This is a genomic window from Halomicrobium sp. IBSBa (assembly GCF_017612575.1).
GTDB lineage: Archaea > Halobacteriota > Halobacteria > Halobacteriales > Haloarculaceae > Halomicrobium.
Genome location: NZ_JADPQC010000002.1, coordinates 57,672 through 283,470, shown reverse-complemented (window position 1 = coordinate 283,470; position 225,799 = coordinate 57,672). Strand labels below are relative to the sequence as shown.

Genomic DNA, 225,799 nt, shown 5'->3' with positions numbered 1-225,799 from the left:
ACTCGTCAGGACGCCGCCACCGGCCAGCCGGACGAGACGAGCGACGAGAGAGCGCCAGTCCGGGTCACCGCGACGGTCCGGGACGGCGGCGTCGAGATCGCCATCGCGGACGACGGTCCGGGACTCCCGGAACACGAACGCGACGTGCTGGCGGCGGGCGAGGAGACGGATCTCGAACACTCGACGGGACTGGGGCTGTGGCTGGCCTCGTGGGCGACCCGCCGGCTCGGCGGGGACCTCGACTTCGAGGTCGACGACGGCACGACGGCGCGGCTGTGGGTCCCGGTCGAGGAAGACGGCGAGCAGTCGGCGGCCTGAGCTACTGGCAGGTTCTCGGCGACGATCTGTCCCCCAACTTTTGCGGGACATGATTCACCATGGCGAATGGTGATCCGGCTGGGAGAGCGAATGACGGTATGGACGATGAGGCGTACCTGGCGTTGGCCGACGAGCAGCGACGAGGGGTCCTCCTGGCACTCCTCGACGAACCGACGGTCGACATCGACGTACTGATCGGCAACCGAGCCGAGCCACTGAGACAGATCAGTCTCCACCACCAGCATCTCCCCCTGCTAGAGCAGATGGGATACGCAGAGTGGAACAAAGATGCGGAGCGCGTCTCTCGGGGACCGCAGTTCGAGACGATCCAACCGCTGGTCGAGTTCCACGGCGACGAGGTCGGGGCGTGGAGCGATCGCGAGACGGCACCGACCGATTCGGTGACCGTCGACTGACAGCGCCCGCCGTCTACTCGCTGTCGTCTTCGGTCAGTAGCGTGTGTTCGGTCAGCGTGATGATCGCCCGCCGGAGTCGCTCGGTCGTCGCCTGGTCAGAGATGCCCAGCTGGCCGCCGAGTTCCTTCGTCGAGATGCGCCGAGGAATCGAGTAGTACCCTTCCGAGACTGCCGTCGACAGTGCCTCACGCTGGGGGTGAGAGAGTCCGTAGTAGGGTCCGCTCTCGGGTTTGGTGGGGTTGTAGATGCGACGGACGTCGAGTTCGATGTCGGCGTCGTCACAGCGCTCTTTGAACGTCGAGAGGTGCTCGTGGTCCGGAAAGCGCAGTTCGAACTCCCAGGAGTCGGCGTGGCCCGTCGCCTCCAGCAGTTGGGCGTCGGCCTCGGCGAAAGCGGCGAAGAGGTCGTCGCTGTCGGTCCGCCAGCGAAACGCGTAGAGGACGCGGTGGTCGTGGACCTCGACCTCACGGAGGTGCTCGACGGCGTGGTGCTCCCGCACTGCCTCCTCGAAGATATCGCGGTCGTGGTCGTGGACCCAGAAGAACGGAACCGTCTGTTGGCCCATCGGCACCATCGTCTCCAGCACGACCGAGACCGGCCGTTCCATCGCAAGAATGCGTCCGAGTTCGAACTTCGTCGCAGGGACCTGCAGATCAGCGATGACGCTCATTACCGGAGTGACACGGGGAAGCGCAAAAAGTTGTAGGCTGGGTTGAATATCATGTCGGAATCGATTACATGGCATACCATGGTTGTCTCGGGGGTTTTTTACTCTGGCACGGCTTGGTCACGTACGGACAACGGTGTGCAGACCCCGGCGTCGATTCGGAAGTTTCGGCTCATTCGGGTCGTATCTGTAGACAGTCCGGCCACTATTATGACACGAGACAACCCATATCACGGAGACGTTACGACCGACGCGGAGTTTCAGGCCGCACTCACAGCACTGCTACAGTGTGCCCACGACAACGACCTCACCGTCGCGCGACCGTGGCCCTGCCGGACCAGTGGCAGCGGGCCAGACTGGGAAGCGACGATCGTCGAACTCGACGGGGCTACCGGATGACCGATCACGCACTGTCGGGATCGCCCAGCGCCGGAGGACAGCCGCTCTCGATGATCGTGCTGGAGGCGATCGCCCGCTATCGCGGCGTCTCGACCTGTGATCTTGACTTCGTCCTGTACGACGAGGTACACACCGAAGCACTGGACCAGCTCGGTCGCCACGACGGCGAGTGGCAGCTCACGATCGCAGTCGACGGCCACACGGTCACCGTCGACCACGACCGGTTCGTCACGGTCGACGGCAAACCGTCCTGACCACTCCGTGAGCGGCCACGCCGACGGGGCGGCCGGACGTGGCGACGCTACTCCGAACAGATACCGACGAAGTTACGCAAAATCTGTAGTCCCGTCTCTCCCGACTTTTCGGGGTGGAACTGGGTGCCAAAGACGTTACCGGCCTCGTTGGCGACGATGCTGGCGAAGTCGGTCCCGTAGTCGGTCGTCGCGACGACGGCGTCGTCGTCCGCGGGCTCGGCGTAGTACGAGTGTACGAAGTAGGCGTACTCGCCGTCCACACCGTCCACGAGCGGGTGATCGCGCTGGACGTCCAACTCGTTCCAGCCCATGTGCGGGACGGTCTGGTCGGTCCGAAAGCGGACGTTCTTTCCCGGCACCAGATCGAGCCCCTCGGCGTCGCCCTGGCCCTCGTGGTCGGCCTCCTCGCTCGTCGTCAGGAGCATCTGCATCCCGAGACAGATGCCAAAGAGCGGCGTCCCGGCCTCGGCTTCCTCGACCAGTGCCTCGCGGAACGGACCGGCGTTGTCCATCCCTTCGCTGAACGCGCCGACGCCCGGCAGAACGATACCGTCGGCCGCGGCGAACTCGGCGGGGTCCTCCGAGAGGGTCACGTCCGCACCGGCCCGTTCGAGCCCGCGGGTGACACTCCGGAGGTTCCCCAGCCCGTAGTCGACGACGACCACCTCGGCGGCGGTCTGTTTCGTGGCCATACGTAGCCTTCGCGAGACGCTCCTAAGTCGCTTCCTGTTCCGTCGAACCTTGCGCCTCCACTACTCGCGGTTCCACTCGTCACCGCTCGCATATCGAGGGCCAGCCACAGACGAACAGTCGTACGTGCTCGCCAGTGATCGCCAGCCGCGTCGGCGATCACTGGCAGACGGCTACAACTGTCCGTCTCACTTCGTTCGACACCGCTGCTCGCGGTTCCGCTCGTCACCGCTCGCATATCGAGGGCCAGCCCTCACTTCGTTCGGGCTGCCCCTCGCTAGAAATCACCGAGCCGCCGTTGCCCACTGTCCTCGTCCGTGTAGTCGGCGGCCGTCGCGATGGCGTCGGTGAAGGTGTCTGCCTGACTCCGGTCGTACAGCGTCGCCGCTGGATGGACCGAGACCAGCAGTTCGCGGCGCTGGCCGCCGATCTCGGGGTCGAACACGTCGCCGGCCTCGCTCGTGACGGCCACGTCCCGTTCCAGCAGGTGCTCGGCCGGCACCTTGCCCAGAGTCACGATCAGCTCCGGATCGACCAGTTCGATCTCGCGTTCGAGATAGGGGCGGCAGTTGGCCAGTTCCGCCTGCCGGGGATCGCGGTTGTCGGGCGGGCGACAGCGCACGCAGTTGGTGATGCGTACGTCGCCCCGATCGAGTCCCGCCTCGCGCAGGGCGTCGTCCAGTACGTCGCCGCTGCGACCGACGAACGGCTCCCCGTCGGCGTCTTCCTGCGCACCGGGGGCCTCGCCGACGAACAGGAGGTCTGCCTCCGGCGGTCCGGTCCCGTCGACGATCCGAGACCGGGAGTCGACGAGGTCGCCACAGCGCTCACAGTCGGTCACCTGCAGCCCGTCCATCTGCTCCATACTCGGCCCTGTGGCGGGACGGACAAAAGCGCTCGTCGTTCATACTGCTGGCTGTACCTTCGTGAAGATCTTCGCCACCCCGGGGTGGCGAAATCGTTCACAGATTTACAGCCGGTAGTATCAGACGCCAGCCACAGCGAGCGCGGCGGCGGCGATGGCCACGAGGAAGCCGGCCACGACGAGTACGAGCCAGGACTGAGCGCCCTCGGGCGGGACGAGGACCGCCCGCTCGGGGTCGTCGGCGTCGTAGTGGACGGTCACCTCGGCGTCCTCGTGGAACTCGCCGAGCAACACGGTGGCGCCGCGGCGCGAGAGCGGGTCGGTGTTGGCCCGCACGCGGTCGTGTCGGTAGGTCACGCCGTCGACCACGTACTCGTAGCTGACCGCGGGCGTGTAGTCCCCACGCCGGGCCCTCGTCTCGGCGTCGAGGTCCGACTCGACGACCGTGCCGGTCGTCGTCGCGTCGTAGGGGTCGCGTCGCGCCCGTCGAAAGTATTGGGCCAGTCCGTAGCCAGCGACGGCCAGGCCAGTCGTAAAGACCGCCAGCAACGGGAGCGAGACCATACGATCGTCTCGGCCGGGACAGTCGTATGACTACCGGTCGGTGAGCGCGGAGAGAAGAGCCGATCAGGCCGAGCGGGGTTCGCTGGCCTTCGGTCGGAGCTTCTTGTAGCCACACTTGCGGCACTTCTCTGTTCGGGCCGGGTTGCGAGCGTTACACCGCATGCAGATCTGCTTGTTGAGGAGTCGCTCGGACGCTTCTTCGAACTTAGCCATACGCGTCCATTCCCGTCGGCGCGGTTAAGCGTTTCCGAATCGGCTCGTCCGCCGTCTCGACGACGGCCGCGCGTCTCAGACCAGACCGAAGATGTTGTTGAACGCGAACCCGAGCACTCCGGCGAAGGCAAAGTGGAGAGCAACGAGGGGCATGGCAGAGCGCCACTTGAGGCGGTAGACGTAGCTGATCGAGAACAGATCGGTCGCGAGCGTGGCGGCGATAGTCACCAGGACGAGCAGGCCAGCGCCGGTGTACTGCTGGAGGAGCAGGGAGACGACCGCCGGTGCGATCGCCGCGTAGGCGGCCCGCTGGCTCGGGACTTCGCCGATGAAGAACACGGCCGCCAGGTGGAGGGTCACGCCGTAGAACAGCCAGGTCACGAGCAGCGTCACGGCGATCGCTACCAGCCCGCCGCCAGCGATACCCGTCTGCAGGAGGCCGAACATAGCCGACGGTACGGCTGGCCCGCTAAAGGATGCATCGAAGGCGTGCCGGCCAGAGAGAAGACGAGAGGCGTCGTCGCGCTATTCCAGCAGGCCGAGGTCTTCGAGTCGGGAGACGATCTTGTCGACGGCCTCCTTGGCGTCGTCGGGCTCTTTCCCACCCGTGATGACGAGTTTCCCCGAACCGAAGAGCAGGGCGACCACGTCGGGATCGTCGAGCCGATAGACGAGGCCGGGGAACTGCTCGGGCTCGTACTCGATGTTCTCCAGCCCCAGCCCGATCGCGATCGCGTTGAGGTTCAGCGTTCGACCGAGGTCGGCCGACGTGACGATGTTCTGGACGACGATCTCCGGGTCGTCGTCGACCTGAATGTTCAGATCGCGGAGCTTGTCGAAGACGATGCGCAGACTCTGGTGGACGTCGTCGGTGCTTTTCGCACCGGTACAGACGATCTTCCCCGATCGGAAGATCAGCGCTGCCGACTTGGGGTCCTGGGTCCGATAGACCAGCCCCGGGAACTGCTCGGGATCGTAGTCCGCCCCTTCCAGGTCCATCGCCACGCTCTGGAGGTCGAGTTCTTGCCCAATGCCAGTCGAGGCGACGACGTTTTCGATATTGATGGTTTCCTTGGGGTCAACCATGTCTCGACTTAAAACACGTATTTAAGACTTATAAAGGTTGATGGCATGGACTGACAGATCCCACACTGGAGCGATCACACGGCCGTCTCGTCGTCGCTCCGAGAGCGAACGGATCGGCACCCTGAAACCCCACTGGCACCCACCGTCGGGCGTGTACGTCCTCGAACTCGCCGGCCAGGACGATCGCTTCGCAGCCAGGGAAGCGGCCAGCGCGGCGACCGACGTGAGCCTCCGCGCGCCAGGACTGGCGACCGCACGGGGGATCACCGACCGCGTGCGCACCCTGGCGTTCACTCGGCGGGCCAGTGAACTGCTCGCCACCTGCGAGCCGACGGTCGACAGCGCCAGCGTGACCCTCGACGCCGCGAACGTCGACCGCACCGGCAGCGTCGCCGTCCGCGCGGTCGACGTGCGATCGACGACCGGGATCGACACCGAGCGCGCCGAACGCGAACTCGGGCAACGACTGGTCGAGCGGGGCTTTACCGTCGACCTCGACGATCCGGACCACGAGCTCCGGGCGCTCTTCTCGGCGGGCCACCAGCAGGCCACCGACGCCAGCGAAGTCGCCGCCGACGCCGACGGCGTCTGTGCGCTCGCGTGGCTGGAGAGCGCCTCCGTCCGGGACTACGGCGAGCGCGCGCCGATGGATCGCCCCTTCACCCAGCCCGGCAGTATGGACCCGATGGAGGCCCGCGCGATCGTCAACATCGCCGGTGCGCGGGCGGACCGGCGCGTCGTCGACCCGATGTGTGGCACCGGCGGCATCCTCATCGAGGCCGGCCTGACGGGTGCCGACGTGGTCGGGACCGACGCACAGGAGAAGATGGTCCGGGGCGCGCGCGAGAACCTCGACGCCTTCCTCGACGACTTCGCCGTCGCCCGTGCCGACGCCACCGCCCTCCCGCTCCGGGACGACATCGCCGACACCGTCGTCTTCGACGCCCCCTACGGCCGCCAGTCCAAGATCGAGGGCGAACTGGACGCCGTCGTTTCGGGTGCGCTCGCAGAGGCCAAGCGGATCGCCCCGCGGGCCGTGCTGGTCGCGGACCGCTCGTGGGAAGACGCCGCCGAGGCGGCCGGCTGGACCGTCGAGGACCGCTTCGAGCGTCGAGTGCATCGCTCGCTCGTTCGGCACGTCCACGTGCTGGGTTGATTCGGTTCGGCGACGGAAATAGTTAGACGAGCGTCAGATCCTTCTGCGTTCGCGTGCTACAGACTAGCACACGTGCCACTCTGGTCGACACCACACGACGACGGCGACCACGTCTACGAGTGTCGCCGCTGTGATCGGCGCGTCCAGACGGAACACGCACCCCAGGAGTGCGAGGCGTGTGGCGGGGCGATGCGGGCCGTCCACGCGGCGAACGCAGAGTAGCGACGACGGTCAGGACAGCGCCGCGAGCAGTTCGTCGGCGGGCCCGTCCATCCGTCCGATGAGGTCCCGGCAGCGCTCGCGAGCGGCCGCGTCGGCGGTCACCAGCACCATCCCCTCGTCTGGCTGGCCGTAAACGACGCTCGCGCCTTCCGGGACCGCCAGTACGGCCGGCAGCGCCGCCAGATCCTCCTCGCCGTCGACCCGGATCAGCGTCGTCCCGTCCTCGTCGAGCCCCCTGCTGAGCGCGCCGATCAGGGAGCCGGTGATCGTCCCCGCCGGGTTGTCGACGGTCCGGCAGTGGTCGAACCCGCCGACGGCGTCTCGAACCTCCGGATCGACCGCCGCGCGCTTGGTGCGATCGTCGACGAACGCGACCGCGGGCGTGTAGCCGGCCTCCAGCAGGTGGTAGGTGACGATGTCGCCGACGGCGACGATCGGCTCGGCGGCGGCCGTCAGCAGTTCGTCGGCGTCGGTGTAGATCGGACCCAGCGGCTCTTTGAGTTCGTGGCGCAGCGACGACGGGAGGTCGAGGCGGAGCGAAGACACGTTAGCGGACTTTCAGTGCGTACTGCCCGGACTCGGTCACTTCCATCTCCTCGGCAATCTCGGAGGTCTCGGGGTGGGCGATGACGACGTAGCCGGCCCAGTCTTCGGTCAGCGATGTCGAGCCACAGATCTCGCAGGACTCTTCGGCTTCCGAGGGCTGGACGCGGTGACAGTCACGACAGACGAGGCGATCAGCCATCAGCTATCACCGGCTTCCGCCTCTGCGGCGCGTTTCTCCCGTTCCTCCTGGAGCCAGCCGTGCTTGCCCAGACCGACCTGCTTTGCCGTGAGGCCGATCTTGGAGTCGCGGGGGTTGCGCTCGTCGATGCTCTTGGTGACGATGCGTGCGCGGACGGCGTCGCCGGTCCCCAGGGTCCGGTTGGACTCCCGGGAGGCGAGTGCCTGTCCCTCCTCGTCGTAGGCCAGATACTCGTCGCTGATCTGGGAGACGTGGAGCAGGCCGTCGACCGGCCCGATGCCGACGAAGGCACCGAAGTTGACCACTTCGACGACCTCGCCGTCGACGACTTCCTGCATCTGTGGGTCGAAGGTGAGCGCGTCGAACTCGGCCTCGTAGTAGACGCCGGGCTTGTTCGGGAGGACCGCGCCCTCGCCGATGTCCTTGACGTCGATGACGGAGACGACCGAACCCACGTCTTCGTCCATTCGTCCTTCGAGCTTGTCCTGCAGGAGCTTCTTGACCAGATCCGGAGACACGTCTGCGAGGTGCCGCGGGGGCACTTCGACCGTGTCGCGGAGTCGAACCCGTTTGTACATGTTATGGTTGAGTAATGGCGAGTTTGTTCCGGCCCCTTAAACTAATTACTGGAACGCCACGGTCCAGCAACCGTCGTTTGAGGGGCGCGTCGTTCGTCACGGCGTGTGTCACGTCGTCGTCGCCGGCCAGTTCGACCATCGCGTCGTCCGCGTAGTCGGCCGCCGCCTCCCGGACCGAACAGCGGTCCGCGAGATCCCGGCCCACGCTGGCCGCGGTCGCTTCCGCCCCCGCGCCCACCGAGAGTTTGTCGAGTTCGGCGAGGACGGACCGAGGGACGAGACAGTCGGTCTCGTCGAATCCGAGGCGATCGAGTTCCGCGAACAGACGGACGTTGCATTCGACCGGCATCATGAGTGCGTTCGTGTCCAGGAGGATCATTCCCGGAGCGTGCCGACGCCGATGAGCCGCCATCGGGCACCGACACGTCGGTTGATCGCGATCTTCGCGCCGGCCTCGGCACAGACCGGCCGCTTGAGTGCGACTTCGCACTCGCCGCCGCGAGCGCTCGTGACCGAGCCGACCGTCGTCGCGGTCCCGATCGTCAACATGAGCGGTTCGCCGGTCGAGATCGCTTCGACCTCGCCGCCGTCCTCGCCGACGATGCGTTCGAGCAGATCGACGTCCATCTCGAAGCGCTCGTGGGTCGGCGGGAGCGTGCCGGGCGGTCCGGCCACGCGGCCGGCCAGCGCGTCACCTTTCGTGATCGACGGATCGAGTCCGGTACCGACACCCAGCAGTCCGCCGGGGGTGGCGGCGTCGACCGACTCGCCGCCGGCCTGGAGCGATCGCACGTCGGTCGTCACCGGCTGCCACTCGCTCTGGCCGCCCTCTTCGACCTCGCGGCCGGGGCGGAGTTCGATCTCGTCGTCGGCTTCGAGCTGGCCGTCGACCAGCGAACCACCGAGGACGCCGCCCTTGAGGTTCTCCCAGGTCGTTCCCGGACGGTTGATGTCGAAGCTCCGTGCGACGAGCATCCGCGCGTCGGCGTCGGGGTCACGCTCCGGCGTCGGAATCTCGCGTTCGATCGCGTCGATGAGCAGGTCGAGGTTCACTTCCTGGCCCGCGCTGATCGGGACGATCGGTGCGTCTTCGGCGACGGTGCCGGAGACGAACTCCTTGATCTGCTCGTAGTTGTCCTGGGCACGCTCGCGGTCGACGAGGTCGACCTTGTTCTGAGCGATGACGATGTTGTCGATGCCGATGATGTCCAGTGCCATCAGGTGCTCTTCAGTCTGTGCCTGTGGCACGTCCTCGGTCGCGGAGACGACGAGGACGGCACCGTCCATGATGGCGGCACCCGACAGCATCGTCGCCATCAGCGTCTCGTGACCCGGCGCGTCGACGAACGAGACCGTTCGCAACGGTTCGGTGTCGACGTCGTGTTCTTCACAGTGCTCGGCCGCGGTGAACGCGTCGGGTTCGTCGGCATCGGGACAGCGACGGAACGTGGCGTCTGCGTAGCCCAGACGGATAGAGATACCACGTTTCATCTCCTCGGAGTGCTGGTCCGTCCATTCGCCTGAGAGAGCCTGGACCAGCGTCGTCTTTCCGTGGTCGACGTGGCCGACGAGTCCGATGTTCACCTCCGGTTGGTTGTGCGATGTCATCTCGGGAGTAATCTTGGTAGTGGTTCGCCCCCTGCGAGTGATAAACCTACTGTTTCGGCCACACAACGGTCGCTTGGGAGCACGACGCACGATTCGACCGGACGTGGCTGTCAGACGGAGTCGGCGGCCGTGCGCCGACGGATGTGTGTCGCCATCGCCGCGTACTGTTTGGTCGAGAACTGCTTGTGGACGTAGTCGACGTCCGCGTCGCGCGCCGCGATCATCAGCTCGGCGTCGCCGTCGCTCGTATAGAGGATGCGAACGGCGTCGGGGAGCCGCTCGCGGACGCGTTCGAGGAAGGTCAGTCCGTCCATCTGTGGCATGTGGTAGTCACTGACCACGCAGTCGAAGCGGTCGTCCAGCGCGTCGAGCCCCTGGCCGACGCTGGTCGCCGTCGCGACTTCGAGATCGTCGCCGGTCCGTTCGAGATAGGTCCCGACCAGCTCTGCCATCTGTGGCTCGTCGTCGACCACCAGTACGTCGATCGCGCTCGCGTTCCCACCGCCGTCACCCACGGGTGCCATCTCCCCCCATCTATTCCCCGCCACGGTATAAAATACCATGCTGTGTGGAGCGGTCGCCGCGCCGTTTTTGGCCGTCGCCGCCCTGGACGACGGTGTGCGCGAGTTTGCTTTCGAGGTCGGGCTCTGTCGAGCGATCGAGCGCGACGGGATCGTGGCCCGCCAGCTCGGGGCGAGCGTCCACGGCCGCCGCGTGCTCGATGTCGTCCAGATCGAGCCCGGCCCGGCGTTCGAAGAGCGCACGGCGATCACGCCCGAACGCCTCCCGAGCGCGGCCATCGAGGCCGACGTGGGGCCGGGCCGGGCCCGCTACTGGAAAGACGCCTTCGACTGCCATCCCGAGCGGGCCGAGCGCGCCCTCGAACTGGCCAGCGAGCGAGGCTTCTTCGAGCGCGAGCGACGCAACGGTCGCACGTACGTCCGCCAGACGACGCGCTATCCCGACTGGTTCGACCGCCTCGTCGCCGTCGAGAACAAGCCCGACCTCGATCGGCCAGGGGACCTGGAGCGCCAGCTGCGAACCGACGTGTCGCTGGCGGCCGTCGACGCGGTCGTCCTCGCGACGGCCTCCCACGTCACTCGCGCCCACCTCAACCGGCTGCCCGAGGAGGTCGGCGTCTGGCGGTTCGATCCCGAGACCGGCGAGCGCGAGGTGCGCCGCGAGCCCGCCCAGCTCCCGGTCGACGAGCCCGGCGTCGAACTCGTCGCCCAGGAGCCCGGACAGACGGAGATCCGGATCGTCAGCGCCGCCGAGAAGGCGCGACTGCGCCGTCGCATCGCCGAGCGGGCCTACGGGAAGGGATGGCGGTCCTACGACCTGCCGCCGTGTGCGCGCTGTTCGCCCGACGACGACGGCCTGCCCTACTGCGAGTGGAAAGAGCGACCGGTCCACGCCAACAGCGAGTGCGACAGCGACTGTGGCGGGTTCGAGCCCGCAGAGCCCCCCGAGGTCGACGCCGACCGACTGCGGGCCGAGCGGACGCCCTGGGACCCCGAGCCGGAGGGGCGAGCGCGCCGACAGTCGGGACTCGACCGGTTCCTGTGAGACGGAGTATGGTCGCTCACTCGCCGCGCCACACGGGCTGGCGCTCGCCGTAGGTCAGGGTCCGCCAGCACCACTCGACCGGACCGAAGCGGAAGAATCGGAGCCACAGGACCGACAGCGCGATCTGGACGGCCCAGATCACGACGACCACGCCCAGCAGTTCGACGCGGTCGAGCCGCCCGAACAGCCCCAGCCCGTGGCCGTAGAAGATCGACGTGGCGAGGACCGTCTGGAACAGGTAGTTCGTAAAGGCGGTGCGCCCGACGGCCGCCAGCGTCCGGGTGACGATCCCCGTCGGTCGCCAACGCGTGTACAGCGTCACCGCACCGACGTAGCCACCGGCCACGAGCAGGCTCCCCCAGTGGTTGAACTGCCGCCAGTACATCGCGGCGTCGGCCGACCAGTCGTTGGCCTCGATGTACCAGACGCCGGCCAGCACGACCAGGAGGCCGACGACGCCGACGGCGACGAGCCGGCGGTAAAACTGCGTCGAGCGCTCGCCGGTCAGCACGCCCCAGCGATAGAGGGCCATCCCCAGGAACATCGAGCCGCCGGCACGCCACAGCGTCGACCCGACGAAGCCGGAGGTCTGTCGCCGAAACGCCGTCGGGACGCGGTGGTCCATCTGGGCCAGCCATCCCGAGCGGTAGGTGGCGACCTCCTGCTGGAGGGTCGCCGCCGGGGGCTGCCACTGCTGGGCGATCACCGACGGCCCCTGAGCGATGGCGGCGAACAGCTCGGTGGCGAACGGTGCCAGCAAGAAGAGCACGCCGAGGCGGGCGAGTACCGCCGGCTCGCGGTTGCGAAAGGAGACGAGCAAGAGCCCACAGAAGGCGTAAGCGACCAGCACGTCGCCGTACCACAGGAGGTAGGCGTGGCCGAGCCCGGCGAGGAGGAGCCAGCCGATCCGGCGGTAGTACAGCCCCATCGCCGCCTCGCCGTCCCGGCGCTTGCTGTCGGTAAACAGCAGGATGCCCGCGCCAAACAGCGCCGAGAACAGCGTGATGAACTTCGACTTCGCGAAGACGTGGGCGGCCAGCCACGCCCAGTAGTTCGCGCCGGTGAGGTCGCCGTAGGTCTGGGGGTTGAGCAGCACCGACTCGGGCATCGCGAACACCCAGACGTTGATGAGGAGGATGCCCAGCACCGCCAGCCCGCGGATGGCGTCGAGGCTCACGATCCGGTCCGATGGCGGCGTGGGCGTGGCAGCGTCGCTCATCGCTTCGCCCCCGTAAGCTCGAACCGCTGACCGTCGACCGCGACGTCGTCGCGAAAGGCCTGTTCGGGCGGAACGAAGTGGGCGGTGTGGACGATCCGATACCGGTCGGCGGCGAGGTCCTCGGCCAGCGCGCGGGCACCGGTCAGAGTCATGTGTTTGGTCCCGAACGTCCGTGGTCGGCCGGCGTCGTCGTAGTGATCGCCGCCGGCCGGGTGGTGCGAGCAGAGGTCGTCGTGGACGATCCCCTCGACGAGCGCGAGGTCCGCGCCCCGTAACACGTCGCGGGCGTCCTCGTCGATTGCGTAGCTCGTGTCGCCCGAGACTGCGAGGCTCGCGCCGCTGTCGGGATCGTCGACGCGGAGGCCGTACGAGACGAGCGGCGGGTGGACGACCGGCACCAGCGTCACCTCGAAGCCCGCCGCCTCGAAGCGCCGGAACGGCGTCCGTCCGTGGACGGAGATCCGGTCGAGGTAGTGATAGCGGTCCCGGATCGTCCCGGCGACGCTCGTGTCGGTCTGGGGGTCTGTCTCGTCGGCGGCGTACACTGGCAGCGAGTCGACCAGCCGGTAGACGTTGCCCAGCCCGTCGAGGTGATCGAAGTGGACGTGCGTGACCACCGCCGCGTCCGGCAGCGGGACCGACTCGCGGAGGAACTGCTGGCGGAAGTCGGGACTGAAGTCGATCAGGAGCGATTCGCCGCTCGCGCGTTCGACGTGGACCGAAAAGCGAGTCCGTTCGACGCCGCGGTCGCGGGCGCGTTCGCAGGTGGCACAGTCACACCCGACCGTCGGCGTCCCCGTCGTGTCCCCCGTTCCCAGCAGCGTGACCTGCATCGTCTCCGGATGGGTCCCTCGCGGACAAAGGCGTGGCGGTCAGTGGTCGTGATCGTGGTGGTCGTGGCCGCCGTCAGACGCCGCTTCGGAGTCCTCGTCGGTCCCCGAGATGTCGCCGCCAGCGACCAGCGCGTCGTGGTCGCCCTCGATCATGTCCATGTTCTTGAGGTTGTCCCGTTCCTCGAAGTCGGTGACGGCGTCCCGGAGGTCCTGCTGGGTGAGCGTCGTCCGCTCTTCGGTCAGTGCTTCCAGTACCGCCTCGCGGAGGACGAGCCGGAGGTCACTGCCGGTCAGGCCCTCGGTGATCTCGGCCAGCTCGTCGGGCTCGAAGTCGACGATCTCCATCTCCTGGGTGACCACCCGGAGGATGTCCGAACGCATCCCTCGGTCGGGCTTGGGGAAGTTGACGATCTCGTCGAAGCGCCGCCAGGCCGCGGCGTCGAGCTGGTCGGGGTGGTTGGTCGCGCCGATCAGGAGCACGTCGTCCTGGATGAGGCTGACCTCGTCGATGGACTTCAGGAGCGTGTTGACCGCGCGCTTGATCGCCGCGTGCTCGTCCGAGGAGCGGGTCTTGGCGACGAAGTCGAACTCGTCCATAAAGAGGATACACGGCGAGAGTCGCTTTGCCACCTCGAAGGTCTTCTCGACGTTCTTTGCCGTCTCGCCGAGATACTGGGAGGTGATCATCGACAGCTTCACCTCGACGAAGGGGAGGTCCAGATCCTGTGCGAGCGCGCGGGCGACGCTGGTCTTGCCCGTGCCCGGCGGCCCGACAAAGAGGAGCTTCCCGATCTCGCGCAGCCCGATCTGGGCCAGGTAGTCGCGGTGCTCGATTGCCTTGACGATCTTGTGGATCTCGGCCTCCTGATCGGGCGTGAGGACGAGCTGGTCCATCGTCATGTCGACTTCCTCGGGTGCCCGGACCTCGACGAGGTCGAGCATCCCCTCCTCTTCTTCCTCCTCGTCGAAGGCCTCGTCCAGCAAGGCGTCGATCAGCGCCCGGTCGGCGCGGGCGGGCCGGTTCTGCTGGCGCGCGCTCTCGTAGTCGACCCCGTCGACGCGGTCCTCGAAGGCCGCGGCCATGACCGGGTTGCGCTGGAGGCGCTCGGCGTCGGTGCGCTTCTCGTACCACTCCTCGGCCATCTCCCGGTCGGTAAAGGAGATCGCGCCGGAGAACTCGTCGCGGTCGGTAAACATCAGTTCCGAGACGGCTTCCCAGGGTCGTTCGATGCCGGTGGCGGTCGTGGCCGCGCTACTCGTCGGCGTCAGCGGCCGCTCGATCTCCCCGTCGGTCCAGAACGCGGCCCGGTACCCCGGCGGGAGATCGTCGGGTTCCAGATCACGCTGTTCGGTGTAGATCTTCGTCGTCAGCAAGAACTCGACGATATCTAGCTCCGGATCACTCATTCCCAGCCACGTACGCCGGGCACGGGGATAAGTGAATCGAACCGGGGCGTCCGTGGGAGGGTCTCGCGGGGTAAACGGACGACACCGGCCTCCGAGTTTGTGAGATTTTAACACGGCTGCGCTCCACGGTGGGTGTATGACACGGACACCAGTCGTCGTCGACGCGGTACGGACGCCCCAGGGCAAAGAAGACGGCGTGTACGCCGACACGCGAAGCGAGGACCTCTCGGTCCCGCTGATCAACCAGATGCTCGCGAGCACGGGCGTCGAGTCCGCGCAGGTCGACGACCTCGTGTGGGGCTGTGCCCAGCAGCGCGACGAACAGGGCAACAACCTCGCCCGCGTGATCGCGCTGCTCTCGGACCTCGGCGAGTCGGTGCCGGGGACGACGGTCAACCGCTGGTGTGCCTCCTCGGCACAGGCGATCACGACCGCCGCAGACGCCATCGCCGCCGGACAACGCGAGTGTGTGATCGCCGGGGGCGTCGAGTCGATGTCCCGGGTCAAGATGGGCGAGAACACGCACAACGTCCACCCGAAGCTCGCCGAGCTGTACAACATCGGCGAGCTACAGATGGGGATGACCGCCGAGAAGGTCGCCGACGAGTACGACGTCGCCCGCCAGGAACAGGACGAGTACGCCCTGCGGAGCCAGCAACGCGCCGCCGAGGCAACCGAGTCCGGGCGGTTCGACGACGAGATCGTCCCGATCGAGACCGACGACGGCCCCGTCGACGCCGACGAGGGCATTCGCCCCGACACCACGCTGGAGAAGCTGGGCGAACTCCCGACCGTCTTCAAGTCCGACGGCTCCATCACGCCCGGCAACGCCTCGCAGGTCTCGGACGGCGCTGCCGGCCTCATGATCACTTCGGAGGCCTTCGCCGAGGAACACGGGCTCGACGTGCTGGCGGAAGTCGGCGACCACTCGGTGGCCGGCGTCGACCCGACGGTCATGGGCATCGGTCCGGTCCCGGCCGTCGAGTCGCTGTGTGAGCGGACCGGTCGCGATCCCGAGGAGTACGATCTGGTCGAACTCAACGAGGCCTTCGCCAGCCAGACGCTGTACTGCCAGCGCGAACTGGGCTTCGACGACGACATCTTCAACGTCAACGGCGGGGCCATCGCGATCGGCCACCCACTGGGAGCGAGCGGCGCGCGCCTGCCCGTGACGCTGATCCACGAGATGAACAAACGCGACGCCGAACTCGGGCTGGCGACCGAGTGTGTCGGCTTCGGGCAAGGCCAGGCCATCGAGTTCCGCCTGCCCCAGTAGCCCCAGCGTCCGGCGAGCGAAGCGAGCCGGTTCGCCGAACCGAGCGCAGCGAGGGTCGGTTTTTTCGCCCACGTTTTTCGAGGAGTGGTGCGCGAGCGAAGCGAGCCGGTCCGTGACAGACCACAGAACGCCAGTTTCGGGGCGTTCTCGCAGGTTTATCCGTTCGGCGACGCTGGGAGTGGTATGGAAATCGGAGCGATGTTCGAACAGATCCCGTTCGCCGCGGAGCTGGGTATCGAATTCGACGAGGTGGCGGACGGTCACGCCGAGGGCCGCCTGCCGCTGCGCGAAGAACACTCCTCGAACCCCGGCGGACAGATCGCCCACGGCGGCGTCACGTTCTCGCTGGCCGACACCGTCGGCGGCGCGGCCGTCGTCTCGAAGTCCGAGTCCGTCTCGCCGACGATCGACATGCGGATCGACTACCTCGCGCCAGCGACCGCAGATTTGCGGGCCGTCGCCGACGTGGTCCGGTCGGGTGCGAGCGTGGCGACCGTCGACATCGAGGTGTACGACGCCGACGACCACCACGTGGCCAGCGCCCGCGGCGTCTACAAGACCGGCGGACAGGGCGAGGCGACCCCCTGGACCGACGGCACCGACGTAGAGCCAGCCAACGGCGACGAAGGACAGCAGTCCGAGGAATGACGCATGTCGCCCTCCGGGACGGGAGAGAAAAGCTTGCGGGGGAGACAGCCAGTAGCGTCAGTTCCAATACAAGTGCGAGCGCGAAGGGACGCACTTCGTGGCGGTCAACCCGAGCGGGACGACCAAGGAGTGCACTTCGTGCGGCGTTTCGACGGAGAAGCCGCTGTGGGTACGTGAACAGTCCTGTCCTGCCTGCGGGTTTGAGGCGGACAGGGACGCGAATGCGGTCGTCAGACTACGTCTGACGGGCAGCAAAATCGCGCAGCGATTTTGCGACGGCGTGGAACATTCTGTCTCGCGGTCTCGAAGACGTAGGAGTCGGATACTCCGAATCAACGCCTGTGGAGACTGCGCTCCCTACGGACACCGATTCGGTGTCTGCAAAGCGCGTCGTGGAAGCAGGAAGCCCGACCCTCAAGGAGCGAACCGCGCAAGCGGTGAGCGAGTAGGGGAGGGTAGTTCACTGATGTCTCTGTGTTCAACGGCGACTGAACACAGGACGACGGCAGAAAACGTCGTCAAGCGGTCTTCGAATCGACCATCTGCATCCCCTCACGAACGGATTCGCGACGGCCCAGCAGCGTGATCATGTCGCCTTTCTCGATGACGAAGTCGGCCGTGGGCACCTTCGTCTCGCCGTCGCGGGTGACCAGCGCGATCAGGCAGGCCTCGGGCAGCAGGGAGCCGACCTCGTTGATCGGTTTCCCGACGAACTCCCCGCCACAGACCTCGACTTCCTGGACGTCGCCCTCGTGGCCGATGTCGGACATCCAGTTGGCGATCGCCGGGCGTTCGATCTGGTTGTCCATCGCCCAGGCCGTCGCCATCGACGAGGAGATGGTCCGAACGCCCAGATCCTCGAACGCCTCGACGTTGTCGGGGTTGTTGGCCCGTGCGATGACGTTCTCCACGTCGAACTTCGAGGACGCCAATTGTGACACGAGCAGGTTCACGTCGTCGTCACCGGTGGCGGCGGCGACGATCTTGGCGTTGTCGGCCCCGGCGGCACGTAACGTGTCCGTGTCGGCTCCGTCGCCGTACTCGACGGTGTAGCCGGCGTTTCGCGCCGATTCGACGACTGCTTGATTCTTCTCGATGATGACGATGTTCTCGCCGCGGTCTTCGAGGCGTTCGGCGAGCGACCGGCCCACCTTACCGCCTCCAACGATGATGACTCGCATTGGTATCACGTCCAGGTATTCTGCGATGTAGCGCGCGAGGCCACCTTCGAAGATGGCCGTCAGCAGGATCGCGAGGAAGACGACCCCCAGCAGGAGACTGGCCTCCTCTGGGAGCCCTTCGGATCGGAGTTGCACGGCAAACAGCGTCGCGACCGACGCGGGAATGATCCCGCGGGGACCGACGAGACTCATGAACGTCCGCTCCTGTAGCGTGAAGCGGTCGCCGACGGTCGAGATGAAGATCAGGAGCGGGCGCAAGACGAGCGCGATGATCACGACGACGGCGACGCCCGCGAGACCGACCGTCTGGAGCGTGGAAAATTCGAGCAGGGCCGCGAGAGTGATGAAGACGAACGAGAGGACGATGAGCGTGATGTCGCCCTTGAAGTCCTCGATGTCTTCCTCGTAGGGGATGTCGGCGTTGCCAAGCAGGAAGCCGGCCGTCGCGACGGCGGCGACGCCGGCCTCGCTGGCGAGTGAGTTCGCCGAGGCGTAGGCGACCAGCGCCCCCGCGAGGACGAGCAGTCGGGCGTTGCGCGGTGCGTCGCCGGGCGCGAGATCCACGTACCGGACGAGGTAGTACAGCACACCGGCGACGACGACCCCGAAAAAGAGGCCGATCCCGAGTCGTCCCGCGAACCCTTGCAGGAGCCCCTCGAAGCTGTCTGCGGGGTTGACGATCTCGAAGAAGACGACGGCCAGAATGGCGGCGCTCACGTCGTTGACGATCCCCTCGGTCTCCAGCGTGGCCGCGACCCGGTCGCGCACCGGCACGATGTCGAGGATCGGCGTGACGACGGTCGGGCCGGTGGCGGTCAACAGTGCGCCGATAGTCAGCGACAGCGCCCAGGAGGCTCCCAATGCGAAGTGGACCGCGATAGCGGTACCCAGCAGCGCGATGAGCGCACCGATCGTGACGACGCGCAGCGCCGCCGCCGGGGCTTCGCGGATGCGGCCGACCCTGAGGTGAAACGCCCCCTCGAAGACGATGATCGCGACCGAGAGGCCGACGATCGCCGGCAGCGCGTCACCGAACGACGCCGGATCGATGATCCGACCACCGAGGAAGGGGAGGTAGCCGGAGAGATACCCCGAGATCGGTCCGAGCAAGAGTCCGGCACCGATGTAGAAGATGATAGTCGGGATCTGGAGTCGGTCGGCGAGCAACTGAGCGAGGACGCCGATCGCAGTGATCCCCGCGACGAGGAGTATCAGTTCAGTAGCCGCCATCTACAGGAACGCACGGAGTCGGCGCGTATAAACGCACTCACTCGTCGGCAGTATCACCTCGGCCACTGTCGGTCGATTCCGCACTCTCCTCGCGGCGGTCCAGATACGTCAGGACGCCACGGACGTTCATCGCGACTTCGGCCCGTGCCTTGTGGTCGCTCCAGACGGCGGGCGTCTCGACGGTCTCGACGAAGTGGTCGACGACCGCCTCGTCGTCGGCGTCAGCGCGTGCGGTCTCGACGGCCTCGACCCACGTTTCGAGGGTCGTGGCGTACTCGTCGAGACGGTCGTCGGTCCGGGCCGGGCCGTAGTGTGCGTAGCAGAGCCACGTCCGATCGAGGTCGGCGAGCATCGCCACGTCGTCGAGGGCACCGTCGAGATCGAAGTTCGGCGGCGGACTCGTCACGTGGACCTCGTCGGTCGAGGGCGTGTAGATCCCGGCCGCGTCGGCGGTGAAGACGGCGTCCAGTTCGGGCGCGTCGAAGACGACCTGGTGGGGTGCGTGGCCGGGCGCGTGACGGGCGCGGAGGCGGTAGTCGCCGAGGTCGATCGCGTCGCCGTCGGTCAGTGTCTCGATACGGGATTCGGGGACCGGCGTCGGCTCGGTGTAGTACTCGATCTGGTCGCCGACGGCCTGTTTCGTGCCGGCCCAGAGGCGAGCGGGATCGACGAGGTGGCGCGCTCCCGACTCGTGGACGAACACGGTCGCGTTCGGACATGCCTCCACGAGGGGGCCCGCGCCGCCAGCGTGATCGAGGTGGACGTGCGTGAGCGCGATTACGTCGAGTGCCTCCGGTGCGAGGTCGGCCGCGTCGAGGAGATCGAGGACCCGCTCGACGTTGGTGCCCAGACCCGTGTCCACCAGCGCCGGTCGGTCGCCGTCGACGAGGTAGACGGAGCCGTACTCCTCGACATCGTACATGCCGGTGTCGACGTACCAGCAGTCGTCGTGGACCGCTCGTGCTCGAACGACGTCGCCGATTGCCATACTACGAGTGGGGAGCGGCGACGCGTTAAAGCCACCGCCACTTTGGTATATGCCAAAACAACTGTTTTTGAGGAGGGTCTGCACGGGACTAGTAGATGGCAGACAACAGTCCGACATCCGGAACAGAACTGAGTACGAGCGGATCGACCGCCTGGCCCGAGCGAACGTCGAACGACGAGTGGTGGCCCGAGCGGCTGAGCCTGGAGATTCTCGACCAGAACGTCCGCGACGCGGACCCGCTTGGCGAAGAGTTCGACTACGCCGAGGAGTTCCAGAAGCTCGATCTCGAAGCAGTGAAAGCGGACATCGAGGACGTACTCACGGACTCGAAAGACTGGTGGCCGGCCGACTACGGCCACTACGGACCGTTCATGATTCGGATGGCCTGGCACAGCGCCGGGACCTATCGCGCCTACGACGGCCGCGGCGGCGCGGCCGGTGGCCGCCAGCGGTTCGCCCCGATCAACAGCTGGCCCGACAACGCAAACCTCGACAAGGCCCGACGCCTGCTGTGGCCCGTCAAGCAGAAGTACGGCAAGCGCCTCTCGTGGTCCGACCTGATCGTCCTGGCGGGCAACGTCGCCATCGAGTCGATGGGCTTCAAGACCTTCGGCTTCGGCGGCGGCCGCGAGGACGCCTTCGACACCGACAAGGCGGTCAACTGGGGTCCCGAGGAGGAGATGGAGACCAACGAACGCTTCGACGAGCCCGGTGAGATTCAGGAGGGACTCGGTGCCTCCGTCATGGGGCTCATCTACGTGAATCCGGAAGGTCCCGACGGCAACCCCGACCCCGAGGCGTCGGCCAAGAACATCCGCCAGACGTTCTCGCGGATGGCGATGACCGACAAGCAGACCGCGGCACTCATCGCCGGTGGCCACACGTTCGGGAAGGTCCACGGCGAGGGCGATCCGGACGAGAACCTCGGTCCCGAGCCCGAGGCCGCCCCGATCGAGCAGATGGGGCTCGGCTGGCAGCACGAGGGGGCAACGAAGGGCGCGATGATTACCAGCGGGATCGAGGGCCCCTGGACGCAGGACCCGACCTGGTGGGACATGGGCTACGTCGACAACCTGCTGGACTACGAGTGGGAACCGGAGCGCGGTCCCGGCGGAGCCTGGCAGTGGACGCCCAAAGACGAGGAGCTGAAAAACTCCGCGCAGGACGCGACGGACGAAGACGAGCGCGTCACGCCGATGATGCTCACGACCGACATCGCGCTCAAGCGCGACCCCGACTACCGGGAGATCATGGAGGAGTTCCAGGAGAGCCCCATGGAGTTCGGGATGGCCTTCGCGAAGGCCTGGTACAAGCTGACCCACCGCGACATGGGTCCGCCCGAGCGGCTCCTCGGTCCGGAAGTGCCCGACGAGACGATGATCTGGCAGGACCCGATCCCGGAGGTCGATCACGAGCTGATCGGGGACGCCGAGATCGCCGACCTCAAGGGAGAGATCCTCGACTCGGACCTCTCGACCGCCCAGCTGGTCAAGACCGCCTGGGCGTCGGCCTCGACCTACCGCGACAGCGACAAGCGCGGCGGCGCGAACGGTGCCCGACTCCGTCTCGAACCCCAGCGTAGCTGGGCGGTCAACCAGCCCGAGGAACTCGAAACGATCCTCGAAACCTACGAAGAGATCCAGACCGAGTTCAACGAGGGCCGATCCGACGACGTGCGCGTCTCGCTGGCCGACCTGATCGTCCTCGGTGGCAACGCGGCCGTCGAGGAAGCCGCAGCCGCGGCCGGCTACGAGGTCGACGTGCCGTTCGAGCCCGGCCGGACCGACGCCACCGCCGAACAGACTGACGCCGACTCCTTCGAGGCGCTGAAGCCGAAGGTCGACGGCTTCCGCAACTACATTCAGGACGGCCTCGAACAGCCGGCCGAGACGCTGCTGGTCGACAAGGCGGATCTCCTGAACCTGGGTCCCGACGAGATGACCGCGCTGGTCGGCGGCATGCGCACGCTCGGCGCGACCTACGACGGCTCCGATCTGGGCGTCTTCACCGACGAACCGGGGACGCTGGACAACGACTTCTTCGCGAACCTGCTCAGCATGGACACCGAGTGGGAAGCAGCCAGCGAGGGCACCCAGATCTACGAGGGGTACGACCGCGACACGGGCGAGCACAAGTGGACGGGCACCCGCGCAGATCTGATCTTCGGGTCCCAGTCCCGGCTCCGGGCGATCTCGGAAGTGTACGCGGCCGACGACGGCGAGGAACAGCTCGTCGAGGACTTCGTCGGCGCGTGGACGAAGGTCATGCGGGCCGACCGCTTCGACCTCGAATAGCGTCCCGTCTGTGCCTGCCCGCTGAAAGGCGCGGGCCGGAGCACGACCGGGCAGACGACGCCCGCTTTTTGCAGTCGCCGGGAACGCTGGAGCGACACACGGAGTTCGTTTCACGACAGGTCGCTGGCAGAACTCATACTACCGGCAGTATCACTGCAGGCGGTAGGACTATGTGTCGGTATCACATGGAGTGCAGTGGATCGCTATGCAACCGTGCCACAACTGCCAGGCGGCTATCGACGAGTACCTCTTGGACAAACACCTCGAACCCCTGCGCGAGCTGACGGTCGACGACTTCAACCTCTGTGTCGACTGTACGACAGTGGTCGAGGACGCGTGCGTGGAGTGTGGCGGCGCGGTCTACGTTCCGAGAAGCGAGTCCACGGTGCCGGACTACTGTCCGGCGTGTCGGTCCGAGCACATCGCGGAGACCGGCGAAGATCCCGGCTGGACGGTCGACGCCCAGTCGAAACGCGTCTAGGGCCGAGCGCCCCGTTTTGCCGTCGAATCGACCGCCGTACTGCGGCCGTCCCGTCGATCCCGGAGCGGCGAGACCGGTCACAGACGACAGCCGGCGGTCTCACTCGACCGCGTCCAGTAAGATCGACTCGAACTGCTCGACCAGCGTCGAGTAGTGGCCCGCGTCGACGACGGTCACACTGCGCGGAGTTGCGGAACGAACGGTGCCTGCCGATGCCAAAGATCAAATCGTTCGCGCGTGGACTGCCAGTGAATGGCCGGTTCGTACTGGTACCCCTCTGTCGAAGACGTGCTCGCGATCCACGAGGACATCGTCGACGAGTACGACGACACCAGCCCGGGCGTCAAGAACGAGGGAGACATCGAGTTCGCGCTCGACTACGTCGAACACGGCAACTTCGGGACGGTTCCGGAGACACTCCACGCGAAAGCGTATCATCTCACTCGACTCCTGGTCGCCAACCACCCGTTCGTGGACGGCAACAAACGGACTGCCCTCAACACGACCGTCGTGTTCTACTTCCTGAACGGTTACCGGTTCGCGTACGACGACGAGATCAGAACGATCTTGCGAGATTTCGGGACCGACGCTGAGACAGTCGACGAGGACGCGGTCACCGAATATCTTCGAACGAACACCGCACCGATCGATCTGGCAGGTGAAATCAGTCAGTGGCGCGAGGAACTCGTTCGGTACGGGGTCGGCGAGTTGACGACCGACCGATCGAATCCGAACGATTAACGGCTCTCGGGAGACAGATTCAACTATGGCGACAGACGAATCGTCCGAGGCGGATTCGCCGCTCGACGACGTGATGGCGGACATCCGTCGCGAGTTGGTTCGGCGCGTTGCCACGGCAGACCGGGACGAACACCGGGACATCTACGACGCGCTCGAACACGAGTAGGCCGAAATCGGCCAGTTCGAGAACACTATCTTCTCGCATCCAGTAAGATCGACTCGAACTGCTCGACCAGCGTCGAGTAGTGGCCCGCGTCGACGACGGTCACGTCGGTGTCGGGCAGTCGGCTGGCGACGGCCTGCGCGACCCGGAGCGGGACTCGCTCGTCCTGGCGGCCGTGCCACAGCGACAGCTTGCGGGCGCAGTCGGCGGGGTCGAACCCCCAGGGCTCGCCCAGCATCGGGAACTCGTGGGCCGGCCCGCGTCCGCCCTGAGCGAACGCCTCGGCGGCGTCGGCGACGACGACGGTGCCGTCGGGGGCGGCAAACAGCTCGCGGTCGGCGTCGGACGCGCCACTCTCGATGGTCTCGCGAAACCGCCCGAGCCAGTTGCGCGCCAGCCAGCCCGTCAGGCCGAATACCCCACGCGAAAAGCCCGGGATCCACTGTGTCGCGGCCGTCAGCCGACGGTTCGATGCCGTGGCGTACTGCCGGGTCTCCGGCGGACCGGGACTGCTGACGAGGACGGCCCGCTCGACGCGGTCGAGTTCGTGGGCGCAGGCCGCCGCGTGGGGTCCACCAGCCGAGAAACCGACGACGGAGAAGGTGTCGAGATCGAGCATCTTGGCCAGCGTCCGCACGTCGTCGGCCCAGTCCAGCAGGTCCCGGTCGGGCCGGAAGTCGGACGCGCCGAACCCCGGCCGATCCGGCGCGATCAGGCGGGCGTCGTGGTGCTGGGCCGTCTCGTCGAACAGCGACCACAGCAGCCGGGAACCGGGGTTGCCGTGGAGACACACCACCGGCCGCCCGTCGGCGCGGCCGTACTCCTCGTAGGCCAGTCGCCGCCCGTCGCCGACGACGACCGTCTCCGGCTCGGTCATTAGCGGCTGTTCTTGTCGGTCGGTCTTATAGGCGGGCGGTCCTAGCAGCCGCGTTCAGTCTTGCCATCGTTCGGATCGCTACGCAGACGACCACCGCGGACGGCCACTGAAATCCCTCGCCCCGCTCGCGGGTTCTGTGCGGGATATCCTCACTTTGTTCGGATAGTGCCCGCGCAGAACCCGCGACCGCGTCTCGCCCTTTCGATCCACCAGGACTGCATCGCAGCACCGCACCACGGGCCACCCCAGCCGACTCCATCGCTCCCTGTGGTCGCTCTGTCGTCCCTCGCACAGTGTTGGTCGCGCCACAGAGGCGCGACAGCGCGCGCCACATCGTTACTGTGAGCATTCGCGCGAACGAACGGTCCGAAGGACCCGGCAGTTCGCGCGATTCACTCGATCGAGCGTAGCGAGATCGAGCCTTTTTCGCCCACGTTCGCAAGAGCACAGCTCTTGCGAGCCCATCAGAGATCTTCGATCTCTGAGGACGTTTTTGCAAGCGGGGTGCGCCGACGGCGCACCCCCGCTGGAAAAAGGTGGATCGGAATGATTAGGGCCGGGCGTGGACAACCGCCGTCCATGTTGAGCAGACAGTTCGTCCGTGAGAACGCCGAGATGGTCCGGGAGGCCATCGAGCAGAAGGGCGTCACGGGCGTCGACCTCGACGAGATCCTGCGGATCGACGCGGAGTGGCGCGAGCTGAAGGCGGAGGGCGACAATCTGCGCCACCAGCGCAACGAGGTCTCCAGCGAGATCGGCGAGTACAAGCGCGAGGGCGAGGAGGAGAAGGCCCAGGAAGCCATCGAGCGCTCCAGCGAGCTGAAAGCGGAGCTCCAGCGCGTCGAGGACCGGGCCGACGAACTCGAAGCGAAGCTGGAGGCTCGCCTGCTGGAGATCCCCAACGTCCCCCACGAGTCGGTGCCGGTCGGCGACGACGAGAGCGACAACGTCGAGCGCTACCGCGAGGGGTTCGACGACCTGCGGACCCTGCCCGAGGACGTGATCCCTCACTACGAGCTGGGCGAGGAACTCGACATTCTGGACTTCGAGCGCGGCGCGAAGGTCTCCGGCGGCGGGTTCCAGTTCGTCAAGGGCGAGGGCGCACGGCTGGAGTACGCGCTGATCCAGTTCATGCTGGACGTACACCGCGAGCAGGACTACGTCGACGTGTTCCCGCCGCTGCCGGTCAACAGCGAGTCGATGCGTGGGACCGGCCAGCTGCCGAAGTTCGCCGAGGACGCCTACCGCATCGGAGCCCGGCAGGACGACGACCACGACGACGACGACCTCTGGCTGCTCCCGACCGCGGAGGTGCCGGTGACCAACATGTACCGCGACGAGATCCTGCTGGACGACGACCTCCCGATCAAACACCAGGCGTTCTCGCCGAACTTCCGCCGCGAGGCCGGCGAGCACGGGACCGAGACCCGCGGGTACGTCCGCGTCCACCAGTTCAACAAGGTCGAGCTGGTCAACTTCGTCCGGCCGGAGAACAGCTACGAGCGCCTCGAAGGGCTGCTCGCCGAGGCCGAGGAAGTGCTCGACCGCCTGGACCTGCCCTACCGCGTGCTGGACATGTGTACCGGAGACATGGGGTTCACCCAGGCCAAGAAGTACGACATCGAGGTGTGGGCACCCGGCGACGACATGGACGACGGCCCCGAAGAGGGCGGGCGCTGGCTGGAGGTGTCCTCGGTCTCGAACTTCGAGGACTTCCAGGCCCGTCGGGCGGGCATCCACTACCGGCCCGAACGCCACGAGTCGGCCGAATACCTCCACACGCTCAACGGCAGCGGCGTCGCCGTCCCGCGCGTGATGGTCGCGATCATGGAGTACTACCAGAACGACGACGGCACGATCACCGTCCCCGAACCGCTGCGCCCCTACATGGGCGGCCAGGAACGCATCGAGGGTCACGACCCGGTCGGCGAGAGCGCCGTCGGCGAGGGCGACGGCGACGCCTGAGGCGGTCGGTCGTCCGAGCGTCCGAGGGGACCGCCAGCGACGAGCGAGCCCACTGGGCGGCGTCGAGTGGCACTCGGGATCGAAAGCTGACGCCGCTGTGACGGGGAATGCCTATTTGTATCCGGTGCGTGACCGAAACGCATGACGCTCGAAGGACTCGACGAGCTGGACAAGAAGATCATCCACGAACTGCAGACCGACGCGCGCCACACGTCTTCTGGAACGATCGCCGACGCGGCCGACGTCTCGGCCAGCACGGTCCGAAACAGGATCCAGCGACTGGAACAACAGGGGCTCATCAGCGGGTACCACGCAGACGTGGAGTACGAGAGCGCCGGCTACCAGCTGTACACGCTGATCATCTGTACCGCGCCAGTCCCGCGGCGAGAGGAGCTGGCAGAAGCGGCGCTGGAAGTTCCGGGCGTCGTTCGCGTGACGGAGGTCATGACCGGCGAGGAGAACGTCCACGTCAGCGTCGTCGGGGCGGACGGCGACGACCTCAGCCGCATCGGCCGGGACCTCGACGAACTCGGGCTGGAAGTCGCCGACGAGGACCTCATCCGAAGCGAGCACGTGGACGCGTTCGACGGGTTCGACGGAGAGTGTGCGGACGAATAGGAAATATCGAACCCCATAATCTACCGAATCGTCAATTACATCGGCTAGCTTATTGCCGTCCGTCTGTAACTGCCGGGTAACAGAGACACCCGAACCGAAGCGGTGTCGACACAGCAACACATGGTCCGACAGTCACTACCCGGCCACACTCGCACAGCACTCCCAGACGAACGGGCGGCCCTCGTCGATGGGCGGTCGCTGGTCGCACGGGCGGAGGCGACTGATCCCCCGCCGGGCGTCCGGACGGCCGGCGTCGCGGAGTGCAAACGAGTGCGCAGTGGCCGGACACGGCGAGACAGATGAAACAGCTAGAGCGAGACCTCGGGCTCCCGACCGTCCTGGCGATCAGCGTCGGCGCGATGATCGGCAGCGGGATCTTCATTCTCCCGGCCCTGGCGCTCAAGACGGCCGGTCCCTCGGTCGTGCTCGCCTACCTGCTCGCGGGAATCCTCGTCGTGCCGGCGGCGCTGTCGAAGTCGGAGATGGCGACGGCGATGCCCGAGGCCGGCGGGACCTACCTCTACATCGAGCGCGGGATGGGGCCGCTGTTCGGGACGGTCGCGGGCGTCGGCACGTGGTTCTCGCTGGCGTTCAAGGGCGGGCTCGCGCTGGTCGGCGGCGTTCCTTACCTCCTGATCCTGTTCGACCTCCCGGTCAAGCCCGTCGCGCTGGGGCTGGCAGCCGTCCTGATCCTGGTGAATCTCGCCGGAGCGAAACAGACCGGCCGCCTGCAGGTCGCCATCGTCGTGGTGATGCTGGCGGCGCTGTCGTGGTTCGTCGCCGGCAGCGGAGCGAGCGTCCAGCAGGCCAACTTCCAGCCGTTCTACGCCGACGGACTGTCCGGCCTGCTGGCCGCGACGGGGCTGGTGTTCGTCTCCTACGCTGGCGTCACGAAGGTCGCCAGCGTCGCCGAGGAAGTCGAGAACCCGGACCGGAACATCCCGCTGGGCATCCTTGGCTCGCTGGCGTTCACGACGCTGCTGTACGTCCTGATCGTGGCGATCATCGTCGGCGTCACCGACGCGGGCGTGGTCGCCGGCTCCGCCACCCCGGTCGCCGAGGCCGCGGCAGCGACGCTGGGCGAGTGGGGGGTCTGGGCCGTGGTGCTGGCGGCGATCCTCGCGCTGATCTCGACGGCCAACGCCGGCATCCTCTCGTCGTCTCGGTACCCCTTCGCGATGGCCCGTGACGGCCTCGTGCCCACGTCGCTGGCAGAGGTCAGCGAGCGCTTTGGCACGCCGTCGCTGTCGATCTCGCTGACCGGGATCGTCCTGCTGGCCCTGATCGCGTTCGTCCCGATCCTCGACATCGCGAAACTCGCCAGTGCGTTCCAGATCCTCGTGTTCGTCCTGATCAACGTCGCGATCGTGGCCTTCCGCGAGGGCGAGGGTGACTACGAGCCAAGCTTCGAGGCCCCGCTGTATCCCTGGCTGCAGGTCGGCGGGGTGCTCAGCGGCGTCGTGTTGCTCACCCAGATGGGACCGGTCGCGATCGTCGGGGCCGTCGTCATCACCGTCGGGAGCGTGCTCTGGTACCTCCTCTACGCCCGGCCCAACGTCGAGCGACAGGGTGCCGCGGCCGACGCGGTCGGACAGGGGATCGGCGACGCGCTCATCGACGAGACCGCCTCGGCGATGGAGAACAAGCCCTACGAGGTGCTGGTCGCGATCACCCGAGAGATGGATCGCGAGCGCGAGGCCGCACTGCTGCGGATCGCCGCCGACCTCGTGCGGCCACACGACGGCCGCGTCGTCGCCGTCTGGTTCGAGGAGGTGCCAGACCAGATGGACCTCGAAACGGCCTCCGAGACGCAGTCGCCGGCAGACGTTCAGTTCGAAGAACAGACCGACGACCTCGCAGACGACCTGAACGTCGCCGTCGACACGGGCGAGATCGTCAGCCACGACACGAAACACGCGATCGTCAACTTCGCGCGCCATCGCGGCGTCGACGCAATCGTCGCGGAACACGAACACCGACGGCTCCGGTCGCGGCTGTTCGGCGATCCGGTCGACTGGATCGTCGACCACGCACCCTGTGACGTGTTGCTGGTGGACAACAGGGGGTACGACCGACCGAAGCGCATCGCGGTCGAGGACGACGGCGGCCCGTTCCACCCCAACACCGTCGCGATCACGGACGCGCTGGCCGCCGAGAACGGCGGTCGCGTCGTCTTCAGCCCGGGGGACAAAGACGAGAACGGCCCCGGAGTGACGTACCGAGAACAGCTGGCGGACCTGCTGTCAGTCCCGGTCTCGGCCACCGGCACGGAGACCGCACAGACCAGACCGGACATTCGGATCCGCCGGGGAGCCGATCACCGACTCCGGGGCTCGCTGCTCGACCGGCGGCCCGACGGCCCGGCCGACAGCACCGAGATCACCGTCCACGCACACGAGTCCGAACAGCCGGGGCTGCTCCGGCGGCTGTTCGAGCGCATCGTGTTCTGACCCTCAGGACTCCGGCGTGTGGGTCCTGAGCCGGGCAATCACGCCGTCCTCGAACGCGAACACGTCGACGAACCGCGTGATCTCCGCCCCGTCACTGGCCAGCAGTCGTCCCTCGACCGCGACGGTCGACGCCCCGGTGTAGACAGCGTCGATGGGATGGCTCGTCTCCGTCTGTGGGCGCTCCTCGCGCATGAACTGGACGAAGCGGTCGCGCCCCTCGAAGGTCCGATCCGGTCGCTCGTGGACGAAGTCAGGGGCGAGTACGTCCGAAAGCAGGTCGTAGTCGTGCTCGTCCAGTGCCCGGTAGTACGCGCGTGCCGTCGCCACCCGATCCATGACTGGCCCCTCGCCCGGCAGCGACGAGAAAGTGGTGGTCCGGCGGCCAGACGGACGGTTGGAGGCGACGGCTCGGTCGATCGCACGACAGTGTCGATCGAGCCGAGAGCGAACGACGATCGGCCGTGTCAGTACCGCTCGCCGTCGTCCTCCTCGTCGTCCGCGGCGAGTTCCTCCTCGGTCGGGATCGCGGCCATGTCCTCGTCGCTGGCTCCGTCTGGTTCGTCGAGCTCGTCCGTCTCGTCGAGGTGGTCCCGTTGGTCCGGAGCGTCGTCGGGCGACGCTCCCCCATCGCCATCGTCGAACGCGGCCCCGCCGTCACTCGATTCCCCGCCGGGTTCCAGCGAGCCAGATCCCGGCGGCGGAACGTCCGCGTCGTCCGGTTCGAGCGAGGGCGTGTCGGGCGTGGAGTCCGGACGCTCCTCGTCCGGGCCGTCAGCTCGCTCCTCGTCCGCCGGTGAGGTTTCCGCTGCCGACTGGCTCGCTTCCAGGTCCGCTTCGAGTTCGGCCAGATCGTCGTCGCCCTCGGCGTCACCGTCGTCGGCGTCCGGCGGTGCGTCGACCATGCTCGTCGGCGTCTCCGCCGGGTCCCCACCGGTCGGGTCGTCGGGCTGGTTGGCGGTCAGCTCCGCCTCGATCTCCTGGAGTTCCGCGTCGTCGATCTCCTCCTCGCCACCGGTCTCGTCGCCCGACCCCTCGCCTGCCGGCGTCTCGTCGAGCGACGGCGCGTCGGCCTCCGCACCGCCGGTCGCGGCCTCGTCGATATCGATCGCCAGTTCGACCTCCGCGTCGTCGTCCTGCGGGAGGATGCTCTGGGCGTCGTCGGCGTCTAAGTCCGGCGGCCACGCGTCGGGATCGATCGGTTCGCCGATGCCGCGGGCGGTCTCCAGCGGTCGCTCGGCGTCGTCCCGGAGCTGCTGGCCCGCCGCGCCGGCACCGCTCGAATACTCGCTGGCCGACTCCGAGAGCCACTCGGCGGCCTGCCAGAGCGCGGTCGCCTTCTCCTCGGCGCGCTCGTAGTACGTCGTCAGGTCGGCGTCGTCGACGAACCGGACGGCGCTGTCGAAGTGGTCGGCGGCCTCCTCGAAGGCCGCCTGTGCCCGCCCGAAGTCAGACTGAGCGAGCATCCACTCCGAGTCCTGGTAGGACCCCATGGCACTCGTGAACGCCCGCCGCCCTTCGGTGTAGTGGGCGTGGCCGACCCGATAGCGGGCGAAGGCGGTGTCGTCGCCGCCGGTGTCGCCGATCGTGTCCTTGATGGCGTCCACGTCGGGCAGAGCCAGCGGGCTCTGTGTCGACCAGGCGTACTGGACGATCCCGTCGTGGTCGACGACGAACACCGCCCGTTCGATCAGGGCCTGCCCGACGGCGTCCTCGAAGGTGACGCCGTACTCTCGGGCGACCTCGCGACGCGTGTCCGAGAGCAGCGGGACGTGCAGGTCGTACGCCTCGGCGAAGGCGGCGTGGCTGTACAGGGTGTCCGCGCTGATCCCCAGCACGCTCACGTCTTTTTGCATCGTGAACAGGTCGAGTTCGTCCAGGTCCGACTCCTCGTCACAGGCCGGGTTGAAGTCGCCGGGATAGAACGCGAGGATGACCACGTCCTCGCCGAGGTACTCGTCCAGCGCCACCCGCCGGTGCTCGCCGTCGACGACGGCCGGCAGCTCGAACCGCGGCGCTTCGTCGCCCTCGGAAATCACTGCGAGAGAGTTTCTCGTTCGGCCACTTAACTGTATGTCCAAAATCGAAGCTCGTGGCCCTTATACCGGCTGGCGACCTACGAGCGGCCGTGGAACTACACGTCCGGTACGAGGGCGACGACGATCCCGACAAGTGCAGCGCCCGGCGGCTCGCGCAGTTCGACGAGGCCGAGTTGCACCGCGCGACCCGGTCGACGCCGCCGGGGATCGTGCTGAACCCCTTCGCCGACCAGGCCCTCTCACCGGCGGACCGGGCGGGCTCCGGGTCCCGCACCGACCGAGTGGTGGCACTGGACTGCTCGTGGGAGACCGCCGAGCGGGAGGCGTTCGACCTCGAAGGGCTCCACCGGTCGCTGCCCTTCCTCGTTGCCGGCAACCCCGTCAACTACGGCACCGCCTTCCAGCTCAACACGGTCGAGGCCTTCGCCGGGGCGCTCTGTATCCTCGGCGAGCGCGACCACGCCGAGCGGTTGCTCGAACACTTCAGCTGGGGCCACACCTTCCTCGAACTCAACGAGGAGCCACTGGAGCGGTACACCGCGTGTGCGGATTCGAGCGAGGTCGTCGCCGTCCAGGACGACTATCTGGCCGAGGAATGACGAGCCGGCGGTCGGCGAGGGCGGCGAGTTCGCCAGCCGTCACCAGCCGAAACCGCGACGCGCCGTCGGTTCGAGCGGGCTCGACGGGAGCCCCGCCTGTGGCTCGGGCGCGTTGTACTCGCCCGGTGCCACGTCGTTGGGTGCGTCGGGGTAGCACAGCGACGCCAGCGCTTGGATCTGCCCGCGGCCGACGCCGAGTTCGAACTGCCCGCCGCCGTACAGCTGGATGCCGCGTTGCTCGCAGTAGGCGATCGACTCCAGCAGCGACTCGACGGTGCCAAAGCGGGAGGGCTTGCAGTTGAGCCACGACGGTTCGACGGGCAGTGCCTCGATGCTGGCGATGCCCGTGATCGGGTAGTCCCAGCTCAGCCGCTCCTCGCGCCCCTCGAACACCGATCGCGTCTCGTCGGTGATCGCCGCGTCCTCGACGACGGCGTCGGACAGCCCCTCGGCGACGTGCCGATAGAATTCGGCGTCGATCGGCGTGTCCACGTCGGTCCCCTCGTAGTAGGCCTTCAGGTCGACGACGCGGACCGCGTCGGTCGCCGCGAGGGCCGCGATCAGCTCGGCGTCCCAGTCGGGCGTGGGGTCGAGCTTGAACTCGATGCCGGGGTCGATGTCGAGCCACGCCTCGACGCGGTCGGTCGTCGGCCGCCCGTCGCCGTCCTCGCTCAGCCGCGTCGAGACCACGAACCGGACGGGATCGTACGTCCGGTCCAGTGCGTCCCCGAGCGTCCGGCCGGCCTGTTTCAGCGCCAGGTCAAGCGCCGCGCTCTCGAAGGCCCAGCGCCGGTAGTGACGGGCCGGGTCCTGCGTCGGCGGCTCCGGCCACAGGTCGATGTCGTCGAGTCGGTCGGAGAACGAATCCAGCGTGTACTCGCCGGCCAGATCGGCCGTGAGCGCGTGCATCGAATCGTGGTCCTCGGGCTCGTAGGTCACGTCCTCCCCGCGCCCGACCTCGCCGTCGCCGTGGAGCGCGACCGTCGTCGTTCGCCGCGTGAACCCACTGGAGGTGTCACGGCGACGATCGGCAAGCTCGTACTCGTCGACGGTCAGCTTCAGGTCGGCGACCCGCTCGTACATACCACTCCTTTGTCGCGGGGCGAAATAAATGGCCGGCAGCGAGTGGCCGAGTGATACTACCGGCTGTAAATCTGTGAACGATTTCGCCACCCCGGGGTGGCGAAGATCCTCACGAAGTTACAGCCGGCAGTATGACTTACAAGCGCAGCGACGCAGTGGTGCATACGATGTCGCGTACAACTGCCACCGCGGTCGTGGTCGTCCTCGTCACCCTCGCGGGCTGTAGCGGGCTGCTGGTCTCAGAGGACGCCACGCCGACGATGAGCGAGACGGCCACGCCGACCGCCGTCGAGTCCCAGACGGCGACGGAGACGGCCACACCGACCGCGACGGAGACGGCTACTCCATCACCGACAGAGACGCCCACACCGACCGAGACGGAGACGCCGACGCCCACTCCATCACCGACAGAGACGGCCACGCAAACGCCGGACGACACGCTCTCGTCGGACAACCCGTGGGGCCAGGAGATCGTCCCGGTGCGGATCAACGACAGCGCCGACGACGGGCGCAACACCACCGCGCTCACGCTCCGGACGATCGACTACTGGAACGCCAACATCGAGCGCTACACCGACTTCGAGTACCGCTTCGTGCTGGCCGAGGACCCCGACGACGCCCGCGTCGAGGTCCAGTTCAGAGAGTCGGTCGATCGCTGTGACGAGCAGGAGACCAACGTCGCGGGCTGTGCGGCGTACCTCCACGAGGGGACGAGGGCCAGAGACCTCGAAGTCGCCGCCGTCGAGAGCCAGGGCTCGAACGCGGGGGTCCTGGCGACGACGCGCCACGAGTTCGGCCACCTCGTCGGGCTGAACCACAGCGACGAGCCCTTGGACCTGATGGCACAGCGCTACGAGGGCGACATCCGCGACGCCACCGACCGGCCGTTCCCGTGGTACGGCGACACCCTCCACGTCGCGGTCGAGCCAGACACGATCGACGGGGACCCGGCGGTGGTCCGCGAGCAGGTCCGCCACGCGGTCGAGTACTACGACGGCGGGGCCGACAGCACCGTGCCGGAGAACGTCAGCGTCGTCGTGAGCGACGAACCGGAGTTCGCCGAGGTCGTCGTCACCAACGACAGCGAGCGGGGCTGTACGGTCACCGACGGATCGGGCGCTCTCCGCTCGGTCCGGAACCTCGACACCGACGAGCGCGCGGAGCTGTACACCCGGATGGTCGTCTGTATCGGCCCCGTCGGCGAGGACGCCGTCGGCTGGCACACCGGCTACTGGCTGGGGACGGCGTTCGGCCTCGAAGACGGCGAGCGGGCGGCCATCTTCAGGACCAACGACCCACGCGAGGTCCGCAGCGACTGGTGGAAGTAAGCGCCGGATTGCTCACCTTTTTTACAACCGTCCGAGTGCGCTCAGTATGAAGGGGCGAACGCCGTTGTCACGACGGGACGCGCTCGCGACGATCGGTGCGCTCGGCGCGACGGCACTCGCAGGCTGTCAGTCCGCCGAGCCGTCGATCAAGATCGACAGAACGGTGCTGCGCGACGAGGTGACGCCGATTCGGCTCACGGGCTTCCCGCCCGAGACCGAGGTCGAACTGGCGGTTCACATGGACTGGGAGCAGCCGTCCGTCTCAACGCTGACGATCAAGACAGACAGTGAGGGAATCGCGGATCTCAGCGATCAGGCACCGGTCGCGGGCGACTACGAGGGTGTCGCGCCGATGGGGTGGCTGTGGTCGATGCGCCAGCCCGAGGAACTGCCAGAACTGCTTACAACGGCAGTATCGACGGCCAGCGAGACCGAGACGGCGACCGAGACCGAGACGCCACCGGTCTCGTCGGCAACGGTCACGCTCGTCGCGGCGATCGACGGCGAGCGACGGGCGACGGCGACCCAGACCCGGCGGCTCGTCGGCGAGAGTGTCGAACACCGGCCGGTCAGGCAGTCTGATCTCGTCGGCGAACTGTTCGTCCCTGCCGGTGACGGACCGCACCCGGGCGTGCTCGCCCTGCACGGGTCGGGCGGCGAGGAGGTCTGGTCGTACGGCCGGCTGCTCGCGAGCCACGGATTTACCGCACTGTCGCTCGACTACTTCGGTCCCGAGGACGGGAACCCCTCGCAGCTTCGCGACGTGCCACTGTCGTATTTCGAGCGGGCGGCGGCGTTTCTTGATTCGCTCCCCGAGGTCGCTGACAGCCAGATCGGTGTCACGGGCGTCTCGCGAGGCAGCGAAGTGGCCCTGATGCTCGGTGTCCGATCTGATCTGATCGGCGCGGTCGTCGTACTGGCACCGAGTCATTACCGATGGGGGCGCGCCTGGACAGCGGGGGGCGAGCGGTTGCCGTCACTGGTGCCCGCGTCCGGAACCACCGAGTTCGAGGGCGGAAAGGCCATCTACACGCCGACGTTTCTGGCCGGGACTGAACAGGCCAGCGAGGAGACGGTCGAGGCCGCGACGATACCCATCGAAGAGATCGACGCGCCCATCATGTTCGTCTCGGGGCAAGCGGACACACTCTGGCCGTCCGCGACGTTCGCCCGTCGGGCTGTCGAACGGCTCGAAGCGAATGGGTTCGACCACGAGGTGGCCCATCTCAGCTACGAGAACGCCGGGCACGCGGTGTCGAACGTACCGTACAAACCGACGCAACCGCTGTACGCGACCGAGGAGTACGTGCTCGGCGGGACACCGCGGGGCAACGCCGCCGCCATCGCCGACGCGTGGCCCGAGCGCGTCGCGTTCTTGCGGCGAGCGTTGGTCGACGAAAACAGCGAGTGAGACTGTCGAGAGGGAAGCAAACAGCTACTCTACCAACCGCTCAATCTCGGTGACCAGCACGTCGCTGGCACCCACGTCCTTGAGCGCGGTGATCGTCTCGAACACGTCGGCGTCGTTGACGACGGCGTGGACGGCCACGTCGTCGCTGCCGGCGATGTCCATCACCGTCGGGCCGCCCATGCCGGGCAGGACGTCCTTCACGTCGTCCAGCGCGTCCTCGGGCGCGTTCATCATGAGGTAGCGCTTGCCCTCCGCCGAGATGACCGACTCCAGCGCTGTCGCGACCTGCCCGACCTTCTCGTCGCCGACGACCTCCTCGCGGGCGAACAGGCGGACCGAGGAGTCGAGCACTTCGTCGACGACTTCCAGGCGATTCATCCGCAGGGTCGTCCCCGTCGAGGTGATGTCGACGATGCCGTCCGCGATGTCGACGTGGGGCGTGAGCTCGGTCGCGCCCGAGACCTCGGTGATCGAAACGTCCACGTCCATCTCCTCGAAGTACCGGCGCGTGACGTTGGGGAACTCCGTGGCGACGCGGCCGCCCTCGAAGTCGTAGACCGTCTCGACGGCGTCGTCTTCGGGCGCGGCCAGCACCAGCCGACACGAGCCGAAGTCCAGATCGAGCAGTTCGGTGAGGTTGCCGGGATCGGCCTCCCGGACCTGGTCGAGTCCGGTGATCCCCACGTCGGCCGCGCCGTCGGCGACGTACTCGGGGATGTCTGCGGCGCGGGCGTAGAGGATCGTCACGTCGGGATCGACCGTCTCGGCGTACAGCTGGCGGTCGGCCCCGTCGACGACGTGGAGCCCCGCCCGTTCCAGCAGGTCGACCGACGGATCGTGCAGGCGGCCCTTGTTGGGGACGGCGATGCGCATACGGACACCTCGACGGCCCGCCGCAATTGCTTTTCCCTTCCCAAGTGGTGTGGTGGCTGTCGCTGTCCGCTGGAATTCGCACCCCGGTCGTGGGGACCGTCCGCAGAGACAGCAGTACGAGGAAGGCGGTGGATTCAGGCACCCCCGGACAGAACCGTCGGGCGTGAGCGAACTCCTCGTCTCCGGCGGACGGGTCCTCCGACCGGACCTGACCGTCGAACGCGCGGACGTACTGATCGATCAGTCGAGTGGCGACATCGCGGCCGTCGACGAGCCCGGCGCGCTCGCCGGCGACGACGAACTGGACGCCAGCGGCGGCCTCGTCGTGCCGGGACTGGTCAACGCACACACGCACGTGGCGATGACGCTGTTGCGGGGGTACGCCGACGACAAGCCCCTCGATGCGTGGCTCCAGGAGGACATCTGGCCCGTCGAGGCCGAACTGACGGCCGACGACGTGCGGGCCGGTGCCGAGCTCGGCCTGGTCGAGATGATCAAGTCCGGAACGACGGCGCTCTCGGACATGTACTTCCACGTCGACGAGATCGCCGGGGCCGTCGAGCAGGCTGGCCTGCGGGCGGTGCTGGGCCACACTGCGGTCACCGTCGGCAAGGACGAGGAGGCCGCACGCGAAGACGTACAGCAGAGCCTCGACGTGGCCGAGCGCCTCGACGGCGCGGCCGACGGGCGCATCCGGACGACGTTCCAGCCCCACTCGCTGACGACCGTCGGGGAAGAGTTCCTCCGGGAGTTCGTCCCCGCGGCGAACGACGCCGACCGGCCGATCCACCTGCACGCCAACGAGACGAGCGACGAGGTCGGCCCGATCGTCGACGAGCACGGCAAGCGGCCACTGGAGTACGCCGACGACCTTGGGGTGCTGGGCCCGGACACCTGGATCGCCCACGGCGTCCACGTCGACGAGCGAGAGATCGAGTTGCTGGCCGACACCGACACCGGCGTCGCCCACTGCCCTGCCTCGAACATGAAGCTCGCAAGCGGGATGGCACCCGTCCAGGACCTGCTCGATGCCGGCGTCACCGTCGGCCTGGGGACGGACGGGGCGGCCTCGAACAACGACCTCTCGATGTTCGACGAGATGCGCGACGCCGCGATGATCGGCAAGCTCGCCGCCGAGGACGCGAGCGCGATGGCGGCGGCGAGCGTCGTCGAGATCGCCACGGCCGGCGGGGCCGAACTGCTCGGGTTCGACAGCGGGCGGATCGAAGCGGGCGCGAACGCCGACCTCGCCGTGGTCGACCTCGACCAACCCCACCTGACGCCGGCCCACGACCTCGTGAGCCACCTCGTCTACGCCGCCAGCGCGAGCGACGTGCGCCACACCGTCTGTGACGGGACGGTCCTCATGCGCGATCGGGACGTGCAACCGTTCGACGAGGCGGCCGTTGTCCAGCGGGCGAGCGAGCACGCGACGGCACTGGTCGAGCGCGCAGCGGAGTAGCGGCGGCCGCCGGGCGGGGTTAAACGACGAGAGACGTTTCTAAACGTTCTCGCGCCGTCTGAGTTAGTCTCGAACGTCGCCGAACTGACTGAACCGGATTCGGGGTTTATGCCGGTGTTGGGACACGTCTCTGGTACGATGCGCACCGAACTATTCGCACTGGCGATGGCCGTCACGCTGGTCGGGGCCGCAGTCGGTCCCGGCGTTGCGGCGGCCGACGACGAAGCGGGGAACGCGGCGCTGTCGGTCAGCGTCGCACAGGACGACGACGTGACGATCAGCGTCACGGCAAACGACAGCGCCGTCGAGAACGCCACCGTCGACGTGGGTGGCGAAGACGGGAGTTCCTACGAAGGGATCGGGTCGTACACGACCGACGACGACGGCGAGGTCGAACTGGACTCGCCCGAGGTCAACGAGACCATCTCGGTCACCGCGACCGCGGACAACCGGACGGCCACGACGACGGCCGACCTGCTCGGCGAGGAGTACCTCGGCGAGAACCGGACGAGCGCCTTCGGCCAGCAGGTGTCTGCCTACGTCCAGTCGCTGCTGGACGGTGACCGACGCCACATCGGCCCGCAGGTCGCCGCCTTCGTCCAGGCGAACAATCCCGGGAACGCACCAGCCCACGCGGGTCCGCCCGCACACGCCGGCCCCGACCGTGAGAACGAGACCGAAGACGAGAACGAGACGGCATTCGAGAACGAAACCGACGAGGACGAGCGCGGCCCGCCCGCACACGCCGGTCCCGACAGCGAGAACGAGACCGACGACGAGCGCGGTCCGCCCGAACACGCTGGTCCCGACAAAGACGACGAAGCGGACGACGAAACGGAAACCGAAGCGCCAGAAGACGAGGACGACGGAGGAGAAGCCGAGAGCGAAGACGAGGAACGAGAGACCGACGAAGCGCCAGAAGACGAGACGGAGACCGACGACGGCGGTCCGCCCGACCACGCCAACGCGGGCGGCAACTGATCCGGGTTCGGTAGCGTTTTCAGCGGCCTGCTCTTTATCTGGGGTATGACTGATCCTATTACCGCGCGACTCGACGACCCGGCCACGGCCCGCGAGGAGGGCCGCCGCAAGATGGACTGGGCCGTCCAGCACATGCCGATCATGGCGTCGCTCCGGGAGTCCTTCGAGGCCGACCAGCCCTTCGCGGGCGAGCGCATCGGCATGGCGATGCACGTCGAAGCCAAGACCGCCGTCCTGGCCGAAGTGCTGGCCGCCGGTGGGGCCGAGGTCGCGATGACCGGCTGTAACCCGCTGTCGACCCACGACGACGTCTCCGCCGCGCTGGACGCCGTCGACGGTGTCACCTGCTACGCCGAGCGCGGTGTCGACGACGAGGAGTACTACGCCGCCATCGAGGCCGTCATCGACCACGAACCGACGATCACCGTCGACGACGGGATGGACCTCGTGGCGGCGATCCACGAGGACTATCCGGAGCTGATCGACACGATCGTCGGCGGCGCAGAGGAGACGACGACCGGCGTCCACCGTCTGCGGGCCATGGACGACGACGGCGCGCTGGAGTACCCCGTCTTCGCAGTCAACGACACGCCGATGAAGCGGCTGTTCGACAACGTCCACGGCACCGGCGAGTCCTCGCTGGCCTCGATCGCCATGACGACGAACCTCTCGTGGGCCGGCAAGACCGTCGTCGTCGCCGGCTACGGGAACTGCGGGAAAGGCGTCGCGAAGAAGGCAAGCGGCCAGAACGCGGACGTGATCGTCACGGAAGTCGAGCCCCGCCGCGCGCTGGAGGCCCACATGGAAGGCTACGACGTGATGCCGATGGCCGACGCCGCCGAAGCGGGCGACGTGTTCATCACGACGACGGGCAACCGCGACGTGATCGTCGAAGAACACTTCGAAGCGATGCAGGACGGCGTCCTGCTGGCCAACGCCGGCCACTTCGACGTGGAAGTCGACCTCGACGCGCTCTCGGAGCTTGCCGTCGACACGTACGAGGCCCGCGACGGCGTCCGGGCCTACGAGATGGCCGACGGTCGCCGACTGAACGTCCTCGCAGAGGGGCGGCTCGTCAACCTCGCGACCCCGATCGCGCTGGGCCACCCCGTCGAAGTGATGGACCAGTCGTTCGGCATCCAGGCCGTCTGTGTCCGAGAACTCGTCGAGCGCGGCGAAGAGTACGCGGCCGGCGTCCACGACGTGCCCGACGAACTGGACAAGGAGGTCGCGGAGATCAAACTCGACGCGGAAGGCGTCGAGTTCGACTCGCTGACCGAGAGCCAGGCCGAGTACATGGACTCCTGGCAGCACGGGACGTAGGCCGGTCTCGCGCACAGTCTGGATGACCCCGGCGAGTGACAGGCAAACGAGGGTTCCGCACGTCCAGCTCGTGAAACAAGTCAGTGGGAACTAAGTTCTGACCGTCGTAGAGAGTGGCAATGAAGCTCGGCGTTCTGTCAGACGTTCACGGAAACGAGGTCGCGTTACGGGCCGTCCTCGCGGACATGCCCGGCGTCGACGGACTGGTGTGTGCCGGGGACGTGGTGGGGTACAATCCGTGGCACGCGGCGTGTGTCGACGCGATCGCAGCGCCAGAGAGCGGGCCGATCGCGGACAGCGACGCCGCGTTGCTCGACGGAACGGTCCCGACGGTGCAGGGCAACCACGACCGGGCCGTCGCGACGGACCACGCCCCACACTTCAACCACATGGCGGCGGCCGCCGTCGACCACGCCCGCGACCAGCTGACCGACGACCAGCTGGCGTGGCTCGACGACTTGCCGACGGAGCGCCACGTGCTCGACGGGCGAGTGAAGATCGTCCACGGCCACCCGGACGACCCCGACCACTACACCCGGCCAGGAGAGTTCGGACCGGACCTGCTGGGAGACGAGGACGCGCTAATCATGGGCCACACCCACGTGCAACACCACGAACGGTACGACGAGGGGATCGTCCTGAACCCCGGGAGCGTCGGCCAGCCACGGGACGACGACCCGACGGCGGCCTACGCCGTCCTCGACGTGGCCGAGGGGACCGTCGAGGAGCGACGCGTCGACTACGACACGGATGCGGTCATCCAGGCAGTCGAGGACGCCGGGCTCCCGCGACAGATCGGGTTCCGGCTGACACAGGGGCGATAAGTCGAAGGTCCAGAGACAACAGACGGCGTCAGAACACGTCCTGAACGAGCGAGAGGGCCTGTTCACGGTCCGACCACGGGACGAACACGGACACCGAGGTGGCCGAGGTGATCACGTCGTAGAGGTTGATGTGGGCGTCCGAGAGCGGGTCGATGACGCGCTTGACGATGCCCGGCTGGTTGGGCAACTCACCGCCCGTGACCCGGACGACGGCGATGTCGTCCTCGACGGTGACACTGGAGAGGGTGTCGTCGTCGACGACGTGATCGTGCAGGAGTGCCTCCGCGTCGTCGGCGTGCTCGGTGTCGACGTAGAAGGTGATCGAGTCCATCCCGGAGGAGACGCCGTCGATGTTGATCCCCTCGTCGCCCAGCGCCGTCGAGAGCTCGCCGAGGATGCCCGGACTGTTTCGGATCGCGCGGCCGGCGACGGTGACACAGCAGAGGCGCTCTTCCTGGAGGTCGATGAGGTTCTGGAACTCGCCTTCGATCGAGGTGCCACCGGTCAGCAGGTCGCCGTGCTGGTAGTGGACGACCCGGACGCCCAGGTCGCGGTCCTTGTACGACAGCGCCGAGGGCGCGACGACTTCGGCCCCGCGAAAGGAGAGCGAGCGCAGTTCGTCGACGGAGATCTCGCCGACGTTGCGCGCCCCTTCGACGACGCGGGGGTCGCCCGTCATGACGCCTTCCACGTCGGTGACGATGACGACCTCGTCGGCGTCCATGTACTTGCCCAGCATCACCGCGGAGGTGTCCGAGCCGCCCCGCCCCAGCGTGGTGACGTTGCCCGCGAGATCCTGTGCGAGAAAGCCCGTGACGACCGGCACCACGTCCTCCAGCTGGCCGGCCAGCGCGTGAGCCCGCTTGGTCGTCTCCTCGACATCGACCTCGCCGTACTCGTCGGTGATGATCGGCCAGTGCTCGCTCCCCGGTTCGAGGAACATCGCGTCGACGCCGCGGGCCGCGAGCGCGCCCTTGAGCATCCGGACGGAGGTGCGCTCGCCCATGCTGACGATCTGTGCGCGGTCCTCGGGCTCGGCGTCGTACTCGATCTCTTCGAGGAGTTCGTCGGTCGTGTTCCCCATCGCACTGGCGACGACGGCGACCTCGTGACCGTTCTCGATGGCCGACGCGATCGAGTCTGCGGCCCGGTTGATCCGCTCGCCGTTGCCAAGGCTCGTCCCACCGAACTTGGCGACTACGCGCATGCTACCACCCTGATCGTGCGTACGTGACTCATTACCCGACCCGTAGCCCATGGTCGGGGATAACTGTGTTCATCTGGCGCGGCACACCGTTTATTTGCGTTCGCGCCGACACTCCGGTATGGAGATCCGGGACGCCGTCGAGGCCGACGCCGAGCGCATGGCCGAACTATCGGGGAGCCCGCCGGACGTGATGCGGAACCTCGTCCACGACCGGACGGTACGGGTCGCGGAGACACCGGCCGACGGGGACGAGGAGACGACAGTCGCCGGGTTCGTCAGCTTCGACGCCCGGGACAGCACCGTTCACGTGACACAGATCGGCGGAAGCGAGAGCGCGTGTGCGCGACTGATCGAAGAGCCGGTCAGCTTCGCCCGGCGCGAGGAGATGGGCGTCGAGGTCCTCCTCCCAGCCGACGAGGACGCGGCACGCACCGCCATCGAAGACGCCGGCTTCGAGAACGAGGGGGCCGGCCCCCAGTTCGAGGGCCAGCAGACGACTCGGTACCGACTCGACGCCGGTCGCGCCCACCAGTAGGGGTCCGTCTGGCCGAACGTGGGGCGCTACTCGGCCGACTGGGACGGCCACAGCTCGACCGCAGCGATCCGTGCCCCGTCGACACGCAGGACGGAGATCCGGTAGCCGTCGGCCTCGATCTCGTCGTCGGCCTCCGGTGCGCGACCGAGGCGGTCCAGCACGAGCCCGCCGATCGTCTCGAAGGCGTCGCTCTGGAAGTCGCTGTCCAGCTCCTGGTTGACTGCCGAGAGGGGGACCGAGCCGCCGACGCGGTAGGAGCCGTCGTCGCGGTGCTCGATCGAGAGTTCGCGCTCGTCGGTGTCGAAGTTGTCCCGAATGTCCCCGACGAGCGTTTCCAGTACGTCTTCGACCGTCGCGATGCCCTCGAACGCGCCCCACTCGTCGATGACGACGGCCATCTGGCGCTGCTGGTCCTGGAACTCCCCGAGGAGCTCGTCGATCCGGGTCGACTCGGGGACGAGCGGGAGGTCCCGTGCGATGTCGCCCGCCGTCGCCGAGGACTCGTCGCCGGTCTCGATGACCCGCAACACGTCCTTGGCGTCGACGAAGCCGACGACATCGTCGTCCTCGTCCACGACGGGGTAGCGCGTGTGACCCGCGTCGAGGACGACCGACCGGAGTTCGGCGACCGGCATGGCGGCGGGGACGCTGATCACGTCCGGCCGCGGGACCATCACCTCGCGAACGGACCGGTCGTCGAACTCGAAGACGCGCTGGATCATCTCGACTTCGCTCGCGTCGACGTGGCCGGCCTGCCCCGACCGGTTCAACACCCGCAGGATCTCCTCCTCTTCGAGCGTCTCCTCGCTCTCGGAGGCCGGTTCGACGCCGATCAGCTGCGTGAAGTAGTTCGCCGTCCCGTTGAACACGACGATGCCCGGATAGAAGAGATAGAAGAAGAACTTCATCGGCGCGGCGACCAGCAGCGAGATCTTCTCCGCGTCCGCGATGGCCAGCGTCTTCGGTGCGAGTTCGCCAAAGACCACGTGGAGGAAGGTGATGACGGTGAACCCGACGGCGAAGGCGACGGCGTGGAGCAGGCTCGGTGGCAGAATCGGAGCCAGCACCGGCTCCAGCAGGTCGGCGATGGCGGGCTCACCGACCCACCCCAGTCCCAGCGAGGCGACCGTAATCCCCAGTTGCGTCGTCGCGAGGTAGTCGTCGAGGTGGTCCATCACGTCGTCCAGCACGCCGGCACCGGCGGCCCCCTCTTCGACGAGCTGTTCGACGGAGGTCGCCCTGATCCGGACGAAGGCGAACTCCGAGGCGACGAAGAAGCCGTTCAGCAGGACCAGAAAGAGCGCGAGCGCGATACCCCCCAGCGAGAGTGCGATGTCGGTCATGTGGCCAGTCCTTCCAGCGTCTCGGGGTTAAACGGTGGGGTCGAGACAGGAAGTTCACTCCGCGCCCCGTCCCACGGAGACAGTCTGGCGGTTCACCGACGAGCACGACCGTGAGCTTCCGGCGGCCATCGACTCGGACGGCCGGATGCCCCCGGCGCTGGCCGACCGGCTCGTGCGCCGGTCCACCGACCCCCGGCGAGGACCGCAGCCACACGACCGACGGCCCCGCCGGCACCTTCGGCTCCGACCACAGCTACGTGCTGGTGTTCTCGAAAGCGGAGTGAGAGTCGAGGAGGAGGTGACGAGACCGACGAGAGCTGCGCTGTTGAATCGCTGTTCTTTCGGCTAATTATCGCGTGAAACAGCTATTCGGTCGGTGTGCGTATCGACCTTTTTCTGCGTCGGGTTTCCTCACTCGCTGCGCTCGTTGCGGGAACCGCACCTCGAAAAACGTCGGTGAAAAAGGCCGACGGCTCGACCATCGGTCTCGCCGTCGGTGAACTGCGCTCGCTTCGCTCGCGCAGATGCTGGTGATCCGTGTATCGCCTGCACTGCACGGCACCGCTGCCACACCCCACCCCAGCCGATTCACTCGGTCGCTACGCTCCCTCGCTCATCCCTCGCACAGTGTCGTCGCGCCACGAGGGCGCGACAGTGCGCGCCACTGCAGTTCGTTACGTTGTGGACTGTATCGGCCAGAAGTGAGCATTCGCGCGACCGAGCGGTCCGAAGGACCCGGCAGGTCGCGCGATTCCCTGCCCCGAGCGTAGCGAGGGGCAGCCTTTTTCGCCCACGTTTTTACGCAAGCGGTGCGCCTCCGGCGCACCCGCTGCGTAAAAAGGTGGTCTCACATGAAGTCGGCAATACCTGACTGTTTGTTCTTGTCGTTCTCGAACACGCGCTTGATCGACTTGTCGAGGATTTCGAGGCGTTGTTTGGTGTACTCCCGGCAGTCGAACTCCTCGGCGACCATCGTCGCCGTGTCGATGTACTTGTTGACCGACCCCTCGTGGACCGTGAGGTTGACGCGGCCGCCACACTCCCGGCAGTCGCCGGTGAGGGGCATCCGGCGGTACTTCTCGCCGCAGTCGAGACAGCGGACTTCCTGGCGGGAGAAGGCCCGGAGGTTGCCGATCAGGTCCGGCAGGAAGTGGTACTCGATGATCCGCTCTGCCACGTCCGTCTCGTCGACGGCCCGCAGCGTCCGCGAGATGTCGAGCTGGGCGTCCATCTTGTCGGTCATCGACCCCAGGGTCTTGTACGCCGACAGGTCCGGGCCGAGCGCGATGTCGGAGGTGTCGTGGGTGTGGTCGAAGCCGGTGTACTCGTGGTCGGTGCCCAGCGTCTCCTCGGCGATGGTCATGATCTCCTCGACCTCGCTGGGGTCGGCCATCTCGCGGGTGGCCTCGTAGAACTCGCGTGGGTACTCCCGCATGATGTCGATGTTGTGGGCCTCGTCGTCGATCTCGCTGGGGTCGATCCGGGAGGACATCACGAGCGGTGCGTCCATCCGGCCGCCGCGCTGGTTCGGCAGGAACGTCTTCGAGAAGTTGAGCAGGCCGTCCATCAGCAACATCACGCAGTCCTCGTCGCCGTCGCACTGGCCAGAGTAGATGCCGTCGAGGGCGACCGTGTGGGTGTCGGCGACGGTGAGACAGTAGACGTGGTTCGTGTCGCTCTCGACGTACTCGACCGACGCCACTTCGTCGAACGGAACGCCGTCGTCGGCTCCCGCCGAGGGCTGTGGGCTATCGCTCGCCGTCATCACGGTCGTCTCGCCACCGTCGTAGGCCGGGAGTTCGTCGCCGGCCGAGAGTTCGCTGGCCGGTGTGTCTTCGATCCCGTCACCGCTCCGTCGCAGCATCGTGTGGTCGGGAGTCACCCGCAGCGAGCGGTCGCCGACCTCGATGCGGACCATGTGATCGGGAGCGTGGTGTTTCGAGACCGCCTCGACTGGCTTGCGACACGGGCGACCGTCGGCGTCGACCGAGGGCACCGTGACGTCGCCGTCCAGTTCCTCGACCAGCGTCCCGAAGTCGTCCTCGCGCGGGTCGTCGAGTCGCTTCTCGACGAGGTCGGCGATGGGGCCGTACTGCCAGTCGCCGGTCTCGTCCTCGTACCAGAGCCGCGAGTCGGGGTGAAAGCAGTTGCGCCGCTTGGCGGCGTGGAAGTACGGATGCGCGTACCCGACCGCCGCGGAGGTGAAGCCGACGACGCGCCCGACCGTCGCGGCGCTTGTGTGGGGTGCCATCCCGAAGACGAGTTCGCCGACGAGCTCCTCGCGGTCGTCGAGTTCGTAGAACCTGTCGAGCCCGTAGTACTGCTCTAAGAGGTCGTCGACGAACGCGGCGGTCTTGAGCATGTGCTCGGCCGCGCCATCCGAGAGCACCACGTCCTGGACTCTGAGCTCGACGAGCTGGTCCTCGTGGCGCAGCGGATCGCCGTGGATGTCTTCCTCGTAGCCCAGCCCGCGGAGCTGGTCGACGCTCACGTCGAGTTCCGACGCCCGGACCGCGGTGACCGGCAGGTCCGTCATGTCGTAGCGGACGGTGCCGTCTTTGAACGCCGACACGTCGTGTTTCGCCCGGAGAATCCCCTTTTCCATCGGTTCGGGGATCTTCTCCTTGGAGGTCAGCCCCTCGACGCCTTTGACGATGTCGAAGGCCGTCTCGCGTTCGCCGACGGCAGCGAGCGCGTCGCGGAACTCCTCGCCGAGGTCGATGGCCTCGTACTGGGTGGGGTAGGCCATCGTCTCGCAGTGGACACACTCGGCTCGGCCCGACTCGTCGGGCTCGACCTCGGAGTCGCAGTCGGGACAGACGTAGACGGCGTCGGTGACGCCGTTGCAGTCCGGACAGCGGCCCCGGAAGCTCTCGGTGCCACAGTCCCGACAGCGGCGGCGACCGACCTCGACCTCGACGAGGCCCTGCTGGTCGTTCATCTCCTCGGCGTGTTTGGTGGCGTCGGCGACCGAGCGCTGAGCGCCGCCGGCCTCGTCGATGGGGAACAGCGTGTGGACGGCCGGTGACAGCTCTCGCTCCTCTGATTTCTCGGGGCGACCCATCCGGTTGCCGATCCGGGTCGGGGCGCGCTCGCGGAGCCGGAAGGGGGCGATCTCGTTGATCGCCTCGATGGCGTTGTCGCCGTCCGCGTACGTGCGGGCGTGCTCCGAGAGGTCGTCGAGCGACCACTCGCGTTCGAGAGCGGCGTCGAAGCCAAGCGTCCGGACCAGTGGCTCCCAGTCGGGGACGACGATGGTGTCCTCGCGCTGGGTGTGCTCGACCAGCAGGTGTTCGAGCGTCTGGGCGACGGGCTCGCGGTTCGGGAGGACGAGGTCGCCGTCGGTGCCTCGGTCGGGCGACGGCGTTGGCGCGACTGCGCCGTCCGTCTCGGCCCTCTCGGCGTCTTCGACGGCGGCCGCCAGCGCGCCGACGGCGTCGACGGTCACGTCGTGCCAGCAGTAGGTGTACTTCGGGTGCAGGGGAGCGTCGTACGCCTCGGCCCACCGCAGCGCCTCCTCGGCGGTCGGATCGGCCAGGTCGACGTGAACGTCGTCTTGCAGGGCCTGGAGGTCGCCACCGGCGTCGTCGAACTCCTGTCGCCACCACTCGACGGTGTAGGAGGCCGGCACGAGCGGGTGGTTGTTCTCGACGAACTCGCCGTAGTTGACGAGGTACTCGCCCAGATCCAGCACCTTCTCGACGCCGTTGCGGACCTCGATGGCGTCGGCCGGGTCGTCGATCCGGCGCACGTCCCCGTTGGCGAGCTTGACCGTCGGCCCCTCGATGGTGTCGACCGGGACCACGCCAGCGGCCTTGCCGGGCCGTTCGGTCTTGATCTGGGTGCCGGTCGCGAGGAAGTCGTCGACCAGGTGCATCGTCGCGGGGTGGACGCCGGCAGTCGCGTTGCCGTGGTTGCGCGCCCGGCCGTAGCGGAGGCGAAAGCCGCCGGGTTCGCTCGGGTGTGAGAAGACGGGTCGGCCGGCGATGAGGTCACGGAGGAACTTCGTACTGGGATCGGCACGCGGCGGGCCGTCGTCGTTCCCGTCGCTCTCCTCGTCCTCGCCGTCGCTCTCGTCGTCCCCGTCGTCGGCCTCCTCGTCCTCGCCGTCCTCGCCGCCGTCTTTGCCGATCGTTCCGTCGATGAGGTCCTGTAGCCACGGCCAGTTGACCTCGTCCAGGTTGCGGGTGTAGCGCTGGATCTTCGGGGCCTTCAGCGCGATGCCCTCCGCGGCGACGAGACACATCCCACCGCGGGCGGAGTTGGTGTCGACCCGTTCGAGGTCCCGAAAGCCAGAGACCTCCTCGTCGCCGGTCGCCTCACCGTCCAGCATGATCGGCATGTGCTCGGCGATGAACTTCGACTCTTTCTCCTTTGGCGAGTACTGGAGGCCCGTCTCCTTGTCGTAGAGTTCGATCTCCTCGGCGTAGCGGTTGATCTCCTCGTCGCGCGCGTTGTACTCCTCGATGCCCAGCAGCGCGCGGGCGTAGTCGGCCACGAGGACCGAGAGTGCCTGTGCGGTCCCGCCGGCCGAGCGGATCGGGCCGGCGTAGTAGACGTTGACGAACTCGGTGCCGTCGTCGTTTTCGAGGATCTCGACGCGGTCGATACCCTCGATCGGTGCGGCGACGACCCCCTCGGTCAGCAGGGCGACGGCCGTTCGAACGGCACCCTCGACCTTGCCGGCCTTGGAGTCGTAGTCCCCGACCTCGCCATCCACGAAGTCAGAGACCAGCTCCAGTGCGGCCTCCTCTCTGCTCATCTCGCCTTCGAGTTCGCGCACCCGCTCGGCGACGCCGTCGATCCCGAGGATGTTCTCGACGCGGTCGGCCATGTCGCGGGCCGTCGGGATCTCGACCTCGGGGACGGGATCGCCGCCGCGTCGCTTGGCCGCCTGGGCCACCTCGAAGGCGTCGTCGAGCTGGGATTCCAGGCGGTCGAAGTAGCGTTCGTCGACCTCGCGCATCTACAGCCCCCAGAGGTCCAGCTCCGTCGTCTCGTCGTGCTCGCGCACGAGCTCGGCGTCGAAGGCGCGAACGTGGAGTTCTCCGGCGAAGACGGTCGCGCTGTTGAGGTGGCCCGCAAGCGCCGACCCGTCGGGTCGCGAGAGGACGGCGTGGGTGTGGGCGAACGGCTCCCCGTCGAGCAGCGAGACGTTGCCGACGCAGGCCGCCACCTCCAGCGGTTCCGGGAAGGTCACGGCGTCGTACTCCCGGCGGTCCTGGTCGTAGAAGTAGATCTCGGCGTCCTCGACGGCACCGAGCCCCTGGAAGAAGGCCGCGTCGATCCCCTGCTCGTCGGCGAAGTCCTCGATCTGGGCGCGCCAGTCACGCCCGGTTTCGAGCCGACAGACGTACTCTCGGGTGGTCTCGACTTCGCGGTAATCCATACTGGAGTGAGAGGGCAGGGCAGGGCAAAAGGGTTGTTACCCGAGGGAAACCCGGCCGGACTCCACCGCGTGGGCCGCGTCGTAGAAGGCCAGTTCGTCGACGACCCACTCGATGGGCTCGATGTCGCGGTCGAGCAGCCGACGCCCGCTGGCCCGGTCGCCGCCACGCGCGACGGTGACGTGTGGCGTGTACTCCTCGCCCTCGACCCGCGGGACGGTGTGGAACGCCTCACAGAGAGTGCGGTGGAGGTCGTGCAACCCCGGACTCTCGACGGCGAGGTAGACGACCGGGGCCGTCCCCGAGGTCGGCTCGGCGAACCAGTCCACGCCAGTGATGCGGACCGCGACGGCGGGCTGGTCGGCGAGGACCTCCCGGGCGCGAGCCTCGACGACGCTGGCGGGGTGGTCGTCGGTCGCGAGCCGCTTTGCGACCATCGAGTGCTCGCCGCGGGGGCGCGGGCTCGCGCTGGGCCACTCGCGAGCCAGGTCGCTCGCCAGCCGCGCGACCTCGCCCGGAACGGGGACGTTCAGGCTGAACACGTCCGGACCGACGGCGGCGACGGCGAAAAGCGACCCGATTTCGACCGATCGTACACGCTGTTCGAAAGCGATTTATTTACCCAATCGTCCCCGTTGTGTGTTCGCATACAATTCTTATGTAACGACAGCACTGGTCCATCAGACGGCGACTGTCGTTCGACGTGGTCTAGATTCACATTGATACCAGACACCCTTTACGTTGATGTCAGAAGATAACAACGGCGTTTCCAATATCGATCGTAGATCAGTTCTCCAAAAGCTGAGCGCGACGTCTGCATTGACCGTCTTCGGAACGACTGCCGGTGCGGCACAGCAAGGTCGGCAGCGAGATCATAACGGTAGCGAGATGACGCGGAAGACAATCGAGTTGGATACTAGTAATCGTTCTGGTCTCGAGTCCGCTACCATCAAATTCGTACAAGATGGGAGTGTAATCAAGTCGCGGACGAACATCCACATAAGCCAAGAGGCACCGTCAGTTGAAGCGCAATCCCAGGGCGGGGGCCACGGTACATGGTACTCTATATCACTCGATCCGAAACAGGCCGGGAGCATGACTAACACCGACAGCGAGGACGAGTCCGTGTCTCGGCTTGGAGAAGACGATTTCTCGGTGTCCGAAAAAGACGTCGAAAATTTCGATGCGAGTATGGGCCAGAGAACGACTAGTGGAGACATCAGTGCCCAAGACTTACCCGAGCCTGACTGGGGAGACAATTGGGAAGCTGCGGCCTGGGCCGAGACGAACTCTAGTGAATGTGGATCATTGGCACGGTCCAACTCTGTCCTCAATTACACTCCAGAAAGTGGTAACTACAAGTTTGATGATCATCCAATCATCACTCAGAACGTGGATGGTGCAGCCTGCGATGGTGATCAGTTCGGGGACCGATTCCCCTGTCGTGAACTTCCACCAGTAACAGACTGTGACGTTCCGGAGTCATTCAACACGCACTGGTACACCGAAGACTACAGTTACGGAAAGAGCAGCAATGAACTGAACCACTCGGCAGAGTTCTATAACACGGACTTCCCGCTTATCGCCAAAACGAATGCGGACCACGAAGCAAACGTCTGGTGGGAAGGAAACTCACTGAACATAAACGCGACGATAGACCACTACGGAACCATCAACGAGGCAATCCGATTCTTCCTGAAAAAAGACACAGGGGTCAAGTTCTTCTAAGCTAGCAGAAAGAACCTTTAGGACCCCTCTATTTCCCAGGTTCGAAGAGGGGAAACTTCCTTCCTTATTCACTACATATGACATCAAAAAACACATGTGTATTGGGAATTCATTCGATGATGATGTCCTCCGAGAGTAAGAAGGGGATTCCCTCCACCGCTGTTCCGTTTCGACGACGGTTTTGGACTCTTCTGATTCTGAAGTCCCAGTTACTGTGTCGGTCCGTTCGGAACTGGCTACTCGTCGCTGGTGTCATCGCAATGTTCGTTGCCGGCGCGATGGTATCTGTAGGCGCCGACACGTCATCGGTCGTACGGGTACCATTACTCGCACTTGAGGCAAACCACAGCGCAGTCAGTCGGTTCTGGCTTCGCATCTTTGATTTGTCCACCCTGTTCCTCCCATTTTTAGCATTTTTATGTGGCTATGGGTCGATCCATGGTGGCAGCGGACGTGGTAACCTTACGTGTCTCGGGTCGCTTCCCCTGACGAGAGGCGAAATCTACCTCGCGACAGTCGTCGCCCACTTGGCTGCCTTCGCGATCGTGCTGGCGACCGGAACGGCGATCGGCATACTGACTATGATGGCGTTCGGTGCGAGTGGTTCCCTAATTCGCCAGTTCGGTACGGGATTTCTCACGATCAGCCTAGGACTGGCACTCATCGCACCGGGGATCGGCCTCTCCGCCCTTGCCTCAACGAGGAAGCAAGGGATTCTCGGCATCATCGGTGGAGGTTTCGCCATGGTGTACGGTATTCCGTTTCTGCTTGCACGTAGGTCAGTGTTCATCATCCTCCATCCGTTCCAGTCCTATGCACAGTTACTCACCACTCAGGTTGAGGCCGCGTACTCGCCACTGATACAGTTGTATTCCCCACAACTTCTCTCTCCATTCGTCGCCGTCGCCGTCCTCGCCGGATGGGTCTGCTGTCCGATCACGCTCGGTTACCTGTGCGTCCGGAACGAGGTGATCGGTTGATGACTTCCGGAATTGTCGGTGAGTGCGACGCCACTACGGGAGCGACGAGATCACTGCGGACAATCGGTGCGATAACCCGGCTGGAAGGGCGGCGTCTCCTGACATCGAAGTCGATACTCGTCGCGCTCGCGTTCGTCGTGTTCTCGACCTGGCGGGTCGCCGGGAACGTCAACCCGATAGACGGGACGGACGGGGGACGAGCAACGTATTTTATGATTCTGAATAAACCGGAAACCCTGGATGGCTCCTACGCCGTCTACGGCTTCGTTAGTACTGCCTGGCACGTCAATTCGCTCGTCTTCCTGATCCCGGTCGTAGGACTGTTGATCGGCTACCCGACCATCGTGAATCCACGGACAGACGGACAGCTCCAGACACTGCTGGCGTTCCCCTGCCCTCGCGGCGAGATGCTCGCTGGAATGTGTTTGGGACGGGCGGGAGTGTTCGTGCTTGGCCTCGTCGTAGCATTGGGCGTCGGTTGGATCGGGATAGTGACACACTTCGAGACCGCATCTGTGTGGCGGTTCCTCATCTTCGCTACGGTCACGCTCGTGTACGGTGTCGTCTGGACGAGCATCGGCATCGCGCTGTCGGCCTCGTTCAGCACCGATCGACATGTTGCGACGGCTGTCGTCGTCTTCGTTCTGGTCACAGTCTTCAACTGGCACGGCCGCCTTCTCGACGTCGTCGGTCTCTCTCCCGGGGGGTTCGTGCTCGATCCACAACAAGCTTATCTCACGCTCGTCGCCGCGCCGTACGACGACATGGTACCGAAGCTCCACCAGATCGCAGCCGGTGATATCGACGGGTTTTCGACCGCGTTTCTCTCCACCAGCGAGGTCACGGCGAATCCACCCGTCGCCTTCACCTGGCCGGTGGCAGTTGGGGTATTGCTCATCTGGATCGTCACTCCATTACTGTATACCCACAGTCGAATTGCGAACCTCGAACTTCACTGAGGGATATGACACCCACTATGACCACAGAACGCGTACCGATCGAATTGACGAACGTGACTAGAACCTTCGGCGACGTCACCGCTCTCGACGGCCTCGACTTGCGTGTCGAATCTGAGGAGGTATACGGATTCCTCGGGCCGAACGGTGCCGGGAAGACGACGACTATCGGCCTTCTTATCAACTTTTTGAGGCCATCGGCTGGACGCGTCCGGGTTTTCGGTCTCAATCCTAGAAACGACGAGGTGGCCGTCAAGGCGCGAACCGGCATACTGCCAGAAGGATTCACACCGTATCCAGGACTGACTGGACGCGAACATCTCACCCTCGCGTGTCGGCTTCGCGACGAACACGATCCTGGGGCCTATCTCGAACGGGTCGGACTCTCCGACTCTGCTGATCAGAAAGCGGGCGAATACTCGCGTGGGATGACGAAGCGACTCGGACTTGCGATGGCGCTCGTCGGCAGTCCCAAGTTGCTAGTTCTGGACGAGCCGATAGCGGGACTCGACCCCGATGGTGCAGCGCGAGTGAAAGAGATCATCGAAGCGGAAAATGAGAACGGAACAACCGTGTTCTTCTCCTCGCATCAGCTCGCACACGTCAATGCAATTTGTGATCGGGTCGGTATCGTTACTGACGGACGCACGGTTGCAGAGGTGTCAATCGAGGAATTTCGGGCGTCCGTCGATAGTGGTCCGACGTTGACTATCGTTCCAGAGACGCCACCGACGCGTGTTCCGGAGTCGGTTCGACGACTCGACGGAGTCAATAATACGTCCATAGACGGATCGACCATCGTCGTCGACTGTACGAACACGAGTGTTCGGTCGGACATCGTCGTCGCATTGACCGAGGCGGGGATTGAAGTAACTGAGTTCGAAACGGACCGACCGTCTCTGGAAGAGGTCTTCACGGCGTATGTCGACTAAGGTGCGGGTTTGACCCTGTCAGCGTGTCATAGAATACGACTCACGGCCTCTACTTGACGATTATACAGCCCTAAATCCGCTCTTAAGTCCGTGATTTCGCCATTCGATATTTTATTCAACCTCTAAACTATGAATAGTATTTGTTAAGAACTATTGTATGACAGGCTCATAATATACAAACAAACATATAATAAATAAGGACCCAACCCAACCACGAGTCCCCGCGAACCGCCGGCAGATTTCGTTGGCCGTGACTCGAACGGGGGTCACCCAGCCGCGTTGAAAAGTCTATATATTCGGCCTAAAGCCATATACCGCGAGGCGGCCAACACCGAGTGAGATGTCGACAGCTCGCCGGAGGCGCGCCACCGTGCTGGCTCTCGTCGTCGCCCTGCTGGTCGTCCCGGTCGCGGGCGGACAGCTCGGCGGACTGGCACAGGAACAGGTCGATCCAGACACCGTCGTGCTACAGGTCGAGTTGCGGGCAGACGGCGACGCGTCGTGGGCCGTCCACTACCGGACGCGGCTGGACGACGATAACACGACGGCCGCCTTCGAGAGCCTGCAAGCGGACGTGAGCGCCGATCCGACCGCGTACACGGCCGACTTCGGCGACCGCATGAACCGGACGATCGCGACCGCCGAGAACGCGACCGGCCGAGAGATGGCGCTGCGGAACCTCACGGTGGCGACCGAGACCGAGGCGCTGCCCCAGGAGTACGGCGTGGTCACCTACCGGTTCGAGTGGACGAACTTCGCCGCCGTCGAGGGCGACCAACTCCGGGCGGGCGACGCGCTGTCGGGGCTGTATCTCGACGAGGAGAGCACGCTGCGGATCGACTGGCCCGCCGGCTACGAGCGCACGAGCGTCGATCCGTCGCCGACCCGCAGCGACGAGCAGATGGTCGCCTGGGACGGCCGCCTCGACTTCGAGAGTGACGAGCCGCGGCTCGTCGTGAGCGAATCCACCACAGCCGGCGAGACGACGACCGGCGCGGGCGACGGGGGAGGCGACGCCTGGCTGCTCGTGGTCGCGACACTGCTCGCGGCCGGCGGCGTCGTCGCGCTGCTGTGGGCCAATCGCCGGTACGGTATCGCCGGTGGAGCGGCGGCCGACGACGGATCGGAGACGCCCGACGGAGCCACTGGCGAAGCGACTGCCGAGGACGCTGGCGATGACCCGTCGCCGCCGCCGGAACTGCTGAGCAACGAGGAGCGGGTGCTCCAGTTGCTCGACGACAGCGGTGGCCGGCTGAAACAGCGGGCCATCGCCGAGCGACTCGACTGGACCGCCGCAAAGACCAGTCAGGTGATCGGCGACCTGCGTGAGGAAGACGAACTGGAGACGTTCCGAATCGGCCGAGAGAACGTCGTCACGCTCCCCGGCGTCGACCTGGCGAGTGACGTGGGTGAGGACGACGAGTCGTAGACTAGTATATAAACCCATCGACGTTTCGAGCGGGGGAGACGGTCGATACAGGATCGGGGCGCCGCAGTCGTGCGGTTTCGATCGCGCTTAATTCGGCTTGATCGTCGGCAATTCGGGGTTACGGCCGCTCCTTTATATAGGGTTGCCGGCACAAGGATGGCGTACAGATGCGAGACACCACCACCGTACTGGTCGCAGTCGTGCTGGTCGTCGGGAGCCTCGCGGCCGTCCCGATGGCCGGACTGGCTGCCCAGACGACCGAGACGAACACGACCGAGACGAACACGACCGAGACGAACACGACCGAGACGAACGCGACCGACACGAACGCGACCGACGCCAACGCGACAGCTCCCGGCGAGCAACTCGCTGGCGTCGTGGGCGTACAGGGTGCCGAGATCGACGGCGAAGTCGAGACGCGTGCGTACGGCATCCGCGTCGCCCAGTCCGAGAGCAACGACTCGAAGGCCGCCGTCGTCGGGCAGCAAGTGGCCGACGTCGAGCAGCGACTCGACGAACTCGAACAGCGCCGAGAGACGCTGGAGGCGGCCCGTGAGAACGGCTCGATGAGCGAGGGCCAGTACCGCGCCCGGATAGCGCGACTGGCCGCCGAGACTCGCACGGCCGAGCGGCTCGCGAACCAGAGCAACGAGACCGCACAGTCGCTCCCCACCGAGACCCTCGAAGCCAACGGCGTCAACGCGACCGCGATTCAGACGCTGCGCGACCGTGCCGACCAGCTGAGCGGGCCGGAAGTGGCCGCGATCGCCCGCTCGATCGCCGGTGCCAACGCGAGTGACAGCTTCGGTCCCGAGCGCGCAGGAGAGCGCGGTGGCGACGCACGCAACGCAACCGAACGCGGGGACCGCCCCGACGGCGACCGCGCGGGAGAGCGCGGCCCCCGAGGAGGAGAAAACGAGACGACCGCCGACGGAGCGGACCGCGGTAGCGAGCAGCAGACCGACGCGGGATCGGCGAACATCGGCGAGCAGTCGGCCGACGGAGAGCAAACTGCCACCGACGAGCAGTCAGAGGACGCGACCGAGAGCGACGGCGAACGGCCGGGAGACGACGAGCGCTCGGACGGCGGTCAGGGCCGATAGCCGATGGACGCGAACCGAATCGCGGCGGTCGGCGTCGTCGCCACGCTCCTGTTGGTCGGGAGCGCCGGACCCGCGGCGGCCGCCCAGCAGCCGACGTTCGTCGTCGAACTCGACGACCGCGGCGACGCGGCGGTGACGATCACGTACACCTACGACCTGAGCGACGACGCCGAGCAGGCGGCTTTCGCGGAGCTACAGCGCAACGAGACGGCGACCGCCGCGTTGGAGGACCGCGTTCACGATCGGTTCGAGCGCGTCGCGAACGCGAGCGAGAACCAGACCGGGCGACAGATGGAAATCGAATCGGCGGCGGTCGAACTCACGCGAGAAGACCGGACCGGGGTCGTCGAGGTGTCGGTCCAGTGGAACGGGCTGGCAGCGACGACCGAGGACGGACTGGTCCTCGACGAGCCGTTCGCCAGTGGCTTCGAGCCCGACCGTGCGTTCGTCGTCGTCCTCCCAGACGGCTACGAGGCGACGGCGGTCACGCCCTCGCCCGCAGAGAACGGTGACGGACGACTGGAGTGGGCCGGCGGGACGGCACTCGACGACTTCGAGGTCGTCGCGACGGCGGAACCCTCCGCCGACACCGACGCGGCGACGGACGCCGACGGCCCCGGCTTCGGCGTCGGCGGCGCGGTCGCGGCACTGGCGGCCACGAGCCTCCTCGCCTTACGACGACGCTCGGGGACGTGAAATAATCACACACCGCGTGTGACTCGGAAACTATTAGTACCGAACCCCGGATAGTGGCGAGTACATGAGTCAGACCGAGAGTGCTGGCGGACGCCGCTCTCCCAGCAACGGGTCTGGCACTCTTTTCACCGCTGGTCGCCGTCGGACCCGCTCCGACGAGCAGCCAGACCGGCGTGCGCTTCGGCGACGACGGGGCCGTTTCTAGGCCCACAATACTCACATCTCTGATTTCCGGTTCGTTCGACCATCGACCAGCGACCACCGTCTGTTGGTCGCCTCGTCGTCTCGCCGTTCGCACGCTCGTGTGATGGACGCGGGCGACGCAGACGACGACCGTCGACAGATACCACCCAGACACGAAACCCATGACACCAGAAACCGCATCCGGAACCGTCGCACTCGCCTTCTCGGGCGGGCTCGACACGACAGTCTGCGTATCGCTGCTGAAAGAGGAGTACGGCTACGACGAGGTCGTCGGCGTCACCGTCGACGTGGGCCAGCCCGACTACGAGTTCGAGGAGGCCGAAGAGACCGCCGAGGCCCTTGGCGTCGAACAGTACGTCGTCGACGCGAAAGAGGACTTCGCGGACCTCTGTCTGAAAGCCGTCAAGGCCAACGCCGACTACCAGGGGTACCCGCTCGGGACCGCGCTCGCGCGCCCGGTCATCGCCAAGGCCATCCTCGAAGTCGCCCAAGAGGAGGGCTGTTCGGCCGTCGCACACGGCTGTACGGGCAAGGGCAACGACCAGCTTCGCTTCGAGTCCGTCTGGCGCGACTCCGAACTGGACGTGATCGCACCCGTCCGCGAACTCGGGCTGACCCGCGAGTGGGAGAACGAGTACGCCCAGGAGAAGGGCCTGCCAGTCGAGGGCGGCGACGGCGGCCGCTACTCCATCGACACGAACCTCTGGAGCCGCTCGATCGAGGGCTCCGAGCTCGAAGACCCCAGCACGATCCCGGAGGACGACATCTACAAGTGGACCGAGAACCCCTCGGGCAAGGACGCCGAACTGGTCGAGATCACGTTCGAGGAGGGCGAGGCCGTCGCCGTCGACGGCGACGATCTCGGGAAGGTCGAGCTGATCGAACAGCTCAATGCCCAGGCCGGAGCCCACGGGATCGGTCGCACCGACATGATGGAAGACCGCATGCTCGGGCTGAAGGTCCGCGAGAACTACGAGCACCCCGCCGCGACGGTGCTGCTGACCGCCCACGAGGCCCTCGAAGGGCTGGTCCTCACGCAGGAAGAGCGTTCGTTCAAGGCCCAGGTCGATCAGGAGTGGTCCCAGAAGGCCTACGAGGGGCTCGTCGACGCCCCGCTCGTGAGCGCGCTCGAAGCGTTCGTCGACGACACGAACGAGCGCGTCACCGGCACCGTCACCGTCAAGCTAGAAGGGGGCCACTGCCGCCCGGTCTCGCGCGAGTCGAAGTACGCCGTCTACAGCGAGTCCGCGGCGTCGTTCGACGAGGAGGACGTGACCGGCGGCATCACCCAAGCGGACGCGACCGGCGTCGCGAAGTACCACGGCTTCCAGTCGCGCCTGGCCAACAAGATCCTCGCCGACGCGAAGAAGGGCGAAGCCGTCGCCGACGGTGGCAGTGAAGCCACAGACGGCGCGAACGGCGAGAGCGAGGAATAGACGATGAGCGACGGCGAGGACCCCACGAACGAGAGCGCTGGCGACGCCGACGCCCCCGACGAGAGCGTCGTCCGTCGGGACCGCTTCTCGGGTGGCCCCGCCCGCTCGTTCCTCTCCTCGCTCGACGACGACGAGCGCATCTTCGGGGCGGATCTGGCGGTCGACCGCGCCCACGTCGTGATGCTCGCAGAGCAGGACATCGTCGACGACGACACTGTCGGCGAGATCCTGTCGGCGCTCGCGGACGTGGAGGCGGCCGGCCACGGAGCGCTTCCCGAGGGCGAAGACGTCCACGAAGCCATCGAGTCGGCGGTCATCGACCGCGTGGGAGCCGAGGGCGGGAAGATGCACACCGCTCGCTCGCGCAACGACGAGGTGGCGGCCTGTATCCGCTATCGCCTGCGTGCGGACCTGCTCGCGCTGATCGAGACGGTCGTCGAGGCCCGCGAGCGACTGCTGGCGGTGGCGGGAGATCACACCGAGACGGTGATGCCCGGCTACACGCACCTCCAGCCGGCACAGCCGACGACGGTCGCCCACTGGATCGCCTCCTACGAGCAGGCCCTGCAACGCGACACTGCGCGCCTGCTGGACGCCTACGATCGGGTCAACCAGAACCCGCTCGGGGCGGCCGCGTTCGCCGGGACGCCCTTCGACGTCGACCGCGAGCGCACCGCGACGCTGCTGGGCTTCGACTCGGTGCTGGCAAACTCGATGGACGCCTCTGCGACGCGCGATTTCCTCGTAGAGACGACGAGCGCGGTCGCGGCGCTCGCGACGACGCTGTCGGGGCTGGCCGAGGACGTGATCGTCATGGCGAGCAAGGGCCACGTCGAGCTGGCCGACGACTACTCGTCGACCTCCTCGATCATGCCACAGAAGAAAAATCCCGACACGCTGGAGCTCGTGCGCGGTCGCACCGGCGACGCGACCGCCGGGCTGAACGGCCTGTTGACGAACCTGAAGGGCCAGCCCCGCGCGTACAACCGCGACCTCCAGCGCGCGGGTCGCCACGCCTGGGACGCCGTCGACAGCGTCACCGAGAGCGTCGCCGTCGCGACCGGCGCGGTCGCGACCGCCGACTGGCCCGCCGAGACGCTGGCAGCCGCGGCCGGCGACGGCTTCTCGACGGCGACCGGCGTCGCGGACCTGCTGGCGATGGCGGGCCTGCCCTTCCGGACCGCCCACGAGCTGGTGGCCGAGGCGGCAGGCGATGTCGAGGGCGGCGACCCACCAGACTACGAGACCATCGACGCGGTCGCCCAGGACCTACTCGGCGAGTCACTGTCGGCCTACGTCGACCGCGAGGACGTAGAGGCGGCCCTGGAGCCGGCCGAGAGCGTCGCGATGCGTGACTCCGCTGGTGGCCCTGCACCCGAAGCCGTCAGTGCCCAGTTGTCGGCGGTCGAGGAGACACTGGCGGCGGACCGGAACGCGCTCACGACACGTCGGGAACGTGTCGAATCGGCCGCCGAACGGCTGGCCGCGGAGGTCGATCGCTATGTCTGATACGACCGGCCGTCGCCGTCAGAGTGGCGTCGTCACCGCGGCGTGGCGACGTGGGTCACGGACGGGGAGCCCGGAGCGTGATCGGCGGCCGATCGACCGACGATCCCCGCGAGGGGAAATACTACCACAAAACTGATACAGATATCAGTACAGTCCCGGTTTTTCGGATCATCGCGCCTTTAGAGTCGAGTATAGCTATTAAATTAATTCTGATAGGTTCGAAGAGTTTAAGTGCAATGGGGCGCGAGTGAGAGGTACAATGGCAGAATGCGTCGAATGCGGGGCGGAAGTCTCGCTGCACGACAACCTCGAAGCTGGAGAGATCGTCGACTGTGCGACCTGTGGTGCCGAGCTCGAAGTGCTCTCGGCCGATCCCGTCGAGCTCGACTCGGCCCCCGAGCTCGAAGAAGACTGGGGCGAGTAACGACGGCGGGCGGCCGAGCGCGGTGATACAACAATGAATGTAGGAATACTCTACTCGCGGATTCGTCGGGACGAGAAGCTCCTGCTGGAGGAGCTGCGCGATCGTGACCACGAGGTCACAAAGATCGACGTCCGGAAACAGCGGTTCAACATGAGCGAGCCGCCGGCCGCCTTCGACGGCGTCGACGTCGTCGTCGATCGGTGTCTGGCGACGAGCCGGTCCGTGTACGCCACCAAGTTCGTCGAAGCCTACGACGTGCCGGTGGTCAACACGCCGGGGACCGCGGAGATCTGTTCGGACAAGGTCAAGAACAGCCTCGCCCTGGTCGACGCCGACGTGCCGACGCCGAACACGGACGTGGCCTTCACCAAGGACGCCGCGATGGAGTCTATCGAGGAGTTTGGCTACCCCTGTGTCCTCAAGCCCGTCGTGGGCTCGTGGGGTCGCCTGATGGCCAAGATCGACTCGCGCTCGGCCGCCGAGGCCATCCTCGAACACAAGGAGACGCTGGGCCACTACGAGCACAAGGTGTTCTACGTCCAGGAGTTCGTCGACAAGCCGGGACGGGACATCCGCGTGCTGGCGACCGACGGCGAGCCCGTCGCCGCGATGGTCCGCTCCTCGGACCACTGGCTCACGAACGCCGCAAAAGGCGCGGAGACCGACACCTTCGAACTCGACGACCGCGCGCTGGCACTCGTCGAGCAGGCCAGCGACGCCGTCGGCGGCGGTCTGCTCGGGATCGACCTGATGGAAGTCGGAGTAGACGACGACACTGGGGAGCCCGAGGATTACACCGTTCACGAGGTCAACCACACCGTCGAGTTCAAGGCGCTCGACGAAGTGAGCGACGTGGACGTGCCCGCACAGGTCGTCGACTGGCTCGAAGCGAAGGCCCAACAGGAGGTGAGCGCATGACCTACTCCGCGAGCGTCGTCGGCGGTTCCGGCTTTACCGGCGGCGAACTCCTTCGCCTGCTGGACGGCCACCCCGAGTTTCGAACCGTTCAGGCCACGAGCCGCTCGAAGGAGAACAAGACGGTCGGCCACGCCCACCCGAACCTCCGACACAAGGACCTGCGGTTTTCCAGCCCATCGGAGCTGGAATCCGTCGACGTGCTGTTCGCGGCGACGCCCCACGGCGTCTCGATGGAGCAGATCGACGCCTTCCAGGACGCCGCCGACACCGTCGTCGACCTCTCGGCGGACTTCCGGCTCGACTCGGCAGAACAGTACGACGAGTGGTACGACGGCCACGCGCGTCCCGAACTGCTCGCCGAGTCGGAGTATGCCCTGCCCGAACTGAACCGCGAGAACCTCGCGGGCGCGGATCTGATCGCCTCCGGTGGCTGTAACGCCACGGCGACGATCATGGGGCTGCTCCCGCTGTTCGAGGCCGATATCCTGAGCGGCGACGAGCAGATCGTCGTCGACGTGAAGGTCGGCTCCTCGGAGGGGGGCGCTGGCGGCGGCGAAGCCTCCAGTCACCCCGAGCGCTCGGGGGTCGTCCGGCCGTACGCGCCCACGGGCCACCGCCACGAGGCCGAGATCCAGCAGTTTCTCGGCGTCGACGTGTCCTTTACCGTCCACGCGGTGGAGATGACCCGCGGCGCGAGCGCGACCTGCCACGTCTTCCCCGACGGGCCGGTCTCGAAGGGCGACCTCTGGAGTGCCTACCGCGAGTCCTACGAAGACGAGCCGTTCGTCCGGATGGCCGCGGGCGGCGGGGGCGTCTACCGCTACCCGGAGCCCAAGGCCGTCGCCGGGACGAACTTCGCGGAGGTCGGCTTCGAGGTCGACCCCGCGAACGAGCGACTCGTCGTGTTCTCGGCGATCGACAACATGATGAAAGGGTCGGCCGGCCAGGCGGTCCACGCCGCCAACGTCGCGCTGGGTCTCGAAGAGACCGCCGGCCTCGAACTGACCGGGTTCCACCCCGTCGGCGCACCCTGATTTCGGAGTGGTTTTCATGACAACAGTTATCAAAGTCGGCGGCGCTCGCGCGGTCGATCCCGCGGGTGCCCTCTCGGACGTTGCAACGCTTGTAGAGGGCGAGCAGAGCGAGCCCTCTGAACAGTCGAGCGGGCACGGCCCGCGAGAAGACGTGGTGCTGGTCCACGGCGGCTCGACGGCCGTCGACGACACCCTCGAACGACTGGGCATCGAGCCCGAGTACGTCGAGACGCCGAGTGGCGTCGTCGGCCGCTTTACCGACGCGGAGACCATGGAGGTGTTCGAGATGGTCTTTGGCCACCTCAACACCCAGCTCGTCGCCGGCCTCCAGAGTCAGGGCGTCGACGCGATCGGACTGAACGGGGTCGACGGGAAGCTCCTGTACGGGCCGCGAAAGTCCGCCGTCCGCGTCGTCGAGGACGGGAAGAAGAAGATCAAGCGAGGCGACCACAGCGGGACGATCAAGGAAGTCAACACGGACCTGCTCGATTCGTTGCTGGACGGCGGCTACGTGCCCGTCGCTGCGCCGCCGATGGCCGGTAGCGAGGCGCGAAGCGCCTCGGAAGACTCGAGCGGCGACGACGAGGAGCCACGAGAGCGGATCGTCCCCGTCAACACGGACGCCGACCGCACGGCCGCGGCGATCGCCGCTGCGCTGGACGCGCGGCTCGTCTTGCTGACCGACGTGGCGGGCGTCTACGAGGACCCCAACGATCCCGAGACGCTGATCGAGACCGTCGAGACCGGCGAGGAGTGGCAGGCCCTCGAAGCGGCCGCGGAGGGGTTCATGAGCCGCAAGATCATGGCCGCCGAGGAGGCCCTGGACGGTGGCGCACCCGAGGTGGTCGTCGCCGACGCCAACGCCGACACACCGGTCACAGACGCCGTCAGTGGCGGCGGCACACACATGTTTCAGGAGGCCATCGAAGAGCTATGAGTGGATTCGTCTTCAACGAGAAACCGATACAGATCGAAGAGGGAGACGGCGTGTGGCTGTCCGACGACGCGGGCAACGAGTACCTCGACATGGGGGCCTCGTATGCCTGCGTCCCGCTTGGTCATCGCCACCCGGCGGTCGACCAGGCTGCAAAGAGCCAGATAGACAGGCTCACCTACGTGCAAGCGTCCTACCCCAACGCCGCGCGGACGCGCCTCTACGAGACGCTGGCCGACACTGCACCCGATCCGATCGACAAGGTGTGGCTCTGTAACTCCGGCACCGAGGCCAACGAGGCCGCACTGAAGTTCGCTCGGGCCGCGACGGGCGAGTCGAAGCTCGTCGCGACGATGCAGGGCTTTCACGGCCGGACGATGGGGTCGCTGGCGACGACCTGGAAGAGCAAGTACAAGAAGCCCTACGAGCCCCTTGCCGGCGACGTGGAGTTCGTCCCCTACGACGACCCCGAGGCCATGCGGGAAGCCGTCGACGAGGAGACCGCGGGCGTCATCGTCGAACCCATCCAGGGAGAGGGCGGCATCAACCCCGCCTCGACCGAGTTCCTCGAAGCGACCCGCGAGGCGACCGAAGACGCGGGCGCGGCGCTGATCTTCGACGAGGTCCAGACCGGGATGGGACGGACCGGATCGCTGTGGGCCGCCCAGGAGTCCGGCGTCGTCCCGGACATGATCACCGCGGCGAAGGGGCTGGGCAACGGCTACCCAATCGGTGCGACGCTGTGTCGCGAGTGGATCGCCGACGAGTACGGCTCACACGCCTCGACGTTCTCGGGCGGGCCGGTCATCTCGGCGGCGGCCGACGCGACCGTCTCGACGATCGTTGAGGAGGACGTGCCGAGCAACGCCGCCACGGTCGGGGACTACCTCCAGACCGAACTGGCGGCCACGCTGGGCGACGAGGTTCGCGACATCCGCGGCGAGGGCCTGATGATCGGCATCGAGGTCGGCCGCGGCGCGATGGGACACCTCAAGCAGCTGGCGATGAGCGAGGGCGTGCTGGCGCTGCCGGCCGGCCGAACGGTGGTGCGGCTGCTCCCGCCGCTGACCCTCACCGAGGCGGACGCCGACCACGTCGTCGACGCGCTGGAATCGGTGATCCTGGAATGAGCGCGAGACGCCACGCGTCTCGGAACGGCGAGCGGGCGAGACCGCCCGCGAGCGGCAGGGGAATGGGATCACTGGAGGTGAGCGCATGAGCCAGACCGTCCAGACCCCCGACGAGGAGGCCCGCGACCTGCTCGAAGCGATCGTCCGCATCCCGTCGGTCACGCCCGAAGAAGACCAGGCCGCGAAGCGACTGGTCGAGTTCTTCGAGGCCCACGGCCGCGAGGCCTGGGTCGACGAGATCGGCAACGTCCGCGCGCCGGCCGACGATGGCGTGTTGCTGACCTCCCACATCGACACGGTGCCGGGCGACATCCCGGTCCGGATCGAGGAGAACGACGACGGCGAGCTCGAGCTGTGGGGCCGTGGCTCCGTCGACGCCAAGGGACCGCTCTGTGCGATGGCGGTCGCCGCCGTCCGCACCGGCGCGAGCTTCCTCGGCGTCGTCGGCGAAGAAGTGGATTCGCGTGGCAGCCGCTACGTGATCGAGGACCGCGAGGGGACGCCCGACGCCGTCGTCAACGGCGAACCCTCCGGCTGGGAGGGGATCACGCTCGGCTATCGCGGTCTGCTGGCCGGCACGTACGTCGCCACCAGCGAGTCGGGCCACTCCTCGCGGCCGGACAACAACGCGATCCAGGACGCGCTGGACTGGTGGGCCGCCGTCGAAGGCGAGTTCGAGAAAGACGAGTGGGAGCCCGTCTTCGAACGGGTCACCTGCAAACCCGTCGACATCGACGGCGGGATCTCCGAGGACGGGCTCTCCGTCGAGACGACGATGGACGTACAGCTTCGGGTTCCTCCGGAGTACACGACCGACGAGATCCGCGAGATCGCCGACGGCCACCTCGTCAACGGCACCGTCCACTGGGACGACAAGGTCGAACCGGTGATGCAGAGCCCCCGGACCCCGGTCGCTCGGGCGTTCCGGACCGCGATCCGGTCGGCCGGCGGCGAGCCCACCCTGTTGCGCAAGACCGGGACCAGCGACATGAACGTCTTCGCACAGTCCTGGGACTGCCCGATGGTCACCTACGGCCCCGGCGACTCGGACCTGGATCACGCGCCGAACGAACACATCCAGCTAGCGGAGTACGACCGCTCCGTCACCGTCCTCGAAGACGTGACCGAACGTCTCCTGTAACAATGCCCACGCACCTGCTCGACGTCGACGACCTGACGACCGACGAACTGACGACCGTGCTCGACCGCGCGGCCGAGATCAAAGCCGACGGCGCGCCCGACCTCCTGGACGGGCACACCCTCGGGATGCTCTTCGAGAAGCCCTCGACGCGAACCCGGATCTCCTTCGAGACCGGGATGACCGACCTCGGTGGCCACGCGATCTTCCTCGGCCCCGAGGACATCCAGCTGGGCCACGGCGAGCCGATCAAAGACACCGCACGCGCCGTCTCGCGGTACGTCGACTTCCTGATGGCCCGGATGTTCGACCACGGCGACGTAGAGGAGCTGGCCGAGTACGCCAGCGTCCCCGTCGTCAACGGGCTGACCGACGACGCCCACCCCTGCCAGACGCTCGCGGACCTGCTGACGATCCGCGAGCGGTTCGGCAGCTTCGAGGACGCCGCCGTGGCGTGGGTCGGCGACGGCAACAACGTCTGTCAGTCGTTCGTCCTGGGTGCAGCGATGACGGATCTCGACCTGACGGTCGCGACCCCCGAGGGGTACGGCGTCGACGAGAGCGTGCTGGACCGCGCTGCCGACCTCGGCAGCGTGCCCGCGACGACGACCGACCCCGAGGCCGCGATGGCCGACGCCGACGTGGTCTACACCGACGTGTGGGTCAGCATGGGCCAGGAGGACGAACGCGACGAGAAGCTCCGGGCCTTCGAGGGCTTCCAGATCACGCCCGACGTGCTTGGCGACCGGACCCTGATGCACTGCCTGCCCGCCCACCGCGGCGAGGAGGTCACCGACGCCGCCATCGAGAGCGACAACGCAATCGTCTGGGACCAGGCCGAGAACCGCCTGCACGCTCAAAACGGGCTGCTGGCGTGGCTGGCCGAGCAGGACTGACGGCGACGAACGGGGCGAGTCTCGCCCCCACTCGACACGTCGATCGTCAGCGTCGGTCGGCTTCGAGCCGTCGGAGACGGCTGGAAACGACACCGTAGAGCCCGGCAACGAGCCCGAAGAACAGGATCGCGAACCAGACGGACGAGATGTCGCCGTCACTGGCCAGAAACAGGAACCCACCGAACACCTCGATCAGCAGTGCAGCGCCGACGATGTTGTCAATGCCGGCCCGAGGACCGGAGAGCCCAATAGCGTTGTGTACAGTCGATCGCAGTCCAGCGGTCTCCAGTCGAAACAGTGCCCTTTTAGATCGCCGTGAGTATGTTAGTCAATCGAGCCGAACGAGCGACCCGTCGATCGGACGGTCGACAGCCGTCCCGTCCGTCGGTCTCCACCCGAAACAGTACCCTTTCGTCACCGGCGGCGAGCAACAGCAACGTTTTCCGTCGCGCCAGGGCTACGGTCGACGATGACCTCGGCACCCACGGCGGCGGTCGAAGCGGCACTCGGCGGGTCCGTAGAGACGATCGAGCGCCTGGACGGCGGGATGGTCGGGGACGTGTTTCGCGTCGAACTCGCCGACGGACGTGTCACGGTCGCGAAGACCGGCGAGCACGACCTCTCGACGGAGGGGCGGATGCTGTCGTCCCTCGCTGCGGAGTCGGACCTGCCGGTGCCCGAGGTGTACTACAGCGACGCCGACCTGCTTTGCATCGAGTACGTCGAGGGCGAGTCGACGATCACGCCGGCAGTCGAACGCGACGCGGCGAGGCAGTTGGCCGATCTGCACCGCGTCGAGGGGCGGGCCTTCGGCTTCCCGTTCGACACGCTCACCGGGCCGGTCCCCCAGCCGAACCCGTGGACCGAGCGCTGGGTGCCCTTCTATCGCGACCAGCGAGTGCGGTCGATCTGTGACCGGGCCAGTCGGGCGGGAACGCTGTCGGACGAACTCGCGGCCCGCGTCGAGCGGGCGTGTGCCGACTTCGAGTCGCTGCTGACCGAGCCCGAGGCCCCCGCGCTGTTGCACGGCGACGCGTGGCGGACGAACCTCCTGACCGACGGCCAGCGAGTGACGGCGTTTCTCGACCCCGCCTGTTACTACGGCCACCCGGAGATCGAACTGGCCTACGTCGACTGGACGGAGACGTTCGGCGACGCCTTCTTCGATCGCTACCGGCGCGAACGCGGCGTCGAGCTGGCCGGCTTCTTCGACCGCCGCCGGTTCGTCTACCGACTGTATCCGTTGCTCGTCCACGTCCACCTGTTCGGCGGCCAGTACCGCGCGGAACTCGCAGAGACGCTGGGCCGCCTTGGCTACTGATAGTGCCGGCTGTCACTGTTTCGAGATATTTGCGACCACGAGGTCGCGACATTCTTTACAGACGGACAGCCGGCAGTATCAAGATGGTGCCGGGAGAAGGACTCGACGATGAGCGAGCCACGGACCGTCTCTGCCGGCGAGCTGGCGGTCGAGGAACTGCTCGACCGGCTGGAAGCCGGTGAACGCGTCGTCGTCCGCACGGAGTTTCTGGGCACTGACCACGAGGTGACGCTGCGCTACGACGGCTCGACGTTCTACTGTGACACGCCCACGCGACTCCACCGCCACGAGAGCCGCGAGGCGATGCGGACCTGTCTGGAGAACCAGGGCTACGCGAGCCAGTGAGTTGTAGGTAACGCAGCAATTTATCCGCGATGGCCGGCAACGTCGGGTATGGCCGCCGACCCCTCGCCCAACCGGTTCAGAGAACTGCTCCTCGACGACGAACCGTCCCTCGACGAGGTGATGGCCTGCGTCTTCGGCATCCAGGCCCACGAGGTCCGGACCTACGAGACGCTGCTCGACTACCCCGAGAGCACCGTCGAGGAACTGGCCGACCAACTCGACCGGGACCGATCGAACGTGAACCGCTCGCTGTCGACGCTGCGCGAGAAGGGACTGGCCTCCCGTCGCCGCCGACTGCTGGACAGCGGCGGCCACGTCTACCAGTACACGCCCACACCCCGCGAGGAGGCCGCCGAGCTGATGCACGAGACCCTGGAGGAGTGGGCCGACTACGTCCACGATCGGATCGAGGAGTTCTAGCGAGTAGCGAGGGGCGTCGCGAGCGAAGCGAGCGACGGCCCTCGGCAACGCGAGCGGGAGCGCAAGCGACACGCGAGCGGCGAGGCATGAGTATCGGTCGGGGGAGCGAAGCGAGCGACGGCCCTCGGCAACGCGAGCGGGAGCACAAGCGACACGCGAGCGGCAGGGCATGAGTATCGAGAGCAGCGTGGCCCTCCGAACGACGAACCGACAACCGCCCCACTTTTGCCGATAGGGGACTTCGCCCCCGACAATGGCCGATCTACAGCTGACCGACGAGACGCCGGGGGTCGCCGACGACGGCGTCTGGCTGACGTGCATCGAGTGTGGGGAGACGTTCGCGCCGTTCGCAGCGGTCCGGTACACCTGCGACGAGTGTGACGGACTGCTCGAAGTTCGCTACGAGGACCTGCCGACGTTCGACGACTTCGACGGCGAGGGCGTCTGGCGCTACAGCGACGCACTGCCGTTCGAGGAGGGCGTCACCCTCCCCGAGGGTCACACGCCACTGCACCGGGTGCCTCGCCTGGAAGACGAGGTCGGTGTCGACGCCCTGCGGATCAAACACGAGGGGATGAACCCCACGGGGTCGTTCAAGGACCGCGGGATGACCGTCGGCGTCCGCGTGGCCCAGGCCGTCGGAGTGGACCGACTCGCCTGTGCCTCGACGGGCAACACCTCCGCGGCGCTCGCGGCCTACGGCGCTCGCGCGGACCTGGAGACGCTCGTTCTCCTGCCCGCCGGGAAGGTCGCCGCCGGGAAGGTCGCACAGGCCTCGCTCCACGGCGCACGGATCCTCGAAGTCGACGGCAACTTCGACAGCTGTCTGGACATCGTCCAGGAACTCGCGGGCCGTGGCGAGGCGTACCTCCTGAACTCGCTGAACCCCTTCCGCCTGGAGGGCCAGAAGACCATCGGGCTGGAGATCATGGAGCAGTTTGCCGCCGACTACGACGACTACCCCGACCGGATCGTGCTGCCAGTCGGGAACGCGGGCAACACCGCGGCGCTGTACAAGTGCTTCCGCGAACTCGTCGAGGCCGGCGCGATCGAGGAGTCGGACGTGCCGAAGATCACCGGCGTCCAGGCCGAAGGGTCCGCGCCGATGGTCGAGGCCATCGAAGAAGGCAACGACGAAATTCGACGCTGGGACGAGGTCGAGACCATCGCGACCGCCATCCGCATCGGCAATCCCGTCAACGCGCCCAAGGCGCTGCCGGGCATCCGCGAGACCGGCGGGACCGCCGTCGCAGTCAGCGACGAGGAGATCACCGACGCCCAGCGCTCGCTGGCCGGCGAGGGCGTCGGCGTCGAGCCGGCCTCCGCGGCCAGCGTCGCCGGCCTCCGGAAGCTCCGGGCCCAGGGCGAGATCGGCAGCGACGAGCAGGTCGTCTGCCTGACGACCGGCCACCTGCTGAAAGACCCCGACGCCGCCGCCGAGGCAGGGGCCGACCCCGAGCCGGTGCCCAACGACACCGACGCGATCCTGGAGCACATCGACGAGGAGTCCTCGGTCGCACAGACGGTTCGACAGCAGGTGTCGAAAGCCACCGACTCGCCGCTGGTCCCGGCGCTGGTCGCCGGTGGGCTCGGCGTCGCGTATCTCTACCGCAAGCTCCGGTCGGAGGAGTGACCGGCCAGCGGGCGGTGCTAATCTGACACTGACCGCCGGAGTACACGGTGGCTGACGCTCGTCCGACGGGGATTTTTCGGTGTGGGGATGGCACACACAGTCATGGAATCGGATCCGACTCCCGGCGGTGGCTCTCCGGTCGCGGTCGAGCGACCCCGGAGCAAGATGGTTCGCTACGCGATCGAACGACAGGCACTCCGTGACCGCATCGACCAGCTGGAGCGGGAACTCGCACACGAACGGAGACAGCGTCAACAGATCGTCGAGCAGTACGAGCGACTGCTACGCGAGAAAGAGGCAGCGATCGAATCGGAGGCGGGGCTGCTTGACGGGCTGTTCTAGTCGCCGTTGTCCAGCGAGATGTACTTGGTCTCGATGATCCGGTCGTCGCCGTTGAGTCGGTCGAGCACGTCGCTCGTCGGCGGTTCGTCGAGGTTGTACACCGACAGGGCTTCGCCGCCGATGACTTCGCGGCCGTTGAACATCCCGGCGATGTTGATGTTGGCCTCGCCCAGCACGGTTCCGATGAAGCCGATCGTCCCCGGTTCGTCGCGGTTGCGAGCGACCAGCATGTGACCGTGGGGGACGGCGTCGACGCGGTGGTCGTCGATCCGGACGATGCGGGGATCTTCGCCGGCAAACTGGGTCCCACAGACGCTGACACTGTCCTCGCCGTCGCCGACGGTCACCGTCACGAGGCTCTGGAAGTCCTCGGACTGGCGGGTCTTGGACTCGGTCACGTCGATACCGCGGTTCTCCGCGATCTGGGGGGCGTTGACCGCGTTGACCTGGAGCTCCGACGGTGCGAACACGCCTTTCAGCGCGCTGGCGGTGACCAGTTCGACGTCCTGGTCCGCAATGTCACCGGCGTAGGTGACTTCGACGCTGCCCATCTGTCCGTCGAACAGCTGGACGGCGATCTTGCCGGCCGTGTCGGCCAGTTCGATGTAGGGGCGGATCTGCGGGAAGATGCTCTCGTCGATCGACGGCGCGTTCAGCGCGTTGATCACCGGCTCGTCGTTGAACGCGGCGACGATCTGGTCGGCCGTCGAGGTGGCGACGTTCTCCTGTGCGGCCTCGGTGGAGGCTCCGAGGTGGGGCGTGACGATGATGTCTTCGACGTCCAGCAGCGGACTGTCGGCCGGCAGTGGCTCCTCGGCGAACACGTCGACGGCGGCCCCCTTGAGGATGCCGTCCTCGACGGCCTCGGCGAGTGCCGGCTCGTCGATGATCCCGCCGCGGGCGCAGTTGACGACGTAGCCGTCTTCCAGTTGTGCGAGCTCTTCCTCGCCGATCATGTTCTCGGTCTCGGGGGTCAGTGGCGTGTGGACCGTGAGGAAGTCGGCGGCAGCGAGACACTCGTCGAGGTCGTCGACCAGTTCCGCGCCGAACTGGTCGGCTCGCTCCTGGCTGATGTAGGGATCGAAGGTGACGATGTCCATCCCGAGACTGCCCAGGCGCTTGGCGACCTCCTGGCCGACGCGGCCGAAGCCGACGACGCCCAGGGTCTTGTGGTTGACCTCGGTGCCGAGGTAGTCGCCTTTCGCCCACTCGCCGCCGGTGAGCCGTTGGTGGGCCTGTGGGATCGAACGCGCCGTCGCGAAAGCCATTGCCACGGAGTGTTCGGCCGCCGCCCGAACGTTGCCTTCCGGGGCGTTGGCGACGATGACGCCGTGTTCGGTCGCGGCGTCGATGTCGATGTTGTCGACGCCGATACCGGCCCGGCCGACGATGACCAGATCCGGTGCCGCCGACAGCACCTCGTCGGTCACTTCGGTGCCGGATCGGACGATCAGTGCGTTGGCGTCGGCGACGGCGTCGAGGAGCGCGTCGCCCTCGACATCGTAGGCCGTCTCGACTTCGTGACCCGCCTCGCGGAGCCGTTCGAGACCCGCATCTGCGATGGGGTCTGTCACGAGTACCTTCATACCTGCTCGATTCGCGCCGTCGGGGATAACCTTTGTTTTCTCCTCGTGACGCGGATGACACAGAAGACACGGAGTCTGGGTCTAGAAACAGGTGGAACTCCCTCATTTCAGGACTGTAGTTGCCTGTGTAGAGTTAACATTCACACGCCTCAGAGACCTCGACTTGGGTTACGACCACTGAGTGTCTGGGAGAAGCACAATCAGACGACCTTCTTCGCAATCCGGTAGCCGAAGAACAAGAATGCTAGCGTCCCCACCACTATTGCGAAGTAAGCCGCTTGAGTGACTCTCGGTTCCGTCGTAGTGCTGAGAGAAACAATAGACGTTGCGACAACGACCACCATTATTGCAGCCATAAATACGTCTTGTCGGCTAGCCATGGTGAACGATAGTACAGCAATTTTTGGAGGGTATTTCAAAGTGCATATTTGTATTTCCTGCGCAGCCATTATATATTTTATTACATTATGTACTGTGTTTAGATCAGTATCCGCGCGTAGTATATTCCAAACACTACTAACTTTATACCCGTAGGCAGAATTATAGATGGTCTCATTACTTCGTCCGGATGGTACCAATGTAGGTCAGGCTAACAAGACATGTCAGATCATGTACTAGAATTCAACTACTCAACCGTCTGAACTCCGGTCATTCAAAAGGCAATCACTATTCCAAGAATTCCAGATACACGAATATATGAAGCGTGCGTATAGAGTTTTGGGACTGCAAATACAGGGCTTCCGTCGGCTCAGAAATTCAGATCAAGCCCTCCTATCCAAACACCAGCAAACAACCAAGGACTGCTCTATCTGTAGATGGTGTATCGAAGCTCCAATGGCGTATTGTGGCGTAATGATACAACGGTGTCAATTAATGTATCCAGTATAGGATGTTTTGATTAATAAATGATAACTATATTATGAGTAGTAATAGTATATGTTGATGTGTTGTATGGTCTCAATTCCTATCAGGAAATACTACAACGGCCAACCATTGTCATCCTCAAATTGACCATCAACTTGGGCCCAACTCACCCCTGTATATACGTAGTGGACCTTGATAACTGTTCCATGACCACTATTAGCGTTACTCAATAAACCAGCAGAGGTCGCTAAAAAGGCTGATAGTACAGCAAGTGCAGGCGCAGCGATGGTTCCAGCTCCGGTCATGGAAATAATAGCGGAGGCTGCGGCGGTACCACCGGCACCGTATAGTGCAATTTCGACCGCCTTATTAGTGTCAGCATCATCAAGACCGAAAAAGTGGTTTATTCCCCACGGTTTCACTTCACCAGTGTATTCAGTGTTACCGTGACTCGCTACTGAGACGTCTCCGGTGGAAACATCATACTCCGATTGGAAAGAGTCAGAAACCTCTACAAATACCTCGTTGTTCTTTTTAACAAATTTGACGTGTCCTTGGTTTTTCAATGTGTTAATACCGGTTACAGCCTTCTTAAGTTCGTGTTCCGTGAACTCGTGTCTTCTCCCAGATGGGTGGTGACCCCGAGAGCGTCGCTTGGTATCACGTCGTGAACTGGTGTCTACGGATTCCTCGTCGGTTGGGTTTTTATTTTGCGACTGAGGATTGGTCTCGTTAGACTCGGACAATACGAGCTCACCATTTACAAGATCATAGTTAAACTCTCTACCGTCAGAGTCACCTGATTTGGATTGTTGGCCGGTGCTCAGAGCGGGCAGAGACGCAAGTGCAAGACCGCTACTGAGACCAGTTATGAACGTTCTACGACTGCTTCCATTATTTTGTTCTATTGAAACTACTACTATTTTCTATATTCACTTGAATTTTAATCTTAGATATTTTATATTAATTATAAATTTCAAGTAGATTCATTTTCGGTTGCCAATAGCTTGTATTTGAAAATAGATAGATAATATATAATGGGTCGTGTTTAGTTAAGCGTGAAAGGTGAGGCCGATGGATTTCTTGGAAGCATGCCAGAAATCAGCCGCCTCAGCGGTAGTAGAGACTGGATTGATTTGGATTGTGTGGAGCGCGAGCAGACACCCGAATCAGCGATATCGCTGGGTATTCAATCACATTTAGCGGGTCTCTCGCTGTCCAATTCCGTCGGTTTGCTTGATGTTCTGGATGTCCAACGGAGTCGGAAAGCAATCCACGATTGGGTGCAGAAAGCCGATCTACAGCCAGAATCTGGCCGGTGTCCGAATCAAATCGCGCTGGACGAAGCGGTGATTCGGATCAACGACCAGCAGTTCTGGCTATACGCCGCTGGCGATCCATCGACTAATGATCTGCTTCATGTTCGCCTCTTTTCCACGATCATGACCGCCCTGACCGAGATCTTTCTCCGCGAACTCCAGCAAAAACACGACGTCGAAACTGCCGTTTTCCTCGTTGATGGCGCGCAACATCTCCAAACTGCACTGCAACGATCAGGGCACCGGTTTCAGATATCTCGCCACGGAAATCGGAATGCTGTCGAACGGATTTTCCCTGAGGTGAAGCGCCGATCCTCGTCGTTTTCGACTGCTTCAGTCACGTCGAACCAGAGACAGCCGAAAATTGGCTCCAAGCCTTCGCCAGCTGCCACAATGCTCCAAACTAAATACTATCGCTTCAACCGATCAAGGTTTCATCTGCTAGCGAGCGTGGCGAGGGCTTTCAGTGCCTATCGGCCACGTCGGATCGATCAGTTCAATCGCTGTCGATGCTACGACGAAGCCGAACCGCTCCACCCGACTATCAGCGTTGATATTTCGAGTGACAAAAAGGAAGGACAGCACCGCGAAGCGACCGGCTTACCGCCAGGCAGGCAGCGAGGCGGCGTCGTCGAGGTCGAGCGTGAGGTAGGCGTCGTCGGTCGTTACGTCCGCGATGATGTACGTGTCCGTCTGGCCGTGTTCGACGGAACCCATGACTTCTGCGTCCGCTGCCACCTCCGCTTTGGCGACCGTGTCCGGCTCCATGCATGATAATATGTAACAACCACATATAAACGTGCCGAAACCGACGGACGAAGCCGGGAATATGGTTAGTAAGCGAATAACAGAAGCGGCAGTAGTGTCTGCTTCTAGACCTGAGAGGCATCGACGGTCGTGGTAAGTAGTCATACTGTTATCTCTCTGCGTGTGCGCGCCAGCGGTCGGTGGGACCCGCCGTCCGGGAGAAGCCGAAGGGCAGGACTTAGTACGTGGGACGGGACAAGGGATAGTATGAACGTCGCAGACGCCATGACGCCGCGCTCGGACGTCGTCACCGTCGAGATTCCGGGCACTCGTGACGACGTGCTCGAGTACCTCCAGGAACGCTCTTTCTCCTCCGTACCGGTCATCAAGCAGACCGACGACGGCGAGACGTTCCGTGGCATCGTCTCCCGTGACGCCCTCATCAACCAGCCCGACGAGGACCAGCTCGCGCTCCTGACCGAGGAGGTCCCGACCGTCACCGCCGACACCAGTATCCAGGCGGTCGCGGCCCTGATGATCGAGGAGCGAGCCCGCCGGATCCCCGTCGTCGACGGTCGCCTCGAAGGGATCATCACCGTCACGGACGTGATCCGGGCTATCGCCACCGGCGACGTCGACGGCGCGAGGAACGTCGACGAGCTGGCCCGCCGAGACGTGAACTGCGTCTACGCCGGGACGCCCCTGACGGTCGCCGAACGCGAACTCGACTACGCGAAGGTCCCCTACGGCGTCGTGCTGGGCGACGAGGGAGAGATGTGTGGCATGCTCACCGAGGTCGACATCATCGACGTGGCCCGCGTGGTCGAAGGCGAGGCCGAGACGGGCGAGAACATGGCCAGTGACGACGACGACTGGAAGTGGGAGAGCGTCAAGGCCGTCGGGAGCCGCTACATGCCCACCCGCAACGTCGAGATCCCACACGAGCCCGTTCGAGAGTTCATGACCGCAGACGTGCTGACGGTCAGCAAGCGCGAGACGGCCAGAGACGCCGCACAGCTGATGATCGACGCGGAGATCGAGCAGATCCCGCTGGTCTCGGGCGACGACCTCGTCGGTATCGTCCGCGACATGGATCTGCTGGAGGGCCTATGAGCGACGGCGGCGATCTCGTCGAGTTGGCCAAGCGCAGGGGCTTTTTCCTGCAGTCGGCCGGCGCGTACGGCGGCGTCTCCGGGTTCTACACCTTCGGTCCCTCCGGGGCCGCACTCAAGCAGAACATCGAGGACACCTGGCGCGACCGCTTTACCATCCAGGAAGGCAACATGGAGGTCGACGCCCCGACCGTGATGTCAGAGCCCGTCTTCGAGGCATCGGGCCACCTCGACGGTTTCGACGACATGCTCGTGGAGTGCCCGGACTGTGGCGAGAGCCACCGGGCCGACCACATCGTCGAGGACAACACCGACATCGAGGAGGCCGAGTCGATCCCGGTCGCCGAGGTCGAGGAGCTGATTGCCGAGTACGAGCTCGTCTGTCCGACCTGTGGCACCGGACTGGCCGGCCAGGCCATCGAGGACTTCAACCTCATGTTCGAGACGAACATCGGCCCCGGCTCCGCCGATCCGGGCTATCTGCGCCCCGAGACCGCCCAGGGCATCTTCATCGAGTTCCCACAGCTGGCAGAGTACGCCCGCAACCAGCTCCCCTTCGGCGTCACACAGATCGGGCGCGCCTACCGCAACGAGATCAGCCCGCGCAAGTCCCTGCTGCGCGTCCGGGAGTTCACCCAGGCCGAACTCGAACTGTTCGTCGATCCAGAGGAAGACGAGCCGGCACTCGAAGCGGTCGCGGACGTGACCGCCCCCTTCTACCCCGCCGCCGATCAGGAGGCCGACGAGGGCCAGCCCTACGAGGCCACGATCCGCGAGGTCGTCGACGAGGGCGTCGTCGGAAAGCCATGGATCGCCTACTACCTCGGCGTCGCCAAGCAGTGGTACGAGTCGATCGGCGTCGACATGGACCGCTTTCGCTTCCGCCAGCACCTCTCGGGCGAGCGGGCCCACTACGCCGCGGACTGCTGGGACGCCGAAGCGGAGGTCGACGGCGACTGGATCGAGCTGGGCGGGTTCGCCTACCGATCCGACTACGACCTCTCGAAACACGACAGCTACTCCGACGAGGACTTTACGGTCTTCAAGCAGTACGACGAGCCGGTCACCGTCGAGCGAGCGACGGTCGACCCGGACATGAGCTACCTCGGGCCGGAGTTTGGCGGCTCGGCCGGCGCGGTCGCCGACGCCCTCGAAGCACTCGCCGAGCGCGATCCCGACGCCTTCGACGGATCTGAGGTCGTCGTCGAGGTCGACGGCGAGTCACACGCGGTCCCCGTCGAGAAGGTAAACTTCGGCGTCGAGGAAGTCACCGAGTCGGGCGAGCACATCACGCCCCACGTCGTCGAGCCCTCGCTGGGCATCGACCGGGCGCTGTACACGGCGCTGGATCACTCCTACCGCGAGGACGAGGTCGACGGCGAGCACCGCTCTTACCTGGCCTTGCCGGCGGCGGTCGCGCCGACGACCGTCGGCGTCTTCCCGCTGATGGACCGAGACGGCATGGGCGAGTACGCCCGCGAGGTCGTCGACGAACTGCGCGGGGCGGGCCTGGCCGTGACCTACGACGATTCGGGCGCGATCGGCCGACGCTACCGCCGCCAGGACGAGGTCGGCACGCCGTTCTGTGTCACCGTCGACTACGCGACGCTCGGTGAGGCCCGCGACGACGAGGGCGAGTCGGCAGCGCCAGACACCGTCACGGTCCGCGAGCGAGACACGACGGCACAGAAACGCGTTCCGGTCGCCGATCTCCCCGAGACGCTGACGGCGCTCCGGGACGGCGAGCGCACCTTCGACGACCTGTAGATGGCCGACGAGATCGCCAGGCGACTCGTCCACGCGAGCGGGACCGGGCTGCCGGCACTGCACCTGCTGGGACTGACGGACTGGCGGACCGTCCAGTACCTGCTGGTGGTGGGCGCGGCGGTCGCGCTCGCACTGGAGGTGATCCGCCTGGTGGTCGGCCTCGACTGGGCCATCTACGACCGACTCACTCGCGAGTACGAGCAGGACAACCTCGCCGGCTACGCGCTCTATCTCGTCAGCGCCGCCGCCGTCGGCCTGCTCGCACCCGAATACGTCGCGATCCCCGCAATCTTGATGCTGACGATCGGAGACCCCATCAGCGGACTGCTGGGCTCGGGGAGCCTGACCAAAGAGACCTACGTCCTGCTGGCGATGTTCGGCGTCTGTACCGGGATCGCCTCGTTTTTCGTCCACTGGGTGCCCGCGGTGCTCGGCGGCCTGGCCGCGACGGCCGCCGACGGCCTCAAGCCAGTCGTCGCGGGGTACGTCCTCGACGACAACCTAACCATCCCGCCCGCGGCCGCCGTGGCGATGGTCGCCGGGATCGAACTCGTGGTGACGCTCTCGCTGTAGCGATCGCCGTCGATTCACTTTCACCGCGGTACGCGAACGCTTAAACAGATTCCCGGCCAAAACCCGGACAGATGGCCCAGTCCGACGCCGACGCGGGGAGCACCGACGGCCACGTCGACCACCCGCTGGTGACGCCGGGACTACTCGAACAGCGGCGCTACCAGCGCGAGCTGGCCGACCAGGCCCTCGACGATCACACGCTGGTCTGTCTCCCGACCGGCCTGGGCAAGACGACTGTCTCCTTGCTCGTGACCGCCGAACGGATACAGGACGCGCAGTGGAAGTCCCTCTTGCTCGCGCCGACGAAGCCGCTGGTCCAGCAACACGCCGAGTTCTACCGGGAGGCCCTCCAGGTGCCCGACGACGAGATCGTCGTGTTCACCGGCGAGGTCCGGCCAGCCAAGCGATCGGACCTCTGGGCGGACGCTCGCGTCGTCATCGCGACCCCGCAGGTCGTCGAGAACGACCTCGTCGGCAACCGGATCTCGCTGGCGAACGTCACCCACTGCACCTTCGACGAGTGTCACCGCGCGACCGGGGACTACGCCTACAACTACATCGCCGAGCGCTACCACGAGGACGCATCCGATCCGCTGGTGACGGCGATGTCGGCCTCGCCGGGCGGCGACGAGGAGGAGATTCTGACGGTGTGTGAGAACCTCGGCCTGCGGGAGGTGGCAGTGATGACCGAGGACGACGCCGACGTGGCCGAACACACCCACGACACGGAACTGGAGTGGAAGCGCATCGAGCTGCCCGAGACCGTCCTGGAGATCCGGGACGCGATCAACGAGGTCGTCAGCGACCGGCTCGCACAGCTCAAAGAACTGGGCGTCACCTCGACCACCCAGCCAGACGTCTCCGAGCGCGAGATCCAGAAGATCCAGGGGAAACTCTCCGAGCTGATGGACAACGACCAGAGCGAGGGCTACAGCGGGATGAGCCTGCTGGCCGAGGTCCGAAAGCTCCGGACGGCCGTCACCTACGCCGAGACCCAGAGCGTCGAGGCGCTGCGTCGGTACTTCGAGCGCCAGAAGGAGGCCGCCCGCTCGTCTGGAGCCTCGAAAGCCGACCAGCGACTCGTCTCGGACCCGACGGTGATGGAGGCCATGCGGAAAGCCGAGAACTTCACCGACCTCCACCCGAAGTTCCGCCGAACCCGAATGCTGCTGGCCGAGACGCTGGGCATCGAGAACGGCGAGCGCGTCATCGTCTTCACCGAGTCCCGAGACACCGCCGAAACGCTGACCGACTTCCTCTCCGATCACTTCGAGACCGAGAAGTTCGTCGGCCAGAGCGACACCGAGGGCAGCGAGGGGATGACCCAGACCCAGCAACAGGAGACCCTCGACCGGTTCCGCGCCGGGGAGTTCGAGGTGCTGGTCTCGACCAGCGTCGCCGAGGAGGGTCTGGACGTGCCGGAGGTCGATCTGGTGTTGTTCTACGAGCCCGTGCCGACGGCGATCAGGTCCATCCAGCGCAAAGGACGGACCGGCCGCCAGACCGAGGGTCGCGTCGTCGTCCTGCTGGCCGAGGACACCCGCGACGAAGCGTACTTCTGGAAGTCCCGACAGGACGAGCAGCGCATGGAAGACGAACTCCGCACGCTGAAGAGCGTCGCCGGCCAGCTAGAGTCGAAACTGGGGGGTGAGCAGAGTGGCGTCGGCGAGTACGACGACGGGCAGAGCGGCGGAGAGCGTGGCGAAGCGCCCGGAGAAGACGGTCCAGACGGCGACGGAGGTACCGCTTCGAGTGGAAACGACGCCGGTCCGTCCGACGCCCAGCGCCAGCCCTCGGAAACGTCGGCCACGGGCGAGCGATCCGAAGCCGACGGCCAGACCGCCGACGGTGACGGACAGGCGGGTCTCGACGCCTTCGCCGACGACGGCGCGACCGGAGAGGACGAAGATGAAACAGCCGACGTTCCAGACGAAACGAAGGGGTCGACGCCGGAGCCACACGCCGACGGCGACGAGACCGTCGCGATCGTCGCCGACCAGCGCGAACTCGACTCGACGATCGCACGCGACCTCTCGACACGCGAGGGCGTCCAGACGGAACTGGAGACGCTGGCGGTCGGAGACTACGTGCTCTCGGATCGAGTCGTCGTCGAGCGCAAGACCGTCGAGGACTTCCTCGATACGCTGACCGGCGGCGACCGGTCGATGTTCGAACAGGTCGGTGACGCCACCCGTCACTACGCCCGGCCGGTCGTCGTCGTCGAAGGCGGCGACCTCTACGGCGAGCGCAACGTCCACCACAAGGCGATCCAGGGGGCACTGGCCTCGCTGGCCGTCGACTTCGGGGCGAGTGTCCTCCGGACGAGCGACGAGGACGAGACCGCAGATCTGCTGGAGACCGTCGCTCGCCGCGAGCAAGAAGAGTCCGACCGCGAGGTCAGCGTCCACGGCGAGAAACAGGCCAAGACGCTGGGCGAGCAACAGGAGTACGTCGTCGCCTCGGTGGCGGAAGTGGGGCCAGTGACTGCGCGGGCGATGCTGGAACACTTCGGGAGCGTCGAGGCCGTCATGACCGCCGACGAAGACGCCCTCAAAGAAGTCGACGGCGTCGGCGACGTCACGGCCCAGCGATTCCGGGACGTAGTGGGGAGCGAGTTCGAGGGATGATTCGCACGATCTGCCGCTCCGTCGGCGGATAGCGAATCATCGTGAGCGAGCAGTGATTCGCCCGGCGAGCGCGTTCATTTGCGAGTAGCGGATCACTGCGAGAGAGCAGTGATTCGCCCGGCGAGTGCGTTCATTTGCGAGTAGCGGATCACTGCGAGAGAGCAGTGATTCGCCCGGCGAGTGCGTTCATTTGCGAGTAGTACGACGAGCGGAGGGGTCGGATCACCGATACGTTTCGGCTGAGCTATACGTAAGTTAGGCTTATTGTCGTCTGGTCTGGAGTTGGACGCGGGGGTCACGAGAGCGTGAACAAGCGTCGCGTCGGACGAGACGAATCGATCGCGTTTACACTACCCGATGCGAGCGTCGGCGGAGAGGAGTGTCGTTCCGAGACGTTGGCACGCGAACACGAGCGGGTCCTCGTCGTCCTGTTGCGAAGTCACTACTGTCCACTGAGTCGCGAGATCGTCCAATCACTCCGGGACGAGTACGGAGCCTTCGCGTCCCGGTCGACGGCCGTCGTGGCGGTGTTGCCCGACACCGTCGAGCGGGGGGCGGTGTGGCAGCGACGCTACGAGTTGCCGTTTTCCGTCCTGGCCGATCCCGGCGAGTCGGCGGACGACGACGAAGCAGCGTCGAGTTCGCCGTCGTTCGGAACGTTCGAGCCCTACGCTCGCTATCTCCAGTCGCTCCCCGGCGGTGCGCTGTTCCGTACCGACGGCGACGAACTCAGGCTGGTCGAGACCGTCGGCAGCGACGGTCGACAGTCGTTCCCGGAGGTCGAGGCGCTACTGAGCGAGATCGAGTCCCACGACCGGGGAGAGACCAGACAGCGGGCCGGGCCGCGAGCAGACACCCACGCTGTCACAGATACGGACTAACGATCCGTCTGACACACCGACGGCGTCGTCGACGTGTGAATACGGTACTCAGTACCGGGTCGCGTCGAGGGTCTCGGCCGCCTCGCGAGCGGCTTCGAGGTACTCGCGGGCCTGTCGCGGGCTGTCGGCGTCGCGAGCGCGCTGGGCGTACTGTTCGACGGTCTGGACGAGGAGCCCGCGTGCGTTGTGCAGTTGTTCGTCGACCGAGTCGGGAGCCGCCGGACGAGGGTCGTCGGCTGCTCCGCCGGAACGACCAGCCGGCTGCGTGCTCGTCGCGGCCGGATCGACCGACGGTGCGCGCCGTGGATCGGCGGACTCTTCGGATGCCGGCGCGGTGGCGTCGTGTCGACCGTCGACGGTGGCGGTGTCGCGCTGGCTCTCGCCGGCCCCGGCGCTCGAAGGCCGATTGTCAGTCGGTTGCCGGCTGTCGGCTTCGGACGCACGTGGTGGCTGCTGGCTGCCCGCTTCCGACGCTCCCGACTGTTGGCCGGCGCTGCCAGCGGCTGGCTGCCGGCTGCTCGCTTCAGACGCTGGCTGCTGGTCGTCGGCGTCGCCGAACTGGACCGTCGCGTCGTCGCTCGGCGTCGTCACCTCGATGTTGTCGCCGGTGTCGTCACCCGCGTCGTCGCCGCGGTCGACCGGCTGCTGGCAGGTGGGACAGAACTCCTGCCCGTCGTACCGGAAGATGGGGTCGCCGCAGTTGTTGCAGTGGGCGTTGGTCATCGTCGCGCCTTTCAGCAGGAGGTCGCTCATCTGCTCGGTGGCCTCGCGATCGGACTGTGCGTCGCCGTACTTCTCGCGGAGTTTCTCCCGTTCGGCCTCTTTGTCGAAGTCGCTCATACCCGTAGGGAGGCCACCGAGGAGAAAAGGGCTTGTGGGAGCCACTCGGCGCGAGCGATCGACCACGGCGATGAATGGTCGACGCGTGTCCGACACGCTTTTCGTCCAGCCATCCGGTGGTACTAGGTGTCATGACAAAGGTAAGCGTGGTCGGCGCAGCCGGAACGGTCGGTGCTGCAGCAGGGTACAACATCGCGTTGCGCGACATCGCGGACGAACTCGTCTACGTCGACATCCCGGACCAGGAAGACGTGACGATCGGACAGGCCGCCGACACCAACCACGGGGTCGCCTACGACTCGAACACGACGATTCGACAGGGCACCTACGAGGACACCGCCGGCTCCGACGTGGTCGTCATCACGGCGGGGATTCCACGCCAGCCCGGTCAGACCCGGATCGATCTCGCCGGGGACAACGCGCCGATCATGGACGACATCGGCTCGTCGCTGGCCGAGCACAACGACGACTTCGTGACGATCACCACCTCGAACCCGGTGGACCTGCTCAACCGTCACCTCTACGAGACGGGCGATCGCGCCCGCGAGACGGTGATCGGCTTCGGCGGTCGGCTCGACTCGGCCCGGTTCCGGTACGTACTGGCCGAACGCTTCGACACGGAGGTCCAGAACGTCGAGGCGACGATTCTGGGCGAACACGGCGACGCACAGGTACCGGTCTTCTCGAAGGTCCGCATCGACGGCGAGGACCCGGACTTTTCCGACGACGAGAAAGAGGAGATCCTGAACGAGCTCCAGGAGAGCGCCATGGACGTCATCGAGCGCAAAGGCGCGACCGAGTGGGGGCCGGCGACGGGCGTCGGCCACATGGTCGAGGCCGTCCTGCGCGACACGGGCGAAGTACTCCCCGGTTCGGTGGTCCTCGACGGCGAGTTCGGCCACGAGGGCACCGCTTTCGGCGTCCCGGTCAAGCTCGGCTCCGACGGCGTCGAGGAGGTCGTCGAGTGGGATCTGGACGACTACGAGCGGGAACTGATGGACGAGGCGAGCGAGAAACTGGCCGAGCAGTACGACAAGATCGGATAACGGCGTCGCCCGGTCGTCTCGGCGGTCGGTATCCCGTTCTGTGAACAGTCGCCGAGTCGTCGCCGTCGGCCGAGTGATCGAACGCGGTGGTGATAGGTCACTGGCCAGCCATCGGTGACCCCGTCACAGACCGGACGACGTATTCGGCGACACCGAGAGCGGTCATCAATCCGAGTGCGTACAACAGACTGAATAGATTCCGCACGTACGAGACGCCGAGAGACAGCCGGTCGGGTTGGACGATGCTGAACGAGAGAAGCGCGATGACGACGACAGGTGCCACGAGAGAATACTTCGTCCACAGATAGCCGACGAGAGTCGCAATTTCGATGAGGAAGATGACATGTAGCAGAGACAGTACATTCATTCCGAGTGGTGATGCAACGAACGCCGCAACCGGGTCTCGTGTCGCCTGGGCCGTCATCACGATGCCCCCGACGATCCCGTACGGGAGACCAAAACGGAGCGCCAATCTCGTCTGACTGGAATCCAGCCTGGAGAGAGAGATGGTCACGGCTGGTGTATTTCACCCTGTAGGACAAAAATATATCTCTAGACGTGAAGAATCGAGGCTGGCAGTGTTGGTCGTCCGTTCGAATGTTGGCACCGACCAGCAGGGAGCGGAACCACACGGAAAACGCCAGTGCAACGACGCCGACGCTCTCACTATCGGTACGAGTCAGTCGCTATCGGAGCCATGGCCGTACGTTGCGTCGAAAATATTCGTCCCTACGAACAGCCTCCGGTAAGAAAACACCACTCGGAAGCAGTCGTCGTTCGTGGTCGTCGCCAGCGAGACGAGGGCCGTCCTGAACGGCAGTGAAGATCACTCCGCGTGATCACCGCGGTACTTCGACTCCGACGGGAGCCACGTGCCCGATTCGTCATCGAGCAGTTCTTCCGAAACGTCCTCGCCGAGGAGTGACGCCCACTCCTCGAGGTGTGAGCGATCAGGCTGGAGCATGGTCTCAGCGGGTACAACTCTGTCGGAATATATAATGATTGTGCCGGTCGTCGAGAACTGGGAAAGCGTCGCCACGGTGACCCCCGACGGTCCCCTGTGACGTGCGTCGGCGGCGGCCTCTTCGAAGGGCGACGACACACCCCCGTCGCACGGCCGGTTCGTCCTACAGGAGCGGATCGTGAGAGACGTACGGAGCCACGTCGCGGACGAGGAACTCACCGAAGCCGACGACTGCCAGTGTGGCGAGGACGAATAGATGTAGAACCGGACTGAAGTACAAGCCGATAAACGGTTCCATGCTCCCACGGTCGACGGCGGCGAACCAGGTTAGGAACCCACTGAGCAGGAGCGGGGACATAAGTCGATATCTAAGGAGTACATAGACCGGGAATGCCCCCAACAGGAACTGTCCAAGTATCGTCAACGGCATTGTGGTTACAAGTAACAAACCACCATCAGAATATTCGAGGGGGTCAATTTCCCATCTAGCAAGGAAGAGAACTATTACGTTTATAATACCAAATACTACACCAATATTATTATATCTATCTGTACATATCCTCATGTATTGATCTTAGTTATATACGGTGTCTGCTATTGTTTGACAATACTGATTTCGATTCGAACTTGACTGTCCAACTTCGCTAGGAGAGTTCTGAGGACAGATGACTGAGAATTAGTCATCATCGAAATACTTCCAGTCTCCTGTATGAGAGGCAAAGTCAGTTGAAGTTGCAGTATTTCCAACAGAAATTGTCTCAGAAGAGATGCCAGATTCCTGCGACCAGAAGTCAGCTACTTTATCTCTCGCAGCATCAATTTTCCAATCAATATTTTCATTGTCTCGAACCTTGCCGTGTAGACAGGGATCTCTATGGGCCTGCCCTACAACAGTTATACCACCGGCTGGAACATCATACAACCGAACATGCCATTGTTTTGTTTCTGCATCGCAGGTGATATCAGAGATCCACTTCATCACGTGTTTGTCAGTTTCTTTTGTGCCGCCGTTGGGAAGGTTCACCGTCTTTTCAACACGCGCCTGTGGTAGCATCGTAATTGGTCCCGGATGCCATGCTTCGCCAAAAGGAGCATTCTCCATATTTTGTTTTATGCTTTGAGAATCTTCCGCTTCCCAGGCAAGATTCAACGGAGAACTGCGACTCTGCTGGTCACCATCGGCGTCAGGATCGTAGTGATACAACGGGACGTTTCCGTCAATTTCAGCCTGATCCTGCAGTTCGAACTCTCCGCTCTGTTGCTCTCTGATACGTTCCTCTGCGTTCCGGTTTTCTACCTCAGTTCCGATTATCTTCTTGGTCTGGAACGTGTAGGTCGTTTTCCGTCGCTCTTGTACTGCCTCGGGAACACGCTCCTTCGGGAGGATCTGATCCTTGTACCTGAAGATCGGATCTCCGTAGCGCTCTGCGAGATCCGCGCTCTCGAATTTCCGTTCCAGAATGTATCGATCTTCGTGACTCGTGTCAGGCCGATAGTGAGTGACAAGTCTCCCGTCGGCATATACAGGTAATTTTTTGTCGTTACCTGCTCCGCCAGCGCCAAGCGGTTGCACTGTGTTGTCTGACGAGCTTTCAGCAGTTACACCCTGTACCGCACCGAATAGCGATGTGGAGGCAATTCCTTTGAGGAATTTTCTTCGTTTCGTCATTGTAGGCAGGTTGTTCTTCAATAGTATCTCAAAAAAAAAGTTTTGTTTCTATTTGATTTTTAGTAAGGTTATTTAATCGATAATACAGAGTGTCCTAGCACAGCTCAGAGAACGTCTGGAACGAGGTGTAGAGATACGGAAACGAGTATCCGAAAGGCGTTTCTGTATTCCTCGCGGCCGTACAGCTCTATCAGGGAGAGTTCGTACTGGTCGGTTTGGAGCGCGACGACACACCCCGTCGCACGGCCGGTTCGTCCTACAGGAGCGGATCGTGAGAGACGTACGGAGCCACGTCGCGGACGAGGAACTCACCGAAGCCGACGACGACGAGCGCGCCGAGGATGTACGCGTGGACGATCGGGTTCGAGTACAGTGCGATGAACGGCTCCATGCTTCCGCCGTCGACGAACGCGAACCACGTCAGGAATCCACTGATCGGTAGCGGTGACGCGATTCGATAGCGGACCAGCAGATATCCGGGGACTGCCCCCAGAAGAAACGGGCCGAGAAAAACGATCGGTGCCGTGACGATGAGTACTATTCCGCCGTCCGAGAACATCTGCGAGTCGATGTTCCAGTGTGCCAAGAGGAGAACGGCGACGTTGACGATGCCCAGTACGGCGCTCGGGACGGTGTATTTGTTTACCCACTCTTTCACAAAACATTCAACTGATTGAGTAGTTTTAAAACATTTGAAAGTACGTGTATCCGAAAGTCCGTCGTCGCCGCGCTCGCGTGGAGACTAGTCCCGGAAGTTCTCGGGGACCTGGATGCTGTAGCGGCCGTCTTCCTGCAACGCGACGATGTACTCCTCTCGGTCATACAGCTCCACGAGAGTGGATCGACTGCCATCTCTCTGTGAGAATCGGTCCGTTGGGTCGGTGAGTTATTTTACTGGTGCTCGCCAGGCATTCTCTTGGGTGGCTCGTGCCCTACAGTATCGGATCGTGAGAGACGTAGGGAAGCGCATCACGGATGGCAAACTCGCTGAGGCCGACCATGGCGAGACCAGCAAAGAAAAAGATGTGCAGCACCGGACTGTAGTACAGGCCGATGAACGGCTCCATGCTCCCGCGGTTGACGAACGCAAACCAAGTCAGGAATCCACTAATGACGAGTGGAGAGACGAGTCGATGGCGAGCCAGCATGTACCCGGGAACAGCACCCAACGCGAAGTGACCGAGTAGAACGAGCGGTGTCGTAATAACGAGCAACAGACCACCGTCCGAGTACTCTAACGGGTCGATTTCCCATCTGGTAAAGAGAAGAACGGCGACGTTCGCGATGCCTACCGCGGCGACGATAGTGTACCGATTCACCTGGAGTATCTCTTTAAATATATCGTCGGGAGTCTTGTCTATTTTTTAGATGTCCGTGTACTGCAGACGGTATGATGGGTTCGGTTTGGGCTGTTCGATCGGATTCTACTCATACTGCCGGCTGTAAATCTGTGAAGAATTTCGCGACCCCGTGGTCGCGAATATCTTGAAACAGTTACAGCCGGCAGTATCAAAGACCGCTCCGGGCGTTCGAAAGTAGACGGTCGCAGAGAGAGAATCATCGTCGGAACACGTCCAATCAGGACGACACTCTGGCAAGTGCGATTGCGCCGGCAGGTGAAGAATGGGTGGCCTGCGGTGCGATCAACTCCGAGCGACGTGTCAAACGAGCGGGTCGTGTGAGATGTACGGCATCCACTCGCGTATGTAGTATTCGATGACGGCGAGAACGACGGCAATGCCTAGAGTGTAGAAAGGCATGAATGGATTGACGTAGATATTGGCGATGCCCCGGGCAGTAAGATTGAGAGTGGTCAGGAGCCCACTCAAGGCGAGTGGGGTAACGAGCCGATAGCGTAGACAGAGGTATACCGGTACTCCACCCATGAGTGCGAGACCGGGGATATCTGCGAGTAGTTTCCCGAAATAGGGGTCCTGAGCAGTGGGTTTGTAAACATATAATGAAATCCACGCAGCCACAGTGTTGAGTGCGCCTGCGATGGCAGCTCCGATGGTGTATCTGTTCAGATCCATACTCTCGAATATTGATATTTTATCGTCATAATTGTGTTCAGGGTTGTATCATTCTGTGTACACCTGCAACTTTGATTACAGGGTACTAGCTTCTACTATCATATTTTGATTATGATAAAATATTATTATAATAACTGATGATCTAAAGTATAGTTCCGATAGGATTCAGTAACTACCTTCGATTACTTTCCAAGTGCCCGAAAAAGAACTGAATTCCGGTGTATGAGTGTTACCAACGTCATCCGAGTCAATGCTATGCCCGTCTTCGTTGCTCCAGAAGTCTGCCACTTCATTTCCCGCGCTATCAATTTCATAGTCAACGTCTTCAGCACCATCACCGAACTCCATCTCGATCTGGTTTGCCGGGCCGATGACGGTCAGTTTCTGGGTCGATTCGGTACCCATCAGCCGGCCGAGGAAGCTCGCGTCGGCGGTCTGGGACCGTAGATAGGTTTCGATCTCGATGCCGTTGAACTCATCGGGGCTGATCTCGGTCATCTTCACCTCGATGAGTGGGGACTCCTCGTCCGGGGACAGTCCCTCTTTGAGGATCTGCGGGTCGATGTTCCAATGTGCGAGAGGGGGAACGCGACGTTGACGGCACCGAAGACAATGTTCGAGATAGTGCACTTGTCGACATATACACCATTCATCATTTCAGATCGCTTCTCCTACAGTATAGGGTCGTGAGAGACGTACGGAATCCGTTCGCGGAGGAAGTACTCCCAGTAGCCGAAGCCACAGAGCACGCAGATGGCGAACGCATGAATAAATGGACTCGAGTACAGTCCAATGAACGGTTCCATGCTCCGCTGGTCAACGTACGCGAACCAGGAGAGGTAGCCACTGATCAGAAGCGGCGACACGACTCGATAGCGAAGCAGCAGGTACCCGGGAACTGCACCCAAGAGAAAGTGACCAAACAAGACCACCGCTGTCTCGATATGGAGTAATAGTCCTCCGTTTGAGAACTCCAGGGGATCGATTTGCCATCGCGCGTAGAGGAGGAAAGCAACGTTTGCGATGCCGAAGAGCGCACCGACTGTGGTGTACTTATTTATTTGTAATCCTTCTTCAATAGCCGAATGTAATTTTTCATTCATGGTTTATTATTCTGTTATTGCCATCATGTTCTCGGTTTTAAATTAAATATATTCTGTTGCGCTGTCCAACCGCTCGAAGACAAGCTTTTCCAGAGTCAATTAGTCATCGTCAAAATATTTCCAAGTGCCATTATGTGATCCGAACCTCTCCGATGTCGCAGTATTTCCGACAGAGATTCCCTCAGTATTAATCCCAGATTCTTCGGACCAGAAATCTGCTACTTTATCCCTCGCAGCATCGATTTTCCAATCAATGTTCTTATTATCCCTTAATTTACCATGAAAACAGGGATCTCGATGAGCCTGACCAACGGCAGTTATACCATCTGCAGGAACATCGTACAATCTCACGTGCCATTGTTTCGTATTCGGCTGACAAAATGGCGAATAGATCCATTTCATAACATGCTTGTTGGTTTTTTCGTCCCACTATTGGGAATATTAACCGTCTTATCAACACGCGCCCTATCAATCATTGTGATGGGACCAGGGTGCCAAGCCCTTCCCACGGGAGTATTTTCCATATTATTCTTGATGCTTTCCGAGTCTTCTGCTTCCCAAGCGAGATTCAACGGGGAGCTACGGCTCTGTTTATCACTATCGGCGTCGGGATCATAGTGATATAGTGGAATATTACCGTCAATTTCTGCTTTATCCTGTATTTTAATCCTTGTGTTTTGCTGTTTTCTAATTTTCTCCTCCGCATTTCGGTTTTCTTCTTCTGTTCCTATAATTTTCTTGGTCTTCAAAGTATAGGTCGTTTTTTGTCTCTCTTGTACCGCTTCGGGGACCCGCTCTTTCGGGAGGATCTGATCCTTATACTGGAACAGGAGGTCGCCGTAACGCTCGGCGAGATCCACACTCTCGAATTTTCGTTCCAGAATGTATCGATCTTCGTGATCCGGATCGTGCCGGTAGTGAGAGACAAGTCTTCCCTCCGCATACACGGGTAGCTTTTTATCATTACCCGCGTCGCCAGTGCCAAGGGGCTGTGCTGCCGTGTCTGACGAACTCTGTGCAGTTGCAGTGTGTACTGAACCGAGTAGCGCTGAGGATGCGATCCCTTTGAGGAATTGTCGTCGTTTCGTCATTGAGACCGTGTAGTCCTGCGATTTGAGGGTGAAAAAAGTGACGGTATAATATAGTTTATGTCCTAAAATATAATACAGATTTAATGATGAGTGGTACAGCGAACGAACCAGATGGTTCAGCCACTCAGATAGGACCTGTGGCCGTGCCGCCAGCTATTACTTATTCAAGATGTCGGTGGTCTGTGGGTGGTGACATCGGTCATGAGAGGACAGTGGAGTACCGGGATCGTAGCCAGCGACTCGGTCGTCAACGCGTGGCACCCGAACGAACAGATCGCTCGCAATGCGTTTCGTGCTCAGTCCCGGAAATTCTCGGGGACCTGGATGCTGTAGCGGCCGTCTTCCTGCAACGCGACGATATACTCCTCTCGGTCGTACAGCTCCATCAGGTTGAGTTCGTACTGGCCGGGTTCGAGCACTTTGATGCTCTCGAACTGATCGTTGAGTTCCTCGCGCAGTTCTTCGAGTCCCGGACGATCAGCACGGGCGTCGGCTGCCTGCTCGGTCTCGCTGTCGTCGGCCGAGACACGATCGGTCGAGGCCGGGTCGGCACCGTCCGCCGTGTCCGGAGTAACGGACGACCCTTCGTCCGTCTGGACGGGCTGGAAGTGGTGGTCACCGTCGCCGGAGGGTTCGGAGGGGAGTTCGTCGACGGAGACGACATCGGTTCTGGCGCTAGCCTGGGCGGTGTCCTCGGGCGCGGGCCGGGCAGTGGCGTCGGGATCGTCGAACCGGTCTGCGTCGGTCCTCCCGCTGGGAGTCGACTGTGCTTCTGGCTCGGAGGTGGCGCTGCCCATCAGGTCTTTGACCGTCGCGGCAGTCTTGCCGACGGTCTGTGCCACCGAGGATCCGCCGGACGGTTCCGGTGGATCGGGCGGTTCCGCCGCAGTGTCGACCGACTCCTCACCGGCGGGTTTGAACTGGAACTTGTTGCCCCCACAGTTCGGACAGCCCGACAGCATCTCCTTGGAGCCGTCGTCGAACGTGCGGTCGCAGTTCGTACACTGGTGTGGCATTATTTCCGAGTGACGAGGGCACTGATGACATTTTCGTCCTTGTGAAGCGTCTCGATCTGGTTGGCCGGCCCGATCACGGTGAGTTTCTTCGTCGACTGGGTGCCCATGAGTCGGTCGAGGAAGCTCGTGTCGGACGTCTCCGAGCGCGGGTAGGTCTCGATCTCGATGCCGTTGAACTCGTCGGGGCTGATCTCGGTCATCGTCACTTCGATCAGCCGCGATTCCTCGTCGGGGGACAGCCCCTCTTCGAGAACGACGATCTTGCCGTCGCGGACGCCGTCGAGGATGTTCCTGATCTTCTCCATGGAGGTCAGTCCGTCCATCTGTTCGCCGCTGATCAGGTCGATCTGCACGCCGTCCTGTGGTTTTGCTTCAGCCATCCACGATCACCCGAAGTACTCCGCGATCTTGTCGTACACTTCGTCCATGTTGTCTCCTTCCAGAGCCGACAGCGGAATCGTCTCGTGTTGTGGGAACGCGTTGCGGATCCGCTGGACCGACGACTCTTCGAGGTCCGTCTTGTTCGCCAGAATCAGGACCGGCAGGTCCTGACTCTCGATGATTCCGATCAGCATGGTGTTGACCTGCGTGAACGGATCCGTCGAGGAGTCGAGCACGTAGATGACGCCGTCGACGTCCTCGCGGAGCCAGTGCATCGCCTCCGCGACCCCCTCGGTCGCCTCGCGCGAGCGGCGCACGGCGTCGTCTTTCTCCATGTCGTGATCGAGGAACTCCTCGTAGTCGACTTTCGTCGTCACGCCCGGCGTGTCGACGATGTCGATGTTGACCGTCGCGCCGTTGCGCTCGATCTCGATGTCCTCTTTCCGGCGCGCGCGCCTCGTTTCGTGCGGAATGTGACTCTCTGGGCCGACGGCGTCACCGGTCCAGTCACGGGCGATTCGGTTGGCCAGGGTCGTCTTCCCAGCGTTCGGCGGGCCGTAGATACCGATACGCTTGGGGTTCTCTTCCGAGAACAGCGTCGATGCCGCGCGTGAAATACTATCTTTGAGATCTGTGAGCAGTCCCATCCTCGTTCCTCCCGCCCGAACGTCCGTATTCGGGGGCTTGAGCGTAGTAGAAAGTCGAATTCACTTAAGGCTACGTCAGACAACCATACCCAAATTGATAGTACGTCGAAAGATACAGCGAAGAAACCTGTCGAGAAAACGCGACGGGGACGGAACAGCTGAGACGTGAGGAGTAGGGTCAGTGCTGGCGTGGATGTGTCGAATGGTACCAATTCGAGAGAGCGATACAACACCCCCACCCCTTCGTTTCGAGTGGAACACCACGACCCCCCGTGGGGACGAGCGGGAGAGACGGGACTCGCGCGGGAAAGACACGAGTGGTTCGCGCGGGAGGTTTCGTCTGGAACGCGACTAGAGAGACGCGAGAACGTGTATAACACCGTCTAGAATACTAGATACGACTGATAACTGCTCTCTGTTTCTAGTGCGGCTTTGGTTTACTCGTATCGTACATAAGTCTTCCCTCATCTAGTGAGACCTCGACAGACCGCCGTACCCCCCACCACCCTCTTCAACGCGTTCCACCCGAAACGAAGGGGTGGGAGGGTTCCCGTACTTACTCCCGAAATTCCACCCGAAGCCGTTCGTTCCTTGCGGGAGACTCTCTCACGCAGACTCTCGAACACACCTGACAGCACAGACCCCCGCCCGTTTCTGGTCCGGCCACCCTCACCTACCGACCGTTCTCACTGTCGACACCCTGCTCACTGTCGACTCACTGTCGAGTGTGAATTCGTCATCATTCGTCATCAAACGTCGCCACCTCGGGCGAAACTCCTTCGGAACGGGACAGCCATCACCATCATGAGGGTGCGTTCCGAAGGTACGGTGAAGCCACGGTCAGTAACGGCAGAGACACGAATCGGAGAGACGACGGAGAGCTGGATCGACGCGAGTATCTGTTCCGACCGAAATGTTTAATATCGAGTCACCCACGGGTTCTTGTGGTTCAACTGGACTCGCGCCGCTCGGCGAAATCCGCGTACAACGTCTTTCCGAGCGGTCTCGGTCGCGATTCCACACTGCGCACCGGTCTTTCCACCTGAAACGAGGGGGTTGTCACCACGACTATGGACGAGACAGGAAACGACGTCGACTCGAACACGCCGAATCGAGAGTCTTCCGAGGAGACTGACGACGACCAGCCCGACCGCGACAACTTCGGGACGGATCTCGACGACGTGGTGCTTGACGACATCGACACGGGCGAGGACGAGGCCACCGACGAGGCATCCCGTGGTCTCTTCGACGACCTCCTCAGCGGCGAACCGATCTTCGAGAACAAGGAAGTGCTCCGTCCCTCGTACACGCCACACAAGCTCCCACACCGGGAGGAACAGATCAACAACATCGCGACGATCCTCGTCTCCGCTCTCCGTGGAGACACGCCCTCGAACATCCTCATCTACGGGAAGACGGGGACCGGAAAGACTGCCAGCGCCAAGTTCGTCAGCGAGGAGTTGGAGACGACCTCACAGAAGTACGAGGTCCCCTGTACGGTCGAGTACATCAACTGCGAGGTGACCGACACGCAGTATCGCGTCCTCGCACAGCTCGCGAACAAGTTCATCGAGCAGAACCGGACGTACATCGGCGATCGCATCGAGGAACTCGAGACGCTCCGCGAACGCGCGACCTCGAACCCGGACGGGGATTCACTCGCCGAGACCGACTTCGCGACCGTCGACGAGATCGACGCCGAAATCGAACGACTCGAAACCGATCGCGCGGAGTTCGAGGAAGTGCCGATGACCGGGTGGCCGACAGATCGGGTGTACAGCTCGTTTTTCGACGCCGTCGACTACCACGAACGCGTCGTCGTCATCATGCTCGACGAGATCGACAAGCTCGTCGAGAAGTCGGGCGACGACACGCTGTACAACCTCTCCCGGATGAACTCCGAGCTCGAACGCTCGCGGGTGTCGATCATGGGCATCTCGAACGACCTGAAGTTCACCGACTTCCTCGATCCACGCGTCAAGTCCAGCCTCGGCGAGGAAGAGATCGTCTTCCCGCCCTACGACGCCACGCAGCTCCGGGATATCCTCGATCACCGCTCCGACGTGGCGTTCAAAGCCGACGCACTGACCGACGACGTGATTCCGCTCTGTGCCGCCTTCGCGGCCCAGGAACACGGCGACGCTCGGCGGGCGCTGGACCTGCTCCGGACGGCCGGCGAACTCGCGGAACGGGACCAGACCGACTGCGTCGAGGAAGACCACGTCCGACAGGCCCAGGAGAAGATCGAACTCGACCGGGTCGTCGAGGTGGTGCGGACGCTGCCGACCCAGAGCAAGATCGTCCTCTTCGCGATCATCCTCCTGGAGAAAAACGGCGTCCACAACATCAACACCGGCGAGGTGTACAACATCTACAAGCGTCTCTGCGAGGAGATCGACGCCGACGTGTTGACCCAGCGACGGGTCACCGATCTCATCAGCGAGCTCGACATGCTCGGGATCGTCAACGCCGTCGTCGTCTCGAAAGGGCGCTACGGCCGGACCAAAGAGATCAGCCTCTCGGTCCCCATCGACGAGACCGAGGCCGTGTTGCTGTCCGATTCCCGGCTGGGCGACATTGAGGACGTGCAACCGTTCGTCCAGGCCCGGTTCGACAACTGACCGATCGGCAGGCTCGCTCGACCCGAAACGAAGGGGTATCGCCCCCCTCGACACGCTCGTTCACTCCTCTCGCCACAGACGCGAAAACGCCGCCGACTCGCCCGTCCGCCGACGATCAGGCCAGCGCTCGCTGGAGCTGGAGTCGGATGTTACCCAGGAGTGGCACTCTCGTTTCGGCGGTCCCGACGACCCAGGACTTTCGGACCGGATCGCAGGCACCGGGGCCACAGCTGGGCAGCCCGTTGACCTGGTCGTAGCCGCTGTTGTTGTCGCCTTTCGTCACGAAGCCGGCCGAGTCAGCCGGGCAGTTGCGCAGTTCCTCACAGCTGTCGGCGTTGATGTAGGCGGGATCTGCCTTGTCGTACCAGTTCTCGCTCTCGTTGACCCAGAACATCGCTCGGTGGATCACTGGTGTGGTCGCTCCGTCGCCGTCGGGCTGGAAGACGATCACGTCGCCGTCGTTCTGGAACGAGGTGTAGCCGGTGTCAGCGCCGCGGTTCGCGGGCACGACGCCGGTGTCGGCGTAGGCTCCCTCACCGGCGAAGCGGTCTTCGTCCATGACGAAGACGAGGTCGCCGGTGTCGATGTGTGGTTCCATGCTACCGGACTCGATCGCGACCAGCGGCGGCCACACGCCGCTGATCGCGAACAGCAACAGGCCGACCGCGACGACTGCGCCGGCACTGCTGACGAGATCGAACAGGTAGACGAGCCCGCTCGGTTGGTCGTCTTCGGGCGGGTTCGGACCGCGTGGCTCGCTCATCGTCGTAGAGTGCGTGGAAACGACGTATCAACCTTCTGTCTCGGAGTTCGCTAGCCTTTTCTCGACTGGTGCCTAGCTGTCTGTGTGCCCCTGGAGACGCCGGCCCGACTCGTGAGCGAACTCGCCAGCCGTGGCTACAACGCCGAACGCGAGGCGGTGACGCTACTCGCCGACGCCGCCGATCCGGACGTGGCGCTCGACCGTGCACTGGAAACGATTCCCGAGGACACGCTCGTTCTCTCGGCCGATCACGTTCGAACGGCCCTGGAGAGCGAGCACGACGCTGACGGTGGCCGATCCGGGAACGAGACGAGCAGGGCCGACACGACGAACTCGCCAGATACGGACCCCTCCGTTTCGACTGGAACGGACCCCACCTCGTCGTCCGATTCTGGCGGGTCGACTCCAGTCGAAACGGAGGGGTCTTCGACGGTCCGCTCGTCCGATCCCGACCAGCGATCGATCGAGGTCCACAACGACATGACGGGTCAGTCGACCGGGACCGGCGAGTACTCCGATTTCGTCTCCGTCTTCCGGGACCGCTACGAGAAGCTCTCGAAGCAACTGCGCGGGCGCGTGAACCACCGTCCGACGAACGCGCTCGAACGGATGAGCGGCGGCGAGGAGGCGGCCATCGTCGGGATGGTCTCGGACATCCGCTCGACGGCCAGCGGTCACTGGCTGATCGAACTCGAAGACACCAACGGCACGTTCCCGTGTCTGGTGATGAAAGACCGCGCCATCGCCGACCTCGTGCAGGAACTGCTGTACGACGAGGTGATCGCCGTCGACGGGACGCTGGCCGACGACGGTGGAATCCTCTTCGTCGACTCGCTGCACTTCCCCGACATCCCACGGACTCACGATCCCTCGACGGCCGACCGGCCGGTTCAGGCGGCGCTGATCTCGGACGTCCACGTCGGCAGCCAGGAGTTCATGGCCGACGCCTGGCACCGCTTTGCCGACTGGCTCCACACCGAAGAAGCCGCCAAGGTCGAGTACCTGTTGCTGGCCGGCGACATGGTCGAGGGCGTCGGCGTCTACCCCGACCAGGACGAGGAAATCGACGTGGTCGACATCTACGAGCAGTACGAACGCTTCAGCGAGTACCTCAAGGAGATCCCCGGCGACATCGAGATCCGGATGATCCCCGGCAACCACGACGCCGTCCGCCTCGCCGAGCCCCAGCCGGCCTTCGACGAGGAACTGCGATCGATCATGACTGCCCACGACGCGCAGGTCCACTCGAACCCCTCGCTCATCACGGTCGAGGGCGTCACGGTCCTGATGTACCACGGCGTCTCGCTGGACGAAGTGATCGCGGAGTTGCCCGACGAGAAGGCCAGCTACGACGAACCCCACAAGGCGATGTACCAGCTCTTGAAGAAGCGCCACGTCGCCCCTCAGTACGGCGGCCACACTCGCCTCGCACCGGAAGACCGGGACTACCTCGTCATGGAGGAGGTCCCCGACGTGTTCCACACCGGCCACGTCCACAAGCTCGGGTGGGGGAAGTACCACAACGTGCTGGCGATCAACTCCGGGTGCTGGCAGGCACAGACGGACTTCCAGAAGAGCGTCAACATCGACCCCGACGCCGGGTTCGCGCCGATTCTGGACCTGGACACGCTCGATATGACGGTGCGGAAGTTCGTCTAACGACTCACCGCGCAGATCGCTCGTAACGACGGTCGCGAGTACGCGACGGCCACAGCTATTCTACGTCGCTCCGGGAGAACCACCAGTAGCCGAGCAGAATAGGGCCAACGGCCCACAGTACCAGCAAAATGACACCCGTCTCCCAGCCGAGTCCTGGCGGGGCCTGGACGGCGTCACCCGGTAGTGCCGACAGTGAGAGGCCGAACGCCCGAGGTGGTGCGAGACTGGAAAACAGCATCCACAGTGTCCCGTCGAGCGTCACGTCAAAGAGGTAGTTGGCGACGAACTGGACGAGCGGCGGAACTGCGTTCCACATAACGGTGAAGACGAAATACACCGAGATGACGGCGGTCATCGCCCGTGACCGCGTAGCGGTGGCCGCCGAGATACCGATGGCGACACCGACGTAGGACAGCGCGAACAGGCAAGTCAGTGCGGCAAAGCCCCACAGCATCCCGAGGTTCGGCTCCGGATACTCGACAAGCACCGCGACAGTTGCGAGGACGAACCCGACAAGTATCGAGAGGAGGACGATCCCCATCCGCGAGAGAATCTTCCCGACGACGACCTCACTCCGGGTGACGGGATACCCAAGCAGGAAGCGGATCGTGCCGGATTCTCGCTCACCGGCGACGGCGAGGTAGCCCGCGATCAGGGCAACCAGTGGCACAAACAGGATTGCGATCGCCCGCGCTATCTCGATTCCGGTGGGGACACTGGGCTCTGACGTGAGTGTGAGCCCCGCGAACACAGCGGTCACGAACAGCACGTACATCGACGCGACGCCCTGTACGAGCCGGGCTCGGCGAACGTCGAGAAAGTCTTGTGCGGCGACTGCACGCACGCGCGAGAGGTTCATCGAGCCACACCCCCGTCAGCTGTGGCGGGTTGGACTGTTTCGTCGGTCGTATCCGCAGTTTCCTCCGTCTGCTCACCGGTGACGATATTGAACAGCTCTTCGAGTGACGTCTCCTCTATCGTGAAGTCGCTAATCCGTCCCACGCGTTCGAGGGCGTTGATGACATCGACTTTCGAGCGGTCCGTCCGGCAGGTGACTGTGACGGTGGCCCCGTCGGTCGAGACGGCTCTGACGCCGTCGATGGCCTCAATCGTTCGTGTATCGGGAAGTGGATCGGCCATCGTCGCCGTCAGCACCGTTCCGGCACTCAGTCGGTCGCGAAGGCTGCCGACGGTGTCGACGGCGGCCATCTCTCCGCGCCGCATCATCCCGACGCGGTCGGAGACGGCCTCGACTTCCGGGAGGATGTGTGAGGAGAAAAACACCGTCGTGTCGTTCCGGACTTCCTCGCGGACGATCTCGCGCACGTCTTGCATTCCGGTCGGGTCGAGCCCGCTCTGTGGCTCGTCGAGTACCAGGAGGTCAGGCTCCCCGACGAGGGCGGTCGCCAGCGCCAGTCGCTGGGCCATCCCCGTGGAGTACCCTCCAGCCCGTCGGTCGGCGGCGTCGGCGATTCCGACCCGCTCTAGCAGCGCCTGTGGGTCGTCGTCGACGCCTTTCATGCGTATAGCGGATTCGACGTGCTCGCGACCAGTCAGACGGTCGTAGACGGAGACGTTCTCCGGAAGCACGCCGGTCCGTTCTCGGATAGCGCGAGATTCCTCGACCACGTCGTGGCCGAGGACTTTCGCTCCTCCACTCGTCGGGGACATGTAGCCAAGGAGGACGTTGATCGCCGTCGACTTGCCGGCACCGTTCGGGCCGAGAAAGCCAAAGACCTCTCCTTCTTCGACAGTGAAGGAGAGGTCCTCGACGGCTCGAACCTCACCGAAGCGTTTCGTCAATGCGGAGACCTCGATTGCGGGCATACGTGAGCACCGTCCCACGGTACCAGCATAAAATAGTCAGCAGAGCTTCTGGGTCGGAAACTCTCCCCGTGATGCCCGTCGAGTCGTACCCGTTCGACGGATCGACGGTTTTCCTCGTCCATGGTCTCCGAATCAGACTCCAACCGGGCGACGACTCGTCCCTCTCTCGAACGACGTCGAGGTGGCGACGTTCAGCGGTGAAGTTCGTTGCCGACCGCACGATATGCGGATAGTGTTGCCGACTGTCGCGCATCTCGGCGAATACACACGGCTGGGAGTGGTTATACAATCCCCCCGAAACAAAGACGAGTAGGTATGAGCGACGACGACCGCGGATTCGAGACCGACGCACTGCACGTGGGACAGGAGACGCCAGAATCTCACGCGAACGCTCGCGCACCCCCGATCTACCAGACGACCAGCTACGTCTTCGACGACGCCGAGGACGCGGCGGCCCAGTTCGCCCTCGAAAAGCCCGGTCACATCTACTCGCGGCTGATGAACCCGACCACGGGCATGTTGCAGGAACGCATCGCTGCACTCGAAGGCGGGGTCGGTGCGGTCGCGACCTCCTCCGGGATGGCGGCGCTGAACCTCGCGACGTTCCTGCTTGCCGACGCCGGTGACAACATCGTCACGGCGTCCTCGCTGTACGGCGGCACGTACACCTACTTCACTCACACCGCACCGCGCAACGGCGTCGAGGCCCGCTTCGTCGACACGCTGGACTACGAGGCCTACGAGGAGGCCATCGACGAGGACACGGCCTACGTCCACTGCGAGACCATCGGCAACCCCGCGCTCGTGACCCCGGACTTCGAGCGACTGGCCGAGATCGCTCACGACAACGGCGTCCCGCTGTTCGTCGACAACACCTTCGCGACGCCGTATCTCTCGAACCCGATCGAGCACGGGGCCGACATCGTCTGGAACTCCACCACGAAGTGGATCCACGGCCACGGCACCACCGTCGGCGGCGTCCTCGTCGACGGCGGGAGCTTCCCGTGGAGCGAGCACGCCGAGAAGTACCCCGAGGTCGCACAGGACAACCCCGCCTACCACGGGATCAACTTCGACGAGACGTTCGGCCCGGCGGGGCTCACCTACGCCGCCATCGCTCGCGGGCTCCGGGACATGGGCAACCAGCAGTCCCCCTTCGACGCCTGGAACACCATCCAGGGCCTCGAAACCCTCCCGGTTCGGATGGAACGCCACTGCGAGAACGCGATGGCCGTCGCCGAACACCTCCAGGACCACCCGGAAGTCTCGTGGGTCACCTACCCCGGACTCGACGATCACGAGACCCACGACAACGCCAGCGAGTACCTCGATGGCGGCTACGGCGGGATGATCACCTTCGGACTGGAAGGTGGTTACGACGCCGCCCGCGGCACCGTCGAGTCGACGGAGATCGCCTCGCTGCTGGCCAACGTCGGCGACGCGAAGACGCTGATCATCCACCCCGCGTCGACGACCCACCAGCAACTCACCGACGAGGAGAAGCAGGCTGCGGGCGTCACCAACGACCTCGTTCGCCTCTCCGTCGGCCTCGAATCCGCTGAGGACATCATCGCGGACCTCGATCAGGCCATCGAGCAGGCGACGAACTGATACTGCCGGCTGTACGTCTGTCACGAATGTTGCGACCCCGTGGTCGCAAATCTCTTGCAACAGTGACAGCCGGCAGTATGAGACGCAGTATTGTCGCAGTTTCCCGGTGATCGGCTCCCCCCGTGGCGGCGATCGCCGGAAAGCAGGACAACAGACCGTCTCAGGACCCGCCCAGCACGCTCGCCGCGCCCGCCACCAGCGGGACCAGTACGAGCAGGTACACCGCCGCCGAGACGGCCCAGTCGCGGGTGATCGTCCGCACGCGCTGGCGGGCCAGTCCGGGACGGGGCAGGACGACCAGCGCGAAGAACCCGATCATCAGGCCCAGCGTGACCGCCGCCGTCAGGAGGTAGGTCACCACGCCGTCCCCGAGAACGCTCCCGGCGAGCAACAGGAGCGTCACGTAGAGCGGGCCGGTGAGCCAGCCCGCGACGTGGTGGACCACGGCGGCGAGCCGTTTCGGCGCGGCGTCGGGGTCTCGCTCGGTCAGGACCCCGGACGCGACGAGGGGCGGCGTCTCGCCCTCCGGCAGGCGCGCCATCACCACGTCCATGACGCGGGTGGCGACGATCCCGGCGACGACACCGAACGCGATCAACAGCGGGACACCCAGCGACACCGACGAAATGGTCGTCATATCTCTCCTCGGGGCCGCCAGCGCCTTTGAACCGATACCAAACGAGGCCTTACAGCACGTCCTCGCCTTCCAGTAGATCGGCCAGTTCGTCCATCGTCTCGACGATCGTATCACACGAGGGCGCGACGGCCGGTTTCGGGTCGAAGCCGACGGCCAGTCCCGCCACTTCCAGCATCGGGAGGTCGTTTGCTCCGTCGCCGACGGCGATGGTGTCCGCTCGATCCTCGCCGACGATCGTCGTCACGATGTCTAAGGCGTCGTCTTTGGTCCCCTCGATGAGCGGCCCTTCGACCGCGCCGGTGAGTTCGCCGTCGACGATCGGCAGGCGGTTGGCGACGATGGCGTCGACCTCGACCCCCTCCGCTTCGAGTGCAGCTTCGACGCCGCGCTCGAAGCCGCCGGTGAGGATGCAGACGTAGACGCCCGCTTCCCGCAGGGCCTCGATCACGTCGGCCGCGCCCGGACGGAGTTGCACCTGCCCGAAGGCGTCGTCGGCCTGTCGCTCGCTGAGCCCCTCCAGCAGCGCACACCGCTGGTAGAGGCTCTCGGCGTACTCGATCTCGTCGTTCATCGCCCGCTCGGTGATCTCGGCCATGTCCTCGGCCGTGTCGTTCTGGTTGCCCAGCAGGACCGTCATCTCCGAATCGGAGAGCGTGCCGTCGAAGTCGAAGGCGACTAGCATTGCTCCGTTGTTCTGTGCGAAGGGTTTCAAAGGGTCTGGTTTCCGGTCGCAGAGATTGACCAACAGGATCGGTCGGAGAACGCCAGTGTTGGTTAAGCAGGCGGGGATCAGTATGGATCGTATTCGACAACGTCGATTACGTCACGGACGGAGTCCTTCCAGAAGTGGTTCTCGGCTGTGGCGAACCGACCACCGTGCTCGCGAGCGGATGCCGCGATGAGGGTGTCGGGATGGTCCGCGGGAACGCCGTGATCCAGCAGTTGCTCCTGTAGATCCGCGGCTTCCATGGCGGTCTGATTGGTCACTGGGAGGACGTCCATCGACGCCGTGACCGCGTCCCGGACCGTCGCCACGTCGCCGTCGATGTAGCCGTGGACGCTACCCATATACGCCTCGTACAGGCCGATCCCCGACACTGCCCAGGGTTCCGCCTCCAACCTCTGGAGAAAGCTCCGCGCCGCCTGTTTCCCGTCGAGGTAGTCACTCAGGAGGTTGTTGTCGAGGACGAGCATCACGAATCCTCGCCGATATCGTCGTCGATGCCGTCTCGCATCTGTGAGCGGAGGCGCTTCATGCCGTCTCTCGTGTCGGAGGGTGAATCAGACAGCGCCCCGAACCCGGCCCACTTGTCGTCTTCCGTCAGTCGCATGATCACGTCCTCGAAGCTCTCGTCCTCTCGTTTCAGGAGTGCGAGCCGTTCTTTGGCCTCCTCGGAGAGACGAATTGTCGTCCCGCCCATGTATGCGTATATGTATACAAAAACGCTGTCGCTCTGTTCGGATACCCGGTCACTCAGCCCCCTCGATAGTCGCTCAGGGCGTCGGCGGCGGGCCGTCGTAGCCGTTCACGTCCTGGTAGAAGTTTAGCATCGCGAACTTGAGCTTCTCGGGGTCGATGTCGATCATCTCGGCCCGTTCCTCGGGCGGGAAGGTCCCCCGCACCGCGTAGTCGTGCATCTCCATCTCGGCGGCCTCCGTGTAGCGTCGGTCGAGCAAGATTCGGACGCCGAAGTCGTCGGGCGAGCGAACGACGCGGCCAAGCGCCTGTCGGGTCTTGCGGATCGTCGGGATCTCGACGGCGTAGCGCCACCCGGCCTCCTCGTCGCCGCCGAAACTCGTCGCGTAGGCGTTCTGGACGGCGTCCATCCGGTCGTCGAGGTGGGGATAGGGGACGCCGACCACGACGACGGTGCGGGCGTCGTCGCCGTCGTAGCTCACGCCCTCGCCCAGCGTTCCCCACAGCGAGGTACAGAGCAGTGCGTCGTCCTGGTCGACGAACGACTCCCGGAGGTCTCGTGCCTGTGTCCCCGGTTCGTCGAGGTACTGCTTCCCGTCGACGTCGACTCGCTCGTGGTACCGTTCGGCCTCGGCGTAGCTCGGGAAGAAGGCCAGCGTGTTCCCGGGTGTCATCTGGGCGGCGTCTTCCAGCACGCCAGCGACGGCGTCCTGGGTCGCGGGGTCGTCGCGCTCGCTGGCGAACAGCGCGGGGCCGTCGACGGCGTAGGTCCGTCGGCGCTCCTCGGGGAACTGCTCGCCGTAGGCCATCGTCTCCGGGTCGGTCAGCCCGAGCACGTCCTGGGTCACGTCGAAGGGTCGCAACGTCGCGCTCATCAGCACCGACGCGTGCAGATCCGAGAAGAGGTCCCCGGTCACGTTCGAGGGGATGCAGGTGTACAGCTCCGCCCGGCCGTAGATGTCGCCGCTCTCTTCCCGGCGTCGGACACTCACCACGGGGTACTGTCCGAGGTCGTCGCTCTCTTCGAGCCACGCCGAGAGGAACTGGGCCGCCTGCAGGGTCTGGCACTCCTTGCGCGTATCGAGGTCGCCCTGCTTGAACGCCTCCTCGTACTGCTGGTCGAGTTCGCGCCCAAGATCGAGCGCCTGATCCAGTTCCTCGTGGAACCCCGGACCGCTGTACTCCTGCAGGAAGGCGAGTGTCAGCTCGTCTCGACGGTCGTCGTTGGCGATCGAGAGGTCGTGCCAGTGGTCCTCGACCTGCTCGCGCTCGCCGAAGCCGAAGGCGTCGTCGTAGGTCGTCCGCAGCGCCCGCAGGAACGTCGAGAGCACGTTGTGAGCGGCCTCGCTTCGCGCATCCTCGCTCTCGGCGAGTTCGTCGATCGCGCTCTCGACGGTCGTCTCGGTGAGGGTCCGACGGGCGTGGTCGCGGGCGGCGTTCTCGACGTTGTGGGCCTCGTCGAAGACGGCGACCACGTCTTCCGGGTCCCGACCGAGCCACCGAAAGAACTGCTCGCGGATCATCGGATCGAGCAGGTGGTGGTAGTTACAGACGACCAGATCGACGCCTTCGATGCCCTCCTTGAGCAGTTCGTAGCCACAGAGCCCGCGGTCGTGGGCGTACTCGTACACGTCGTCGGGCGTGCGAACGTCCTCGTACAGCCAGGCGTAGAACTCGGTCGTGTCGACGGTGAGATTCCGGTAGTAGTGATCGCAGATCGTCGCGTCGGTCTGTAGCTCTTCGAGTTCGTCCTCGACCGCCTGGAGCTCGTCCATGACGGCGTTGCGGGCCTCCAGCGCGTTCTCCTGACTGTCGTCGCCCAGAGCGTCGCCGTCGGCAGTAGCCTGGTCGAGTAGCTCGCTCTCCTGGCGTTCCAGTTCGGCTCGCTCCTGTTCTTTGTCGACCAGGTCTCGTGTGGTGTCCCGCAGCGCCTGACACTCCTCGTAGTCGACGCCGATGTGACACATCGACCCCTTCCCGCGGAAGACGACCGCGCGGATCGACTCCTGGGCGGTGATCGAGCGGGCGTCCGCGACGAACTGACGCATCTGCTGGTGGACGTTGGTCGTGATGACGACGGTCTTGTCTGCCTGCCGGGCGTACTCCAGTGCCGGCACCAGCGAGGCCAGCGTCTTGCCGGTCCCGCAGGCCCCCTCGAAGAGCACGTCACGACCGTCGGTCAGCGCGTCGTAGATGCCGCCCATCGCCTCGTGCTGGTGGTCGTAGGGCTCGTCGTAGGGGAAAAATCGCAGGTAGTCGTCGTCGGTCGTCGCCACGACACACTCTTGGCCGCTATCGGGCAAAAGGGTTCGGCCCTAGTAACGGATCGTGCTTCGTTTGACGCAGTGTGCTCGCTGGCGAAGGCCGTGACAGATCAGCAGTTGGTGATTGAAAGTATTTACCGCTCGCTCATCTTCGATAGTCGCTACAATGCAGCAGTGTCTCTGGATGATCGTTTGATTGTCCACAGAGTATAGCCAAATCCCGCAACGACAACGGAAAGGAGCAGGTAGGTGAACTGTCCACGCATCATTGCACCGGTAATGAGTGAGCCGAGTACCAACAAAACAACAGTATGCTCGTAGTTACTGCTCCGAAGCGAAACCGACATTGAGAGGATCCAGGCTGCAAGTACGAAGCCCCGTACGAGGTTCCCCTCGATGATTAGAAAGTATCCAAAGACGACTGCAGCTATTCCTGCTCCAATCACGTCTAGCGGTTCTATTTTTCGAACGTCCATATGGCTTACATGAATGCTCACGTACCTCAATCCTGCGGCAATAGACAAAGTGCTGTTCAGATAAGCGACCGAGCAATCCACTTTCGAGGCCTTCTCACCGAGGCATGAAGTCGCGCCTCCAAACAGTACACTCTTATCTCATACTGCCGGCTGTCACTTCGTGAATATCTCCGCCACCCCGGGGTGGCGAAATCATTCACAGATTTACAGCCGGTAGTATCAACTCTCCGGTTCGATGTAGATCCGCTGGATCCCCTCGTCGACCGCTCTGAGATCTTCCTGTAGCGTGGTGATATGCTCGTGGATCTCGTCGGTCGATAGGCCGTCCTCGAACGCCACGTCAGCGGTCAGCAGCACGTTCCGGGGACCGAAGTAGACGGTCCGGAAGTCCCTGATCTCTTCGACGCTTGCGTGGTCGGTGATGACCGAGCGCAACGCCGCTTCCTCGTCGGGCTGGAGGCTCTCGCCCAGCAGGAGCCGCTTGTTCTCCCAGGCCAGCGCCAGCGCGAAGCCCATCAGCATGATCCCGATCAGGAGTGCGGAAATCTGATCGAACACGGCGTTGCCGGTCGCCTGTTCGAGCGTGATCCCGACCAGTGCGATGACGATGCCAGCCAGTGCGATGGTGTCTTCGGTCAGGGCCGTCAGCGTCGTCACGTCACTGGTCTTGCGGAACGCCTCCTTGTAGCCCGCCCAGTCGTTGGCCTGCATCTGGCGCTGCATCTCCGCACGGGCTTTGTACAGCGCCCACGTCTCGAAGACGAATGCCCCGATCAGGACCGTGTAGTTGACCCAGACCGGTTCGAGCCACGCCGGCGGCGTGTAGGTGAAAAAGAGCAGGTCGACTGCCTCACCGGCGTGGCCGCCCCCACCGTGGCTGCCGCCCGTGAGCTGCTTCCAGCCGTGCTTTGCACTCTCCCAGCCGGCGATCCCGAAGAGCAACACCGAGACGAGGAAGCTGTAGAAGAACTGTGACTTGCCGTAGCCGAAGGGGTGTTGCTGGTCGGCGCTCCGTTCGCTGAAGCGAATGCCGATCAACAAGAACACCTGATTACCGGTGTCGGAGATGCTGTGGTACGTCTCGGACAGCATCGCAGCGCTCCCGGTCAGGAGGAACCCGAAGAATTTCAGAATCGCGATGGCACCGTTTGCGACCAGGGCGGCAAGGACGACCGACTTGCTTCCAGCCATTGCTTGGGACTCGTCTGGTCCCAACTAAGTGTTTCTGGAACGGAACTGCGGTATGCTCGCGATCATCTCGGACACGCACGGCACCGACGACCACCGACTCGGCGGCCGGACGCTTACGGCCGTCCGCGAGGCTGACACCGTAATCCACGCGGGCGATTTCACGACCGAAGCGGTGTACGACGCCATCACAGCCCAGGCGACCGAACTGGTCGCCGTCGCGGGCAACAACGAGGAGCCAGCGCTTCGGGACCGACTTCCCAGTACCGCGACCGTCGAGTGGCACGGGCTTCGCTTCGTCGTCGTCCACGGGCACGAACACTCGGCGACTGCGCTGTCGCTGCTCGCTCGGCAGGAGGCTGCCGACGTGGTAGTGGTCGGCCACTCACACCGGCCAGAACTGTCGGATACGTCTGAATGGCTGCTCGTCAATCCGGGAAGCTACGCCGATCCCCGCCGGTATCGGCCCGCACACGCCGAACTCGTGGACACTGGTGGAGCGTTGCGAGCGACGTTGTACGAGCCCGACGGAACAGTGATAACGGAGGTGTGCCAGTGACGGGGGCCAGCGTCGACGGAATCGTGTGCCAGTCTGGTTGTGGTCCGTCCGATGGGTCGACGCACACGTTAGTACACACCAGGGGTAAAAAGAGACGACGGTAAGACAAAGAGCCGTTTGACAGATCCACGCAGGTGGGTCAAGCGATCGTTTTACCGATCAACGTACCAGACTGCGAACACTGCGGCGAGGACGACACAGCCGCCCGCGAAAAACGCTGCCCCGGGTGGAACGGCGTTTACAGCCGCCTGCGCACCACTCTGTGCGACGGTGCCGCCGTCGGCTGCGACCTGTCCCGCGCTCTCTGTCACGCTCCCGGCAGAACCAGACGGCAGATAGCTGCTCCCCGGCTGTCCCGTGCCGGCACTCCCCTCCTGGACACCGCTTCCCAGCAGCGATCGACCCAGCAGCTCCTGGACGAACAGGCTGAGGACCCCCACGACGGCGACCCCGCCGAGCAGACTCGTCACGGCGCTGCGCAGTCCCGAGGTCTCCTGTTCGTCGCCCGCACAGATGACCAGCGGCTGGTCTGCGGGCGCGTACACGTCCATCTCTCGTCCCTTCTCGGAGTAGGCCGTGTCGGCGACCTCCACTGCACCGGCCGTTTCGAGCTTCTCCAGGTGGTACTGGGCGTTCTGGAGGGAGGTGTCGACGCGGTCGGCGAGTTCGCCAGGCGGGGCCGGCTCCTCGTGTAGCTCCGCGAGCAACTTCCGGGCGGTCGCCGCCGACAACGCCGAGAGCACGTCGTCGGCGTCATCACTGTCGACCGAGATCACCCGAGGGTCCGCGTCGGTGACTGCGGGGTCTTTCGAGGGGAGCAGTGACATGCATTCTGGGTACGTACTACGACCGTATGAGTCTTTACCATACATCAAAGAGCTATTTTACAGACGCAAAAACCGGTCGAGCGGCCCGATTTCCGGACGTGCCGAAACGACTTTGGTCGGCCGGCTACAACGGCCGGCCATGCCCGGTTGGGAAGTGTACGCGATACTGGCGGTCCTGCTCCTGTTGGTCTTTTTCCTCTACCTGATGGTTCGTCGAACGGTGACGGGGTTCAAAGAGGGGATCAAAGAGAGCCAGCGCAAGTAGACGAAAGTTGTTAGTTCACGCACTCGGTGGCTGTCGACATGGACCCACGTGTCCGCGAACACGCAGAGATCGTCGCAGACCACTCCGTCGAGCTGCAGGCCGGTGACAACGTCGTCATCGACGCCCACCCCGACGCGGCGGACCTCGTGACGGCGCTCCACGAGGTGCTAGCCGACCGCGGCGCGAACCCACTCACCGTCCAGGACCGCCTCGGTACCCGCTTCCGACGCGCGTACCTCCGCAACCACGACGGCGACTTCGAGACGCCGGCACACGTCCAGGCGCTGTACGACGAGATGGACGTGTACATCGCCATCCGCGGCGGCGGCAACGCCACCGAGACCAGCGACGTCGACCCCGAGACGACCGCCGCCTACCAGCAGGCCCAGCAACCGCTGCTCGACGAACGCCTCTCGAAGCGCTGGTGTCTCACCCAGTACCCCGCCCAGACCAACGCCCAGCTGGCCCAGCTCAGCACGGCGGGCTACGAGAACTTCGTCTGGGACGCAGTCAACAAAGACTGGGACGCCGTCCGCGAACACCAGTCCCAGATGGTCGAGATCCTCGACCCCGCCGACGAGGTCCGGATCGTCTCGGGCGACACCACCGACGTGACGATGAGCGTCGCCGGCAACCCGACGATCAACGACTACGGCGAGCGAAACCTCCCCGGCGGCGAGGTCTTTACCGCCCCCGTCGCCGACAGCGTCGAGGGCGAAGTCCTGTTCGACAAGCCCCTGTACCACCAGGGCCGGGAAGTGACGGACGCCTTCCTCGAATTCGAGGACGGCCGCGTCGTCGACCACAGCGCGTCGAAAAACGAGAGCGTGCTGACCGAGGTCCTCGACACCGACGAGGGCGCACGCCGACTGGGCGAACTCGGTATCGGGATGAACCGCGACATCGACCAGTTCACCTACAACATGCTGTTCGACGAGAAGATGGGCGATACCGTACACATGGCCGTCGGCCGCGCCTACGACGACACCGTCGGCGAGGACAACGAACAGAACCAGAGCGCCGTCCACGTCGACATGATCGTGGATATGTCGGAAGACTCGTACATCGAGGTGGACGGTGAGCGCGTCCAGGAAGATGGGACGTTCGTCTTCGAGGACAGCGAGATCTGAGTGATAGCGAGGTTGCTTGCGACCTCGAATTGTCGAACGGTAGACCCGCGAGCCAGCGACCGTCTCGAATCGGCAGTGGGTGTGTCGCGACCCGTGGGGACGGGCTCTAAAAGTGAGCATCCGCCGAGCGAAGCGAGGCGGTTCGCTCCGAGCGCGCCGCAGGCGCGACTCGGAGAGTCTTTTTTATCGACGTTTTTCAAGGAGTGGTGCGCGGAGCGCACCCGACGCAGAAAAAGGTCGACGGGCACGGTGGGATTCTCACCCGACTGCGAGACTCGCTTCGCTCGTCTCGCGCGGTTCGGAATCCCACGGAGCCGTTCCTGCTCACTGTCGTTCGCAGAGAACGGGCACGGTGGGATTCGAACCCACGACCGTCGGATCGCTTCCACCGTCACGGGCGTGACGGCGTTAGAAGTCCGACGCTCTATCCGGACTGAGCTACGTGCCCTCGTCGCCGCGTACTCCCCGGGCGGTCAAAAGCGGTACGACTCGGACTGGCGGTCGTCGCGTCGTCCGGGGTGGTGCCCAGCGACGGGCGGTCGGGCGTCTCACCCTTCCTGGTCGATGTCTTCTTCGGCTTCGTCGGGGTGGATCCCGATCGCGTTGGTGGTCTCGACGGCGGCCAGTCCGTCGATGGCACAGACGTCGTCGACCTGCTGGTGTGGGACGCGCACTTCGAGTTCGCCGAACTGGAGGCGGTGCTCGACGGTCGCGTCGGCGGCCCGGGCGGCCGCGGCGACGGCGTCGGGATCGGTCTCGTCGTCGGGTTCGAGGACCAGCCCGACGGATTCCCCGTCGATGGGGTCGTCCTGGATCGACCGGACGGCTCTGGAGACGTACATGCCGGCAGCCTGGCACGCCAGGCGCTTGACTACACCGGATCGGCTCCTTGCCAGCGGGTCTCGGCGATGGCGAACGCGAGCGTGCTGCCCAGGCCGAGCAGCGTGCCGGCGGTCAGTGCCACGGCCAGTTCCTCGATCGTGGCCTTGCCGAGGAAGTAGGCGCTGACGCCGTAGAGGACGGCCGCGATCGACAGCACGTAGAAGGGGGCGTTGAGGTAGCGCCACTCGAAGCTGTTCGAGAGGTACTTGTCGGTGACGCGGCCGAAGCTACTGGTGATGCCGGCGGCGGCGAACCACCGGACGGAGCCGAAGACGAGGCCGGCGATGGCTTCGGCGACCGATTCGATGGCCATCGACTCGATGGTCTGGACGCCTCTGACGCCGCCGATGATCATCAGTGCCGCCGCGACGACGTAGGTGATCACCGTCACGCGCCCGGTGTACAGTCCCGAGCGGATGCGGTCGACGGTCCGATCCAGCGTCTCCTCGGCACCGAGACCGCGCGCGAGGACGTACAGGCCAAGCAGACCGGAGATGATCCCGATGGCCGATCCCGGCAGTTCGAGGAAGTTCGCGAGGATCGCCAGCGGATAGATCAAGAGCAAGATGCCCAGCGGCACGAGGATCGTCCCGCGGGTCTCCGGGTCGTCGAGCACCTGCTTGATCGTGTAGTACATCGATTCGAGGTCCTGTGCCTGGCGGACGACCACGCGGTGGACGCCGTCGATGTGGATTCGCGAGCGGATCACGGGCACCACCGACTCGTCCTGGGCACCGTCGGTCACGAGCAGTGCGCGCACGTCTTCGCTGGCGGTCAGCGATGCGAGTACCGTGTCGACCTCCTCGCCGACGGCGCGGTTGGCTGCCACGTCGCTCCCGTCGACGCCGGTGACAGCTGCCACCTCGACGGCCTCGTCGTCGATGGAGTCGTAGAGGTGGACGCCCTCGAACAGCACGTTTACGTCGGAGTCTTCGGGGTCGGCAGTCGCCAGTTCGACTGCGGCCGACTCGACGGCGTCGCGGCCGACGACGGGTGTCTCACAATCCGTCTTGCGGCCGAGGTCGTCGTCGAGGTCGACACACAGTATCAGCAGCATCGAGCGGGAGTACGAGGGGGATCCGTATAATCACTTTTGTCGGCCGCCGTCGCTCTGCCCGCAGTCATCGTCTTCGGGGTCGGACACGCACACTGTCTCAGGCTCTGTTGACAGGGGGATACTGCAAGCACGGGTGTCGATTTCGTCGGTACAAGAGCCAAACAATGGGTCGTGTGGCTATCACGCAAAAGAGTAACTAGTCTTGTAGCGAAAAAACGACTATAGGCTGATGAAAAACTCAGATATGGGGCCACTATCGAAGATATGGGAGCAAAAAGCAAAATAGGGCCAATCCGATTAGAGATGCGTAAATTATGAACACGATTCCGGTGGTATAGTGGCACGTGTGGCTGGACTGCCAGTGTACCACTAAACAGACCCCTCGGCGGAACCAGGACCGCTCTCAGGGCACTGTGGCGGCGTGTGGCTGTTTGCTCGCCAACGCAAGATGGTGTCGTCGTTCCGTGGCCTCTCCTTTGACATCGTCAAAAAAGTGCCGTGTTTATTTCACACCAAATACAAGTCGATATCGCTCTCCGAAATGAATACGACGATAAATAACTCATCTAACGACGGTACCACTGTTAATTATATCTCATTGTCAACACGGCCGTTTACCATTGGTGGATAGCGGTCACTCATGCGGACTGGAGGTTAATCTCGACGACGTTTGCGGCCTGCACGACGCGCTCTGGAATCTCTGCCTCGAACTGTTGGCCCCGCAGTCTGCTCGTCGGTGCCGAGAGACTGATCGCTCCGCGAATCTGGCCCTCGTATCGGATCGGCGCACCGACGGCGCGCAACCCCGACATCTGCTCTTCGTCGTTCTGTGCGAACCCCTGCTGTCGGACGGCTTCGAACTCTTCGCGCAGTGACGCCTCGTCGGTCGTCGTCTGTGGCGTCCGCTCGGCGAACTCGTAGTTCGTGAGAATCTCGTCGCGCCGCTCTGGCGGTGTGTGGGCCAGGATCGCTTTGCCGGCGGCAGAGCAGTGGAGGTTCCTCCGGGGGTGGCCCTTGTTTTCTTCGTACAGCGTCTCCCCGACGGCATCTGAACCGAACCGCTCGTACAGCGGGATTTCGCGGCCGTGGCTCTCGACCACGAGGTGGCTGGCCTCACCGGTCTCCTGCGCCAATTCGTCGACCTCCGACTTGCCGACCCGGTAGAGCCGGGACTGGCTCCTGACGTACTCACCGAGTGGCACTGCGAACAGCCCGATGTGGTACTCTCCGTCCCTGCTTTGGATGTACCCCCGGTCTGCCATCGTCGCGAGGTAGGTGTGGGTCGTGCCCGGTGAGCGACCGATCCGGTCGGCGACTTCCGTCACCGTCGCCCCTCCCGAATCGCGTAACACTTCGAGGATGTCGAACGCCAGCTCCACCGACTGGATTCGTCGTGGCGTCCGGTCGTTCGTCATGTTACTCTATACCACTTCACCGGTTGTAAAGTTTGTCATTGTCAAATATGTGTTTGTCGGTAGATCTCATGCGGCGACAGGCGGATTTCCTCCCGTTTCGCCGCGTGCTGGCACGTACGCGGCCGCTCACCGGAACCCGCCGATAGATTTTTTAACCATAGTAACGCAGGGTGGTGTACGTCGCCATGAGCAAGGTACGTCTCTCTGATGTCACAAAGGTGTACGACGATCTTCTAGCGGTCAAGGAGATCGATTTCACCGTCCGGGACGGGGAATTCCTCGTGATGGTCGGTCCGTCCGGCTGTGGGAAGTCCACGACGCTCCGGATGATCGCGGGGCTCGAAACGATCACCTCGGGCGAGATCGAGATCGGCAACCAGGTCGTCAACGATGTCCGGCCACAGGACCGCAACATCGCGATGGTGTTCCAGAACTACGCGCTGTATCCCCACATGAGCGTTCGGGAAAACATGTCCTTCGGGCTGCGTCTCTCCGATGAGTACGAGGACGCCGAGATCGACGAGCGGGTGAACGACGCCGCCGATCTCCTCGAAATTCCGGAGCTGCTCGATCAGCTCCCCAAGCAACTCTCTGGCGGCCAGCAGCAGCGCGTGGCGCTGGGACGCTCCATCGTCCGAGACCCCGACGTGTTCCTGATGGACGAGCCGCTCTCGAATCTCGACGCCAAGCTGCGGACCCAGATGCGCACCGAACTCCAGCGCATCCAGGAGGAACTGGGCGTGACGACGATCTACGTCACCCACGATCAGACCGAAGCGATGACGATGGGCGACCGCATCGCCATCCTCAACGACGGCGAACTCCAGCAGATCGCCGAGCCGGAGGTGTGTTACGACCGCCCGAACAACAAGTTCGTCGCGGGCTTCATCGGCTCGCCGAGCATGAACTTCTTCGAGGTCGACGTGACCGAAAGCGGCGACGGCGTCCACCTCTCGGGCAACGGGTTCGAGACGACGCTCGGGGTGTCTCTCGACGACGGTGCCTACACCCTCGGCGTCCGCCCCGAGGACCTGACTGTCGGCACCGACGACGCCCACCTCGAAGCCGTCGTCGACGTCGTCGAGCCGATGGGCTCGGACAACTTCCTCTATCTGCACCCGCCCGAGGGCGACGGCGAGATCATCGCTCGCGTCGACAGCGAGTACCACCCCGATCCCGGTGAGACGGTTGCGCTGGGCTTCGACATCGAGGACATCCACTTCTTCGACGAGACGGGCGATCGCGTCCCGATCGACGACGAACCCGAAGCGATCCCGACAGCCTGATCATGCTCTACGATTCAATCGGCGCGACCGACAGCGAGTGGGCCGGCAAGCCGTACGCCGAGATTCGCGAGGTCGCCGACAGCGACGGCTCCGTCCTCGTCGTCCCGGTGGGGAGCATCGAACAGCACGGCCACCACCTCCCGGTCGCGACAGACACCATCCTCGTCGACGCGGTCGTCCACGGTGGCACCGAACAGACGGGCGACGACGTTCCCGTCCTCGTGACCCCGACGGTCTGGACGGGCTTCTCGCCCCACCACCTCTCGTTCGGTGGGACGCTGTCGCTGGAGCTCGACCACCTCCGTGCGGTGCTCGAAGACGTGGCGCTGACTGGCATCCAGAACGGCTTCGACGCCGTCTGTTTCGTCAACGGCCACGGCGGCAACGCGGCGCTCGTCGACGCCGTCGTCAGCACCGTCGGCACCGAGACCGACGCCGAGGTCCTCGGGACGACGTACTTCACGCTGGCCACCGACGAGGTGGGAGCGCTGCGAGACAGCGAGGACGGCGGGATGGCCCACGGCGGCGAGTACGAGACTTCGCTGATGCTCCACCTGCGGCCCGATCTCGTCGCTGACGCCGCGAAGCGCGAGGGCACTCTCTGGGACGAACACTACGAGTGGAGCGGCGGCGACCTTCTGGATGGCGGTCCAGTCTCGGTGTATCGGTCCTTCGACGAGTACTCCGAGTCGGGTGCCATCGGCGCGCCGGAACTCGCCAGCGCCGAGAAGGGGGCTCGAATCTACGACGCCGTCACGAGCGAACTCGCCGCCTTGCTGGTCGCGATCCACGAACACAACGCGTGACCGATTGTTGGCCGTTGTTTTTAATAATCGACCCTGATAAATCGGCGGATTTATATACTATCGAGTGAACAATGCTGTCAGATGCCGAGCGAACAACCAGACTCACTTTCCGACGGACGTATCGACCGACGACGAATGCTCGAAGCCATCGGTGCCGGCGGCCTCATCGCCATCTCCGGCTGTATGGGCGACGGCGGCGGTGACGGCGGCGATGGCGGCGACGGCGGAGACGGCGGCGACGGTGGAAGCGACGGCGGAGACGGCGGCGACCAGCAGACCATCCAGTTCCTGACGATGGGGGTCGGCGACAACATCGCCGAGTTCTTCGAGAAGAACAACGCGGCCTTCGAAGAGGAGTACGGCGTCACGCTGGACTTCACGAGCGTCACCTGGGACAACGCCCAGCAGACGGTCAACAACCGCGTCGACGGCGGCGAGGCACCCGACGTGGCTCGCTGGCCGGCCCGCTGGATCCCCCAGCTCGTCGGCAAGGAAGCGCTCGTCCCCATCACCGACATGATGGAAGGCGAGTTCGGCGACCAGTTCTACCAGGGTATGGCCGACGGCTGTACGTACCAGGGCGAGTACTACGCCGCTCCGTGGGCTGCCTCGAACAAGTGCTTCTACTACAACAAGGACGTGTTCGAGGCGGCGGGCCTCGACCCGGAGGACCCCCAGCTCGACACCTGGGACGACATGCTCTCGGCGGCCCAGACGATCACCGAGGAGACCGACACCCCCGCACTGGGACTGGCCGGTGCCGACGCCATCGAGACCGGCTCGCAGTACTACCACTACCACTGGTCTCACGGCGCGGACCTGATCGACGACGAGGGCCAGCCGGTCGTCAACTCCGACGAGGGCGTCGAGGCGCTGAGCTTCTACTCGGACCTGCACCTCGAACACGGCGTCACCCAGTCCTCGCCGCTGTCCTCGACGCGCCAGGACATCCGCCAGCTGTTCGAGTCGGGCTCGCTGGGCATGGTCATCGCCCACGTCTACACGGGAATCAACATCGACGACAGCGACGCCGACTTCGACTACGGCATCGCACAGGTGCCCGAGGGGCCCGCTGGCCGCTACAGCCTGAACACCATCGACGGCGTCTCGATCTTCGCCCAGACCGAGGTCGAGGACCTCGCGAAGGACCTGCTGCGGTTCTACTTCGACGAGGACCGCCACTTCGAGTACGCGAGCAGCAAGGGGTTCATGCCGACGGTCGAGGCGGTCGGCGAGCGTGACTACTTCCAGGACTCGGAGAACTGGGCACCGTTCATCGAGGCCGGTCAGTACGCCCGTGCTCGGCCGAAGCTCTCGAACTTCAACGAGTTCAACAACCGCATGGTCCAGGCGATCCAGGAAGCGCTGGGCGACCAGAAGTCCCCCCAGCAGGCACTGGACGACGCACAGGCGGACCTCGAAGAACTGATGCAATAACAGATGGGCGTCGCAGAAGAGTACACGGAGTCGCCGGCCGACTCCCGTTTCGAACGGGGACTGCAGTACCTGTGGAAACACAGACAGGCGTACCTCCTGATCGCGCCGGCCGCGATCTTCCTGCTGAGCGTCGTCGGATGGCCGATCCTGGAGACGTTCCGGCTGTCTTTTTACGAGTCGCCGTCCGACTCGACGATCGAGACGTACGTCGGCTTCCAGCACTACGTGGAGATCTTCCAGAGCGACATCTTCTACCAGTTGCTCTGGCAGACCGGCCGCTGGGTGCTGGTCGGCGTCGCCGGCAAGGCGCTGCTGGGCCTGCTGATCGCAGTTCACCTCAAGGGTGACATCAAGGGCCGGAAGTTCTTCCGGACGGCGTTTCTCATCCCGTGGGGGATTCCCTACGCGATCTCGGCGGTCGTCTTCCGCTGGATCGAGCACCCCCAGTACGGCTACCTCAACGCGATCCTGATCAAGCTGGGCGTGATCGACCAGGGGATCGGCCTCCTCGGCAATCCGGATCTCGCCTGGCTCGGCGTCGTCGTGGCCGACATCTGGATCGGGACGCCGTTCATGGCGATCATCTTCCTTGCGGGGCTCCAGTCGATCCCCGAGGAGCTGTACGAAGCCGCAGCCATCGACGGCGCGGAGAAGTGGGAGCAGTTCCGCTACATCACGATCCCACAGCTCAAGAGCGTCATCCTGATCGCGACGCTGCTGTCGACGATCTGGACGTTCGTCAGCTTCGACACCATCTGGACGATGACCGGCGGCGGGCCGATCAACACCACGTCCACGCTCGTGATCTGGATCTACCAGGTCGGGCTGCAAAACGGGAACCTCGGCCGGGGCGCGGCCTACAGCGTCGTCGGGTTCCTGTTCCTGCTGGTGTTTGCCGTTGTCTACCTGCGGATCTACACCAGCGGAGGTGACGAACTATGATGGCCGGCCAGGAGCGCAGCCAGCTCCGCAAAGTTCGCCTCTACGGCGTGTTGATCGCGCTGCTGGGGATCATGATGTTCCCCTTCTACGCGATGTTCTCCAGTACGCTCAAACAGGAGTCGGAGATCTTCTCCAGTCCGGCGACGCTGTTCCCCGCGGACCCGTCTTTCCAGTCCTATCTGGCCGTCTGGGGCCAGACCGACGTGTTGCTGTGGGTCGGTAACAGCTTCCTCATCTCGCTGGGCACCGTCGCGCTGACGCTGTTGTTGGCGATCCCGGCGGCGTACTCCTGTGCGCGAAACGACTTCGTCGGCAAGCGATCGTTCCTGCTGGCGGTCCTCGTCGTGCAGATGTTCGCGCCGGTGGTGCTGATCGTCGGCCTGTTCGACGTCATCACCCAGTTCGGGATCTACAACACGTACCTCGCGGTGATCATCCCGGCGGCCGCGTTCACGCTGCCGTTCAACGTCTGGATGCTGTACGGGTACTTCCAGACGATACCGGAGTCACTGGAGGAGTCGGCCCGGATCGACGGGGCCAGCCAGCGACAGATCCTCACCAAGATCGTGCTCCCGCTGACCAAGCCCGCGCTGGTCGCGAGCATCACCTACACGTTCCTCTACGCGTGGAACCGACTGCTGTTCGTGCTCACCTTCCTCACCGACGCGGGGAAGTACAACATCCCACGCGGGGTGTTCTCGATGGTCGGGGCACTCCAGACCGACTGGCGGATGATGCTGACGGTCTCCGTGATCGGCATCCTGCCGCTGTTGGTCCTGTTTGCCTTCCTCGAGGAGTACATCGTCGCGGGCATGACTGCGGGCGCGGTCAAGGAGTAACGTCCCCACCCTTTCTCTCCTCGGCCAGAGCCGATACGTTCATTGTGGCTCCGCTGGCACACGTGAGCATGGAGATCACCGACGTGACAGCGACGACTGTCGACGTACCGCTGGTGGACCTCGACGAACGTCTCGGGATCGGTCCGTACGTGACCAACCACGGCCGCGTCGAATCGATGGAACGTGTCCTCGTCCGCGTGGACACCGACGAGGGCATCGCCGGCTGGGGCGAGATGCGGACCTTCCTCTCACCGGCGGCCACGGAGTCGATCATCGAAGACGGAATCGGCCCGCTGATCGAAGGCCAGTCGCCGTTCGAGGTCGAACGGCTCCGCCGACAGGTGTTCATCGAGTACACCAACATCGAACTGTTCTTCGCCGCCGTCGAGACGGCCTGCTGGGACATCGCCGGCAAGGCGCTCGACAAGCCGGTCTTCGAACTGCTCGGTGGGGCGACCGCACCGTACCAGACGACCGCGATGAACGCCGCCGCTGGCGGTGCCGACGCCGCCGACGACCGCGCGGTCGAGTTCGCCTTCTGCCTGGGTATCCTCTCGCCCGAAGAGTCTCGCGTGAAGGCCCAGGAGGCCCTCGACGCCGGCTTCTCCGTCCTCAAGACCAAGGCCGGCCGTGACTGGCAACAGGACGTGGCCCGCATCCAGGCGATGCACGACGAGGTCGACGGGCAACTGGAGTTCCGACTCGACCCCAATCAGGGCTGGTCGCTCGATCAGGCGGTCCGCGTCGGGGCCGCACTCGAAGAGTCCGGCATCTTCCTGCAGTACATGGAACAGCCCATCCGCGTCAACGCCCACGACTCGCTGGCGGCGCTGCGCCAGCGTCTGCGCCAGCCGATCGCCCCCAACGAGGACACGTACATCCCCAACAACCTCCGCTCGCTCGTCGAGGCCGGCGCGATGGACGTGGCGGTCCTCGATCTGACTCCCGCGGGCGGCATCGCGGGACTGCGCCAGCAGGCGGCCATCGTCGAGGACGCCGGTGTCCCCTACACGCACCACTGCGCGTTCGACCTCGGGATCCGGACGGCCGCGATCTTGCACGCGGTCCACGGGATCCCCGGATTCTCCCTCCCGCCGGACACGACCTACTACGGCTGGGAAGACGACGTTATCGCGGACCCCTTCACCGTCGAGGAGGGCCGGATGACCGTGCCGGACGACCCCGGCCTCGGGATCGACGTCGATCTCGACACCGTCGAGGAGTACCGCGTCCGATAGCTGTCGTCGTCGACAGATCGTCGTTCGCTCTGCTCTCGTCGCGGCCCGCCGCCGGGGGGAACCTTCTTGGGACCCGCGACCGTGTATCGGATCGATATGATCGAGTTGTCCCTCGCGGACCGACCAGCGATAGTGACCGGCGCGTCACGAGGCATCGGGCGACAGATCGCCGCGACCTTCGCCGAGGCCGGCGGCGACGTCGCGATCTGCTCGCGATCCTACGAAGACGTGGCTCCGGTCGCCGAACAGCTCACGGCAGACCACGACGGTCGGGTCGTCCCCGTCGAGTGTGACGTTACCGACCCCGACGCGGTGCGGGATCTCGTCGACGTCGCGATCGAGGAGTTCGGCGATCTGCGCGTGCTCGTCAACAACGCCGGGGGTGCCGCCGAGTCGGCGGATCTGCTCCACCGCTGTGACGAGGAGACCTTCGAGTGGATGCTCGAACTCAACCTGAAGGGCCCCTATCTGCTGGCTCGGGAGGCGCTGCCGGCGATGACTGCGGCCGGCGGCGGCTCGATGGTCCACGTCGGCTCGGTCAACGGGCTGTTCGGCATCGGGCTCTCGGGCTACTCCGAGGCCAAGAGCGGACTGTTGGCGCTCTCGCGCAACATCGCGACCCACTACGGCCAGTACGGCGTCCGATCGAACGTCCTCTCGGCGGGCACGATCGAGACCGAGAGCCGCGAGAAGGAGATGGAAAACACCGACGAGCGGGCCGCAGAGACGAGCGCCCGAGATCGCTGGCTCGACCAGTACCCGCTGGGTCGGTTCGGTCGTCCCGACGAGGTCGCCGACACCGCGCTCTTCCTGGCCTCGGAGCGGTCCGGCTTCATCACCGGCGAGAACATCGTCGTCGACGGCGGGCTCACGAGCGGCCTCCCGATGTCTTTCGAGAACGAGATATACCAGGCCGACGAGCCCCCGAGCAGACGAGATCGATAGATTCAATGTCGCGTTGTGACTGGCTTCTGGTATGCGAGAAATCCATACGGACGACGCACCGAGCGCGATCGGACCGTTCTCACAGGCGATGCAGGACGGCGACCGCATCTACGTCTCCGGCCAGGGGCCGGTCGATCCCGAGAGCGGCGAGGTCGTCTCCGAGGACATCAAAGAGCAGACCGCACAGACCCTCGAAAATCTGGAGACGATCCTGGAGGCCGCCGACGCGTCGCTCGACGACGTGCTGAAGACGAACGTCTACGTCACCAACATGGACAACTACGACGCGGTCAACGAAGTGTACGCCGAGTACATGTCCGAGCCGTACCCGGCCCGCGCGGCCATGGAAGTGTCCCGCCTCCCAATCGACATCGGCGTCGAGATCGAACTCGTCGCTCGTAGCGAGTAACGCGGCCCGCGACGCCGTCACGCTCGACCGTTTTCTGCGACACTCGCGGTAGAGGAACCTGAACATTCTCTCGATGTTGTCGTACCCACCTCCCTGCATTTGGAGGCAACCTATTCTACGTGCAAATCGTTATACTGTCATCAAACTACCAAAATCCGGCTACAAATAAGTCGATATCTAACCATATATGCGGTATGAGTATAGATATCGACCTATCGAACGGTACTGTGCTGCGTTTTCGACCGTAACTCTGCTCGACAGCGGTGACAGGCGGCAGTCTCAGCGGACGTGTCCCGGATCGACCGGCCGCGGTTCGGGCGGCTCCGGAGCGTTCCCGAGACGGAGGACCAACACTCCGACGGGGACGAGCAAGACTGCGCCGACGACGAACGGCGACCAGTAGCCCACCACGGTGTAGAGTCCGCCCATCACGAGTGAGCACGGGACCGAGGCGCTGCGATCGCGTTTCGGACGCTTTTTGCCGCTGGACGAACAAGACCGGACACTGAATGATCTCCAAGGGCTGTGAACAGTGTGCCGAGGGCGGGAAGATGGTCATGTTCGTCTACGGCTACTGTGACCAGCGCGATTGCTTCTACTGTCCGCTGGGCGAGAACCGGAAGAACGTCGACCAGGTGTACGCAAACGAGCGCCCCGTCGAGTCCGACGAGGACGTGATCGCCGAGGCGAAACTGATGGACGCGCTGGGGACCTCCATCACGGGTGGCGAGCCCCAGGAGGCGCTGGACCGAACGTGTCACTACCTCGAACTGCTGAAAGACGAGTTCGGCGAGGACCACCACACGCACCTCTATACGGGGATCACGGGCGGGCGCGAGAACATGCGCCGCCTCAGCGAGGCCGGCCTCGACGAGATCCGCTTTCACCCGCCCCTCGAACAGTGGGGCGACTTGCATGGCACCGAGTGGGAGGAGATCCTCTACATCGCACGCGAGGAGGGGCTCACGCCGGCTTTCGAGATCCCAGGCATCCGCGCCGAGGAGGAGTTCCTCGACTTTCTCGACGAGGGCGCGGCGGAGTTCTGCAACATCAACGAGTTCGAGATGTCCGACGGGAACTTCCGGCGGATGCAAGAGGAGGGCTTCGAGCGCAAGGAAGGCCACATGAGCGCCGTCGAAGGCAGCCACGAGATCCTGGAGACGATGGGCGACCACGAGAAGGTCTACTTCTGTACCTCCGTGTTCAAAGACGCCGCCCAGCACCGCTCTCGGATGAAGCGCATGGCCCGCAACATCGGCCGCGAGTTCGACGAGATCACCGACGACGGCACGCTCGTCTACGGCAAGACCTGGGTCGGCGAGGATCGCCTGCAGGAACTGGGCGTGCCCGATGAGTTCTACGCCGTGAAATCGGAGCACGTCGAACTCGCCTGGTGGCTCCTCGAGGAGATGGTCGAGGACGGCGACGTGCCCAACGGCGAGATCGTCGAACAGCACCCGACCTACGACGGCACCGTCGTCGAACGGACGCCGCTGTCGTCGGGGCAGTCGGGAAGCGGGCAGTCGGCGGCTGGAGACTGAGTCTGTCCGGCGACGGAGTCGCCGGTTCCTTGCAGCCGAGTGTAACGAGGCTGCAGCCTTTTTAGCGTAGATTTTTGCGCCGAGCGGTTCGCCGCAGTGAGCGAAGCGAACGAGGAAACCCGAGGCGGAAAAAGGTACTCGCGGCAACACCCGACCTACGACGGCACCGTCGTCGAGCGAACGCCGCTGTCGTCGGGGCAGTCGGGAAGCGGGCAGTCGGCGACTGGAGACTGAGCATCCACGCGAGCGAAGCGAGCGCGGTTCGCCGGACCGAGCATAGCGAAGTCCGGTTTCTTTCGCCCACATTTTCCAAGGGGGTGCCCGAAGCGAGGACACCTCTGCAGGAAAACGTGGGCGGTAACGCGTCGTTGAGCGGGATCGAACGCGCCGAAGAAGAACTGTACGGCTGTCATACTCATGCCTCTGGCCACCCCAGAGGGGGTATGGAACTGGTAACACCACTGTTCGTCGGCATGCCTGGTACCATGGAACTGTTCGTAATCCTCATGATCGCGATCCTCCTGTTCGGCGCGAACAAGCTGCCCGAACTCGCCCGGTCGTCCGGCCAGGCCATGGGCGAGTTCAAGAAAGGGCGCGACGAGATCGAACGCGACCTGCGTGTGGCGACCGCCGCCGAGTCGGACCTCGAGGAGGAAGTCACGGAATCGGCGTGATCGGCCATCGGGGAGAGGACGGAGACACGCGCTGTTCGGACTCCCGGCTGTCCGTCTGTGATCAATCTTGCAGTCCCGGGGTCGTGACTGTCTCGGCCCAGTCACAGCCGACGGTATCAACCGTCGTCGGCTTCTGTCGCGAGTGACCGCGGTCGTTTCTTCATCGTCAGCTCTGGCGGTGCCACGGATGCCCGCCTGGCGAGCCGCCAGCGACCCAGCGCGTGGCTCACCGCGACGAGGGAGAACGTGAGGGCACCGAGGAGCGCGTAGTCGAACCCTCCGAGCGGCAGGAACGACAGCAAGCCGGCAGCGGCGGCGCTCGTCACCCCCAGCAGGAGAGTGCTCAGCGCGAGCGACCAGCGTTGCCAGGGGAATCGGTCGCGGTCCCGCGAGCGAAAGTAGACGTCGAAGTTCCCGAGGACGTCTGTCGCCGCGACCGTGCCACGGTCGCGGTCGACGACGCCGCGCTGTTGCATCTTCGGGAGGTGTGTCTGATGGAGTGCCGTGTACAGTCGCTTGCGTTCTTTCGGTCGAACTGCAGACCGGTCCACCCCGTTCTCCCAGGCAGCCAATTGCTCCGAGAGGTCACGGACCGTCGCGGTTGATTCTATCTCGTACAGGTAGAACAGGACGTAGCGGCGACGGCGGTTGCTCAGAATCTCGAACACGGTTTCCGTCGACATCGTCTCCACCCGACCTGCGCGTATCTGCTTCACCTTTGTTCCCTTCCGTGTGTCTGTTCAGACCGCCACCTAATAAACACTAACTACTATGATATATTTACCACTCTATAGTAACTATTGTATGGCTATCACACGGTATAGTGGCTCTATACCGTGTAATGGCGGTATCTGGTATCGAGTGGCTGTCGAAACTCACAAAAATCAAATCTGATACTTCTACACGATAAGTGACACCACGTGTCCGGTTCACCCGTGGCACAGTCTCTCGTCGGTCAGCGCTGTCGCCGACCGATCACGTTCGCGAGCGAGCGCCGCATGCCGACCAGGGCGGTGGTCGGTGCAGTGGCTAGCTGGTACAGGGTCGAACAGGCAAAGAGCCCGAGTGTGACGCTCGCGAACACCAGCGGGTCGAGGAGGACAAAGCCCGGTATCTCGGCGAGCGACGCGACGACCGCGAACAGCCCGCCGATCCCCAGCGTGCGATAGTACTCGCCCCAGGTGACGCCCGCGACGGTGACGGTGTCCATGTACTGTGAGAGCTGTCGCGATCTCTTGCGCGTGCGGACTACCTTGCGATCGGGCTCGTACTCGACGAGGCCGAACGACGTGAGTTTGGGCATGTGCGTCTGATGGAGCGCGTTGTAGACGCTCTCGCGGACGGCGCGGGGCGCGGGCCGCGCGCCGGTCTCCGCCGACGCGATCTCTTCGGAGAGCTCTCGGAGCGTCATCTCGTCCGCGCGCTCCCAGAGCACTGTCAGCGCGGTCCGGCGTCGGGCGTTGCTCAGGAGGTGGTACACGTCCGCTTCCGGGATCTGCTGTCGTTGAAACACGGTCTTCCCTTCCGACCGCCTCTACACTTGATCGGCGGTTAGCTATGCGTTCCGTATCGATCCGGCCCGTTCTGGTACGATCTTCGTAGGTAACAGGATTGCACATCGTATCTGTTCTTCTCTGACTGGTATGGCGTTCGGACAATCGTGGTATCGAGTCCGTATTCTCCCCTTCCCGGGCGGTACGACGATCGTATCGCCACCGATTCCGAGGGTACGAAACTGCTACAGACGCCACTTTGAGGCGTTGAAACTGCCGGAACGACTGCATAGGTAAGTCCCCGTCCGTCCTGAGGTCGGCTAACCCGAGCAGCCCAGATGCGGGTCGCCGGGGGAGAAACCAATGAGCGACAAAAACTCACAGCTGTACAATCTGTCCCGCCGCAAGATGCTCGCCGGTCTCGGAGCCGTCGGCCTCGCCTCCGCGGGGGCAGGTATCGGTACCTCTGCGTTCTTCAGTGACCGCGAGGAATTCGAGAACAACGTCCTGACCGCGGGGACCCTCGACATGAGCGTCAGCGCGGAGGTCGTGGCCGCCAACGACTACTGGGTCGACAACGGCGAGCTCTCGATCAGCGCCGTCGCCGACGCCGAGGACGCCGTGATGGGTCTGGTCGTCGACGACATCAAGCCCGGCGACTGGGCGATCGTCTGCTTCGAGATCGAGGTGGGCGACAACCCCGGTTACGTGCAGGTGTGCACGGAGGAGTTCGTCGAGACCGGCGGCGCGAATCCCGAACCCGAACAGGAAGCCGAAGGTGACACCGACAACGACGCCGACCTGGGCGAGTACCTCTTGACCACGGTCTGGCAGAGCTACGACGACAGCGGCGCGAAGACCGGGCTCTCGACGCTCGACCCCGTCTTCAACAACGCCAGCAACCAGCTGGGACTGCCCTACGGCGCGCCCGACCTCGACGGCGTCGTCGCCGCGGACACCCACTTCACGAACGCGCGTGAGGCCGATGCGATCCTCGCGGCCGCAAACGGCGGCTACATCATCAAGGACGCCCAGGGCGTCCCGCTCCCGATCGGCTCCGACAGCGCGGGCGAGGACCCGGACGTGGCCGACACCTACGAGTTCTGCCTCCTGATCGAGCTGCCCTACGCGGTGGGCAACGTCGTGCAGGGCGACTCCGTCGGCTTCGATCTCGTGTTCAAGACCGAACAGGTCCGCAACAACGAGACCCCGTTCCAGAACGGAGGGAGCCAGTAGATCGACCGCGTCGACCGGGCACCGCCCGGGACACGCGAGACCACCTTCATTCAACCATGAGCGACAACGACCCCCAACTCTACAACCTCACCCGCCGCAAGGTGCTGGCCGGCATCGGTGCCGTCGGTTTCGCCTCGGCGGGTGCCGGACTCGGCACGTCAGCGTACTTCAGCGACCGCGAAGCCTTCGCCGACAACAGCCTCGTCGCCGGCGAACTCGACTTGCTGGTCGACTGGCAACAGCATTACCGTATGAACGGCGAGACGATGTTCGTCAACGCCCACCCCGACCACGACGACGACGGCGAACAGTCCATCGCCGCCGACACCGACGCCGGCCAGATCAAGTACAGTGACTTCCCGGACGAAGACGACGAGGACAGCAACGGTGCGAACATTCCAGTCCTCGACTGTGACAACATTCCGCCGCTCTCGGAAGCGGAGTTCGGCGTTGACCCGACGACCGGCAACGAGATGGACTCACTCGTTCAGTTGGCCGACGTGAAACCCGGCGACTCGGGCGAGATTACCTTCAGCCTCCACCTCTGTGACAACCCCGGCTACATCTGGATGCAGGCCGACAACGTCACCGAAGACGGCGGCGCGACGACCGACGCCGAAGCCGTCGTCGACCCCGACAACCTCCCGGACCTCGCGAGCGCAATCAACGCAACGCTGTGGTACGACGAAGACTGTGACAACGTCTACGACCCAGTCGAGCCGACAGACATCATGCTGACGCTCGATTTCTCCGGCTCGATGTTGTACCGCCAGTTCGGCGGTGTGGTCAGCGAGGACGACATCGCGATCAACGGCAACTCCTACGACGTCACGACGAAAATCGACCTCGTCGAACTCGGAACGCGCCAGTTCATCGATTACCTGCAGGCCCAGAACGCGGACGTGCAGGTCGGTGTCGCCTACTTCGATGGCAGTCAGACCGACGACCCCTCCGGGACCGCCCGGACGGGGATCCTCCAGTCGCTGACCAGCGACCTGTCCGTTGTCGACAGCGCACTGTCCGGCCTCCGGCAGAAACTGGCGAACGTCGTCAGTGGTCCGTACAGCACCAACGGCCCGGAGGACGGCGACGGTGACCCCGACCCCGAAAACGGTAGCGGCATCGCCGAGGGGACCTACATCGGTGAAGGTGTCGAGGACGCTCAGGGTGAGCTCGACGCCAACGGCCGGAGCGGGACCCGTGCGGCTAACATCGTCCTCTCTGACGGGAACTCCTTCAGCGGGCAGTCCGGTACCGCATTCATCTCGCCACAGGGCGCAGCCACCGACGCACGTCTGAGTAGCGCAGGCAACCCGGCAACGAACGTCTACACCATCGCCGTCGGACCAGACACCGACGACGCCATGCTCCTCGCGATGGCCGGAGAGGCGGGCGCTTCGACTGGTGGCGACGCGACGTTCTTCACCGACGTCGAAGACCCGATCGAGATTCCGTCGGTCTTTGGCAACATTGCGGCACAGTTCGTCGGCGAGAAAGTCATCATGGATGACACGCTCGATAACGTCCTCGCCGAACTCGCGGATGGGAACGGCATCCCGCTCGATGGAAACCGTGCGACGATTTACGACGAACTGGTTGACCCCGCAAACGACGAGGACCGTGAGGCGTTCCGCGGCAACGGCACGATGCACTGTGTCGCACTCGAGTGGGAACTACCCTTCGAGGTCGGCAACGAAGTCCAGGGCGACACCGTCGGGTTCGACCTCGGCTTCTACACCGAACAGGAGCGCAACAACGACGGCAGCGGTCCGGCTCTAGCCTGATCCCACAGATCCGGTTTCCGTGGGCCGCTGCGGGCCTGTACGGACTCCGTACCGACCGCTCACGCGGTGGCTCTCGGATCATACCTATGCCGGCATCGAGCGAACGAACATCGAACACAGCGGACCACGACCGCGGTCGTCTGTCGTTCCGACAGTCCACCAGTCTCGCTGGCGGGCCGGGACGATTCGATCGGCGGGACCAAGACAATGAAACTCACGCGACGACAACTACTGGCAGGGGTCGGCCTCGGAACGGTCGGGGTCGGTGGCTTCGGGTTCGGTCGGTCACGACCGCCCTACACGCACTACACGTACGCGGCCGACGGAGACCCGGAGGACCGGCGGCTCCGCGTCGCCTGGTACGAGCGATACAACGGGGCGATCGTCGAGACCCAGGGCGACGACGCCACCGCGACGGCCGCGATCGACCCCGACAGCGACCCCGCGTACGTCGAGGAGGCGACGCTCGTGACCGACGTGACCGGCCCCGTTATCTCGATCGGCAACGTCATGCCCCGCGACGTTGGCGCGCTGGTCGTCGGGATCGAAGTCGCCGACGACCTCGGATTCTCGCCGGAGTCAGTCGACATCTGGGGCAAGACGACTCTGATCAGCACGGAGAACGGCGTCAACGGACCGGAACTGGCCGACGGCGACACGTCACCATCGGACGGTGAACTCGCCGACGAACTCCTCGTCACTCTCTGGGCAGACGACTCGCCGGTCGGTGCCTGCAACGGCGTCGTCGAGTTCGACGAGCGCCTCGCGGGGCTCATCGCCGACGACGTGTCCATGCGCGAGGCCTTCGGTGCCGACAGCGATCTCGGGGGTCCAGCAGGGACCCTCGTGGCCGAATCGGTCAGGCCCGGCGAGCGCACCTGCCTGTCGCTGCTGTGGGCGTTCGACGAGGCGGTCGCGACGAACCGCTCACAGGGCGACGGCGTCGTCTTCGACCTGTCGGTCGCCGGGGTCCCCGTCGGCTCGCCGAGCCCGTTCTCGGACGGGGGTGCCTGATGGACGCCTCTCGACGACGTCTCCTCCTGGCACTCTCGGTGGCCGCCGGCGGCGGCGCGCTCACCGGCGGTGGCGTCAGTGCGCTGCTGACCGACCGGGGCGTCACGAGCGCCTCGCTCGCGACCGGGACCGTCGACCTCAGTGTCGAATACTGGCTCGACGTGGCCGACGGCGTCGACCTCGCGGCCCCCGACGGTGTCGTCGACGGCCCGCGGATCGCCGTGCCGGCACCGACGCTGGAGACCGACGGCAGCGCGACGACGTTGCTCCGCTTTGCCCTCCCGCAGGGGACTGTGCCGAACAACCCCGCCGCGCTCTGGCTGCGGTCCGACTGTCCCACCGGGACGACCCTGGGCGAACTGCTCCAGGTCAGGCTCTCCTACGCCGACGCCGAGGGCACCCCGTTGGCGACGATCGAGAGCGGTTCGCTCCGTGCGGTCGCCAACGCGCTTCGCGAGGGCGTTCGGCTCCTGGCCGACGGCGCGGACGGCTGCCTGGCCACCGAGTTGTTCGTCCTCGTCGAGTACGACCTCGCGGGCTACGTCGGCACCGAGTCGACCTCGCTCCCGCTGTTCGTGACGGCCGTCCAGTGTCGCAACGGCGATCCCACGGTCGACCCCTTCGACGACGCGACCGTTCCCGAGTGCGAACCCGGCTACGACTGCACCTGTGACTGGCTGATCGGCAAGGTCGAGGTCGACGACCCCTTGGTCGTCGGCCGGACGTACGACTTCGACGAGGGGCTGTCGAACTACGCCATCCGGGTCACCGACACCGACGGCACCGACGGCGTGGCCTTCGAGCTGGTCACCACCGATGGCAGCGCGCCGCTGCCCCTGTCCAGCGTCCTCGTCAAGGGCGGTCCCGACGAGCAGCGCTACAGCCGGCGCGACGGCTTCGGGTTCGAGACGACCGACCTCGACGGCGCGACCGCCGGCCTCGTCTACCCGCCACTGCACCCGAACAACGGCTCCCAGCCCGCGATCAGCTACGTCGTCGTCGGTGTCTGTGTCCCCACGGACGCCACTGGCGACTGTCCCGAGGATCTGGTCCAGTCCGCCGCCAGCGTCGACAACTCCGGCCGCGGAGGTCGCCGATGAGCACGCTGCTCGCCGCTCGCTCGCTGTCCCCCGGCGTTCGCCGGTGGGCCAGCCGCCTCGGGCTGGTGATCGGGGTCGCGCTGCTGGTCCCGTTCGTGCTGTTCGCCGTCCCCCAGACGATCGGTGCCGATCACGGCTTCGTCGTCCTCTCGGGGAGCATGGAGCCGGCTCTCTCGCCGGGCGACGTGATCATCGTCGACGGCAGCGGTCCCGTCGGCGTCGGTGACGTGATCACTTACGACGGCGGTGACGCCGTCCCGGTCACTCACCGGATCGTGGCGGTCGAAGACGGTGCGTTCGTCACGCAGGGCGACGCCAACGAAAACCCCGACACTGGGACCGTGACGCGGGCCGACGTGCTTGGACGGGTCGCCCTGACGATCCCGCTGATCGGGTACGTCATCCTCTGGGTCCAGACGCCCGCGGGCTACGTCACGCTCGTGGTCGCGCCGCTCGTGCTGTTGGTGGGCGGAGAACTGCGCTCGTGGCTCCGCGACCGCGCGTCCGACGACACGACGGCAGATGACGGTGCCGGCGATCAACCGGCCAGCGTTGCCACCGACGTGCTCCCGGACGACGACCCGCTGATCGAGGCACTCTCGTCAGAGGACCCGCTGACCGACGCGCTCGCCGCCGACGACCCGCTGGCCGACGCGCTCGCGGTCGACCCCGTCTCTGACGAGACCGAGACGAGCGAGCCACCTGCTGTGGCCGCCACGGACACGATCAGCGTGCCGTCGCTGGCTCCGGAACCGACTCCCTCGGCGAGCGTCGACGACGGCGCATCCGACACCGTCGCGGTCGCCGTGGCGGACCTGAAGCTGACCCTGCTGGCAGCGGGGTCGCTCTTTGGCTACGCCGGCTGGAACGTCGCCGGCGAAGTGACCGCCGTCGGCGCGCCGGACCCCGTCTCTGTCGGTGCGATGACCGGCGGGCTGCTCGGGCTCCTCTTCGCCGGCTGGGTGACCCTCGGCGTCTGGTACGACCGTCAGGGGGCCAGTGTGGCCTCGCCCGCGACACCGCCGACTGCGAACGACGACGCCCGCGCCGACGGCGGCACGACACAGGAGGAACGGCGATGAGCCGCAGTGTGCTGGTGTTCGTCGCTGCCCTCGTGGTCGTCGCTGCCGTTCACGGCGGCCTCGCTGACGGTGGCGGGGCCATCGCGTTCCTGCACGACGACGAAGCGTTCGATCTGACGGTCGACGCCAGCGGCGACACCGACGACCTCTCGGTCCGTGAGGGCTCGCGGACCCAGCCCCCGACCGTCCTTCGCACGACGGGGGACCAGTCGCTCCCTGGCTCCACGACCGACGCGCCCGCGCCACCTGGTGGCGGTGCGCCCGCGCCGACACCGTCGGACGCCGACGAGCCTGATCCGTTCCCACCCCTGCCGTCGAACGCCACGAACGACAGTGATGCCGGATCGCCACCGGTGGAGAACGCGACGGACGCGCCACCGGCCGAGACAGACGACGCAACCGGAACGCCGTCGGCCGACAGCGGCGAGAACGTGACGGAGACGCCACCGGTCGAGACGGACGGCGAAACGGAGACGCCGCCGGCCGAGACGGACGACACGGTGGCTGCGCCGTCGACCGATTCCGGCGAGAACGAGACGAATGCGCCGCCGGTGGAAAACGCGACGGACGTACCGCCGCCCGAGCCGGACGACGTAGCCGGAACACCGTCGGCCGACAGCGGCGAGAATGTGACGGACGCGACACCGTCCGAGACGGACGATACGGTGGCTGCGCCGTCGACCGATTCCGGCGAGAACGAGACGGGCGCGCCGTCGACACCGGGGCCATCGGGGTCCAACGTCACGCAGTCGTCTGACGGATCGGCCGCCGCAGACGGTTCGACCGAGCAGACACCAGACTCCGGAGACTCGACGCCCGACGATTCGTCGGTGGCGACGACTGACTCGTCAGCAGACGGTTCCGATGGACCTGCGGCGGATTCGTCCATGGGGGCCGCCGATGCGGACGAACCGACTGCGGAGGGCTCGCCGACCGGAGACAGCGAGGCCGAGGAGCCAGCTACGGACGGTGCGCTCACGCCTGTGCCGGAGGCCGAACCCGACGATGGGGACGTCGACGCCGGTTCGTCGTCTGGGACGGACTCGGACGACGGTCCAGAAACCGGTTCGTCGACCGCTGGCGACAGGTCAGTGGACGACGATTCTACCGGCGGTTCGTTAGCGGACGCGGACTCTTCCGAAGGTGTCGATAGCGAGGTGCCGCCGTCTCCGTGAGCGGCTTCCGGTTCCGATGACGCAGTCGGTTTGACGGGTGGTGTCGGGCCCGAGATCGACCCCTCCCGGCTGGCCGTTGCGGCCCGGATCTGCCAGGCTGTCGGCGACGGCGGCTCGCACTCCCCGCAACTGTCGAGGAACAAGGCCGTGGGACCTCGTCGACCGACCTCACAAACGTCCCCTTCCAGTGGTCGACGGGGCATCGCCACCCCAGTCGTCTGCCGTGTGTGTCTCACAATCTGAAACGTCTGATAAATATTTATACTTCTCGTCAACGAATGCCACGGATATGGCAACAACTGCGGGGGGGTCGCCGGCGGCATCAGCTGACGACGAACTGCCGCCCAGCACCGCCATCGTCGAAGCAGTCAGTACGAGTGCCGACACGCCAGCGGTCGAACTGCCGCCGCTGTACGAGGTGGTCGACCCCGACGCCCTGGACGCGCTGTTCGCCGACGGCCAGACGTTCGGCGTGGTGACCTTCGAGTACGCGGGCTACGACGTGACCGTCCGGGCCGATGGGCACGTCGAGGTGTCGCAGATCGAGTAAGTGCAGGTCTAGAAGTCCACGTCGGCGTCCTCTTCCAGCGAGCCGATGTCCTCGGTCGCTTCTTTCAGCCCGTCGTCACGGACGCCGTCGGTCAACACCGTCCCGATTCCAGCGTCGTGGAGGACGTCTTCGTACTCGCTCTGGAAGCGGCCGCTGACTTGCCGGGCGCGGGTCTGGGCGGCGACGACGCGCTGGTAGCGTGCCAGTTCGGCTTCCGTGAGATCGAACGCCTCGCGGACGGTCTCGGCGGTGTCGGCCTCGCGCAGTCGCGCCAGGTCGAACGGTGCGTCGGTGTCCTCGTCGCGGAGCAGGTGGAGGTCGATCCGGGCACGGGTGACCACGTCGGTGTCGGCGTCGACGGCGTCGGCGATGGCCGCGTCGTCGTCGCCCTCGTAGTAGCGACGGACGACCGTGACGAGTGCCTCGTCCGACAGCGGCGTGTCCACCTCGAAGCGCTCGCGCAGGCGGTCGATCACTGTCAGCAGGCGCTCTTCGACGCCCCCCTCGTCGGAGAGTAGCGAGCCGTGGCCGTCCTCTTGGCGCTCGGTGACGGTGTCCTCGCCCGCTACGTCGACGAAGATGTCACGGAGTTCCTCGGTTTTCTCGTCCATCGGACCGTACGTCTGTGCCTTCTACCGTTTATACTTGTCGACGACGTGGCAAGACTGCGATCGCCGACGAGGCAGACAACTCAAAACAGTTGTATCATTCCCGCAAGACGGCGCGGGTTCGGAGCAAAATTTAAGCGGCTCCCGGTTCGTGGTAGCACATGACAGTTCCACTCCAGACCACCACCAGACCGACCTTCTGGCAGATCGGACCGGTCGGAAAGGCGGTGTTCTACTACCTCGCGGCGCTGGCGTTGCTCGTGTTCGCCTTCGGCGTGTACGAGCGTATCACTCGCTACACGCGCGGGAGCGACGAGCCGTTCCCGCGTCTGGACGCGCTCCCCTCGCGGATCCTCTCGGGCGCGCGCCTCGCGTTGACCAACGCCAAGCAGTTCGACCGCGACCTCGTCGCGGGCGTGATGCACACGCTTGTCTTCTGGGGCTTTCTGACGCTGTTGATCGGGACGACTATCCTTGGCATCGACATGGACCTCTACCGGCCCCTGACCGGCGAGTCCTTTTTCGTCGGCGACTTCTATCTCTCGTACTCCTTCGTGATGGACGCGATGGGGCTGTTGTTCGTCGTCGGCGTCGGCGTCGCGATGTGGCGGCGGTACGGCCGCCGGACGGACCGACTCCACGGCCGCCACACCTCTCGGGAAGACGACTACTTCCTCGGCGTCCTCTTCCTGCTCGGCGTCGGCGGGTACGTCACAGAGGCCGTCCGCATCCTCGGGACGAGCGCGGTCCGTGACGTGAGCTTCGAGACGTGGAGTTTCGTCGGCTGGGCGGGCAAGGAGTGGCTCGCCGCCGCCGGTGTCTCCCCCGAGATGGCGACCGCTGCCTACCCCGTGATCTGGTGGAGCCACTCGCTGCTGGCGCTCGCCTTCGTCGCCTGGGTCCCCTACGCCAAGCCCTTCCACATGCTGTCGTCGTTCGCCAACGTCGTCACCCGCGACAAGAAGGCCGGCAAGCGCCTCCCCGGCGTCCCCGCCGACGCCAGCCCGGAGGAGATCGGCCCCAGCGAGATCGACGACTTCTCCTGGAAACAGCTGCTCGACCAGGACGCCTGCACGAAGTGTGGGCGCTGTTCCTCGGCCTGCCCCGCCAAGGAGTCGGGCCGCCCGCTCGATCCCCGCGACGTGATCCTCGACCTGAAACAGTACCGCGAGGACCGCGATGCCGGCGGCGAGGCCGTCGACATTATCGCTGATGGAGGCACGTCAGTCATCGACAGCGCGACGATGGAGTCCTGTATGGCCTGTATGGCCTGCATGGACGCCTGCCCGGTCGAGATCGAACACCTCACCCACTTCACCGAGATGAACCGCCGGCTGACGGAGTCGGGCCAGATGGACGAACACGTCCAGGACGCGATGATGAACGTCTTCCAGCAGGGCAACACCTTCGGCGAGCCAGAGCGCAAGCGGCCCGACTGGACCGACGACCTCGAGTTCGACGTGCCCGACGCCCGCGACGAGCCCGTCGACTACCTCTGGTACGTCGGCGACTACCCCAGCTACGACGACCGCAACCAGGAGATCGCGACGGCCCTCGCTCGGGTCTTCGAGGCGGCCAATGTCTCCTACGGCATCCTCTACGAGGACGAACAGACCGACGGCAACGACGTGCGCCGCGTCGGCGAGGAGGGGCTCTACGAGATGCTCGTCGAGGACAACGCCGCGGCCATCCAGGACTGCGAGTTCGACCGGATCGTCTGTACGGACCCACACTCGTTCAACACGTTCAAACACGAGTACCCCGAGTTCGAGGCCTGCGAGTGGGACGGCGCGGACGTGGCCCACTACACGCAGGTCGTCGCCGACCTCGTCGAGACCGGGCGACTGGCCGTGCCCGCGACGCTCACAGACACCGTCACCTACCACGACCCCTGCCACCTCGGGCGGTACAACGGCGAGTTCGAGGCCCCGCGGGAGCTGATCGACGCGACGGGCGTCGACCGCGTGGAGATGCCCCGCAACCGCGACGACTCCTTCTGCTGTGGCGGGGGCGGTGGCGGCCTCTGGATGGACCTCGAAGAGGAGGAGAAACCCAGCGAGGAGCGCCTGCGCGAGGCCCTGGAGGACACCGAAGCGGGTTCGGACGTGGACCGTTTCGTCGTCGCCTGCCCGATGTGCATGACGATGTACGAGGACGGCCGCAAGACCGGCGACTACGAGGACGACATCGAGATCGTCGGCGTCACCGAGTTGCTGGCGGAGGCGCTGACGAGCGAGGGATCGGTGGCCGCCGACTGAAGCGATTCGTAGATCGATGTCGTCCGCTGGGAGTGTTCAAACACAGTTGTAAGGCACACCTGTGCCTTCACATAGCTGCTTTCACCAACGATGTCTATTGCGACAGCGAGCAGGCCGCCCGTGTGTACACATTGGGGTTTTCAGAGACTGATCTTATTGTCCCCTCAAGCCCACTACCATAGCAATCGTGGATAATAGTCCAGAAGCAGCTAGTGGAAATATCACTAACTGGGAATATGGTTCTATATTGTTTTGCGTGTATATCCCTACAATAGATAAATGCAATAAGAAAATTTCGAATGCTATTATTTTAGCTACTGTTTCATCTACCATATACGATAATATAGAATCACAGGATAAAGACTTTTACAACCAGCGCATTTTACAAAATCTCGAACTTCTGGCAGTTTTCATTCCTCGTCGTTTTCGAACTGCTTCAGCTACATCGAACCTGAAACAGCCGAAACCTGGCTCTGACCTTCGCAAGCTGGCACGACACTCAAAATTAAACACAACCTGTCCGCCCGAGCCAACACTTACCTCCCCGAGGATCTTACGACGGCCCGATGCAGGTCGCGCTCATCACCGTCGGCGACGAGATCCTCTCGGGGGACACGGAGAACACGAACGCCGGGTGGCTGGCCCGCCAACTGACCGAGCGCGGGGTCACGGTCACGCGGATGCTCACGATCCCCGACGACCGGGCGCTGATCGCTCGCCACGTCAGCGAGTGGGCCGACGCCTTCGACGCCGTGATCGTCACGGGTGGCCTGGGCGACACGCCCGACGACGTGACCCTCGAAGCGGTCGCGGACGCCTTCGACCGCGAGATGACCGTCCAGCCCGACGTGCGCGAGCGCGTCGAGGAGAAGGCTCGTCAGTACCGCGAGGCGAATCCCGAACGCTACGAGGAACACGACTTCGATCTGGACTTCGCGGAGACGGCCGCGCTTCCCGCAGACGCCCGCCCGCTCCAGACGGCGGCCAGCTTCAACCCCGGCTGCGTGGTCGAGAACGTCTACGTCTTCCCCGGCTTCCCCGAGGAGCTGCAAGCGATGTTCGACAGCGTCGCCGACGACTTCGGCGGCGACGCGGTCGCCGAGTCCGTCCCGACGGCCACGCCCGAGGGCGCGCTGAAGGACGTGCTCGCGGGCGTTCGCGAGCGGTTCGACGTGGCGGTCGGCAGCTATCCGGCACACGGGGACGCGGACGGGCGGGTGAAGGTGTCGGGGACCGACCCGGAGGCGGTCGAGGCCGCTGCCGAGTGGGTCGCCGAGCGAGTCGACAGCCCCGAGTAGCTGCTCGGACGGGAGATCAGTCGTCGGCCGTCGAGGGCGTCGCCGTGGCTGTCTGTTCCGGGGTCGTCGGTGCCTGCTCGTCGACTGGCGTCCACTCCAGGTCCTCGGTGTAGTGGAACGCGCGGTGCTCTTGCTCGGGGTCGACGACGGTGAGGTGGAGCCAGTCGTTGTCCAGTAGCTCCGTCACCGCCGGGTTGTCGGCCAGCACGTCGGTGACGCGTTCGACGGGCGCGTGGACGACCGTCGAGAGGCGGAGCGGCTGGTGGTACGGTTCGTCGTCGGTAGCCATCAGCGATTGCAGCGGGAGGCCGGTCAGCAGGTCGCCGCCGTTGCCCTGGTAGACGCCGACGTTGCCGACGGGGTTGTGGGTCACCTTCGAGCCGCTGCCGAAGACGGCGTTGTCGACCGTCGAGAAGTAGTACTGGGCGTTGATCCACTGGGTGACGACCATCGGCCCGGTCAGAATGCCTTCGAGCGCGTCGCCCTCGTCGTCGGTCGTCCAGTCGTAGGAGTGGAGGAACGCGCGGGCGTCCAGATCGAGCCCGTCGGTGAGTTCCCGCGGGCCGACGACGAAGCCGGCGTTGCCCGCCAGACCCCACTCCGGGCGCGTCTCTGCCCAGTCGGCCGCGCGGCGGTGCGTCTCACGGCCCGCGTCGCCGTCCGCGCCCATGTCGTCGGCGCGCTCGGCGGCCGCGCCGGCACGCGCGGTTTCGAGGTCCGCACGGAGCTGTCGTACGTCCTCGGCGTGTGTCTCGGGGACGGCGTCCGCGTACAGCTCGATCTCGTCGGTGGTCGTGTTGTGCTCGCCGGCCAGGAAGTAGGTGTCTTCGGGCACGTCGATGCCGCGGTCACGCAGGCGTTCTCTGACGGTCTCGTCGTTGCAGAGAGCGGCGAGGACGCGGGCGCTGGGGCCGCCGGGATTGCCGGCGCAGGCACCGCAGTCGAGGCTGGCGTCGAAGGGGTTGTTCGCCGTCTGGCTCGCGTGGCCGGTGAACACGACGAGACGGGCGAACTGCTCCCAGCCCATCAGCTCGAAGGCCGTCGCGGCGTACTCGGTCTTCTCCTCGACTGTCAGTCCCGCCGGGAGTTCGTGAGCGTGGTCGGGATCGTGATCGACGGCCGGCTCCCAGACCGCGTGGTCGTCGGGCGTGCGATCGTCGACGGCGTCGACCAGGTCGTGGACGCGTCCGGGGACCAGCGTCCGGGCCGCGAGTGCGGCCCCGTACCCCGCGCCGGTGCTCTCGACGTAGCTGAACGCCGTCGCGGCGTTGGAGCGGAGCCGCCCGATCACGCTCTCGGCGGCTTCGCGCATCGCCGTCCAGCGGTCGTGTTCGGCGTGGCGCGACCCCTCGCCGTCCGTGGGACGATCCGCGATGCGGTGCTGTGGGTCGAGGATCGGCGGGCAGGCGTCGACGGCCACCTCTGTGCCGTGTCCCTCGTAGCGCATCGGGACGCCGAAGAAGCCGGCGTAGCCGTGGGTCTCGTAGTCGCCAGCGGCCTCGACGTGGCGGCGGATGATCTCCGAGCGCGTGTCGATACAGAAGACGAGCTGTGCGTCCGGTCTGTCCCCCTCGTCGGTCGCTGCGACCGACTCGCTGGCGTCGGTGAGCTCCGCGACGAGCGCCGAGCGGTAGGTCGCTTCCCAGGCGGTCAGCCAGACCTCGGGGAGTGGGACGGCTCCGTCGGCCGTGGCGTCGTCTCCGTCTGCCTCTTCGGGCGTGCGCGGGGCGTCGAACAGGTCGACCAGCGTCAGGCGAACCGCCAGGTAGCCGGCCAGCGTGATCGGGTACGCGGACTGCCAGGCGTCCCCGTCGTCGGCCCGCTGCTTGAGCAGGCCGGTCCAGCCCGGCAGCGCGGCCAGGTGAAACTCGAAGATCTCCGGCCACTCTCCGACGGGATCGTTCACGAGCTGCTCTCGGATGGCGTCCAGCGGACGGTCCGGAAGCTCGGCGATCGCTTCGGCGTCTGGGATTTCCCCGTCGTGGCGAGCGACGGCGCGGAACGCGTCGTAGAAGCCGTCCTCGCGTTCCGGCATCGGCCACTTGGCCTGTCCCTGATCGAGGAACGCCGACAGCCACTTGGTCAGCACCGCGTCGACCCGGTCGGTGGCGGTCGCCGTCTCGGTCGCCTCGGCCCGCTCCGCCGTTGCCATGCGGTCGAGCGTCGCCTCGGGCTCGCTCTCGTACCCGTGTTCGCGCAACGTATCACGGAGAACGTCGGGGTCGATCCGTCCGTCCTCCCAGGCGCGGCGGAACACGTCGGCGTCGGGGTAGCCGTCGCTCCCCAGCGTGTCTGCTGCGGCCGCGACGGCCTCGTGGAAGGGCTGGTCCTCGAAGCCAGAGAGGGGGTTGGCCGTCACGAACGAGTGCAACGGCCAGCGGGAGCCGACCGTCTGTGCTGCCGTCTCGATACTCTCGTGGATCGCGTCGTCAGTACTCATTGTACTCCTCCGTCGCGGTCAGTTGCGTCTCGGACGGTGGCTGTGTGGCGTTCAAAAGCACCACGTAGAGGCGCTGGCTGTGCTTGTAGGCACCGCGCTCGATCGCGAGGTAGGTGGCGACGAACGCGGCGGCGATGAGTCCGTGGGCCACCGTCAGCTCCGCGGTCGCTCCGACCCCCGGCAGTCCGCCGAGCAGTCCCTCGATCGTCCCGTAGACGGCGGCGTAGATCCCGATCGCCGGCAACGCCACCAGCGGGACGGCTCCGTACCGGACCGACGCGGGCAGCGCCGACCGCGTGACGAGATCGCGCGCGGCGTGAAGCACCGTCAGCACGACCAGCAGCGTGAACACCAGCCCGCTGTCCAGCTTCGTCCCTTTCCCGGTGAGCGCGGCGAACAGGACGCCGCCGGCCAGCGCGGTGGCGGCGACCACGACCGCGCCGAGGGGTCCCGCCGAATCGGTCGCCGTCGTCGACTTCGGGCTCTCGTGGGCCACCTGACTCCCCGAGCTCAGGAACTGGTAGCCCTTGTAGAATCCGTGCAGGATAAGGTGCGTGACGGCGGCCCCGAAGAACCCGAGGCCGGCCTGCATGATCATGAATCCCATCTGGCCGACCGTCGAACAGCCGAGTTTCCCTTTCACGTCCGTGCGGACGGTCTTCAGGAGCTTTCCCGACAGCGCGCTGGTCGCACCGACGACGGCGACGGCCAGCATGAACGCGCTGTCGACGGTGACCACCGGCGCGAAGCGAACCAGCAGGACGCCACCGGCGTTGACGAAGCCGGCGTGCATCAGTGCGGAGGCGGGCGTCGGTGCGGTCATCGACGAGACGAGCCAGGTGTGGAACGGGACGAGCGCGGACTGGATCATCGCCGCCAGCACGAGCGCGGTCGCCACAAACAGCACGACCGTCCCGGAGGCCTCGCCAAGCGCCGACGCGACGCCGGAGACCGTCGTCGCACCGGTGTGCCACCACAGCGTTCCGAGCGCGACCGCGAGCGCGCCGGTGCTGGCCAGGAAGTACCGGCGCGAGAGCGCGGCGGCGGCCCGTGCCTGTGGCCACCCGTCGACGTGGCCGATCAGGTCGGCCATCACCAGCCCCATCGCCAGCCACGCGGCCACGAACAGCGCGAGGGCGTCGGCGGCAACCAGGACCATCACGATCAGCGTGAACGCGAACACGCGCCCGAAGAAGCGATCGATCGTCCGGTTGCCGGCCATGTAGCGGCGCGAGTAGCTGTGGACGATCCCGCTGACGAAGGTAACCGTCACCCACATTACGGCGGTCAGCCCGTCGACCGCGACGAGACCGTCGAGTTCCCAGGGTCCGCCGCCCCGGAGCCGAAGCGCCAACACGCCGATACTCACGACACAGAGGACCCACACGAGTCGCGTCAGTGTCGCCGCGACGCGCGAGTCCTCGCCGTCTGGCGTCGGTAGCTGTCCTACGGTCGTCGTCTGCGTTTGTCCGGTCATCGTTTGGTCCGTCTCCGACCGATCACCCCCCGCGTGGCACACGCGATCACAGTGATCGGTCATCTTCACCCAGATGTACGAACAGACTGTCTATTAAATCTATCTATACTACCAGATCGTTCTGGAAGAAGTGAATTATAGAACGTGATGGTCTTCGACACCCCTCTGAGAGCCACCGGAACGCCACCGTGCGGGCCATCGAACACGAGACGACGAGGGCCAGCCGTCCGCCCGATCTCTCGCTCGACCCGGCCCCAAATCGCCGTTCTTCGAGCGCTTCGAGCACGGTACCGACGGTTCGCTCACACACTGTCACCGTCGCGGAGACCGCTCTCGTTTTCCGCCGCGTTGCCGTCGGCTTGCCCACGCCGGCCAATAACGCTACCGGATCGTTCGAATATCGCGTATAGAAAACCATATCGTTCTCTGTCCATCACCACGGGTATGCCTGCGTTAGAGGGAACCGTTCTCGTCGGTGAGTCGTTCGAACCCGTCACCGGTCGTGTCGTCGTCGAAGACGGCCGGATCGAGGCGATCGAAGAGACCGACACCGCGTCGACGGACATCATCCTGCCGGCATTCGTCAACGCGCACACCCACCTCGGGGACGCGGTCGCGAAAGACGCCGCCGTCGGGCTCTCGCTCGAAGCGGCGGTCGCACCGCCCGACAGCCTGAAACACCGTCGACTGGCCGAAGCCGACCGGACCGAGCTCGTCACCGCGATGCGCCGGACGCTTCGATTCATGCAGCGGACCGGGACCGTCTCGACGCTGGACTTCCGGGAGTTCGGGATCGAGGGCGCGCGGACGCTCCGGGAGGCCGCCGAGCCGCTGTCGATCGATCCGTTCGTCTTCGGGAGCGGGGACGCGTCGGTCCTCGACGTGGCCGACGGCTTCGGAGCCAGCGGTGCCAACGACGACGACTTCGGGCCACAGCGCGATGCAGCGGCCGACCGGGGCGTCCCCTTCGCCATCCACGCCGGAGAACCGGATCAGACGGACATCCACCCCGCGCTCGATCTGGAGCCGGACCTGCTCGTCCACATGGTCCACGCCGCAGGGGAGCACCTCGAACGCGTCGCCGAACAGTCCGTTCCGGTGGCGGTGTGTCCGCGCGCCAACACGGTCCTCGGCGTCGGCCGGCCGCCGATTCGAGACCTGCTCGATCACACGACCGTCGCGCTCGGGACGGACAACGTCATGCTGAATCCGCCGTCGATGTTCCGAGAGATGGCGTACACGGTCCGGCAGTTCGACGTGAGCGCCCGCGAGGTACTGCGGATGGCGACGACGGCCGGGGCCGAGATCGCGGGCCTCGACTGTGGCGTCGTCGCGCCCGGCAAGCGGGCGGCCCTGACCGTCCTCGACGGCGACTCGGACAATCTGGCCGGCTCACGCCACCCCGTCGAGAGCGTCGTCCGGCGCGCGACCGCGCTGGACGTCGAGCGCGTGATCTGTTAACTGTCTTCCGGGTCGAACTCGCCGAAGGGCGTCGTCTCGTGGCTCCGAACGAGCACCTCGTCGGCGACCGTCACGCCCATGTCGAGCAGCTCCTGTGCGACCGGCGTGATGTCGCTGTCGGATTCGCCGACGACCGTCACGAGGAGGTTCTCCTCGCCGGTGACCAGCTCCTGGACGGAGACGACGCCGTCGATCGACAGGATCTCCGGGACGATCTCGCCCCGCTCCGGGATCGACGCGGTACAGAAAAGCAGCATGCGGAGCGGATAGCCCGACTCCTGGTAGTCCACCTCGGCGCTGTACCCTTTGATGATCTCGTCGCCTTCGAGGCGCTGGATGCGCTTGCGGACCGTGCTGTCCGAGGTGCCGGTTCGTTCTGCGATGTCCCCCGACGACATGTCGCGGGCGTCTTCCTGCAGCGCGTACAGGATCGCCCTGTCCACGTCGTCGAGGTCCGTGTTGCTCATACCCGTACCTCCAGCGCAGAGACACTTTACCTTTGTTAGCCGACCAGTTCGTCGTCGCCCGGTCTATCACAGGAACCACAGGAAGCCGGCCTCGTTGAGGTAGTAAAACGAGACCGCGAGCCACGTCTCGAAGACCAGCGTCCCGGCGGCCGACAGCGCGGCGAACCGCCGGACGCGCATCTCGGCGACGCCCGCCGGCACCGTCAGCATGCCGCGGGTGAACAGGAGCGCGTTGCTGACGGGGACGGCGGCGTGGCCCCAGCGATCGAACCAGCCGTCGAAGCGGTCGAGCTTCGACTCGCTGACGCGGAACCACGGCTTCTGCAGGAGCCACTCGCGGCCGCCCCGCTGGGCCAGCACGAACAGGGCCGTCTGGCCCGCCGTCGCCCCGACGACGGCCACCACGAAGATGGCGACGATCGCACCCCAGTCGTAGCCCGCGTCGGTCGTCGCCAGCGCGCCGATGGCGGCGGGGACGAGCACCTCGCTGGGAGCGAAGTACAGCAACATCGCGCCTTCGAGGACGAAGATCACGAGCAGCGCCGCGAGCCCGTACCGCTGGATCAGCTCGCGGGCCAACTGCTCGTCGCCGACGACGAACAACGCCACGCCGGCTCCCGCCAGGACGACGAACGAGAGCGCGATCGCGAGCAGGCCGTACTCCTCGGCCCACGTCCGGAGCCGCGAGCGAGCGGGGAACGCCAGAGAGGCCATTCGACAGGGGCAACGATCCTGCGGTGCAAATGCTTTCTGTTACCCGTCGTCCGCGCGGTTCACCCAGACGATCAGTGCGACGACACTCGCGACGATCACGGCGGTGTAGGCGGCCCAGAGCCGATCGGTCGCGCCGCCGGTGTGGGTCAGGACGGCCATCGCGCCCGTCCCGAGACCGACGAGGATCGTGTACGTGCCGACGGCGTCGACCACCGACGGCTCTGGGCTGTCGTCGGGGCCGACGCCCGCGATCAGGGTCGTCACGCGACCGAACCTGATCAGGACGCCGAGGGCGAGCACCAGGAGCGCGCTGCCCGCGACGGTCACGGTGCCAGCGGTCATAGCTCGCCGTTCGGGCGACGCGACCGAAAACGTTCGCCCCGGGATCGACAGACCAGCGCCGCCGGCCACTCGGAGCGGTGACTTCATTGGGCCGAGCCACCGAGACCCTCGTATGCAACCGACACGCCGACCTCGCCGGCTCCGGACCGACGGCGTCCGCGGGCTGGTCAGCGAGACCGCTCTCTCGCCAGCGGACCTGATCGCGCCGATCTTCGTCGACGCCACCACCGACGAGCGGGTGCCCATCGAGACGATGCCGGGTCACGAACGCGTTCCCGTCGAGGCGGCCGTCGACCGCGTCGAGGAGGTGCTGGCGACCGGCGTCGAGGCGGTGATCGTCTTCGGCGTTCCCGAGGAAAAGGACGAACGCGGTTCGCGAGCCTGGGCGACCGACGGTGTCGTCCAGCGCGCGGTCCGGTCGATCACCGACGAGACCGACGCCTACGTCATCACTGACGTGTGTCTCTGTGAGTACACCAGTCACGGCCACTGCGGGATCGTCGAGGCGGGCGCGGCCGACGACCCGACGCTGACGGTCCGCAACGACCCGACCCTGGAACTGCTCTCGAAGACGGCGGTTTCGCACGCCCGCGCGGGGGCGGACATGGTTGCGCCCTCCAGCATGACCGACGGGATGGTTGGGGCGATCCGCGAGGCGCTCGACGACGACGGCTTCTCGGACGTGCCGATCATGAGCTACGCGGCCAAGTACGAGTCGGCGTTCTACGGTCCCTTCCGCGACGCCGCCGACGGCGCACCCGCCTTCGGCGACCGGCGACACTACCAGATGGACCCCGCGAACGCCCGCGAGGCCATGCGGGAGGTCGCCCTCGACGTCGAGCAGGGCGCGGACGTACTGATGGTCAAGCCCGCGCTACCCTACCTCGACGTGGTCCGGGAGATCCGCGACTCCTACGACCACCCCGTCGCCGCCTACAACGTCAGCGGCGAGTACGCGATGTTGCACGCCGCAAGCGAGAAGGGGTGGCTCGACCTCGACGCGGTCGCACACGAGTCGCTGCTCTCGATCAAGCGGGCCGGCGCGGACCTCATCCTCACCTATTTCGCCGAGGACATCGCTCAGCGGCTCTGAGGCCGCCGAGCGGTGTAGTCGCCACACTCGCCAGTTCTCCCTTTCCGTGACACGGCCGTGGGTCCAGATCGGACGGCGGGCTACCGGGCCATTCATTTACCGAGCGTCGCTACCGACGCGTAGATGGTCGCCCTCCGCCGGATCGTCCCGTCGACGGACAGCCGTCGGCTCGAACTCGCAGAGATCACCGTCACCAATGCCGTGCCGGTCGTCGGCGTCGTCGCCTTCGAGTGGAACGTCGCCGCCCTCCTCGTGCTCTACTGGTTCGAACTCGCCGTCGACGCGGTGTGGGCGTTCGTGCGTGCGCTGTTTGCCGCCCGACCGCCCGAGATCGACACCGACGGGCTGTTGATCGGAGCGGTGGCACAGCGCCGGCCGACGCTCGACGTTCCGTGGACCGGCCTCCAGATCCACGTCGTGACGCTGCTGACCCTCCCGATCGCGGTGCTGGTCGTCGCCGGGGTCTGGCTGTTCGCCGGTGCCTTCCTCGTCGGCCCACTGGGCACGTCGGCACTCGACGACGACACGATCGCCAGCGTGACCCTGGCCACGCTCGCGATCCTCTGTACGACCGGTGTGTCGACGATACGGACCTACTTCCTGCGTGGCGAGTACCGGAACCATAACTCTCAGACCGCCATCAGCGGTGTCGTCTTTCGCATCTTCACCGTGTTCTTTGCCGGTATATTCACGCTCACGATGGTCGGCCTCGTCACCGCTGGACCCGACACGACGCTGTCGTCGCTCGACCCCACCGCCGTCGGTCCGGCGCTGCTGATCGCGATTATCGGTCTGAAGTTCGCCTCTGACTTCCTGGGCGTGTACAGCGACCGACTCGCCGTCTACTTCGTCTCGTACGACGAGGCGTACGGGTGGTCTCAGGCCCCGCCCGAGCCCCAGTCGGTCGCGGGCGTGCCCACCGACGCGGCCGACCGGATTCGACCGACGCTCGCGGGTCGCGTCCTCGGGGGCGCGCTGCGCCTCCCACAGCACCCGGGGGTCGCGTTTCTCGGTGTCTTTCTGCTGGCCGTCGCGGCGCTGTTTGCCTTCGGGAGCGCCTGGCTCGTCGTCGGGCTCCTGGTCGCGCTGGCCGTCGCGGTTCCACTGACACTCGTCTCTATCGATCACCTGTTGCGATACGGCGCAGTCGAGTACCGCGTTGCCCGGGACGAGCGTGCCCTCGTCGCGTACGACCGACTGTTCGGCGTCTCGCTGTGGCGCGTCGAACCCTGGGACGAGACGGCCGTTCGGATCGAGCGGACGCGCCTCGATCGGCTGCTCGGCACCGAGACGGTCGTCGTCGCGTTGCCCGACGACGAGTACCTGCTCCCGCATCTCCCCGCGACGACGCTGATCCTGTCGGTCTTCGACCGCGAGCCCGATCGACCCCAGTCGTGAGCCCGGACGAGAGCGCCGACGCGCCCACGTCACGACTGTCCGGGACCGGCGCGGCGACACTGCTGGCGGCGGGTGCGCGCGAGCGAAATACCCTCGAAGCACCGGAATCGGCCGTGCTCCCGGTTGACGAACGTTCGAAATCCGGGCGGACAGGCGGCGGTTTTCTGGACGGAATACAACCTTATATCGATAATATCATACCTTAATCTGGACACTCGTCTACGCAACACCCTCCTATCTCTGTTATTGTAAAGCAAATCCTTATGTAGGGCTACGGCAAGACCACTTCCGTGAGCAAGTTGACGATGACGGGTGCTGTGGAGATAAAGCTGGACATTCAAACGCAATTCAAACACGATCCAAAACAATGACGTACGAACTACTACAGTCGAGCCCAGAAACGATTGTCGAGGGAGTCAACCTCCTGTGGGTACTGGTGGTAACGTTCCTGATCTTCTTCATGCACGCGGGCTTCGCCATGCTGGAGGCAGGCCAGGTGCGCTCGAAGAACGTCGCGAACCAGTTGACGAAGAACCTCCTGACCTGGAGTGTCGGCGTCGCACTGTTCTTCCTCGTCGGGGCGACCGTCGAGGGACTGGTCGGCGGTGCCGGCCTCTCCTGGCAGATGAACGGTGGCTCGTCGGGCTGGGTGACGTGGCTGTTCGGGGCCGTCTTCGCGATGACGGCGGCGACGATCGTCTCCGGGGCCGTCGCCGGTCGCGCGAAGCTCCGCGCGTACATCACGTACACGGTCCTCATCGCCGCAGTGATCTACCCGGTCGTCAGCGGGATGTCGTGGTACGACGGCGGGCTCCTCGCGGGCCTCGGCTTCGCCGACTTCGCTGGCGGCATGGTCGTTCACGGCATGGGCGGTATCGCCGGTCTGACGGCGGCCTACGTGCTCGGTCCGCGCATGGGACGGTACAACGAGGACGGCAGCGCCAACGTCATCCCCGGCCACTCGATGACCTTCGCCGTGCTGGGGACGCTGATCCTCGCTTTCGGCTGGTACGGCTTCAACGTCGGCACCGCCGCGACCGTCTTCAGCATCGAAGAGGGCGCAATCGCGCTCGGTGACTTCTCGTACGTCGGGCGTGTCGCGATGACGACGACGATCGCCATGGCCAGCGGAGCCATCGGTGCCGGTCTGATCTCCTGGGTCAAGACCAGCAAAGTCGATACGCTGTACGTCGCCAACGGTCTCCTCGCCGGTCTGGTCGGCATCACCGCGATCCCCAACACGACGACCTGGTGGGGTGCCTTCCTGGTCGGCGGGCTCGCCGGTGCACAGCTGCCGATCGTCTTCGAGTTCGTCGAGAAACGCCTCCAGATCGACGACGTGTGTGCAGTCTTCCCGGTCCACGGGAGCGCGGGCGTCCTCGGGACCCTGCTGTACTCCTTCGTCGCGGTCGACGCCTGGGCCGGCGGTGCCAACGTCGGCTTCATGATCGACGGCTTCGTCACGCAGCTGATCGGCGTCGCGATCATCACGGTCTGGACGGTCGCCGCGACCGGCCTCATCTGGGGCGCTCTCAAGGCGGTCGGACAGGCACGCGTCACGCCCGAGCACGAACAGGAAGGCCTGGACGTCTCGGAGCACGGCGTCGAGACCTACCCCGAGTTCGGCAGCGGCGAGGGCGTCGTCGCCGACGGTGGGACGACGAACTTCTCGGAGGTGACCAACGATGACTGACGAGATCAAGATGGTCGTCGCGATGGTGCGGCCGGACAAGCTCGGCGACGTCAAGGAGTCGCTGGCGGAAGTCGGCGCGCCGTCGCTGACGGTGACGAACGTCTCCGGCCGCGGTTCACAGCCGGCCAAGAAAGGCCAGTGGCGCGGCGAGGAGTACGTCGTCGATCTCCACCAGAAAGTCAAAATCGAGTGTGTCGTCGCCGACATCCCGGCCGACGACGTGGTCGATGCGATCCAGGAGGGGGCACACACCGGCGAGCCCGGCGACGGGAAGATCTTCGTGATCGACGTGGAGGATGCAGTGCAGGTCCGGACGGGTGAACGCGGACCGGACGCCGTCTGATCGCTCGATGAACGTCGACGACACCGAGAGCCGGATCGTCAACGCCCTCTTGGAGGACGGCCGTGCCAGCTCCCGCGACATCTCCGGGGCGACCGGGATCGCGGAACCGACCGTCTCCCAACGGATCGACCAGCTCGAAACCCGCGGCGTCATCGAGGGGTACGAGCCCCGCATCGACTACGAGTCGCTTGGCTACGACGTGACGGCCGTCTTCCAGCTGACGATCGACGGCGACGGACTGCCCGGCGTCCCGGAGCGACTCGGCGACGCCGAGCAGATGATCGGCGTCTACGAGGTGACCGGGAGCCACGACGTGGTCGTGATCGGGAAGTTCATGGACACCGCGGCGATGAACGCACAGATCAAGGAACTGATGACCGACGACGACATCACCGCCGTCGAAACGTCGGTCGTGCTCAACACGGTCACGGAGTACGGGCAGTTTCGCGTCGAGAGCGAGTAACGTCGCTCGACGAGTCGAGTTCGCGCCGGTCGACCGGCGAGCCGTCATCGCGACGACGGCCGCCTCCGAGTATCAGACGCTGAAATCCCGGCGGTGCGATTAAGCGAGTGGCTCCCGATTCGAGCGTATGAGCCTGCAAGTCGACGTGCGGAAACTCGACCTCTTCAACAAGATGGCCAAGGAGGGATCGGGCACCGTCGCCGATCACCTCTCGCAACTGACCGGTGTCGACGCCTCGGTGCGGACGTCTCAGATCAACTTTCTCGACATCGGCGACGTCAAGACCCACCTCGGAAACGACGAGCGGATCGGCATCTACGTCGAGCTGACCGAGGCTCCCGGCGGCTACGTGCTGTTCGTCCTCGATCCCGACCACGGCAAGCGCCTGGCGGGACAGATGATGGGCGGTATCCAGGGGGCCGACGAGGGGTTCTCCCAGATGGAGGAGTCGGCGCTCCAGGAGATCGGCAACATCATGACCAGCGGCTTCATCGACGGGTGGGCGAACGTCCTCGACGCGACCATCGACATGACGACGCCGACCCTGCTGGTCGACGACACGGCGACGATCATCGACTCGATGGGTGGGTGGCCCGACTCCGACCTCGTCTTCGTCGTCGACTCACACATCGTCGCCGAGGGGGCGGACATCGACATGACGGTGTACACTTTCCCCCAGCTCGAAGACCTCGTGGCGATGATCCAGGACATCGACCTCGACACCGACGTGGCAGAAGATACGACGGCCAGCGATCTGCTGTAGTATTACCGCTCGTGCGCCCAGACGGCGTCTTCGACGGTGACCTCTTTCTTGAACAGCGGGACCTCGTCTTTGAGCCGGTCGATCCCGTCCTCCACCGCTCGGAACGCCTCGCGGCGGTGGCCCGCAAGAACGACGACGAAGACGATGTCCTCGCCGGCTTCGACGACGCCCGTGCGGTGGTACAGCGCGACCTCGAAGACGCCATCGCGCGCACAGAGGTCGTCGCGGATGGTCGCTAACTTCTCGTCGGCGACGCCCTCGTACTTCTCGAACTCCAGGTACTCCGTCGGCGTGTCGTCGGGGTCGTCGCGCTCGCGGACTCGTCCGGTAAACGTTGCGATCGCGCCGGCACGGTCGCTGTCGTTCGCCGCTTTGACCCGTGCCACGAGCGAGCCAAGCGTCTCGTAGGGCTCGCAGTCGTGGAGCGCCTCGACCAGCGCCGCCACGTCCACGTCGCTCGCGGTCTCGCCCGCCGCGAGCCGTCGCCCGGCGTGGTCGCGCCCGCCAAGCGCCACCGTCGGAATCCGCGCCCCGGAGTACCCCTCGACGACGGCGTAGTCGTACGACCGCGCGAGTTCGTCGAGCGTCTCGTCGAGCCCCCGGTCCTCGCCCGTCGCGAACCACGCGTCGTCGGCGAGACCGTAGCTCACCGCCGCGCCGGCCGTCCGGTGGCGGGCGGTGTCCTTGCCATCGGTGTCCACGTCGGGGGCGTGCGTGCAGTGCTTGATCGTCGCGACGCGGCCCCGCTCGGCCAACCGCTCGCAGACCCGCTCGACGAGGGTCGTCTTCCCCACGTCCGACGGGCCGGCGACTCCCAGAACGTGCATACCGGAACTGACTGCCCGAGCTACCTATACGTTGCCCAGTCTCTCACCGCTCGGGATCGATCGCTAGCAGACGTGACCCCGTGAACGACCACCGACCACGGAAAGCCTCCGGCCCGCTCGCTAGCAGGCGGAGCCAGTGCGATTGCTGGATCGGACGACCACTGAAAGCCCTCGCGTCGTTCCAGTCCCAGGACCCGAACTGCGCGCGCTCACTGTGTTCGCGTGCTTGTTGGGTCCGGGTTCCCGGAACGACGTTCGCCCTTTCATCCGCCAGGCACGTGGACAGTGACACGAGCTACGTCCTGGTGGATGAAAGGGCGAGGCACGGTAGCCGGATCTGCGACGGCACTATTCGACCGCAGGGAGAATATCCGGCACAGATCCGGCTAGCGGGCCGAGGGCTTTCGGTCTCCGCACTGCAAGCGTCCAAGCTCACCTGCATACCAGGGCCCCAGAAGCACAAAGCGGTTTGTACGGGCCGGGCGTTGCGGGCGGTATGGACGAGTTCAGTCACGTCGAAGACGACGCGGCACAGATGGTCGACGTCGGCGACAAGGCCGTCGTCGACCGCCGGGCGGTCGCGAGCGGCCGGATCGACCTCGAACCGTCGACGGCCGAGTCGATCGAGACCGGCGCGGTCGTGAAGGGCAACGTGCTGGCGACGGCCCGCGTCGCAGCGATCCAGGCCGTCAAGCGCACCTGGGACGACATCCCGATGTGTCACCCGCTGTCGATCGACGGCGTCACCGTCGACTTCGAGGTCCGCGAGGACGGCGTCGAGAGCAGCGTCGAGGTGTCCTCGACCGGCCAGACCGGCGTCGAGATGGAGGCGCTCAACGGCGTCACCCGCGCACTGTTGACGGTCTGGGACATGGTGAAGTCGGCCGAGAAAGACGCCGACGGGCAGTATCCAGACACGCGCATCTCGGACGTGCGCGTAGAAGCGAAGGTCAAGGGGGCAGAGTCGTGAGCGATCACCGCGACCACGCTGCGGGCGGCCACGGCGAGCACCGCCACCACGATCACGACGCCGACGACCACGACCACCATCACCACGGTACCGACGAGACTCTCGACGTCGCGGTGCTGACGATCTCCTCCTCTCGGTCGAGCGACGAAGACGAGAGCGGCCCGGTCGCGAGCAGGGCGATCGAGGACGCCGGCCACCGCGTCGCCGTCACCGACGTGGTCGCGGACGACGAGGCGGCCATCCGCGAGCGCGTCGAGACGCTGGCGGGCGAGCGTACCGACGGAGAGACCGTCGACGTGATCGTCACCACCGGCGGGACGGGGTTGACGCCCGACGACGTGACCATCGAGGCGATCCGCCCGCTGTTGGACCCCGAGATCCCCGGCGTCGGCGAGTACTTCCGGCGGCTGAGCCACGAGCAGGTCGGAACCGCCGCCATGCTGACCCGCGCGACGGCCGGGATCGTCGGCGAGACCGCGGTCTACGCCTTCCCCGGGAGCCCCGACGCGATCGCACTGGGCGTCGAGTCCGTTCTGTTGCCCGAGGTCGGCCACGTCGTCGGGCTGGCACGGCGATGAGTTTCGTCCATGCTCGATGCAATCGATCGGCAAAAACATTTAGCAGCTGCCTGTCGAAACGAGTCTGTGAACGTCGAACGCCGTCGCCTGCTCCACTCACTCGCCGGGAGCGCCCTGGTCGGTGTCTCTGGTTGTCTCGATCGTTCCGACGCGTCGAACACGTCGGAATCGCCGACGACGACCGCAGCGGAGACACCGTCGCTCTCCTCGCTGTCGTTGACCGGGGCGGTCGAGACGCAATCGACGACCGACCATCCTGCACGAATCTCACTCTCGCTTGCCAATCGAGGCGACAGCGCTGTCACGGTCCACATGGGTCCGACACTCCTGTTTACGGACAACAGTTCTGACCAGCTCGAATGGGCCGACGCGATTGCGATCGAACCGGATGGGCGGGGCGCTGAACTCAGCGCCGATCCGGTCCGAGAAGGCGAGTGCTGGCGCGTGCCAGACACGGCTGTGCCGGTCGTCCAGTCATCTCTCGACGCGGTCCCGCTCGGCTCGGACGAGCCCGTAACTGAAACGTACGAGGTGTACACTCGGGGCGTCTCCGGGACGTGCCTGTCATCGGGTCAGTATCGGTTCGAGGACCAGATCTATCTGGAGACCGAAGACCGCCCGATCGTTCTCTCGGTCGTGTTGAGCGTCACCGACGACCAGCAGATCCGGTTCCGCTCCGGCGGCGTCTCGCCGCCGTAAACTGTTCGACCACTCACACTCGACAGCATCTGACCGACAGTATCTTTCTGGCCCGGTCCAAAGCCCCGGCCATGAACCACGAGCAGTCGCGAGCGCTGTACGATCGGGCGCTGTCGGTGATGCCGGGCGGCGTCAACTCTTCCGTGCGGGCGACCCAGCCCTACCCCTTCTTCGTCGAGCGCGGGGACGGCGGCCACGTGATCGACGCCGACGGGAACCGCTATCTCGACTTCGTGATGGGTTACGGCCCGCTCTTGCTGGGTCACGACCTGCCCGAGCCGGTCCAGTCGGCCGTCCAGCAACGCGCCGCCGAGGGACCGATGTACGGCGCGCCCACGGAGGTCGAGGTCGAACTGGCGGAGTTCGTCCGCCGGCACGTCCCCAGCGTCGAGATGACCCGCTTCGTCAACAGCGGCACCGAGGCGACGGTGTCGGCGGTCCGGCTCGCGCGAGCCTACACCGGCCGGGACAAGATCGTCGTCATGCAGGGGGGCTACCACGGCGCACAGGAGTCGACGCTGGTCGAGGGCGAGGGCGACCACACCGCCCCCTCCAGTCCCGGCATCCCCCCGGAGTTCGCCGAGCACACCCTGACGCTGCCGTTCAACGACGCCGAGGCCGCACGGGAGCTGTTCGCCGAGCACGGCGACGACATCGCCGCGGTTCTCACGGAGCCGATCCTGGGCAACTACGGGATCGTCCACCCGGTCGAGGGCTACCACGAGACGCTGCGCGAGCTGTGTGACGACCACGGCTCGCTCCTGATCTTCGACGAGGTCATCACCGGCTTCCGGGTCGGCGGCCTCCAGTGTGCCCAGGGGAAGTTCGGCGTCACGCCCGACCTGACGACCTTCGGCAAGATCGTCGGGGGCGGGTTCCCGGTCGGCGCGATCGGCGGCCGCTCGGAGATCGTCGAGCAGTTCACGCCTGCCGGCGACGTGTTCCAGTCGGGCACCTTCTCGGGTCACCCCGTGACGATGGCCGCGGGCCTGGAGACGCTACGCTACGCCGCCGAGAACGACGTGTACGACCACGTGAACGGCCTGGGCGAACGGCTTCGCGCCGGCCTGACGGACATCCTCGCCGATCAGGCACCCGAGTACACCGTCGTCGGCACCGACTCGATGTTCAAGGTAGTGTTCACCCGCGACGCCGACGGCACGCAGGCCGGCGGCCCCTGTGACGCCGGCTGTAGGCAGGACCCCGACTGTGAGCGCTTCGACACCTGCCCGAAGACCGGAGCAGACATCAAGCGTGCCGAGACCGAGCGCTGGCAGCGCCTGTTCTGGCCGGCGATGAAAGAGCGGGGCGTCTTCCTCACGGCCAACCAGTTCGAATCGCAGTTCGTCTGTGACGCCCACACGGAGGCGGACATCGACGAAGCGCTGGAAGCGTACAAGGAAGCTCTGTAGCTACTCCTCGCTCGCTTTTCCGTCGGGCTCGCCGTCGTCGGTCGTCCCGCTCTCGTCACCGCTCGTCTCGACGACTGGTGGGGAGTCGTCTGGACGCTCTGGCTCGGCGCTCATCACGCCCGAGACGAACCGCCGAGTCCGACGAACGCCGCCGACCAGCACGAGGCCGAAGGCCGCCAGGGGCAACAGCGAGAGCCCGATCGGGATCGCGTAGCCGAAGAAGACGACGACGTACTTCACCGCCGTCAGCCCGCCGTAGAACGCCTCCATGAACGCGTCGTCGAAGCCAAACGAGGACCGGTAGTTCTCGGGTGGCTGCTCGCTCACCGGCTCGTGGGCGTCGATCCGGATCGTCGACATGGCCTCCTGGCGCTCGAGCGAGGCCTGTTGCTGGCGGAGGGTTCGCAGTTCGTCGCGCACGTCTCGGAGGTCGGTTCTGATCTCGCTGGCCTCCTCGCTGTCGTTGGCCCGGCTCAGCAGGCTTTCGAGAGCCTGCTCTTCCTGCTGGAGATCATCGATGCGGGCCGCGCGGTCGTTGTACTCGTCGGTGAAGTCCTGGACCGAGACCGACTCGTCCTCGACGCGGCCAAGCGCCGCGAGGTCGTCACGGGCCTCGGAGAAGTTTTCGGGGGGCACCCGGACCGTGATCTGGCCCTCGTCCCAGTCGCCACGGGAGTTCTGCGAGCGGTCGCCGACGTAGCCGCCGTGGGCCGCGGCGATCTCGCGCGTCGAGCGAAACGCCCGCGTGAAGTTGTCGACCCGCAGGTCCATCCGGGACTCGCGGACGATCACGCGATCGCCGTCGGCGTCGTAGTAGCTGCCGACGCCGCCACCGCTGGCGTCGCCGGCCGACTGCATCCCCAGGTCGGAGCCGCCGCTGTCGGCGGTGTTTTGGGCACCCGAACAGCCGGCGACGGCGACGAGGACGACGACGGCCAGCAGCGCGATCTGTCGTCTGGTCACGGGTATCGTTGGCATGGTCCGTCAGATCGTACGACGGACGGTCGCATCAAGGCCCTGAACGGTGAAAGGCCGCTTTGAGTCACGTCGCGGCGTCTCCCCGCAGCGACGCCCGCGTGCTTCGAGAGTCCGAGAGTCGTCCGTCACACCGCCGGTCCCGAATCGGTGAGGCGGTAGCCTTTCCAGCCGACCCGACCAACCCCCGCTCATGAGCGACGACGACATCGCCCTCGACGAGAAGCGGATCTACGAGGAGCGCCGCGAGGAGACCCACGCCTACGTCGCCTGCGAGCTGGGCGTGGCGACGGTGGCGCTCTCGGACGACCAGATCGGCCGGTTCGGGCTCGAACACCAGTGTACGGCCCGCGACATCGCCGCCGATCGGGGCCGTCTCGCGGTCGCGACCGCGGAGGACGTGCTGGTCGGCAGCGACGAGGGATTCGAGAGCACGGAGTTCGGCCCGGCGACGGCGGTCGGCGTCGGCGAGCGCGTCGTCGCCGCCAGCGAGGACGGGACGCTCGCCCGACTCGACGGGGACGAGTGGGTGACACTGGGCGCTGTCGAGGAGGTTCACGCCGTCGACGGCGACCTCGTGGCGGCCACGGACGGCTGCTTCCGGATCGACGGCGACGACCTCGTCGCGCTGGGCGGGGACGCCGTCCGAGACGTTGCCGCCGCCGGGCCGTACGCCGGGACTGCCGACGGCGTCGACCGCCTCGCCGACGGCTGGACGACCGAACTGGCCGGCGACGCGACCGTCGTCTCGGCCGAGCGCGACGGCGACCGCGCACACGCAGTCGTCGACGGCGACCTCTTCGCACGCGCCAGCGGCGAGTGGACGGCTGTCGACCCGACCGTGTCCGGAATCGTCGACGTTGCTTACGCCGCCGCCACTGTGACTGTCACCGACGACGGCACCGTCGCGATCGACCCGGTGACCGCGAAAGACGGCGCACCGGAGTGGCGCTCGCGTGCGCTCGGGCTGGCCGGCGTCACCGGCGTCGCCGTGCCGTAGCTCGCCGGACCGGCCTCTCTGGGAACCGAAAAGGGGTTTAGCGCGGCCGGTAGATGGGCGAACATGATTATCCCCGGTTCGGAATCGCAGGCGTTCGCGGCGGCCCTGGCCGACGCGAGCGGCGAGTCACTCGGGCGCGTCGAGTACGAGGACTTCGCAGACGGCGAGTCGGTCGTGCGCGTCCCCGACGAGATCGACCGGGCGGTCGTCGTCGCCTCGACGGTCTCCGATCACGCCCACGTCGAACTGCTCCAGCTGCAAGACGCCGCCCGCGAAGCCGGTGCCGACGAGCTCCTCACCGTCCTGCCGTACATGGGATACGCCCGCCAGGACGAGGCGTTCCGGACCGGCGAACCCGTCTCCTCGCGTGCGATGGCGCGCGCCATCTCGTCTGGCACCGACCGCGTGCTGACGGTCAACCCCCACGAGGACACCGTCTGCGAGTTCTTCGACGTGCCCGCCGAACCGGTCGACGCTGCCGGCGTCCTGGCCGACCCGCTGCCCGCGGACCTCGACGAGCCGCTCTTTCTCTCGCCCGACGAGGGGGCCGTCGACATCGCGACGACCGTCCGAGACGCCTACGGGCGCGGGACCGTCGACTACTTCCAGAAGGATCGGGACTACGACACCGGCGCGGTCGACATCTCGCCCAGCGACGCCGCGGTCGCCGACCGGGACGTGGTCGTTGCCGACGACATCATCGCCACGGGCTCGACGATGAGCGAGGCCGTCGGTGTGTTGAACGACCGGGGAGCCGGCCGGGTCTTCGTCTCCTGTGTCCACCCCATGCTGGCGGCCAACGCCCAGACGAAGCTGGCGAGTGCCGGCGTCGAACGGGTCTATGGCACCGACACGATCGAACGGGCCGTCAGCGATGTCAGCGCCGCGAGCGCCGTCGCCGAGCGGCTCTGATCACCACTTCGCCAGCCCCTCGCGGCCGTGGTCGTACGAGAGGATGCCGACGAACGCGATCACGCCGGAGAACGCGGCACCAGCGCCCAGAAAGAACACCCAGTCTATGCCGACGCTACTCATCAGCCAGCCCCCGACCAGCGGTGCGACGACCGCGCCCGGTCGCCAGACGATGTCTCTGATCCCGAAACTCGCGGCGACGCCCTCGCCCGTGCCCTCGTCTGCGAACAGCGCCATGCTGGCCGGCTCCCGAATCGAGTCGGCGATCCCGAGCAGGGCACTGACGGCCAGCAGCGGGAGGAACGCCACAGAGAGTTCGCCGAAGTAGGGGAACGTGGCCGGGAGCGCCAGCGCCGACCCGATCGCGGGCGTGAACGGGACGAGGAGGGCGGCGACCCCGTAGGCGAGCCCACCCACGAAGACGAACTGTGCGCGACCGAACCGGTCGGAGAGCCGGCCCGTGAACGGCTGGCTCAGCATGTTCATGAAGCGGGCGCTGACGATGGTTAGACTCACCGCCGTCGCACCGTTGAGGGCGGCGTTGAACCCCAGTCCGCCCTGGGCAGCCGTGACACCGGCGAAGATCGGCACCCAGTTACGGACCAGCGTCACCGCGACGGCGTACTGGGCCCGAAAGCTCGTGATCGTGACGATCCGGCGATTGACCGCCAGATCGAAGAAGGCGAACTCCTCGACGGTCGTCTCGTCGGGCTCGACCCACGCGAGCACCGCGATAAAGGCCAGCCCGGTGACGACCATCAGGAGGCCGAAGACGACCGAGAAGCCGAAGTTGTCGTAGAGGATCCCGGCCGAGAGCGTCCCCCCGATGTCCGCGGCGAACCGCCAGGAGTTCGACTTTCCGATGGTGTTGCCGCGTTTGCTGTCTTTCGCGAGTTGTCCCACGAGTGCGAGTCCGAGCAGGCCGGCAGTGGTCGCGGCGATGCCCTGGACCCCCCGGACGAGGACGAATCCCCAGCTCGTCTCGACGAACGTGAAGGCACCGTAGACGGCGGCTGCCAGCCCGAGGCCGACGAGCAAGATCGTCCGTTTGTCGTAGCGGTCGCCGAGGTACGACACCGGGATCACCGCGACCGCCTGAGCGAAGGTCAGGCCGGTGACGAACATCCCGACGACGAACCCCTCGGCCCCGAGGACTTCGATGTACGTCGGCAACAGCGTCAGGAGCGTCACCAGCCCGAAGGCACCGGCGAATCGCGTGAAAAACAGCGCCCGCAGTTGGTTCTGGCGTTCGGTCACTGGTGGGGTACATCCCCCGTAGTACAAAGATTGTTTCGATAGTCAAAGAAAGTGTCAGTCCGGTGTATCGGTCGCGCTCCTCGTGGTCGTCGCCGTCGTCACGTTCTCCGGCCAGCGCGCCCGGACCCACTCCGGGGGCTGGACCGTCGTCTCGCCGACGGCGCTGTATCGGTAGCGATAGTCGATCCGCTCGCGGTTGCTACCGATCACGTCTTCGTAGCTGACCGACAGCGAGCGGACGAACCCCGAGGGAGCCACCAGCGCCTCGACGCTGTAGTTACTGATCTCACCGGTCACGGGCAACGTGTCGGCCGAGCCCGTGATCCGGTAGTACCGCTTCCCGTCGACCGTGGTCGCCGCGACGGTGGCCGACCCGATCGCGAGATAGCGGCTGATCGCCACTTCGGGCTGGTGGCCGTAGCGTGCCGTGGCGTTCGTCGCCGACGCCGTCGAGTAGGTGAAGCCGGCGCGACTCACGTCCCGACGATAGCGCGTCTCGCCCTCGGTGTACCCCGAGGTGTTGACGGGCCGCCACGAGGTCGCCAGCTCGTAACGATAGCGGCGTTCGTGCTCGACCCACAGCCGCGTGTCGACGCGCTCGGATTCGTTCGTCCCGACGGGACTCGCGCGCTGGTGTTCCTGCCAGACGTACGAGCGCTCCCGGATCGCCGCCCTGTGGGCTCGGGCGAGCCGGTCGGCGTCGACGATCCGGGCTCCCCCAACTCCCGGTGCGATCGCGCTGCCGGTCGACTCGGTGGCGGGCGGTTCGGGGACCGGTGCCGGCGTCACCGTCGTCTCCGTGGACGTGCCGACCAGCCCCCCACAGCCGGCCAGGAAGGCGACGGCGACGACCGCGAGCAGCCCCAGACGCATACCCACAGTTAGGTAGCGAGGTGCATAATCCCACGGCCCGACTCCACGATCGTGTTCAGATAAGAGACGCGGGGTGGTGGCTTTCGGTGTGTTCGCTCCAGTTTGGCTCGCTTATCTGAACACCGCCGCCTCCACGACGCGGAGCCGTCGCTCACCGACGAGAAAAAACGGAGAAGGTTGGAGCTTAGAACGGCGCTTCGGGGCCTTCGTCGTCGTCGCCGATCTCGCCGCCCCGCGAGTCGCCGGGCATCGACGGGCTGGCTCCGCCGGCCATGCCCTCACTGCCGTCCATGCCCGTGTTGGCGTGGACCGTGTCGATCTCGGGGATCTCCTTCGTCATGCGGGTCTTGATCGCCTGAATCGTCATCGGCGAGATCCCACAGCCCGAACAGGCACCGCCGAGCTGGATCGTGACAGTCCCTTCCTCGCGGTCGATGTTCTGGATCGCCGCCGAGCCGCCGTGCATCTGGATCTGCGGGAAGTTCCGGCGCAGGAAGTTCGTGATGCGCTCCTCGAGGTCGTCGCCGCTTTCGGTCTCCGTGCTCATAGTGTCTACACGTGGGTGCCCCGCCTGCTTAGACCTTTGGACTGACCCGTTCGGACTCGGGCAGAGAGCCCTACAAAAGCGGACTGGAGCGCCCTAGCCGTTGTAGATCGCGGTCTCGACGCCGTCGTCGACCGCGACGCCGGCCGCACAGACGGCGTGTTCGAACTCGTGGTCGTACAGCTCGCGGGCGATGCCCGCCGGGTCGGTCGCTGCCAGGTCGAACGCCTCCGGGCTGTCCTTCTCGTAGGTCGCGACCAGCGTCGGCTCGGTGACCTCTTCGACCAGTAGCGCGTCCCGGCGGACCGTCCCGATGACGCCGCCGTGGCCCTCGGCCCGCGTCGTGGGGTCGTCGGGATCGACGCCGACGATGCCGGCGATGCGCGGGGTGTCGTAGTCGTCTTTTTCGAAGTCAAGCGCCAGCAGCGACTCGGCGACGGCGTCCCGCGCGGGGTAGCCAAGTGCCAGCTTCTCCGCGATCGGATCGACGTGAGAGCCGTTGCCGACGACGACACCCCGGTCGGTCTCCCGCACGGCGTTGTACGAGATGTAGGGGTTGTCGGTCTCGGGAGCGTCCTCCGTGGGGCCGACCGTGATCGTGCCGTCACGGTCGAGTGCTCTCCTGTTCGGGAACGATCGCGACGAGACGCGGTACGCGCCGACCTGCGGGCCGACGACGACGAACCGTCCAACGTACATACGCGTCAGTTCGGCGGTCGAAGTAAGGAGGTGTCGGTTTTGCCCGTCACCGGCCGAACAGCCAGTGGCCGACTCCGAGGACGATACCGTAGAGGGCCAGTCCGGCCAGCAGCGTCGGATCGAGCCACGGGAACGGCGGGGCCGTGGCTCCGACCGCTCCGAGCCAGGCCGGGAGCGCCACCGCGGCGACGAGCCACAGCGCGACGCTGTATCCGATCCCGAGGACGACTGTCGTCGAGAGGGCCTGTCGCCCGGCCGCCGTGCTAAAGAGGATGCCGGCCGCGGCGCTGGCAGCTCCGAGCACGAGCCAGCCCACGGCCGTCTCGCTGGCCCAGAGCAGCGCGGAGAACGTCTCGGAGAGCACGGTCGGCGCGGTGAGTGTCAGAAACACGCCCGCGCCGAGACCGCCGATCAGCCCGGCTGCCAGCCCGCGAAGCCAGGTCGGCGAGACGGTCGGCGTCCGGGTGCGGGCGGCGCTCGGGTTGGGTCTCTCCGATGCCATGGCTGTCACCAGACCGTGGCCACCCCTATACGGCTCGATCGTTCACGCGATAACCCGGGCGTATTCGCTCCGCCACGGCGGTACGCTTGTCTTTCGTGCCCGCCGGGAGTCACCGCCGTTATGCCGTTCGAACCCCTCGCTGTGGACGATGATCGAGGGGCTTGACGCCGACGTGGTCGGGACCGACGCGGCCGCGACACGACGGGACGAGATCGTCGCCGCTGTCACCGACCACGCGAGTGAGATCGCCCGCGAACTCGCACGCCTCCAGGGCGGCGACTACGGACAGGCGACCTTCGAGACCGACGCCGCCTCCTGGACCCTGAAATACGAGGCCGGCGACGTGCAGTATCTCCGCTACGAACGAGGTGGTCGCGAGATCTACGTCGTCTCGACCCAGCAACCGCCCGCTCCGGGCGCGCTGGCGACGGCGCTGTCGGACTACGACGCGTTCGTCGCGGCGTTCAACGAGCACGTTCGATCGCTCGACGGCGTCCTCGACGACGTGACGACCGAGTTCCCCGAGGTCGCCACCGTCGACGACGTGGTCGCCACACGCCAGGCGATCCTCTCGGAGCTCCGGGAGGTCGCCGACGCCATGGCCCAGCAACTCTACCGCTACAGCGGCGACAGCTACGGCACCTTCACGACCCGGATCGACGGCTCGCGCTGGGAACTCAACTGGGAGGAAGGCCGGGCGGACTACCTCCGGGTCGGCGGCGAGGGCGGCGTCTACCTCCTCTCGCAGTACCAGCCGCCGGACGCTCGCGACCTGCGAGCCCACGCCGACGACGTACCGGGGTTCGTCGAGGCGTTCAACGACCACGTCCGCGAAATCTCGGAGTCACTGGAAACGGTGTCGCTGTAGTCGCACCCCTCGCGATCGGATGGCAGACGATCACACAGAGCCGTCTCGTCCGTAACACTGATATGCGACTGCCGGATACGATGGGGTACACAGTCCATTGGGGTAGTGGCCAATCCTGAAGCCTTCTGGGGGCTTCGACCCTGGTTCGAATCCAGGATGGACTATTCCTGCGGCGAGCACACTCGCGAGCCGCGCAATCGTCGACGGAGTGGGTTCGAACCCTGCAAGTCGCAGCGCCGAGCGAAGCGAGGCGACCGTCTTGCTCCGGTTCGACATCCAGGATGGACCTTTCGACGACTCGAACGGCGAGCACCGCGTGTGCTCGCCACGATGGAGGTGAACGTCGCCCGTCGGGATACAAGATTCTTGTATGTGGGTCGGGAACGCGGTGCCATGCGTGGCCCTCCCGCGACAGAACGACGAGATTCCGGCTACGAGTACCACGGAGAGCACATCGAGGACCCGTACTTGTGGCTCGAAGACGGAGACGATGACGCCGTCCGCACGTGGATTGCGGCCCAGAATCAGTACGCGGACGACCACCTTTCTGACGAGTCCATCCGAGAGCACCTTCGGCCGCGGATCGAGGATCTGGCTGATTTTCGTGAGTATCATCCGATCCAGCCGATGCCATCCGGCTACTTTCAACGCATCCGGGACCCGGAGCAGGACCATCCCGTGCTGTACCACTTCGAGGAACTCGATCAGGAGAAACGGTCACTGGTCGACCCGAACGAACTGAGCGACGACGGGACGACGGCGGTCAACTGGTACGTGCCGGCGCCGGACGGCGAACGGATCGCGTACGGCGTCGACGAGGACGGTGCCGAGCAGTACGACATCCACGTCATGGATGTGACGACTGGTGGTGACATCGACGTGGTCCCCGATGCCGGTCGAACCGGCCCACAGATGATAGCGTGGTTCGACGACGGATTCTACTACGTCCGCACGGGTGCCGTCGGCGGTGAGGGCCAGCTAGAGAAGGAGTTGCGCTACCATCCTCTGGGCAGCGATGTCGAGGACGAACGCGTGATTCACGACGATTTCGACCCACAGACGTGGCCGATTCTCCGGACTTCGCCCGAGAGCGACCACGTCGTCGTCGGGTTCTCCGAGGGGTGGGAACGGACCGATCTCTACCGCCTGCCACACGGTGCGAGCGCACTCGAACCGCTGATCGAAGGGCACGACGCCATCTTCGAGCCAGAGCTTCGCGGGACGGACTGCTATCTCAGGACGAGTTTCGGGGCCGAGCAGTATCGGCTCGCGCGACTGGACATCACCGATCCACCGACCGTCGAGGAACCGGCCGATATCGAGACGGTCGTACCGGAGGAACAAAACGCCACCCTCAGCGGATTCGCCGTCACTCCGGAGCGACTACTGGTCACACACGACCGGGATGTCGTCTCCGAACTGGCCGCGTTCGACCGTGACGGGACGCATCTTGCGGCCGTCTCGTTGCCCGGCACCGGCGCGGTCGACCAGATGCACGGCAGTCCACAGTCCGACGAGGTGTTCTTTAGCTACGAATCGTTCGAACACCCGAAGTCGGTGATGCGGTACGATGGGGAGTACAACGACGTGTCGACCGTCGCCGAGCCAGACGTGGGCATCGAGGCCGACATCGCCGTCGACCAAGAGTGGTTCGAGTCCAGCGACGGCACGTCGGTCCCGATGTTCGTCGTGCGCCGTGCCGGTGTCGAGCGTGACGGGACGAATCCCGCGATCCTCAACGGCTACGGCGGCTTCGAGATCAGCATGCGGCCGGAGTTCTTTCGCTACACTGTCCCCTTCATCGAAGACGGCGGCGTGCTCGCCATCCCGAACATCCGTGGCGGCGGGGAGTTCGGCCCGGCGTGGCACGAGGCCGCCCAGCGCGAGACCAAACAACGTACCTTCGACGACTTCCACGCCGCCGGTGAGCATCTGATCGAGCGAGGATACGCCGACGCTGATCGACTCGCCTGTCTCGGCGGATCGAACGGCGGCCTCACTGTCGGCGCGGCACTCACACAGCGCCCGGACCTGTTTGCCGCTGTGCTGTGCAAGGTGCCGCTGCTCGATATGCTCCGCTTCCATCGGTCGCTGATCGGGCGCTCCTGGACTAGCGAGTACGGTAACCCGGAGGAGGACCCCGAGGCCTTCAGCTACATCCGCGAGTATTCGCCGTACCACAACGTCACGTCCCGCGCGTATCCCGCGACGCTACTGGTGACCGCCGAGAGCGACACCCGCGTCGACCCCTTCCACGCACGGAAGATGGCTGCCAGACTGCAGGCCTGCCAGACCGGGTCGGAACCGCCGCTCTTGCGGACCTACGAGAACATCGGCCACGGTGTCGGAAAGCCGGTCTCACAGGTCGTCTCGGAGCAACTCGACCAGTGGGGATTCCTCTACGATCGACTGGGTGTCGTCGAGACATCGTCGACGGTCTGAGCTACCAGACCATCTTTACCGCCGGCACCCGATTCGGCAGGTATGCAACCGACCCACGTCCTCGTGCCACTCGACGGGTCGCCCCTCTCGGAGGCGGCGCTGGCCCACGCGCTTTCCGTCTTCGACTGTCCGGTGACCGTCCTGAACGTGGTGACACCGATCGACGCGTCGATGAGCGAGAGCGGCGTCATCGAGCGAGACGACCGCGAGGCCGAGGCCCGCGAGTACGCCGACGAGGTAATTGACGAAGCCGAGCAGCGCGCGACCGAGTACGACAAGCCCATCGAAACCGTCGTCGAGGAGGGCGACCCCGCCGAGACCATCGTCGACTACGCCGACGAGCACGACGTGGACCAGGTCGTGATGGGCGGTCACGGCGGCGACGCCAGCGACCTCACGAAGCGCCTGCTCGGGACGGTCGCCACGGCGGTCGTTCGAGAAGCGCCGGTGACGGTGACTGTCGTTCGGTGATCTGGAGTCGGCTCTTTGTGAGTCTGTAACGCTTCTTCAGACACAGAGGCGAATCATCGAAAGCCCTCGCATCGTTCGACCGTCCGGGGCTCGCTTCGCTCCTTGGCCTTCGGCCTGCGGTGCTTACGTCGCCCGGGACGGATCGAACGACGCCCGCCCTTTCACTGTCTTCGGCTTGATACCGTCGGTCGCATCTCTGCGGACTCCCTCACCTGATCCCGAGCACCGTCGAGAGCAGTCGATAGAGGCCGAAGCCGATCCCGATGGAGGTCACGAGCGTGATCACCCAGAACGCCAGCGTGACGCCGATCTTTCGCCTGGAAACGCCCGCCGACCCGCCGGCCAGTCCACCGCCGATCACGCCGGAGATGATGATGTTGTTGAACGAGATCGGGATCCCCAGTGCGATCGCGGTCTGGGCGATGATGAAACCGGGGACGAGCGCGGCGATCGACCGGCGGACACCCAGCTGGGCGTACTCGCGAGAAGTCGCCTGGAGCAGCCGCGGCGCGCCCATCCACGCCCCGCCGAGGATCCCGGCGGCCCCGAGCCCCAGCAGGACGATCCCCGGCAGTCCGAGTTCGACGCCGTAGAGGTTCTCCAGTGGCCCGGTCGCCAGCCCGACCTGACTGCCGCCACTGGAGAAGGCGACGACGCTGCCAAGCACGACGAGGAAGGTTTTGATCCCGCGGTCGACGGAGGCAAGCGTGCGGCGGCGGATCCACTGGAAGCTCGCCGCCGCCACCACCAGCGTGAACGCGACGACGCCGAGATCGAGACCGCCGACGATCGGCGTGGGCACCTGTCGCGCCAGAAATCCGGCGACGGAACCCTGCTGGATGCCAGGCGGCGTCGGGACGATACTGAGCTGGACGTTCGCGACGATCCCGCCGACGATGGCCGCGAGCAGCGGGACCCCAACTGTCTCGGGGATGTCGTCCCGGCGCAGGATCGTCGCCGTGAGATACGCCAGGCCGCCCGAGACGGGCGGTACGAGGAGCCAGAACGTCGCGATCTGTTGGTACGTGTCGATGGCTGGATCGCCGCCCAGCGAGAGGCCGACGCCGACCATCGCGCCCGTCGTGGCGAAGGCCGCCGGCACGGGATAGCCGCTGTAGACACCGAAGGCCATGAACGCACTCGCGGTGAGCAGCCCCGCTGTCGCCGCAAGCGAGGAGATCTCGACGCCGTCGATGAGCCCCGCACCGACGGTCTCTGAGATCGCGCCACCCTGTGTCAACGCTCCGAGGGCTGCGAGGATGCCGATGAGGAAGGCCGCCCGCATCGTCGAGATGGCGTTCGCACCGATCGCGGGCGCGAACGGCGGCGAGTTGCTGTTCGCACCGAGAGCCCATGCGGTCACGAGGCTCGTCAGCGAGGCGAGTCCGACCAGCGACCAGAACGCGATCCCGGTCATCGATTCCGGTCCATGCCGGCCGTTCGACGGGCACTCTCAAAAGGGTTCGCGCCGGGGTCGTCGCTCGCTACTGCTCGTGATACGGACCGGCTCGCACCGTAGCTGCGAGATCGCGGACCTGGTCGCGGGTGAAGCCGTCCTCGGCCTCGGCGAACAGCGCCTCGACCTCCTCGCGTTCGAGCTTGACCGCGTCGGGCTGTTCGACGGCGTCGACGGTCCGTTCGCGGAGTTCGCGGATCGTTCCGAGTGCCAGCAGGTAGGGCAGCGCCGTCGCCTCCAGGAGGCCGCCGTTGTCTCCTTCCGGGACCGTCGAGAGGTACCGCTGGGCACCGTGTGCGTAGTCGGCGGCCTGATCGACGACGCGGCCGACGACGCGGGCGACCGCGGTCGAGTGCTCGGGCTCGGCGACGGCCTCGTGGTCGAGCTCTTCCTCGGCGAGCCACTCGCCGGGGAGGTAGACGTTGTTCTCCTCGTCCCAGTCGGCGCGAACGTCCTTGGCGATGTTGACCAGCTGGAGCAGGAGTGCGAACGCGCGGGCGTCTTCGGGGTCTGGCGTGGGGTCGTCGGGGTCGGCTCGGGCGGCCTGGAGGTTCATGAACAGCTGGCCGACGGTGCCGGCGACGTACCAGCAGTACTCTTCGAGTTCGTCCAGCGTCTCCAGACGGAGGCCGCCGCTGTCCTCGTGGCGGCGCAGGATGTCCGCCATGCCCGTCGCCATCTCGCGGGTGATCGAGCGCATCCCGTCCTGGACCGGGTCGGGAAACGACCGCCAGAGGCGGACGATGCGGTCGGTCTGGCCGAGGACGGCCCAGTCGTCGCCCCCGTCGGCCGGCGTCTCGGGCTCGACGGCCGCCAGAAAGTCCTCGACGGTCGTCTCGTCGTCTTCGGCCAGCATCGCGTCGAAGGTCTCTAAGAGCTCGGCGCGGCGCTGCATCGGAATCGTCGGTTCGTCCTCGATCGTGTCCGCGGTCCGGCAGAGGAGATAGCCGGTACAGACCCACTCCGTCATCGGCTCGTCCAGCAACTCGACACTCAGCGCGAACGTCCGGGAGACCGACTGGACGGCCTCGAACGCCCAGGTCCGATCGTCAGCCAGCGTCGCCTGCTGCGGCACTCCGGTCATTGTGAGTATACTCCGGCTCGGTGTACAAAAAAGGCCGCCCAACAGATGGAGCCAACCTCGCGTTCGCCGTCACCGACGGCGTTGTGCTGTCTTATTCATCACGAAAGATAGTCTGGATTATCGTTCGTCGATTCCCACCTACTCGGTGTCACGCCTCCGCTGGCAGAACAGTGATGGTGCCACCCTCCCACCTTCCGGGCAAGGATGGCGAACCGCTACAACCACGCCCGCGTCCAGGAGTACTGGCAACACGTCTGGGACCGCGAGGGCGTGTACGAACTCGACGACGCGGCGATCGACCGCGGCGAGGGGACCTACGTGCTGGGGATGTTCCCCTACACGTCGGGCTCGCTGCACATGGGCCACATCCGCAACTACGCGATCACCGACGCCGTCGCCCGCTACCGGCGGATGAACGGTGCGGACGTGCTCCACCCGATGGGGTGGGACGCCTTCGGGCTCCCGGCGGAGAACGCCGCCTACGAGCGCGACACCGACCCGGAGTCGTGGACGCGAACGTGCATCGAGCAGATGCGCGACGAACTCGAACGGATGGGGTTTGGCTACGACTGGTCTCGCGAGATCACCACCTGCGATCCGGAGTACTACCGGTGGAACCAGTGGCTCTTTACCCGCTTCTACGAGAACGACCTCGTCGAGTACACCGGCGCAGCGGTCAACTGGTGTCCGGACTGCGAGACCGTCCTGGCCGACGCACAGGTCGACGAGGGCGACGGTCCGGCCGACGTGCGCGACGACACGCCGGGACACGCCGACGGCGAAGGGGTCTGCTGGCGCTGTGGCACCGCGGTCGAGACACGCGAACTCGACCAGTGGTTCTTCACGATCACCGACTACGCGGACGAACTCGCGGACGGCCTGGACGACCTCGACGGGTGGCCCGACAGCGTCCGCGAGATCCAGCGCAACTGGATCGGCCGCCGCGAGGGTGCCGAGATCACCTTCGAGATCGACGGCGAGCCGATCGACGTGTTCACGACCCGGCCCGACACCGTCTTCGGAGCGACGTATCTAGCGCTCGCGCCGGGCCACGAGGTCGCCCGCGAACTCGCCCAGCGCACGGCCTCGGGAGCGAGCGAGGCGGTCGCCGACTTCCACGACCGGGCCGCCGACGGCCGGGCCGAGGGAACGGCCGGCGTCGACACCGGCCTCACCGCGACGACCCCGGTCACCGGCGAGGAGATCCCCGTCTACGTCGCCAGCTACGTCCTCTCTGACGTGGGGACGGGCGCGGTGATGGGCGTGCCGGCCCACAACGAGCGCGACCACGCCTTCGCTGCGGCACATGACCTCCCGGTCGAGCGAGTCGTCGCGCCCAACGACGGCGAACGCGGAGCGCGCAACGGCGACGACCTCCCGTACACCGACGAGGGGATGATCGTCGCCGACGGGGCCTACGAGGGGCTGGCGAGTGCAGCCGCCCGCGAGCGATTGCTCGATCACGACGCCGTGACGGCGGCGACGACCTACCGCCTGCGCGACTGGCTCATCTCCCGACAGCGCTACTGGGGGACGCCGATCCCGATGGTCCACTGCGAGGAGTGTGGGGCGGTGCCGGTGCCCGACGAGGACCTCCCCGTCGAACTCCCCGAGTTCGTCCAGACCACGGGGAACCCACTGGCCGCGAGCGACGAGTTCGTCCAGACGACCTGTCCCGACTGTGGCGGCCCTGCCCAACGCGAGACCGACACCATGGACACCTTCGTCGACTCCTCCTGGTACTTCCTGCGGTACCTGAACCCAGATCTCTCGACGGCCCCCTTCGAGAACGAGGTCGCCGACGACTGGCTCCCGGTCGACGTGTACGTCGGCGGCGACGAGCACGCGGTGCTCCACCTGCTGTACATTCGCTTTTTCACCCGCGCGCTGGCGGATCTGGGCCTGCTCGATCGGCGCGAACCCGTCGACCGGCTGGTCAACCAGGGGACGGTGTTGCACGGCGGCGAGAAGATGTCCAAGTCGAAGGGCAACGACGTGGCCCCCCACGAGTACGGCGCAGAGACGACGCGGCTGTTCGTCCTCTCGGCGGCACACCCCGGCCAGGACTTCGAGTGGACGGCGACGGACGTGAGCAACGCCTACGAGTTCCAGCAGGACGTGTACCGGATGGTGCTGTCGTTCACCGACGGTGCCGGCGGTCGGACCGAGAGCAGACCGCACGACGCCTACCTCGAACGGGAGATCGACCGAACGATCGCCGCCGTTACCGACGAGTACGACCGCTTTCGCTTCCACCGGGTCGTCACCGAACTCCAGCAGTTCGCCCAGTTGCTGCGACGATATCGCGAGTACGAGACGCCGTACCGCTTCGCGTACAGCCGGGGGCTGCGCGTGCTGGCGAAGCTGCTCGCGCCGCTCGCTCCCTATCTGGCCGAGGAGCTGTGGTCCGCGCTGGACGGCGAGGGGCTGATCGCCGGTGCCGACTGGCCCACGCCGCTGCACGACAGTCCCGACTATCGCACCGAGCGCGAACTCGTCCGGACGACGCTCGCGGACGTGCGCGAGATCACCGACGTGGTCGAGATCACCGATCCCGACGAGATCGAGCTCGTCGTCGCGCCCGACTGGAGCTATCGCGCCTACGAGATCGCTCGCGAGGTGAGCCAGGAGCCAGAGTCGACCGCGAGCGAGGGTGGTCCCAGCTCTCGGGACGGCAGTACACCCGCGGGACAGCCGGCAGACGGGGCAGTCGTCGGTCGTATCATGGACGCCGACGCCGTGCCCGGCACCGAAGCGGCAGCCGACTACGCGACCGAGCTGGCCGACCGTTCGGGCGGGTTCGAGCCGGTGCTGGCTCCCGAGCGCGAGCTGACGGTGCTGGAACAGGCGTCGTGGCTGTTCGCCGAGGAGTTCGACGCGGACGTGGTCGTCAGGCGGGCCGACCCCGACGGTGAGCAGGCCCACAGAGCCCGGCCGAACAAGCCCGCGATCCACATCACGTAATCGGTCCACAGTGGGACCCGTTCCTGTTGGTGTAGGTATAAGACGCTGGCACCCCACGGTTCTCGTATGGCCTTCGACAACGTCACGCTGTTCGAGATCAACGTCGCGGACCCCCTGGGAGGCGAGCCGACCGACGCCGGACCCGCGAGCGAGTCGGACGAACCGGCCGCCGACTCGGCGACGGCGGACACGGGCGGCACTCTGGCGCTGCGGGTCCTCGGACTCGTCGCCGCTGTCGCGACGGTCGGGCTGGCGGTCCACTGGCTCCGCCAGCGCCGGAGCGAGGCCGAGGCCGACTACGAGACCGAGGAGATCGAGCCCGGCGTCGAGCGCGTCGCGGTCTGACACTGTCGGCCGTCACCTTCCGGAGTGGTTCGCCGCTACGGGCGGCGGAACTGTCGGTCGATACACAGCCGACAGCCCGAGGACAGCCGCGCCTTTTTCCCCGCTTCTCTCGAAGCGCCTCGCATGCCGACGCTGGCTTCGACCCATCTGACGAACCGCTACCGCGTCCAGCCCAACCACGCCAACAACTACGACACTGCCCACGGTGGGATCGTGATGAAGTGGCTCGACGAGATCGGCGCGATGTCGGCGATGCGCTTTGCCGGCCACCCCTGCGTGACCGCCAGGATGGACGGGCTGAACTTCCGTCGCCCGATCCCCGTCGGCGACACCGCGCTCACGGAGGCGTACGTCTACGACTCCGGGCGAACGAGCGTTCGCGTCCGCGTGCGCGCCGAACGCGAGAATCCGACGACCGGCGAGACGGAGGTCACGACCGAAGGCCACTTCGTCTTCGTCGCGCTCGACGACGGCGAGCCGACCGGTGTCCCCGAACTCACGGCCGAAACCGACGCCGAACGCGAACTGCGGGACGCGGCGCTCGCCGACGCCGAGACCGACGGGAACGGTTCCTGATACTGCCGGCTGTCACTGTTTCGAGACATTCGCGACCACGGGGTCGCAACGTTCGTTACGGACGGACAGCCGGCAGTATGACCGGTCCCCGCGCTACCGGTTCGCCCGGTGTGCTCGATCGACTGCGTCCAGAAGCGCCGCCCGGTCGGGGTGGAAGGCGAGGTGTGACTCACAGTCGCAGTCGGAACTCCCGAACTCGGGGACGCGGCTGGCGGCGACGGCGTCGGCGACCGCACACTCGATGTCGACGCCCGCCGAGCGGACGACGTGATCGAGCTGGGTCCCGGGCGCGCCCAGCAGGTAGTCGACGTGCCAGTGACGCACGTCGTGTTCGCCCGCCGCGACGCGCTTGTGACGGTCGACGCGGCTGAAGCCGCCGCTGCCCAGTGCGCTCCCGGTGTAGGCGTACCACCCCGACGGGAACGACAGCGACCCGAGCGCGCCCACTTCGAGGGGGCCGCCCTCGGTCCGCTCGATCAGGAGGGTGTAGGTGCCGCCCGCGTCGGTCTCTTGCCCGCCGGTCACGCGCCGATCGCTGGGTCCGCCGCGAAGCTGTCGAACCCTTCGAGGCGGTACTCCCGGGAGTCGGTGCAGTCGTCGTTCTCCGCCGCGAGGTGGCCCACCAGCCAGTCGTAGGCGTGGACGAACGCCTCGTCGGGCGCGTCGGCGAACTGCTGCTCGACGGCGTCGGCGGTCAGTTCCTCGTCGTAGTCCTCGCGGAAGGCCGCGAGCGTCTCGGCGGCGGTCGCCGCGGTCGCTTCGTCTGCCCCTGCCGCTTCGAACACTGCCTGCACGTCGTCGGCGAACTCGCTCATGTCCGAACGGTGGCCGCCTGGCCCCGTATGCGTTCTGCTTCTGGCCCGCACCGACACCTTTTGTACGGGGAGGATCGAATCGGATCCATGACAGACAACGAGTGGGATGGGCCGCGATACGACGACGCGGCCGGCTTCGTGACCGACTACGGCGACAGCGTCGTCGACCTGCTCGACCCGCGACCCGGCGAGTGCATCCTCGATCTGGGCTGTGGGACCGGCCACCTCACGGCGACCGTCGCCGACGCGGTCGGCAGCGAGGGCGACACACTGGGGATCGACGCGTCGAGCGAGATGATCGCGGAGGCACGCGCGGCCCACCCCGACCTGCGGTTCGACTGCGTCGACGCGACGGCCTTCCAGGCAGATGGGGCGTTCGACGCAGTGTTCTCCAACGCGGCGCTGCACTGGATCGACGACCAGGACGCCGTCGCCGAACGCGTCGCCGCGGCGCTCGCTCCCGGCGGCCGTTTCGTCGCGGAGATGGGCGCGAGGGGCAACGTCGCGTCGATCGTCGCGGCGGTCCGGGCGGAACTCCGCGATCGAGGGTACGACGCTGCCGACCCCTGGTACTTCCCGACGGTCGGCGAGCACGCGACGCTGCTGGAACGGCACGGCTTCGCGGTGCGGTCGGCGACGGTGTTCGACCGGCCGACCGACCTCGACGGCCCGGACGGCCTGCGGGAGTGGCTGGCCGTGTTCGGCGATTCGCTGTTCGCACCGCTCTCGGACGCCGAGCGAGCCGCCGTCGTCGCGGCCGTCGAGGATCGGCTCCGTCCCGAGCGGTACGACCCCGACAGCGAGACCTGGACCGCGGACTACCGGCGGCTCCGGTTCGTCGCGGTGCGAGACGAGTCTGCCTCTCGCCAGACCTAACCCATCGCTCGCCCATCTGGCGGTATGAGCGAGACGAACGTGCTGGGCGAGCCACTCGAACCGTGCAGCACCGACCCGGAGACTGGCTTCGAACGGGACGGCTGCTGTGGCGAGCACCCACAGGACCGCGGCCGCCACGAACTGTGTGCGGTGATGACCGACGAGTTCCTCCAGTTCAGCAAACGGCAGGGCAACGACCTCGTGACGCCGCGCCCGCAACTGAACTTCCCCGGGCTGGAACCCGGCGACCGCTGGTGTCTCTGTCTGGGCCGGTGGGTCGAGGCCCTCCAGGCGACGCGCCGCGAGCAACTGCCCGAGACGACGGTGCCGCCGGTGGTGCTCGACGCGACCAACGAGGCCGTCCTGGACACGGTCGACCTGGAGACGCTGGAAGCCCACGCGTACGATCGGTGAGCGCTGTGGTGGCCCCGTCGCACCGCCGTCCGACTGTGACACAGAGTCCTATCGGCGAGAAAAGAGTCGCAGGCGGCAGCCTCAGTCGTCACTCGCGGCCATCTCGTCGTCGACGAGGCTCTCGCCCTCGACCAGGAGCCGTTCGAGGAGGTACTCCTCGATGCCCGCGAGTGCGGTCTCGGTCGGCGCGTCCTCGCCGAGGATCACGTCGTGGGACTGGGCTCCCTCGATGGCCGACCGGAACACCGCGGCGAACCGCTCGGGGTCCACGTCGTCGCGGAACTGGCCCTGCTCGATGCCCTCCCGGACGATGTCGGCGATCAGATCGCGGATGTGTCGGTCGTTGTGGACCTGCTGGGCACGCAGCGCCTCGTCGTAGGGGGCCTGTGCGCGCAGCCCCAGCAGCGCCATGTGTACGTCGTCGGGCCCCTCGCTGTCGTCACCCTCGACGACGATCTCGGTCATCCGCAACAGCTGTTCCATCGGGTCGGCCTCGCTGTCCTCGTCGAACTCCCGCAGGAAGTTCTCCAGCAGGTGCTCCATGAACGAGACGATCAGGTCCTCCTTCGAGTCGTAGTGGTAGTGCAGCAGTGACTTGCTCTTCTCGAACTCGTCGGCGATCGACTGCATCGTCAGATCCGCATAGCCGTGCTTGCAGAGGGCCGCAAACGTGGCCTCCATGATGTCGTCGTCGGTGGTCATTGTTGACTGACTATCCAGTCAGGGGGCAAGAAACTGTCGCTCCCGAATTCGCGTGAAATTAACCGCTGCTCCGTCGGCGTGCGCTTAAATACGTCGAGACCGACCGACCGAGTAATGGTAGGCTCGAACGCCAAAGGGGACCGCCGCGAGCGCGAACTCGTCAACGCCTTGGACGAGGCTGGGTTCGCGGTGATGCGCGCGCCGGCCAGTGGCTCGGCGACCGAACGGGAACTGCCGGACGTGCTGGCCGGCGACGGCGAGCAGTTCTACGCCGTCGAAGCGAAGTCGAGCGCGGGTGACCCGATCTACCTCGACGGCGAGGAGGTCGAGGCGCTGCTCTTTTTCGCCCGGAACTTCGGCGCGAAGCCCCGGATCGGCGTGCGATTCGACCGCGAGGACTGGTTTTTCTTCCACCCCGGCGACCTCTACGTCACCGACGGCGGGAACTACCGCGTCAAGAAGGAGACGGCGCTGGCCGAGGGCACCGACTTCGACGAGTTCGTGGGCCACAGCGAGAAGGTCACGCTGGCCGAGATCGGCGACGACGACGGCCCGGATCAGGCGACGCTTGACGTTCTGGCGGCACTCGATCGGGGCGATCTGAGCGTCGAAGACGCGGCGGAGATGCTTTAACTGGAGAACGTCGTCAGCTCGATCCCGCGTTCGCGTGCGGCTTCGATGACGAACGCGACCCGCTCGGGCGGGACCGTCTCCCAGGCGGTGTGGCCCGCCAGGATGCCCAGCCCGCCCCGAGCCGCGACGCTGTCGAGGTACGTCTCGATCTCGGCCCGCCGGAGGTGACTCCGTTCGAGGTAGCACCGCTGGTAGCTCGTCGGCGGGGTGCCCGGCCGGTTCGGCAGTGACCGCACGGCGGCGTTGGGGAGCACGTCGTACGTCTCGGCGGCCAGCGCCCACGCTCGCGGGTCGGCCGCGTCGTAGGGGAACACGAAGCCGTCGGGATCGTACCCCAGCCGGTCGAACGCCGAGCGAACGCCGACGATCTCGTCTCTGAGCGTCGCTTCGGTCGGGCGCACCACCGCCTCGTCCCCGTCGAACGCGGCGTCGATCTCGCTCTCGACGCCGAGGGTGACCGCCGCCTCGCCGACGGCGAGTGACTCTCCCAGCGTCACCGTCGTCGTCCGGTTGCCGTCGGTCAGCTCGTAGCGATCGCCCGCGAGAACGCCGTGTTCCTCGCCGGGGAACACGTGCCCGGCGGCGACGGTGAGCCGTTCGTCGCCGCTGGTCACGTCGGCCGTGAGGTGGTGGGCCTGCAGGTAGCGGTGGCGGCTCCCGTGCGAACAGATCTCACAGCCGGCCTCGGCCAGCGCGGCGAGCTGCTCGGCGGTGAGGTGGTCGTCGTCGCCCAACCACTCGGGCACGACCGCCACCGCCGCGGGCGCGTCGTGAGCGCCCAACACGGGCAAGAGCTGTTCGTAGTCCGTCGCGTAGCCGTCGTCGAAGACGAGCACGAGCTGGCCGTCGGGCATGCCCTTTCGTTTCGAACTGCCGGGGATAAGTGTTGCTCGCGAGCGGGAGGTCGTGTTTAGGTAAGTGAATGCGGTCGTTGCTGCACCGAAAGCCTTCGACACGTTCGGCGGCGTCTGTGGCAGATATCCTCACTGCGCGCGGATAGAGTCGACGCAGATGCCGCCAGACCCGCCTCGCCCTTTCATCCGCCGAGAGAATTCTCTGGGCGGATGAAAGTGTCTCCACGCCTGTAGACACAGACACCTACTGGGTCAAGGGACAGGCGACCACCCTGTCAGCCAGCCCGGCCAGCGGGTCTTTCAGCTATAAGATATTATAAACGAGATCGGCGGGATTTTCCTCCAACGCAAGTTCGCAAAGCGTAGCGCTGGAGCAATCTCGGCCCGCGTTGCGACTATGGAGATTGCCTGTACTTCCGCAGTGCTGTTTTGGCCTCTTCGTCCCTGGGAGTATGGGCCTCAGGGAGAACTGATGCCTAAGATATCGACTACGCCAGTAAGTAAGTACCGCGAGTATTGTCCCGAACTCCGCTGTCTCCGGTTGTAAAAACTAGCCCGTTCTCCGTGAGCGCGGGCGGCATATCGAGACTACCCGCCAAGAATCCCTCTGTACCCGGATAGCTGTGTTCCCACTGTTTGTCACCACTGTCCGGGTTGAGGGCAATGACTGTCACTGGACTCTCTTCGTCCCCAGTGATGGTGAAGAGACTCTGTGGTGTAACAGCAGGCGGCAAAGGTATACCAGAATCTACTTCGACTTTCCACTTTTCATCGCCGGTCGACGGGTTTAGACCCACAATCGATGTCCTATCGGTGGTGATAGTGTAAAGACCACTATCCCCGACAGCCGGCGGTGCAGCCAAGTTCACCTCAGTAGACCATTCGAGTTCTCCGTCCCAACTAAAAGCAGACAAAACATCTTCAGCGGTCAATACGTACACTCTGTTGGGACCGATCACGGGTGGCCAGGGGGTCGGTGAAACCTTGCCGTACCATTCAACTGATCCAGTCTTTGGGTCGAACGCGACCAACGACGGCGCGTCGTAATGTATCTTTCGCGTTCCGCAAAGAAGACCATCGACAGCAGCGAATGCATTAATTGTATACTTGAACGATCCCTGATCCGAGAAGTTCTCTTTTTTCCACTGAACGGATCCGGTACGAGCGTCAAGCCCGAAGAGGCGATCATGGTTTTCGACACATACTGTCGTGCCAGCTGCGGTTAGATATCCGCCGTGTTCGAATCGCCAACAAACCGATCCGTCAGTCGCGTCAACGGCGGTGATGCCCGAATCATGCGGGACTACTGCCGTATCCCCGATCACCGACATTGACGGACCTGTTCCAGTCTGGTGCCAGAGTTGAATGCCGCCTGTCGTTGTAGACAACGTACCACTGAATGCTTCTATCGTGTTGTCTATCAGTTGCGCTGGGATGTCGAGAAGCTGAACAAGCACCTGTCCGTTGCAAATTACGGGCTGTAGTGGAGAAGGTTCACGACTAGTCGGTGAGATCCGTTTTATATCACCACTCTCGTCTGGTCCGGCATTTCGATCTATGTACGACCGTCGGTCAGGCCCCCCGCGGGTGGACGACCACGGACCGCTATCTCCTTCTATCGGAGCATCTGAAATATATTCTGTGGGTCCAAACCTACGATCAATCTCTTCCTCAACTGTCTGACATCCACTCAGAGACACTACGCTGCCACCGAGGACCGTGAGGAGCTTTCGGCGGCTGACGAATGTTTCATTCGAGGACATGTAACTCAGTACGAATATTGATTAAAAATTGATTGTGATTTAATCGAACCACTCGCTCAGTTCGCAGAGCGAAATTATTGGCTGAGGTCCAGCGAGGATATAGAGGAACAACTTGGGAATTGGGACCTAGGTCACTCATCGTGATTTTATTCATGCTGGATGTAACAAACCCCCTCGTGAATACGAATGGTATTTTGATCAACGTGAATCGTTCGGCATACACGTTGAGCGAGCTTAGGGAGAAACAGGACGCTTAGACAGATTCTGACTGGGGTGCTCTGTTGAATCCACAGACGGCGGGGATAGGAACTGACGACAGAGTCATCAGACTCTATTGGTGGCGGGTTTCTACAACCGGACTTCGGTCGATGGGACGAGTTTGGAGAGCCAAAGCTGATCATGACCAGCCATCTGTAGCCAATTCTTGCCAACTGCTGAACGCTAGCCCACGATCCGGCCGCAGTCGTCGGATTCAACGGAGTAACTACTCCTGATTTCTCATCTGAACACCACCGAGCGCGAGCGCCACACGTTTATGACCCGTGACGGGGCCAGGGGCGTCCGTGCACACCTTCCGTGACCTGGCGACGGCGGCGTACTGTCCGCGAAAGCTCTACTACCGACGGCGCGACGGCGAGCCGTCGATCCCCGACGGCGTCGAGGACGTGCGACAGCTGGCCTTCGACTACGACACACTCCGGTCGGTCGACGCGGCGCTGCTCGCCGCCCCCATCGAGGTCTCGCCCGGCACCTACCGCGAGCGACTCGGGCGGCTCGCGCGGCGGCTCGACTACTGGGACGGACTCGTCGACCCGCCGCGACGGGACGCTCTCCTGACCGGCCGAGAGTGTCGTGGGATCGCCCACAAGGTGCTCGAAGCGCCGCTCGTCCCGTCGCTGGTCTTCGCCGGTGAGCCGCCCGACGAGGGAGTCTGGGAGCCCCAGACCGTCCGGCTCGTGGCCGCGGCCAAGGCTCTCGCCTGGGAGCACGAGACGACGGTCGAGCGGGCCGTCGCCGAGTATCCCGCCTACGGCGTCGTCCGCGAGATCGACCTGACGGTCAGGCGGAAAGCGGCCTACCGGAAGGCCGTCCGGACGGCGGAGACGATCGACGGCCCGCCCTCGCGTGTCGACAGCGACGCGAAGTGTGCCCCCTGCGAGTACCGCGAGACGTGTGGCACGACGACCCGCTCGCTCGCGAGCATGCTCTCGTAGGGGCCGGGCGTCGGCAGACGCGACGACGGTCGAGCGGAAAGCGACGACGGCGTGCCACTTAATGATCGGCCAGCCACGCCCGGATCGCCTCGCAGTCTGCCCCCTCCCGGACGATCTCGTCGGCGGCCACGTCGACCACCGTCGACTCCGTGCCGGGCGTCCGACCGTCGTCGAGGACCACTGCCGCATCCGCCCTGACGGACTCCCCGATCTCCTCGACGGTCCGGGCGCTCGGTTCCCCGCTGACGTTGGCGCTGGTCGACGTGATCGGCGCGACTCGCTCCAGCAGCGCCAGCGCTAGCTCGTGGTCCGGTACGCGAATGCCCACGCGGTCACGCCCGGCGGTCAGCACGTCGGGCACCGACGACCGCCGTTGGGCCAGTACCGTCACCGGGCCGGGGAGGAAGGCCCGCATGAACGCCAGCTCGCGCTCGCTGGGTTCGGTGTAGTCGGTCGCTGCGTCGACGCTTGGCACCGCGAGCGAGACCGGCTTCGAACGGTCTCGGCCCTTCACGTCGAACACGCGCTGGACGGCGTCGGAGTCGAGCGCGTCGCCGGCCAGTCCGTACACTGTCTCGGTGGGGTAGATCACCAACTCACCGTCGTCGATCGCCTCGGCCGCGCGGTCGAGATCACTCATTACCCGAGCGTGGGCCGGGCCGCGAAAAAGCGTGCTGGAACCGCTATCGGATGACCGCTTCGACGGCGTCGTAGTCGGGGAAGTCGGGCCACTCCGTGGCGACCCAGGCGTACTCGATCGTCCGATCGCTATCGAGGACGAACACGGCCGGCCGGGGCTCGGCGATGCCGGCCATCCCGTCCATCTCGACCGCGATGCCGTACGCCTCGGCGACGCCGTTGGCAGGGTCGGAGTAGAGCCGATATGCCTCGCCCAGATCCCGCTCCTCGAGCAGGCGCTTGTGGGCGTAGGGCGTCGAGATCGACAGGCCGACGACGGTGGCGTCGGCGTGCCACTCGCGGTCGCGGATCTCGTTCCAGGCGTACGTCGCCGGGAAGGCCCCGTCCATGGAGTGAAAGACCAGCACCGTCGGGTCGTCGTCCTCGGCGACCAGCTCTGACAGCGCCACGTCGGCCCAGGACTCGTCGGTGACCAGCGGGCGGGTGAAATCCGGCGCTCGCTCGCCGACCTCGGGGTGGTCTGCGGGACCGAGATCGACCACGTCGAAATCGAGCTCCATCAGTCGTCCCCTCCCTCGCCGTAGGTTCGGTCAAGGTAGTCGACGATGTTCGCACTCTCTGCCATCGTCACGCCCGTCTGCTCGTCGACGATCGCTGGAACGGTTCGCTTCCCACACAGGCGCTTGACGGCGTCGCGCTCCGAGTGGAGCGGTTCGACGAACCGGGATTCGTAGTCGAGGCCGTACTCCTGGAGCCGACGGACGACCCGCTCACAGAACGGGCAGGCCTGGAGCCGGTAGAGTGTGATGGCGGTGTCGCTCATACACTTCCCCGTAGGAGCGAGCGACCGGTAATTCTGTCGGGTGTATCCGTTCCGTGTCACGTCGGACGGGTGCCCCATGGCAACGTTTAATTCACACCCTCTGCAAACTCAGACGTTGATGGCTCTTGACCCCCCTGTCGGAGTCGATTCACTGGTAGCCTTGCCACTACAGGTCGACATCTACGGTCCCGTCCAGCTCCCCGAGAACGTGTTTCTCGGGATCGGTGCGGGGATCATTCTCCTCTTGATCGGGCTCTCGGCGTTTTTCTCCTCGTCGGAGATCGCCATGTTCTCGTTGCCGAGCCACCGCGTCGAGGCTCTCGTCGAGGACGCCGTCCCCGGATCGGAGACCCTCAAAGGGCTCAAAGAGGACCCACACCGGCTGCTGGTGACGATTCTAGTAGGTAACAACCTCGTCAACATCGCGATGTCCTCGATCGCGACGGGGCTGTTGACCTACGTCCTCGGAAGCGGCCAGCAGGGCCTCGCGGTCGCGCTCTCGACGTTCGGGATCACCGCGATCGTCCTGCTGTTCGGCGAGAGCGCGCCCAAGAGCTACGCCGTCGAGAACACGGAGTCGTGGGCGCTGCGGATCGCCAAGCCGCTGAAGTTCTCCGAGCGTGTCCTGTTGCCCCTGATCGTCCTGTTCGACTACCTCACCCGGATCGTCAACAAGGTCACCGGCGGTCGCTCGGCCATCGAGACGTCCTACGTCACCCGCGAGGAGATCCAGGACATCATCGAGACCGGCGAGCGCGAGGGTGTCCTCGACGAGGAGGAACGCGAGATGCTCCAGCGGACGCTGCGGTTCAACAACACGATCGCCAAGGAAGTGATGACGCCGCGACTGGACATGGAAGCCATCTCGAAGGATGCCTCCGTCGAGGAGGCGATCCAGCAGTGTATCCAGAGCGGCCACGCCCGCGTGCCGGTGTACGAGGGGAGTCTCGACAACGTCATCGGCATCGCACACCTGCGAGATCTGGTTCGGGACCGCGACTACAGCGACGCCGAGACCGAGCTCGCGGACCTCATCGAACCGACGCTGCACGTCCCCGAGTCCAAGAACGTCGACGACCTCCTGACGGAGATGCGCCGCGAACGACTCCACATGGTCATCGTCATCGACGAGTTCGGGACCACCGAGGGACTGGTGACGATGGAAGACCTCACCGAAGAGATCGTCGGCGAGATCCTCGAAGGCGAGGAGGAGGAACCCATCGAGTTCGTCGGCGACGGCGAAGTCGTCGTCAAAGGCGAGGTCAACATCGAGGAGGTCAACGAGGCGATGGACCTCGAACTGCCCGAGGGCGAGGAGTTCGAGACGATCGCCGGCTTCATCTTCAACCGCGCGGGCCGCCTCGTCGAAGAGGGCGAGCGCATCGAGTTCGACAGCGTCGCGATCGTCGTCGAGCGAGTCGAGAACACCCGCATCATGAAGGCGCGGCTGTTACGGATCGATCCCGAGGACGGCGAGGACGGCGAGGCCGAGAGTGACGGCGACACGTCCACACAAACGGCGACCGAGTGATACGCGACGGTGTCGACATGCACCAGATCGGTCACACGACACCGACACACTCTGTCGACAGAAAAGTTTCCACATCTTCGGTCCTGCGGCTCGTATTTGGGTCTGTTCTAGTAGAAATAAGGAATATGTTGCTGTATGGCCGAAGTATCATGTACTGGGTTCACGAACGTTCGGTTACGATGGTTCACTCCCCAGATCGGCACGACGATACTGTCCCGATCGGCACGCGAACGCGAGCGGTAGACGACGGTGTGAGCGACACTGACCGTGCTTCGGACGACTCGGCTGGCGCGACGGAGCGCGATGCGACGCCGATCGTTCCCCACACCCGGGTGCCAAGATAGTCGGCGGATCAGCCCCGAGTCTGCCGTTTCGTCGTCGACTACAGGATGGACACGGCCGTGAAGACGCCGTAGCCGAGCCCGAGCGCCAGCGCCAGCGAGGCGACCCACGCCAGCACCGTCTTGCCCATCTTCTCGCCGCTGACCGACCCGCCGCCAGCGGCCGCGCCGCTTCCGATGATCGAGAAGACGATGATCTCGTTGAACGACACCGGGAGCCCGACGTAGACGGCCGTCTGTGCGATCATAAACGAGGGGATCAGCGCCGCGATCGAGCGGCGTGGTCCCAGCGACGAGTAGTCCTGCGAGAGCGCCTTGATCATCCGTGGTGCGCCGGTCCAGGAGCCAGCGAGCAGGCCGATCCCGCCGCCGAGCAACACGGCCGTGATCGGGACCGTGAACGTATCGAGCAGCGGGAGTAGTGGCCCGATCGCCAGCCCGACCTGACTGCCGCCGGCCGAGAAGGCGACGAGTCCGCCCATCACCAGCAGGAACCGCCGCTGTGCTCGCTCGCCGTGTTCGTGGACGTCGTACCACACCGCCGCCGCGATCAGGAGCCCGAGCACGAGCGAGACCAGCGCCCGGCCGCCGGTTCCGCCCTCGAAGGTGCGCGCGAGGGCGACCGAGAGGGCACCCGGGCCGCCGTCGGGTCCGAGCCCCGTGAACTCGACGTTCGCCAGTAACACGCCGACCAGGCCCGCGAGCCCGGCGATCGAGAACCGCTCCGCGATCCGGTCTGCGCGCAGCAGTTTCGCCGTCAGGAAGCCGACGAAGCTCCCGGCGAACGGCGTCAATACCCACAGCAAGGCGATCTGCTGGTACTTTGGCCAGGCTGGCTGGCCGCCCATCGCCAGCCCGACGCCGACGACCGCGCCGGTGACGGTAAAGGCCGTCGCGATCGGGTAGCCGGCGAAGACGCCGATTGCGACCAGCACCGCCGCAGTCAGCAGCGCGATCGTCGCCGCGATCGCCGAGAGGCCCCCACCGTCGGGGAAGAGTATGAGGCCGCTCCCGACCGTCTCTGTGACGTTGGCCCCCTGTAACACCGCTCCGAGCAGACCCAGAATACCGACGAAAAAGCCTGCCCGCATCACCGAAATGGCGTTGGCCCCGACCGCCGGTGCGAACGGCGTCGAGCCGGACGATCCCGCACCGATCGCCCAGGCCATGAACAGACTCGCTGCGGCGGCGATCACGAGCGTTCCGAGCGTGCTCCCAGCAACCATCTGTCACCGGTTTTCGCCGGCCAGCGTATTAGGCTGTCGGCTGGTGGGAGACAGCCTCATACTACCGGCTGTAACTTCGTGAAAATCTTCGCCACCCCGGGGTGGCGAAATCGGTCACAAATTTACAGCCGGCAGTATCAGTTGCCCCCACTCTCGACTGGGTAGAAGGCGTCGGAGTGGCCGTAGTCGCTGGTGTCTCGGTGCAGTGCCCACATGCTGACGTTCCCGATTCCCTGCTGCTGTGCGAAGTCGGCGACGTTCTGGGAGTCGCTGACCGACCACTCGGACTCGTTCACGTTGGGGAGGAACCCGAGCTTCGCGCGTCGCTGTGCCTCGCTCTTGTCGGGATAGACGTTGCTCATCCAGTCGACCGTGCCTTCGACGGCCGATTTGACCCGTTCGGGCGTCGTGTCTACGTCCGTCCAGTCCATCGTCATGATGTTGATGTACTCCAGTTCGACGCCCCTGTCCAGCGCGTCGGTGATCATGTCTTTCCCGGGACAGTGGTCGGCGTTGACGATCCCGGACGGTCTGGCGGCGACCGTGTACGTGACTTTCACGTCCGGCCGCTCGGACTGGATCTGTGCGAGTGCCTCGTTGCGCATCTCGTAGTAGGTGCCGTCACGGCCCGGCTCGTCGTAGTTCTCGTCGTCGATGTCGATGTGCGTCACGCCGAGCGTGTCGAGGACCGTCTCGTAGGCGCTTTTGACCTCCGAGACGCTGCTCGCGTCGCGGGCGACGATCCGGCCGTCCCAGCCGCCCATCGCGACCCACACGTCGTAGCCCTCGTCCTGGAGCGTGCTGATCTTGTCGGCGTGGTCCGAGAGCGGCCGGTCGCCGTCCGCGGTGAGCCACGCGGGGGTGACCGTCCCGTCGTCGGTGCCGTCGCCGACGAACGAGAGGACGACGCGGTCGGTGCTCGCGTTCCGCGTGTCTCCGAGAATGTCGCCCCACGTTCCCAGGTACGGGGCGAAGATCGCGTCGCTGCTGCCCGACGAGGAGCTGACGGAGATTCCCGTCGTCGCACTGTCGGTGGCCCCGTCGTCGTCGGTGACGGTGAGTGTGACGGTGTAGTCCCCGGTCGCGTCGTAGCTGTGACTCGTCGTCGCTCCGGTCGCCGTCGTCCCGTCGCCCAGTTCCCACTCGTAGCTGGCGATCGACCCGTCGGCGTCGGACGATCCCGACCCGTCGAGGTCGACGGTCGCTCCGGGTTCGACGGTCGTCGAGGACGCGCTGACCGACGCCGTCGGCCCCTCGTTGCCCGTTCCCCCGTCGCCGTCACAGGACCCTTCGAGCGTCCAGACGGCCTCGCTTTCGGCCGGGGCGGTGCCCCGCGTCCACCACTCGGCGGTCCAGAGGGACCCCTCGTAGGTCACCTGATCGCCGCCGTTGTAGGTCGCGTCTGGGTCCCACTCGGCGACGTTGCTACAGTCCGTCGCGGCCACGGTTGTGCCAGCGCCAGCCGCGAGGACGAACGTACTCGATACCGCACGAATGAACTCTCTGCGTGAATTGTCCATAGTTGTCACTCTCGGAGGCAGTCGTTGGCCCCAACCCCACGCGTCCCATGCCAGTGGTGTGTCGGACAACCTCGGGCGCTCGACAGCCCGACGGTCGCCGCCGCGAACCGGGAAGGGCCGAACCTCCGTCGAAGACGTTGTGAGAATCCCACATAAGCCCTTCATAATTTTACACAGTTATTCGGGAAGTACGGAACTGTTACCGCAGAGTCCGGCTTCGAATTAACGAATTTTATCTACTGACACAAAACGACTTACAGGAGACACTCAGGGCGCTCGGATTTTCATTATAGAGAAACAACTCCGTGAGTAATTCTGGCGTGTGCGATTCGGTACCGTGATTCTTCCAGAAATAGTGGCCGTAATTTGGGTCCGCAGTCGCTCTCTGTCCGAAAATTCTCCGCCGCTTGGTCCTGTTTCTCACGGCGTCAGTTCGTCCGTCTGTCCGTCTGTCTTCCCGACGCCAAACCGAAATTAAACGCTGACAGAGCAGCGTTTAGTTCGTCTTCGCATCCGTCTCCTCGTCGCCCGTCTCTTCCTCGCTCACCTCTACGCCCTCCGCCGTGGCGGCGGCCTCGATTTCTTTCTCGGTGTTGACGTGCCACCGGTCGACGTCGCTGTCGAAGTCCGCCAGGCGGTTCGAGACCCGTTCCTTGAGGTCGTCGTCGTTGACGTTGATCTCGAAGATGTACTCTGGGCGGTCGTCGCCGTTGACCCGCTGGAGGTTCGCACTCACGAGCGCGTTGTCGAAGTAGTACGGTGCGATCTGGGTCATCACGTTCTTGTAGACGGTGTCTTCGACCGTCCGCAGGGCCTTGCGGCTGGCCGAGTCGGCGGCGCGGGCGACGTAGTCTAAGCTCTCGCCCCACGACTCGACGGCCTCGTCGGGCTCGTCGAGGTTCTCGTAGGAGTCCGCGAGCTTCTCGCCGGCCGTCCGGAGGTCGTCGTCCGGATCTTTCCCGGCCTGTTCGCCCTTGCCCTCGTCGACGCGAGCCTGTTCGGCGGTCTTCTCGTTGACGTCCTCGTCGAGGCGCTCGTGGCTCTTCGGTCGCCACTCGTCGAACTCTTCGAGGGCGTCGCCGTCGACTGGCCGGTCGACGCGCTCGTCGGTCGCCAGCTCTCGCAGCGCCTGGACGATCCGCTCGCCGTGTTCGACGACGTCGACCCAGCCACCGCGGCGCTTGAAGCCTGAGACGCTCTCTTCTATGTTTTCCATGGTCGGTTAGAACAGCTGGTGGACGTGGTGCCCATCCGTTGGTGCTGGCGAGTTTTGTCGCTACACCACCATAAGCTTTCGTCGGACGCGTGGTACCGACCGGCACGGACAGCCGCGCGCGCGACGATCGCAGAACTCTCTCGTTCCAGTGTAGGACCTGCTTACCGGCTGTTTCGGATCTCATAACGAAATGCCGTCGGCGGTACGACTGGTCTATGGGCGATCACACCAGACGACGATTCATTCGCGCGACTGGACTCGTGGGCGTCACCGCACTCGCCGGCTGTGCCGGCGACGACGGCGGCGGCGGTGCGGAAGACTCGCCGACCGAGACGGGGATGGACGAGGGTGGCGACGAGACGGAGGGTGACATGGACGAGACGGCCACCGACACCGAATCGTCTGACGGCGGCGACGGCCAGGCCGACACCCGCCTCTCGTGGCACGCCGGTGGGACCGGCGGCACCTACTTCCCGCTCTCGAACGAGCTCAAGACCGTCGTCGAGGACAACACCGATTTCACGCTGAACGTCCAGTCGACGGGGGCCAGCGTCGAGAACGTCGGCAGCCTCGCCAACGGGAACGCCGACTTCGCACTGATCCAGAACGACATCGCGTACTTCGCGAAGAACGGCACCGGTATCGACGCGTTCCAGGACAACGCCATCGAGAATCTGCGCGGCGTCGCGACGCTGTATCCGGAGACGATCACCATCGTGACCCTCGCCGACACCGGCATCTCGCAGCTGTCTGACCTCTCGGGGGCGACGATCAACACGGGCGATCTGGGCAGCGGCACGCAGGTCAACGCCAACCAGATCCTCGAAGCCGTCGGCATCACCGACTTCGAGGAGCAAAACGCCTCGTTCTCGCAGGCGGCCGACCAGCTCCGGAACGGCGACATCGACGCCGCCTTCGTCGTCGGGGGCTGGCCGGTCGGCGCGATCGAGGATCTGGCGACGACCAACGACATCGCGATCGTCCCCATCGACGGCGACAACCGCACGGCGGTCAAGGACGCGGCGTCGTGGTTCGCCGACGACACCATCCCGGGCGGGACGTACTCGGGCGTCTCCGAAGACGTAGAGACCGTCGCCGTCCAGGCGATGATCGCGACCAATGCCGACGTGCCCGAAGCGACGGTCGAGACGGTGACCGCGGCGATCTTCGACAACGTCGACGCGCTGACGATCAAGACGGAGTTCATCGGCGTCGACTCGGCACAGGACGGGATGTCGATCGAGCTCCACCCCGGCGCTGCGGCCTACTTCGACGCCTGATCCGATGGGGTGGCTCCGTCCCGGACTGGTCGCCGCGGTCCTCGTGACGGCGGCCGTCGGCGTCTCGCTGCCGGCCCAGCAGACGCTGGTCGTCTCGTCGGTCGACTCCGGTGACGTACTCCTCCAGACGCCGGTCGAGGAGGACACGCGCGTCGCGCTGGCGTACACCCACAGCGTCGAGCGCACGCGCGTCGTCGACACGTACCGGGTCCGCGACGGCCACTTAGAGATGACCCGGATGGCCTTCGAATCGTACGGCTGGGGGCTGCCGGCCGACGCCAACGTCTCGCGGGTGAACGGCTCGTTCGTCTACGACCCGCCGGGGACGTTCGAGACGATCACGGTCAAGCCGGGGCGCATCGCCGGCCACCGCCTCCACGTCGGCGACCGGCGCTACGACCTGGTGAACCGTTCGAACGCACGCGCCGTCCGCATCACCGTCGAGCGCCGGTCGGTGGTTTCGGCGGCAATCGAGCACGTCACAGCATGACTCCTCGCATCACCGACACCGGTGTCGCGGCCGACGAATTGCTCCAGGAGATCGAACGCAAACGCTCGCTGCGGCGGGTGGCCAGCGTCGTCGTCTCGATCGTCGGCGTCCTCTTTTCGGCCTACCAGATGTGGTTCGCCGCCCGCGGGTTCGTCTTCGCCGTCGAGGTGCTCGTCCTCGGCGAGGTCGAACTCGCCTCCCTGCAGCTGTTGCAGATCAACGCCGTCCACGTCGGGTTCGCGCTCGTCCTGACGTTCCTGTTGTACCCCGGCACCACGGGCGACGGGCGAGTATCGCGGGCCTGTCGCCAGCTCCGAGCGCGGACGGCCTCCCGGCTCGGTCCCGACAGCCCGCTGGTCTCGGCGATGGACGCGGTCGGCGACGGACTGGCCTGGCTGTTCGTCGATCCCGACCTCGACCGCGTGACGCCGTCGGACCTCCTCCTGATCGCCGTCACGGTGCTGTCGAGTGCGTACTTCGTCACCGACTTCCAGGAGATCCAGCGCATGCGCGCGCTGGGGCTGCCCGCCGGGCGGCCGATCCAGGAGGTGTTCACGTTCCTCGATCCGGTGGCCGGCCTGCTCGGCCCGCTGACGGACGTGTCCTACGCGTTCGTCCTGGGGGTCGTCGGCGTGGTGCTCGTCCTGGAGGCGACCCGGCGAGCGATCAGCCTCTATCTCGTCGTCATCGTGGGCGCGTTCATCGTCTACGCCCGCTTTGGCGTGTTGATTCCACAGGACGCGGCCTACGTCGGCGTGCTCTCGATCCCGGAGCTGACGTGGCCTTCGATCGTCCAGAACCTCTGGTACAACACGGAGAACGGCGTCTTCGGTGTCCCGGTGACGGTGTCGGTGCAGTTCATCTACATCTTCATCCTCTTTGGCGCGTTCCTGGAGATGTCCGGTGCGGGCCAGTGGTTCATCGATCTCGCGTACGCGGCGACGGGCACGCGCAAGGGCGGACCCGCGAAGGCGTCGATCCTCGCGAGTGGTTTCATGGGGACGATCTCCGGCTCGTCGATCGCCAACACGGTCACGACCGGCGCGTTCACCATCCCGCTGATGAAACGGTCTGGCTACTCCCCGGAGTTCGCCGGTGGCGTGGAGTCTTCGGCCTCCTCTGGCGGCCAGATCCTCCCGCCGGTGATGGGTGCCGCGGCCTTCCTGATCGTCCAGTACACCGCGACGCCCTTCGCCGACGTGATCGTCGCCGCCGCGATCCCGGCCGTCGTCTTCTTCTTCGGCGTCTGGGTGATGGTCCACTTCGAGGCCTCGCGGCTGGGTATCGGCGGGCTCGATCCCGACTCCGTCGTCGACATCCGCGCTCACCTGCGGACCGGGTGGTTCTACCTCGTCCCCGTCTTCCTCCTGCTGTACTACCTCATCGGCGCTCGGCTCTCGGTCGCGCGCTCGGCGTGGTTCACGCTCGTGGCCATCGTCGCCCTGATCACGCTCGTCGCGGCCTACAGCGACGAGACGCGCGGTCGTCTCGTCGCCATCCTCCTCGTGCTCGGTGCGGGGCAGTTCCTCGCACAGTGGCTGACCGGCGCGTCGCTCGTCGCCGCACTGAGTGGCGGCGGTCCGGGCGGACAGTCGATCGGTGGGGCCGTCTCGGCGACGCTTGGCACCGTCGGCTGGCTGTCGATCGCGGCGGGCGCGCTGACACTGCTCTCGAAGCCGCGCCTGACCGCGTCGTGGCTCGCGCTCGACCCAGCGGTCGACGAGGCTGCCGACGAGATCTCGACGGCCGTCGGTCGCCCGGCGGCGGGTGACAACGGGCTCGTCCGCCTCGGCACCTTCGTGCTCAAGTCGATGGACAGCGGTGCCAGAACGGCGGTCCCGGTCGTCGTCGCGGTCGCGGCCGCCGGCATCATCCCCGGCGTGATCAGCGTCTCCGGGCTGGGGCCGAACCTGGTCGCGCTCATCCGTTCGCTGGCCGGCGGCTCGCTGGTCCTCCTGCTGGTCATCACCGCCATCGCGTCGATCATCCTCGGGATGGGGATGCCGACGACGGTCACCTACATCATCCTCGTGTCGATGCTGGGGCCCGCGCTCGTGACCTTCGGCATCCCCGAACTCGCCGCGCACCTGTTCATCCTCTATTTCGGCGTCATCGCCGACATCACGCCGCCGGTGGCCGTCGCCGCCTACGCGGCCTCGGGCATCGCGAAGTCGGACCCCTTCCAGACGGGCATCGAGGCGTTCTCGCTGTCGCTCAACAAGGCGATCGTCCCCTTCGCGTTCGTGCTGGTCCCCGGCATCGTCCTGCTGCGCGAGAAAGACGACGCGGCGGAGCTGCCGCTGGGCGAGCAGTTTCGCGTCGCCACGCTGGCCGACCTGGCAGAGCTTGGCTGGTCGCTCCCGGAGGTGTTCGTCCCCGTCGTCGGCGTCTTCCTCGGCGTCGTCGCGCTGGCCGGCACCGTCATCGGCTTCGTCTACGCGCCCCTCGACTGCTGGGAACGGGCCGGACTGGCGGTCAGCTCGCTCCTGCTGATGGCCCCCGGACTCCCGGTGTCGGCCGGCTACGACGTGACAGCGCTGCTGGGGCTCGGCGGCGGCTCGGTCTCGCTGACCGCCGACCTGCTGCTCCGGGCCGTCGGACTCGCGATGCTGGTCGCGCTGCTGGCGAAGAACCGGCGGGCGGCCCCCCGCGGCGATTCCGGAGCGGCGGCCGACGCCGCGTAGCTGACTCGGTACGTCCAGCGTAGAACCGTCTCTCGGCCCGCCACCCGTCCTTACCGTCGGATAAGTGTGAACTGTTCCGGATTCGAATCGCATAACGAAATGGGTCCCACGCCCAGCACCGGGTGCATGGACGACAGCACTCGACGACACTTCGTCAGGGCGACAGCACTCACGAGCATCGGCCTGCTGGCCGGCTGTAGCGACGGCGGCGGTGGCGGTGCCGTCGGGACCGACGAGGACGACGGCACAGACGAGGACGGAGCGGACGACGGCGAAGCCGAGACGGAGACGCCCGAGAGCGGACAGGAAGAGACGGAGACGCCCGAGAGCGGACAGGAGGAGACGGAGGCCGACATGTCGTTCTCGCCGCGGGCCGGCGACGCGTAGCGGTCGCCGCTCCGGAGCGATCGATCAACAGTTAAACGCCGTCCGCCCGTGCCTCCGCGCATGGCTATCGAGGACCGTGGCGAGGCGAAGGTGATCACCCACGCACTGGCACGAGACGAACTGTCGCGGCTCCGTGACGTCGAGACCGAACAGGTCGAGTTCCGGAAGGGACTGGTCCATCTCGGTCGGATCTGTGGCTACGAGATCATCGACGGTCGCATGGAGACCGAGTACGTCTCCATCCAGACCCCTCTGACGGATACGATGGGCGAGCGCGTCAAGGGGCTCGACGACGTGGTGATCGTCAACGTTCTGCGGGCGGCCACGCCGTTCGTCGAGGGACTGCTCAAGGCGTTCCCGCGGGCCCGGCAGGGCGTCATCTCGGCCAGCCGAGACGAGAGCGCCGGGATGGCAGACGACGGCTCGTTCCCCATCTCGATCGACTACGTGAAGCTGCCGGAGATCCGCGCGACCGACACCGTCATCGTCGCCGACCCGATGCTCGCGACGGGCTCGACGATGGCCGCGGTTCTCGAGGAGATCCGCTCGCAGGGGCCCGACCCCGAGCAGCTCCTCGTGCTCTCTGCGGTGGCCGCGCCCCCGGGGCTGGTCCGCCTGAACGAGGCCGATCCCGGCGCGGAACTGCTGACGGTCGCGATCGACGACGAACTCGACGACGACGGCTACATCGTCCCCGGCCTGGGCGACGCCGGTGACAGAGCGTTCCGAACTGATTAAGGTCTCGGACGGTCGATGGGTGGACACTGCAGGTCCGTTCGACGATCCACAAACCCCTTCTCTTCGGGTGGAAATTCACAAGACTGCGGCCCAATGCGAGTTCCAGTGGAACTTCGAGCGAACGGTCGCAGCCGTTCTCGGCCCCGGAAATCTAGTCGTCTGACGAACCGATCCGTGCCCGACCGCTGGTCGCGCTGGCGATGCGCTCACGGAGGGTGTCGGCCTCCGCGACCGGCACCCGCAGGTCGAACGTCACCGTCGCCTCGTAGCGCGCGTCGAACTCGACGCCGGTGCTCTCGACGATGCCACGCACCGTGCCCGAGTCGTCGTAGTCGACAGTGATCGTCAGCCGCTCGTGGGGTCGCTCGGTCGCGATGCCGGCGTCGTCGATCGCGTCCTTGACCGCCCGCGAGTACGCTCTGGCGAGGCCGCCCACGCCGAGGTTGGTCCCGCCGTAGTAGCGGGTGACGACGACGGCGACGTTCTCGATCTCGCGTTGCTGGAGGACGTTGAGCGCGGGCTTGCCGGCGCTGCCGGATGGCTCGCCGTCGTCGCTCGAATACTCGCGCAGGGGGTCGGCCCGCACCCGGTAGGCCGGGACGTTGTGGGTCGCGTCGGCGTACTCTCGGCTCACGGCGTCGACGAACGCCTCCGCCTCGTCGACGGTGTGGGCCGGGCGCACCCGGCCGACGAACTCCGAGCCCTGCACCTCGAAGGCCGCCTCTCCCCGGCCCGCGACGGTGTCGTACGCCTCGTCGGTCACAGCGGCCGTTGTGGCGGTGTGGGCATACGGTTTGTCCTTCCGGGCAGGCTCACTCTCGCCGGCCCCACACTCGCTTCTCGGGAATCCGCACGCGCATGCCGTCGACGATCTCGATCTGGCAGGACAGCCGCGGGTAGCCGAAGCGATCGGCCAGCCGATCGTGCCAGTGCTCTGCGTCGGGCGGCGTTTCGAGTCGAACGCCACAGGTCGCACACAGGCCCCGGCCGCCGCAGTTGGCGACGGCGAGGCGGCTGTGGGGCGACAGCCCGTGTTCTCCCAGCACGTCCCGCAACACGCGCCCGGCCTCGCAGTCGATCTCTCGGACCGCGCCGTCGGGCGTCTCGACGGTGATCGTGGCCATCTACTGCAGCTCGATCCGGTGGACGAAGGGCAGCGCGTTGATGTCGGTGATCAGGTCTCCGGGGAAGGCCTCGTCGGTGATGACGTACAGGCGGGGGTCGTCGGTGAACTCCGGATCTTCGGAGATCACCTGCCGGATCGTGATGTCGTGGTCCGCGATGGCGTCGGTGACGGCCGCGACGATGCCGCTCTCCTCGGCGTTGCTGACAGCGACGGTCAGCACGGTCAGATCCAGCACCGGAGCCAGGTCCATCAGGCTCGGGATCGCCGAGATGTTCTGGAAGATGCGCGTGAGCTGTTCGTCTTCGAGGATCGCGCTCGTCGTGGCGTTGACGACCCGGCGGTCCACGTCGACCTCGCGGGCGACCTCCGTGTTCGGAATCTCGATGCCGCCGGAGACGACCCGGCCGTCGTCGTTGACGGAGAAGCCCCGTTCGAGCAGCAGGCGGATCACCTGCTGTTGGCCGGGGGAGTCGGAGAACTTCTCCATGATCTCGTCGAACATGGAGAAGCCATTGCAAGCAGGCTGCTTCGGTCTTGGGATCCGGTGACGAGCTATAGTAGCCATTGAAAATCAATGCACACCCGACCGCACGACGGAAGTGCGATCGGTGTGTGAATCGGTTCGGCCGCTGGTATAGATAGAATTATATATTAAAAACAAAATCTAATATAAACTGTTATAATCTGAAGTATGATAAACTGATGTACATGACTGGTGGACTAAACAGGCGAACACTGCTCGAGACGATAGCTGCGACGAGTGCACTCGGAGCCACTGGGACCGCTGCCGGCGATCGGTCAGGACGACACAAAACTGGCGGACACGACGGTGGGCACCCTGGGACGGGTAGTGTGGACAACGAACAGCAATTGCCAATTGTCGCCAGTGGCACGAGTACACATACTTTTGAACCCGATGGGGAACAGATAATCCACCGACACCGGTTCGAGAGCGACGCCCTGGCAGAGCGGTACGGAGATCCCGTCATTGAGTTCGAACCAGAGCGACTTCCCAGAGAGCGTGTCCCTGACTCTCTCCAAGACGGCGGTAAAACCAGTGTCACAGCCACACGGGTGATCGGGACCTTCGAGGAACACCGGACCGCAGAGAAAGAAATCTGGGACGCGTCGTCAGATACTGTCTCTGCACAGCACCACCTCGACGACGAGATCCCGTTGTACCACTACGAATCGGCTGACACATCCGGCGAGCGTAAGGCTCCGATCAACGTCGCTTGGGATGTTTCCACGGCCTCCGACGCGGAAGATCACTACGACGACGAGTGCAACTGGGTCTCCGCACCGCAGCCAGATGTGAAACGATACATTGTCACTGATGACGGCGTCAAGAGCAACGACACCCGGATCCAGAAGACGCTCGGAGGCGGTGACATAATCTGGCTCGGTCCGATTCCGATCCCGACAGACATCTACGAACAGATCGACATCCGGGTCTACAACTACGGCGAGGAACCGTATCCAGTCCTCGGGCAGGCACACATCGATCCCTGGGATCACAATCAGGACTGCAAGTTCATTGGTGTTGGTTGTCAGGACTGGCAATTCAACGCCGCGCGAACTGCCACGAAGGACTGTTGGACAGACGGCCAGGAACACAGCAGTTGGATCCACTCATTGGACTACAGTGAGCAGGATTTCGATACTCACGACGGGAAGATCGCACTCCTCTCGTGAACGGCACTTATACAACGACCAACTCATGAACCTTCCGAGTCGCCCTGTCACTACGGCACTCGTCGGGACGACCTACGCAGCACTACTGCTCGCGAACACGTATCTGTTCCAGCCGATCGGGCCACCTGGAACCGACCTCGTTTCGACGACGATGGGTGTGGCGTATCACGCTGTCGGACTCTTTCTCCTCGCAGGTGTCGCGATCGCATTCGCACTCTGGTGTGGGCTCGTTTCGCCCGGTGCGTTCGTTCTCTTGTTCACGATCCTGGCTCTCAGTGACCACGTGATCAGCGGTCCCGAGTTCTCTGTGCTCTATCTCGGCTGGTGGTTCACGTTCCTCGTTCCGATCGTCGTCGCCGCAGTCCTCGAATACGGGGCTCGTACGCTGTTACAGGTGTATCCACCCAAACCGCTGGTGTAGTTCGTTCTGGTTCCGCTCTCTCGTCACGCCACGAGGGGGCCGCGTGAACAAAATTCGGCCCCAGCGTGTCCATCTTGGTCGGCATAGAGGCTACTGATCGTCGAGATACGGCTTCTCGATTCCGGCGTCGCCGCCGATCAGGCGGTTCATGTATCCCGTCAACACGTCGAAGACGACCACGAGCGGGGAGATGAGCCGACCGATCACGGCCAGTGGCCCGGCGATGGTGAGCGCCCACTCGCGGGCGTTTGCGAGCCCGTAGGACTTGGGAACGATCTCGCCGAACACCAGCACGACGAAACTGGCCGCGACGGTCGAGGCGGTGACGGCCCCGCCGGCCAGGAGGACGCCAGACAGCAGCGCGGTCGTGATGCTGGCGATCGCCATGTTGACGACGTTGTTCCCGACGAGGATCGTCACCAGTAGCCGGTGGGGGTCGTCTTCGAGCGCACGCAGCGTCGCCGCCCGCCGGTCGTCGCCCTCCGTGTCCCAGTCCTCGGGGAGCGTGAAGATCGCGCTCTCGCTGCTGGAGAAGAAGGCGCTCAGGGCGACGAGCCCGACGATCGCGATCAGACCGATTGCGGTGAACGTGGCCGGAGCCATATCACACCCTGCACGGGCGGCCGGAAAGGATCTCTCATACTGTCGGACACGCCGTCACCCCTCCAGGGCCGTCCCGGCAGCGCCGGCCGTGTTCGTCTTCTCGGAGATGTGACGCAGCGACAGCACGATGGCGGCCCCGGCGAAGATGACAGCTCCGGCGGCACCGAACGCCGCCGTGTACCCGAACTCGGTCGCTACAGCTCGCCTTTCGTGCTCGCCACGTCCGACCGGCGCTCGTCGATCCGGGTGGCGTCGTCCAGCGCCCGCGCCAGTCCCTTGAACAGCGCCTCGATCTCGTGGTGGGCGTTCTCGCCGCTCACGTCGACGTGCAGCGTCAGCCCGGCGTTGGTCGCGAGCGACCGACAGAAGTGCTTGGCCATGTGGCTGGTCAGCCCGCCGACCCGCCCCTGTGAGAACTCGCCGTCGAACGCGAAGTAGGGCCGGCCCGACACGTCGACGACGACGCTGGCGACGGCCTCGTCCAGCGGGACCCGGCGGTCGGCGAAGCGCCGGATGCCGCGTTTCTCGCCCAGCGCTTCCGCGAGGGCCTCGCCCAGCGTGATCGCCACGTCCTCGACGGTGTGATGGTCGTCGATCTCCAGATCGCCGTCACAGTGGACGGTCAGGTCGAACAGGCCGTGGGTCGAAAACGAATCCAGCATGTGATCGAAGAAGCCGACGCCGGTGTCGATCGTCGACTCGCCGTCGCCGTCGACGTCCAGCGTCACCTCGATGTCGGTCTCGGCCGTTTCCCGCGTGACGGCCGCGGTGCGGTCGGTCATACGCCAGTAGTGTCGGGCCGGCTATTTGGCGGTTGCGCCCCGCCGATAGCGGACCACACGCACGGAACGGGCGTCAGACGACTGTCTGCCGGGTGCTTATGCCGATATTCGACGAGTGGTCCGTATGGACGACGCGAAAGTACAGGTCGCCGCGTCGGCGGTCATGCTGGCGGGCGCGCTCCTCTTTTACACGATGGCGACAGACATCGTCGGCGCGCTGCTGGTCGCTGGCGGGGCCTACGCGCTGATCCTCCCGAAGTTCGTCCACTCCGAGGGGCCGGCGGCGCGGTCCTCGCGGTAGGACCGACTGGCTCGGTGAGACTTACCAGAACGTTATGCTCGTGTTTAGTGAAGCGAATGCGGCCGTTGCTACCCAAAATCTGTTCACGAAACACTGCCAACGTTATCCCTTCTGCAGTGAGGGTCAGTCCGCCACGGAGAGGCTCGCCCGCTCTCGCCGCTGCTCGGCCACTCGTGCGACGAGTACCACGGCGAGCGCGACCACGAGGGGCACGAGCAGGAGTTGCATGGCCGCGCTGGGGTCCGAGCCGCTGATGACCCACCCCATCACGGCGGGCGCGATGCCGACGCCCAGCGACGAGGAGATGGCGGCGACGGCGGTGACGGGGCCGCTGTGGCGGGGGACGGCGTCGGTGGCGTAGGAGACGAGCATCGGGAAGATACCGGAGATGAGCGCGCCGATGACGACGACGCCGGGGAGGAGCCACAGCCCCGTCGAGAGGACGAACGTCGCGTAGAAGGTCGGGACCAGGAGCGCGAGGATCCCGATGAGGATTTTGAGGTAGCCCACGCGCTCCGAGAGGCGGCCATAGAGGAGGCGACCCGGGACGTAGCCGGCGATCATCACCGACAGCGACAGCGACGACAGCGCCGCCGCCGAGAGGCCGAGGCCGGCGACGCCGGTCGGCACGACGCTGTTCACGTAGGTCGGCAACCAGAGGAAGAGCCCGCCCTCGACGCCGGTCCCCAGAAACATCACCACGATCATCGCGGCGATCTCGGGCCTGCGAAGCAGCGCCAGCAGTTCCCGGCGGTCGAAGGGCTCCTCGGTTCCCGTCACCGCGGGGGCGTCGAGCCGCCAGACGACGACGGCCAGCAGCGCCATCCCGACGGCCAGCCCGTAGTAGGCCAGTCGCCAGTCGGCCACTGCGAGGACGGCGACGACCCCGATCGGTCCGACCATCGCACCGGCGGCCCAGGTCATGTCGTAGTAGCTGTACATCCGGCCGCGGCTGTCCGGGTAGAAGTGGCTGAGTATCGGCCGATTCAGCCCCCTGAGGACGCCGTTCATCGTTCCGCGCACGAGCGTGCCGACGAGAAACACCGCGAGGAGCGGGGCCGCGCCCATCGCCAGCAGTGAGAGCGCGCTGCCCAACAGTCCGCCCACGATCAACCGGTGGGGTTTCAGGTGACCAGCCCCGAAACCGACGATCGAGACGACGACCAGGTAGCCGGCGGTGCCGGCGGTGCTGATCAGACCGACCTGCCACGCGGGCGCGTCGAAGCTGGTTCGCAGCTCCGGGATCACCGGGCCACGGATCATCATGATCGCGCCGGTCAGCGCCATCGTCGCGAACAGGGCCGCCGTCCAGAGCCGGCGGTTCGACCCGGTCACGCTTCACCTGCCGTCCGGTGGTCCGGGGCCAGAACGTCAGGACGTGCGACACCTGCAGTCATAGTCGAAGCGTGGTGATCCGACGAGAAAAGTTTTTCTAATAGTATAAGAAAAGTCCTCGTATGGGTGAAAGCCAGATCAGGGAGACGCTGTCGGCCTTCGGACTCTCGACGAAGGAGGTCGACGCCTACCTGGCAATTCTACAGCGGGGGGAAGCGACGACCCGGGCCGTCTCGGAGGCCGCGGGCGTCTCACAGAGCTACGTCTACGAGATCGCGACCGCACTGGCCGAACGCGGACTGGTCATCGTCGACGAGAGCGCGACGCCGACGAAGCTCCGCGCTCGGCCACCCCAAGAGGCCGTCGACGCGCTGTCGATGCACCTCTCGGAGTTCGAGACCGCCGTCGAGAGCGTGTACGATCAGCCGGCCGAGACGGCGGCGGGGTTCGAGGTCGTCCACGCCAGCCAGACCGTCGAGCGTCGCCTCGAACGCCAACTGGCGCGTGCGGAGCGAGAGGTCTTCGCGATCGTCCCGTCGAACGCCTTTCCCGCCGTCGCCGACGCGCTCGCCGACGCCCGGGAGCGGGGACTGACCGTCTACTGTCTGCTGGCCGGCGAGTCTGCGGAGTCACACGTCGCCGAGATGGACGATCCCGGCCGGTACGCACACGTCGTCCGGAGCTGGGACGGCCGCCCGCCGCTGTTCGTCGTTCGGGACGCGCTGGGGGGCGTGCTGGCTTCACACGGGATGCTCACCAGTCGCCACGGCCGGGGCTACGCGCTCGCGTTCAACCAGAACGAGGTCGCCTCTGGCTTTTTCGGCAACTACGTCAGCAACGTCTGGCCCATGGGCGAACAGCGCTTCGTCGCCGAACCACCGGCGCTGCCGGCGACCTTCGAGCTGTTTCGCTCTGGTGTGACGACTGCGGCCCTCCACACGACGGCGGGCCACGACGTCGTCGCCGACCTCGACGTGGTCGCGACCACCGACGAGACGGTCCGTCAGTTCGAGGGCGTCCCGATCCGCGAGGTGCGCCAGAACCTCGTCGAACCGGTGAACAACGCGTTCCCGATCGAGAACTCGCTGGTCGTCGAGACCGACGACGGACTGGTCAGCGTCGGCGGCCAGGCCTGCGGCCTGGGACCGTATTACGAGGAGTACGCCGCCCGCGAAGTGACGATCAGAGACGCCTGACGGCGGTGCGAGCGGCCGTCACTCCACTGCCGCCATCGCTTCTTCGAGCGTGAACGCGCCCTCGTAGAGCGCGCTGCCGACGACGACGGCGGCCGCGCCCGCGTCCCGGAGCGCTCGCACGTCCTCGACGGTCGCGACGCCGCCGCTGGCGATCACGGGGATCTCGACGGCGTCGACGACGCGCCGGACCGGCTCCGTGCGGACCCCCGCCAGCTGTCCCTCCACGTCCACGTCGGTGAAGAGAATCCCGCCGGCACCCAGCTCCGCGTAGCGGCTCGCGGCCTCGGCCGGGTCCAGCCCGGTCCCCTCGGTCCACCCCGAGACGACCACTTCGCCGTCCTTGGCGTCGAGGCTCACGAGGACGCTGTCGGGGTGTGTCTCGCTGATCTCGGCGACGATCTCGGGGTTCTCGACGGCCGCGGTGCCGAGGATGACCCGGTCGACGCCCCGGTCGAGCAGGTCGATCGCGTCGTCGGCGGTCCGGATCCCCCCGCCTAGTTGCACGTCCGCGTCGACCGCGTCGAGGACGGCGTCGATCGCGTCGGCGTTGGCTCGTTCGCCCTCGAAGGCACCGTCGAGGTCAACCAGGTGCAGCGTCGTCGCGCCGGCCGATCTCCACCGTCGGGCGGCCGCGACGGGCTCGCCGTAGCGCTTGCCGGTCCCGCGTTCCCCACCGACCAGCTGGACGACCTGCCCGTCCTGCATGTCCACCGCCGGGATCACCGCAAACTCCGGAAACATACGCGTCAGTGTGCCGGCGATCGCTGAAAGGGTATCGGTGTTCCGGCCGTCGCGTCCCGAACGCTTATGCGCACGTCTACTCGATAGGGAGACATGTCACGATCTTCCGGTCCCGGGCTGCTCGCTCGGTTTCAGGCGGCCGTCCTCGACGAGTCGTCGGCGTACCGACAGTTCGTCCGTGCGACCGGCGTCGCGACCGCCGGACTGGCCGGGGCCTACGCCCTGCTCGTCTTCGGGGTCGTCGACCTCGGTCCCGCCGTCGTCTCGACGTTCGAGATCGCCGTCGGCATCGCGGTCACGCTGTTCGTCCTGATGGGGATCGTCCAGTTCGTCGTCATCGCGCGGGCCTACGAGTACGGCACCGAGACGGTCGCCGAGACCGCCGAGCAACTCGAACAGGCCGCCGAGGAAGTCGAGACCGTCGCCGACGAACTCGACGAGACGGCCGCGACTGTCGAGGACGCCGCCACCGATGTCGAGACTGCCGCCAAGGAGGTCGACGAGGCCACGGAACAGGTCGACGAGGTCACCGACACGGTCGCCGACACGGACCCCGATACCGCTGAAGACGCCGCCGAGCGGGTCGGTGAAGCGACCGAACGCGTCGACGAGGCCACGGCGAAAGCCGACGAAGCCACCGAGAAGGCCGACGAGGCCCGCGAGAAGACCGGGACGGCCAAGGAGGTCGCAGACGAGGTCAAAGAGACCGTCGAGCGCGAACGCGAAGTCCTGCCGGAGAACGAGCCCGGCGATGACGACGGTCGGGACGCCGACGACGCGAACGACAGCGAGACGTGAGCGTGTGACACGTGAGTACTGGACATCCGCGAAAGCGGGTGTCGGTACCCTTTAACGGCCCTGGGACGTGCCACGGATATGGTCGAAGTACTGTTTTTGATCGGTATTCTCGTCGCGATCTTCGTCGGGTTCAACATCGGTGGGTCCTCGACGGGCGTCGCCTTCGGTCCGGCCGTCGGCGCAGGGACCGTCTCGAAGTTCGGTGCCGCCGCTCTGATGACGATCTTCGCGCTGGCCGGGGGGCACTTCGTCGGTCGCGAGGTCGTCAAGACGCTGGGCAGTGGGATCGTCGAGTCGGAGTTCACGATGACCGTCAGCATCGTCGTGCTCTTTTTCATCGGCTTCGCGCTCTTCCTCTCGAACGTGGTCGGGGTGCCCGCCTCGACCTCGATGACGGCCGTCGGTGCGATGGCGGGGCTGGGGATCGCCCAGGGGACGCTCAACTGGGAGGCGATGGGCGAGATCGTCTCCTGGTGGCTCGTCTCGCCGGTGATCGCGTTCTGGATCAGCGGCGTCATCGGCCGGTACTTCTACCCGGCGCTGGTCGAGCGCTTCGCGATCCCACAGACAGACGGCTCACTGATCGCGCTGGATCGGTCTGGCGCGATTCCACGCCCCACGATGGGCGAGAACACGACCCCACGGGAGCTGGTCGGGACGCTCCTGGTCGTCGGTATCGGCTGTTACATGGCCTTCTCGGCGGGCGCGTCGAACGTCGCCAACGCCGTCGCGCCGCTGGTGGGCAACGGTTCGCTGGAGATGACGCCCGCCATCCTGCTTGGCGGTGGCGCTATCGGGCTGGGAGCGTTCACCATCGCCCGTCGAACGATGGACACTGTCGGCAACGACCTCACCGACCTGCCGCTGCTGGCGGCGCTGCTGGTCGCGACCGTCAGTTCGACGATCGTCACCTTCCTCTCGGCGCTGGGCGTGCCGGCGAGTTTCGTCATCATCGCGACGATGAGCATCGTCGGTCTGGGATGGGGACGGGCGACCCGCACGACGACGATCTCGGACACCGTCACGGGAAAAGGGGAGACCCCGGAGGTGTCGGTCGGCGCACTCACCGCCGACGCCCCCGACGCGCCGACCGTCGGCGGCCAGGCCGGCACGCCGAGCGAGAAGCACAAACAGCCGATCGGCGAGCCTGAAGACATCCCGAAAGCGGCGGACCTGTTCGAACCGGAGACGACCGCGAGAGTGATCCTCACACAAAACTTCGTTCCCGCAGTCGCGACGCTTGCCGCCTATCTGGTGTTCAAGTTCGTCCCGATTTTTTGACCGAATTCCGGCGGCCGCTCGGGCGGAACAGCAAAGTCTAACAGTGCGGGGGGCCAACCGAACAGGTGATGCCCACAGTTGAGTACCTCAACTACGAAGTAGTGGACGACAAAGGCTGGGACATGTACGACGACAGCGTCTTCGAAGACGCCGCCGACGCCGACCTCTCGGACGAGGACTACGGCACGCTCGAAGTCAACGAGGGCGAGTACATCCTCGAAGCCGCTGAAGCCCAGGGCTACGACTGGCCCTTCTCGTGTCGCGCCGGTGCCTGTGCCAACTGCGCAGCCATCGTCGTCGAAGGCGAGATCGACATGGACATGCAGCAGATCCTCTCCGACGAGGAAGTCGAGGAGAAGAACGTCCGTCTGACCTGTATCGGCAGCCCCGACGCCGACGAGGTCAAGATCGTGTACAACGCAAAGCACCTCGACTACCTGCAGAACCGCGTCATCTGAGGACCTGCTGTTCTCGGCCACGGATGGCCTGGGGGTAACGACCCCGCTTTCTCCCCGCAAGTGATATCTTTGTGGGCCGATATCCACCGCTCGTGTTATCCTCGACGTTCGACAGTCTCGTTACCGTCCCCGGCATCGGGGTGGCAGCACCGGCCTCGGATCTCCTCCGACTCGTCGCGATCCCCGTGTTCGGGTGGGCGGCCTATCGCGACGTCAAGACACGGCGGGTCCCGACCAGGGCATGGCTCCCGCTCGCGGCGCTCGCGGTCGTGTTGCTCGTCTGGGACGGGTACGGTGCGTACGTCGGCGGCGACCGGCTGTTCTTCTTGCAGGCGGCGATCAGCCTCGGGTTCATCGTCCCGCTGGTGACGGCGTTCTGGTACATGGGCAGCTTCGGCGGGGCCGACACGAAGGCGTTCTACGTGCTGGCACTGCTCTTTCCCGCCTACCCGATCTACTACCTGCCGACGACGACGCTGCCGACCTTCCAGCCCGCGATCGGCGTGTTCTCGCTGACGATCCTCTCGAACACGGTCGTCGCGGGGGCGCTGTATCCGGTCGGCGTCGCAGTCTCGAACCTCGCTCGTGGTCGCGTCGGGCTCCCGATGGTGATCGGCAAGCCCGTGGCGACGCCGGCGTTGATCGAGGAGTACGGCCTCCTGCTGGAGACGCCCGACGGCTTCACCCGCCGCGGGCTCGACCTCGACGCCCTCCGGATGTACCTGCGCTGGCGAGACTGTACGCTGGCCGATCTGCGCGCCGATCCGGCGGCCCACCGGGACCCCGACAGCCTGCCGGCGGTCCCCGGCGAGGTCGGGGACGGGAACATTCGGACCGACGGCGGCACGACACCCGACCCCTCGCCCACCGACCACGACGACCCCTGGGGAGCCGAGGCGTTCCTCGACGACGTCGACGGAGCGTACGGCACCACGCCCGAGGGACTGCGCGACGGTCTCGACGTGATCGCCGCCGAGGACGAGGTGTGGCTCTCGCCGGGCATCCCGTTCCTCGTGCCGACTTTCGCCGGACTCCTCCTCTCGGTTACCTACGGCGACGTGCTGGTGTCGTTGCTCAGGACGCTGGGGCTGGGCTAGCAGAAGACCTATGCGGCGGACACGCGTTCGCCCGCTCATGAGCGACGGCGAACTCGCCTTCGACGAACAGGACCTCCTGCCGGCGGTCGCACAGGACGCCGACACCGGCGAGGTCGTGATGCTCGCGTACGTCTCCGAGGCGGCCCTGGAACGCTCTCGCGAGACCGGCTACGCTCACTACTACTCGCGCAGCCGCGACGAACTCTGGAAGAAGGGCGGGTCCAGCGGTCACACGCAGCGAATCGAGGAGATTCGGATGGACTGTGACGGCGACGCGATCCTCTACCTGGTCGACCAGGAGGGCGGTGCCTGTCACACCGGCTACCGCTCCTGTTTCCACCGTACGGTCGACGGCGAGGTCGTCGGTGAGCAGGTGTTCGATCCCGACGACGTCTACGAGTAGATGGCCGACGCTGACGCGGTCACGCGACTCCGGCGAGCCGACGCCGACCGGCGGGCGGCCCGCGAGCGCGTGGATGCGGTCGGCGAGGACGCGCTCCGGGCACTCCGGACGGCCTGCGAGGAGCTTCGTGCGCTGCTGACGGAGTACGAGGGTCGGGCGACCGGCGACGGCGACTTCGCGGCCTTCATCGAGTTCCAGGACCGGATCGCCCACTTCACGAACGACCTCGACGAGGAACTGCCAGAGCGGACCGTCTTCGAGGAGATCGACGAGCGCCTCCAGCAGCGCCGGCTCACCGAGGACGACTTCGCGGCCGTCCGCGAGCGCATCGACGCCGCCGCGGAGACGGTCGACCCCCTCGTCGAGTGGGAGGACGCCCGCGAGCGCTACCGGGAGGCCAGACGCGCCGCGCGGCGTCGCCTCGACACCGTCGGGGACCAGATCGACGACCGCGAGCGCCTGCTCGAACTTGGCGAGGCCGACCTCGACGCGCCGACCGAGCGGCTCCGCGACCCCATCGAGCGCTACGACGAGGCCGTCACCGACGCGTTCGACGCCTTCCGATCGAACGCGTCGGCCCGCGAGGTACTCGACTTCGTCGAGACGACGGCGCTGTACCCGCTGGTCCCGTTTCGCGAACCGCCCGAGGACCTGCTGGCGTACGTCCACGGCCACGAGGCGGGCACCGAGCCGATCCCGCAGCTGCTCGCGTACGCGGCGTACTCGCAGTCGAAGCTGGACCACTACGTCGCGGACGCCGACGCCCTCAAGCGATCCGTCGCGACCCGCCAGACCTACCTCGAACGGCTCGACGCCGACCCCCTGACCGTCGGCTGGCCCCCGCCTGACGCCGACACGCTTCGCTGGCAGTGCAACGAACGGATCTCGGTCGTCGCCCGGTTCGCCCCGGACGTGGTGAGCGACCTGCGGGCCGTCCGGGCGCTCACTCGCCGGTCGGACTACGATCGGCTGCGAGACAGTGCCGTCGCTCGCGAGCGTCTGACCGACGGGGAGCGAGAACGGCTTCGGACGGGCGCGGTCGCGGACGAACTCGCCGACCTGCGGGCCGAGCGCGACGCGCTCCGTGACGCGCTCGACGAGCTGTCGCCGCTGGCGTGATCGCTCACCCGTCTTCGCGGACTCGATCGATCGGGTCGGCGAAGGTCGACAGCAGCTCGTCTGCCCGCCCCTGGGTGTGGGCCTCGGCGTAGATCCGGACGACGGGCTCGGTCCCGGACGGGCGGGCAAGCACCCACCCGTCGCCGTACTTCAGCCGGTAGCCGTCGGTCGTATCGAGGTCCGCGACGGCCTCGGTGGCGGCCGCTTCGACGGCGTCGAGCATCGCCGCGCGCTCTGTCTCGTCTTCGTACTCGACGGCCGCGCGGACGTTGACGTAGTCGTCGAAGCGGGCGGCGATCTCGCTGGCGGGTTCCTCGGCGACGAGTTCGAGGAACTTCCCGGCGGTGTAGGCCCCGTCGCGGGCGATCCGGTAGCCCGGGAAGATGATGCCGCCGTTGCCCTCGCCCGCGACGCTGACGGTCTCGCCCGCCGCCCGGAGCTGCTGGATCTGCGTGATGAGGTACGTCGAGCCGATCCGGGTCAGCGTCAGCTCGGCGTCGGCGGCTTCGACAACGTCGACGAGGCGCTGTGAGGCGTTGACCGCCGAGACGACGTGATCGCCGGGCTCGACGGTCGCCTCGACGAGTGCCGCGAGTGCGGCGTCGCCGTTGATCGTCGTCCCGGTCTCGTCGACGAACACCGCACGGTCGGCGTCGCCGTCGTGGGCGATGCCGAGGTCGGCGTCGGTCGTGCGGACGTACTCTCGCAGGTCGGCGAGGTGTGGATCGATCGGTTCCGGATCGCGGCCTGGGAAGTGGCCGTCGGGCTGGGCGTTGACGGTGTGGACGGTACAGCCAAGCTCTCGCAGGAACGTCGGGCTGGTGTGACAGCCGGCTCCGTGGCCGGGGTCCACAACCACGGTCAGCTCCGCCGCCGCGATCGCCGTCCGGTCGACGGCGTCGAGGACTTCGGTGACGTAGTCTTTGCCGGCTCCGTCGACCGCCCTCGTCCGGCCCAGCCCGTCCCACTGGACGGTGTCGAACTCCGTGGCTTCGAGGCGATCCTCGATGTCGTCGAGGACGGCCCTGTCGAGTTCGACCCCGTCCGCGCCGATCAGCTTGACGCCGTTGTACGCTGGCGGGTTGTGCGAGGCGGTGATCATCATGCCGGGGACGCCGTGACGAGCACAGTAGGCCTGGAGGGCGGGCGTCGGCGCTTCGCCGAGCAGGTCGACGGCGTGGCCGGTGCTGGCCAGCCCGCTGGCCGCGGCGTCTGCGAGCATCTCCCCGCTGGTCCGCGTGTCTCGTGCCAGCGCGATTCGGTCGCCGTCCCACACCGAGCCGGTCGCCTGTGCGATCTGTAGGACGTACGCTGGTGTCACCTCCTCGTTTGCCACACCTCTGACGCCGCTGGACCCGAAGACGTGCATCTCGCTGGGCACTCGTGTGCCGACCGGCTTAGGGCTACCGCCTCCGTCGCTTTCGACGACTGGATCTCGATACATGTGAACTACCACCACCCTTTTGCCCGCACGCAGTGTACACACGCTGATATGACCCCTCCGGTCGATCGGGTGCTCCTCGACTACGCCCAGGACAAGATCGCCGTCGTCGACCGAGACGGGACCTACCAGTACCTCAATCGAGCGGCGAAGTCGATTCTGGGGTACGATCCCGACGATCTGGTCGGCGAGAACGCCTTCGAGTACATGCATCCGTCCGATCGAGACCACGTTCGGGCCCGCTTCGAGGAGACGATCGCCGTCGACGACGAGTTCGTCGACGTGACCGTCGAGTATCGTCACCGCCAGCGCGATGGGGGCTGGGTGTGGCTGGAGAGTCGGATGTCGAACCTGACGGACTCGGAACTGGGCGGGTACGTCGTCAGCTCGCGAGACATCTCCGACCGGATCGCGGCCGAACGGGAGCGCGACGAGACCGAGACCCGGCTGCGAGAGCTGGCGGCAAACACCGACGACGTCCTCTGGATGTTCAACGGCGACTGGTCGGAGCTGCTCTTTCTCAACCCTGCCTACGAGTCCGTCTACGGTGGCTCGATCGACGCCGTCGAGGCGGATGTCGACGCCTTCATCGATCGTGTCTACCCCGAGGACGTGCCGGCGGTTCGCCGTTCGATGGCGGCCCTCTCTCGGGGCGAATCGGTCGACATGGAGTATCGGGTCAATCCGGGCGAGAACTACAACCGCTGGGTGTGGGTCCAGGCGGAGCCGATCGTCGAGGACGGGGAAGTCGTCCGCATCGTCGGGTTCACCCGGGACGTGACCGATCGCAACCGCCGGGAGCGCCAGCTCGCCGTCGTCGACAACCTCCTGCGACACAACATTCGCAACGACATGACGACCATCCTCGGGCAGGCGGAGCTGATCGCCGACGACCCCGAGGTCGACGCCCCGGAGCGGGCCGCCGTCATCCGGCGGGTCGGCGAGGCGCTCCTCCAGACGACCGAAAAGCAACGCGAGACGCTGCACCTCTTTCGGTCGCCCGCCTGTCCGACGACCGTCGACGTGGCAGACGCCGTCGACGCCGCGCTCGCGAGCGTCCGCGTTCGCTACCCGGCGGCCACGATCGAGACGACGCTCGCCGACGGACTGGTCGCGAGCGCGCTCTCGGAGGTCGAGGTCGCGCTCTCGGAGCTGATCGAGAACGCCGTCAAACACGCCGAGAGCGACGCCCCGACCGTCCGGATCTCCGGGCGCGTTCGCGACGACGAGGTCGAGATCCGGATCGACGACGACTGCCCGCCCCTGCCCGAGTTCGAGTACCGCGTGCTGACCGGCGACAAACCGATGAGCGACGTGTACCACAGCACCGGGCTGGGGCTGTGGCTGGTGTACTGGATCGTCGACCTCTCGGACGGTCGGGTCGAGTTCGTCACCAGCGACGAGACGGGCAACACGATCACCGTCGTCCTGCCGCGCGCGCCCGCTCCGACGCCGGAGTGACGCCAGCGTTCGCGGTCGCTACCCGTTGCAATCGGCTTAAGGTCGCCCGCACACGCAGGTCGTGTATGAGCGATCTCCCCGAGGAGTTCTCGTGTACCATCACCAACTGGGAGTACATCTACGGCCTGTGTCGCCACGTCGCCAACGACGTGAAGGCCGCGGACTTCGAACCGGACGTGGTCGTCGCGCTGGCCCGCGGGGGCTGGTTCGGCGGGCGCTGTCTCTGTGACTTCCTCGGACTGGACGACCTGACGAGTCTGAAGGTCGAACACTACGTCGGCACGGCCCAGTCCGGCCAGGAGGCCCAGATCAAGTACCCGATGCCCGACGACTCCGTCGCCGGCAAGGACGTGCTGGTCGTCGACGACATCGCCGACACCGGCGAGTCGATCCAGACCGCCGCCGACTACGTCCGCGAGGCCGACCCCGCCAGCGTCCGGACGGCCACGCTCCAGTTGCTCGACACCAGCAAGCACGAGCCGGACTTCGTCGGCGAGCGCCTCGAAGAGTGGACCTGGGTCGTCTACCCCTGGAACTTCGTCGAGGACATGATCGAACTCCTCTCGGGACTGATGGCAAAGAGCGACCAGCGAGTCCACGACGAGGACGACCTGCGACACCTGTTTCGCGAGTACCACGGCGTCGAACGCATCCAGATGGAGATCGCCCAGCCCAACCGCCTCGACGAGGTGCTGACCGAGATGGAGCGACGCGACGTGATCGAGTGGGCCGACGGCGGCTGGCGGCTCGCGGACTGAGACGGATTGTCGGAGCGATGTCCGGTGATCGCTTCCCCACCTCGGGGTGGGGAAGTCGTTCACCGGAACGGGCGACACGATCCGTACGGGGCGACCCTACCGACCGGACGCGACGCCGTTTCAACGCCTTTTAGCGCCCACACCGCAGACTGGCGGTATGGCCAACGACGAACTCATCGCCGCGCTGCGGGACGCTGACGCCGTCAAGTACGGCGAGTTCGAACTCTCACACGGTGGGACCAGCGACTACTACGTCGACAAGTACGTCTTCGAGACGAACCCGGAGTGTCTGGCACTGATCGGCGAGGCCTTCGCCGAGACGCTCGCGGGGGCCGACTGGTACGCCGACGACACCACGCTCGCGGGCGTCGCACTCGGTGCGGTCCCGCTGGTGGCCGTCACCAGCGTCGAGACGGGCACGCCGTACGTCATCGCCCGCAAGCAACAGAAGGAGTACGGCACCGCCAACCTCATCGAGGGCGACCTCACCGAGGGCGAGGAGGTCGTGATCCTCGAAGACATCGCGACGACCGGCCAGAGCGCCGTCGACGCCGCCGAGGCACTGCGTGAGGCGGGTGCGACGGTCTCCCGGGTCCTCGTCGTCGTCGACCGGGAGGAGGGTGCCGCCGAGAACCTCGCCGAGCACGACCTCGAACTGTCCTCACTCGTGACGGCGTCGGATCTGCTGGCCGACCGGCCCGGCGACGCTGCCGAGTGAGCGCCAACTCCTCAAAATACCAACTGGTCGCCGCCGTTCTCGTCACGTTTAACAGCGACAAGACTGAGTGACAGGTAGATGGGCGTATTCGAACGATTCTTCGGACTTGACGAACACGACACCGACGTTCGGACGGAGGTGCTCGCCGGTCTGACGACGTTCCTGACGATGAGTTACATCGTCGTCGTCAACCCCTCGATCTTGGGACAAGCGATCGACATCGCTGGCCGGACCGACGCACAGACCAGACAGATGCTCACCGTCGTGACGATCATCGCCGCGGCGGTCGCGACGCTCGTGATGGCGTTCTACGCCAACCGTCCCTTCGCGCAGGCACCGGGGCTCGGCCTGAACGCCTTCTTCGCGTTCACCGTCGTCCTCGGGCTCAATGTCCCCTGGGAGACCGCGCTCGCCGCCGTCGTCGTCGAGGGCGTGCTGTTCATCGTCCTGACGATGGCCGGTGCCCGCGAGTACATCATCAGACTGTTCCCCAAACCGGTGAAGTTCGCCGTCGGAGCGGGGATCGGCCTGTTCCTGGCGATCATCGGGCTGGAGGCGATGCACGTCGTCGCTTCCGACCCCGCGACCTTCCTCCAGTTCAACCCCGTCTTCGCCACCGATCCCGTCGCGATCATCTCCGTCGTCGGCCTGTTCCTGACGTTCGCGCTGTACGCCGCCGACGTGCCCGGCTCGATCGTGATCGGGATTGTCGTCACGACGCTCGCCTCCTACGCCGCCGACGCACTGGGCTACGTGCCCGCCGACCCCACCGTCCCGTCGCTGGAGGGCGTCTTCCTCTACACTCCCACCTCGCTGACGGGGACGACCGACGTGGTCTACTCGGTGGCGGGGTACGACATCACGCCGCTGATCGGCGCGTTCCTCCGCGGGTTCTCGAACGTCGACGCACTTGGGTTCTCGCTGATCGTGTTCACGTTCTTCTTCGTCGACTTCTTCGACACCGCCGGGACGCTGACGGGCGTCTCCCAGATCGCGGGCTTCCTCGACGAGGACGGCAACCTCCCCGACATCGACCGGCCGCTGATGGCCGACGCCGTCGGGACGACCGTCGGCGGGATCATCGGCACCTCGACGGTGACGACCTACATCGAGTCCTCGACTGGCGTCGAGGAGGGTGGTCGGACGGGACTGACGGCCCTCGTCGTCGCCCTCCTCTTTCTCGCCTCGCTGGCGCTCGTGCCACTCGCCGCGGCGGTGCCGCTGCACGCCTCCCATATCGCGCTCGTGGTCGTGGCGGTGCTGATGCTCGCCAACATCACCGACATCGACTGGTCGGACCTCTCCCAGTCGGTTCCGGCCGGCCTGACGATGTTCATCATGCCCTTCACCTACTCGATCTCCTACGGTATCGCCGCCGGCATCATCTCCTACCCGATCGTCAAAGCGGCACAGGGCGAAGCCAGCGACGTCCACGCCGGCCAGTGGGTCCTCGCGGCCGCGTTCGTCTTCTACTTCTTCGTCCGCACGAGCGGGCTCCTCGCCGGCCAACTCTGATCTGCTGGCTCTCGCTGGCGATTCGGCGCTGCCGGCGTGGCTGTGTCCGGACGCCACACACCACCGTGGTCCTGATATACCGCGAGCTTCTACCTTCTCTCGATGACGAACCTCGAACTGTACGAACTGGAAGGCTGCCCCTATTGCGCGAAAGTGATCGACAAACTCGACGAACTCGACCTCGACTACGAGTCACACATGGTCCCGCGCTCTCACGACGAGCGCACCGAGGTCGAGGAGATCTCGGGCCAGACCGGCGTCCCGGTCCTGGTCGATCCCGACAACGGCGTCGACGGAATGTCCGAGTCCGACGACATCGTCGAGTACCTCGAAGAGACGTACGGCGGCGCAGCGTAAGGAGTGTCTTCGTCCACGAGCGAAGCGAGTGGACGGTCTTTTCGCCCACGTTTTGCGACGAGTGGTCCGGGAACGGCGTGACCGGACCCGAGGCGGAAAAGGTGGGTCTGATATCGTCGAGTACCTCGAAGAGACGTACGACGGCGCAGCGTAAGGAGTGTCTTCGTCCACGAGCGAAGCGAGTGGACGGTCTTTTCGCCCACGTTTTGCGACGAGTGGTCCGGGAACGGCGTGACCGGACCCGAGGCGGAAACAGTGGGTCTGACATCGTCGAGTACCTCGAAGAGACGTACGGCGGCGCGCCACTGCCGGCTGTCACCGCGTCACGATCGTCGCCACCCTGAGCGGCGAAATATCGACAACGGACGAGATCAGCCGATCAGTCTGTCGCAGTCCGTGGGGTCGAACTGCTCTCGCAGCAGCGTCACGGTCGAACTGTTCAACCCCACGGCGACGTGGTCGATGTAGCCACGCGTCTGGTAGTCGTCCCGGCCGCCTTTCACCACACCCGCCGCGCTGTCTCCGGAATTGCCGTCGTGTGGCGCTACCACTGGCTTCTCTGCGATCCCCGCGTTCGTTCGGAGTTGATACTTCGCGCGGTTCCCGGCTTCTTCTCGTACGCTCACCTCGCCGCTGCCGGTGAAACCGCTCACGCACGAGTCGGCATACGCTGGATCAAAGCTGACCGAAGCGCTGCCCCGACTGCCGGTGTCGTCGAAGCCCATGCGCTGCATCAGACCGCCACCGTACCCGGCCTGCATCGCGAACGTCTCGCTCTCGCCGTCGAGTGTCCCGATCAGGGTGCCGTCCTCTGCCTCCCAGTCGTCTGGATAGTCGAGGAACGAGCCGTCGTCGAGCGACATGTGGAACTTCGTCCGGACGCCGTTTTGCTCCGCGACTGTACACTGGATCCGGTTCTGTGAAGCCGCGGCCGATCCGCTGAGTCCCAACAGTCCGCTGGTAATTGTCAGACCAGCCCCGACCGATTTGAGTGCTTGTCTCCGTCTCATTGACACGATTGATGGGTGTGGCCGAGGGATAATAATATTTCGTATTGGGATAAATTAATGCTATTCGATACTATTTATCGGACAGTAGCGTCCAGACGCTGCCAGTACTCGCGGTCTATCCGCTGGTGAGATGGCGATTTCTCGACAAGAGAGCAGGCGACGAGGCCGGCGTCGTCAGGCGACTTCTTCCGGATCCTCGCCCCGTTCCATGATCAGGTCTCGCAGGTCGTCGGCGTCGTCGATGGCCTCCATCTCCGACTCCTCGATGATGGCGGTGCCGTCGACGGACTCCCGTTTGAGCTCGTCGACCACGTAGATCGAGCGGGTCCGGGTGACCTCGCCGACCGAGGACATGATCCGGGCGCGCTTCTCGGCGGTTTTGGTGAACTCCGAGCGACCGGTCAGGACCTGCTGGCGCTCGTGCTCGTTCTCGGAGACGGTCTTGAACGGCGCTCGGTCCGTCGGGTGGACCTCGAAGCCGATTCGGGTAAAGACGGTCACGAGCGACTCGTCGGCCGGATCGATGTCCGGGTCGTCGGGGGTGTCGTCCTCCTCTCGGACGGCTTCGGCTCCCTCGAGGACGCTGACCGGCGACGTGAGCGGCGCGTCGAACAGCTCTTCGAGCTCGGCGGCCACGTCGACGGAGGCGTCCATCCCGTCCTCGTACTTCGAGACGGTCCGGCGGGAGACGCCCAGTTCCTTTGCGAGTCGCCCCAGCGACCAGTCCCGGTCCTCACGGGCGTCCGCGAGGACCTCGCTGTCGATGTTGACGTACAGCCCGCCCGGCGCGGCGTAGATCAGCGGCGGGACCTCCTCGACGAACAGGTCCATCGCCGTGTCCGGCGACAGCACCGGGACGCCGTGTCTGAAGTAGACGACGCCGGGTTTGAGTTCCTCGTCGCGGGTCCGGAGGCCGACGACCATCGGCGTCGCGTTCAGGTAGGTCCCCAGGCGTCGCATCTCCGCGCCGGTCATGGCGTCGAACGCGTCGATGTTGCCCAGGATCTTCACCAGCAACACGTCCTCCCCGCGCCGCGCTGCAACGTCGAAGCTCTTCGGCCGAATCGCACACCGGTCGCTGACGAGGAAGCCAGCGTCTTCCAGCATCGCCGTGACGTTCTCGACCAGTGCCGACCGTGACATAGTACTCTGTCCCTCTCTATAACACAAGATATTCGCTGCATATATGCGTTGCGCCGGGATAGGACGGCTGTATCTCCAGTTCTCGTCTACTGGACGACAGGTCGACGCGCTTGCGGGCTCACCGACAGTCGAAACGCCGAAAGTGTCCCGTAGCGTAGCCGACGGCGTGACGGTCATCGGCCTCGACGACACCGACTCCCGCACCGAGGGGATGTGTACGACGTTCGCAGCCACGCGGCTGGCAGAGCGCATCGAGGCCGCAGGTGGGTCGGTCCAGCGGACGCTGCTGGTCCGACTCGACCCCGCCGTCGAGCACAAGACCCGCGGCAACGCCGCGCTGGCGGTCCACTGTGACGTGTCCGCCGATCGCGCACTCGATCTCGGGGCCGACGCACTCGCCATGGCGGCCGACGATCCCCGGACGAACCCCGGACTGGTCGTCGCGGACTGTGATCCGGCGGCCGTCCCCGAGCCCGTCGCCGACCACGCCGAGGCTGCCGTCCACGAGCTACTCGACGTCGAGACGGCCCGCCGACGGATCGCCGACGCCGGCTTCGAGTCGACGGCCGTCGGCAACGGTCGCGGTCTGATCGGCGCACTCGCCGCGGTCGGTGCCTGGCGGGCCTTCGAGGACTGGACGTACGAGCACATCGCCTACCGCGAGCGCGACCGCTGGGGAACCGAGCGCTCCGTCGACGCCGACTCTGTCTTCGCCGCCGCCGACCGCCACTACCCGACGGTCTGGGACACCGTCGATCACGCGTCGGGATATCCGGTCTGTGTCCCCCGGACGCCGTGTCCGATCCTCTACGGCATCCGCGGCGACGATCCAGAGGCCTGTCGCAGCGTCGCGGCGGCGATCGACGGCGAACCCGTCGCCCGGACGCGGACCTTCGTGACGAATCAGGGGACCGACGCTCACCTCCGGTCGGCCCCGCTGGACGCGCTGACCGACGGCAGTGCCTACCGGACCGACGGGACCGTGGTCGAGCCACCGGAAACGCGGGAAGGTGGCCACGTCTTCCTCACACTGGCCGACGGGGACGCGACGGTCGAGTGTGCGGCCTTCGAGCCGACCAAGCGCTTCCGGGACCAGGTCCGGGCGCTCCGTCCCGGCGACGTGCTGACGGTCTGTGGCGAGGTCGGCGACGGCACGCTCAAACTGGAGAAGTTCGCGCTGCGTGATCCCGTCCAGACGGAACTGGTGACACCGGAGTGTCCGGCGTGCGGCCGATCGATGAGCAGCGCCGGGCGCGATCAGGGCTACCGCTGTCGAGACTGTGACACCCACCGCGACGGCAAGGTCGAGCGCTCGCTGGCCCGAGCGATCGGGCCCGGCTGGTACGAAGTCCCACCGGTGGCGCGGCGTCACGTCGCCAAGCCCCTCGTCCGCGGCGGCTTCGACGGCCCGTGCCACCCCGAGCGGTGAGTCGCTGGCCACGGTGCCCACAGGCCGCGACGCGCGTCAGGACGTGACGGCCGGCAGCGTGAGACTCCGCCGACGCTGGTGTCGGATCGTCTCGATGCAGTCGGCGGCGTCGGCCAGCACCGGACACGTCGCCGTACACTCCGCGTAGAGGAACTGGACGAGAGTCTCCCCGGAGATGCCGACCAGCTGTGCGGTCGAACGGCCGTGGAGCAGTTCCTGCCTGGTCTGGGCCACGTCCTCACAGACCGCTTCGAGTGACTGCAACTGGTCGTCGATCCCGCTGCGATCGGGGCTGTCCGCCGCCGTGAGCCGTGCCCCGAGCTCGGCCGCCCGCGATTCGCAGTCGTCGAGCCGGTCGCGAGCCCGACACAGCGAGTCCCGTTCGGTCCGGAGCGTCTCCAGGTACGTCGTCCGCTCTTCGATCGCCTGCTCGGTGGCCGCCAGCAGGGCGTCGTGGACCGGCGGCGTCACCCGTCCGGTCTCGAACACCTGGACGGCGACCTCGGTCCCCAGTTCTGCCTCGAAGTTCTGCCGCAGCGTCTCGCCGTACTCGGCCTCGAAGTGTGGCACCGACAGGACCGTCTCGTCGTAGGCCTGTCGAATCGTGCGTGCCGCAGCGTCCGTCGGCGCGGCCGTTTCGAGGGCGACGACGCCACCGCCGCCCGCCTGGACGCCGGGGTCTCTCGGACTCGTCGGATCGAGCGTCCGAACGCGGGACCGAAACCGCTCGAACGCGGACCGTTCGTCGCTCGCGTAGGTTACTTCCCGGTCGAGCAGTTCGAGCGCGTGCTCGATCCGGGACTGGCGTGTCTCTGGCATAGTTTGAGTGGCTGCTCCGCTCGTAGCGGTGGCGACGGAACGGGGGATGTAGGCGGTTGCTATGTGTCCTATATACCGCTCCCGACGCTACAGCGAACTGACCGCCAGGAACAGCCAGGCCGAGTGGGGAATCCACTGCTCGGCCCAGCGCCAGCGGTGCGCGTGGTCGTCGCCCCAGGGCTCGGGACAGTAGGCGATGTCGGCCTCGTTCTCGAAGCCGGCGGTGATACCGTTCTGGACGCCGCCGGGGACGTTGCGGAACTGGCGGTGGTAGGTCGGTTCCGGCGCGCCGACGCCGTGGACCATGCAGACGCCGAAGGGGTTCGATCCGAGGATCCAGTCCAGTTGCGCCTGGGCGAACTGATCGAGACGCTCGCCAAGTTCCGCATCGAGCTGTGCCCGCGACCGCGCGGCAGCGGTCGCCAGCGATGCGATCCGGGCGTTCTCGCCCTGCCACCAGTAGCCGGTCTCGTTCTCGTGGGGCATGAAGAACGACGCACGCGGTTCGTCCTCGTCGACCGGTCTGGCGTACTGGCGCGGGTAGTCGAAGGGGTTGGTGACCTCGTCGCCGATCGTCGTCTGGAACGTCCAGAAGCGCTCGATCGCGTTCGCGACGGCGTCGTCCAGCGGCCCGTCGGCGTCGACCTCCCGGTAGCGCAACAGTGCGACGATCGGCAGCCCCTCGTCGGACGCGTGATAGAAGGGACGGTCGTCGTCGTCCGCACGCCACCACCCGTCGTAGCGATCGTCGCTCGTCTGGCGGTCGAGCAGCGACTGGGCGCGCTCTCTGGCGGCCGTCCGGAACCGATCGTCGTCCGTGGCGGCGGCAAGCTCCGTGGCGGCGAGCAACGCGCAGTAGTCGTCGATGACGTTCTCGGTCCCGTCGTCGAGGTACGCCGTGTTGTGGGCCTGCAGGTGGTCGAACCCCTCGATCGCGGCCTCGCGGTAGGTCTCACGGTCGAACGCGCCCGGTCCCTCGACCTGGCTGGCGCGAGCCAGCGCGGCGATCGCGACGCCCCCGCCCTGTCGGTATCCGGCCTCGTAGTCGGCCGTCTTGTGTCCCTCCTCGGTCTCGTACGCACAGATCTCCCGCCGGTCTACGTCCTTGGACCACTGGTCGAAGACGGTCATGTAGAAGTAGCCCGCGTCGTCTTGCATCCGGACGAGGAAGTCCGCGCCGTGGTGGATCTCCTCGCGCAGTCGCGCGTCGAGTTCCCCGCCCAGCCTGTGGTCGCCGTCGTGTAGCCTGTCCCGCCCGTCGGCGAGTCCCCAGGCGACGATCGGGACCTGCTGTGGGTTGAAGTAGTTGGCGTAGCTGAGGTGACTCAGATACTTGCTCATGTCGCCCGAGGCGTCGTACCAGCCGCCGTGTACGTCGACCGTCCCCTCGCGGTCGCCCACGAACGGCACCGACCGGTCGGCCCGGTCGTACTCGCCGCTGGCACGCTGGGTCTTGCAGTAGTACAGCAGATCGGACAGGAGCGTCTCCTTGTGGAGGTCTTCGCCGATCTCGAAGCGCCGCGAGTGGGCCTCGCCGGCCCGGAGCGTGTACTCGCCGGGGTCGGAGAGCGAGGAGAAATCGAGCGTCCAGAAGACCCACTCTCCCCAGTCGGCGACGCCGCCGACGAACTCCGGCGTCCCCTCGAAGACGACGCCGTCCCCGTCGTGCAACACGAAGCGATCGAGGTCGCGGTGCTCCGTCGCGCGACAGACCGCTCGTTTCGGACCATCGGTCTCGTAGCCGAGTTGGTTGACCAGAATCTCCATCGTCCGTATCTTTGCCCCCGTCCGCTTAGCTTTAGGGTCGGCTTACACTGTCGGCTGTCACCGTCACGAGACAGTCTCGCCCCCGAGTCACGACACACGTCACTGATCGGCGGCCGGCCGTCTGAGGCCCCCGGAAGCCGCCGACTGCCGGTCGTTTCAGACGCCGACACGCCGGTAGTCGCTCTGTAACAATACCGCTCGGGAACCAATCCGGTGCTATGAGCCAGCCATCGTCGGGCGACCCCAATCCGTCGATCGCCCCGGAACCACTCCCCCAGGAGGAGTTCCCCAGCGAACAGCTGTCTGCCGTCGTCGAGGAGCGTGCGGACGACTCAGAGCGGTGTATCCTCTATCCCGAAGACATCGATCCGGTCGACGCCGAGACCCACTGGCTCGCCGTCGACGCGTCGTTCGCCGTCGACGTCGCCGACTGCCGCTAGTGGTTCTGTCCGGACAGGACGACCACCACGTCCTCGTCCGCCGTGATCGTCCCCGCCGCTCGAAACCGCTCTAGCCCGGCCACCGCGGTCGCACAGGTCGGCTCGACCTGATACCCGGCCCGTGCGAGGCGGTCGTGGGCTCGCTCGGTAGCTGCGGCGTCGACGGCGACGGCGGTGCCGCCGGTCGCGGCGAGAGCGTCGAGCAGCTGGTCGCCCCGTGCCGGTCTGTGGATCTGGATGCCGTCGGCGACCTCGTTGGCGTCGTCGGTCCCGCCGTCACTGGCCGGCTGGCCGGCGGCGATCGGCGCGTAGCCACTGGCCTGTGCGCCAAGCAGGCGTGGCACTTGCTCGGTCCAGCCGGCCGCTCGCAGCGCCCGGAAGCCTCGATAGGCCCCGAGCAGCAGCGTCCCGTGGCCGACGGGGACGACGACTGCGTCGGGCACCGTCCAGTTTCGCTGGGCTGCCACTTCCAGTGCCCAGGTGGCCGTCCCGGCGAAGAAGGCGGGCTGCCAGGCGTGGCTGGCGTACCAGGCGTCCGCCTCGTCGAGGGCGTCGTGGCAGGCGTCGGTCACGTCCCCGCGAGTGCCCTCGATCCGGACCACGTCCGCGCCGGTCCGCTCTATCTTCCGGAGCTTCGTCGGCTTGGCGTCGGCCGGGACGTAGATCTCGGCGTCGATCCCCGCCCGCGCCGCGTAGGTCGCGATCGCCAGCCCGGCGTTGCCAGAGGAGTCTTCGACCACCCGCTCGACGCCCAGCGCGTCGGCCTGAGAGAGCGTGACCGTCGCCCCGCGATCCTTGAAGCTCCCCGTCGGAAAGACCGAGTCGAGCTTGAGCTGGGCGTCGAACGCCGCGTCGTCGACCAGCGGCGTCCACCCCTCTCCAAGCGAGACGTGCCGGTCGACCGGGAGGAACGACTCGAAGCTCCAGAGCCCACGATCACGGTCGAGTGTCGCCGGGTCCGGCGGGTCGTCGGTGTCGGGCAGCGGGCGCTCGGAGTAGTCCAGGGCGTGGCCACAGGCACAGCGCCAGGGGCCGTCGGGTCCGTACTCGCGACCACAGGCTTCGCAGTGGTACATGGTCGTGGTGTCGGGTCGCCGGTACGGAAAACTGTCGCCCGGCTACACCGAGTCGATGTCGGTCCCGACCGAACAGACGTACTCGCCGGTCGCGACCTGGGGGAGGCGTCGAGCCCGCCAGAAGATCCCGCTGGAGCGGGCAGTAACCACGTCTTTCTGCTGGCCGAACACGTCGGTGATCGTGTACAGCGTGTCGCCGCGTGTGACACGGTCGCCGAGCTGTTTCTGGAAGTCGACGAGACCGCCCGCCGGGGAACCGTACTGGTCGAACCCCCGAGCGCGAGTCTGGGCCTCGACGCTGTGCGACTCTGCGAGGAACCCGTAGTACCGTAACACGTTGTACACGCCCTCGACGCCACGCTGGATCGACTGCTCGTCCCAGCCGACACAGCCGCCCAGCTCGGGATCGATCGTCGGCACGCCCTCGTCCGGTGCGGCCCGCGCGAGCTGGCCGTCCGGGCCCTTCTGGTCGAGGATGTACCCACAGCCAAACACCTTCGCCAGTTCGAGACACTCGTCGTGGAGGCGGTGGCGAGCGCCACAGCGGACGCGACACTCGTCGATCATCTGCGAGGTCGACCCCTGGTGGAGATCGACCACGAGATCCGCCCGCGTGGCGGGGTCGAACGTCGCCGCGGCGATCCGCTCCGAGGACGTGCCCTCGTCGTTGCCCGGGTACGCCCGGTTCATCTTCGTGTCGTCGATCGGGTTCCGGTGCTCTGCCACCTGGAAGGCGTGGTAGTTGACGATCCCGACGACCAGAATCGTTCCGGAGATCTCGGCGGGATCGAGCCGTGGGACGACCCGCTGGACGACGCCGACGCCGTTGAGTTCGTCGCCGTCGCTCGCGGCCTGGAGGTACAGCGTCTTGCCGTCGTCGGCCCCGTTGACGACGGCGACCGGCAGCCCGACCTCGCTTCCGTCCCGTGTTTCGCCGACTGCCAGCCGTCCCGTGTCCGTCTCGCCCGGCTGGGCCGTCGCCGTCCCGAGGGTAACCATTTGAACGACTTTGGGTGGCCGGGACTTTTACTGGTTCGGATTCGCGCCGTAGCGAACCCGCTCGCGGTCGTGGGCTGGCCGGAACCGACGGCTCCTTATTCGGGCCGTCCCAAGGGACTGCCGTGTCAGAGAGTCAGCCCGACACCGGCCCCGGCGCGCTCGTGGCAGCGCTGAACGTCCCGACTCACGCCAAGCGCGGCTTCTTCCTGGCAGCGCTGCTCACTGCGGCGGTCTTTGCCTTCTTCGTCGTCATCCCCGGAGCCCAGCGGCCGGCGGTGCTGTACACCGGGCTGGCGTTCGTCCTGTTCGTCTCGCTGGGTGGGCTCATCACCGCGGTGTTCGTCGCCGGCTCGGCGATCCGCCAGATCCGGTCGCTCTAGTCGCCGGCCAGCCCCTCGAACCGCTCGGCACCACTGCGCGTCCCCTTCGCGATCAGTACGTCGCCGGCTGCCAGCGTCGTCTCCGGCCCCGGCGACACCTCCCAGTCGCCCCCCTCGCGTCCGGTCCGATCGCTCGCGCCAGCGTGACGAACGGCGATGATCCGCATGCCCGTCTCCGTCTTGACCTGCCGTCGTCCGATGGTGGTGCCGTCGAGGGCACTGTCGGCCGCGACCGGGACGCTGACGATCACCTCGTCGGACTCCCGGACTGCCTCGGCGACGACGGGGTGTGTTGAGAGGCCCCGCAAGACGCCTTCGCTGATCTCCAGTGCGGCGTCGGAGATCACCTCCGTCGCCCGAGCCAGGTGGACGAGCCCGCGCAGCGAGATCGGGTCGTCGTGGCGACCGGCCGCCTGGAGCGTCCAGGCCTCGAACCGGGACTGGAGGGCGTCGACCTCGGCTTCGAGTTCGACGACCTCCTCGGCCAGATCCGTGTCGTCGAACAGCACCGCGCCGTAGGCCAGATCGACGGCTAGCTCGCCCATGTCTTTCATCAGCACGATCGAGTCGACGGCCCGTTCTAGGTCCTCGATGTCGCTCTCGGGCGGTGCCGGTGGCTCGTAGCTCTCGCCGGTCGCGTCCCGATACACCTCGCCGATCCCGTCGTCCGGGCCGCGAAAGAGCACCACGTCGCCGGCCGCGACGGTCGTCTCGGCGTCGGGGTTGAGGAGCCAGTCGCCGGCCCGCCGGACCGCGATGGCGCGGACGCCGGTCTCGGTTTCGAGGTTGAGATCGCCCAGCGTCTCGTCGGCGAGTCGGGACCTCGGTGCGACGGTCGCACGGACGATCGTCTCGACGGCCTCCGGGAGCGTGGCCCGCATCGCCTCCGGCAGGCCGATGTCTTCGAGCACGACCTTGGCGATGTCGCCGGCCGCGTCGGAGATCTTCTCCGCGGCCCCGACCATCCCCAGCACGGGTGCCAGCGCCTCGGCGTCTTCCGTGTTCCGGGCGGCCATGAGCAGACTCATGCGGGCGCGCAACTGCAACACGTCCATCTGCTCTTCGAGTTCGAGCACTTCCGCGGCGACCTCGTCGCTGCCCAGCAACACCGCCGAGTACGAGAGATCGATCAACAGCTCGGCGGTGTCTTTCATCTCGGCCAGCACCGCCTTGACGCTGACCGGCTCGTAGGCCACCTCGGTCGACATGTCTCCACCTGCGCGGGGGGCGGGCAAAAGCTATTCGCCGTGGCGGCCTCGCCGACGCCGAGTCGTACGTTCCGAATCACCGTTCTGTCGAACTCTGTGCGGTGGTCGGAACGATCGTCCACTGTCGGCCCGATCGATGGCTAAACGTTCAAAAATCACCCACACAGACCGGGGCAAGCGACGCACAGAAAGACAATGTTTTTCCCGGCAGGTAAAAAACTCTCTGCGTATGTCCGACGACCTCAAGCAAGGTCTGGAGGGTGTCCTCGTTACCGAGTCGGAGCTCAGCAAGATCGACGGTGACGCGGGCAAACTCGTCTATCGTGGCTACACGATCGAGGACCTGGCGACCGGCGCAAGCTTCGAGGAGGTCCTGTATCTCCTCTGGCACGGTCACCTCCCGAACGCAGCGGAACTCGACGAGTTCACCGACGCGATGGTCGAGGAGCGACACGTCGACGACGACGTCATGCAGACCGTCGAGCAGCTCGCCGACGCCGACGAGAACCCGATGGCCGCACTCCGAACGGCGGTCTCGATGCTGTCCTCGCACGATCCCGACGCCGAGGCCGACCCGACCGACCTCGACGCCAACCTCCGGAAAGGTCGCCGGATCACCGCCAAGATCCCGACCGTGCTGGCTGCCTTCGCCCGGTTCCGTGACGGAAAAGACGCCGTCGAACCGCGGGAAGACCTCTCTCACGCCGCGAACTTCCTCTACATGCTCAACGACGAGGAACCCGACGAGGTGCTCGCCGAGACGTTCGACATGGCGCTCGTGCTCCACGCCGACCACGGCATCAACGCCTCGACGTTCTCGGCTATGGTCACGACCTCGACGCTGTCGGATCTCCACAGCGCGATCACCTCCGCGATCGGCACGCTGAAGGGATCGCTCCACGGCGGCGCGAACCAGGACGTCATGGAGATGCTCAAGGAGGTCGACGACGCCGAGCAGGACCCGATCGACTGGGTGAAGACCGCACTCGACGAGGGTCGTCGCGTCTCCGGCTTCGGTCATCGCGTCTACAACGTCAAGGACCCGCGAGCGAAGATCCTCAGCCAGCGCTCGAAGGAACTGGGCGAGGCCGCCGGCTCGCTCAAGTGGTACGAGATGTCCACCGCCATCGAGGACTACCTCAAAGAAGAGAAGGGTCTGGCCCCGAACGTCGACTTCTACTCGGCCTCGACGTACTACCAGATGGGCATCCCCATCGACATCTACACACCCATCTTCGCGATGTCCCGCGTCGGCGGCTGGACGGCCCACGTCCTCGAACAGTACGAGAACAATCGGCTGATCCGCCCACGCGCTCGCTACGTCGGCCCGACAGACCAGACGTTCGTGCCCCTCGACGAGCGATAGGCGGCCGTCCGGTCTTTTCGGCCACGTTTCCGAACAGACAGCTGTCGTTCTCACCGATCTGTTCGCGTCAGAAGACGCCAGCTGTCGCCATGATCGCCGCTCGCGAGTTCGCTCCAGAAGACGCCAGGACTGGGATTTGAACAGTTGCGAGACGTTCCGGGCCTGCGGTCTCACTCCGTTCGACCGTTCCGGGGCTGCGACTCGCGAGCTCAAATCCCAGTTATCACCGCCTCCGCCGCTCACGGAAGCCGAGAACACGCTCTGCGGTTCTCGGCGTGATGTTCGCTCCAGAAGACGCCAGGACTGGGATTTGAACCCAGAATCCCGAAAGGGAACACGCTTTCCAGGCGTGCGCCTTACCGTTCGGCCATCCTGGCACGCGTCGATACGTCGGCGGGCGTGTGATTAAGGGCTTTCGTTCTCGCCTGGCCGACGCCGGGCGTCGAGGAGGCGGTCGCGGACGACGGTCGTCAGTGCCGTGGTGGCGAGGCCGACCAGCAGGGCGACGCCGGCCTTGACGCCGACGGTCACCGTAGCGGCGGCGAGTAGCTCGTAGCCCTGGACGAGCACGAGAAAGGACAGCGCTCCGACGACGCCCCACAGCAGGCTCTCTCTGGTCCGATCGTCCATACCGACGCTGTGGGTCGGGCAGCCTTTACTTCGTCGCAATCGCCTCGATCTCGACGCCGACGCCCTTCGGGAGTTCGTCGACGCCGACGGCGCTGCGGGCCGGGGGCTCGCTCTCGAAGAAGCTCTCGTAGGCGTCGTCCATCGCCTCGAAGTCGTCGATGTCGTCGAGGTACACCGTCACCTTCAGCACGTTGTCGAGGCTCGTGCCCGACGACTCCAGGATGGCCTCGACGTTTTCGAGGGCCTGCTGGGCCTGTACGTCGATGGCGGCCTCGTCGAGCAGGTCGCCCTCGGGGGTCAGCGGGATCTGTCCGGCCGTAAAGACGAGGTCGTCGGTCGTCGTGGCCTGACTGTACGCTCCGACCGCGGCGGGGGCGGCGTCGGTACTGACAATCCGTTTCATACGTCAACGCGCGACCGGCGAGGGCATAAATGTGGGGCGCTACACAAGCACTTCGACCTCGAAGCCCGCGTCTTCGAGCCGGTCGAGCAGCTCCGCGACGTGGTCCGGTCCCCGCGTTTCGAGATCCAGTTCGACCTCGGCGTCGTTCATGGCGATGTCCCGCGAGGTCCGGTCGTGCTCGATGCCGTAGACGTTGACCTGGGCCGCCGACAGCACCTCGACCAGTTCCTCCAGCGAGCCCGGCCGGTCCTCCAGGACGGTCCTGATCTTGCAGTACCGGCCGGTCTCGACCAGCCCTCGCATGATGACGTTCGTCAGCGTGTTCAGGTCGATGTTGCCCCCACAGAGCGTCGGGACGATCGTCTCGTCGTCCTCGTAGTCGAACTTCCCTTCGAGCAGGGCCGCAAGCGGGACCGCGCCCGCTCCCTCGGCCAGCGTCTTCGACCGCTCCAGCAGCGTCGTCAGCGCGACGGCGATCTCGGGATCGGAGACGGTGACGACCTCGTCGACGCGCTCTTCGATCACCTCGAAGGTCCGGTCGCCGACGGTCCGGGTCGCGATCCCGTCGGCGATGGTCTGGACCGAATCGCGTTCGATCCGGTGGCCCTTCTCTAGGGACTCGGCGACGCTGGATGCACCCTCGGCCTGGACGCCGATCACGCGCACGTCGTCGTCCTGGCCCTTCAGCGCCGTCGCGATCCCACTGACGAGGCCGCCGCCGCCGATGGGGACGACGACGGTGTCGACCCCGGGCAGGTCCTCGTAGATCTCCAGCCCGATCGTCCCCTGGCCGGCCATCACCATCTCGTCGTCGAAGGCGTGGACGTAGGTCCGGCCGGACTCGCGCTCGATCTCGTGGGCCTTCTGGGCGGCCGCGTCGTAGTCTCGCCCGTGGAGGACCACGCGACCGCCGTAGTTCTCGGTGGCCTGGACCTTCGAGACGGGGGCGCGTTCGGGCATGACGATCGTCGAATCGACGCCGATCCGGGTCGCCGCCAGCGCCACGCCCTGTGCGTGGTTGCCCGCGCTGGCGGTGACGACGCCCGCCTCGCGTTCGGACGCCGACAGTGTC

At 65.6% G+C, this 225,799-nt stretch carries 232 protein-coding genes, 3 tRNA genes and 3 pseudogenes (2 of these 238 only partly in view); 127 read left to right on the top strand and 111 right to left on the bottom strand.

From position 1 onward, the window contains the following. Both IL252_RS08100 and IL252_RS08095 read left to right on the top strand, forming a co-directional pair. Positions 1–318: the 3' end of a histidine kinase N-terminal 7TM domain-containing protein gene (locus IL252_RS08100; protein WP_208627592.1), read on the top strand. 1,422 nt of this gene lie to the left of the window's left edge; the window shows 318 of its 1,740 coding nt (coding positions 1,423–1,740); its start codon lies beyond the left edge, outside the window; the stop codon is at positions 316–318. A 98-nt stretch (positions 319–416) separates the two neighbouring features. After that, a complete protein-coding gene (locus tag IL252_RS08095; RefSeq protein ID WP_208627591.1) occupies positions 417–734 on the top strand; it encodes a hypothetical protein in 318 nt (105 codons plus the stop codon). A gap of 13 nt (positions 735–747) precedes the next feature. On the opposite strand, the gene IL252_RS08090 is transcribed toward IL252_RS08095, so the two are convergent. After that, positions 748–1,404: a helix-turn-helix domain-containing protein gene (locus IL252_RS08090; RefSeq protein WP_208627590.1), complete on the bottom strand. Its 657-nt coding sequence runs from the start codon at positions 1,402–1,404 to the stop codon at positions 748–750. Positions 1,405–1,611: 207 nt separating this feature from the next. Between IL252_RS08090 and IL252_RS08085 the strand changes: the two genes are divergently transcribed. Continuing rightward, the gene (locus IL252_RS08085; RefSeq protein ID WP_208627589.1) at positions 1,612–1,800 is read left to right on the top strand and encodes a hypothetical protein; all 189 of its coding nucleotides are present in this window, start codon (positions 1,612–1,614) and stop codon (positions 1,798–1,800) included. Next, positions 1,797–2,054 carry a HalOD1 output domain-containing protein gene (locus IL252_RS08080; RefSeq protein ID WP_208627588.1) on the top strand — a complete coding sequence of 86 codons (258 nt, stop codon included), beginning with the start codon at positions 1,797–1,799 and terminating at the stop codon, positions 2,052–2,054. Before IL252_RS08085 ends, IL252_RS08080 begins: the two co-directional genes overlap by 4 nt. A gap of 47 nt (positions 2,055–2,101) precedes the next feature. Here the strand turns inward: IL252_RS08080 and hisH are convergent, their stop codons facing one another. From hisH to IL252_RS08050, 6 genes are all read right to left on the bottom strand, one after another. After that, positions 2,102–2,746: an imidazole glycerol phosphate synthase subunit HisH gene (gene hisH / locus IL252_RS08075; RefSeq protein WP_208627587.1), complete on the bottom strand. Its 645-nt coding sequence runs from the start codon at positions 2,744–2,746 to the stop codon at positions 2,102–2,104. A gap of 275 nt (positions 2,747–3,021) precedes the next feature. After that, positions 3,022–3,609: a uracil-DNA glycosylase family protein gene (locus IL252_RS08070; RefSeq protein ID WP_153554797.1), complete on the bottom strand. Its 588-nt coding sequence runs from the start codon at positions 3,607–3,609 to the stop codon at positions 3,022–3,024. Between the two features lie 120 nt (positions 3,610–3,729). Further along, the gene (locus IL252_RS08065) at positions 3,730–4,173 is read right to left on the bottom strand and encodes a DUF3592 domain-containing protein (RefSeq protein WP_208627586.1); all 444 of its coding nucleotides are present in this window, start codon (positions 4,171–4,173) and stop codon (positions 3,730–3,732) included. Positions 4,174–4,236: 63 nt separating this feature from the next. Beyond that, positions 4,237–4,386: a 50S ribosomal protein L40e gene (locus IL252_RS08060; protein ID WP_015761698.1), complete on the bottom strand. Its 150-nt coding sequence runs from the start codon at positions 4,384–4,386 to the stop codon at positions 4,237–4,239. Positions 4,387–4,461: 75 nt separating this feature from the next. Next, on the bottom strand, positions 4,462–4,833 hold the full coding sequence (locus IL252_RS08055; RefSeq protein ID WP_208627585.1) for a hypothetical protein: 372 nt from the start codon (positions 4,831–4,833) through the stop codon (positions 4,462–4,464). Positions 4,834–4,911: 78 nt separating this feature from the next. Continuing rightward, a complete protein-coding gene (locus IL252_RS08050; protein WP_015761700.1) occupies positions 4,912–5,472 on the bottom strand; it encodes a TATA-box-binding protein in 561 nt (186 codons plus the stop codon). A gap of 151 nt (positions 5,473–5,623) precedes the next feature. Here IL252_RS08050 and IL252_RS08045 point away from each other — a divergent pair, with 151 nt between their 5' ends. Then, positions 5,624–6,628: a methyltransferase domain-containing protein gene (locus tag IL252_RS08045; RefSeq protein ID WP_208627584.1), complete on the top strand. Its 1,005-nt coding sequence runs from the start codon at positions 5,624–5,626 to the stop codon at positions 6,626–6,628. Positions 6,629–6,700: 72 nt separating this feature from the next. Continuing rightward, positions 6,701–6,850 carry a rubrerythrin-like domain-containing protein gene (locus IL252_RS08040; RefSeq protein WP_153554800.1) on the top strand — a complete coding sequence of 50 codons (150 nt, stop codon included), beginning with the start codon at positions 6,701–6,703 and terminating at the stop codon, positions 6,848–6,850. A 9-nt stretch (positions 6,851–6,859) separates the two neighbouring features. On the opposite strand, the gene IL252_RS08035 is transcribed toward IL252_RS08040, so the two are convergent. The 6 genes from IL252_RS08035 to IL252_RS08010 all read right to left on the bottom strand — a co-directional run bounded on the left by IL252_RS08035 (position 6,860) and on the right by IL252_RS08010 (position 10,305). Continuing rightward, positions 6,860–7,396 carry a GTP-dependent dephospho-CoA kinase family protein gene (locus IL252_RS08035; RefSeq protein ID WP_208627583.1) on the bottom strand — a complete coding sequence of 179 codons (537 nt, stop codon included), beginning with the start codon at positions 7,394–7,396 and terminating at the stop codon, positions 6,860–6,862. A 1-nt stretch (position 7,397) separates the two neighbouring features. Next, positions 7,398–7,595 (bottom strand): transcription elongation factor subunit Spt4, encoded by a 198-nt coding sequence (spt4, locus tag IL252_RS08030; RefSeq protein WP_015761706.1) that lies wholly within the window; start codon positions 7,593–7,595, stop codon positions 7,398–7,400. After that, positions 7,595–8,173: a DNA-directed RNA polymerase gene (locus IL252_RS08025; protein ID WP_153554802.1), complete on the bottom strand. Its 579-nt coding sequence runs from the start codon at positions 8,171–8,173 to the stop codon at positions 7,595–7,597. The genes spt4 and IL252_RS08025 overlap by 1 nt, the downstream gene beginning before the upstream one ends. Position 8,174: 1 nt before the next feature. Then, a complete protein-coding gene (locus IL252_RS08020) occupies positions 8,175–8,552 on the bottom strand; it encodes a DUF188 domain-containing protein (protein ID WP_153554803.1) in 378 nt (125 codons plus the stop codon). Next, complete coding sequence (locus IL252_RS08015) at positions 8,549–9,781, bottom strand: translation initiation factor IF-2 subunit gamma (RefSeq protein WP_153554804.1); 1,233 nt, start codon at positions 9,779–9,781, stop codon at positions 8,549–8,551. Before IL252_RS08015 ends, IL252_RS08020 begins: the two co-directional genes overlap by 4 nt. Before the next feature lie 110 nt (positions 9,782–9,891). Next, positions 9,892–10,305 carry a response regulator gene (locus IL252_RS08010; protein ID WP_208627582.1) on the bottom strand — a complete coding sequence of 138 codons (414 nt, stop codon included), beginning with the start codon at positions 10,303–10,305 and terminating at the stop codon, positions 9,892–9,894. Positions 10,306–10,399: 94 nt separating this feature from the next. On the opposite strand from IL252_RS08010, the gene IL252_RS08005 reads away from it, so the two are divergent. Beyond that, on the top strand, positions 10,400–11,347 hold the full coding sequence (locus IL252_RS08005) for a DUF5787 family protein (RefSeq protein WP_208627581.1): 948 nt from the start codon (positions 10,400–10,402) through the stop codon (positions 11,345–11,347). A 16-nt stretch (positions 11,348–11,363) separates the two neighbouring features. Here the strand turns inward: IL252_RS08005 and IL252_RS08000 are convergent, their stop codons facing one another. Genes IL252_RS08000 through IL252_RS07990 form a run of 3 tightly spaced genes read right to left on the bottom strand, consistent with a single transcriptional unit; the run spans position 11,364 to position 14,806 of the window. After that, positions 11,364–12,566, bottom strand: a complete 1,203-nt coding sequence (locus IL252_RS08000; protein ID WP_208627580.1) for a DUF418 domain-containing protein — start codon at positions 12,564–12,566, stop codon at positions 11,364–11,366. Then, entirely contained in the window at positions 12,563–13,399 is an 837-nt protein-coding gene (locus IL252_RS07995; RefSeq protein WP_153554807.1) for an MBL fold metallo-hydrolase, read from the bottom strand. Before IL252_RS07995 ends, IL252_RS08000 begins: the two co-directional genes overlap by 4 nt. Positions 13,400–13,438: 39 nt before the next feature. After that, on the bottom strand, positions 13,439–14,806 hold the full coding sequence (locus IL252_RS07990; RefSeq protein ID WP_153554808.1) for an ATP-binding protein: 1,368 nt from the start codon (positions 14,804–14,806) through the stop codon (positions 13,439–13,441). 136 nt (positions 14,807–14,942) lie between these two features. On the opposite strand from IL252_RS07990, the gene IL252_RS07985 reads away from it, so the two are divergent. The 3 genes and pseudogenes from IL252_RS07985 to IL252_RS07975 all read left to right on the top strand — a co-directional run. Then, the gene (locus IL252_RS07985) at positions 14,943–16,082 is read left to right on the top strand and encodes a thiolase family protein (protein ID WP_153554809.1); all 1,140 of its coding nucleotides are present in this window, start codon (positions 14,943–14,945) and stop codon (positions 16,080–16,082) included. Positions 16,083–16,265: 183 nt separating this feature from the next. Then, on the top strand, positions 16,266–16,730 hold the full coding sequence (locus IL252_RS07980; RefSeq protein ID WP_208627579.1) for a PaaI family thioesterase: 465 nt from the start codon (positions 16,266–16,268) through the stop codon (positions 16,728–16,730). A gap of 64 nt (positions 16,731–16,794) precedes the next feature. Continuing rightward, positions 16,795–17,179: pseudogene (locus IL252_RS07975) on the top strand (zinc ribbon domain-containing protein); the annotation flags it as partial. A 69-nt stretch (positions 17,180–17,248) separates the two neighbouring features. Here IL252_RS07975 and IL252_RS07970 read toward each other — a convergent pair. Further along, complete coding sequence (locus IL252_RS07970) at positions 17,249–19,141, bottom strand: cation:proton antiporter (RefSeq protein ID WP_208627578.1); 1,893 nt, start codon at positions 19,139–19,141, stop codon at positions 17,249–17,251. A 37-nt stretch (positions 19,142–19,178) separates the two neighbouring features. Further along, positions 19,179–20,129, bottom strand: coding sequence for an MBL fold metallo-hydrolase (locus tag IL252_RS07965; RefSeq protein WP_208627577.1), 951 nt, complete (start codon positions 20,127–20,129; stop codon positions 19,179–19,181). Between the two features lie 95 nt (positions 20,130–20,224). Between IL252_RS07965 and katG the strand changes: the two genes are divergently transcribed. From katG to IL252_RS07945, 4 genes are all read left to right on the top strand, one after another. Then, positions 20,225–22,423: a catalase/peroxidase HPI gene (gene katG, locus IL252_RS07960; RefSeq protein WP_208627576.1), complete on the top strand. Its 2,199-nt coding sequence runs from the start codon at positions 20,225–20,227 to the stop codon at positions 22,421–22,423. Between the two features lie 205 nt (positions 22,424–22,628). Beyond that, positions 22,629–22,904 carry a hypothetical protein gene (locus IL252_RS07955; RefSeq protein WP_015761721.1) on the top strand — a complete coding sequence of 92 codons (276 nt, stop codon included), beginning with the start codon at positions 22,629–22,631 and terminating at the stop codon, positions 22,902–22,904. 252 nt (positions 22,905–23,156) lie between these two features. Beyond that, the gene (locus IL252_RS07950) at positions 23,157–23,645 is read left to right on the top strand and encodes a type II toxin-antitoxin system death-on-curing family toxin (RefSeq protein WP_208627575.1); all 489 of its coding nucleotides are present in this window, start codon (positions 23,157–23,159) and stop codon (positions 23,643–23,645) included. Between the two features lie 25 nt (positions 23,646–23,670). Then, positions 23,671–23,811, top strand: a complete 141-nt coding sequence (locus IL252_RS07945; protein WP_170093125.1) for a hypothetical protein — start codon at positions 23,671–23,673, stop codon at positions 23,809–23,811. A 25-nt stretch (positions 23,812–23,836) separates the two neighbouring features. Here the strand turns inward: IL252_RS07945 and IL252_RS07940 are convergent, their stop codons facing one another. Next, on the bottom strand, positions 23,837–24,685 hold the full coding sequence (locus tag IL252_RS07940; RefSeq protein WP_208627574.1) for an alpha/beta fold hydrolase: 849 nt from the start codon (positions 24,683–24,685) through the stop codon (positions 23,837–23,839). 579 nt (positions 24,686–25,264) lie between these two features. Here IL252_RS07940 and serS point away from each other — a divergent pair. From serS to IL252_RS07925, 3 genes are all read left to right on the top strand, one after another. Beyond that, complete coding sequence (serS, locus tag IL252_RS07935) at positions 25,265–26,650, top strand: serine--tRNA ligase (protein WP_208627573.1); 1,386 nt, start codon at positions 25,265–25,267, stop codon at positions 26,648–26,650. Between the two features lie 141 nt (positions 26,651–26,791). Continuing rightward, a complete protein-coding gene (locus IL252_RS07930) occupies positions 26,792–27,268 on the top strand; it encodes an Lrp/AsnC family transcriptional regulator (protein WP_208627572.1) in 477 nt (158 codons plus the stop codon). Between the two features lie 299 nt (positions 27,269–27,567). Then, complete coding sequence (locus tag IL252_RS07925; protein ID WP_208627571.1) at positions 27,568–29,718, top strand: amino acid permease; 2,151 nt, start codon at positions 27,568–27,570, stop codon at positions 29,716–29,718. Positions 29,719–29,721: 3 nt separating this feature from the next. On the opposite strand, the gene IL252_RS07920 is transcribed toward IL252_RS07925, so the two are convergent. Together IL252_RS07920 and IL252_RS07915 are read right to left on the bottom strand one after the other, a co-directional pair. Beyond that, on the bottom strand, positions 29,722–30,054 hold the full coding sequence (locus IL252_RS07920) for a nuclear transport factor 2 family protein (RefSeq protein ID WP_208627570.1): 333 nt from the start codon (positions 30,052–30,054) through the stop codon (positions 29,722–29,724). Between the two features lie 128 nt (positions 30,055–30,182). Further along, on the bottom strand, positions 30,183–31,754 hold the full coding sequence (locus IL252_RS07915; RefSeq protein WP_208627569.1) for a redoxin domain-containing protein: 1,572 nt from the start codon (positions 31,752–31,754) through the stop codon (positions 30,183–30,185). 89 nt (positions 31,755–31,843) lie between these two features. Between IL252_RS07915 and IL252_RS07910 the strand changes: the two genes are divergently transcribed. Then, positions 31,844–32,353, top strand: a complete 510-nt coding sequence (locus tag IL252_RS07910) for a DUF367 family protein (RefSeq protein WP_208627568.1) — start codon at positions 31,844–31,846, stop codon at positions 32,351–32,353. A gap of 39 nt (positions 32,354–32,392) precedes the next feature. Here the strand turns inward: IL252_RS07910 and IL252_RS07905 are convergent, their stop codons facing one another. After that, the gene (locus tag IL252_RS07905; RefSeq protein ID WP_208627567.1) at positions 32,393–33,436 is read right to left on the bottom strand and encodes a hypothetical protein; all 1,044 of its coding nucleotides are present in this window, start codon (positions 33,434–33,436) and stop codon (positions 32,393–32,395) included. Between the two features lie 167 nt (positions 33,437–33,603). Here IL252_RS07905 and IL252_RS07900 point away from each other — a divergent pair, with 167 nt between their 5' ends. Then, positions 33,604–34,764: a matrixin family metalloprotease gene (locus IL252_RS07900; protein WP_208627566.1), complete on the top strand. Its 1,161-nt coding sequence runs from the start codon at positions 33,604–33,606 to the stop codon at positions 34,762–34,764. Positions 34,765–34,810: 46 nt separating this feature from the next. Beyond that, entirely contained in the window at positions 34,811–36,175 is a 1,365-nt protein-coding gene (locus tag IL252_RS07895) for an acyl-CoA thioesterase/bile acid-CoA:amino acid N-acyltransferase family protein (protein ID WP_208627565.1), read from the top strand. A gap of 24 nt (positions 36,176–36,199) precedes the next feature. Here IL252_RS07895 and hisG read toward each other — a convergent pair whose 3' ends face one another. Beyond that, a complete protein-coding gene (gene hisG / locus IL252_RS07890) occupies positions 36,200–37,048 on the bottom strand; it encodes an ATP phosphoribosyltransferase (protein WP_208627564.1) in 849 nt (282 codons plus the stop codon). A gap of 163 nt (positions 37,049–37,211) precedes the next feature. Between hisG and IL252_RS07885 the strand changes: the two genes are divergently transcribed. From IL252_RS07885 to IL252_RS07870, 4 genes are all read left to right on the top strand, one after another. Beyond that, positions 37,212–38,510: an amidohydrolase gene (locus IL252_RS07885; RefSeq protein WP_208627563.1), complete on the top strand. Its 1,299-nt coding sequence runs from the start codon at positions 37,212–37,214 to the stop codon at positions 38,508–38,510. A gap of 138 nt (positions 38,511–38,648) precedes the next feature. After that, on the top strand, positions 38,649–39,491 hold the full coding sequence (locus IL252_RS07880; RefSeq protein ID WP_208627562.1) for a hypothetical protein: 843 nt from the start codon (positions 38,649–38,651) through the stop codon (positions 39,489–39,491). 45 nt (positions 39,492–39,536) lie between these two features. Continuing rightward, on the top strand, positions 39,537–40,814 hold the full coding sequence (locus IL252_RS07875) for an adenosylhomocysteinase (protein ID WP_208627561.1): 1,278 nt from the start codon (positions 39,537–39,539) through the stop codon (positions 40,812–40,814). 119 nt (positions 40,815–40,933) lie between these two features. Continuing rightward, complete coding sequence (locus IL252_RS07870) at positions 40,934–41,638, top strand: metallophosphoesterase (RefSeq protein ID WP_208627560.1); 705 nt, start codon at positions 40,934–40,936, stop codon at positions 41,636–41,638. A gap of 28 nt (positions 41,639–41,666) precedes the next feature. Here the strand turns inward: IL252_RS07870 and IL252_RS07865 are convergent, their stop codons facing one another. Further along, entirely contained in the window at positions 41,667–42,845 is a 1,179-nt protein-coding gene (locus tag IL252_RS07865) for an aspartate kinase (protein WP_153554829.1), read from the bottom strand. Between the two features lie 118 nt (positions 42,846–42,963). Here IL252_RS07865 and IL252_RS07860 point away from each other — a divergent pair, with 118 nt between their 5' ends. Further along, positions 42,964–43,380 (top strand): hypothetical protein, encoded by a 417-nt coding sequence (locus tag IL252_RS07860; protein ID WP_153554830.1) that lies wholly within the window; start codon positions 42,964–42,966, stop codon positions 43,378–43,380. A 26-nt stretch (positions 43,381–43,406) separates the two neighbouring features. Here the strand turns inward: IL252_RS07860 and IL252_RS07855 are convergent, their stop codons facing one another. The 4 genes from IL252_RS07855 to IL252_RS07840 all read right to left on the bottom strand — a co-directional run bounded on the left by IL252_RS07855 (position 43,407) and on the right by IL252_RS07840 (position 50,652). Continuing rightward, positions 43,407–44,723 (bottom strand): hemolysin family protein, encoded by a 1,317-nt coding sequence (locus IL252_RS07855; RefSeq protein ID WP_208627559.1) that lies wholly within the window; start codon positions 44,721–44,723, stop codon positions 43,407–43,409. An 847-nt stretch (positions 44,724–45,570) separates the two neighbouring features. Next, a complete protein-coding gene (locus IL252_RS07850; RefSeq protein WP_208627558.1) occupies positions 45,571–49,689 on the bottom strand; it encodes a DNA-directed DNA polymerase II large subunit in 4,119 nt (1,372 codons plus the stop codon). Continuing rightward, positions 49,690–50,112, bottom strand: coding sequence for a PPC domain-containing DNA-binding protein (locus tag IL252_RS07845; protein ID WP_153554833.1), 423 nt, complete (start codon positions 50,110–50,112; stop codon positions 49,690–49,692). It abuts the gene before it with no gap. Between the two features lie 36 nt (positions 50,113–50,148). Beyond that, a complete protein-coding gene (locus tag IL252_RS07840; protein WP_208627557.1) occupies positions 50,149–50,652 on the bottom strand; it encodes a 2'-5' RNA ligase family protein in 504 nt (167 codons plus the stop codon). A gap of 553 nt (positions 50,653–51,205) precedes the next feature. On the opposite strand from IL252_RS07840, the gene IL252_RS07835 reads away from it, so the two are divergent. The 21 genes from IL252_RS07835 to IL252_RS07735 all read left to right on the top strand — a co-directional run bounded on the left by IL252_RS07835 (position 51,206) and on the right by IL252_RS07735 (position 71,618). Then, positions 51,206–51,838, top strand: a complete 633-nt coding sequence (locus tag IL252_RS07835; protein ID WP_208627556.1) for a hypothetical protein — start codon at positions 51,206–51,208, stop codon at positions 51,836–51,838. Between the two features lie 122 nt (positions 51,839–51,960). Then, a complete protein-coding gene (locus IL252_RS07830; protein WP_194286911.1) occupies positions 51,961–52,818 on the top strand; it encodes an ABC transporter permease subunit in 858 nt (285 codons plus the stop codon). Continuing rightward, entirely contained in the window at positions 52,818–53,777 is a 960-nt protein-coding gene (locus IL252_RS07825; RefSeq protein WP_208627555.1) for an ABC transporter permease, read from the top strand. Before IL252_RS07830 ends, IL252_RS07825 begins: the two co-directional genes overlap by 1 nt. Positions 53,778–53,794: 17 nt before the next feature. Beyond that, on the top strand, positions 53,795–54,706 hold the full coding sequence (locus IL252_RS07820) for an ABC transporter ATP-binding protein (RefSeq protein WP_153554837.1): 912 nt from the start codon (positions 53,795–53,797) through the stop codon (positions 54,704–54,706). Positions 54,707–55,046: 340 nt separating this feature from the next. Continuing rightward, on the top strand, positions 55,047–56,135 hold the full coding sequence (locus IL252_RS07815; RefSeq protein ID WP_208627554.1) for a hypothetical protein: 1,089 nt from the start codon (positions 55,047–55,049) through the stop codon (positions 56,133–56,135). Positions 56,136–56,302: 167 nt separating this feature from the next. Further along, positions 56,303–57,238, top strand: a complete 936-nt coding sequence (locus IL252_RS07810; RefSeq protein ID WP_208627553.1) for a hypothetical protein — start codon at positions 56,303–56,305, stop codon at positions 57,236–57,238. 3 nt (positions 57,239–57,241) lie between these two features. After that, complete coding sequence (locus tag IL252_RS07805) at positions 57,242–57,934, top strand: PGF-CTERM sorting domain-containing protein (protein ID WP_208627552.1); 693 nt, start codon at positions 57,242–57,244, stop codon at positions 57,932–57,934. Between the two features lie 365 nt (positions 57,935–58,299). Continuing rightward, entirely contained in the window at positions 58,300–59,574 is a 1,275-nt protein-coding gene (locus tag IL252_RS07800; protein WP_208627551.1) for an argininosuccinate synthase, read from the top strand. Between the two features lie 3 nt (positions 59,575–59,577). Further along, positions 59,578–61,083 (top strand): argininosuccinate lyase, encoded by a 1,506-nt coding sequence (argH, locus tag IL252_RS07795; protein WP_208627550.1) that lies wholly within the window; start codon positions 59,578–59,580, stop codon positions 61,081–61,083. 259 nt (positions 61,084–61,342) lie between these two features. Beyond that, entirely contained in the window at positions 61,343–61,507 is a 165-nt protein-coding gene (gene lysW / locus IL252_RS07790) for a lysine biosynthesis protein LysW (protein WP_015761750.1), read from the top strand. Positions 61,508–61,540: 33 nt separating this feature from the next. After that, entirely contained in the window at positions 61,541–62,425 is an 885-nt protein-coding gene (gene lysX, locus IL252_RS07785; protein WP_208627549.1) for a lysine biosynthesis protein LysX, read from the top strand. Beyond that, positions 62,422–63,459 carry an N-acetyl-gamma-glutamyl-phosphate reductase gene (gene argC / locus IL252_RS07780; protein ID WP_208627548.1) on the top strand — a complete coding sequence of 346 codons (1,038 nt, stop codon included), beginning with the start codon at positions 62,422–62,424 and terminating at the stop codon, positions 63,457–63,459. The genes lysX and argC overlap by 4 nt, the downstream gene beginning before the upstream one ends. Before the next feature lie 16 nt (positions 63,460–63,475). Continuing rightward, positions 63,476–64,396 (top strand): acetylglutamate/acetylaminoadipate kinase, encoded by a 921-nt coding sequence (locus tag IL252_RS07775; protein WP_208627547.1) that lies wholly within the window; start codon positions 63,476–63,478, stop codon positions 64,394–64,396. Further along, complete coding sequence (locus IL252_RS07770; RefSeq protein WP_208627546.1) at positions 64,393–65,523, top strand: aspartate aminotransferase family protein; 1,131 nt, start codon at positions 64,393–64,395, stop codon at positions 65,521–65,523. The genes IL252_RS07775 and IL252_RS07770 overlap by 4 nt, the downstream gene beginning before the upstream one ends. A gap of 85 nt (positions 65,524–65,608) precedes the next feature. After that, the gene (locus IL252_RS07765; RefSeq protein WP_208627545.1) at positions 65,609–66,664 is read left to right on the top strand and encodes a [LysW]-lysine hydrolase; all 1,056 of its coding nucleotides are present in this window, start codon (positions 65,609–65,611) and stop codon (positions 66,662–66,664) included. Positions 66,665–66,666: 2 nt separating this feature from the next. Next, positions 66,667–67,557 (top strand): ornithine carbamoyltransferase, encoded by an 891-nt coding sequence (argF, locus tag IL252_RS07760; protein WP_208627544.1) that lies wholly within the window; start codon positions 66,667–66,669, stop codon positions 67,555–67,557. Positions 67,558–68,026: 469 nt separating this feature from the next. Further along, the gene (locus tag IL252_RS07755) at positions 68,027–68,878 is read left to right on the top strand and encodes a fructosamine kinase family protein (RefSeq protein ID WP_208627543.1); all 852 of its coding nucleotides are present in this window, start codon (positions 68,027–68,029) and stop codon (positions 68,876–68,878) included. 108 nt (positions 68,879–68,986) lie between these two features. Beyond that, entirely contained in the window at positions 68,987–69,223 is a 237-nt protein-coding gene (locus IL252_RS07750; protein ID WP_208627542.1) for a hypothetical protein, read from the top strand. Positions 69,224–69,271: 48 nt separating this feature from the next. Continuing rightward, positions 69,272–69,643, top strand: coding sequence for a helix-turn-helix domain-containing protein (locus IL252_RS07745; RefSeq protein ID WP_153554850.1), 372 nt, complete (start codon positions 69,272–69,274; stop codon positions 69,641–69,643). A gap of 253 nt (positions 69,644–69,896) precedes the next feature. Next, a complete protein-coding gene (gene thrC, locus IL252_RS07740; protein ID WP_208627541.1) occupies positions 69,897–71,276 on the top strand; it encodes a threonine synthase in 1,380 nt (459 codons plus the stop codon). A 102-nt stretch (positions 71,277–71,378) separates the two neighbouring features. Further along, entirely contained in the window at positions 71,379–71,618 is a 240-nt protein-coding gene (locus IL252_RS07735; RefSeq protein ID WP_170093085.1) for a hypothetical protein, read from the top strand. Here the strand turns inward: IL252_RS07735 and serA are convergent. Then, entirely contained in the window at positions 71,615–73,204 is a 1,590-nt protein-coding gene (gene serA, locus IL252_RS07730; RefSeq protein WP_208627540.1) for a phosphoglycerate dehydrogenase, read from the bottom strand. The two genes, IL252_RS07735 and serA, sit on opposite strands and share 4 nt — an antisense overlap. A gap of 977 nt (positions 73,205–74,181) precedes the next feature. Beyond that, positions 74,182–74,634 (bottom strand): hypothetical protein, encoded by a 453-nt coding sequence (locus IL252_RS07725; RefSeq protein ID WP_208627539.1) that lies wholly within the window; start codon positions 74,632–74,634, stop codon positions 74,182–74,184. A gap of 525 nt (positions 74,635–75,159) precedes the next feature. Between IL252_RS07725 and IL252_RS07720 the strand changes: the two are divergent. Then, positions 75,160–75,794: pseudogene (locus tag IL252_RS07720) on the top strand (IS6 family transposase). 193 nt (positions 75,795–75,987) lie between these two features. On the opposite strand, the gene IL252_RS07715 reads toward IL252_RS07720, so the two are convergent. Then, on the bottom strand, positions 75,988–76,155 hold the full coding sequence (locus tag IL252_RS07715; protein WP_194286916.1) for a hypothetical protein: 168 nt from the start codon (positions 76,153–76,155) through the stop codon (positions 75,988–75,990). Positions 76,156–76,401: 246 nt separating this feature from the next. On the opposite strand from IL252_RS07715, the gene IL252_RS07710 reads away from it, so the two are divergent. The 5 genes from IL252_RS07710 to IL252_RS07690 all read left to right on the top strand — a co-directional run bounded on the left by IL252_RS07710 (position 76,402) and on the right by IL252_RS07690 (position 83,094). Further along, positions 76,402–77,247: a CBS domain-containing protein gene (locus IL252_RS07710; protein ID WP_208627538.1), complete on the top strand. Its 846-nt coding sequence runs from the start codon at positions 76,402–76,404 to the stop codon at positions 77,245–77,247. Further along, positions 77,244–79,013: a glycine--tRNA ligase gene (gene glyS, locus IL252_RS07705; protein ID WP_208627537.1), complete on the top strand. Its 1,770-nt coding sequence runs from the start codon at positions 77,244–77,246 to the stop codon at positions 79,011–79,013. Before IL252_RS07710 ends, glyS begins: the two co-directional genes overlap by 4 nt. Beyond that, positions 79,014–79,586 (top strand): dolichol kinase, encoded by a 573-nt coding sequence (locus IL252_RS07700; protein WP_208627536.1) that lies wholly within the window; start codon positions 79,014–79,016, stop codon positions 79,584–79,586. Positions 79,587–79,657: 71 nt separating this feature from the next. After that, positions 79,658–82,213 (top strand): DEAD/DEAH box helicase, encoded by a 2,556-nt coding sequence (locus IL252_RS07695; protein WP_208627535.1) that lies wholly within the window; start codon positions 79,658–79,660, stop codon positions 82,211–82,213. Positions 82,214–82,518: 305 nt separating this feature from the next. Then, a complete protein-coding gene (locus IL252_RS07690; protein WP_208627534.1) occupies positions 82,519–83,094 on the top strand; it encodes a redoxin domain-containing protein in 576 nt (191 codons plus the stop codon). A gap of 48 nt (positions 83,095–83,142) precedes the next feature. Here IL252_RS07690 and IL252_RS07685 read toward each other — a convergent pair whose 3' ends face one another. Beyond that, positions 83,143–83,934 carry an Sjogren's syndrome/scleroderma autoantigen 1 family protein gene (locus tag IL252_RS07685; protein WP_208627533.1) on the bottom strand — a complete coding sequence of 264 codons (792 nt, stop codon included), beginning with the start codon at positions 83,932–83,934 and terminating at the stop codon, positions 83,143–83,145. A 131-nt stretch (positions 83,935–84,065) separates the two neighbouring features. Here IL252_RS07685 and mdh point away from each other — a divergent pair, with 131 nt between their 5' ends. Then, entirely contained in the window at positions 84,066–84,980 is a 915-nt protein-coding gene (gene mdh / locus IL252_RS07680; protein ID WP_208627532.1) for a malate dehydrogenase, read from the top strand. Positions 84,981–85,077: 97 nt separating this feature from the next. Here the strand turns inward: mdh and IL252_RS07675 are convergent, their stop codons facing one another. The 14 genes and pseudogenes from IL252_RS07675 to IL252_RS07610 all read right to left on the bottom strand — a co-directional run bounded on the left by IL252_RS07675 (position 85,078) and on the right by IL252_RS07610 (position 93,884). After that, a complete protein-coding gene (locus IL252_RS07675) occupies positions 85,078–85,494 on the bottom strand; it encodes a hypothetical protein (RefSeq protein WP_244256937.1) in 417 nt (138 codons plus the stop codon). Positions 85,495–85,806: 312 nt separating this feature from the next. Next, positions 85,807–86,082 (bottom strand): hypothetical protein, encoded by a 276-nt coding sequence (locus tag IL252_RS07670; RefSeq protein ID WP_208627820.1) that lies wholly within the window; start codon positions 86,080–86,082, stop codon positions 85,807–85,809. A 25-nt stretch (positions 86,083–86,107) separates the two neighbouring features. Then, positions 86,108–86,509, bottom strand: a complete 402-nt coding sequence (locus tag IL252_RS07665; RefSeq protein ID WP_208627531.1) for a hypothetical protein — start codon at positions 86,507–86,509, stop codon at positions 86,108–86,110. Positions 86,510–86,620: 111 nt separating this feature from the next. Then, entirely contained in the window at positions 86,621–87,634 is a 1,014-nt protein-coding gene (locus IL252_RS07660) for a hypothetical protein (protein WP_208627530.1), read from the bottom strand. Positions 87,635–87,869: 235 nt separating this feature from the next. After that, complete coding sequence (locus IL252_RS07655; protein WP_208627529.1) at positions 87,870–88,271, bottom strand: hypothetical protein; 402 nt, start codon at positions 88,269–88,271, stop codon at positions 87,870–87,872. 274 nt (positions 88,272–88,545) lie between these two features. Next, positions 88,546–88,932, bottom strand: a complete 387-nt coding sequence (locus IL252_RS07650) for a hypothetical protein (RefSeq protein WP_244256934.1) — start codon at positions 88,930–88,932, stop codon at positions 88,546–88,548. A gap of 342 nt (positions 88,933–89,274) precedes the next feature. Beyond that, positions 89,275–89,646: a hypothetical protein gene (locus IL252_RS07645; protein ID WP_208627528.1), complete on the bottom strand. Its 372-nt coding sequence runs from the start codon at positions 89,644–89,646 to the stop codon at positions 89,275–89,277. A gap of 348 nt (positions 89,647–89,994) precedes the next feature. Then, positions 89,995–90,210, bottom strand: a pseudogene (locus tag IL252_RS17580) (DUF2073 domain-containing protein); the annotation flags it as partial. A gap of 107 nt (positions 90,211–90,317) precedes the next feature. Further along, on the bottom strand, positions 90,318–90,749 hold the full coding sequence (locus IL252_RS07635; RefSeq protein ID WP_244256932.1) for a hypothetical protein: 432 nt from the start codon (positions 90,747–90,749) through the stop codon (positions 90,318–90,320). Between the two features lie 99 nt (positions 90,750–90,848). After that, entirely contained in the window at positions 90,849–91,100 is a 252-nt protein-coding gene (locus tag IL252_RS07630; protein WP_208627527.1) for a hypothetical protein, read from the bottom strand. A 47-nt stretch (positions 91,101–91,147) separates the two neighbouring features. Further along, positions 91,148–91,840, bottom strand: coding sequence for a hypothetical protein (locus IL252_RS07625; RefSeq protein ID WP_208627526.1), 693 nt, complete (start codon positions 91,838–91,840; stop codon positions 91,148–91,150). 296 nt (positions 91,841–92,136) lie between these two features. Further along, on the bottom strand, positions 92,137–92,856 hold the full coding sequence (locus IL252_RS07620) for a Zn-ribbon containing protein (protein WP_170093071.1): 720 nt from the start codon (positions 92,854–92,856) through the stop codon (positions 92,137–92,139). After that, entirely contained in the window at positions 92,856–93,236 is a 381-nt protein-coding gene (locus IL252_RS07615; RefSeq protein WP_015761792.1) for a DUF2073 domain-containing protein, read from the bottom strand. Before IL252_RS07615 ends, IL252_RS07620 begins: the two co-directional genes overlap by 1 nt. Positions 93,237–93,242: 6 nt before the next feature. Continuing rightward, positions 93,243–93,884, bottom strand: a complete 642-nt coding sequence (locus tag IL252_RS07610) for an Era-like GTP-binding protein (RefSeq protein WP_015761793.1) — start codon at positions 93,882–93,884, stop codon at positions 93,243–93,245. Positions 93,885–94,954: 1,070 nt separating this feature from the next. Between IL252_RS07610 and IL252_RS07605 the strand changes: the two genes are divergently transcribed. Next, positions 94,955–96,505 (top strand): Cdc6/Cdc18 family protein, encoded by a 1,551-nt coding sequence (locus IL252_RS07605; protein WP_208627525.1) that lies wholly within the window; start codon positions 94,955–94,957, stop codon positions 96,503–96,505. A 115-nt stretch (positions 96,506–96,620) separates the two neighbouring features. On the opposite strand, the gene IL252_RS07600 is transcribed toward IL252_RS07605, so the two are convergent. Then, entirely contained in the window at positions 96,621–97,268 is a 648-nt protein-coding gene (locus tag IL252_RS07600; protein ID WP_170093069.1) for a S26 family signal peptidase, read from the bottom strand. A gap of 84 nt (positions 97,269–97,352) precedes the next feature. Here IL252_RS07600 and IL252_RS07595 point away from each other — a divergent pair, with 84 nt between their 5' ends. Continuing rightward, entirely contained in the window at positions 97,353–98,927 is a 1,575-nt protein-coding gene (locus IL252_RS07595; protein ID WP_208627524.1) for a DNA-directed DNA polymerase II small subunit, read from the top strand. A 55-nt stretch (positions 98,928–98,982) separates the two neighbouring features. Here the strand turns inward: IL252_RS07595 and IL252_RS07590 are convergent, their stop codons facing one another. Both IL252_RS07590 and IL252_RS07585 read right to left on the bottom strand, forming a co-directional pair. Further along, positions 98,983–99,786 (bottom strand): ABC transporter permease subunit, encoded by an 804-nt coding sequence (locus tag IL252_RS07590; protein WP_279634283.1) that lies wholly within the window; start codon positions 99,784–99,786, stop codon positions 98,983–98,985. Then, the gene (locus IL252_RS07585) at positions 99,783–100,754 is read right to left on the bottom strand and encodes an ABC transporter ATP-binding protein (protein WP_208627522.1); all 972 of its coding nucleotides are present in this window, start codon (positions 100,752–100,754) and stop codon (positions 99,783–99,785) included. The genes IL252_RS07590 and IL252_RS07585 overlap by 4 nt, the downstream gene beginning before the upstream one ends. Positions 100,755–101,069: 315 nt before the next feature. Here IL252_RS07585 and IL252_RS07580 point away from each other — a divergent pair, with 315 nt between their 5' ends. Then, positions 101,070–102,365: an O-acetylhomoserine aminocarboxypropyltransferase/cysteine synthase family protein gene (locus IL252_RS07580; RefSeq protein WP_208627521.1), complete on the top strand. Its 1,296-nt coding sequence runs from the start codon at positions 101,070–101,072 to the stop codon at positions 102,363–102,365. A 160-nt stretch (positions 102,366–102,525) separates the two neighbouring features. Here the strand turns inward: IL252_RS07580 and IL252_RS07575 are convergent, their stop codons facing one another. From IL252_RS07575 to IL252_RS07545, 7 genes are all read right to left on the bottom strand, one after another. Beyond that, positions 102,526–103,002 (bottom strand): hypothetical protein, encoded by a 477-nt coding sequence (locus tag IL252_RS07575; protein ID WP_208627520.1) that lies wholly within the window; start codon positions 103,000–103,002, stop codon positions 102,526–102,528. A gap of 49 nt (positions 103,003–103,051) precedes the next feature. Beyond that, positions 103,052–103,684 (bottom strand): phosphoserine phosphatase SerB, encoded by a 633-nt coding sequence (serB, locus tag IL252_RS07570; RefSeq protein WP_153552001.1) that lies wholly within the window; start codon positions 103,682–103,684, stop codon positions 103,052–103,054. Between the two features lie 107 nt (positions 103,685–103,791). Then, positions 103,792–104,196, bottom strand: a complete 405-nt coding sequence (locus tag IL252_RS07565; RefSeq protein ID WP_208627519.1) for a PIN domain-containing protein — start codon at positions 104,194–104,196, stop codon at positions 103,792–103,794. Beyond that, positions 104,196–104,423 (bottom strand): antitoxin VapB family protein, encoded by a 228-nt coding sequence (locus IL252_RS07560; protein WP_208627518.1) that lies wholly within the window; start codon positions 104,421–104,423, stop codon positions 104,196–104,198. The genes IL252_RS07565 and IL252_RS07560 overlap by 1 nt, the downstream gene beginning before the upstream one ends. Before the next feature lie 73 nt (positions 104,424–104,496). After that, positions 104,497–106,695 (bottom strand): ATP-dependent DNA helicase, encoded by a 2,199-nt coding sequence (locus IL252_RS07555; RefSeq protein WP_208627517.1) that lies wholly within the window; start codon positions 106,693–106,695, stop codon positions 104,497–104,499. 149 nt (positions 106,696–106,844) lie between these two features. Further along, positions 106,845–107,180, bottom strand: a complete 336-nt coding sequence (locus tag IL252_RS07550; protein ID WP_208627516.1) for a hypothetical protein — start codon at positions 107,178–107,180, stop codon at positions 106,845–106,847. 198 nt (positions 107,181–107,378) lie between these two features. Further along, on the bottom strand, positions 107,379–108,350 hold the full coding sequence (locus tag IL252_RS07545) for a cation diffusion facilitator family transporter (protein WP_208627515.1): 972 nt from the start codon (positions 108,348–108,350) through the stop codon (positions 107,379–107,381). 52 nt (positions 108,351–108,402) lie between these two features. Between IL252_RS07545 and IL252_RS07540 the strand changes: the two genes are divergently transcribed. Further along, on the top strand, positions 108,403–108,906 hold the full coding sequence (locus IL252_RS07540; protein WP_170093056.1) for a metallophosphoesterase: 504 nt from the start codon (positions 108,403–108,405) through the stop codon (positions 108,904–108,906). A 152-nt stretch (positions 108,907–109,058) separates the two neighbouring features. Here IL252_RS07540 and IL252_RS07535 read toward each other — a convergent pair whose 3' ends face one another. After that, on the bottom strand, positions 109,059–109,733 hold the full coding sequence (locus tag IL252_RS07535; protein WP_208627514.1) for a winged helix-turn-helix domain-containing protein: 675 nt from the start codon (positions 109,731–109,733) through the stop codon (positions 109,059–109,061). A gap of 139 nt (positions 109,734–109,872) precedes the next feature. Here IL252_RS07535 and IL252_RS17730 point away from each other — a divergent pair, with 139 nt between their 5' ends. Together IL252_RS17730 and IL252_RS07530 are read left to right on the top strand one after the other, a co-directional pair. Continuing rightward, a complete protein-coding gene (locus IL252_RS17730) occupies positions 109,873–109,998 on the top strand; it encodes a hypothetical protein (RefSeq protein ID WP_015761806.1) in 126 nt (41 codons plus the stop codon). A 38-nt stretch (positions 109,999–110,036) separates the two neighbouring features. Continuing rightward, positions 110,037–111,128, top strand: coding sequence for an aminopeptidase (locus IL252_RS07530; protein WP_208627513.1), 1,092 nt, complete (start codon positions 110,037–110,039; stop codon positions 111,126–111,128). 344 nt (positions 111,129–111,472) lie between these two features. On the opposite strand, the gene IL252_RS07525 is transcribed toward IL252_RS07530, so the two are convergent. From IL252_RS07525 to IL252_RS07510, 4 genes are all read right to left on the bottom strand, one after another. Next, positions 111,473–111,576, bottom strand: a tRNA-Arg gene (locus tag IL252_RS07525). 100 nt (positions 111,577–111,676) lie between these two features. After that, complete coding sequence (locus IL252_RS07520; protein WP_208627512.1) at positions 111,677–111,970, bottom strand: hypothetical protein; 294 nt, start codon at positions 111,968–111,970, stop codon at positions 111,677–111,679. Between the two features lie 29 nt (positions 111,971–111,999). Then, entirely contained in the window at positions 112,000–113,067 is a 1,068-nt protein-coding gene (locus IL252_RS07515; RefSeq protein WP_208627511.1) for a DUF373 family protein, read from the bottom strand. Between the two features lie 638 nt (positions 113,068–113,705). Then, positions 113,706–114,482 carry an IclR family transcriptional regulator gene (locus IL252_RS07510; protein WP_208627510.1) on the bottom strand — a complete coding sequence of 259 codons (777 nt, stop codon included), beginning with the start codon at positions 114,480–114,482 and terminating at the stop codon, positions 113,706–113,708. Positions 114,483–114,667: 185 nt separating this feature from the next. On the opposite strand from IL252_RS07510, the gene IL252_RS07505 reads away from it, so the two are divergent. The 8 genes from IL252_RS07505 to IL252_RS07470 all read left to right on the top strand — a co-directional run bounded on the left by IL252_RS07505 (position 114,668) and on the right by IL252_RS07470 (position 122,384). After that, positions 114,668–115,768, top strand: a complete 1,101-nt coding sequence (locus IL252_RS07505) for an ABC transporter ATP-binding protein (protein WP_208627509.1) — start codon at positions 114,668–114,670, stop codon at positions 115,766–115,768. A 2-nt stretch (positions 115,769–115,770) separates the two neighbouring features. Next, the gene (locus IL252_RS07500; RefSeq protein WP_208627508.1) at positions 115,771–116,574 is read left to right on the top strand and encodes a creatininase family protein; all 804 of its coding nucleotides are present in this window, start codon (positions 115,771–115,773) and stop codon (positions 116,572–116,574) included. A 135-nt stretch (positions 116,575–116,709) separates the two neighbouring features. Beyond that, the gene (locus tag IL252_RS07495) at positions 116,710–118,011 is read left to right on the top strand and encodes a sugar ABC transporter substrate-binding protein (RefSeq protein WP_208627507.1); all 1,302 of its coding nucleotides are present in this window, start codon (positions 116,710–116,712) and stop codon (positions 118,009–118,011) included. A gap of 3 nt (positions 118,012–118,014) precedes the next feature. Further along, positions 118,015–118,953, top strand: a complete 939-nt coding sequence (locus tag IL252_RS07490; protein ID WP_208627506.1) for a carbohydrate ABC transporter permease — start codon at positions 118,015–118,017, stop codon at positions 118,951–118,953. Continuing rightward, the gene (locus tag IL252_RS07485) at positions 118,953–119,792 is read left to right on the top strand and encodes a carbohydrate ABC transporter permease (RefSeq protein WP_170095311.1); all 840 of its coding nucleotides are present in this window, start codon (positions 118,953–118,955) and stop codon (positions 119,790–119,792) included. Before IL252_RS07490 ends, IL252_RS07485 begins: the two co-directional genes overlap by 1 nt. A 68-nt stretch (positions 119,793–119,860) precedes the next feature. Then, complete coding sequence (locus tag IL252_RS07480) at positions 119,861–121,030, top strand: mandelate racemase/muconate lactonizing enzyme family protein (RefSeq protein ID WP_208627505.1); 1,170 nt, start codon at positions 119,861–119,863, stop codon at positions 121,028–121,030. 96 nt (positions 121,031–121,126) lie between these two features. Continuing rightward, on the top strand, positions 121,127–121,975 hold the full coding sequence (locus IL252_RS07475) for an SDR family NAD(P)-dependent oxidoreductase (RefSeq protein WP_208627504.1): 849 nt from the start codon (positions 121,127–121,129) through the stop codon (positions 121,973–121,975). A 31-nt stretch (positions 121,976–122,006) separates the two neighbouring features. Continuing rightward, positions 122,007–122,384 (top strand): Rid family detoxifying hydrolase, encoded by a 378-nt coding sequence (locus tag IL252_RS07470; protein WP_153552028.1) that lies wholly within the window; start codon positions 122,007–122,009, stop codon positions 122,382–122,384. Positions 122,385–122,663: 279 nt separating this feature from the next. Here the strand turns inward: IL252_RS07470 and IL252_RS07465 are convergent, their stop codons facing one another. Then, entirely contained in the window at positions 122,664–122,813 is a 150-nt protein-coding gene (locus tag IL252_RS07465; protein WP_244256929.1) for a hypothetical protein, read from the bottom strand. Positions 122,814–122,893: 80 nt separating this feature from the next. On the opposite strand from IL252_RS07465, the gene IL252_RS07460 reads away from it, so the two are divergent. Then, the gene (locus IL252_RS07460; protein WP_208627503.1) at positions 122,894–123,925 is read left to right on the top strand and encodes a radical SAM protein; all 1,032 of its coding nucleotides are present in this window, start codon (positions 122,894–122,896) and stop codon (positions 123,923–123,925) included. Between the two features lie 155 nt (positions 123,926–124,080). Here the strand turns inward: IL252_RS07460 and IL252_RS17725 are convergent, their stop codons facing one another. Beyond that, positions 124,081–124,203, bottom strand: a complete 123-nt coding sequence (locus IL252_RS17725) for a hypothetical protein (protein ID WP_279634282.1) — start codon at positions 124,201–124,203, stop codon at positions 124,081–124,083. 165 nt (positions 124,204–124,368) lie between these two features. On the opposite strand from IL252_RS17725, the gene IL252_RS07455 reads away from it, so the two are divergent. Continuing rightward, positions 124,369–124,599, top strand: coding sequence for a twin-arginine translocase TatA/TatE family subunit (locus tag IL252_RS07455; protein WP_369334725.1), 231 nt, complete (start codon positions 124,369–124,371; stop codon positions 124,597–124,599). 116 nt (positions 124,600–124,715) lie between these two features. On the opposite strand, the gene IL252_RS07450 is transcribed toward IL252_RS07455, so the two are convergent. Next, positions 124,716–125,282 carry a hypothetical protein gene (locus IL252_RS07450; RefSeq protein ID WP_208627502.1) on the bottom strand — a complete coding sequence of 189 codons (567 nt, stop codon included), beginning with the start codon at positions 125,280–125,282 and terminating at the stop codon, positions 124,716–124,718. Between the two features lie 272 nt (positions 125,283–125,554). Then, positions 125,555–126,112, bottom strand: coding sequence for a hypothetical protein (locus tag IL252_RS07445; RefSeq protein ID WP_208627501.1), 558 nt, complete (start codon positions 126,110–126,112; stop codon positions 125,555–125,557). A gap of 343 nt (positions 126,113–126,455) precedes the next feature. Here IL252_RS07445 and IL252_RS07440 point away from each other — a divergent pair, with 343 nt between their 5' ends. The 7 genes from IL252_RS07440 to IL252_RS07410 all read left to right on the top strand — a co-directional run bounded on the left by IL252_RS07440 (position 126,456) and on the right by IL252_RS07410 (position 134,033). Then, positions 126,456–127,328 (top strand): SipW-dependent-type signal peptide-containing protein, encoded by an 873-nt coding sequence (locus IL252_RS07440; protein WP_208627500.1) that lies wholly within the window; start codon positions 126,456–126,458, stop codon positions 127,326–127,328. Between the two features lie 56 nt (positions 127,329–127,384). Beyond that, on the top strand, positions 127,385–129,112 hold the full coding sequence (locus tag IL252_RS07435) for a vWA domain-containing protein (protein WP_208627499.1): 1,728 nt from the start codon (positions 127,385–127,387) through the stop codon (positions 129,110–129,112). Positions 129,113–129,319: 207 nt separating this feature from the next. Beyond that, positions 129,320–130,126: a hypothetical protein gene (locus tag IL252_RS07430; protein WP_208627498.1), complete on the top strand. Its 807-nt coding sequence runs from the start codon at positions 129,320–129,322 to the stop codon at positions 130,124–130,126. Continuing rightward, entirely contained in the window at positions 130,126–131,226 is a 1,101-nt protein-coding gene (locus tag IL252_RS07425; RefSeq protein WP_208627497.1) for a hypothetical protein, read from the top strand. Before IL252_RS07430 ends, IL252_RS07425 begins: the two co-directional genes overlap by 1 nt. Continuing rightward, positions 131,223–132,308 carry a signal peptidase I gene (locus IL252_RS07420; RefSeq protein ID WP_208627496.1) on the top strand — a complete coding sequence of 362 codons (1,086 nt, stop codon included), beginning with the start codon at positions 131,223–131,225 and terminating at the stop codon, positions 132,306–132,308. The genes IL252_RS07425 and IL252_RS07420 overlap by 4 nt, the downstream gene beginning before the upstream one ends. Continuing rightward, complete coding sequence (locus IL252_RS07415; protein ID WP_208627495.1) at positions 132,305–133,483, top strand: hypothetical protein; 1,179 nt, start codon at positions 132,305–132,307, stop codon at positions 133,481–133,483. Before IL252_RS07420 ends, IL252_RS07415 begins: the two co-directional genes overlap by 4 nt. A 289-nt stretch (positions 133,484–133,772) precedes the next feature. After that, positions 133,773–134,033 carry a HalOD1 output domain-containing protein gene (locus IL252_RS07410; RefSeq protein WP_208627494.1) on the top strand — a complete coding sequence of 87 codons (261 nt, stop codon included), beginning with the start codon at positions 133,773–133,775 and terminating at the stop codon, positions 134,031–134,033. An 8-nt stretch (positions 134,034–134,041) separates the two neighbouring features. On the opposite strand, the gene IL252_RS07405 is transcribed toward IL252_RS07410, so the two are convergent. After that, positions 134,042–134,644 (bottom strand): conditioned medium-induced protein 4, encoded by a 603-nt coding sequence (locus tag IL252_RS07405; RefSeq protein ID WP_208627493.1) that lies wholly within the window; start codon positions 134,642–134,644, stop codon positions 134,042–134,044. A gap of 158 nt (positions 134,645–134,802) precedes the next feature. Between IL252_RS07405 and IL252_RS07400 the strand changes: the two genes are divergently transcribed. Continuing rightward, on the top strand, positions 134,803–136,899 hold the full coding sequence (locus tag IL252_RS07400) for a (Fe-S)-binding protein (protein WP_208627492.1): 2,097 nt from the start codon (positions 134,803–134,805) through the stop codon (positions 136,897–136,899). Positions 136,900–137,052: 153 nt separating this feature from the next. On the opposite strand, the gene IL252_RS07395 is transcribed toward IL252_RS07400, so the two are convergent. Continuing rightward, positions 137,053–137,232, bottom strand: a complete 180-nt coding sequence (locus IL252_RS07395) for a hypothetical protein (RefSeq protein WP_208627491.1) — start codon at positions 137,230–137,232, stop codon at positions 137,053–137,055. Between the two features lie 233 nt (positions 137,233–137,465). On the opposite strand from IL252_RS07395, the gene IL252_RS07390 reads away from it, so the two are divergent. Next, positions 137,466–138,197 (top strand): molybdopterin-binding protein, encoded by a 732-nt coding sequence (locus tag IL252_RS07390; RefSeq protein WP_208627490.1) that lies wholly within the window; start codon positions 137,466–137,468, stop codon positions 138,195–138,197. A gap of 16 nt (positions 138,198–138,213) precedes the next feature. Here the strand turns inward: IL252_RS07390 and IL252_RS07385 are convergent, their stop codons facing one another. Both IL252_RS07385 and IL252_RS07380 read right to left on the bottom strand, forming a co-directional pair. After that, positions 138,214–140,637: a DUF2309 domain-containing protein gene (locus IL252_RS07385; protein ID WP_208627489.1), complete on the bottom strand. Its 2,424-nt coding sequence runs from the start codon at positions 140,635–140,637 to the stop codon at positions 138,214–138,216. Then, the gene (locus IL252_RS07380) at positions 140,627–142,114 is read right to left on the bottom strand and encodes a proton-conducting transporter membrane subunit (RefSeq protein WP_208627488.1); all 1,488 of its coding nucleotides are present in this window, start codon (positions 142,112–142,114) and stop codon (positions 140,627–140,629) included. The genes IL252_RS07385 and IL252_RS07380 overlap by 11 nt, the downstream gene beginning before the upstream one ends. Before the next feature lie 444 nt (positions 142,115–142,558). Here IL252_RS07380 and IL252_RS07375 point away from each other — a divergent pair, with 444 nt between their 5' ends. Further along, the gene (locus IL252_RS07375) at positions 142,559–143,575 is read left to right on the top strand and encodes an amidohydrolase family protein (protein ID WP_208627487.1); all 1,017 of its coding nucleotides are present in this window, start codon (positions 142,559–142,561) and stop codon (positions 143,573–143,575) included. Here the strand turns inward: IL252_RS07375 and IL252_RS07370 are convergent. The 3 genes from IL252_RS07370 to IL252_RS07360 form a co-directional block, all read right to left on the bottom strand. Continuing rightward, positions 143,572–144,042: an Lrp/AsnC family transcriptional regulator gene (locus IL252_RS07370; protein ID WP_170093031.1), complete on the bottom strand. Its 471-nt coding sequence runs from the start codon at positions 144,040–144,042 to the stop codon at positions 143,572–143,574. The two genes, IL252_RS07375 and IL252_RS07370, sit on opposite strands and share 4 nt — an antisense overlap. A 66-nt stretch (positions 144,043–144,108) precedes the next feature. After that, positions 144,109–144,756 carry a DedA family protein gene (locus tag IL252_RS07365; protein WP_208627486.1) on the bottom strand — a complete coding sequence of 216 codons (648 nt, stop codon included), beginning with the start codon at positions 144,754–144,756 and terminating at the stop codon, positions 144,109–144,111. A 39-nt stretch (positions 144,757–144,795) separates the two neighbouring features. Then, positions 144,796–145,098 (bottom strand): hypothetical protein, encoded by a 303-nt coding sequence (locus tag IL252_RS07360; protein ID WP_208627485.1) that lies wholly within the window; start codon positions 145,096–145,098, stop codon positions 144,796–144,798. Between the two features lie 112 nt (positions 145,099–145,210). On the opposite strand from IL252_RS07360, the gene hemB reads away from it, so the two are divergent. The 6 genes from hemB (at position 145,211) to IL252_RS07330 (ending at position 150,851) form a co-directional block, all read left to right on the top strand. Next, the gene (gene hemB / locus IL252_RS07355) at positions 145,211–146,191 is read left to right on the top strand and encodes a porphobilinogen synthase (RefSeq protein WP_208627484.1); all 981 of its coding nucleotides are present in this window, start codon (positions 145,211–145,213) and stop codon (positions 146,189–146,191) included. Positions 146,192–146,314: 123 nt separating this feature from the next. Then, entirely contained in the window at positions 146,315–147,589 is a 1,275-nt protein-coding gene (locus tag IL252_RS07350; RefSeq protein WP_208627483.1) for a DUF6498-containing protein, read from the top strand. A 367-nt stretch (positions 147,590–147,956) separates the two neighbouring features. Continuing rightward, positions 147,957–149,282 carry an ammonium transporter gene (locus tag IL252_RS07345; RefSeq protein ID WP_244256925.1) on the top strand — a complete coding sequence of 442 codons (1,326 nt, stop codon included), beginning with the start codon at positions 147,957–147,959 and terminating at the stop codon, positions 149,280–149,282. Next, a complete protein-coding gene (locus IL252_RS07340; protein WP_015761898.1) occupies positions 149,275–149,625 on the top strand; it encodes a P-II family nitrogen regulator in 351 nt (116 codons plus the stop codon). The genes IL252_RS07345 and IL252_RS07340 overlap by 8 nt, the downstream gene beginning before the upstream one ends. A 7-nt stretch (positions 149,626–149,632) precedes the next feature. Continuing rightward, a complete protein-coding gene (locus tag IL252_RS07335) occupies positions 149,633–150,088 on the top strand; it encodes an Lrp/AsnC family transcriptional regulator (RefSeq protein WP_208627482.1) in 456 nt (151 codons plus the stop codon). Positions 150,089–150,215: 127 nt separating this feature from the next. Beyond that, positions 150,216–150,851 (top strand): chemotaxis protein CheC, encoded by a 636-nt coding sequence (locus IL252_RS07330; RefSeq protein ID WP_153552064.1) that lies wholly within the window; start codon positions 150,216–150,218, stop codon positions 150,849–150,851. A gap of 2 nt (positions 150,852–150,853) precedes the next feature. Here IL252_RS07330 and IL252_RS07325 read toward each other — a convergent pair whose 3' ends face one another. After that, entirely contained in the window at positions 150,854–151,678 is an 825-nt protein-coding gene (locus IL252_RS07325) for a molybdopterin synthase (protein WP_208627481.1), read from the bottom strand. A 496-nt stretch (positions 151,679–152,174) separates the two neighbouring features. Between IL252_RS07325 and moaC the strand changes: the two genes are divergently transcribed. The 4 genes from moaC to IL252_RS07305 all read left to right on the top strand — a co-directional run bounded on the left by moaC (position 152,175) and on the right by IL252_RS07305 (position 155,337). Further along, on the top strand, positions 152,175–152,648 hold the full coding sequence (gene moaC / locus IL252_RS07320; RefSeq protein ID WP_208627480.1) for a cyclic pyranopterin monophosphate synthase MoaC: 474 nt from the start codon (positions 152,175–152,177) through the stop codon (positions 152,646–152,648). Further along, on the top strand, positions 152,645–153,226 hold the full coding sequence (locus IL252_RS07315) for a molybdenum cofactor biosynthesis protein B (RefSeq protein ID WP_208627479.1): 582 nt from the start codon (positions 152,645–152,647) through the stop codon (positions 153,224–153,226). Before moaC ends, IL252_RS07315 begins: the two co-directional genes overlap by 4 nt. Positions 153,227–153,292: 66 nt before the next feature. Further along, a complete protein-coding gene (locus tag IL252_RS07310) occupies positions 153,293–153,925 on the top strand; it encodes a hypothetical protein (protein WP_208627478.1) in 633 nt (210 codons plus the stop codon). Positions 153,926–153,996: 71 nt separating this feature from the next. After that, on the top strand, positions 153,997–155,337 hold the full coding sequence (locus IL252_RS07305) for a glutamate-1-semialdehyde 2,1-aminomutase (protein WP_153552069.1): 1,341 nt from the start codon (positions 153,997–153,999) through the stop codon (positions 155,335–155,337). Here IL252_RS07305 and IL252_RS07300 read toward each other — a convergent pair whose 3' ends face one another. Further along, positions 155,338–156,315: a DUF4349 domain-containing protein gene (locus IL252_RS07300; RefSeq protein ID WP_208627477.1), complete on the bottom strand. Its 978-nt coding sequence runs from the start codon at positions 156,313–156,315 to the stop codon at positions 155,338–155,340. Positions 156,316–156,505: 190 nt separating this feature from the next. On the opposite strand from IL252_RS07300, the gene IL252_RS07295 reads away from it, so the two are divergent. Beyond that, entirely contained in the window at positions 156,506–157,312 is an 807-nt protein-coding gene (locus IL252_RS07295) for a hypothetical protein (protein ID WP_208627476.1), read from the top strand. A 63-nt stretch (positions 157,313–157,375) separates the two neighbouring features. Continuing rightward, a complete protein-coding gene (gene prs / locus IL252_RS07290) occupies positions 157,376–158,224 on the top strand; it encodes a ribose-phosphate diphosphokinase (protein ID WP_208627475.1) in 849 nt (282 codons plus the stop codon). Here prs and IL252_RS07285 read toward each other — a convergent pair whose 3' ends face one another. The 5 genes from IL252_RS07285 to IL252_RS07265 form a co-directional block, all read right to left on the bottom strand. Next, a complete protein-coding gene (locus IL252_RS07285) occupies positions 158,225–159,481 on the bottom strand; it encodes an MFS transporter (protein WP_208627474.1) in 1,257 nt (418 codons plus the stop codon). It lies immediately after the preceding gene. A gap of 54 nt (positions 159,482–159,535) precedes the next feature. Beyond that, complete coding sequence (locus IL252_RS07280; RefSeq protein WP_208627473.1) at positions 159,536–160,354, bottom strand: hypothetical protein; 819 nt, start codon at positions 160,352–160,354, stop codon at positions 159,536–159,538. Between the two features lie 184 nt (positions 160,355–160,538). Further along, the gene (locus tag IL252_RS07275; protein ID WP_153552074.1) at positions 160,539–160,901 is read right to left on the bottom strand and encodes a NifU family protein; all 363 of its coding nucleotides are present in this window, start codon (positions 160,899–160,901) and stop codon (positions 160,539–160,541) included. 93 nt (positions 160,902–160,994) lie between these two features. Further along, complete coding sequence (locus IL252_RS07270; RefSeq protein WP_208627472.1) at positions 160,995–161,597, bottom strand: IMP cyclohydrolase; 603 nt, start codon at positions 161,595–161,597, stop codon at positions 160,995–160,997. 46 nt (positions 161,598–161,643) lie between these two features. After that, entirely contained in the window at positions 161,644–162,099 is a 456-nt protein-coding gene (locus IL252_RS07265; protein WP_208627471.1) for a hypothetical protein, read from the bottom strand. 148 nt (positions 162,100–162,247) lie between these two features. Between IL252_RS07265 and IL252_RS07260 the strand changes: the two genes are divergently transcribed. The 4 genes from IL252_RS07260 to IL252_RS07245 all read left to right on the top strand — a co-directional run bounded on the left by IL252_RS07260 (position 162,248) and on the right by IL252_RS07245 (position 165,880). Next, positions 162,248–162,967, top strand: coding sequence for a hypothetical protein (locus tag IL252_RS07260; protein WP_208627470.1), 720 nt, complete (start codon positions 162,248–162,250; stop codon positions 162,965–162,967). Positions 162,968–163,058: 91 nt separating this feature from the next. Beyond that, a tRNA-Gln gene (locus tag IL252_RS07255) sits at positions 163,059–163,131 on the top strand. Between the two features lie 229 nt (positions 163,132–163,360). Continuing rightward, complete coding sequence (locus IL252_RS07250; protein WP_208627469.1) at positions 163,361–165,409, top strand: prolyl oligopeptidase family protein; 2,049 nt, start codon at positions 163,361–163,363, stop codon at positions 165,407–165,409. Positions 165,410–165,451: 42 nt separating this feature from the next. Further along, on the top strand, positions 165,452–165,880 hold the full coding sequence (locus IL252_RS07245; RefSeq protein WP_208627468.1) for a universal stress protein: 429 nt from the start codon (positions 165,452–165,454) through the stop codon (positions 165,878–165,880). A 208-nt stretch (positions 165,881–166,088) separates the two neighbouring features. On the opposite strand, the gene IL252_RS07240 is transcribed toward IL252_RS07245, so the two are convergent. Together IL252_RS07240 and IL252_RS07235 are read right to left on the bottom strand one after the other, a co-directional pair. Further along, positions 166,089–167,297: an inorganic phosphate transporter gene (locus tag IL252_RS07240; protein WP_208627467.1), complete on the bottom strand. Its 1,209-nt coding sequence runs from the start codon at positions 167,295–167,297 to the stop codon at positions 166,089–166,091. Positions 167,298–167,364: 67 nt separating this feature from the next. After that, the gene (locus tag IL252_RS07235) at positions 167,365–168,420 is read right to left on the bottom strand and encodes a squalene/phytoene synthase family protein (RefSeq protein WP_170093010.1); all 1,056 of its coding nucleotides are present in this window, start codon (positions 168,418–168,420) and stop codon (positions 167,365–167,367) included. A 204-nt stretch (positions 168,421–168,624) separates the two neighbouring features. Here IL252_RS07235 and leuS point away from each other — a divergent pair, with 204 nt between their 5' ends. The 3 genes from leuS (at position 168,625) to IL252_RS07220 (ending at position 172,305) form a co-directional block, all read left to right on the top strand. Next, positions 168,625–171,384: a leucine--tRNA ligase gene (gene leuS / locus IL252_RS07230; protein WP_208627466.1), complete on the top strand. Its 2,760-nt coding sequence runs from the start codon at positions 168,625–168,627 to the stop codon at positions 171,382–171,384. Between the two features lie 66 nt (positions 171,385–171,450). Further along, positions 171,451–171,729 carry a hypothetical protein gene (locus tag IL252_RS07225; RefSeq protein ID WP_208627465.1) on the top strand — a complete coding sequence of 93 codons (279 nt, stop codon included), beginning with the start codon at positions 171,451–171,453 and terminating at the stop codon, positions 171,727–171,729. Positions 171,730–171,852: 123 nt separating this feature from the next. Beyond that, positions 171,853–172,305 (top strand): acyl-CoA thioesterase, encoded by a 453-nt coding sequence (locus IL252_RS07220; protein ID WP_170093008.1) that lies wholly within the window; start codon positions 171,853–171,855, stop codon positions 172,303–172,305. A gap of 93 nt (positions 172,306–172,398) precedes the next feature. Here the strand turns inward: IL252_RS07220 and IL252_RS07215 are convergent, their stop codons facing one another. Further along, entirely contained in the window at positions 172,399–172,830 is a 432-nt protein-coding gene (locus tag IL252_RS07215) for a DUF123 domain-containing protein (RefSeq protein ID WP_208627464.1), read from the bottom strand. Then, positions 172,827–173,120, bottom strand: a complete 294-nt coding sequence (locus tag IL252_RS07210; protein ID WP_208627463.1) for a hypothetical protein — start codon at positions 173,118–173,120, stop codon at positions 172,827–172,829. Before IL252_RS07210 ends, IL252_RS07215 begins: the two co-directional genes overlap by 4 nt. A gap of 87 nt (positions 173,121–173,207) precedes the next feature. Here IL252_RS07210 and IL252_RS07205 point away from each other — a divergent pair, with 87 nt between their 5' ends. Together IL252_RS07205 and IL252_RS07200 are read left to right on the top strand one after the other, a co-directional pair. Then, complete coding sequence (locus IL252_RS07205) at positions 173,208–173,996, top strand: trans-aconitate 2-methyltransferase (RefSeq protein WP_208627462.1); 789 nt, start codon at positions 173,208–173,210, stop codon at positions 173,994–173,996. A gap of 24 nt (positions 173,997–174,020) precedes the next feature. Then, positions 174,021–174,410 carry a DUF2237 family protein gene (locus IL252_RS07200; RefSeq protein ID WP_208627461.1) on the top strand — a complete coding sequence of 130 codons (390 nt, stop codon included), beginning with the start codon at positions 174,021–174,023 and terminating at the stop codon, positions 174,408–174,410. 81 nt (positions 174,411–174,491) lie between these two features. On the opposite strand, the gene IL252_RS07195 is transcribed toward IL252_RS07200, so the two are convergent. Then, positions 174,492–175,112 (bottom strand): TetR/AcrR family transcriptional regulator, encoded by a 621-nt coding sequence (locus IL252_RS07195; protein ID WP_208627460.1) that lies wholly within the window; start codon positions 175,110–175,112, stop codon positions 174,492–174,494. Positions 175,113–175,226: 114 nt separating this feature from the next. Here IL252_RS07195 and hjc point away from each other — a divergent pair, with 114 nt between their 5' ends. Next, a complete protein-coding gene (hjc, locus tag IL252_RS07190; protein WP_153552089.1) occupies positions 175,227–175,745 on the top strand; it encodes a Holliday junction resolvase Hjc in 519 nt (172 codons plus the stop codon). On the opposite strand, the gene IL252_RS07185 is transcribed toward hjc, so the two are convergent. Together IL252_RS07185 and IL252_RS07180 are read right to left on the bottom strand one after the other, a co-directional pair. Beyond that, complete coding sequence (locus tag IL252_RS07185; RefSeq protein ID WP_208627459.1) at positions 175,742–176,599, bottom strand: polysaccharide deacetylase family protein; 858 nt, start codon at positions 176,597–176,599, stop codon at positions 175,742–175,744. The genes hjc and IL252_RS07185 overlap by 4 nt on opposite strands. Positions 176,600–177,087: 488 nt before the next feature. After that, positions 177,088–178,362 (bottom strand): PQQ-binding-like beta-propeller repeat protein, encoded by a 1,275-nt coding sequence (locus IL252_RS07180; RefSeq protein WP_208627458.1) that lies wholly within the window; start codon positions 178,360–178,362, stop codon positions 177,088–177,090. A gap of 563 nt (positions 178,363–178,925) precedes the next feature. Here IL252_RS07180 and IL252_RS07175 point away from each other — a divergent pair. After that, positions 178,926–179,576: a hypothetical protein gene (locus tag IL252_RS07175; RefSeq protein ID WP_208627457.1), complete on the top strand. Its 651-nt coding sequence runs from the start codon at positions 178,926–178,928 to the stop codon at positions 179,574–179,576. A gap of 58 nt (positions 179,577–179,634) precedes the next feature. Here IL252_RS07175 and IL252_RS07170 read toward each other — a convergent pair whose 3' ends face one another. The 3 genes from IL252_RS07170 to IL252_RS07160 are packed head-to-tail and all read right to left on the bottom strand — an operon-like array spanning position 179,635 to position 181,038. Beyond that, the gene (locus IL252_RS07170) at positions 179,635–180,216 is read right to left on the bottom strand and encodes an L-threonylcarbamoyladenylate synthase (RefSeq protein WP_208627456.1); all 582 of its coding nucleotides are present in this window, start codon (positions 180,214–180,216) and stop codon (positions 179,635–179,637) included. Between the two features lie 43 nt (positions 180,217–180,259). Then, entirely contained in the window at positions 180,260–180,775 is a 516-nt protein-coding gene (locus IL252_RS07165; RefSeq protein ID WP_208627455.1) for a redoxin domain-containing protein, read from the bottom strand. Continuing rightward, complete coding sequence (locus tag IL252_RS07160; RefSeq protein WP_015761863.1) at positions 180,775–181,038, bottom strand: glutathione S-transferase N-terminal domain-containing protein; 264 nt, start codon at positions 181,036–181,038, stop codon at positions 180,775–180,777. Before IL252_RS07160 ends, IL252_RS07165 begins: the two co-directional genes overlap by 1 nt. A 118-nt stretch (positions 181,039–181,156) precedes the next feature. On the opposite strand from IL252_RS07160, the gene IL252_RS07155 reads away from it, so the two are divergent. Then, the gene (locus IL252_RS07155; RefSeq protein WP_208627454.1) at positions 181,157–182,569 is read left to right on the top strand and encodes a hemolysin family protein; all 1,413 of its coding nucleotides are present in this window, start codon (positions 181,157–181,159) and stop codon (positions 182,567–182,569) included. Positions 182,570–182,951: 382 nt separating this feature from the next. Here IL252_RS07155 and IL252_RS07150 read toward each other — a convergent pair whose 3' ends face one another. From IL252_RS07150 to IL252_RS07140, 3 genes are all read right to left on the bottom strand, one after another. Next, on the bottom strand, positions 182,952–184,136 hold the full coding sequence (locus tag IL252_RS07150) for an inorganic phosphate transporter (RefSeq protein WP_208627453.1): 1,185 nt from the start codon (positions 184,134–184,136) through the stop codon (positions 182,952–182,954). Positions 184,137–184,273: 137 nt separating this feature from the next. Continuing rightward, positions 184,274–185,656, bottom strand: a complete 1,383-nt coding sequence (locus IL252_RS07145; RefSeq protein ID WP_208627452.1) for a PKD domain-containing protein — start codon at positions 185,654–185,656, stop codon at positions 184,274–184,276. A gap of 496 nt (positions 185,657–186,152) precedes the next feature. Beyond that, positions 186,153–186,872 carry a DUF5828 family protein gene (locus IL252_RS07140; RefSeq protein ID WP_153552053.1) on the bottom strand — a complete coding sequence of 240 codons (720 nt, stop codon included), beginning with the start codon at positions 186,870–186,872 and terminating at the stop codon, positions 186,153–186,155. 215 nt (positions 186,873–187,087) lie between these two features. Here IL252_RS07140 and IL252_RS07135 point away from each other — a divergent pair, with 215 nt between their 5' ends. The 5 genes from IL252_RS07135 to upp all read left to right on the top strand — a co-directional run bounded on the left by IL252_RS07135 (position 187,088) and on the right by upp (position 192,451). Next, positions 187,088–188,152, top strand: coding sequence for a TAXI family TRAP transporter solute-binding subunit (locus IL252_RS07135; RefSeq protein ID WP_208627451.1), 1,065 nt, complete (start codon positions 187,088–187,090; stop codon positions 188,150–188,152). Between the two features lie 4 nt (positions 188,153–188,156). Beyond that, a complete protein-coding gene (locus tag IL252_RS07130) occupies positions 188,157–188,642 on the top strand; it encodes a DUF1850 domain-containing protein (protein ID WP_208627450.1) in 486 nt (161 codons plus the stop codon). Next, a complete protein-coding gene (locus tag IL252_RS07125) occupies positions 188,639–191,326 on the top strand; it encodes a TRAP transporter permease (RefSeq protein WP_208627449.1) in 2,688 nt (895 codons plus the stop codon). Before IL252_RS07130 ends, IL252_RS07125 begins: the two co-directional genes overlap by 4 nt. Positions 191,327–191,452: 126 nt before the next feature. Continuing rightward, positions 191,453–191,713, top strand: coding sequence for a copper-binding protein (locus IL252_RS07120; protein WP_208627448.1), 261 nt, complete (start codon positions 191,453–191,455; stop codon positions 191,711–191,713). A 60-nt stretch (positions 191,714–191,773) separates the two neighbouring features. Further along, a complete protein-coding gene (upp, locus tag IL252_RS07115) occupies positions 191,774–192,451 on the top strand; it encodes a uracil phosphoribosyltransferase (protein ID WP_208627447.1) in 678 nt (225 codons plus the stop codon). 151 nt (positions 192,452–192,602) lie between these two features. Here the strand turns inward: upp and IL252_RS07110 are convergent, their stop codons facing one another. Genes IL252_RS07110 through IL252_RS07100 form a run of 3 tightly spaced genes read right to left on the bottom strand, consistent with a single transcriptional unit; the run spans position 192,603 to position 194,079 of the window. Then, positions 192,603–193,214 carry a YigZ family protein gene (locus IL252_RS07110; protein WP_208627446.1) on the bottom strand — a complete coding sequence of 204 codons (612 nt, stop codon included), beginning with the start codon at positions 193,212–193,214 and terminating at the stop codon, positions 192,603–192,605. Positions 193,215–193,263: 49 nt separating this feature from the next. Next, the gene (locus IL252_RS07105) at positions 193,264–193,575 is read right to left on the bottom strand and encodes a 2Fe-2S iron-sulfur cluster-binding protein (protein WP_208627445.1); all 312 of its coding nucleotides are present in this window, start codon (positions 193,573–193,575) and stop codon (positions 193,264–193,266) included. Continuing rightward, on the bottom strand, positions 193,576–194,079 hold the full coding sequence (locus IL252_RS07100; RefSeq protein ID WP_170092987.1) for an amino acid-binding protein: 504 nt from the start codon (positions 194,077–194,079) through the stop codon (positions 193,576–193,578). Positions 194,080–194,429: 350 nt separating this feature from the next. Between IL252_RS07100 and IL252_RS07095 the strand changes: the two genes are divergently transcribed. Together IL252_RS07095 and IL252_RS07090 are read left to right on the top strand one after the other, a co-directional pair. Continuing rightward, the gene (locus IL252_RS07095) at positions 194,430–195,272 is read left to right on the top strand and encodes a hypothetical protein (RefSeq protein WP_170092986.1); all 843 of its coding nucleotides are present in this window, start codon (positions 194,430–194,432) and stop codon (positions 195,270–195,272) included. A 25-nt stretch (positions 195,273–195,297) separates the two neighbouring features. After that, on the top strand, positions 195,298–195,693 hold the full coding sequence (locus IL252_RS07090) for a hypothetical protein (protein ID WP_170092985.1): 396 nt from the start codon (positions 195,298–195,300) through the stop codon (positions 195,691–195,693). 90 nt (positions 195,694–195,783) lie between these two features. Here the strand turns inward: IL252_RS07090 and IL252_RS07085 are convergent, their stop codons facing one another. Then, positions 195,784–196,296 carry a CNNM domain-containing protein gene (locus IL252_RS07085; RefSeq protein ID WP_208627444.1) on the bottom strand — a complete coding sequence of 171 codons (513 nt, stop codon included), beginning with the start codon at positions 196,294–196,296 and terminating at the stop codon, positions 195,784–195,786. 194 nt (positions 196,297–196,490) lie between these two features. Then, a complete protein-coding gene (gene hisB, locus IL252_RS07080; protein WP_208627443.1) occupies positions 196,491–197,078 on the bottom strand; it encodes an imidazoleglycerol-phosphate dehydratase HisB in 588 nt (195 codons plus the stop codon). Positions 197,079–197,202: 124 nt separating this feature from the next. Between hisB and IL252_RS07075 the strand changes: the two genes are divergently transcribed. Beyond that, positions 197,203–197,379 carry a hypothetical protein gene (locus IL252_RS07075; RefSeq protein ID WP_208627442.1) on the top strand — a complete coding sequence of 59 codons (177 nt, stop codon included), beginning with the start codon at positions 197,203–197,205 and terminating at the stop codon, positions 197,377–197,379. A 123-nt stretch (positions 197,380–197,502) separates the two neighbouring features. Here the strand turns inward: IL252_RS07075 and IL252_RS07070 are convergent, their stop codons facing one another. Continuing rightward, positions 197,503–198,714: a sugar MFS transporter gene (locus IL252_RS07070; RefSeq protein WP_244256923.1), complete on the bottom strand. Its 1,212-nt coding sequence runs from the start codon at positions 198,712–198,714 to the stop codon at positions 197,503–197,505. Positions 198,715–198,836: 122 nt separating this feature from the next. On the opposite strand from IL252_RS07070, the gene IL252_RS07065 reads away from it, so the two are divergent. Then, on the top strand, positions 198,837–199,910 hold the full coding sequence (locus IL252_RS07065; RefSeq protein ID WP_170092981.1) for a TrmB family transcriptional regulator: 1,074 nt from the start codon (positions 198,837–198,839) through the stop codon (positions 199,908–199,910). An 18-nt stretch (positions 199,911–199,928) separates the two neighbouring features. Here the strand turns inward: IL252_RS07065 and hisA are convergent, their stop codons facing one another. Further along, positions 199,929–200,651 (bottom strand): 1-(5-phosphoribosyl)-5-[(5-phosphoribosylamino)methylideneamino]imidazole-4-carboxamide isomerase, encoded by a 723-nt coding sequence (gene hisA, locus IL252_RS07060; protein ID WP_208627441.1) that lies wholly within the window; start codon positions 200,649–200,651, stop codon positions 199,929–199,931. A 93-nt stretch (positions 200,652–200,744) separates the two neighbouring features. On the opposite strand from hisA, the gene IL252_RS07055 reads away from it, so the two are divergent. The 6 genes from IL252_RS07055 (at position 200,745) to IL252_RS07030 (ending at position 205,807) form a co-directional block, all read left to right on the top strand. Beyond that, positions 200,745–201,449, top strand: coding sequence for a hypothetical protein (locus tag IL252_RS07055; protein ID WP_208627440.1), 705 nt, complete (start codon positions 200,745–200,747; stop codon positions 201,447–201,449). A gap of 78 nt (positions 201,450–201,527) precedes the next feature. After that, a complete protein-coding gene (locus IL252_RS07050) occupies positions 201,528–202,730 on the top strand; it encodes an inorganic phosphate transporter (protein ID WP_208627439.1) in 1,203 nt (400 codons plus the stop codon). Between the two features lie 68 nt (positions 202,731–202,798). Beyond that, positions 202,799–203,188, top strand: coding sequence for a ferredoxin Fer (gene fer, locus IL252_RS07045; RefSeq protein ID WP_170092977.1), 390 nt, complete (start codon positions 202,799–202,801; stop codon positions 203,186–203,188). Positions 203,189–203,280: 92 nt separating this feature from the next. Further along, entirely contained in the window at positions 203,281–204,285 is a 1,005-nt protein-coding gene (locus IL252_RS07040; protein ID WP_369334724.1) for a prepilin peptidase, read from the top strand. Between the two features lie 37 nt (positions 204,286–204,322). After that, positions 204,323–204,688 carry a phosphoribosyl-AMP cyclohydrolase gene (hisI, locus tag IL252_RS07035; protein WP_153552239.1) on the top strand — a complete coding sequence of 122 codons (366 nt, stop codon included), beginning with the start codon at positions 204,323–204,325 and terminating at the stop codon, positions 204,686–204,688. Then, positions 204,689–205,807, top strand: coding sequence for a hypothetical protein (locus tag IL252_RS07030; RefSeq protein WP_208627438.1), 1,119 nt, complete (start codon positions 204,689–204,691; stop codon positions 205,805–205,807). 4 nt (positions 205,808–205,811) lie between these two features. Here the strand turns inward: IL252_RS07030 and glmM are convergent, their stop codons facing one another. Continuing rightward, a complete protein-coding gene (gene glmM, locus IL252_RS07025) occupies positions 205,812–207,176 on the bottom strand; it encodes a phosphoglucosamine mutase (protein ID WP_208627437.1) in 1,365 nt (454 codons plus the stop codon). Between the two features lie 123 nt (positions 207,177–207,299). On the opposite strand from glmM, the gene IL252_RS07020 reads away from it, so the two are divergent. The 5 genes from IL252_RS07020 (at position 207,300) to IL252_RS07000 (ending at position 212,057) form a co-directional block, all read left to right on the top strand. After that, positions 207,300–208,709, top strand: coding sequence for a PAS domain S-box protein (locus tag IL252_RS07020; RefSeq protein WP_208627436.1), 1,410 nt, complete (start codon positions 207,300–207,302; stop codon positions 208,707–208,709). Positions 208,710–208,774: 65 nt separating this feature from the next. After that, positions 208,775–209,467 (top strand): phosphoribosyltransferase, encoded by a 693-nt coding sequence (locus tag IL252_RS07015; RefSeq protein ID WP_208627435.1) that lies wholly within the window; start codon positions 208,775–208,777, stop codon positions 209,465–209,467. 157 nt (positions 209,468–209,624) lie between these two features. Next, the gene (pyrE, locus tag IL252_RS07010; RefSeq protein WP_208627434.1) at positions 209,625–210,185 is read left to right on the top strand and encodes an orotate phosphoribosyltransferase; all 561 of its coding nucleotides are present in this window, start codon (positions 209,625–209,627) and stop codon (positions 210,183–210,185) included. A gap of 78 nt (positions 210,186–210,263) precedes the next feature. After that, positions 210,264–211,700: an NCS2 family permease gene (locus IL252_RS07005; protein WP_208627433.1), complete on the top strand. Its 1,437-nt coding sequence runs from the start codon at positions 210,264–210,266 to the stop codon at positions 211,698–211,700. A 102-nt stretch (positions 211,701–211,802) separates the two neighbouring features. Then, positions 211,803–212,057 carry a glutathione S-transferase N-terminal domain-containing protein gene (locus IL252_RS07000; RefSeq protein WP_208627432.1) on the top strand — a complete coding sequence of 85 codons (255 nt, stop codon included), beginning with the start codon at positions 211,803–211,805 and terminating at the stop codon, positions 212,055–212,057. A 371-nt stretch (positions 212,058–212,428) separates the two neighbouring features. Here the strand turns inward: IL252_RS07000 and IL252_RS06995 are convergent, their stop codons facing one another. Together IL252_RS06995 and IL252_RS06990 are read right to left on the bottom strand one after the other, a co-directional pair. Next, positions 212,429–212,920, bottom strand: coding sequence for a hypothetical protein (locus IL252_RS06995; RefSeq protein WP_208627431.1), 492 nt, complete (start codon positions 212,918–212,920; stop codon positions 212,429–212,431). Between the two features lie 321 nt (positions 212,921–213,241). Beyond that, complete coding sequence (locus IL252_RS06990) at positions 213,242–214,210, bottom strand: transcriptional regulator (protein ID WP_208627430.1); 969 nt, start codon at positions 214,208–214,210, stop codon at positions 213,242–213,244. A gap of 166 nt (positions 214,211–214,376) precedes the next feature. Between IL252_RS06990 and IL252_RS06985 the strand changes: the two genes are divergently transcribed. Beyond that, entirely contained in the window at positions 214,377–215,639 is a 1,263-nt protein-coding gene (locus tag IL252_RS06985; RefSeq protein ID WP_208627429.1) for a tRNA(Ile)(2)-agmatinylcytidine synthase, read from the top strand. 36 nt (positions 215,640–215,675) lie between these two features. On the opposite strand, the gene IL252_RS06980 is transcribed toward IL252_RS06985, so the two are convergent. Next, complete coding sequence (locus IL252_RS06980) at positions 215,676–216,458, bottom strand: hypothetical protein (protein WP_208627428.1); 783 nt, start codon at positions 216,456–216,458, stop codon at positions 215,676–215,678. 87 nt (positions 216,459–216,545) lie between these two features. Then, positions 216,546–218,225: a glycoside hydrolase family 9 protein gene (locus IL252_RS06975; RefSeq protein ID WP_208627427.1), complete on the bottom strand. Its 1,680-nt coding sequence runs from the start codon at positions 218,223–218,225 to the stop codon at positions 216,546–216,548. A gap of 218 nt (positions 218,226–218,443) precedes the next feature. Here IL252_RS06975 and IL252_RS06970 point away from each other — a divergent pair, with 218 nt between their 5' ends. Then, on the top strand, positions 218,444–218,665 hold the full coding sequence (locus tag IL252_RS06970; protein WP_208627426.1) for a hypothetical protein: 222 nt from the start codon (positions 218,444–218,446) through the stop codon (positions 218,663–218,665). Here IL252_RS06970 and IL252_RS06965 read toward each other — a convergent pair. Both IL252_RS06965 and IL252_RS06960 read right to left on the bottom strand, forming a co-directional pair. Next, positions 218,662–219,741, bottom strand: coding sequence for a pyridoxal-phosphate dependent enzyme (locus tag IL252_RS06965; RefSeq protein ID WP_208627425.1), 1,080 nt, complete (start codon positions 219,739–219,741; stop codon positions 218,662–218,664). The genes IL252_RS06970 and IL252_RS06965 overlap by 4 nt on opposite strands. Before the next feature lie 42 nt (positions 219,742–219,783). Then, positions 219,784–220,740, bottom strand: coding sequence for a succinylglutamate desuccinylase/aspartoacylase family protein (locus IL252_RS06960; protein ID WP_208627424.1), 957 nt, complete (start codon positions 220,738–220,740; stop codon positions 219,784–219,786). Between the two features lie 122 nt (positions 220,741–220,862). On the opposite strand from IL252_RS06960, the gene IL252_RS06955 reads away from it, so the two are divergent. Then, a complete protein-coding gene (locus IL252_RS06955) occupies positions 220,863–221,120 on the top strand; it encodes a hypothetical protein (RefSeq protein WP_153552221.1) in 258 nt (85 codons plus the stop codon). On the opposite strand, the gene IL252_RS06950 is transcribed toward IL252_RS06955, so the two are convergent. Continuing rightward, positions 221,117–222,328 (bottom strand): potassium channel family protein, encoded by a 1,212-nt coding sequence (locus IL252_RS06950; RefSeq protein WP_208627423.1) that lies wholly within the window; start codon positions 222,326–222,328, stop codon positions 221,117–221,119. The two genes, IL252_RS06955 and IL252_RS06950, sit on opposite strands and share 4 nt — an antisense overlap. A 229-nt stretch (positions 222,329–222,557) precedes the next feature. On the opposite strand from IL252_RS06950, the gene citZ reads away from it, so the two are divergent. Further along, complete coding sequence (citZ, locus tag IL252_RS06945; protein ID WP_208627422.1) at positions 222,558–223,694, top strand: citrate synthase; 1,137 nt, start codon at positions 222,558–222,560, stop codon at positions 223,692–223,694. A gap of 295 nt (positions 223,695–223,989) precedes the next feature. On the opposite strand, the gene IL252_RS06940 is transcribed toward citZ, so the two are convergent. From IL252_RS06940 to ilvA, 4 genes are all read right to left on the bottom strand, one after another. Further along, positions 223,990–224,071: transfer RNA gene (locus IL252_RS06940), tRNA-Ser, on the bottom strand. 28 nt (positions 224,072–224,099) lie between these two features. Further along, the gene (locus IL252_RS06935; RefSeq protein WP_208627421.1) at positions 224,100–224,324 is read right to left on the bottom strand and encodes a hypothetical protein; all 225 of its coding nucleotides are present in this window, start codon (positions 224,322–224,324) and stop codon (positions 224,100–224,102) included. Positions 224,325–224,349: 25 nt separating this feature from the next. After that, positions 224,350–224,727 (bottom strand): Rid family detoxifying hydrolase, encoded by a 378-nt coding sequence (locus IL252_RS06930; RefSeq protein ID WP_015761814.1) that lies wholly within the window; start codon positions 224,725–224,727, stop codon positions 224,350–224,352. 39 nt (positions 224,728–224,766) lie between these two features. Continuing rightward, positions 224,767–225,799, bottom strand: the 3' portion of a protein-coding gene (gene ilvA / locus IL252_RS06925; RefSeq protein WP_208627420.1) for a threonine ammonia-lyase. 179 nt of this gene lie beyond the right edge of the window; the window shows 1,033 of its 1,212 coding nt (coding positions 180–1,212); its start codon lies off the right edge, out of view; the stop codon is at positions 224,767–224,769.

Coding starts and splice junctions, on each gene's coding strand:
- IL252_RS07470 (WP_153552028.1), top strand. CDS start 122,007: ATGCGAGAAATCCATACGGACGACGCACCGAGCGCGATCGGACCGTTC.
- IL252_RS07695 (WP_208627535.1), top strand. CDS start 79,658: ATGGCCCAGTCCGACGCCGACGCGGGGAGCACCGACGGCCACGTCGAC.
- IL252_RS06960 (WP_208627424.1), bottom strand. CDS start 220,740: ATGGTTACCCTCGGGACGGCGACGGCCCAGCCGGGCGAGACGGACACG.
- IL252_RS07120 (WP_208627448.1), top strand. CDS start 191,453: ATGGACGACAGCACTCGACGACACTTCGTCAGGGCGACAGCACTCACG.
- IL252_RS07835 (WP_208627556.1), top strand. CDS start 51,206: ATGACTAACACCGACAGCGAGGACGAGTCCGTGTCTCGGCTTGGAGAA.
- IL252_RS07100 (WP_170092987.1), bottom strand. CDS start 194,079: ATGTTCGACGAGATCATGGAGAAGTTCTCCGACTCCCCCGGCCAACAG.
- IL252_RS07335 (WP_208627482.1), top strand. CDS start 149,633: ATGAACGTCGACGACACCGAGAGCCGGATCGTCAACGCCCTCTTGGAG.
- IL252_RS07015 (WP_208627435.1), top strand. CDS start 208,775: ATGAGCGATCTCCCCGAGGAGTTCTCGTGTACCATCACCAACTGGGAG.
- IL252_RS07365 (WP_208627486.1), bottom strand. CDS start 144,756: ATGGCCTCTCTGGCGTTCCCCGCTCGCTCGCGGCTCCGGACGTGGGCC.
- IL252_RS07610 (WP_015761793.1), bottom strand. CDS start 93,884: ATGGGACTGCTCACAGATCTCAAAGATAGTATTTCACGCGCGGCATCG.
- IL252_RS07325 (WP_208627481.1), bottom strand. CDS start 151,678: ATGCACGTTCTGGGAGTCGCCGGCCCGTCGGACGTGGGGAAGACGACC.
- serA (WP_208627540.1), bottom strand. CDS start 73,204: ATGAAGGTACTCGTGACAGACCCCATCGCAGATGCGGGTCTCGAACGG.
- IL252_RS07465 (WP_244256929.1), bottom strand. CDS start 122,813: ATGGGCGGACTCTACACCGTGGTGGGCTACTGGTCGCCGTTCGTCGTC.
- IL252_RS07565 (WP_208627519.1), bottom strand. CDS start 104,196: ATGCTCGTCCTCGACAACAACCTCCTGAGTGACTACCTCGACGGGAAA.
- IL252_RS06950 (WP_208627423.1), bottom strand. CDS start 222,328: ATGTCGACCGAGGTGGCCTACGAGCCGGTCAGCGTCAAGGCGGTGCTG.
- citZ (WP_208627422.1), top strand. CDS start 222,558: ATGTCCGACGACCTCAAGCAAGGTCTGGAGGGTGTCCTCGTTACCGAG.
- IL252_RS07580 (WP_208627521.1), top strand. CDS start 101,070: ATGAGCGACGACGACCGCGGATTCGAGACCGACGCACTGCACGTGGGA.
- IL252_RS07280 (WP_208627473.1), bottom strand. CDS start 160,354: ATGCGTCTGGGGCTGCTCGCGGTCGTCGCCGTCGCCTTCCTGGCCGGC.
- IL252_RS07330 (WP_153552064.1), top strand. CDS start 150,216: ATGAGCCTGCAAGTCGACGTGCGGAAACTCGACCTCTTCAACAAGATG.
- IL252_RS07130 (WP_208627450.1), top strand. CDS start 188,157: ATGGGGTGGCTCCGTCCCGGACTGGTCGCCGCGGTCCTCGTGACGGCG.
- IL252_RS07755 (WP_208627543.1), top strand. CDS start 68,027: ATGACCTCGGCACCCACGGCGGCGGTCGAAGCGGCACTCGGCGGGTCC.
- IL252_RS07825 (WP_208627555.1), top strand. CDS start 52,818: ATGACTTCCGGAATTGTCGGTGAGTGCGACGCCACTACGGGAGCGACG.
- IL252_RS07295 (WP_208627476.1), top strand. CDS start 156,506: ATGAGCGACGACGACATCGCCCTCGACGAGAAGCGGATCTACGAGGAG.
- IL252_RS07715 (WP_194286916.1), bottom strand. CDS start 76,155: ATGGAGCCGGACACGGTCGCCAAAGCGGAGGTGGCAGCGGACGCAGAA.
- IL252_RS08025 (WP_153554802.1), bottom strand. CDS start 8,173: ATGTACAAACGGGTTCGACTCCGCGACACGGTCGAAGTGCCCCCGCGG.
- IL252_RS07125 (WP_208627449.1), top strand. CDS start 188,639: ATGACTCCTCGCATCACCGACACCGGTGTCGCGGCCGACGAATTGCTC.
- IL252_RS06980 (WP_208627428.1), bottom strand. CDS start 216,458: ATGCCAGAGACACGCCAGTCCCGGATCGAGCACGCGCTCGAACTGCTC.
- IL252_RS07360 (WP_208627485.1), bottom strand. CDS start 145,098: ATGACCGCTGGCACCGTGACCGTCGCGGGCAGCGCGCTCCTGGTGCTC.
- IL252_RS07065 (WP_170092981.1), top strand. CDS start 198,837: ATGGGTGAAAGCCAGATCAGGGAGACGCTGTCGGCCTTCGGACTCTCG.
- IL252_RS07275 (WP_153552074.1), bottom strand. CDS start 160,901: ATGAGCACGGAGACCGAAAGCGGCGACGACCTCGAGGAGCGCATCACG.
- IL252_RS07490 (WP_208627506.1), top strand. CDS start 118,015: ATGGGCGTCGCAGAAGAGTACACGGAGTCGCCGGCCGACTCCCGTTTC.
- IL252_RS08090 (WP_208627590.1), bottom strand. CDS start 1,404: ATGAGCGTCATCGCTGATCTGCAGGTCCCTGCGACGAAGTTCGAACTC.
- IL252_RS07480 (WP_208627505.1), top strand. CDS start 119,861: ATGGAGATCACCGACGTGACAGCGACGACTGTCGACGTACCGCTGGTG.
- hisG (WP_208627564.1), bottom strand. CDS start 37,048: ATGCGCATCGCCGTCCCCAACAAGGGCCGCCTGCACGATCCGTCGGTC.
- IL252_RS07300 (WP_208627477.1), bottom strand. CDS start 156,315: ATGCCAACGATACCCGTGACCAGACGACAGATCGCGCTGCTGGCCGTC.
- IL252_RS07245 (WP_208627468.1), top strand. CDS start 165,452: ATGCAACCGACCCACGTCCTCGTGCCACTCGACGGGTCGCCCCTCTCG.
- upp (WP_208627447.1), top strand. CDS start 191,774: ATGGCTATCGAGGACCGTGGCGAGGCGAAGGTGATCACCCACGCACTG.
- IL252_RS07420 (WP_208627496.1), top strand. CDS start 131,223: ATGAGCACGCTGCTCGCCGCTCGCTCGCTGTCCCCCGGCGTTCGCCGG.
- prs (WP_208627475.1), top strand. CDS start 157,376: ATGATTATCCCCGGTTCGGAATCGCAGGCGTTCGCGGCGGCCCTGGCC.
- IL252_RS07265 (WP_208627471.1), bottom strand. CDS start 162,099: ATGGCATCGGAGAGACCCAACCCGAGCGCCGCCCGCACCCGGACGCCG.
- IL252_RS07270 (WP_208627472.1), bottom strand. CDS start 161,597: ATGTACGTTGGACGGTTCGTCGTCGTCGGCCCGCAGGTCGGCGCGTAC.
- IL252_RS06975 (WP_208627427.1), bottom strand. CDS start 218,225: ATGGAGATTCTGGTCAACCAACTCGGCTACGAGACCGATGGTCCGAAA.
- IL252_RS07505 (WP_208627509.1), top strand. CDS start 114,668: ATGAGCAAGGTACGTCTCTCTGATGTCACAAAGGTGTACGACGATCTT.
- IL252_RS08000 (WP_208627580.1), bottom strand. CDS start 12,566: ATGAGCGACGCTGCCACGCCCACGCCGCCATCGGACCGGATCGTGAGC.
- IL252_RS07235 (WP_170093010.1), bottom strand. CDS start 168,420: ATGACCGGAGTGCCGCAGCAGGCGACGCTGGCTGACGATCGGACCTGG.
- IL252_RS07710 (WP_208627538.1), top strand. CDS start 76,402: ATGAACGTCGCAGACGCCATGACGCCGCGCTCGGACGTCGTCACCGTC.
- IL252_RS07970 (WP_208627578.1), bottom strand. CDS start 19,141: ATGGCGGCTACTGAACTGATACTCCTCGTCGCGGGGATCACTGCGATC.
- IL252_RS07385 (WP_208627489.1), bottom strand. CDS start 140,637: ATGAGTACTGACGACGCGATCCACGAGAGTATCGAGACGGCAGCACAG.
- IL252_RS07350 (WP_208627483.1), top strand. CDS start 146,315: ATGGTCGCCCTCCGCCGGATCGTCCCGTCGACGGACAGCCGTCGGCTC.
- IL252_RS07945 (WP_170093125.1), top strand. CDS start 23,671: ATGGCGACAGACGAATCGTCCGAGGCGGATTCGCCGCTCGACGACGTG.
- moaC (WP_208627480.1), top strand. CDS start 152,175: ATGGACGAGTTCAGTCACGTCGAAGACGACGCGGCACAGATGGTCGAC.
- IL252_RS17725 (WP_279634282.1), bottom strand. CDS start 124,203: ATGCTCGGTCCGGCGAACCGCGCTCGCTTCGCTCGCGTGGATGCTCAG.
- IL252_RS07205 (WP_208627462.1), top strand. CDS start 173,208: ATGACAGACAACGAGTGGGATGGGCCGCGATACGACGACGCGGCCGGC.
- IL252_RS07375 (WP_208627487.1), top strand. CDS start 142,559: ATGCCTGCGTTAGAGGGAACCGTTCTCGTCGGTGAGTCGTTCGAACCC.
- IL252_RS07750 (WP_208627542.1), top strand. CDS start 68,987: ATGAGCGAGCCACGGACCGTCTCTGCCGGCGAGCTGGCGGTCGAGGAA.
- IL252_RS07685 (WP_208627533.1), bottom strand. CDS start 83,934: ATGAGCGACTTCGACAAAGAGGCCGAACGGGAGAAACTCCGCGAGAAG.
- IL252_RS07535 (WP_208627514.1), bottom strand. CDS start 109,733: ATGTCACTGCTCCCCTCGAAAGACCCCGCAGTCACCGACGCGGACCCT.
- IL252_RS07005 (WP_208627433.1), top strand. CDS start 210,264: ATGGGCGTATTCGAACGATTCTTCGGACTTGACGAACACGACACCGAC.
- argF (WP_208627544.1), top strand. CDS start 66,667: ATGCCCACGCACCTGCTCGACGTCGACGACCTGACGACCGACGAACTG.
- IL252_RS07615 (WP_015761792.1), bottom strand. CDS start 93,236: ATGGCTGAAGCAAAACCACAGGACGGCGTGCAGATCGACCTGATCAGC.
- IL252_RS06935 (WP_208627421.1), bottom strand. CDS start 224,324: ATGGACGATCGGACCAGAGAGAGCCTGCTGTGGGGCGTCGTCGGAGCG.
- IL252_RS07165 (WP_208627455.1), bottom strand. CDS start 180,775: ATGGAGCTCGATTTCGACGTGGTCGATCTCGGTCCCGCAGACCACCCC.
- hisA (WP_208627441.1), bottom strand. CDS start 200,651: ATGTTTCCGGAGTTTGCGGTGATCCCGGCGGTGGACATGCAGGACGGG.
- IL252_RS07635 (WP_244256932.1), bottom strand. CDS start 90,749: ATGAATGAAAAATTACATTCGGCTATTGAAGAAGGATTACAAATAAAT.
- IL252_RS07590 (WP_279634283.1), bottom strand. CDS start 99,786: ATGAACCTCTCGCGCGTGCGTGCAGTCGCCGCACAAGACTTTCTCGAC.
- IL252_RS07830 (WP_194286911.1), top strand. CDS start 51,961: ATGTCCTCCGAGAGTAAGAAGGGGATTCCCTCCACCGCTGTTCCGTTT.
- IL252_RS07090 (WP_170092985.1), top strand. CDS start 195,298: ATGAACCTTCCGAGTCGCCCTGTCACTACGGCACTCGTCGGGACGACC.
- IL252_RS07225 (WP_208627465.1), top strand. CDS start 171,451: ATGGCCTTCGACAACGTCACGCTGTTCGAGATCAACGTCGCGGACCCC.
- IL252_RS07950 (WP_208627575.1), top strand. CDS start 23,157: ATGGCCGGTTCGTACTGGTACCCCTCTGTCGAAGACGTGCTCGCGATC.
- IL252_RS07460 (WP_208627503.1), top strand. CDS start 122,894: ATGATCTCCAAGGGCTGTGAACAGTGTGCCGAGGGCGGGAAGATGGTC.
- IL252_RS07990 (WP_153554808.1), bottom strand. CDS start 14,806: ATGAGTGATCCGGAGCTAGATATCGTCGAGTTCTTGCTGACGACGAAG.
- IL252_RS08050 (WP_015761700.1), bottom strand. CDS start 5,472: ATGGTTGACCCCAAGGAAACCATCAATATCGAAAACGTCGTCGCCTCG.
- IL252_RS07815 (WP_208627554.1), top strand. CDS start 55,047: ATGTCGACAGCTCGCCGGAGGCGCGCCACCGTGCTGGCTCTCGTCGTC.
- spt4 (WP_015761706.1), bottom strand. CDS start 7,595: ATGGCTGATCGCCTCGTCTGTCGTGACTGTCACCGCGTCCAGCCCTCG.
- serB (WP_153552001.1), bottom strand. CDS start 103,684: ATGCTAGTCGCCTTCGACTTCGACGGCACGCTCTCCGATTCGGAGATG.
- IL252_RS07905 (WP_208627567.1), bottom strand. CDS start 33,436: ATGTACGAGCGGGTCGCCGACCTGAAGCTGACCGTCGACGAGTACGAG.
- IL252_RS07625 (WP_208627526.1), bottom strand. CDS start 91,840: ATGACGAAACGACGACAATTCCTCAAAGGGATCGCATCCTCAGCGCTA.
- IL252_RS07000 (WP_208627432.1), top strand. CDS start 211,803: ATGACGAACCTCGAACTGTACGAACTGGAAGGCTGCCCCTATTGCGCG.
- IL252_RS07545 (WP_208627515.1), bottom strand. CDS start 108,350: ATGGCTGGAAGCAAGTCGGTCGTCCTTGCCGCCCTGGTCGCAAACGGT.
- IL252_RS07770 (WP_208627546.1), top strand. CDS start 64,393: ATGAGTGGATTCGTCTTCAACGAGAAACCGATACAGATCGAAGAGGGA.
- IL252_RS07765 (WP_208627545.1), top strand. CDS start 65,609: ATGAGCCAGACCGTCCAGACCCCCGACGAGGAGGCCCGCGACCTGCTC.
- IL252_RS07530 (WP_208627513.1), top strand. CDS start 110,037: ATGGACCCACGTGTCCGCGAACACGCAGAGATCGTCGCAGACCACTCC.
- IL252_RS07170 (WP_208627456.1), bottom strand. CDS start 180,216: ATGAGTGATCTCGACCGCGCGGCCGAGGCGATCGACGACGGTGAGTTG.
- IL252_RS07560 (WP_208627518.1), bottom strand. CDS start 104,423: ATGGGCGGGACGACAATTCGTCTCTCCGAGGAGGCCAAAGAACGGCTC.
- IL252_RS07455 (WP_369334725.1), top strand. CDS start 124,369: ATGGAACTGGTAACACCACTGTTCGTCGGCATGCCTGGTACCATGGAA.
- IL252_RS07135 (WP_208627451.1), top strand. CDS start 187,088: ATGGGCGATCACACCAGACGACGATTCATTCGCGCGACTGGACTCGTG.
- IL252_RS07880 (WP_208627562.1), top strand. CDS start 38,649: ATGCGCACCGAACTATTCGCACTGGCGATGGCCGTCACGCTGGTCGGG.
- IL252_RS07665 (WP_208627531.1), bottom strand. CDS start 86,509: ATGAGGATATGTACAGATAGATATAATAATATTGGTGTAGTATTTGGT.
- IL252_RS07820 (WP_153554837.1), top strand. CDS start 53,795: ATGACCACAGAACGCGTACCGATCGAATTGACGAACGTGACTAGAACC.
- lysX (WP_208627549.1), top strand. CDS start 61,541: ATGAATGTAGGAATACTCTACTCGCGGATTCGTCGGGACGAGAAGCTC.
- IL252_RS06995 (WP_208627431.1), bottom strand. CDS start 212,920: ATGTCGCTCGACGACGGCTCGTTCCTCGACTATCCAGACGACTGGGAG.
- IL252_RS08020 (WP_153554803.1), bottom strand. CDS start 8,552: ATGATCCTCCTGGACACGAACGCACTCATGATGCCGGTCGAATGCAAC.
- IL252_RS07410 (WP_208627494.1), top strand. CDS start 133,773: ATGGCAACAACTGCGGGGGGGTCGCCGGCGGCATCAGCTGACGACGAA.
- IL252_RS07510 (WP_208627510.1), bottom strand. CDS start 114,482: ATGACGAACGACCGGACGCCACGACGAATCCAGTCGGTGGAGCTGGCG.
- hisH (WP_208627587.1), bottom strand. CDS start 2,746: ATGGCCACGAAACAGACCGCCGCCGAGGTGGTCGTCGTCGACTACGGG.
- hjc (WP_153552089.1), top strand. CDS start 175,227: ATGGTAGGCTCGAACGCCAAAGGGGACCGCCGCGAGCGCGAACTCGTC.
- IL252_RS07200 (WP_208627461.1), top strand. CDS start 174,021: ATGAGCGAGACGAACGTGCTGGGCGAGCCACTCGAACCGTGCAGCACC.
- IL252_RS07160 (WP_015761863.1), bottom strand. CDS start 181,038: ATGAGCGACACCGCCATCACACTCTACCGGCTCCAGGCCTGCCCGTTC.
- IL252_RS07345 (WP_244256925.1), top strand. CDS start 147,957: ATGACGTACGAACTACTACAGTCGAGCCCAGAAACGATTGTCGAGGGA.
- IL252_RS07900 (WP_208627566.1), top strand. CDS start 33,604: ATGTCGCGTACAACTGCCACCGCGGTCGTGGTCGTCCTCGTCACCCTC.
- IL252_RS07745 (WP_153554850.1), top strand. CDS start 69,272: ATGGCCGCCGACCCCTCGCCCAACCGGTTCAGAGAACTGCTCCTCGAC.
- IL252_RS07155 (WP_208627454.1), top strand. CDS start 181,157: ATGGCTCTTGACCCCCCTGTCGGAGTCGATTCACTGGTAGCCTTGCCA.
- IL252_RS07145 (WP_208627452.1), bottom strand. CDS start 185,656: ATGGACAATTCACGCAGAGAGTTCATTCGTGCGGTATCGAGTACGTTC.
- IL252_RS07620 (WP_170093071.1), bottom strand. CDS start 92,856: ATGCCACACCAGTGTACGAACTGCGACCGCACGTTCGACGACGGCTCC.
- IL252_RS06970 (WP_208627426.1), top strand. CDS start 218,444: ATGAGCCAGCCATCGTCGGGCGACCCCAATCCGTCGATCGCCCCGGAA.
- IL252_RS07390 (WP_208627490.1), top strand. CDS start 137,466: ATGCAGGTCGCGCTCATCACCGTCGGCGACGAGATCCTCTCGGGGGAC.
- IL252_RS07520 (WP_208627512.1), bottom strand. CDS start 111,970: ATGTACGTCTCCAGAGCCGTCCGGTCGATCCAGGACGACCCCATCGAC.
- hisI (WP_153552239.1), top strand. CDS start 204,323: ATGAGCGACGGCGAACTCGCCTTCGACGAACAGGACCTCCTGCCGGCG.
- IL252_RS07940 (WP_208627574.1), bottom strand. CDS start 24,685: ATGACCGAGCCGGAGACGGTCGTCGTCGGCGACGGGCGGCGACTGGCC.
- IL252_RS07140 (WP_153552053.1), bottom strand. CDS start 186,872: ATGGAAAACATAGAAGAGAGCGTCTCAGGCTTCAAGCGCCGCGGTGGC.
- serS (WP_208627573.1), top strand. CDS start 25,265: ATGTTGAGCAGACAGTTCGTCCGTGAGAACGCCGAGATGGTCCGGGAG.
- glmM (WP_208627437.1), bottom strand. CDS start 207,176: ATGCACGTCTTCGGGTCCAGCGGCGTCAGAGGTGTGGCAAACGAGGAG.
- hemB (WP_208627484.1), top strand. CDS start 145,211: ATGCAACCGACACGCCGACCTCGCCGGCTCCGGACCGACGGCGTCCGC.
- IL252_RS17730 (WP_015761806.1), top strand. CDS start 109,873: ATGCCCGGTTGGGAAGTGTACGCGATACTGGCGGTCCTGCTCCTGTTG.
- fer (WP_170092977.1), top strand. CDS start 202,799: ATGCCCACAGTTGAGTACCTCAACTACGAAGTAGTGGACGACAAAGGC.
- IL252_RS07370 (WP_170093031.1), bottom strand. CDS start 144,042: ATGAGCAACACGGACCTCGACGACGTGGACAGGGCGATCCTGTACGCG.
- IL252_RS07995 (WP_153554807.1), bottom strand. CDS start 13,399: ATGCAGGTCACGCTGCTGGGAACGGGGGACACGACGGGGACGCCGACG.
- IL252_RS07575 (WP_208627520.1), bottom strand. CDS start 103,002: ATGACGACCATTTCGTCGGTGTCGCTGGGTGTCCCGCTGTTGATCGCG.
- IL252_RS07185 (WP_208627459.1), bottom strand. CDS start 176,599: ATGCCCGACGGCCAGCTCGTGCTCGTCTTCGACGACGGCTACGCGACG.
- mdh (WP_208627532.1), top strand. CDS start 84,066: ATGACAAAGGTAAGCGTGGTCGGCGCAGCCGGAACGGTCGGTGCTGCA.
- hisB (WP_208627443.1), bottom strand. CDS start 197,078: ATGACCGACCGCACCGCGGCCGTCACGCGGGAAACGGCCGAGACCGAC.
- IL252_RS07400 (WP_208627492.1), top strand. CDS start 134,803: ATGACAGTTCCACTCCAGACCACCACCAGACCGACCTTCTGGCAGATC.
- IL252_RS07920 (WP_208627570.1), bottom strand. CDS start 30,054: ATGGATCGGGTGGCGACGGCACGCGCGTACTACCGGGCACTGGACGAG.
- IL252_RS07395 (WP_208627491.1), bottom strand. CDS start 137,232: ATGGTAGATGAAACAGTAGCTAAAATAATAGCATTCGAAATTTTCTTA.
- IL252_RS08010 (WP_208627582.1), bottom strand. CDS start 10,305: ATGGCACCCGTGGGTGACGGCGGTGGGAACGCGAGCGCGATCGACGTA.
- argH (WP_208627550.1), top strand. CDS start 59,578: ATGAGCGACGGCGAGGACCCCACGAACGAGAGCGCTGGCGACGCCGAC.
- IL252_RS07425 (WP_208627497.1), top strand. CDS start 130,126: ATGGACGCCTCTCGACGACGTCTCCTCCTGGCACTCTCGGTGGCCGCC.
- IL252_RS07405 (WP_208627493.1), bottom strand. CDS start 134,644: ATGGACGAGAAAACCGAGGAACTCCGTGACATCTTCGTCGACGTAGCG.
- IL252_RS07085 (WP_208627444.1), bottom strand. CDS start 196,296: ATGGCTCCGGCCACGTTCACCGCAATCGGTCTGATCGCGATCGTCGGG.
- IL252_RS06990 (WP_208627430.1), bottom strand. CDS start 214,210: ATGTCACGGTCGGCACTGGTCGAGAACGTCACGGCGATGCTGGAAGAC.
- IL252_RS07585 (WP_208627522.1), bottom strand. CDS start 100,754: ATGCCCGCAATCGAGGTCTCCGCATTGACGAAACGCTTCGGTGAGGTT.
- katG (WP_208627576.1), top strand. CDS start 20,225: ATGGCAGACAACAGTCCGACATCCGGAACAGAACTGAGTACGAGCGGA.
- IL252_RS07220 (WP_170093008.1), top strand. CDS start 171,853: ATGCCGACGCTGGCTTCGACCCATCTGACGAACCGCTACCGCGTCCAG.
- argC (WP_208627548.1), top strand. CDS start 62,422: ATGACCTACTCCGCGAGCGTCGTCGGCGGTTCCGGCTTTACCGGCGGC.
- IL252_RS07030 (WP_208627438.1), top strand. CDS start 204,689: ATGGCCGACGCTGACGCGGTCACGCGACTCCGGCGAGCCGACGCCGAC.
- IL252_RS07495 (WP_208627507.1), top strand. CDS start 116,710: ATGCTCGAAGCCATCGGTGCCGGCGGCCTCATCGCCATCTCCGGCTGT.
- IL252_RS07430 (WP_208627498.1), top strand. CDS start 129,320: ATGAAACTCACGCGACGACAACTACTGGCAGGGGTCGGCCTCGGAACG.
- IL252_RS07055 (WP_208627440.1), top strand. CDS start 200,745: ATGTCACGATCTTCCGGTCCCGGGCTGCTCGCTCGGTTTCAGGCGGCC.
- IL252_RS07700 (WP_208627536.1), top strand. CDS start 79,014: ATGGCCGACGAGATCGCCAGGCGACTCGTCCACGCGAGCGGGACCGGG.
- IL252_RS07930 (WP_208627572.1), top strand. CDS start 26,792: ATGACGCTCGAAGGACTCGACGAGCTGGACAAGAAGATCATCCACGAA.
- IL252_RS07500 (WP_208627508.1), top strand. CDS start 115,771: ATGCTCTACGATTCAATCGGCGCGACCGACAGCGAGTGGGCCGGCAAG.
- IL252_RS07450 (WP_208627502.1), bottom strand. CDS start 125,282: ATGTCGACGGAAACCGTGTTCGAGATTCTGAGCAACCGCCGTCGCCGC.
- IL252_RS07020 (WP_208627436.1), top strand. CDS start 207,300: ATGACCCCTCCGGTCGATCGGGTGCTCCTCGACTACGCCCAGGACAAG.
- IL252_RS08080 (WP_208627588.1), top strand. CDS start 1,797: ATGACCGATCACGCACTGTCGGGATCGCCCAGCGCCGGAGGACAGCCG.
- IL252_RS07645 (WP_208627528.1), bottom strand. CDS start 89,646: ATGGATCTGAACAGATACACCATCGGAGCTGCCATCGCAGGCGCACTC.
- IL252_RS07195 (WP_208627460.1), bottom strand. CDS start 175,112: ATGACCACCGACGACGACATCATGGAGGCCACGTTTGCGGCCCTCTGC.
- glyS (WP_208627537.1), top strand. CDS start 77,244: ATGAGCGACGGCGGCGATCTCGTCGAGTTGGCCAAGCGCAGGGGCTTT.
- IL252_RS07260 (WP_208627470.1), top strand. CDS start 162,248: ATGATCGAGGGGCTTGACGCCGACGTGGTCGGGACCGACGCGGCCGCG.
- IL252_RS07775 (WP_208627547.1), top strand. CDS start 63,476: ATGACAACAGTTATCAAAGTCGGCGGCGCTCGCGCGGTCGATCCCGCG.
- IL252_RS07800 (WP_208627551.1), top strand. CDS start 58,300: ATGACACCAGAAACCGCATCCGGAACCGTCGCACTCGCCTTCTCGGGC.
- IL252_RS07075 (WP_208627442.1), top strand. CDS start 197,203: ATGGACGACGCGAAAGTACAGGTCGCCGCGTCGGCGGTCATGCTGGCG.
- IL252_RS07475 (WP_208627504.1), top strand. CDS start 121,127: ATGATCGAGTTGTCCCTCGCGGACCGACCAGCGATAGTGACCGGCGCG.
- leuS (WP_208627466.1), top strand. CDS start 168,625: ATGGCGAACCGCTACAACCACGCCCGCGTCCAGGAGTACTGGCAACAC.
- IL252_RS07980 (WP_208627579.1), top strand. CDS start 16,266: ATGGAAATCGGAGCGATGTTCGAACAGATCCCGTTCGCCGCGGAGCTG.
- IL252_RS07850 (WP_208627558.1), bottom strand. CDS start 49,689: ATGCGCGAGGTCGACGAACGCTACTTCGACCGCCTGGAATCCCAGCTC.
- IL252_RS08015 (WP_153554804.1), bottom strand. CDS start 9,781: ATGACATCGCACAACCAACCGGAGGTGAACATCGGACTCGTCGGCCAC.
- IL252_RS07860 (WP_153554830.1), top strand. CDS start 42,964: ATGGAGATCCGGGACGCCGTCGAGGCCGACGCCGAGCGCATGGCCGAA.
- IL252_RS07985 (WP_153554809.1), top strand. CDS start 14,943: ATGACACGGACACCAGTCGTCGTCGACGCGGTACGGACGCCCCAGGGC.
- pyrE (WP_208627434.1), top strand. CDS start 209,625: ATGGCCAACGACGAACTCATCGCCGCGCTGCGGGACGCTGACGCCGTC.
- IL252_RS08055 (WP_208627585.1), bottom strand. CDS start 4,833: ATGTTCGGCCTCCTGCAGACGGGTATCGCTGGCGGCGGGCTGGTAGCG.
- IL252_RS06930 (WP_015761814.1), bottom strand. CDS start 224,727: ATGAAACGGATTGTCAGTACCGACGCCGCCCCCGCCGCGGTCGGAGCG.
- IL252_RS07250 (WP_208627469.1), top strand. CDS start 163,361: ATGCGTGGCCCTCCCGCGACAGAACGACGAGATTCCGGCTACGAGTAC.
- IL252_RS07865 (WP_153554829.1), bottom strand. CDS start 42,845: ATGCGCGTAGTCGCCAAGTTCGGTGGGACGAGCCTTGGCAACGGCGAG.
- IL252_RS08065 (WP_208627586.1), bottom strand. CDS start 4,173: ATGGTCTCGCTCCCGTTGCTGGCGGTCTTTACGACTGGCCTGGCCGTC.
- IL252_RS07210 (WP_208627463.1), bottom strand. CDS start 173,120: ATGAGCGAGTTCGCCGACGACGTGCAGGCAGTGTTCGAAGCGGCAGGG.
- IL252_RS08085 (WP_208627589.1), top strand. CDS start 1,612: ATGACACGAGACAACCCATATCACGGAGACGTTACGACCGACGCGGAG.
- IL252_RS07150 (WP_208627453.1), bottom strand. CDS start 184,136: ATGGTTGCTGGGAGCACGCTCGGAACGCTCGTGATCGCCGCCGCAGCG.
- IL252_RS07805 (WP_208627552.1), top strand. CDS start 57,242: ATGGACGCGAACCGAATCGCGGCGGTCGGCGTCGTCGCCACGCTCCTG.
- IL252_RS07240 (WP_208627467.1), bottom strand. CDS start 167,297: ATGACCGGGATCGCGTTCTGGTCGCTGGTCGGACTCGCCTCGCTGACG.
- IL252_RS08095 (WP_208627591.1), top strand. CDS start 417: ATGGACGATGAGGCGTACCTGGCGTTGGCCGACGAGCAGCGACGAGGG.
- lysW (WP_015761750.1), top strand. CDS start 61,343: ATGGCAGAATGCGTCGAATGCGGGGCGGAAGTCTCGCTGCACGACAAC.
- IL252_RS08060 (WP_015761698.1), bottom strand. CDS start 4,386: ATGGCTAAGTTCGAAGAAGCGTCCGAGCGACTCCTCAACAAGCAGATC.
- IL252_RS07965 (WP_208627577.1), bottom strand. CDS start 20,129: ATGGCAATCGGCGACGTCGTTCGAGCACGAGCGGTCCACGACGACTGC.
- IL252_RS07415 (WP_208627495.1), top strand. CDS start 132,305: ATGAGCCGCAGTGTGCTGGTGTTCGTCGCTGCCCTCGTGGTCGTCGCT.
- IL252_RS07870 (WP_208627560.1), top strand. CDS start 40,934: ATGAAGCTCGGCGTTCTGTCAGACGTTCACGGAAACGAGGTCGCGTTA.
- IL252_RS07180 (WP_208627458.1), bottom strand. CDS start 178,362: ATGTCCTCGAATGAAACATTCGTCAGCCGCCGAAAGCTCCTCACGGTC.
- IL252_RS07925 (WP_208627571.1), top strand. CDS start 27,568: ATGAAACAGCTAGAGCGAGACCTCGGGCTCCCGACCGTCCTGGCGATC.
- IL252_RS07875 (WP_208627561.1), top strand. CDS start 39,537: ATGACTGATCCTATTACCGCGCGACTCGACGACCCGGCCACGGCCCGC.
- IL252_RS07810 (WP_208627553.1), top strand. CDS start 56,303: ATGCGAGACACCACCACCGTACTGGTCGCAGTCGTGCTGGTCGTCGGG.
- IL252_RS07515 (WP_208627511.1), bottom strand. CDS start 113,067: ATGCTGCTGATACTGTGTGTCGACCTCGACGACGACCTCGGCCGCAAG.
- IL252_RS07895 (WP_208627565.1), top strand. CDS start 34,811: ATGAAGGGGCGAACGCCGTTGTCACGACGGGACGCGCTCGCGACGATC.
- IL252_RS08070 (WP_153554797.1), bottom strand. CDS start 3,609: ATGGAGCAGATGGACGGGCTGCAGGTGACCGACTGTGAGCGCTGTGGC.
- thrC (WP_208627541.1), top strand. CDS start 69,897: ATGGCCGATCTACAGCTGACCGACGAGACGCCGGGGGTCGCCGACGAC.
- IL252_RS07380 (WP_208627488.1), bottom strand. CDS start 142,114: ATGACCGGACAAACGCAGACGACGACCGTAGGACAGCTACCGACGCCA.
- IL252_RS07600 (WP_170093069.1), bottom strand. CDS start 97,268: ATGAGCGAGCCACGCGGTCCGAACCCGCCCGAAGACGACCAACCGAGC.
- IL252_RS07435 (WP_208627499.1), top strand. CDS start 127,385: ATGAGCGACAACGACCCCCAACTCTACAACCTCACCCGCCGCAAGGTG.
- IL252_RS07340 (WP_015761898.1), top strand. CDS start 149,275: ATGACTGACGAGATCAAGATGGTCGTCGCGATGGTGCGGCCGGACAAG.
- IL252_RS07855 (WP_208627559.1), bottom strand. CDS start 44,723: ATGACCGACATCGCACTCTCGCTGGGGGGTATCGCGCTCGCGCTCTTT.
- IL252_RS07605 (WP_208627525.1), top strand. CDS start 94,955: ATGGACGAGACAGGAAACGACGTCGACTCGAACACGCCGAATCGAGAG.
- IL252_RS07105 (WP_208627445.1), bottom strand. CDS start 193,575: ATGGCCACGATCACCGTCGAGACGCCCGACGGCGCGGTCCGAGAGATC.
- IL252_RS07845 (WP_153554833.1), bottom strand. CDS start 50,112: ATGGATTACCGCGAAGTCGAGACCACCCGAGAGTACGTCTGTCGGCTC.
- IL252_RS07485 (WP_170095311.1), top strand. CDS start 118,953: ATGGCCGGCCAGGAGCGCAGCCAGCTCCGCAAAGTTCGCCTCTACGGC.
- IL252_RS07735 (WP_170093085.1), top strand. CDS start 71,379: ATGGAATCGGATCCGACTCCCGGCGGTGGCTCTCCGGTCGCGGTCGAG.
- IL252_RS07955 (WP_015761721.1), top strand. CDS start 22,629: ATGCAACCGTGCCACAACTGCCAGGCGGCTATCGACGAGTACCTCTTG.
- IL252_RS07540 (WP_170093056.1), top strand. CDS start 108,403: ATGCTCGCGATCATCTCGGACACGCACGGCACCGACGACCACCGACTC.
- IL252_RS07050 (WP_208627439.1), top strand. CDS start 201,528: ATGGTCGAAGTACTGTTTTTGATCGGTATTCTCGTCGCGATCTTCGTC.
- IL252_RS07305 (WP_153552069.1), top strand. CDS start 153,997: ATGAACCACGAGCAGTCGCGAGCGCTGTACGATCGGGCGCTGTCGGTG.
- IL252_RS06965 (WP_208627425.1), bottom strand. CDS start 219,741: ATGTACCACTGCGAAGCCTGTGGTCGCGAGTACGGACCCGACGGCCCC.
- IL252_RS07440 (WP_208627500.1), top strand. CDS start 126,456: ATGAGCGACAAAAACTCACAGCTGTACAATCTGTCCCGCCGCAAGATG.